The organism is Pseudoxanthomonas sp. G3 (genome assembly GCF_057654715.1).
The window spans coordinates 3,079,106-3,301,403 of sequence record NZ_CM172805.1 but is presented as its reverse complement, the minus strand read 5'-3'; the positions used below and the strand labels follow the sequence as shown (position 1 = coordinate 3,301,403).

The following is a 222,298-nucleotide window of genomic DNA, read 5'->3' as shown; positions in this document are numbered from 1 at the left end:
CCGACGCCGTGCCCGCAACCGCCCAGGTGTGGGAGCCCGGCGCCGGCAGCGGGCAGGCCACGCGCGGCCTGGCCGCGCGTTTCGCCCACGTGCACGCCACCGACCCCAGCGCGGCGCAGATCGAGCGCCACTGGGCGCAGGGCCACGCCGGCGGCAACGTCAGCCTGGCCGTCGAGCCGGCGGAATCCACGGGGCTGCCGGATGCCAGCGTGGACCTGGTCGCCGTGGCGCAGGCGCTGCACTGGTTCGACCGCTATCGCTTCTTCGCCACCTGCGAGCGCGTGCTGCGCCCCGGCGGCGTGCTGGCGGCCTGGACCTACCAGGACATCATTTTCGAAGACGACCTGGCCGAGGTGGCCGAGAAGGTCCGCGACGAGATCGATCCGTACTGGCCGCCGGAACGTGCCGACGTGGACATGGGCTACGGCGACTACGTGTGGCCCTTCGACGCCTTGCCGACGCCGCGCCTTTGGCTGACCGCCGAATGGAACCTGCCCACGCTGCTAGGCTATTTCGGCAGCCTGTCCGCCACCGGCAGCTACCGTGCGGCCACGGGTGAGGATCCGGTCTATGCCCATACGCCGGCCCTGGCCGAGGTCTGGGGCGACCCGCAGCGGGTGCGCACCATGCGCTGGCCGCTGATCCTGCACCTGCGCCGCAAGCCGGCCTGAAGCCGCCGCGGAACACTCCGTTCGCCGGCCGGTGCGGGAGGCGGCGTGTAGAATGCGCGGGCCGGTTCGCCGGCACACCACCAACGACGTCTTCAGGGCGGGGTGCGATTCCCCACCGGCGGTAGGTCGCCCAGCGACGAGCCCGCGAGCGCCTTGGGCGGCATGCGATTCCCTCGCAGGAGCCTGCACATCCCTGTGCGGACTTCCGATGCCGCCGAAGGGTCAGCAGATCCGGTCAGATGCCGGAGCCGACGGTCATAGTCCGGATGAAAGAAGACGGCATCGCCGAACCGCGCGGAAGCGCGGCGTCGTGCGCCTGCCTTCGCGCCCGGAGGCGTCTCCGCTTTGTTTTCGCGAGAGACGTTCCATGCCTTCCATGATTCCCCGCGCTGTCCCCGTCCTCCGCCAGGAGGCCCGCTGATGTTCACCGGCATCATCGAGGGCGTCGGCCGCATCGCCGCGCTGGAACCCGTGGGCGGCGACGTCCGCCTGACCGTCGCCGTCGGCACGCTGCCGTTCGAGGCCGTGCAGCTCGGCGAGAGCATCGCGGTGAACGGCGTGTGCCTGACCGTGATCGCCTTCGATGCGTCGAGCTTCCAGGCCGATGCGTCCACCGAAACCCTCGCATTGACCACGCTCGGTGGCCTGGGCGCAGGCGCGCTGGTGAATCTCGAGCGTGCCATGCGCTCGACTGACCGCCTCGGCGGCCATCTGGTCAGCGGCCATGTCGACGGCGTCGGTCGCGTGCTGTCGGTGCACGAGGATGCGCGTGCGCAGCGCTGGCGTTTCGCCGCGCCGGCGCCGCTGCTGAAGTACATCGCGAAGAAGGGCTCGATCTGCGTGGACGGCGTCAGCCTGACGGTCAACGAGGTGGATGGCGAAGGTTTCGAGGTCGCGCTGATCCCGCACACCGTCTCGCACACCGCCTTCTCGCAGACCGCGGTGGGCGATGCCGTGAACTTGGAGATCGACCTAGTGGCGCGCTATGTCGAACGCCTGCTGGGCGAGAGGAGCGGCGCATGAACTTCGCCCCGATCCCCGAACTCCTTGAAGAGATCCGCAACGGCCGCATGGTCGTCATCGTCGACGACGAGGACCGTGAGAACGAGGGCGACCTGATCATGGCCGCCGAGCTGGTCAAGCCGTCGGACATCAACTTCATGGTCACCCACGCGCGCGGCCTGGTCTGCCTGTCGCTGACGCGCGAGCGCTGCGCGCAGCTGGGCCTGGCGCCGATGGTGCAGACGAACACGGCGCAGTTCCACACCAACTTCACCGTCAGCATCGAGGCCGCCGAGGGCGTCACCACCGGCATTTCCGCCTACGACCGCGCACACACGGTGCGCACCGCGGTGCGGCCGGATGCGAAGCCGAGCGACCTCAGCCAGCCCGGCCACATTTTTCCGCTGATCGCCCAGCCCGGCGGCGTGCTCACCCGCGCCGGCCACACCGAAGCCGCCAGCGACCTGCCGCTGCTCGCCGGTCTGGAACCCGCTGGCGTGCTGGTCGAGGTGCTGAACCCGGACGGCACCATGGCGCGTCGTCCGCAGCTGGAAGTGTTCGCGCGCGAGCACGGGCTGAAGATGGGGTCGATCGCGGACCTGATCGCCTACCGGCTGGCCACCGAACACACCGTTGAGCGCATCGACGAGCGCGACATCGACACCGAGTTCGGTCCGTTCCGGCTGGTGACCTACCGCGACCGCATTGCTCACGACCTGCACTTCGCCCTGGTGCGCGGCACGCCGGACAAGGCGACGCCCACGCTGGTGCGCGTGCAGGTAGAAAACCCGCTGAGCGATCTGCTGCACTGGCGGCGCGACGACTTCGGCGTGCATGCGACCGACGCGCTGCGCGCGATCGCCGCCGAAGGGCAGGGCGTGATGGTGGTGCTCTCCGAACCCCGCAACGCCGAGGCCCTGCTGGCCCGGCTGCGCAAGCAGCCCGAGGTGCGCGCCAACGCCAAGGATGTCGGCCAGTGGCGGCGCAACGGTGCCGGCGCGCAGATCCTGGCCGACCTCGGCCTGGGCCGGCTGCGCGTGCTGGGCACGCCGCGCCGACAGGTCGGTTTGGCCGGCTTCGGCCTCGACGTGGTCGAGTACGTCCAGCCCTGACCTTGCCGGGCGGCGCCCGGGCCGCCCCGGCTGGTAGACTTTCCCACCCCCAAGGAACCCGCCATGTCCCACTACGAAGGCGATCTGCGCGCGCCCGACGGCGCCCGCTTCGCGATCATCGCCAGCCGCTGGAACCCGCGCATCACCGATGTGCTGGTGGCCGGTGCGCGCCAGAGCCTGGCCGGCAATGGCGTGAGCGAGGACGCGGTCGACGTGGTGCGCGTGCCGGGCGCCTGGGAGATCCCGGTGGCCGCTGCGCGCTTGGCCGCCGCAGGCGATCATGCCGCGATCATCGCGCTGGGGTGCGTGATCCGCGGCGACACCCGCCATTACGAACACGTCGCCGACCGTTGCGCCGAAGGCCTGATGCGCATCCAACTGGATACCGGCGTGCCGGTGTTGAACGGCGTGCTGGCGGTGGAACGCATCGAGGACGCCGAGGCCCGCGCCGGCGGCAGCCACGGCAACAAGGGCGAAGAAGCCGCGCTGGCCGCCATCGAGATGGCGCATCTGCTCGCGCAGCTGGCCTGATCATCCGCACGCAACGAACACGCAGCACAGGAGCCGCCGTGAGCCGACATCCCCATTCCCACCGCAAGGACGGCGTTGACCCGGTCACCCGTGCGCGCGCCCGTCGCCGCGCATTGCAGGCCGTGTACGCGTGGCAGATGTCCGGCGGCGAAGTGGGGCAGGTGATCGCGCAGTTCGCGCACGAGCAGGCGCACGAGATCGCCGACCTCGAGTACTTCGAGGATCTGGTGCGCGGCGTCGTGCGCCACCGCGCCTCGCTGGACGAAGCGTTGCTGCCCTTCCTCGACCGTGCTGTCGAAGAAGTCGACCCGATCGAGCGCGCCGTGCTGCGCATCGCTGCGTACGAGCTGATCCATCGCCTGGACGTGCCGTACCGCGTGGTCATCAACGAGGCCATCGAGACCACCAAGCGCTTCGGTGCCGAACACGGCCATACCTACGTCAACGGCGTGCTCGACCATGCCGCCGTCGACTGGCGCCCCGCCGAGGCGCAGGCGCGGCGCTGACCCGGTGGGCGGCGGTACGCGCGACGTGATCCGCCCTGCCTGACGCCATGGGCACCGGCGAATTCGACCTGATCGCCCGCATCCGCGCACGCGCGGGGACGCGCGACGACATCGTGCTCGGCATCGGCGATGACGCCGCCCTGCTGGCGCCGCCTCCGGGCCGGCATCTGGTCGTCACCGCCGACACGCTCAACGAGGGTGTGCATTTCCCGCGCGGTACCGCGCCCGCCGATATCGGCTGGAAGGCGCTGGCGGTGAACCTGTCCGACCTCGCCGCGATGGGCGCCGAGCCTGCGTGGTGCACGCTCTCGCTGTCGTTGCCACAGTCCGATGCGGCATGGATCGACGCGTTCCTCGACGGCTTCCTCGCGCTGGCCGGCGAACACGGCATCGCGCTAGTAGGCGGTGATACGACACGCGGTACCTTGTCGCTGTCGGTGACCGCCATGGGTTTCGTGGATGCGGGCAGCGCGCTGCGCCGTGATGGCGCGCAGGTAGGCGACGATGTCTGGGTGACCGGCACGCTGGGCGATGCCGCCGGTGCGCTCGTATTGCTGGATCGCGAGCCTGCGCATCCGCTGCGCCGTCGCCTTGATCGCCCCACGCCGCGCGTGCATGCGGGGCGAGCGCTGCCAGCGCTGGCAAGCGCCTGCGTCGATGTGTCCGACGGCCTGCTCGCCGATCTTGGCCATATCTGCGCCCGCAGCGACGTGGGCGCACGGATCGACATCCCGTCCTTACCTGCGTCGGAGGCACTGAGCGAGGCGTTCGACGACGTTGCGCGCGCTGCGCTGCAGGCTGCTGGCGGCGACGATTACGAGCTCTGTTTCACGGCCGACGCATCGCACCGCGAGCGCATCGCGTCGCTCGCTTCCCGGCTGGATCTGCGCGTCACCCGCATCGGCCGCATCACCGCCGGAAGCGGCGTGGCGGCGGTCGATGCCACCGGAGCAGCCTGGCAGCCGCCCCGCACGGGTTACGACCACTTCGGCTGAGCCTCCATCGCGCGCTGCACCGCAGCGTGGCCGTCCCCATACCTGATGGTATGGTCAGTCCGCTCGTTCCCCCCGACGGGTTCCATCGCATCGCTTTCTCGCCAGGTCCCCCGGCCTGGCATTCGCCTGTGAGGAACCTCTGCATGAACCGATCCGTCTGGCGCGGCCTGCTGGCCGTCGTGTTGCTCGTGTTCTCCTCGGCCGCCTTCGCGGCCGGTTACAGCAAGACCTACGAACGCATTCGTAGTTGGGACGGCACCGAGCTCGGCGCGCTGGTGCTGGTGCCGCAGGGACAGGGCAACGGCCCGTTCCCGCTGATCGTCATGCCGGCCAGCTGGGCGCTGCCCAACCTGGAGTACGTCGGCCGCGCCAGCCAGCTCGCGTCGAACGGCTATGTCGTCGTCAGCTACACCTCGCGCGGCTTCTGGGATTCGGCGGGCCAGATCGATATCGCCGGACCGGCGACGGTCGAGGACGTCAGCGCCGTCATCGACTGGGCGCTGGCGCACACGCCGGCGAATCCGAACGCGATCGGTGCGTCCGGCATCTCCTACGGCGCCGGCACCAGTTTGCTGGCCGCGGCGCGCGATCCACGCATCCGCGCGGTGGCCGCCCTGAGCGGCTGGGCGGATCTGGAAACCTCGCTGTACGCGCACCAGACCGTCAGCGAGCAGGGCGTCACCCTGCTCGTCGCGGCGGGCGTGGCGACCGGTCGGCCGGGTCCGGACCTGGCGCGCATCACGGCGCGCGCCGTGCTCGGCGATTTCGACGGCGCCGTACTCGGATTCCTGCCGCAGGCGCCCAGCCGCGGCGTGGTGCATGAAGTGGACGCGCTCAACCGACAGGGCACCGCGGTGCTGCTGGCGAACGCATTCAACGACGGCCTGTTCCCGCCCAACCAATACGTGGATTTCTACAATCGCCTGCGCGGGCCCAAGCAGTTGATCTTCAGCCAGGGCGACCACGCGACCGCGGAGCTGCCCGGCGCACTGGGCTTGCCCAACCAGGTCTACGACGCGACGACGCGCTGGTTCGACCGCCACCTGAAAGGACGGCCCAACGGCGTGGACGGTGAAGCGCCGGTGCGGTTGTCCACGCTGGAAGGCCGTTGGTTGTCGTTCGCGGACTGGAACGCGGTGCAGGCCGCGCCCACCGAGTACGGCCTGGCCGCCCCCAGCGGCTGGCTGGCGCCGACGGGTGCGCTGGTTGCTGGCACGTCGACGGGTTGGAACCACCGCATCGCCACCGGCATTCCGACGGTCGCCGATTCCGGCGTGGTCCTGCTCAGCGGCCTGCTGCAGGGACTGGGTGCGCCGACGACGGCATCGGTGCCGCTGGTGAACCGTGCAGGCGCAGGGGTGTGGGTAGGCCCGACGATGGCGAGTGAGCGCACGGTGGCCGGATCGCCGACGTTGCGCGTGACCGTCACGCCCAGCCAGCGCGACGTCAGCCTGTTCGCCTACCTCTACAGCATGGATGCGTGGGGTACCGGCACGCTGATCAGCCACAAGCCCTACAGCCTGCGTGGAGCGACGGCCGGCCAGGCGCGCACGCTCGACATCACCCTGGAAGCCAACGCGGCCCGCGTGCCCGCCGGACATCGCCTGGTGCTGGTGGTCGACACGCACGATCCGCGTTACACGGAAGCCAGTGGGCTGGGCGGTACGGTGACGTTCTCGTCGCCGGCCAGTGCGCCTTCGAGATTGCGCGTGCCCCTCCGCTAAAAAATCGCGCGCTGTCAGGGCGGCAGCACCTTGCCCGGATTGAGGATACCGTCCGGGTCGAGGGCCGCCTTGATGGCGCGCATCGTCGCCAGCGTTGCTGGCGAAAACGCATCAGCCATGAAGTCGCGCTTGCTCAGGCCGATGCCGTGTTCGCCGGACAGCGTGCCGCCGAGTGCGAGTACCTGGGCGAACACGCGCGGCAGAGCGGCATGCGCGCGCGCGGTTTCAGCGGCATCGCCGTCGTCGTACATGAGGTTGACGTGCAGGTTCCCGTTGCCGGCATGGCCGAAGACGACGATGGGCAACGCTACTTCCGCCGCGAGCGCCTCCATGCCGGCCACCAGGTCGGGGATGCGCGACACCGGCACCACCACGTCTTCGTTGATCTTGCCGGGCTTGATCGTGCGCAGCGCCGGCGACAACGCACGGCGCGCCGCCCACAGCCGGTCGCGCGCGCTGCCGTCGGCGGCGACATCCAGTGCGATCATCCCGTCGCCTTCCGCCGCCTCGGCGAGTGCCTGCAGGGCATAGGGCAGGGTGTCGTCGTCGCCATCGGCTTCGACCAGCAGCATCGCGCCCGCGTCGGGCACGTCGCTGCCGTTTCGGCGGATCAGCGCGATGGCGCTGCGGTCCATGAATTCCAGCATCGTCGGCGTCGCCGGTCGCGCCATGATCCGCGACACCGCACTCGCCGCCGTCGCGGCATCGCGATACAGCACGCGCAGACCCGCCTGCGCGCGCGGGCGCGGCGCCAGCTTCAGGGTCGCTTCGACGACCAGCGCCAGTGTGCCCTCGCTGCCGACGATCAGATGTGTGAGGTCGTAGCCGGTGGCGTCCTTGGTGTAGGCGCCGCCGCAGCGGATCAGGTCGCCGGCACCGGTGACGGCCACCAGGCCGAGCACGTTGTCGCGCGCGGTGCCGTACTTCACCGCGCGGGGGCCACCGGCATTGGTGGCGAGGTTGCCGCCCACGCTGCACAGGTCGGCGCTGGACGGATCCGGTGGCCAGAACAGGCCGTGCGGCATCAACGCGTGCTGCAGTTCGCCATTGAGCACGCCCGGCTCCACCACCACGCAGCGATCCGCCGTGCGTACTTCAATGATGCGGTTCATGCGCGCGAACGACACCACTACGCCGCCCAGCGTAGGCACGGCAGCCCCGGTAGTTCCGGTGCCGGCGCCGCGCGCGACGATCGGCACCCGATGCTCGCGGCAGGCGCGCACGAGGGCGACCACATCGTCGCGCGTGCGCGGCAACGCGACGGCCGAGGGCATTGCCCAACGACGCGAATCGTCGCCGCCAAACGGACGGCACGCTTCGCCGGTCAGCCAGCCCTCGCCGAGGCGGGCCCACATCGCAGCGTGCAAGTCGGGGGGCAGCGTTGCATCCATGCGTGCATTCTACGGATTCGCCGCGTGACGTCCTGCCTTGATGCGGCGAGGGCATGTGCTGATGGCAGATAGCCATGAAGGTGCCAGGCCAAGCGCCAGGCCCGGTAAATCAACGTCTGCGCGTGATTCATCAATGTACCGCACGTTGCCGCAGCGATGCGCTAACCGATTCCTTACATCCCCCGGGAAGCCGCCTGTTAGAAATCGCCGGCCCAGTCGACCGGAGACACCTCATGCGCATCACCATCGTGGGAGCGGGTTTCAGTGGTAGCACCCTGGCGACGTTGCTCGCTTCATCGGCCCCGGGCGCGCCGGATGTCTGCCTCGTCGGCGTCGATGAGACGTTCGCGCGCGGCGTCGCCTACGGCGAAGCGCGGCCGGAGCACCTGCTGAACGTGCGCGCCGGCCAGCTCGGCGCGCACCCGGACGATGCGGCCGGCTTCGCACGTTGGTTGAGCCTGGGCACGCGGGGAAGGGAGGAATTCCTGCCACGCCTGGCGTATGGCGACTATCTGGCCGAGCGCCTGCGCGAAGCCAACGAAACGGCCTCGAATCTGTCGCTGTTGCGACAGGAAGCCGTCGCCGTGAGCCGCGTAGGCGAAGGTTTTCGTGTGCACCTGGATGACGGCGGCTACTTCGCCAGCGATCGCGTGGTGCTCGCCGTGGGCGCGCTGCCGCCGCAGCGGTTGGCGGGCGTCGGTCCGCGCCTGGCGCAAAGCGCGCGCTACATCGGATGGCCCTGGCAGGACGCGGCGCTGGATCGCATTCCCCCCGATGCGCGGGTGCTCATCGTCGGTACCGGCCTGACGATGGTCGACGTGGTGGCCACGCTCGCCGCACGCGGCCATCGCGGCGCGCTGGTTGCGATTTCCCGCCATGGCCGACTGCCGCAGGCGCATGCCGAGCTGCCGTGCGCCGCGATCGAACTGCCGCCCAGCGTGCAGCACGCGCTGCGTGGCCGCAGCGTGCGCACGCTGCTGTCAGCGGTGCGCTCGGTGGTGCACGTGGCGCCGGATTGGCGCGCGGCGGTGGATGCGTTGCGGTCGCACACGCCGCCGTTCTGGCGCAGCCTGCCGCACGCGGAGCGCGCACGTTTCCTGCGCCATGTCCGTGCCTATTGGGAAGCTGCGCGCCATCGCATCGCGCCGCGCGTGGCGGCAACGCTCGCCTCACTGCAGGACAGTGGCCGGTTGCAGGTGCGGGCTGCGCGGCTGCTGCGTGCGGGCCTGCGTACCCAAGGGGCGGAAGTGTTGCTGCGGGGACGCGGACAGGACCGCGTCGATGTCGAGCAGTACGACTACGTCATCCGCGCGACCGGTCTGGATACCGAAATCGCGCGCAGCACCCATCCGCTGGTCTCGCACCTCTACGAGGCCGGTCTGCTCGGGGCGGACCCGCATGGATTGGGCGTGGACGCGGGCGACGACCTGCAAGTGCGCGACCGCAACGGTGACACCGTGCGCAGGCTGTTCTGCCTCGGGCCGCTGCTGCGAGGGCAATCGTGGGAAATCACGGCGGTCCCCGAACTACGCGCCGCCGCGGCGGCCTTGGCCGTGCGTCTGCGCGAAACGGCGCGGACGAGCCTGCCGCGGCGGGGTGCGGTCGCGCGGGAGCTTGCGCTTTCCGCAGGCCTGTAAGGGCGTCAGACGTCGTCTGCGCGGAAGGCGTCGCGGATCCAGTCCAGCCGTGGCGCGGCGGGATCGCCATCGGCGTCGATGACATCGAAGCGGCAAGGCGCCTCGGCGTAAGTGGGATGATCCTGCAGGAAGCGCTGCGCCGCGTGCACGATGCGGCGACGCTTGCCGGCGTCCACGGAGGCGGCGCCACCGCCGAACGCGCGCGAACGGCGGAAGCGCACTTCGACGAACACCACGGTGCCGGTGCTATCGCGCATCACCAGGTCAATCTCGCCACCGCGATACGCCGCGTTGGCGGCGATCTCGGTAAGGCCGGCCTTCAGCAGCAGGGTGCGGGCCGCGGCTTCGGCCGTGCGTCCGTTCGCACGGCGGTCAGCCGCCATCGGCGACGGGCACGGCCTGGCCGCCACTGAAGGTCGACCAGGACGGCGCACGCACGACGTTGCCGAAGCCATCGAGCTGCAGGCGACCGGTCGCGCCGCGGAGCTCGGTGTTGGCGCCCAGCGCGAGCTTTTCCAGATAGGCCGTCAGCAGCCAGGCGTCGTAGCCGAATGCGAACAGGCGAGCGGCCGGACCGCGCGCCGTGGGCACGCGCTCGCCGGTGACGCTGGCGGCCGGCAGCGCGGACAGGCCGCGCGAGGTCCAGGTTTCGGTGGGGAACACGATGCCGTCGAGCGCCGCGTCGTCGCCAGGCTTGCCCGTCCCCGAGGTCAGCTGCGACGTACCCACGCGGGTCCTGCCGCCCAGCCCCGCGAGCGCGAGCTGCGGCGTGAGGCTGCGCGCGGTGCTGCCGCGCACGGCCAGGAACACCGCGTCCACGCCTTCCTGCGCGGCGGCGGCGAGCGGAGCGGACAGGTCCCCCGGCGTTTCGGGCACGCTGATCACGCGCGCGACTTTGCCGCCACGTTCGGCGAAGCGCTCGCGGAACGCCTGCGACGCACGCCGGCCGTTGTCGTCGCTGCCTTCGATGATCAGCGCCGTCTTGCGTTCGCGCGACAGCGTGTACTCGGCGGCGGCGATGCCGTCGTCTTCCGGCGCCAGCGAGAAGCCGGCCTTGCCATCGGGGGGCGCCACGGTGCCGCGGTTGAGCACCAGCATCGGCACGGCCAGGTTGGGCTGCTGGAACAGGGCGCTCACTTCATCGCGACCGAGCGGGCCGACCACGAAATCCGCCCCTTCCGCCGCCGCGCGTGCATAGGCTGCCGTCGCGCCGGCGGCGGTGCCGGTGGTGTCGTAGAACTGGATGTCCGGGCGACGGCGACGCTCGCCGTAATAGCCGGCGAGCAGGCCATCGCGCACCGGCGCGGCAGCCGTGGCCAGATTGCCCGAGAGCGGCAGCAGCACGGCCAGCTTCATCGGCGGGCGATAGCCGTCCACATCCGCGGCGGGGCGGTTACCGGCATCGAAATGCCACTGCGCGCCACGATCAAACGGACGCGGCAGCGGCAGGCCGCGACGCTGCAGCGCACGGCCGGCGAAGTTGTACAGCGGATCGCCGGCGGGCAGCGACGCGGCATCGCGGGCGAGGGTGGCGTCATCAAGCGTGCTGAGCAGGCGGTCGATTTCGCGCGCGTTGTCGCTGCGCGCCTGGCCGCTGAGCGCGCCGTCCTGGCGCGCCAGCGTGGCGGCGCTGGCAAACGCGGGCGAGACGCGCGCGCTTGACGTGACCGGACCGGTGCCGGGGGTGGTGGCGCAACTGGCCAGGCCCAGCGCCAATGCCGTTGCGACAAGGGTCCGTCCTAGGCGCACGCGAAGGGAAATCGTGCGGGCAACGTGCAGGTCCATGGGCATTGTCGGTGTTCGGGCAGGGGAACCGGCTACGATTCTACCCTCAGCCAAGGAGCCCCACTGGAATGCCCGCCGGAACCCTGTTCATCGTCGCCACCCCCATCGGCAATCTTGGCGACCTGACCCCGCGTGCCCTGGACGTGCTGCGCACGGTGGCGGCCATCTGCGCCGAGGACACCCGTCGCAGTGGTCAGCTGCTGGCCCATTTTGGCGTGTCCACGCCGCTGGTCGCGCTGCATGAACACAACGAGGATGCACTGGCGCAGCGCGTGGTGGAGCGGCTGGCGGCGGGCGAATCGCTGGCGCTGGTCAGCGACGCAGGCACGCCGTTGGTCAGCGATCCCGGGTTCCGCCTGGTGCGCGCGGCGCGCGCGGCCGGCATCAAGGTGAGCCCGCTACCGGGCGCCTGCGCCGCCATCGCCGCGCTCAGCGTGGCGGGGCTGCCGAGCGATCGGTTCACGTTCGAAGGCTTCCTGCCGGCCAAGGCGTCTGCGCGGCGCGAGCAATTGCAGCGCCTGGCAGGCGAAACCCGCACGCTGGTGTTCTACGAATCCTCGCACCGCATCGGCGAGTCGCTGGCGGACATGCGCGCCGCATTCGGCGACGACCGGCCGGCGGTGCTGGCACGCGAACTGACCAAGCTGTTCGAAACCGTCCTCGACGGCACCCTGGCCGAGCTGCAGGCGAAGGTCGACGCCGACGACAACCAGCGGAAGGGCGAATTTGTCGTCATGGTGCGTGGCGCCGGCGACGACATGGAGGCGCGCCTGGTCGAGGGACGCCGCGTCTATGCGCTGCTGAACGCGCATCTGCCGCCGTCGGCGGCCGCCAAGCTCGCTGCCGAGATCACCGGTGCGCCGAGAAAGGAGTTGTATGGCGGGCGATAGTGGGCCGTGTCGGCGGGCCTTGCATGAAAGGGGATGAAGATGAGAGTGCGTGAACAGCTCATGGCGGCCGTTGCGATGTTGATTGTTGTGGCGGCATCGCCCGCTGCGATCGCGTGGACCCCGCCGGACGCCCGTGAGCGTTTCGGCGTGCTGGTGGCGGAGAGCCAGAAGGCCGATGACGCGCTGTATCCCCTGCGTCTCGCCGAGCGCGGCCTGCTTCCGACGGGGGCCGTTTTCGTCGACCCCCAGAGCGAGGCCTTTGCCCGGCAGCTGGCGACGAACAAGCGTGCCGAACTGTCGGGCCTGGCCGGCATAGACCGCGCCTCCCTGGCCGAAAAGGACCAGATTGCCTACGACGCGTTCCGCTACCAGGCCGAGCAGGCGCTCGGCGACATCGACAGCGGCATCCATGCGATCCGCAACCTGGTGCCGCTGAACGCCTCCTTCGGCCTGCACGTCGAGTTCCCGGACTACCTGTCGGGCGTCCGCTTCAAGACGGTCGAAGACTACGAACGGGGGCTGGCCCAGCTGGAGGGCTTCGTCGGGTACATGGACAGTACGGTCGATCGCCTGGAGCAGGGAATGGTCCGGGGCTACCACCAGCCCAAGGTGGTCGTGAACAACGTCCTGGGGCAGGTCGAGGCCTTCCTCAAGCTGCCGGTCGAAGAGAACCCCTTCTACTCCCCGGTCACGCGTTTCCCTGATGCCATCGGAACCGCAGACCGCACCCGCCTGGAGGCCGCGTATCGCCGGGCCATCGAAGGTCGCGCCACGCCCGCCTACGCGCGCTGGCGCACGTTCCTGCGCGACCGCTATCTGCCGGGCGCCACCGAGGGCGCAGGCCTGTGGGCCATGAAGGACGGCGATCGGGTCTATGCGTCCCTGCTGGTCCAGCACACCACCACCAGGATGAGCGCGCAGCAGATCCACCAGCTCGGCGTCGCCGAAGTCGCCAGGATCCGCGCCGCGATGGAACAGGCGCGTCAGGCGACTGGCTTCGACGGCGACCTGCCGGCGTTCTTCGAATACGTCCGCACCGGGCCGCAGTTCTACTATTCCGAGCCGAAAGACCTCATCGACCACTTCGAGCGCATCGAAACAAAAGTCTGGGAGCGGATGCCGGACCTGTTCTCGCGTCGTCCGCGTGCCGCATTCGAGCTGCGTCCGCTTCCGGCGCTTGGGGACCAGCGGGGCACGGGCTATTACCGCGCCGGTCCGCCGGATGCTTCAGAGCCCGGCGTCCTCTACTTCAACATGGCCATGTTGAATACGCGCCCCATCCCGACCCTGGAGACCTTGCAACTGCACGAGGGTGTGCCGGGCCACCACTACCAGATCTCACTGGTCCAGGAAGACGAAACCCTACCGGACCTGCTGCGTTTCGGCCAGGTGCCGGCCACCGCCTACACCGAAGGCTGGGGCCTGTATGCCGAGTCCCTGGGCCAGGAACTGGGCATGTTCAACGATCCCTACCAATGGTTCGGCCACCTGGACATGGAAATGCTGCGCGCCGTGCGCCTGGTGGTCGACACCGGGATCCATGCCTTGCAGTGGGACCGCCAACGCGCGATCGACTACATGCTGGCCAACACCTCGATGGCGCCGCGCGACGTGGCGGTCGAGATCGACCGCTACATCACCAACCCGGGCCAGGCCTGCGCGTACAAAGTGGGCGAGCTGAAGTTGCAGGAACTGCGCCGCCGCGCGACCGAACACCTGGGTCCGGATTTCGACATCCGGCGTTTCCACGACCAGGTACTGGACACCGGTGCCCTGCCGCTGGATGTGCTGGAAGCCAAGATCGACCGCTGGCTGATGTCGGACCGGGCGCAGTAGGTCATGGGTGAGCGCTTCCTGCCGGGAGATACCAAGGTGCCCTCATTGCCCGTTCCGATGCCTTGCCCCGTGCAGGTTGCGGACATCCCTTCTTCAAGGAGTACCTGATGCGTCGCCGTGAACTCCTGCTCGGCGCTGCCGCGCTCGGCATGACGTGGCCCCTGGGCGTATGCGTGGCAGCTTCGCTGGACCCGGTCTCGAGGGCCGCGGCGGATGCGGGCGCCGAAGACGCTCGTCTGGCGAACCTGCTGGAACGCCATGCGCAGGCCCTGCGAGAGGAAGAGGGCGGGCCGGATCGACTGGCCGACTATTCGCTTGCCGCGCGCGCGCGTCACCGGCAGGCCACGGTGACGCGCCTGGACGAACTGCAAGGGATCGACCGTGCCGCACTTTCGGTCGCCGCGGCCCTGGACTACGACACCGCCCGCTTCGTGTACGAAGCCATGGCGGACCAGTACGGGCGCTACGGCTTTTCAGACATCAACCTGCGCCCCAGCCCCTATGTCGTCAGCCAGATGAACGGCGCCTACTTCTGGCTGCCAGACAGTATCGGCGGACGCTCGTCCATGAAGGACGCGGCGGATGCCGACCGCTATCTGGACAGGCTGGGCCAGTTCGCCGTGGCCTTGGACCAGGAGACCGAACAGATCCGCCACGACGCAGGCCTGGGTGTCATCCCCCCGGATTTCATTCTGGCCAAGACCCTGAAGCAGCTCGCGACCTTGCGCGATGCGGCGCCGACCGGCAATGCACTGACGACGTCGGCGCTCGCGCGTGCGCGCGATGCCGGGATTGCCACTCTGGACCGTCGCGCTTCGGCGATCTTCATCGAGCGAATCGCTCCAACCCTGCAACGCCAGTACGACGCGCTCGCGGCCTTGCTGCCGCGCGCAGACGATCGTGCAGGCATCTGGGCCAAGCCGGATGGCGAGGCGTACTACGCCTCGGCACTGCGTTCCAACACCACCGCCCGCTATGCGCCAGGTGAGCTGCACCAACTCGGCCTGACGTGGGTGGCGGAACTGTCGGCCGAAATCGATGGCCTGCTGCGTGCGCAGGGTCTGACCGGGGGATCGGTGGGTGAGCGCATGGCCGCCCTGGACCGTGACCCGCGCTACCTCAAGCCGGATACGGAAGCGGGACGCCAGGCGATCATCGACTACGCCAGTGCACACCTGGATCGGATCAAGGGCCTGCTACCGCGGGGTTTCCACGCAACGCCGGATCGACCGGTCGAGGTGCGGCGCATCTCGCCCGCGATCCAGGACGGCGCGCCGGGTGCCTTCTACAGCGCCAGCAGTGATCCCGCCGAACCTTCGATCATCTACCTCAACCTGCGCTCGGTCGCGGAGAACGCGCTGTGGCGCATCCCGACGCTGCTGCATCACGAAGGGATACCCGGTCACCATTTCCAGGACAGCGTCCTGAGCGACGCAGGCGGACTGTCCCTGTTCCGGCGAACGGTGCGCTTCTCGGCCTGGACCGAAGGCTGGGCGCTGTATGCCGAACAACTGGCCGACGAGATCGGTGCATTCGAAGGCGATCCGTTCGGGCGCATCGGCTACCTGCAGGGCCAGCTGTTCCGTGCCTGCCGCGTCGTTGTCGACACCGGCCTCCACCACGCGCGCTGGACCCGCCAGCAAGCCATCGACTGGATGGTGGCAAACGCCGGCGAGCACCGCGACGCCGCCGAGCGCGAGATCGACCGCTATTGCGTCTACCCGGGGCAGGCGTGCAGTTTCATGGTCGGCAAGCAGCAGATACTGGCGACGCGCGAGAAGACGCGGCAGCGCCTCGGGTCGCGGTTTGATGCGCGCGCCTACAACGATTTCATCCTCGCGTCCGGGCCGCTTCCGATGGAAGTCCTCGATAGTGCAGCAGCGCTGGCTTGAATCATCGGGGTGTCGAGGAAGGCGCTTTACGGGCAGAAGCGATGGGATTGATGCTCATGCAAGGGATGACGGCAGGGGAGCCGCGACAACGTGCCAGTGCCTGGACGGTCTTTCGCGTATTCCTTGGGCTGGGGCTGGTTTCATTCGGGGGCCCCGTCGCCCATCTCGGTTATTTTCGCGACGAGTTCGTGACGCGACGCCAGTGGCTGACCGACAGCGCATACGCTGAACTTGTCGCGCTTTGCCAGTTCCTGCCCGGTCCGGCCAGCAGCCAGGTAGGCATGGCCATTGGATTGTCGCAAGCAGGCATCCGCGGCGCGGTCGCGGCATGGTGCGGTTTCACCTTGCCCTCCGCGGTGTTGATGGTGCTGTTCGCGCTTGGACTCATGCATTGGGGCAGCGCATTGCCTGCCGACTCGCTGCACGGCTTGAAGTGGGTCGCGGTCGCCGTGGTGGCTCAAGCGGTATGGGCCATGGGTCGCCTGTTCTGTGTCGATTCGCCGCGCGTGCTCATGGCCGTGGCCACCGCGGCCATCGTCGTGTGGTCGCAGCACGCAGGCGTGCAGTGGGTGCTGATTGCAGTCGGCGCATTGCTGGGCCTGTTGTTGCGACGCGCCCCCGATCCCACTGAAGCCGGCGGCATGACGGTGTCGCTGTCCGCGCGCACCGGCGTGGTGCTGCTGGCGGCTTTCCTGATCCTGCTATTGCTGCTGCCGTGGGTGGCGCAGCATTCCATGGTGCCGGCCGTGCAGGTCTTCGATGCGTTCTATCGTACCGGTGCGCTGGTTTTTGGCGGCGGCCATGTCGTACTGCCGTTGCTGCAGGCGGAAGTGGTGGCGCCAGGCTGGATCGGTGCGGATGACTTCCTTGCCGGTTATGGCGCGGCCCAGGCATTGCCGGGGCCGTTGTTCGCGTTCTCTGCTTTCCTGGGGACCGCCATGTCCGAGGGGCCGGGTGGCGGGCTGGGCGCGATGGTGTGCCTGCTTGCCATTTTCCTGCCTTCCTTCCTGCTGATCGTGGGCGTGTTGCCGTTCTGGTCGCGCTTGCGCAGGCAGCGTGGCGTGCAGGCTGCGGTGGCCGGGGTCAATGCGGTGGTGGTGGGACTGTTGCTGGCCGCACTCCATGACCCGCTCTGGACCACGGCCGTGCGCGACTGGTGCGACGTGGCGTGGATTGCAGTGGGCATGGCGATGCTGATGTGGGCGAAGTGGGCGCCGTGGCGGGTGGTACTGGTGTTGGGCCTTTGCGGTGCCGCGTCCGCCTGGCTATCGGGTTAGCTGTGTGGCCGTTGTGCGACAATGCACGTGGCGGAGCCGGCCAGACAGTCGCGTCATCGATCGTGCTAGTCACGATGGATGCCGAGGAAAGTCCGGGCTCCACAGGGCACGGTGCCAGGTAACGCCTGGGCGGCGCGAGCCGACGGAAAGTGCAACAGAAAGATACCGCCAGCGGTCCTTCGGGATGCGGGTAAGGGTGAAATGGTGCGGTAAGAGCGCACCGCGAGTCCGGTAACGGACCGGCACGGCAAACCCCACCGGGAGCAAGACCAAATAGGGAGGCTATGCTGCGGCCCGCAGTGTCTCCGGGTAGGTTGCTTGAGCGTAACGGTGACGTTGCGCCTAGAGGAATGACTGTCCACGACAGAACCCGGCTTACCGGCCGGCTCCGCCGCCAGCTTCAACGCGAAGCGCGTTGAAGCTCCCAAAGTTCGCAGTGCGAACTTTGGGCCCCAGGCCTTCGCTGCCACACCCCCGCTCGCGCGGTGCGCTCGCCGCCCCCTGACTCAGGGGGCTGTGATGAAGGCGGTTAGTGTGGGAACACCTGTAGGAGCGACGTAAGTCGCGACCGCGGGCCTGCAGATTCGATAGCGCTGGCTACCCGCCGACTCCGATCCGTAACGTCGTCTCGCCTTCGAATACGCCTTCCGGCCCGAAGCGGCGCTCGCTGATCCAACCATGGCCATGGTGGTCGATCGCGATGAGCGTGCTGGCGCGGGTGCCGTAGCGCGCATCGCGGATGAAGGCGGGAGAGAGTCGGCGTTCGAGGTCGAGCCCCACGCCGGTATCCGGCAGCTGCTCGTCGGGTGCAGGTGTTTCGTCGGCCAACGCCGTCCATAGCAGCGCCACGTCCTCGTCGCCGGCCGCGATCCAGGCAGCCAGCCGCTTTTTCAGCGCGACGGTCTTCGGCCAGGGCTCGTCGAGGTCGCCATTGGAAAGCGCGTGCACGCCCGGCGCCAGCGGAATGCGGCGCGGCGTGGGGTAGTTGCTGAGGTACTCGCAGGTTGTCGCGTCGGCCAGCACCAGGTTGAAGGGGGCGAAGGACTCCGCCGCCACCAGCAGGCCGGCACTGCGATGGTCGGCCCCATCGGGTGAGGTCAGGAATCCGGTCGCGAGCTGGCCGCGCGAAGGCGCACCGGGGACGACGATGGCCGGGTCGCGCACGTTGGTCACCACCGCCACACGGCCTTGACGGTCGGTGCCGGCCCAGGTGCCCCCGGACTGCAGGTCGCGGCCGGCCAGGATGCTAGGCGGCGATTCCCAGGCCGCCAGGGCGGCAGTGGGGCGGGCATGGAACTCGTCCCGATTGCCGGCCAGCACGAGCCGCCAGCGGGGGTGGACATTCCAGGCGAGGGCGACCAGGCACATGCCCCGATTCTGGACCCCCGATCTGCGCACTTCCAGCGCGGGAACGCCCGCTGTGCGGTACCCGGCGTGAAGCCACGGTCACCTCACTGAATCATCGCCCAATCTCAAAATTTAAGACGAAACAGTGACTTGTGGATAAGGCTTGAACAAGTCTCTGAAGTTTGCCGCAAGCCATTGATCCGCCAAGCGATTTCTCCTCCCGTTTCCTGTTGACAACCCTGTGCGCGGTGCTAAGGTGGGCAACGGAGGGAAAACCGGGGTTTTAGTGGTTTTTCGTGGTTCAATGACCGTCCAGCGGCAGATCGAAGGGCAGGGGTTGTGTTTCAAGGTGAGACCGCCATCACAGTGGACGACAAGGGACGGCTCGCGGTGCCCACCGCGTACCGCGACGTCGTCGCGCGCGATTGCGGCAACCGCCTGGTGATCACCTACAACCCGTTCGAAGCCGGCAGCCTGTACCTGTACCCCGAGAAGGTCTGGCAGCGCGTCCGCGACGACGTCAACAAGCTGCCCAGCACCCAGCGCGCCCACCGCAGCCTGCAATTGAAGCTGATCGGTGCGGCCTCCCCCGTGGAGCTGGACAGCAACGGTCGCATCAGCATCCCCGCCAGCCACCGTAGTGCGGTCGGCATCGAGAAGAAGGCCGTGCTGCTGGGCATGGGCGAGAAGTTCGAGCTCTGGAGCGAGCAGGCACACCACGCGCAGATCCGTCAGACCCTCACCGACGATGATCTGAGCGCACACATGCTCGAGCTGCGCTTGTGAGCAAGGGTGACGGCAAGCGGCAGTCCGCGCCGGCCGGTCACCTCCCAGCGCTGCACTTGCCGGTGTTGTACACGCAGGTCATGGAAGGGCTGCAGGTGAAAGAGGACGGAACTTACCTGGACGGCACCTTCGGGCGCGGAGGCCACGCGCGCGGCGTGCTGCAACGACTCGGCCCGGGAGGCCGGCTGCTGTTGATGGACAAGGATCCCGAAGCGATCGCGCATGCCGAACAGACGTTCGCAGCCGATGCGCGCGTGTCGATCTTCCGTGGCAGCTTCGCGGCCCTGGCGCAATGGGACGAAACCGCCGCCGGCCTGGATGGCGTGTTGCTCGACCTGGGCGTGTCCTCGCCGCAGCTGGACGTCGCCGAGCGTGGTTTCAGCTTCGGCAAGGATGGTCCGCTGGACATGCGCATGGACCCGGAGTCCGGCGAAAGCGCCGCAGATTGGATCGCACGTGCCGACGAGCGCGAGATCGCCGACGTGCTGTGGACCTACGGTGAAGAGAAGCAGAGCCGCCGCATCGCGCGTGCCATCGTGGCCCGCCGCGCCACCCAGCCGTTCACCCGCACCGCAGACCTGGCCGCGGTGATCGCGTCGGTGATGCCACGCGGCGAGAAGATCCATCCGGCCACCCGCAGCTTCCAGGGCATCCGCATCCACATCAACCGCGAACTGGCGGATCTGGAAGCCGGTCTCGATGCCGCGCTGGCGCGACTGAAGGTCGGGGGGCGGCTGGCCGTGATCAGCTTCCACTCGCTGGAAGACCGCATCGTCAAGCAGTTCATCAACAAGCACGCCAAGGCACCGCCGGCCAATCGCCGCCTGCCCGTTGCCGTCGAGTTCGTCCCCACGCTGCGTGCCATCGGCAGCGGGCAGAAGGGCGAGCCCGACGAGGTGTCTTCCAATCCGCGCGCCCGCAGTGCGGTGCTGCGCGTGGCCGAGAAGCTGGAGGCCGCGGCATGACGCGCTTCCTGATCGCGGTCCTGATGGTGGCCAACATCGCGTCGGCGATCGGGGTGGTGTATGCACGCCACCGCCACCGCGTGTTGTTCGACGAAGTGACGCGCCTGGAGCGCGCGCGCGACGAGCTCAACGTCGAATTCGGCCGTCTGCAGCTGGAACAGGCGACCGTGGCCGAAGCCACCCGCATCGACCAGATCGCGCGCGTGCGCCTGGGCATGAAGTCGCCGGAAGCGGCCGACATCGTGGTGGTGCGCCCATGAACGCCGCACCGAGCAAGAATCGCAACCGCGCCCGCTTCAATCTGCGTGGTCGCCTGGCCCTGGTGCTGGGCGCGATGGGTCTGTGCTCGATCAGCCTGGTCGGGCGTGCGGCGTACGTGCAGCTGATCAACCACGACTTCTACCAGCGCCAGGGCGATGCGCGCTTCCTGCGCGAGATCCCGATCCCGACCTCGCGCGGCATGATCACCGACCGCAACGGCGAGCCGGTGGCGGTGTCGTCGCCAGTGGAATCGGTGTGGGGCAATCCGCAGGAGTTGTTGAAGGCGCCCGACCGCCTGCCGGAACTGGCGCAGGCGCTGGGCGTGCCGCTCGACCACTTGACCAACCGTCTGTCGCAGAAGGCCGACAAGGAATTCCTGTACCTCAAGCGCCGGATCAATCCGGACGAGGCGCAGAAGATCCTCGCGCACAAGATTCCCGGCGTGTTCTCGCAGCGCGAGTTCCGTCGTTTCTATCCGCAGGGGCCGGCGATGGCCCACGTGCTGGGCTTCACCAACATCGACGACCGCGGCCAGGAAGGGCTGGAGCTGGCCTTCGACGAGTGGCTGAGCGGCACGCCGGGCGCGCAGAAGGTGATCCGCGACAACCGCGGCCGCATCGTCGAGAACGTCGACCTGATCCGCTCCGCGCAGCCGGGCAAGGACCTGACGCTCAGCATCGACCGGCGCATCCAGTACCTCGCGCACCGCGAATTGCGCAACGCGTTGCTCGAGCACCAGGCCAGCAGCGGCTCGATCGTCATCATGGACGTGGCCACCGGCGAAGTGCTGGCGATGGTCAACCTGCCGACCTACAACCCGAACGCGATCGAGCGGGTGAAGCCAGACGCGCGCCGCAACCGCGCGCTGACCGACATGATCGAGCCGGGTTCGACGATGAAACCGCTGACCGTGTCCACGGCATTGAAGGCGGGCGTGGTGACGCCGTCCACGCTGATCAACACGAATCCCGGCTACTTGGCGTTGAACAGCCGCTACACCATCCGCGACGTGCCCCGGAACAACGGCGTGCTGACCGTCACCGGCGTCATCACCAAGAGTTCGAACATCGGCTCGATCAAGATCGCCGAAAAGCTGCAGAACACCTACTTCTACGACAGCATCCACAGCTTCGGCTACGGCGAAAAGCCGGGCAGCGGCTTCCCGGGCGAATCGGCCGGCATGCTGGTGCCGCCGGACCGCTGGAATGGCCTGCAGAAGGCGACCATGTCGTACGGCTACGGCCTGGCGGTGACGCCGCTGCAGATCGCGCGCGCGTACGCCGCGCTGGGCAATGGCGGCAGGCTGGTGACGCCGACGTTCGTGAAAGGCCAACGCAGTGAGGCGCCGCAGGTGTTGGACCCGGCGATCGCGCGCGAAGTCGTCGGCATGATGGAGACGGTGGTCACCCAGGGCGGCGCCAAACGCGCGGGCGTGCTGGGCTACCGCGTCGCCGGCAAGACCGGCACCGCCCGCATCGCGTCCGGCGGCGGCTACGCGAAGGGACGCTATGCCTCGTTCTTCGCCGGTCTGGTGCCGGCCAGCAATCCGCGCTTTGCGGCCGTGGTGGTGATCAACGATTCGCAGGAAGGCGGCTACTTCGGCGGACTGGTCGCCGCGCCAGTATTCCACGACGTGATGGACGGCACGCTGCGGCTGATGGACGTCCCGCCGGACGACATCGAGACGTGGTTGGCCGCGCAGGCCAAGACCACGCAGAAAGCAGGCGATGCGGCCACGGTCGCGGCGGCGCCTATCGTCGATGACGCCGTGGATGCGTTGGACCCTGCCGGGTTCGACGCACCCCACGCCGCGCTGCCGGCGACAGGAGCTGCGCGATGAGGCGGATGATGGCCCTCGCCGAGCTGCTGCCCGACATGGACGTGCCGCGCGACATCGTCGTGCGCGGCCTGACCTTGGACAGCCGGGCCGTGCAGCCGGGTGACGCGTTCGTCGCGATCGCCGGCTTCGGCGCGCACGGCCTGAACTTCGCCGCGCAGGCGAAAGAGAACGGCGCCAGCGCGGTGCTTTTCGAACCGCCCGTGCCCGATGGCCTGGAAGCGCCGCGCGATGCGATCCCGGTGCCCGGTCTGCGTGCGCGCATGGGCGCGATGGCGGACCGCTTCCACGCGGCGCCGTCGCACGACATGAAGATGGTCGGCGTCACCGGCACCAACGGGAAGACGTCGACGGTCCAGTTGCTGGCACAGGCCTGGCATCTGCGCGGTGTCCGCTGCGCGACGGTCGGTACGCTGGGCGCGGGCATGTACGGCGAAGTGGTGCCCACCGGTTTCACCACGCCGCTGGTGCTGCAGATGCATGCGCTGCTGGCGCAGTTCCGTGATGCCGGCGCCAAGGCCGTCGCGATGGAGGTCAGCTCGCACGCGCTCGACCAGGGTCGCGTGGACGCAGTGCACTTCGACGTGGGCGTGTTCACCAACCTCACCCGCGACCACCTGGATTACCACGGCGACATGGAGCGCTACGGCGCCGCCAAGTCGCTGCTGTTCTTCCGCACGGGCCTGAGGGCCGGCGTGGTCAACCTCGACGACGCCTACGGTCGTGAGCTGTTCGCCCGCCTGCCGCATGGCCTGCAGCGCGTCGGGGTGAGTTCGCGTGGGCAGGATGAGGCCGCGGTGCGCGCCGATGCGTTGCGCCTGGACGGCAACGGCATCGCCTTCGACCTCGTCGTCGGCGAGGAGCGGCAGCCGGTGCAGTCGCGCCTGTTGGGCCGTTTCAATGTAGACAACCTGCTGGCAGTGGCCGGTACGCTGCATGCCCTGGGCGATACGCCCTCGGAGATCGCGCGCACGCTGTCGCGCCTGTTGCCGATCCATGGCCGCATGAACCGCCTTGGCGGCGACGGCAAGGCCCCCCTCGTGGTGATCGATTACGCGCACACGCCGGACGCGCTGGAGCAGGCGTTGGCCAGCCTGCGCGACCACGTGCAGGGCCGGCTGGTCTGCGTGTTCGGCTGCGGTGGCGACCGCGACGTGGGCAAGCGTCCGCAGATGGCCGAGATCGCCGAACGACTGGCGGATGTGGTCATCGTCACCGACGACAATCCGCGTACCGAAGATGGCAACCGCATCGTGGCCGACATCCTCGCCGGCTTCGCCCGCCCGGAGGCCGCGACCGTGCAGCGCGATCGTGGCTTGGCGATCGCCCACGCCATCGCGCTGGCCGGCGCCGACGACATCGTGCTGGTGGCCGGCAAGGGCCACGAGCCTTACCAGGACATCCAGGGCGTGAAACACCCCTTCGACGATACGGCCGTCGCCCGCAAGGCCCTGGAGGAGCGCGCATGAAGCGACTTCCCCTCTCCCTGCTGGCGCACTGGGCGGGCGGCGAACTGCTGGGCGACGATCTGGTGATCGGTTCGCTGACCCACGATACGCGCACGTTGGTGCCAGGCAGCCTGTACGTGGCGCTGTGCGGCGAGCGTTTCGACGGCCACGATTTTGCTTACGACGCCTCCATGCGTGGCGCTGCCGCCGTGCTCGTGGACCATGAAGTGAAGGTCGACGTGCCGCAGGTCGTCGTGCCCGACACCCTGCTGGCGCTGGCGCGGATCGCGGCCGGCCTGCAGCGCGACCGCGTGGAGAAGGCGGTCGCGATCACCGGCAGCAACGGCAAGACCACCGTCAAGACGCTGGTCGTCGCCATCCTCCAGCGCGCTGGCGTCACCTACTTCAATCCGGGCAATCGCAACAACGAGATCGGCCTGCCGATGGCCGTGATCGATGCGCCGGACGACGCCGACTTCTCGGTCTACGAAATGGGCGCTGGCAAGCCCGGCGACATCGCCTACCTGACCGATATCGTCACGCCAGAAGTGGCGCTGGTGAACAACATCGCCGCGGCGCACCTCGAGCGCATGGGTTCGCTGATGGGCGTGGCCGAGACCAAGGGCGCGATCTACGAAGCGTTGCCGGCCGACGGCACCGCGGTGATCAATGCCGACGACGCCTTCGCGGAATACTTCACCAGCCGGGTGCCGGACCGCCGTATCCTGCGGTTCGGTCTGGAGGCGACCGCCGACATCACGGCGCGCGCGTTGCGCCCGACCGCCGACGGGACTGACTTCGTGCTGGTTGCGCCGCATGGCGAAGTGCCGGTGAGCCTGCACCTGCCGGGCCGCCACAACGTCTTGAACGCGCTGGCCGCGGGCACCATCGCGATCGCCTGCGGCGTGTCGCTGGCGACGATTGCCGAGGGCCTGTCCGCCGCGCAGCCCGTCGCTGGCCGCCAGGTCGCGCGCACGCTGGCCAGCGGTGCGGTGGTGATCGACGACAGCTACAACGCGAATCCGGGCTCGCTGATGGCCGCCATCGACACGCTCGCGGCAGCCAGCGCGCAGGCGCGTGGTGAAGGGTGGTTGGTGCTGGGCGACATGCGCGAGCTGGGCGCCGATGCCGAAGCGCTGCACGCCGAAGCCGGCCGCCGCGCCAAGAGCGCGGGCATCCGCCGCCTGTACACGCTGGGTCCGCTCAGCGCCGCCGCCGCCGCCGCGTTCGGCGAGGGCGCGTATCCATTCGACGATCACGCCTCGCTGGCCGACGCCCTGCGCGCCGAGCTGCGGGCCGGCGTGCGCTGTCTGGTCAAGGGCTCGCGCGGCAGCGCGATGGACCGGATCGTCGCCGCCTTGCTGTCCACCGGGGAGGACACACCGCATGTTGCTTGAACTGGCTCGCTGGTTGCAGAGCCTGGAGAACTTCTTCGGCCTGTTCGGCTACCTGACGTTCCGCGGCATCCTCGCTGCGCTGACATCGCTGGCGCTGTCGCTGTGGCTGGGCCCGGCGGTGATCCGCAAGCTCGGCCAGCTGAAGGGCGGCCAGCCGATCCGCAAGGACGGTCCGCAATCGCACTTCTCCAAGGCGGGCACGCCCACGATGGGTGGCGCGCTGATCCTCATCACCGTGGCGGCCTCCGTGCTGTTGTGGGGCGATCTGCGCAACAAGTATGTGTGGGTGGTGCTGCTGGTCATGGTGTGCTTCGGCGTGATCGGCTGGTACGACGACTGGATCAAGATCGTCCGCCGCGATCCCAATGGCCTGAAGTCGCGCTGGAAGTACCTGCTGCAATCCATCTTCGGCCTGGCCGCCGGCTTGTATCTGTACCTGTACGCCGACGTGCCGGCGGCGACCACGTTCTATGTGCCGTTCTTCAAGTCGATCGCGCTGCCGCTGGCCGGCATCGGCTTCGTCGCCATCGCGTACTTCTGGATCGTGGGCTTTTCCAACGCGGTCAACCTGACCGACGGCCTGGACGGCCTGGCGATCATGCCCACGGTGCTGGTGGCCTGCGCGCTGGGCGTGTTCGCCTATGCGTCGGGCAATGCGGTGTTCTCGAACTATCTGCAGATCCCGCAGGTGCCGGGCGCGGGCGAGCTGACCATCATCTGCGCCGCCATCGCGGGCGCAGGCCTGGGTTTCCTCTGGTTCAACACCTACCCGGCGATGGTGTTCATGGGCGATATCGGCGCGCTGGCGCTGGGTGCGGTCCTCGGCACGATCGCCGTGATCGTGCGCCAGGAACTGGTGCTGGTGATCATGGGCGGCATCTTCGTCATCGAAACGCTGTCGGTGATGATCCAGGTGGCCTCGTTCAAGCTGACAGGCAAGCGCGTGTTCCGGATGGCGCCGATCCACCACCACTTCGAACTGAAGGGCTGGCCCGAGCCGCGCGTGATCGTGCGCTTCTGGATCATCTCCGTCGTGCTCGTCCTCGTCGGCCTGGCCACGTTGAAGGTGCGCTGATGAACGACACGCCACGCCAAGCGACGCGACTGGACGCCATCGGGGGCCGCTTCGACCCCTGGTTGCTCGGCGCCATGCTGGCGCTGGCGTCGCTGGGCGTGGTGATGGTCGCATCGGCGTCGATCTACCAGCACGGCAATCCGTTCTACTACCTGATCCGCCATGGCATGTTCCTGGTGGCCGGCGCCGGCCTGGCGTGGTGGGTGACGCGCACGGAGCTGAAGAGCATCGAGGCGCGCAACCATCTGCTGCTGCTGGGCTGCGTGGTGTTGTTGCTGATGGTGTTTGTGCCGGGCCTGGGCGTCAGCGTGAAAGGTGCGCACCGCTGGATCAACCTGGGCGTTTCGAACTTCCAAGTCGTAGAAGTGGTGAAGGTGTTCTTCATCGTCTGGCTGGCCAGTTACCTGGTGCGCTTCCGCGACGAGGTCAACGCGACCTGGGCAGCAATGCTCAAGCCGCTGGGCGTGGTGGTGGTGCTGGTCGCGTTGCTGCTGATGCAGCCGGACTTCGGCTCGTCCTCGCTGCTGTTGGCGATCACCGCCGGCATGCTGGTGCTGGGTGGCGTGAACATGCCGCGCATGTTCGGCCCGGTGTTGGTCGGCTTGCCGATTCTCGCGGTGATCGCCATCGCCGAGCCGTACCGCATGCGTCGCCTGACGTCGTTCTCCGATCCGTGGGCCGATCCGTTCGGCAGCGGCTACCAGCTGACCAACGCGCTGATGGCGATCGGTCGCGGCGAATGGTCAGGCATCGGCCTCGGCGGTTCCGTGCTCAAGCTCAATTACCTGCCGGAAGTGCATACCGACTTCATCTTCTCGGTCATCGGCGAGGAACTCGGCTTCGTCGGCGTCTGCCTGGTGATCGCGCTGTATGCGCTGCTGGTCGGCCGCGCCTTCGTGATCGGCCTGCGCTGCGTGGAGATGCGCCGCCACTTCGCCGGCTATGTCGCCTTCGGCGTGGCGCTGTGGATCGGCATGCAGAGCTTCGTCTCGATGGGCGTCAACCTAGGCTTGCTGCCCACCAAGGGCCTGACTCTGCCGCTGATCTCCTCGGGCGGCTCCAGCATCCTGATGACGTGCGTGGCGATGGGCCTGCTGCTGCGGGTGTCGTACGAACTCGAGCGCACCCAGCGCCAGGTCGCGCTGCGCGGCGAAGCGCTGCAGACCTCGCCGAATGGCGAAACGCGGACGCCTGCCGATGCCACGCCGGCAACACCGAAGCCGGCGCCGTCGCTGTCCGAAACGCTGCGCGGCACCAGCCGCCTGCGCTCGCGTGTCGAGCCGACCTTCGAGAGGATCGCATGACGATCGCGACGTCCTCCGCTCCCGTGATGGTGATGGCTGGTGGCACCGGCGGCCACATCTTCCCCGCGCTGGCCGTGGCCAAGGTGCTGCGTGCGCGTGGTGTGCCGGTCGTGTGGCTGGGCGCGGACGGGGCGATGGAAACGCGCCTGGTGCCGCAGCACGACATCGAGCTGGACACGCTGGCGATCAGCGGCCTGCGCGGCAAGGGCAAGCTGGCCCTGCTGGGCGCGCCGGTGCGCGTGCTGCGGGCGATCCGCGCCGCGGGTTTCGTGCTGCGCCGTCGCGCGCCGCGCGCGGTGGTCAGCTTCGGTGGCTTCGCATCCGGTCCCGGTGGCGTCGCGGCCCGCCTGATGGGCACGCCGTTGCTGGTGCACGAGCAGAATCGCGCCGCCGGTTTCACCAATCGCATGCTCGCCAAGGTGGCGCGTCGGATCATGTCGGGGTTCCCGGGCGCGTTCCCGGGCCGCGAGGAGGTGGTCGGCAACCCGGTGCGCGAAGAGATCGCCACCGTCGCGCCGCCGGCGTCTCGCCTGGCCGGCCGCGAAGGCCCGCTACGCTTGCTGGTGCTCGGCGGCAGCCAGGGCGCCCGCGCGTTGAACATGGCCGTGCCGCGCGCATTGGCCACGCTGCCCGCGGGCAGCGTCGACGTGCGTCACCAGTGCGGCGAGAAGCTGCGCGACGAAGCCGCCAAGGCCTATGCCGATACCGGTGCCACCGCGAGCGTGGAAGCCTTCATCACCGATATGGCCGCCGCGTATGCGTGGGCGGACCTGGTGGTCTGCCGCGCTGGCGCCTCCACGCTGGCCGAACTTTGCGCCGTCGGCGTCGGCAGCGTGCTGGTCCCGTTCCCGCAGGCCGTGGACGACCACCAGACGCGCAACGCCGAATACCTGGTCGAGCGCGGCGCCGCCTTGCTGTTGAAGCAGGATGACGGCCTCGCTGATGCGTTGGCGAGCACGCTGCGCCGGCTGGCAGGCGATGCGTCCACGCGCCTGGCGATGGCCGAGGCTGCGCGCACGCTGGCCAAGACCGATGCGGCCGATCGCATCGCCGACATCATTCTTGAGGAAGCAATTGAAATGAGGACGCAGGCATGATGATGGCTGCTGCACGCGAGCGCCGCCTGCAACACACCGGCAACCTGGCTCAGGCGTTCCGCCGAGTGCACTTCGTCGGCATCGGCGGCTCCGGCATGAGCGGCATCGCCGAAGTGCTGTGCACGCTGGGTTATGAGGTGTCGGGCTCGGACAATGCCGACAATGCGGCCACGCGCCGCCTGGCGTCGCTGGGTGCGCGCGTGATGCGCGGCCATAACGCCTCCAACGTGCTGGGCACGGACTGCGTGGTGGTCTCCAGCGCCATCAAGCACGACAACCCCGAGCTGATGGAGGCGCGCAGCCAGCGCATTCCGATCGTGCCGCGCGCGGCGATGCTGGCCGAACTGATGCGCTTCCGTCGCGGCATCGCCGTGGCCGGCACGCACGGCAAGACCACGACCACGAGCCTGGCGGCGGCGATCCTGAGCGAAGGCGGACTGGACCCGACCTTCGTGATCGGCGGCCAGCTGCTTGCGGCCGGCGCCAACGCCAAGCTCGGCGACGGCCAGTGGCTGGTGGCCGAGGCGGACGAGAGCGACGGCAGCTTCCTGCGCCTGAATCCGCTGATCTCCATCGTCACCAACATCGATGCCGATCACCTGGAAAACTACGGCAACGACTTCGAGCGCGTGAAGGCGGCATTCGCCGAATTCCTGCAGCGCCTGCCGTTCTACGGGTTGGCCGTGCTGTGCATCGACGATCCGGAAGTCGCGGCCATCGCCGCCGAGACGCCGCGCCACGTCATGAGCTACGGCTTCGCCGAGAACGCCGACGTGCGCGCCGAGGACGTGGAGCAGGAAGGCGGCCGCATGCACTTCACCCTGCGCCTGCCCGAAGACGCCAGCATCCGCGTCAGTCTGGCGCTGCCGGGCCGCCATAACGTGCAGAACGCGCTGGCTGCGGCCGCCGTGGGCTGGCAGTTGGGCGTGTCGCCGGCAAACATCGCCGCTGCGCTGGAGAAGTTCGCCGGCATCGGTCGCCGCTTCAACGACCTGGGCGAGATCACCACGCCGCAGGGCGCGCGCGTGCAACTGGTCGACGACTACGGCCATCATCCGAAGGAACTGGCGGCCGTGTTCGCCGCCGCACGCGGTGGCTGGCCGCACAAGCGCCTGGTGGTGGCCTTCCAGCCGCACCGCTACAGCCGCACGCGCGACCAGTTCGACGCGTTCGCCGCCGTGCTGTCGGAAGCCGATGCCCTGGTGTTGAGCGAGGTCTACCCTGCGGGCGAGCAGCCGATCGCGGGCGCCGATTCCAAGTCGCTGGCGCGTGCGATCCGTGCGCGCGGCCGCAACGAGCCGGTGGTCGTCAGCCAGGTCGCGGAGCTGGCCGATGTGCTGCCCGACGTCCTGCAGGATGGCGACCTGCTGTTGCTGATGGGCGCCGGCGACATCGGCCACATGTCGCAGCACATCGCGTCGCACGGCTTCAATCGACGGGAGGGCGCATGACCGCCATCGCCGTACCGCCGCCGCGCTTCGACGACCCGGCCCGCTTCGGGCGCGTGGCCGTGCTGCTGGGCGGCGTTTCCAGCGAGCGCGAGGTATCGCTGAATTCCGGCCAGAACGTGCTCGACGCGCTGCTGGCGCGCGGCGTACAGGCGTTCGCGGTGGATGGCATTCCCGCGCTGGTCGAGGCGATCCGTGCCGGCAAGGTCGATCGCGTCTTCAACATCCTGCATGGCGGCGATGGCGAGAACGGCGTTCTGCAGGGCCTGCTGCAATCGTTGGGCGTGCCGTACACCGGCCCCGGCGTGCTCGGCTCGGCGCTGACGATGGACAAGATCCGCACCAAGCAGGTGTGGGAAGCCGCGGGCTTGCCCACCGCGCGCTTCGAGCGCATTCCCGCTGGCAGCGATCTCGCTGCCGCGGCGCGCAAGCTCGGCTTCCCGGTGTTCGTGAAGCCGTCCGCCGAGGGCTCCAGCGTCGGTGTGTTCCGCTTGATGGGCGAGGAGGACCTGGCGCCGGCGCAGGCCTTCGCCACTACCTACACCGGCGAGCTGCTGGCCGAGCAAATGCTGACCGGCGGCGAATTCACCGTGGGCATCCTCGGCGACGTGGCCCTGCCGTCGGTACGCATCGTGCCGGCCGGCGACTGGTACGACTACCACGCCAAGTACATCGCCGATGACACGCAATACTTGTGCCCCGGCCTGGACGATGCCGGCGACGAAGCGGCGATCCGTGCGCTGGCGCTGGCGGGCTTCCGCGCGGCCGGCTGCAGCGGCTGGGGCCGCGTGGATGTCATGCGCCACGCCGACGGCCGCTTCATGCTGATGGAAGTCAACACGGCGCCCGGCATGACCAGCCATTCGCTGGTGCCGAAGGCGGCGGCGAAGATCGGGATCGGTTTCGAAGCGCTGTGCTGGCGCATCCTCGAGCAGACGGTGCCGGAGGTGGCGGGCTGATGAACGCCGCCCTGCGCATCCTCGCCTGGTTGCTCGCGCTGGCCCTGGTGGCGCTGCCGGTCGTGGCCGTCGTGAACGGTTGGATCGGTGCGGACCGCTGGCCGCTGAGCAAGCTGCGCGTGCAGGGTGAATTCGCGCGCGTGGACGCGGCGCAGTTGCGCGAGGTCGTGCTGCCGCACGCCAAGCGCGGCTTCTTCGCGGTGCGCCTCGACGATGCCAAGCACGCCGTCGAACGCCTGCCGTGGGTCGAGCGTGCCGAAGTGCGCAAGCGCTGGCCGGATGTGCTGGAGATCCGCGTGATCGAGCACAAGCCGTTCGCGCGCTGGGGCAAGGACAAGCTGTTGTCCGAACACGGTCGCCTGTTCCCGATGCCGAAGGAACTGGCGATGCTGGACCTGCCGCAACTCGGCGGGCCGGACTCGCAGGTGCAGGAAGTGACGGCGCTGTACAACGAATCGCGGCAGCTGTTCGCACCGATGGGCCTGGACGTCACCACGCTGGTGATGGACGCCCGCGGCAGCTGGTCGCTGCTGCTCGGCAACGGCACCGAGGTGGTGGTGGGCCGCACCGATGCGCGCCCGCGCCTGGGCCGCTTCGCGCGGATGCTGCCGCAGTTGCTGGCCGCGCAGGCGCAGCCGCTGCTGCGCGCGGATCTGCGCTACACGAACGGTTTCGCGCTCAGCTGGGGCGACGCGCCGCGGGCGCCACATACGGACACTTCAACGCTGCCTGCGCCGGTTGCGGCCGCAGGTGGTCATTCGCAGGGCAGGACATGAATCGCAAGGGTGACAAATCGCTGATCGTCGGGCTGGATATCGGCACGTCCAAGGTGACGGCGCTGGTCGGCGAGTACGCCCCGGGCAACCCGATCGAGGTGATCGGCATCGGCTCGCACGAGTCGCGCGGCCTGAAGCGCGGCGTGGTCGTGGACATCGAGTCCACCGTGCAGTCGATCCAGCGCGCGATCGAGGAAGCCGAGCTGATGGCCGGTTGCGAGATCCGCTCGGTCTACGCGTCGATCTCCGGCAACCACGTGCAGTGCCGCAATTCGCCCGGCATCGTGCCTATCCGCGACGGCGAGGTGACCTGGGGCGACCTGGACCGCGTGCTGGAAGCGGCGAAGGCCGTCGCGATCCCGGCCGACCAGAAGATCCTCCACGCGATCCCGCGCGAGTACAAGCTGGACAACTCGCAGGAAGGCATCCGCAATCCGGTCGGCATGACCGGCGTGCGCTTGGAAGTGGACGCGCACCTGGTGTTCTGCGCGCAGTCCGCCGCGGCCAACATCAGCAAGTGCGTGCAGCGTTGCGGCCTGCAGATCGACGACCTGATTTTCTCCTCGCTGGCCTCCAGCGTGGCGGTGCTGACCAGCGACGAGCGCGAGCTCGGCGTGGTGTTGGTCGACATGGGTGCGGGCACCACCGACCTGGCGGTGTTCGTGCAGGGTGCGATCTGCCACACGGCCTCGCTGCCGATCGCCGGCGACCAGGTCACCAACGACATCGCGCACATGCTGCGCACGCCCACACCAGAAGCCGAGCAGATCAAGGTGCGCTACGCGTGCGCGCTGGCGCAGCTGGCGACGGCCGAGGAAAGCATCCAGGTGCCCAGCGTGGGCGACCGCCCGCCGCGTCGCCTGCCGCGTCACGCGCTCGCGCAGGCCGTGCAGCAGCGTTACGAGGAGATCTTCGAGATGGTGCAGGCCGAACTGCGCCGCTCGGGCTTCGAAGAGCGCGTGCGCGCCGGCATGGTGCTGACCGGCGGCGCCGCGAAGATGGAAGGCGTGGTCGAGCTGGCCGAAGAGATGCTGCAGATGCCCGTGCGCGTCGGCATCCCGCAGCACGTCACCGGCCTGGGCGAAGTGGTCGGCAACCCGGTGCATGCCACCGGCGTCGGCCTGCTGCTGATGGGCAGCCAGATTGAACATCCCCGGCGTCCGTCGCTGCCTACGGGCAAGGCGGGCAGCTGGTTCAAGAAACTCCAGAACTGGTATCGAGGCGAGTTCTGAGGTGAGAGAAGTGAGGAGTGAGAAGTGAGAAGAGCAAGACGGCGACGTGGAGAGAGGGTGTTCGGCTCACTCCTCACTTCTCTCCACTCACTCCTTGCAGCAAGAAGCAGTACCGAAACACCCGTTCCACCCAGCACCACATAACTAAATAAACGAGGACAAGGACATGGCACATTTCGAACTGGTTGAAAAGATGGCCCCGAATGCAGTGATCAAGGTCGTGGGCGTGGGCGGCGGCGGTGGCAACGCCGTGGCGCACATGGTCAACGGCAGCGTGGACGGCGTGGAGTTCATCACCGCCAACACCGATTCGCAGGCGATCAAGAACTGCGGCGCCAAGCTGCAGCTGCAACTCGGCAGCAACGTCACCAAGGGCCTGGGCGCGGGCGCGAATCCGGAAGTCGGCCGCCAGGCCGCGCTGGAAGACCGCGAGCGCATCATCGACGCGCTGGACGGCGCCGACATGGTGTTCATCACTGCCGGCATGGGCGGCGGCACCGGCACCGGCGCCGCACCGGTCGTGGCGCAGCTGGCCAAGGAGATGGGCATCCTGACCGTGGCCGTGGTCACCAAGCCTTTTCCGTTCGAAGGCCGCCGCCGCATGCAGGTCGCGCTGAAGGGCATTGAGGAGCTGAGCCACCACTGCGACTCGCTGATCACCATCCCGAACGAGAAGCTGATCACCGTGCTGGGCCGCAACGCGACGATGATCCAGGCCTTCCGCGCCGCCAACGACGTGCTGCTCGGCGCCGTGCAGGGCATCGCCGACCTGATCGTCCGTCCGGGCCTGATCAACGTCGACTTCGCCGACGTGCGCACCGTGATGAGCGAGATGGGCCTGGCCATGATGGGCACCGGTAGCGCCCGCGGCGACGACCGCGCGCAGGCTGCCGCCGAGGCCGCGATCCAGAACCCGCTGCTGGACGACGTGAACCTCAACGGCGCCAACGGCATCCTGGTCAACATCACCGCCGGCCCGGACTTCACGATGGCCGAGTTCGACGAAGTGGGCCGCACCATCGAAGGCTTCGCGTCGGAAGACGCGACCGTCGTGGTCGGCACCGTGCTGGACCCGGACATGCAGGACGAAGTGCGCGTGACCGTCGTGGCCACCGGCCTGAACCGCAACGCCGCCCGCCAGCCGGTGGGTCGCAACAGCGACCTGCGCGAGCCGATGCGCGCGCCGATCAAGCTGGTCCGCGACGCCACCACCGGCATGCCGATCGACGACGGCTTCTCGATGGACCCGATCAGTGCTGCCACCAGCGGCCTGGGGCTGCGCCGGGGTGCCGCCTCGCCTGCCTCGTCGGCGCCCGCGTCCGCGCCGGTCGCGGCCGACCTGCCGTCGGACTACCTGGACATCCCGGCGTTCCTGCGCCGCCAGGCGGACTGACCTGCAAGACCCTCCCCGCGAGGGGAGGGTGCCGTACCCGCACCACCACGCCATGTCCTTTCGCTGCCGGGCCCAGCGGCCCGGCAGCCCTTTCCGGAGCGCCTTAACACAGCGTTGTTTCAGGCGTGGGACAGACCGGTTCTTTCGTTAAGATTCAGCGAATTGCGTGATATTCTCGCTGCCCCGCCAAGGTTCCCCCACCTGCGACCCCACTCGATGGCCCAGCAACGCACCCTCAAGAACGTGATCCGCGCGACGGGCGTGGGGCTGCACAGCGGCGAGAAGGTCTACATGACGCTGCGTCCGGCGCCGGTCGACACCGGCATCGTGTTCCGCCGCATCGATCTGGACCCGGTGGTCGAGGTCCCGGCCAGCGCGCAGCTCGTCACCGAGACCACGCTGTGCACCGGCCTGACCTGCGAAGGCGCCAAGGTGCAGACCGTGGAGCACCTGATGTCGGCCATGGCCGGCCTGGGTGTCGACAATGCCTATGTGGAACTGTCCTCGGCCGAATTGCCGATCATGGACGGTTCCGCGGGTCCGTTCGTGTTCCTGATCCAGTCCGCCGGCATCGCCGAGCAGAACGCCCCGAAGCGTTTCATCCGCATCATCCGTCCGGTCGAAGTCACCGAGGGCGACAAGGTGGCGCGCTTCGAGCCTTACGACGGTTTCAAGCTGGGCTTTACGGTGAAGTTCGATCACCCGATGATCCCGGCCTCGCAGTCGCGCGCGGAAGTGGACTTCTCCACCGGTGCCTACATCAAGGAAGTCGCGCGTGCACGCACGTTCGGCTTCATGCGCGACCTGGAATACATGCGCGAGCGCAATCTGGGCCTCGGAGGCTCGATGGACAACGCCATCGTGCTGGACGAGTTCCGCGTGCTCAATGAGGACGGCCTGCGCTACACGGACGAGTTCGTCCGCCACAAGATCCTGGACGCCATCGGCGACCTCTACCTCGCCGGCCGACCCATCCTGGGCGCCTACGAGGGCTTCAAGTCCGGCCACGCCCTCAACAACAAGCTGGTCCGCGCGCTGCTGGCCGAGACCTCTGCGTGGGAAGAAGTGACCTTCGAAAACGGCGTCGCGCCGTCGCCGGTCACCTATGCGACGCCTGCCCTGGCGGTCTGAGACGCCCGTCCGCTCCGGACGGTGACCCTGCTGTCGCCCGGTTTCCTACCGCGATCACGCGGGGGTGTGCCAATGGTTACGCCTTGGCGAAACTGTGAACCCGATCAGATTTCCGGCCCGAAAATAACACTTTTCTAACCTTCGGCTAACGACCCGACGGGCGGTGGCCGGTACCATGCCCCGTCCCTCGTGATGGCCGGGTCAATTTTTCCGCCTGCCACGATGACCTCCCTTGACGGGAGGCGTACCGGCGGAGTCCGGTGCGGACAGGAGGTCAAGGGCCGCTTGCAGGCCTTTGCGGGAAGCCTCCGATACGGGTACGACCGGGTCCTGCGCAGGCTTCACCTGCGGCGCGAGGCTCGTCTTGGCGGTGACTTCGGTGACCGCCAGTCCGATGGATTGGGCCACGTTGATCAGCTCGGGTGCGGCCAGGCGAAGCCTGGCATGCCAGACGGGGGAGTCGACGATAAAAACGAGCCGCTTGCCCGCCACGTTCGCCAATCGGCAATGCGGCGCCAGGGCAGGCGGAAGGCAGGGGCGAAGCTGCTGTTCCAAGGCGTCGAGCCATAGGGCGCGACGCACCGGGTCGGTGGCGGCATCCGTCAGGGCAGCCTGCAATGCAGGTTGCGCGATGCCGGCGCGGCGCGGCTTGGACTTCGAATCAGACATCGGTATCTATGAGCTTTAAGACCATCGTAAACAATACGCGTACCTGGTGGGCCCATGCGTCCGCCCATGGTGCGTACCGGATCCGCCTCGCGTTCCATGCACGCCCCCTCGCCAGTGCCGCGGTGCTCGTCGCTGCTGGCCTGCTGGTCGGTGCGGGTGGCCGCAGTGCGATCGGCATGGGCCAGGTGTCGCTGCTGCAGGCCAAGGCCGGCCAGCGCGATGCGGAACTGGAGCAGGTGCGCCGCGGTGCCCAGCAGGAAATCAATGCCATGGCCGCGCGCCTGGGCGAGCTGCAGGCACAGGCCAACCGTCTGAACGCCCTGGGCGAGCGCCTGACCCGCGTGGGCCAGCTGCAGGACGGCGAGTTCGACTTCAACGAGCCGGTGGGCGTCGGCGGCAACGACGTGTCCTACGACATGAAGCCGGCCGAGCTCACCGCGGGGGTGGAAAAGCTCGAGCAACAGTTCGCCGCGTCCGGCCGCCAGCTGTCGGTACTGGAAGCGCTGCTGTTCAACCGCGAACTGGACAAGAACGCGACCCCGGGCCGTATGCCGATCGCCAACAGCTACATCACCTCCGGCTTCGGCGGCCGTGCCGATCCGTTCGGCGGCGGCGGGCAGTACCACAAGGGCATCGACTTCAAGGCGGCCGTGGGCGACCCGGTGCTGGCGGTCGCGGACGGCGTGGTGAGCTTCGCCGGCGTGAAGGGCGGTTACGGCAACGTCGTCGACGTCGACCACGGCAATGGCTACGTGACCCGCTATGCGCACAACTCGCGCCTGGTGGTGAAAGCCGGCGACCTGGTCCGCGTCGGGCAGGAGGTGGCCAAGGCCGGCTCCACCGGCCGCTCGACCGGTGCGCACGTGCATTTCGAGGTGTGGGAGAACGGACGCGTGGTCAATCCGCGCAAGTTCCTGGGCGAAGGCCCGACGCCGGTCGGTCAGATCAAGCGCGGCTGAGGCCGACGGCGGAACCAAACGGGAAGCCGGCGGTCCTATCGCCGGTCTTGATTCCCCCGGCGGCGCCCCAAGCTACAATACGGTGTTGCCAGACAGGGCGCCTTGCGCCCTGTTTCGTTTTGGGCGTGCCGCCAGCGCGGCGCCCCGGCGTCCTTTTCCCATCCGGTTCCCTACATGATCAACAACCTGCTTACCCGTGTCTTCGGCAGTCGCAACGAGCGCCTGCTCAAGCAGCTGCAACGCATCGTCGACAAGATCAACGCGCTGGAGCCGGAGCTGCAGAAGCTGTCCGATGAGGAACTGAAGGCCAAGACCCCGGAATTCCAGCAGCGCATCGCCGGCGGCGAAGCCCTCGACAAGATCCTCCCCGAGGCTTTCGCGGTCTGCCGCGAGGCCAGCCGCCGGGTGCTGGGGATGCGCCATTACGACGTGCAGCTGATCGGCGGCATGGTGCTGCACCTGGGCAAGATCGCCGAAATGCGCACCGGCGAAGGCAAGACACTGGTCGCCACGCTGCCGACCTACCTCAACGCGCTGGAAGGCAAGGGTGTCCACGTCGTCACCGTGAACGACTACCTGGCCCGCCGCGACTCGGCGTGGATGGGCCGCCTGTACAACTGGCTGGGCCTGAGCGTGGGTGTGGTCTACCCGGGCATGCCGCACGGCGACAAGCACGCCGCCTACGCCGCCGACATCACCTACGGCACCAACAACGAATTCGGCTTCGACTACCTGCGCGACAACATGGCGATGTCGAAGGCCGACCGCTTCCAGCGCGGACTGCATTACGCCATCGTCGACGAAGTGGACTCGATCCTGATCGACGAAGCCCGTACCCCGTTGATCATCTCCGGCCCGGCCGACGAATCGCCGGAGCTGTATATCCGCGTCAACCGCATCGTGCCCCAGCTGATCAAGCAGGAGAACGAGGAAGCCGAAGGCGATTACTGGGTCGACGAAAAAGGCAAGCAGGTGCACCTGTCCGAAGCGGGCATGGAGCATGCCGAGGAGCTGCTGCTGCAGGCCGGCATCATCAGCGAAGAAGAACCGCTGTACGGCGCCAACAACCTGTCCGTCGTCCACCACCTCAATGCCGCGCTGCGCGCGCACGCCATCTACCAGCGCGACGTGGACTACATCGTCCGCGACGGCGAGGTGGTGATCGTCGACGAATTCACCGGCCGTACCCTGCCGGGCCGCCGCTGGTCCGACGGCCTGCACCAGGCCGTGGAAGCGAAGGAAGGCGTGCCGGTCCAGCGCGAGAACCAGACGCTGGCCAGCATCACGTTCCAGAACCTGTTCCGCATGTACAAGAAGCTATCCGGCATGACCGGCACGGCCGACACGGAAGCGTTCGAGTTCCAGAGCATCTACGGTCTGGAAGTGATCGTCATCCCGACCAACCGCCCGACCGTGCGCAAGGATTCGCCGGACCAGGTGTTCCTCAACCGGCAGGGCAAGTTCAAGGCGGTGCTGGCCGACATCCAGGAGTGCTACCAGCGCGGGCAGCCGGTGCTGGTCGGCACCACGTCGATCGAGACGTCGGAAATGCTGTCCGACTTCCTCAACAAGGCCGGTGTGCCGCACGAAGTGCTCAACGCCAAGCAGCACGAGCGCGAAGCGCACATCGTCGCGCAGGCCGGTCGCCCGGGCGCGATCACCATCGCCACCAACATGGCGGGTCGCGGCACCGACATCGTGCTGGGTGGTTCGCTGGAGGCCGAATACGAAGCATTGGGCGAAGCAGCGGACGACGCTGCGCGCGCGGCGGTGAAAGCCGAGTGGCAGAAGCGCCATGACGCGGTGAAGGCCGCCGGTGGCCTGCACATCGTCGGCACCGAGCGCCACGAATCCCGTCGTATCGACAACCAGCTGCGCGGCCGTTCCGGCCGCCAGGGCGATCCGGGTTCGTCCCGCTTCTACCTGTCGCTGGAAGACAACCTGATGCGCATCTTCGCCTCGGACTGGGTCCAGAAGGCGATGAAGCTGATCGGCATGAAGGAAGACGACGTCATCGAGGACAAGCTGGTCAGCCGGCAGATCGAGAAGGCGCAGCGCAAGGTCGAAGCGCACAACTTCGACATCCGCAAGAACCTGCTCGACTTCGACGACGTCAACAACGACCAGCGCAAGGTCATCTACGCCCAGCGCGATGAGCTGCTGGAAGCCGACTCGGTACAGGACAACATCGACGGCATCCGCGGCGACGTGGTGGCGGAGCTGGTGGCGCGTTTCGTGCCGCCCAACTCGGTCGACGACCAGTGGGACCTGCCGGGCCTGGAGCGCGAGCTGGCCGAGGAAATGGGCGTGCTGTTGCCCGTGTCGCGCTGGCGCGAGGAAGCGGAAGAGCTCGACGCCGAGACCATCGAGCGCCGCGTGCAAGAGGGCATGGATGCGCATTTCGCCGAGAAGGCGCAGGTGGTCGGCGACGAGACGATGCGCGCGCTCGAGAAGCACATCATGCTGACGGTGCTCGACAAGAACTGGAAGGAACACCTGGCGCGCATGGACTACCTGCGCCAGGGCATCCACCTGCGTGGCTACGCGCAGAAGCAGCCCAAGCAGGAGTACAAGAAGGAAGCCTTCGAGCTGTTCTCCGGCATGCTGGAGCGCGTGAAGAGCGAGGTCGTGACCCTGCTCTCGCGCGTGCGCATCCGCAGCGAAGAAGAAGTCGCCGCCCTGGAGGCCCAGGAACGTGCGATGGCCGAGGCGCAGGCACGTCAGATGCAGTTCCAGCACCAGGACGCCGGCGGCTACGGGGCTGACGAAGAGGCCGAGCAGGCCCAGGCCGCTGCCCTCCAAAGCGGCGGCTACGTGCAGTCCGGTCCGATGCCGGCCCACCGCGATGCCCCCAAGGTCGGTCGCAACGACCCGTGCCCGTGCGGCAGTGGCAAGAAGTACAAGCACTGCCACGGTCAGCTGGCCTGAGGTTTGCGCAGCCGGAACCGCTGGAAAAGCCGCGCACCGCGCGGCTTTTCCTTTTTCAGCACGCGGATATTTGCGTCTACCTGCCGGTTTTCGGCAAAGTTCTACCATGCTCACCCCGCTGCGCTCGATCCACGTCATGGCTGCCGTCATCACCGACGCCCGCGGCCGGATCCTGCTGGCCCGCCGGACCGAGGGCCGCGATCTTGCCGGGCGCTGGGAGTTTCCCGGTGGCAAGCGCGAACCCGGCGAGAGCCCGGAGGACGCGCTGGTGCGCGAGCTTCGCGAGGAGTTGGGGATCGAGGCGCAGGTGGGCGAGCACGTCATCAGCGTCCCGCAGCAGTACCCCGACAAGCGCCTCAGGCTGGAAGTCCGCCATTTGACCGGCTGGAAGGGCACGCCGCGTGGCCATGAAGGGCAGGCGCTGGCCTGGGTCGCGCCGGACAAACTGATGCGCTACGCCATGCCGCCTGCGGACCGCCCGGTCGTGGCGGCGCTGTTGCATCCGGACCGCTATCTGGTCACGCCCGAGCCCACCGATATCGCCTCCTGGCTCGCGTCGCTGGAGCGCGCGCTGGCGCAGGGCGTCCGCCGCGTGCAGATACGTGCGCGAAGCCTGTCGGGCGATGCGTGGGAATCGCTGGCCCGACAGGCCGTCGTTCGCTGCCGGGCGGCAGGGGCCGAGGTGCTCCTCAACGGCGACATCGAATTGGCGCGCAGCCTGGGCGTGGGCGTCCACCTGCGCGCGTCGCAGCTGGCCGACCTGGTGTTCCGCCCCTTGCCTGAAGACGTTTTGGTGGCGGCCTCCTGCCACACCGCGTCCGAGCTGCGCCAGGCTGAAACCCTTGCATGCGACTTCGCGGTGGTCGGCAGCGTGTTCCCGACCGAGACGCACCCCGGCGGCGAGCCGCTGGGGTGGCCCGGTTTCGCAGGCCTGCGCGAGAATGTCTCGCTGCCGATGTACGCCATCGGCGGCCTGCATCCGGTCGACATCGCCCAGGCCCGCCAGCATGGCGCGCAGGGCATCGCGGCGATCCGCGGACTCTGGCCGACCGTCTGAGTGCGGGCTCTCAGGCGGTCTCGGCCGCCAGCGCCAGGTAGCGCGCATGCAGGGCGCCCGCCGCCTGGAGCAGATGATCGAAATCGCCTTCGTTGACGACGATGTCGTCGGCGATCGCCAAGCGCTCGGCGCGCGTGGCCTGTGCGGCCATCATCCGCTCGGCCAGCGCGGCATCGATGCCGTCGCGCTGCATCAAGCGGGCGCGCTGTACCTCGGCGGGCGCATCCACGACGAGGATGCGATGCAGCCAGGGATACGCCGAACGTCCGCCGCCTTCGGCGAGCAGGGGCACCATCGCGATCGCATAGGGGCTGGGCGCCGCCATGCAGATCGCCTGCAGGCGGGCGCGGATGGCGGGATGGAGGATCGCTTCCAGCGCATGTCGCGCATCGCCGTCATTGAAGACGCGGACCCGCAGCGCGGCCCGGTCCAGTCGCCCATCGGCCTGCAGCACGCCCTCACCGAAATACGCCACCACCGCGGCCAAGGCTGGCTCGCCAGGTTCTACAACCGCGCGCGCCAACAGGTCAGCATCGGCCACAGTAATGCCGCGGGCTGCAAAGGACTTCTCGAGTGCGCTCTTGCCTGAGGCGATGCCGCCGGTCAGCCCGATGAAGTAGTGGCTCATGCGCCGATTATGGAGCGCTGGCGACGAATCTGCGGCGCCCGCTCATGGATTACTTCAAGCCGGCGAAGCGCAGGTAGGTGTCGATGAGCTGAGGGCCCCAGAAGAAAGCGATCCACCCGGCGATCGCCAGATAGGGGCCGAACGGGATCGGCGTGGCCCGGTCGCGACCCTTGAGGCCGAGCCAGACGGAGCCGATCACGGCGCCAACGACGGAGGAGAGCAGGATCGTCGGCAGGATGCCGTTGAGCCCCACCCACGCGCCGATCGCCGCCAGCAGCTTGAAATCGCCTCGGCCCATGCCTTCCTTGCCGGTCACCTGCTTGAACAGCCACCACACTAGCCACAACGACACGTAGCCGGCGATGGCGCCCAGCAGTGCCGGCTTGGCCGGCATGTAGAGGTTGTCCAAGCTGCCGATAAGGCCCAGCCACATCAATGGCAAGGTCAGTTGGTCCGGCAGCAAGCGAGTGCGCAGATCGATGCCGCTCAAGGCCACGAGGTAACAGCTGAAAAGGGCCGCGCCGAATCCCTGCCAACCGAACCCGAAGCGCCACACCGACGCTACGGCCAGCAAGGCGGTCAGCAGTTCGACCAACGGGTATTGCGGCGAGATGGGCGCCTTGCAGTGGCGGCACTTGCCCCGCAGCACCAGCCAGCTGAACAGCGGGATGTTCTCGTACCAGGACAGCGGCGTCTTGCAGTGCGGGCAATGCGAGCGCTCGACCACGATACCGGGCGGGGGCGGATCGTAAATCTCAGGCTCCTCCAGCACCTCGCGCGCGTCGCGCTTCCACTCCCATTCGAGCCGCCGGGGCAGCCGCAGGATAACGACGTTGAGGAAACTGCCCACCAGCAGGCCGAGGCCTGCCACGATCGGGTACCCCAGTTCGGGGTGCTGGTCCAGGAACGCCATCGGTCAGATGGTCGCGGCCAGCTTGAAGATGGGCAGGTACATGCCGATGACCATGGCGCCGACGACCACACCGATGAACACCATGATGATCGGCTCCAGCAGGCTCGACAGCGCGTCCACCGCGTTGTTGACCTCCTGTTCGTAGTATTCGGCCACCTTGAACAGCATCGCATCCAGTGCGCCAGCTTCTTCGCCGATGGCGGCCATCTGGATGACCATGTGCGGGAACAGGTTGACTTGCTTCATCGCCATGTTCACGGGGTAACCCACGGACACGTCGTCGCGGATCCGATAAACGGCTTTCTCGTAGACGCTGTTGCCGGTGGCGCCGGCGACGTTGTCCAGCGCTTCCACCAGCGGCACGCCCGCCTTGAAGGTCACCGCCAGCGTGCGGGCAAAGCGTGCGATCGACGAGTTGTGCATGATCTCGCCGACCACCGGCACCTTCAGGATGGCCCTGTCGAGCATGTGCTTGAACGCAGGGGAACGCTTGAAGGCGACGACGCTCACGACACCGCCAATCACGGCCACGCCCAAGAACAACCACCACCACTTCACCATGAACCGCGACATGTTCACGATCAACTGCGTGAACGCGGGGAGGTCGGCGCCGAAACCCTGGAAGAACCCTTCGAACTGCGGAACCACGTAGATCAGCAGGATCGAGCTGACCAGCAGGGCGACGGCCATGACCATGGCCGGATAGAACAGGGCCTTCTTGATCTTGCCCTTCAGGGTTTCGATGTTTTCCTTGTAGCTGGCGATCGTGTCGAGCACGGTCTCCAGCACGCCCGCGCCTTCACCGGCGCGGACCAGGTTGCGATACAGCTCGTCGAACTGGCCGGGATGGCGGCTGATCGCTTCGGACAGCGAAAGGCCGCTCTCGATGTCGAAGCGGACCTGTTCGACCATCTTCTTCATCCGGGGATTCTTCTGGCCGCCTTCGATGATCTCCAGCGACGCCACGATCGGCACGCCGGACTTCATCATCGTCGCCATCTGGCGACTGAAGAACGCGATCTCCTTGGCGGTGATGCGCTTGCCCGTGGCGCCGAACAGCGGCTTGGGCTTCACCTTCACGACGGAGGGCGTGATGCCCTGCCTGCGCAGTTCGGCGCGCAGGAAGTTGGCGTTCTTGGACGACTGCTCGCCCTTCATCTTGACGCCGCGCTTGTCGGTGCCTTCCCAGACGAACAGGTTCAGCGGATTCTCGCGGGCCTGCGCGGGCGCTTTCTTGACGGCGGAACGAGTGACGGCCATTCGGTTTTCCCCTGTCCGGCTTTCCCCACCCGGACTGTCTTCGCCCATGGTAGCGGGTTATCGGCCCGAGGGAAGCACCCCCCGTGTGACGGGGGGCAGGGTTTGCAAAGCGCCGGCCTAGTCCTTGGTGACGCGGTTGATCTCGGCCAGGCTGGTGATGCCATTGCGCACCTTCATCAGCGCCGACTGGCGCAGGTCGCGGATGCCGGCGTTCTGGGCCACGGCGGCGATCTGCATGGCATTGCCGCCCTCCAGCACGATGGCCTGAATCTCCTCGGACATCGGCATGACTTGGTAGATGCCCGTGCGGCCCTTGTAGCCTTCGGTGCACTCGTCGCAGCCGACGGCATCGTACAAGGTGAAGCCCGCCTGCACCTCGGCCTCGCTGAAGCCTTCGGCCAGCAGGGCCTTCTGCGGCAACTCCACCGGCTTCTTGCACTTGGAGCACAGGCGGCGGGCCAGGCGCTGGGCGATCACCAGCGTCACCGAACTGGTGATGTTGTAGGGCGCGATGCCCATGTTCATCAATCGGGCTATGGTCTGCGGCGCGTCGTTCGTGTGGAGGGTAGACAGCACCATGTGGCCGGTCTGCGCGGCCTTGATGGCGATTTCGGCGGTTTCCAGGTCGCGGATTTCGCCGACCATGATGATGTCCGGGTCCTGGCGCAGGAAGCTGCGCAGGGCCGCGGCGAAGGTCATGCCGCGCTTGGTGTTCTGCTGCACCTGGTTGACACCGGGCAGACGGATTTCCACCGGGTCTTCGACCGTGGAGATGTTGCGAACTTCGTCGTTCAGGATGCCCAGCGCGGTGTACAGCGACACTGTCTTGCCCGAGCCGGTGGGGCCGGTGACCAGCACCATGCCATAAGGCTTCTGGATCGCGTCCTCGAAGAGCTTCTGCTGGTCCGGCTCGTAACCCAGCTTGTCGATGCCGAGCTTGGCGGCGCTGCCGTCCAGGATACGCAGCACGATCTTCTCGCCGAACAGCGTGGGCAGGGTGCTGACGCGGAAGTCGATCTGCTTGGTCTTGGACAGGTTCAGCTTGATGCGACCGTCCTGCGGCACGCGCTTCTCGGCGATATCCAGCTGGGACATGACCTTCAGGCGAGCGGCGATGCGCGAGTTGAGCTTCACAGGCGCCTTGGCGATCTGCTTCAGGATGCCGTCGATGCGCAGGCGCACGCGATAGTCGGTTTCGTAGGGTTCGAAGTGGATGTCCGAGGCGCCGCGCTTGATCGCATCCACCAGCACCTTGTTGACGAACTTGACCACGGGCGTGTCGTCGCCCTTGGCATCCACCCCGGATTCCGAGGCGCCGGTGGCGTCGTCGTCGGTTCCGACTTCCAGGTTGTCCAGGCCCTCGTCGTCGTCGCCGCCCAAGGCATTGGACAGGTTGGCGGAGGCATTGAGCCACTGTTCCAGCGTGCGCCGCAGTTGGTCTTCGTCCACCAACACCGGCTCCACCACCAGGTTGGTGTGGAATTGGATTTCGGTGAGGGCCGCAGTCTGGGTCGGGTTGGCCGTTCCCACGAACAACTTGCCGCCGCGTTTGAAAAGCGGCAGCACCTGGTGCTTCTGCAGCAGTTCCTCGCTGACCAGCTTGATCGCGGCATGGGCCGGATCGAAGGTGGTGACGTCCATCAGCGGCATGCCGAATTCGATGGCATTGGCGGCGGCCAGGTGCGGTGCGGCCACCAGGCGCTTGTCGGCGATCCACTGGGCCAGCGGCACCTTGGCTTCGCTGGCATTGGCCATGGCGCTGCGTGCCGCCGCTTCGTCCAGGGCACCGTCCTGCACGAGGCGACGGGCGATGCCGGTGATTCCTACAAGATTGGGCGTGGGGGCGACGGCTGCGTTCATGGGGCGGGTTCCATCGTTCAGTGCAAGCAGGGACGGCTGAAGCAAGTTGTAAGCCAATCCCACTCTACTACGGGCTACGTCGCCACGGCGTCGACGGAGGCGTGCATCCGCGACGCAGGCGTCATGGAGCTGACGCCGTGCGTCACAGGCTGGCGTTCCCGGCGCGTGTATCCGTGGCTACATCGCGCGGCACTTCCATGCCGGTGGTGCGATCCCGGGACTCATGCGGCCGCCCTGACGCAAGGCCTGCCACGCGCGCCAGGTCTTGTCGATTTCCGCCCGCCCGCGCGTGTCATTGCAGTGGGTGCGCGCGGCGACATCTCCCAACGTGGACTGCGCCTGTTCAAGCCGCCCGCCGCGCGCCTGCAGGTTCGCGAGGTAGTAGCCAACCCCGGCATCGGCGGTGGGCTGCCAGGCCAGCGTGGCTTGCGCTTCGGCCTGCTCCCACAGGGCGCCATGGCCGAACAGCTTGGCCGCTTCATAGCGCGACAGCCACGTCGGTTGCTGCGTGGCAAAGCGGGCGTCGGCGGCGTCGACCAGCTGCGCGATCGTGGACGCCGCCAATTCGGGCGTCAGGCCTTCGCATGTCGCAGGCGGATCCACGCGTGCGGCGAGGGCGCGGAAGGCGTGGACGTCGGTCAGGCTGATGCGTGGCAGCTTTTCGCTGGCCGCGGCTTGCAACAGGGCGGCATCGGCGGGCTCGCCACGCGCGCAGGCACCGGTAACGCGATAGAGGCGACCGAGTACGCGCCACTGCGGCGCGTCGCTCGCGATCAGGCGCTGGGTGATCTCGTCGTGCGCCCGCTTGTTGTTCGCCTGCGTCAGCGCTGCTGCGTCCAGGTGGGCGCGCAGGGATGCCGGGTGGTGCTGCAGGCCCTGGCTGATGATCTGCGTGCGGTCCTGCCACACCAGCGCGCGACCCAACGTGGCCACCGCGTAGGAGAGCAGCAACGCACAGCAGGCCATCGTGCCCAACTGGCGTGGCGACAGGATGTTGGTGGGCACGCGCGCAAGCAGCGTGGCGACGCCGCCCACGAGCGCCCACAGCAGGCCCACCGCCGGCAGGTAATTGCGGTGTTCGAAGGCCAGGTCCAGCGGCAGGAAGCTGGACTCGATGACATGCGCGGCCAGGAAGAAGAACCAGCCCGCGAACAGCGCCGGAACCCTCCGGCGCACGGCGACGGCGATTGCGCTGATCGCCACCAGGCCGATCACTGCGTACAGGGTCGACGGAGGGGCCATCCAGCCGGTCGAGGCCGCCACGTCATCGGTATAGAGGCCCATCAAGGCGCCGCGCGGCAGCAGTAGCTGCGCCAGATAGCCCATCAACACGCGGGGCTGGGTCAGCAGGCGCTGGACCAGGCTGAAATCGTAGTCCGCGTAACCCGCCAGCAGGCGCTCGGGCTGGAGCACCAGCACCGCCAGCAACAGGGCGGCCGGCACCACCAGGAAGAGTCCGAAAAAGGCCGCCAGTTGGCCGCGGCCCGTCGCCGGCGCGCGACCGGCAAAGTACGCCAGTTCCAGCACCAGGCACAGCGCGGGCGCGATCGCCGCATGCTGCTTGCTGAAGTAGCCCGCGATCACCAGCAACGGGAACAGGGCGAACAATTGCCACGTCGCCTTGCGTGCATGGCCGGCCAGCAGCGCGGTGCGCGCGGACAGATAGGTCCAGACGGCCGCCAGCGCAAACAGGGTGCCCAGCTGGGCCATGCGCTGCACGGCATACAGCACGGTGCTGGCGTTGAAGGGATGCAACAGCCACAGGGCCGCCACCGCCAAGGCGATGCCCTCGTCACGCTCGCCCAGCACGGCATCCTGCCGCGTGGCCTGGCGCACCACCTGCCACACCAGCACGCCGCACAGCAGATGGACCAGCAGGTTGCCCAGCTTGAAGGCGAAGGGATCCACGCCGCCGCCCAGTGCAGCGCTGAGCATCAGGCTGGCCATCGCGACCGGGCGCGCGTCCAGCGAGGCCTGGTGGCCGAACATCGCCGACTGCCAGCTGTCCTGGCCGGCCAGCCAGCGCTGCAGCCGGGCGAAATTCTCGAAGTCGTCCAGCATGAAAGGGCCGCTAAGTCCCGGCCAGTACAGCGCGGCCGTCAACAGCAGGGCGGCGATCAGCAGCAGGCGGGGCGAAAGCGTCATGCAGGGGTTCCCGGGCAATGGATCAAGAGGGCTTCAACAAAAAACCCCGGCCGGAGCCGGGGTTCTGAAGCATGGCCGCGTGAAGCTGCGGCCGCAAGTCACGCTCGCGGGATTACGGGGTACGGCACTGCGCCGGGATCTGCGAGGTCTTGGTGATCGTGCTGGTGCAGGTCCACAGGATCTGCGCGTCGCCGGTCTGCCAGGTCGGGGTGAACACCAGCGTGCCACCGCCCGCATCGGACAGGCCGGGGTCGTTGCTCAGGTTCACGGTCACGACGCCAGCGTCGATTTCGATGCTGTCGACGTAGGTGGACGCAGGCGACGTGTAGCCGGCAGCGGCTTCGTCAGCCGGCAGGGTGCCGGTATCCAGCGTGGTTTCAGAGACGGCCAGCTTGGCGGCGGCCGCCAGGTTGACGCCTTCCGAGACGCGGGCGCGGACGGTGTAATCCTGGTAGGCCGGAATGGCAATGACCAGCAGGATGGCGATGATCGCGATCACGATCATCAGTTCGATCAGGGTGAAGCCCTGCATGTTCTTCTTCATAACAATTCCCCTTTCAGGATTTGGCTTGATGGTAGGGACACACAAGCCCCGTGTCCCTAGCTTGGACCGTGGGCGCCGCGCTTACGGCTGCACGTGGCTAGGAAGATGGAGCAGGATGTGTGCCAACTTTCAGTGCCTCCAGCGGTTCCCCCAAACCTTCCCCGGAATGGAACCCTGACGCCGAAGTCGGGCGGACTATCGCATCATTTCCCGGCGTTGTGTATCCGGATGCCCAGCCATTCCTGCGCCCGATCACAGATTGGAACATGGCGTGCGAGCCTGCCGCGGCGGGTCTTTTCGCAAGTGCGCACGGCGTCACGGGAAATTTTCGTCACTTTGTGACGTTGCGCGTCACTTTGCAGGCGCCAATGCGTTGGCGCTTCCCCGGCCCTAGAATTCCGGCACGTGCCCGTCGGGCCGGCACGCTCGGGGATGGCATTGCGCGAAGTACTGATGATCCTGTTCGTCACCTGCTCCACGCTGGGCAGCCAGCTGCTGATCAAGCACGCCGTTGCCCGCCTCGGAGCGCGTGACCCGGTGCTGCGCGGGTTGGACTGGATCGTGGCGGCCATGACGTCGCCCACCGTGCTGCTGGCCATTGCGGTGCAGGCGGTGGGGTTCGTGGTGTGGGTCGTCGTGGTCAGCCGGGTCAAGCTGGGCGTGGCCTTCGCCCTCTCCGGCGCGTTCTTCTACATATTGATGGCCGCCGCCACCTGGCTGCTCTACGGCGAGCGGCTGACGATGGGCCAGTGGGCCGGCATCGCGCTGATCTCCGCGGGTGTACTGATGGTGTCGCTGCTGGGGCAGCCCGCGTGACAGCGGAGCTGCGGCACGCCTTCGCCGTGCCGGCGTACGGGCAATCGCCCCACCTGCGCGACTGCCTGGCCTCGCTGCGCGCGCAGACGACGCCATCGCCGGTCTTCATCAGCACGTCCACGCCTTCGCCCTGGCTGGGAGAGGCGGCTGCGGAGTTCGGCGCCACCCTGGTCGAGCACGGCCCCAATCGCGGCATCGGACATGACTGGAACCAGGCCATCGCCGCCACGCCGGCCACGTGGGTGACACTGGCCCATCAGGATGACGTCTACTTGCCGCATTTCGCCGTGGAGACGATGCGCTGTGTTGAACAGCAGTCGCACGCCGACCTGGTGATGACGGGCTATGCGGAGTTGGCGTATGGCCACGTCAGGGCCTGGACACCGATGCTCGCCGTGAAGCGGCTGCTGCAAGAGCAGGCCTTCCTCGGGCGCGAGGCTTTGTCGCGCCGCAGGAGCAGGCGGCGCCTGCTGGCCCTCGGCTGCGCGATTCCCTGTCCGACGGTGACGCTGCGGCGAGATCGCGCGCGGGGACTCTTCCGCGAAGACCTGAAAGTGGACCTGGACTGGGATGCGTGGCTGCGGTTGGCCGACGGTCCGGGCGATTTCGCGCGGGTGCGGCGGTTGTGCATGCTCCATCGAATCCATGCCGACAGCGAGACCAGCGACGGTGTCCGCGCGGGCGTGCGGGCGCGGGAAGACCGCGCGATGTTCGAGCGCCTGTGGCCGATGCCGATTGCCCGGATGCTGGCCCGGCTCTACGCTGTCGGCTACGAGGCGGGGAAGCCATGAACGCACACCATGACGTCGCTCAGGCGACACAGACCGATGGGGCCGCGGCACTGGCACGTGCGGCGACGACGGGCTTGATCGGCGAACAGGCGGCCGTGTCGGCGAGCATCGCGGTGGTGATTCCCAGCTACCGCGTCCGTGACCACATCATGGGCGTGCTCGACAGCCTGCCCGACCAGGTGGCGTCGATCTACGTCGTGGATGACGCGTGCCCCGAGCAGACCGGTGACCGCGTGCTGACGCAATGCCGTGATCCGCGGGTGAAAGTGCTCCGGCATCCGGTCAACCTGGGCGTGGGCGGAGCCGTCATGACCGGCTATCACGCGGCCATCGCGGATGGCGCCGACATCCTGGTCAAGATGGACGGCGACGGGCAGATGGAGGCGGCAACGCTGCCCCAACTTGTGGGCCCGATCCTGCGCGGCGAAGCCGACTACACCAAGGGGAACCGTTTCTACGATCTGGCCCAGATCAGCCGCATGCCGCGCGCGCGCATCGCGGGCAACGCGGTGCTGAGTTTCATGACCAAGATTTCCTCAGGGTACTGGGACATCTTCGATCCCACGAACGGGTACACCGCCATCCACGCGCGTGTTGCCGAGAAGCTGCCGCTGGCCAAAATCAGCCGGCGTTACTTCTTCGAGACCGACATGCTGTTTCGCCTCAACATCGCGCGTGCGGTGGTGGTGGACGTGCCGATGGACGCACGTTATGGCGCCGAGAGCAGCAACCTGCGCATCTCGCGCGTCATGTTCGATTTTTCATTCAAGCACCTGCGCAACACCTTCAAGCGGGTGTTCTACAACTATTTCCTGCGCGACATGTCGTTGGCTTCGCTGGAGTTGGTGGCGGGCCTCGGCTTCCTGGCCGTGGGTACGATGATGGGCGCCGACTTCTGGATCGAATCCGCGCGCAGCGGTGTTACGGCATCGGCCGGCAGCGTGATGCTGGTCGCGCTGCAGGTGATCGTGGGAATCCAGTTGATCCTGGGCTTCCTTGCCTACGACATCGCTTCGACCCCGCGCCGCGTCCTGCATCGCCTCTTGGGCCGGGATTGAGCCGTTAGAAGGATGGCCTGACCCATGTCGATAGGCGCAACGATACGTCGGGTCTTGCCGGCCTCCATGGAGAAACGTGCGGCCGACGCGTACCGGCGCATCTTCGTGGACCTCGACAAGGTGGCCGCCTGCCTGGCGAGCCGGATCCCGGCAGGTGCCCGGCTGCTGGATATAGGCGGCGGCGATGGCGACCTCCTCAATCGGTTGCTGGCGCTGCGCGATGACATCGAGGTCGACATGGTGGACATCGCGCCTAGGGTGGGTGGCTTGCTCGATGCCCGTCATGAATCCCGGATACGGCGCTTCCAATCGACACCCTTGATGCAGCATGCGGCGACTCACGAACGCATGTACGAAGCGGCCCTGCTGAGCGACGTCATGCACCACGTTCCCGCGGCCCACAGGCCGGACCTGCTGCGAGCAATGGCCAGCTGCCTGCTGTCGGACGGCACCGCCTTCATCAAGGATGTGGAGCCGGGGCACCCCAGGGCATGGCTGGGATGGTGGTGCGACCGTTATGTAAGCGGCGATCGCGACGTTTCGCTGATCTCGATGGCGGATCTGCGTTCGTTGGTGGAGCAGACGCTGGCGATGGCGGCATTCGAAGAGATCGGGTTGCTCGCCGTCGACCGCCCGAACTATCTGGTCAGGATCGCGTCGCCGGCTGCGCGATAGTCGGGTGCGGGACGGCTTCCATCAGGTCGATGCCGTCCGGCCCTCCTTGCGTTACTCCATCCCCAACTTCTTCAACTTGTAGCGCAACGCCCGGAAGGTGATGCCCAGCTGGGCGGCGGCCTTGGTCTTGTTCCAGCGGTTCTCTTCCAATGCCTTCTGGATGGCGGCGCGTTCGAGCTGCTCAATGTAGTCGGGCAGGGCGCCTGCGGCGGGATCCACGTCGACGGCGCCGGGCACGTCGCGGACCACTTCGCCCGGGCTGAAATCGCCGCCGAACTTCTTGCCGGCCGGTGCCTGGGGCAGGTACAGGTCATCGATCTCGATGCTGTGGCCTTCGGACATCGCCAGCGCGCGCTCCAGAATGTTCTCCAGTTCCCGCACATTGCCCGGGAACGCGTAGCGGCCCAGGGCTTCCATGGCTTCCGGCGAAACCGACGGCGACATCCGCCCGTGCTGGTTGGCCAGACGCTCCAGGATGGCATTGGTCAGCTGCGCCAGGTCGCCGGTGCGTTCACGCAGGGGCGGGACGCGCAGCTCGATCACATTGATGCGGTAATACAGGTCGTGGCGGAAGCGGCCGTCCGCGGCCAGTTCGCCCAGGTCCTTGTGGGTGGCCGACAGGATGCGCACGTCCACCTGCACCTCCCCGGACGCGCCCACCGGACGCACGGCCTTCTCCTGGATGGCGCGCAGCAGCTTGACCTGCATCGGCAGCGGCAGCTCGGCGACCTCGTCGAGGAAGAGGGTGCCCCCGTTCGCGGCCTGGAACAGGCCCTGCTTGTCGGCATGGGCGCCGGTAAAGCTGCCCTTCTTGTGGCCGAAGAACTCACTTTCCATCAGCTCGGCCGGAATGGCGCCGCAGTTCACGGGTACGAACGGGCCGGAGGAGCGGGCACCCTGCTCGTGGATCGTGCGAGCGACCAGCTCCTTGCCGGTGCCGGATTCGCCCATGATGTAGACGGGCGCTTGGCTTCGGGCCACCTTGCCGATGGTCTCGCGCAGCGAGGCCATCGCGGCCGAGTTGCCCAGCAGGCGGCTGGCCTGCTCCGGCGGTGGGGGCGGTGGCGGGCCGCGTTCGGCGTTGTTGAGCTCCAGCGCGTGCTTCACCAGGCCGCGCAACACGGCCAGGTCCACCGGTTTGCTGACGAAATCGAACGCGCCGGCCTTCAGCGCTTCGACCGCCAGCTCGATGTTGCCGAAGGCGGTGATCATCGCCACCGGCGTATTCGGGTAGTTGCGTGAGATCTCGCCGACCAAGTCGATGCCGTTGCCGTCGGGCAGGCGCATGTCGGTGAAGCAGAGATCGTAGGTATTGCGGGCCAGCAGTTCGCGGGCTTCGCCCACGTTGGCCGCGGTGTCGATGCGCAGGCCCATGCGGCCCAGCGTCAGCGTCAACAGTTCACGGATGTCGCGTTCGTCGTCGACGATCAGGGCGCTACGGCTTTGATTCATGCATCCCCCTCATGCCCCTGTGCGGCCAGTGTAACGGCTGAATGTTAATGATGGTAGGCGAGGGCCGAGTGAGGGCGCGGCTCAGGCCGGCAGCAGTGCATGCGGGCCGGGCAGGGTGATGCGGAAGCAACTGCCACCGCCGGGGACGGGCACGTATTCCAACGTGGCCTGGTTGGCCCGGCACAGTTCGCGGGCGATGTAGAGCCCCAGGCCGGTGCCGTGCTCGGAGGTGGTGAAGAAGGGGCGGAACAGCTGCGCGGCCACCGCCTCGGGGATACCCGGGCCGCGGTCCATCACGTCGATGGTCGGCCGCCCTTCCGCATTGAACACCCGCAGGCGTACTCGCGCGGATTCGCCCGGCAGGCGGCCGTAATTCAGTGCGTTCTGCACCAGCACGGTGACTACCTGCTGCAGGTGGCGGGGGTCGACCAAGGCGGGCACCGGGCGGGCGCCGATGATGGGCTCCAGCGTGTCAGTCTCGATGGAGAGGGTCTGCTGGTACTCGTCCACGAACCGGCGAATGAACGTGTTGAGGTCCACGTGCTCGGGGGTCGCCCGTTCGCGGCGGGCGAGGCCCAGCACGCTTTCGACGATGCCGTTGGTACGCTGGCACTGCTGGTGGATGATCTGCAGCAGGCGACGGTCGCCGTCGGTGACCTGTTGCGATTCCTCCAGCAACTGCACGGCATAGTTGATCGCAGCCAGCGGGTTGCGGATCTCGTGCGCGAGGCTGGCCGAGAACCGTCCCAACGCGGCCAGGGTCAGCGACTCCGCCCGACGGGACACGACCGTGGCATCGTCGAGAAAGATCAACGAGGTTTCGCTGTCCGCCAGCAGGCGGGCGAACCGGGGCTGGACCTCGGGTTGTTCCGGCGAGAGCTGCATCGGCGACTCGTCGGTCTGCCATCCATTGCGCCAGCGCTGCAGGCGCCGGGCCAGTTCCGGCGCGGCATGCAGCAGTGAGACGCCCTTGCCGTCCGTGCCCTGGCCATCCGCGCCGTCGCCGAGCAGCAGGCTGGCCGCTTCGTTGGCCAGCTTGATGTGGTTGTCGGCGTCGACCACCAGCACGCCGGTGCGCATGCGGCGGATGATCAGTTCGTTGACTTCGAACAGGTTGGCGACTTCCTCGCCGCGCTTTTCCGCCAGCGCCTGGCTGGTGCGCGCCTTTTGGCCCGCTTGGTGCGCAAGATAGGCCAGCGCCAGATAGCTGACCGCGAACATGATGACCTCGGCCACCGAACGGCTCGTGGTGCGGTCGTGGAAGAGGGTAAAGAAGTATTCGCCGAACAGCGCCGCGATCGCGATCAGCGCCACCACCAGGGCCATCCGCGTGGAGGGCAGCAGCAGGGCCGCGGCCGAGACGTTGAACAGCAGCATCATCGCGATGCCCGCCGTCGCGCCGGGCAGGGCGTGAGTGGCCAGGGTGGCGGCGGTGATGTCGATGCAGACGCTGGCGAACACGATCCAGGTCAGCCAGCCGACGTTGCGGCCCACGAAGAACAGGACGAGAGCCAAGGACAGGTAGCCGATGGTGACGGCCGTACCCAGCTCTTCGTGGCGCGGCTGCCCCAAGACATCGCCCAAGGGGCTGAACAACAGCGCCGCCAGGATCCCGGCCTCCAGCAGCCGGTACAGCGCGAAGAAATACAGCTCGCGGCGCGGTACCGATTCGATGCGGGACAGGAGCGACTGGGCCTGGCGCAAACGCGTACTTCCCCTGTAGCGAGGCTCACAGTATAGGCGCGACCGCCCCCGCGTGGCCCAGCGTGTCCTTTTCCACCAAAGGCTTAGACCCGAGGTTTTGCGCCCCCCGCCCCGGTCAGCGACAATAGGGGGCTTGCCCACGCCACGGCCCCCGGCCCCGGCCCCGGGCAGTGTCTTCTGTTCCCTTCCCACGGTGACACATGAATTTCCACGAATATCAGGCGAAGCAGCTGCTCGCCGAGTACGGCATCCCGGTCCCGGCCGGCAAAGTCGCGTCCACGGCGGATGAAGCGGTCGCGGCCGCCCAGTCCCTCGGCAACGGCCCCTGGATGGTCAAGGCCCAGATCCACGCGGGTGGTCGCGGCAAGGCCGGCGGCGTCAAGTTCTGCAAGACCACCGACGATGTGAAGGCGGCGGCCGCCAAGATGCTCGGCACCAAAATGGCCACCTACCAGACCGCCGGCGTCGAACTGCCGGTCAACCTGGTGCTGGTGACCACCGCCGGCGAGATCGTCAAGGAACTGTACCTGTCAGTCCTGGTGGACCGCGGTACCCGCACCATCACCTACATCGCCTCGTCCGAGGGTGGCGTGGAGATCGAGCAGGTCGCGGCCGAGACGCCGGACAAGATCCACACGCTCCACGTCGACTTCGTCGAAGGTGTGCAGCCGTACCAGGGCCGCGAGTTCGGCTTCAAGATGGGCCTGACCGCCAAGCAGGCGGGCCAGTTCGCCAACATCATGGTGAACCTGTACCGCATCTTCAACGAGAAGGACCTAGCGCTGGTCGAGATCAACCCGCTGGCGATCCTGGACGATGGCAACCTGTACGCGCTGGACGGCAAGTTCAACAGCGACGACAACGCCAGCTTCCGCCACAAGGACCTGGTCGCGATGCGCGACAAGAGCCAGGAAGACGAGACCGAAGTGACGGCCTCCGAGTTGGACATCAACTACGTGACCATGGACGGCAACATCGGCTGCATGGTCAACGGCGCCGGCCTGGCGATGGCCACCATGGACGTCATCAAGCTCAACGGCGGCGAGCCGGCGAATTTCCTCGACGTGGGCGGCGGCGCCAACAAGCAGCGCGTTATCGAGGCGTTCAAGCTGATCCTGTCCTCGGACAAGGTCGAGGGCATCTTCGTCAACATCTTCGGCGGCATCGTCCGCTGCGACATGATCGCCGAGGGCATCATCGCCGCGGTGAAGGAAGTGGGCGTCAAGGTGCCCGTGGTGGTCCGCCTGGAAGGCACCAACGTGGAAGAAGGCAAGCAGCTGCTGCGCGACAGCGGCATGGCCATCATTCCGGCCGACAACATCAACGACGGCGCCAAGAAGGTCGTTGAAGCGGTCAAGGCCGCCGCCTAATCCACGACACCGAAGGACATCCCATGAGCGTTTTGATCAACAAGAACACCAAGGTGATCGTGCAGGGCTTCACCGGCCAGCAGGGCACCTTCCATGCCACCCAGATGATCGAGTACGGCACCCAGGTGGTCGGCGGCGTGACCCCGGGCAAGGGCGGCACGACCCACATCGACCTGCCGGTGTTCGACACCGTCGCCGATGCCGTGAAGAGCACGGGCGCCGATGCTTCCGTGATCTATGTGCCGCCGCCGTTTGCGGCCGATGCGATCCTCGAGGCGGCCGCGGCCGGCATCAAGGTCATCGTCTGCATCACCGAGGGCATCCCGGTGCTGGACATGCTGCGCGTCAAGAATGTGCTGACCCGTGCCCATCCGGATACCGTGCTGGTCGGCCCGAACTGCCCCGGCGTGATCACCCCAGGCGAGTGCAAGATCGGCATCATGCCGGGCCACATCCACATGCCGGGCAAAATCGGCATCGTGTCGCGCTCGGGCACGCTGACCTATGAAGCGGTCAAGCAGACCACGGAAGTGGGCCTGGGCCAATCGACCTGCATCGGCATCGGTGGCGACCCGATCAACGGCCTGAACTTCGTCGACTGCCTCAAGCTGTTCAACGAAGACCCGCAGACCGAAGGCATCATCATGGTCGGCGAGATCGGCGGCGATGCCGAGGAAGCCGGCGCCGAGTACATCAAGCAGTACGTGAAGAAGCCGGTCGTCGGCTTCATCGCCGGCGCCTCGGCCCCGGCCGGCAAGCGCATGGGCCATGCCGGTGCGATCGCCAGCGGCGGCAAGGGTACGGCGGAAGGCAAGTTCGCGGCGATGGAAGCCGCGGGCGTGACCACCGTCCGTTCGCCGGGCGACCTGGGTGCGGCCATCGCGGCTCGCCTGAAGAAGTAAGGCCTGCTGTCACCGGCCGTGTGGAAAGCCGCCTCCGGGCGGCTTTCTGCTTTTTCGGGCCCGTCGGGAGAGGCGCTTAAACCTTTCCGCCCGAACGGACATCGTAGTCAGTATGCTGAATGCAACCGTCATGGAACCGATCGCCGACAGCCCCTCACCGGACGCGGCCGCCGCCGTGGACAGCGCCCTGGCGCGGTCCGCCGCCAGCGGCGACACGCAGGCTTTCGAGGCGCTCTACCGCCGCCACGCCGGACGCGTGCATGGCGTAATCCAGCGCCTGGTCGGCTTCCACGGCGTCCGTGCCGAAGACCTGACCCAGGAAGCCTTCGTACGCGCATGGCAAGCCTTGCCGGCCTTCCGCTTCGAAAGCGCCTTCGGCACCTGGCTGCACCGGCTGGCGGTCAATACCGCCTTGATGGAGTTGCGCAGCCGGCGCAACGGCCCCCGTTTCGACGAGGACGAAGACGCCATCGAAGGGCTGGGCCTGGCCGACAGTGCCGGGCAGACCACCGCCCTGTCGATGGATCTGGAGCGTGCGGTCGCCACGCTGCCGCCGCGCGCCCGCGCCGTCCTGGTCCTCTACGACGTGGAAGGCTGGAAGCATGAAGAGATCGCCGCCGAGCTGGGCATGGCGGTGGGCAGTTCGAAGGCCCAGTTGCACCGTGCGCGGCACCTGCTGCGCGAGCGTCTAGGAGTACACGCATGACCCCCCACGATCCGACCCCGCCGTCCGAGGACGCGCTGCGCTGGCAGCTCCGCGCGCTGCGCCAAGACACGCTACCGGCGCGCGACCTGTGGCCCGACATCGCCGCGCGTCTGGCATCCATGCCCCAGCAGGCGCCTGCACCGAAGCGGCGAGCCCTGGCGCCGTTCGCACTGGCCGCCTCGGTGCTGTTGGCCGTCACTGTGACCTGGCAGCTCCAGCGCGCGCCGACCGGTGATGCCGTGATCCAGCGTGAGGCCGCCGCTCTGACACGCGATTACACCGGTGCCCTGGCGCAACTGGACGTGCAGGCCAAGGGCTCGCCCGAGTACGGTCCGGCGCTGCACGCGCTGGACGTAAGCGCCGCCGAGATCCGCCACGCCATCGCCACCGACCCCAACGCGCGCTTCCTGCTGGACCAGTTGCGCCGCACCTACGCCCGCCGCCTGGCGCTGACCCAGCGCGCGGTCATGACCTGAGGAGCTCCCCATGCGTACGACACTCTCTTTCCCGCTATTCCTGGCCGCGGCGCTGCTGGCACCCAGCGCGTTGGCGCAGACCGCCATCAACGAGACACGCCCGCTGGACGCACGCGGACGCGTGGATATCAGCAACCTCAAGGGACGCATCGACGTCCGCGGGTGGGAACGCAACGAGGTGCGGGTGACCGGCACGCTCGGCAAGGGCGTGGAAAAGCTCGACATCGACGGTTCGGGCCCACGGGTCAGCATCGAGGTGCGCTATCCCAAGAACAATGGCTGGGGCGGCGAAAAGACCGGCCCGACCGACCTGGTGGTGATGGTGCCGCTGCGCGCCGATCTGGATATCGAATCGGTCGCTGCCGACGTGCATGTGACGGGACTGGCGTCCAGCGAAATGTCCATCAGCACGGTGAGCGGCAGCGTTGTGGCGGCGGCGGCACCGCGCAAAGCCGATGTCGAGACCGTGAGCGGCAACGCCACCCTGACCCTCAACAGCGATGACGTCGGCGTCGCCACGGTCAGCGGTGCCGTCCTGCTGCGGGGGCGCCTGGCCGGCGAGATCGATGCGGAAACGGTATCGGGGCGCATCGAAGTGATCGTCAACGGCGAGCAGGTCCGCGATCTCAGCGCGAGCACGGTCAGCGGACGCGTGGACGTCAGCACCGGCGTGGCGCCTGCGGGCGAGATCAGCATGGAATCGGTCAGTGGCGACCTGATCCTGCGCCTGCCGAAGAACGTCTCGGCGCAGGTCAGCGGCGAGAGCTTCAGCGGTTCGCTCAAGGCCACCGGCGTGACCATCGAGAAGCGCCGCGGCCCCGGCGCCAGCTTCACGACGCGCTACGGCGACGGCAGCGCCCGGGTGAGCGTGGAGACGTTCTCGGGTAGCGCCGAGGTGCGCGTCGAATAACCGAAGCGCTCGATAAGATGTCGACGGGATCGCGATGCTGCATCGCGGTCCCGTTTCCTTTTCTGAATAGGCGACGCCCTCCGCACGCCCGGCGCGGCCCGACGTGCGGCGCCGGGCATGTAGTTCCGTTACAGCCGAAACCGTTTCCCAAGTAACTGATCCACCAAGAAAAAACGCTTTTTTCTCAGAAAATCAGCGGGTTCTTTTCATCGCCGTAAAATTTACGTTATCCTTCGGACACCAGTCGCAGCCGTTGGCGTCTGAACCATTGGCCGAGATCGTGAGATCTCGGTCGTTTAATTGAACTTTGGAGAGAGAGCCTCTAAATGACCAACCTCAAGAAGCTGCCCAGCGCAATCAAGTTTGCGTTGTTTGTCAGCGCGGCATCGCTGGCTACCGGCAACGCGTTCGCACAGGAAGCCGAGAGTTCCAGCTCGGACACCAAGACCCTCGATCGCATCGAAGTGACGGGTTCGCGCATCAAGCGCGCAGACATCGAAGGCGCGCTGCCGGTCACCGTTATCAGCCGTCAGGACATCGAAGTCAGCGGTAAGGTCTCCGTTGCCGAACTGCTGCAGAATTCCACGTTCAACTCGTTCGGTTCGTTCACGCCGGCTTCCGGCAGCTCGGCCCAGTCGTTCTCCGAACTCAGCCTGCGTGGCCTGGGTGGCGGCCGTACGCTGATCCTGATCGACGGCCGTCGCGCGCCGACCTCGCCGCAGAGCGGCATCGGCCAGGACCTGAACTCCATTCCGCTGGCTGCTGTCGAGCGCGTGGAAATCCTGACCGACGGCGCCTCGGCCATCTACGGTGCCGACGCCCTGGGCGGCGTGGTCAACATCATCACGCGCAAGGACTTCAACGGCGCCGAGATCACCTTCGGTAAGGGCGACAGCTACCGTGGCGGCGACACCGAGGAGGCTTCGGCCATGTTCGGCGTGTCGGGCGACCGTGGCCGCCTGCTGGCCGGCGTGTCGTACAACAGCCGCGGCATCAACTACATCTCCGACCTGCCGTGGGTGGGCCCGGGCGCTTCGTCGTACTCGAACAACTACTACGACTTCGCACTCGACGCGAACGGCAACCGCGCTCCGACCCGCAACCGCGGTCCGGTCCCGGGCGGCTGCACCAACACCGGTTTCTACCTGAATGCCGCTGGCACCAGCTGCTTGTACGACTTCAACCTGGTCGCCGCCGACACCGCGTCGATCGACCAGAAGGGTGCCTTCGCGCGTGGCGACTACCAGATCAACGACGACTGGAATGTGTATTTCTCGAGCAGCGTTACCCGCGTCGAGAGCTTCGGCCGCTTCGCGCCGACGCCGGAATACATCTTCGTCAGCGCTACCAGCCCGAATAACACCCGCGGCGTTGACCAGCTGATCAAGCACCGCTTTGCGGCGCTGGGTCCGCGTGACAACTACGATGACACCAATGTCTACGACTTCAACCTGGGCTTCAACTGGCAGGCCACGGACAAGATCGCGCTGGACTTCGGCCTGCGCCGCAACGAATCGAGCTTCAAGTCGTTCGGTCGCAACTACGTCAACATTCCGGTCGCGACCCAGCTGTTCAACTCCGGCGAATATAACGTCTTCAATCCGTCGGGCAACTCGGAAGCCGTCCTGAACGAGATCCGCACCACCACCTCGCGTGATGGTTTCTATAAGCAGGATGAGCTGTACGCGCAGGCCACGTTCGACCTGTTCGAGATGGGCGGTGGCACCTCGGTGCTGGCGCTGGGTGCTGAGTATCGCGAAGACGACTACGCCGACATCTACGACGCGCAGTCGGCTGCCGGCAACGTCGGCGGTTCGTCGGGCAACTCTTCTTTCGGCAACCGCACGCTGACCTCGTTCTACGGTGAATGGATCTTCCCGATCCTGAGCAACTTCGAGATCGATCTGGCGGCCCGTTATGACGATTACTCGGACTTCGGCGACAGCACTTCGCCCAAGATCTCGTTCCGCTACCAGCCGCTGGACAACCTGACCCTGCGCGCGTCGTACGGCGAAGGCTTCCGCGCGCCGCCGCTGAACATCATCAATCAGCTGGATTCGTTCTCGGCTGACACGGTGGTGGACGCGCCGACCGCCGTCCAGTTGGGTGTGTCCCCGACCGCGTCGATCCAAATCAACGGTCTGCGCGTCGCGACGCCGGAACTGGAACCGGAAGAGTCCAAGCAGTGGAGCGCGGGCGTCGTGTGGGATCCCACCGACTGGCTGAACCTGAGCCTCGACTACTACAACATCGAGATCGAGAACCAGCAGCGCTTCTACTCGGCTCAGACGGTCATCAACCGCCAGCGCCAGGGCCAGTTCCTGCCTTCCAACCTGTATGTGACCCGCGACCCGGCCACGCAGGCGATCATCCAGGTCCGCGCTGGTTGGGGTAACGAAGGTCTGGTTAACACCGATGGTCTGGACTTCCGCGCTGGTACCAACTTCGACTTCGGTGCATGGGGCGAGCTCAAGAGCCTGTTGCAGGTCAGCTACGTCAACAGCTACGAGATCTCCTCGCCGATCTCCGGCTCGACCGAGTACGTGAACCTCTCGGATTACCCCGAGTGGCGCGCCAGCCTGCTGAACACCTGGAGCAAGGGCGACTTCTCGGTGTCGTGGACAGTCAATGCGATCGACTACACGCCGGAATACTACGTCGACCTGTTCGAGACGAACTATGGCTACAGCTGCCAGGACACGGTGGATGCCGGCTACGCGTACAAGTGCAGCGGCATCTACGTGACCCACGACCTCCAGGCGAGCTACAAGACGCCCTGGAACGGCAAGTTCACGCTGGGCGCCATCAACGTGACGAACAAGAAGCCGCGTCTGGATCAGGCTTTCACCCCGGGCTACAACAGCCTGCTGTTCAACGCGTACGGTCGTCAGGTGTACCTGCGCTACACGCAGACGTTCTGATTCTTCGGAACCCTGCTGCAGTGTCAAAGACAAAGGGGCTTCGGCCCCTTTGTTTTTCGCATGATGGGCACTAGATTGACCGCGTTACACGCGTGCGTGCGGCAACCCGGGATCGGATCGATGAATGATGTGATGAAGCTGATGCAGGCGGCGGAGCGCACGGCCGCGGCAGGTAACTTCAATGAGGCAAGGAAGGCCTTTCTGCGTGTGCTGGACGGGGGCGAGCACGCGGAAGCCCTCGTGCATCTTTCGTATATCGAATCGAAGATCGGCAGTTACAGGGCCGCATGCGACTATGCGTTGAGGGCATACGCCCTGCCTGGGCTTTCGCCCGCCCTGATGGTGAAGGTGCTCAACCGCCTGCGCAATTTCAACCAGACCTGGGCGCTGCATGAGCTGATCCCGCGCTTCGAAACCTCAAAGCTGGACCCACGCCAGCTGCACGCGGTCGCCGCCCAGGCGAGCTACCTCGGGGATCAGCAGCGTGCGCTGGACCTGCTTGACCTTGCGTTGAGCCGGAACCCCGCCAATGCGCCCGTGTTGTTAGCGAAGGCACAGATCAATACGTTCCTGGGCCGGTTCGACGACGCCGAACACGACCTACGTGACTGCATGATGTACAACAAGAGCATGGCCGCCATCTGGTGGACGCTTTCGCGGCTACGCAAACAGACGCCGGAATCCAATCATGTCGATGAAATACGCCGCGAATTGAAAGCGCCCCGTCCACCCGGAGAGCGGGCCTTCCTCGCCTTCGCGCTCCACAAGGAACTGGACGATTTGGGCGATGTCGCCGGGGCATGCGAAGCGCTGACCCTCGGTTGCAGGTTGAAGCGCACCGAGCTGAATTACAGCACCGCACAGAGCAGGGCGCTGATGGCTCGCCTGAAGGCCGCGCCAATGCCTGAGGTTGCGGCGGGTGCGGCCGATCGTGCCTTCACCCCTGTGTTCATTGTGGGCATGTTCCGCTCAGGCACAACGCTGCTTGAGCAACTGCTGGGCGGCAACCCGGCGATGCTCAATGCGGGCGAACTCCATGACTTCGTCACCAGCATGCGCTATGTGGCGGACTACCAGAGCACCGGGTTCCTCGATGAGGAGATGGTGCGGCGCGCGGAAACGATCGACTTCCGCGAAGTCGCGGATCATTACGTCCGCGGCGTCCAGTGGCGGCTGGAGCCGGGCCAGACGCACCTCACCGACAAGCTGCCGGCGAATTTCTTCAACGTCGGCTACATCCTCCGGGCGCTGCCGGATGCCCGGATCCTGCACATGGTGCGCGACCCGGTTGAAACCTGCTTCTCCAATCTGCGCGAGTTGTTCTCAGGCGCGAGCCCGTATTCCTACGACCAGACCGAGCTGGCCGAGTTCTACCTGATGTACCAGGATCTCATGGCCCATTGGCACGCCACTTTCCCAGGGCGAGTGCTGGACATCCATTACGCCGAGCTGACGCGCGACACCGAAGGCGTCATGCGGCGTGTCGCGGCCCATTGCGGCCTTGAGTTCCTGCCCACGATGGTGGACCCGAGGTCGCGCGCGCAGAGCGTCGCCACGGCCAGCGCTGTGCAGGTGCGCAGCCCAGTGATCGTGCGCGATGTGCCTAAGTGGGACCCGTACCGCGAGTATCTGAAGCCGTTGATCCAGGGGCTGGGCCTCCAGGGCTGACGGCGTCGTGTCAGGCCGGGGGCTGGCCACTCCACGTCTGGCGTCGCGCGTGCCGCAGCGCATCGCCCAGCGGGGCGAGGTAAGTCGCGTAGGGGGCCCAGCGCGGCTTGTCCAGCGCCACGACGCCCTGGCGCACCTGCACGGCGCTGGCCGTGGTGACGCCGCGGTTGCTGGTCTCAAGGGCAAGCATGCCGGGTTCGAAATCCAGGCCACAGAACTCGGACGCGGCACGCAGCGTGGTTTCCGGATCGCGGGTCAGCGCGGAATACGACACGTCATGGATGCGCCCCGGGAATGTCTTGTGCCAGTGAGCCATCAGGCCTTCGTACGCGGCGAAGAATGTCGCCAGTTCGCCTTGGCTGTAGGAGTACTGGTTGGTGTTGTCCGAGAACAACTCCCGCAGGTTGGAGAAGCAGCTCTCCATCGGGTCGCGCACCATGTGCAGGATCTTCGCTTGCGGCAGGGCTTGGCAAATGAATCCGATGTTGAGGAAATTCGAAGGCAGCTTGTCGACGAAATGGGATTCTTCGCCGCACCGCCAGGCCACGGAATCCAGGTAGCCCTTGCCGACTGAAGCATAGTCGATGGATGGCGCGCGGTCGGTGATCGTGGCGTCGACCACGCCCTTGCACCAGTGATCCGTGGCCAAGCGCATCTGCGCGGTGAATTCATAGAGTTCGCCCAAGCCGCGGACGTCGGAATGGCCATCCAGAAACTGCTCCAGCAGCGTGGTCCCCGAGCGATGCATGCCGACAATGAAGATGGGGGTGCGGGCGCCCGCTTCGCCATGCACCGGGGCGCCGACGGGCATGGCTCGCAGCTTGGCGAACAGATGTTCGGTTTCGGCGTCCGAGTAGTTCAACTGGCTACGCTTCGCACGGCACGCCATGTCCAAGGCCTTTGTCGCGCCGTCGTAATCGCCCAGGTCGTCGAGCTCCTTGTGCAGGGCATACGCTAGGAACGCCAGGTTGGCGGGATTGTGGCCTGATCGTGAAATCTGCGTGCGCAATGCATCGACATGGTTGGCGTCCGGCCGCTGCTTGCGCAATCGCGACAGCGTCCACCAGCCGAAGCCAATCTCGGGCACGCGCTGCATGCACGCGTCCATCTCGCGCTCCGCTTCGTCGAAGCGGCCGAGGAACACCAGCGTGTGCGCACGGGTCAGTTTGAGCTCAATGGCGTCCGGCGCCAGCGCTAGCCCCTTGTCGATGGCGTTCAAGGCGCGCTCGGGCTGATTCAACTGGTTCAGCACGGTACCGATGGCATCGTAGAGCGGAGGCGCAATGCCGGGCGTGGCTTCGAGCGCGTCAATCAGCGCCATGGCTTCCCCGCCGAGATTGAACGCCTGCAGGCGCCGAAGCAGGAACGCTGCACCGCCGGACTCGTCGCCCGTGCGACTTGCCCAGGCTTTCAGCGCGTACTCCCGCGCGAGCCGATAACGCCCGCTCATGCCCTCCAAGCGCGATGCCTGTAGCAGGGCGGCGGTGTTCTGCGGGCGGGCGGCGAGAATCGAGGCGTTGATCTTGCGTGCTTCCGCGAGATTGCCGGATTCGATCTGTTTCTTGGCCGCATTCAGCCGGTCCGCAACTTTCATCTGCAAGGCGTCTGTCGTTCGTCGGGGGCGCTAGTGTAGAGGCCACGCCGTGTTCGATGGGAGCGCGGGCGGCACGCATGTTCGCGGGACCTCGACGGCAGCTCAGGACCGCCAGGGGAAGGCCGATTCAGAGATCCTGTTCGTACCGCACGTAGGGCACGGTGCCTTCGTCGGCGTTCTCGTTGGTCAGCGAGAAAGGATTCTTGCCGCGGGTGATGACGTTCTCAGCGCCCACGGTAAGCTGTCCGCTCCACGGGGTACGCCAGGTTAGGCCAAGGCCAAGGCCTTCCCACTTGCCGGGCTGGCCGGGCACGTCGACCACGCGGCCGATGATGTTGGCGCTGAAGGGGCCATAGCCGCCGCCTACGGTCAGACTGCGGGTTTTCCAGCGGTCGGCGAAGGCGGGCAGGTCGGACGCGGGGACCAGCGTGGCCTTGGCCACGGCGCCGCCGATCGACACGAAGCCTTCGCGGCCGATGTTCTTCTGGCCGAACACGGCCAGGTCGTTCTGCTCGATGCGGCCGGTCGCGCGACCGGACGACAGCCATGCCGGGAGGGTGTCGCGACCGGTACCGGCCGACAGGCCCAGCTTGCCGCCGGGACGGCTCAGCACCGCCGAGGCACCGATCCGCTGGCTGTCCGTGTTGTCGTCGTCATCGCCCAGCGTGGCAAGCATGCAATGGCTGGCGAGATTGCCGATGTTGCCGACCACCCCGGCCTTGCGATTGCAGACCAGGCCCAGGGCGTCGCCGCTGTCCAGCCCAAAGGCGGTGGTCAGGGTGTTGCGGCCCAAGCGCCAGCGGGCGCCGGCCTCGGCCTCGCCCGTGGGCTCCAGCAGCAGGACCGCTTCGACCTTGCCATCGTTGTTCCAGATGGGGAGGGCGGTGGCCTGCGGCTCCGCGGCGGACTTGCGTGGTGCCTTCTGCGCATGCGCGTCCACCGCCACGCCGGAGGCGAGCAACAGGGCGAGCGACAGTGTCAGGCTACGCAGGTTCATGGCTGGCTTCAGACTCCTAGGACGACCCGGAGTTCCCCTCCCGAAGGGGAACTGATGCTATGCCGTTTATGTTTCTTTAACAAGTCCCCGGGGGCGGCTGCCCGACAGCCGGGGTCACTGCAACCGACCCGGCGCCTCCAGATCGACCGTCGGCAGGCTGAAAAGTTCCGCGATCTCCGAGGGCGTGAAGCGGTATTCCTGCCCACAGAACTCGCAACGGACTTCCGCGACGCCGTCGGCCAGTGCCGCCGTCGCTTCTTCTTCCCCCAACGACTGCAGCATGCTCGCAACCCGCTCGCGGGAACAAGAACAACCGAAGCGAACTGGGCGCTCGGTCAGGATTTGCGGGGCTTCTTCGTGGAACAGGCGGTGCAGCAGTTCGCGGGTAGGGACGGCCAGCAGTTCGGGTTCGCCCAGGGTGTCGAACAGGGCGCCGGTCCGGGTCCAGCCGTCGACGTCGCCCTCGTCCCCCGGCAGCTTCTGCAACATCAGGCCGCTGGCGCGGCCTTCGTCGACCGCCAGCAGCAGGCGGGTGGGCAATTGCTCGGACTGGCGGAAATAATCCTCGAAGGCCTCGGCCAGTCGGCCGGCCTGCAGGGCTACCAGACTCTGGTAGCGCTGGGGCTCGCGAGGGTCCAGACCCGGATTCTCGATCGTGATGGCCAGCAAGGCGTCCTCGCCGAGATTCTGCAGATCACGGGGCGCGTCCAGGCCATCCTGTAGCTGGACGATGCCGCGCACCGTGCCTGCCGCCGTGCATTCGGCGAAGAGCGTGCGCAGCGCACCCTGGCTGCGCAGTTGGATCGACAGGCGGCCGTCGACCTTGGTGTGCCCGGTGAACAGCGCGGCGGCGGCCACGGCCTCGCCCAGCAACTCACGGGCGGCCGCCGGGTAACGGGTGCGGCCGGCGACGGTCTGCCAGGTCTCGTCCAGGCGCACCGCCACGCCGCGGACACCGGCGGCGGGGAGGAGGAAGCGGGTCAGGGTGTCGAGGTCGCTGCTCACAATTCTCCGAGGTCGGCGCCTTCGCCGTAGTAGGCCATGATGCCTTCCACGGTATGGGCGACCAGCCGCCTTTCCAAGTCGGTGAGCATCGGGTGCCAAACGTCGAAGATCAGGACCACGCGCAGCTGGTCGCTGAAGTTCCAGGCCTCGTGTTCGATGGTGTCATCGAACATCGCCAGCTTGCCAGGTCTCCAGACGTGGGTTTCCTCGCCGACTCGCAGGGCGCAGTCCCGCGGGATGATCAACGGAAGGTGTACGGTCAGGCGCGTATTTGTCGCGCCATTGTGGGGCGGGATATGGGTGCCCGGCTTGAGTGCCGAGAAGAATGCGACTGGCGCACGCTGGGGGATCGTGTTCAGCGGCGCATGCTCCAGGAGTGCGGCCTCGGTGCACGGGCACAGGTCGGCCTGCGCGTCGATGCGTTGGCCGTTCTTCCAGAGAAAGTAGGCGCCCCAGTCCAGCGTGCGGTCCAGCGCGGCGAACTGCCCTTTCGGCTGGCCTTCCTCGGTTTGAACGTAGGGGACGAAATCGCGCTGCTGGTCCAGTAGGGCCTGCAACTCCCGGAGCACGTCGGGAAAAGCGGCCTCCACCTTCGACGTCCAGTCGTAATCCTCAGGATGAAAGAACGGAATGGCCGGCAAGCGCGGAAACGGCAGCATCAACGGGCGTGCGGTGATGAAACTGCGCCTACCGGTGACGATGTCGAGGCAGTGGTTGAATCGCTCGAGCTCACGATGGCTCTGCCGCCCGGTCACGCCGTTCAGCCGATCCTCCAGGAAGGCGCGCAGCTGTGCCTGGTTGTCCTGCACGGAGGTACTGGCCTGCTGTATGAGCGCTTGCAGATGTGGTGACTGCCGCGCGGCCTCCGGCATGTACGCCAGCGCGCTGCTCCAGGCCTTCGAAGCCTCGCGCCGTCGGCCGACGGATTCCAACAGGCGGGCCCTTTCCATATGGGGACCCCACGAGGTGGGTTCTGCCCGGATGGCCAGTTCTATGGCCGCCAACGCCCCAGCCGTATCGCCACGCTGGGAGTGGATGCGCGAGAGGTTCGCATGGGCGATCGCCATGCCGGGCGCATGGAGGATCGCCCGTTCCAGCAACCCCTGCGCCTCGTCTATCCTGCCACGGGCGAGACAGTAGGCGCCCAGGCTGTTAAGGGCGGGCGCGCAGTCGGGCGCGATCTCGATGGCCCGCCGCCAGCAGTCGGCGGCCCGGTCCTGCTGGCCCTGCTGCACCCACTGCGTGCCCTGTTCCAGTAGCTGGGCCACGGCTTGGGGCAGGGGCGCCTGCGGGAATGAATTCATGTCAGCGACTTTGCAGTGGTCTGGCGCCAGAATAACGATAAATGAACGAGACGCTCGCGTAACCTTAATTACTAATATGACCGCCGTCCCGCCACCCTCTCGCCGCCGCCGCCGCTGGTTCCGCTGGCTGCTGGCAATGCCCTTCCTGTTCGCGGCCGCCAGCATCCTGCAGGTGGCGGTGCTGCGTTTCGTCGATCCGCCCTTTACCGCGTTCATGGCGATCCGCCAGGTCGAGGCCTGGGGGCAAGGCGAGTGGTCGTTCCGCCTGGCCCACGATTGGCGCGATCTCGACCAGATGGCAGCCAGTCTGCCGGTTTCGCTGGTGGCGGCGGAAGACCAGAACTTCGCCGCGCACCATGGGTTCGACCTGGCGGCCATCGAGAAGGCGCAGGCGCACAACAAGCGGATGACGGCGCGCGCCGAAAAGCGCGGCCGACCGGTGACGCGATTGCGCGGCGCCAGCACCATCAGCCAGCAGGTCGCGAAGAACCTGTTCCTCTGGCAGGGCCAGAACCGGGTGTCGCGCTGGGCGCGCAAGGGCCTGGAAGTCTGGTACACGCTGCTGATCGAGACGCTGTGGCCGAAATCGCGGATCCTCGAGGTCTACGCCAACGTCGCCGAATTCGGCGACGGCGTGTACGGTGGCCAGGCGGCTGCCGTGCGTTTCTTCAACAAGGACGCGGCACGCCTTGGTCCGGCCGAGAGCGCGCGCCTGGCCGCGGTGTTGCCCGCGCCCCGGCGCTACAGTGCCGCCAAGCCGGGCCCCTACGTGCAACGCCGCGCGCGCTGGATCCAGCGGCAGGTGGGGCAACTGGGTGGCAAGGCCTACCTGGAGGCCCTGTAGCGCCATGCGAGCGCCCTTGCTGACGGTGGTGATCGCCGCCTACAACGAAGCGCAGGCGATTCCGCTGCTGCATCCGCGCATCACGTCGACGCTCGACACGCTGCCGGAGGTCGACGGGCGCGTGCTGTATGTCGACGACGGCAGCCACGACGGCACGTGGGCGCTACTGCAGGCGCTCGTCGCTGCCGATCCGCGCGTGTCCGCGCTGCGCTTGTCGCGCAACTTCGGCAAGGAAGCCGCGCTGACGGCTGGCCTGGATCGCGTGCGGGAGGGTGCTGCGCTGATACTCGATGCCGACGGTCAGGATCCGCCTGAGCTGATCGGCGAGTTCGTGCGCCAGTGGCAGGCGGGTTACGACAACGTGCATGGCACGCGGATCGAGCGCGATGGCGAGGGTTGGCTCAAGCGAAGCACCGCGCACGCCTTCTACCGCGTGATCGGTCGGTTGTCGAAGACGCCGATCCCCGCCGACACCGGCGACTTCAGATTGCTGTCGCCGCGCGCGCTGGAGGCGCTGCGTGAACTGCGCGAGCGCCATCGTTTCATGAAGGGCCTGTTCGGCTGGGTTGGCTTCAACCAGATCGCCGTGCCCTACCACCGCGAGGCGCGGGTGGCGGGGCGGAGCAGCTTCGGCTTCTGGAAACTGTGGAACTTCGCCCTCGAAGGCATCACCAGCTTCTCCACCGCGCCGCTGCGGGTGGCGACCTACGTGGGCGTGATGACCGCCGTGCTGGCGTTCGCATTCGCGATCTGGGTCGTGCTGAAAGCGTTGCTGTGGGGCGACCCGGTGGCCGGTTGGCCGACGATGATGACGGTGATCCTGTTCCTGGGCGGCATGCAACTGGTCGCGCTGGGGCTGATCGGCGAGTACCTGGGCCGGTTGTACGAGGAGTCCAAGCAGCGGCCGCTCTATCTGGTGGATACGTGGCAACCGGGGTCCGCAGGAGTATCCTTGCCCGCATCGGATCGACCTGCTCCCCACCCCGGAGATCGCCATGCGCACGGTTCGTCATTTGCTGGGGTCCAAGACCCCTGAAGTCTTCGCGGTATCGCCTGACGCCTCGGTCCTGGATGCCATCAAGCTGATGGCGGAGAAGGGCGTGGGCGCGGTGCTCGCCATGCAGGGCTCACGCCTGTGCGGCATCGTGTCCGAGCGCGACTACGCGCGGAAAGTCGTGCTCCAGGGCCGCTCGTCATCCAATACGCCGGTGCGCGACATCATGACCGCGAAGGTCGTTACCGTCGGTCCGGACGACAGCGTCGACCACTGCATGCAGGTCGTCACCACGCACCGCATCCGCCACCTGCCGGTGAGCGAGGGCGATGCGGTAATCGGTGTGATTTCCATCGGCGATCTGGTCAAGGCGGTGATTGAAGACCAGCAGGTCGAACTCGACCAGTTGCAGCGCTACATCGCCGGCTGAGCGACGCGGCTACTTCGCGTACTGCCCACCGCAGCCGCTGTCTTCGCCCGGGCCTACCTCGATCGTCGCCAGCAAGGCGGCAGGCGGGGTGACGCTGGCCAACACGAGCGCCGTCGCGCCGCGCAGGCCCAGGCGCTTGAAGTCGGGGCGGAACGACGGGTCCTTGAACGTGCCGCCAACGACCAGGGGCGATCGCAGCGCGAAGATGCTGCGGTCTTTCGGGCGCGGCCTGAGTTCGAGATCGAGCGTCTCGTCCTTCAGGTTCACCTCGCCCTTCCCGACGATGATCGTGTCGGTGGTGTCGAAGGCCAGCGTGCGCGCCTGCATCACGCCGTCGCTCACTGCGAAGTCGCCGAACGCGCATCGCACGCCCACGGTCCGGTCCTTCGTCAGCAGGAATTTGAGTGCTTCGGCGATGTCCAGGCCGGCGAGTTCCATCAACAGATTGCTGACCTGCCCACGGCCCATGCCGAGGGCGACGTCGCCGTCCGCGGTCCCGAGGATGCCGGCGATCGAGTTGCCGGTACCGGTGAGCGATACGTTGCCGCCGATCCGGCCGATCGCGCTCTGCGTCAGTTGCGCGGTCGGAAACAACTTGCCGAGATCGAGGCCACGCACGGCGATGTCGGCCCGCGTCCGGATCGTATCGCTGCGCGCATCCATGCGGATCGTCGACCGGATGTCGCCCTGCGCCACGCCGAAATTGAGCGGTTCCAGGCGCAGCAAGCCCCCCTCCAGCAGAAGGTGCGCGTCCATGTCGTCGATGGGAAGTTTCGGCGCATTGATGCGGTGCGCCTTCCAACGGACGTCGGCATCCATCGCGCGCAGCTTGGTCAGGTCATAAGGTGTTTCCGGTAGCACACGCGCATCGGCGGCGACGTCCACGGCCTCCTCGCGTTGCTGCGCGTTGCTCGCTTCCGCGCCGCCGGTCTGGGGTGGCGCGCCGACGAAGCCCGCGAGGTCGTCGAAATCCAGGCGCTTGGAGACCAGATTCGCCTTCAACAGGGGACGTTCGCGGCCGACGGTGACGGCCGCCGAGCCGCCCAGATCGCTGTCGCCGACGATGCCGGCGAAGTCGTCGTAGTGCCAGGTGTCGCCATCACGGGTGAAGCGGCCATCCAGGCGATAAGGCGGTGTCGGCGGCGTCGCGATGCCGATCAGCGGGAACAGATCCTCCAGATCCTGGCCTGCCAGCATCAGGCGCAGGTCGAAATCGCGCAGGCGGAACGGGTCGAGCACGGTACCGCGCGCGTGGGCCCGCGTCGGGCCCGCGGTGGCGCGAAGATCGATCCGATAGGGCTTTTCCGTGTCGCGCAGGGCGAGCGGCGATTCGACGCGGCCGCCGACGGTGAACGCATTGCCAGCCCATCGGCCCTTGCCTTTCACGTCGACGGGCGCCGAGGTGGGGTCTGCGCCAGCGACGCTGTCCATCTGGATATCGACATCCGTGCGCCGCTGCGGATCGACGAATATCAGCCGTCCGTCTTCGATCCACAGTCCGTCGTAGCGGATGCGGCTCTCGCCGGTACGGTCGCCGAATACCCAGTTGCCGGTGCGGTCGGGTCCGAACTCGAGGCGCAGACGGGGCTTCGTCAGGCGGATGGACGTCAGTCGCGTTTCGCGGCTGAAGATCAGGGGCCATACCTCGACGCTCACTTCAGCCCTATCCGCCACGGCCATCGCCGGTGTCTTCGACCACGCAGCATTGCCGAAGCTCAACGCGTCGCCGCGGATCGTGGTCACGCGGCCGAGCTCGACGTCCAGATCGCCGCCGATGTCGAAACTGCGACCGGTCTTCCAGGTGACGATGCGCTCGATCGGGCCGCGCAGCCAGTTCCATTCGAAGAGCAGGGCGCCAACCACGAGAAGCGCAGCGAGTACGCCGAGTACTACGGCACGCGTCCGCGACAGCGGGCCTAGCGCGAAACGGCGGCGGGGGCGGTGCGCGTCGTCCATGGCCCCATCGTTGGGGCTGGCGTGTTCACGTGCTGCGAAACCCGGCGTGGCGGTTCATGTGGGGGACATGAACCTCGCGAGGATTTCACATGCGTGTCAAAGCACCTGCTGGGTGACCGCGACGAAGTGGCAGACACTGCCCCCGATGACGAACAGGTGCCAGATCGCGTGCGAATAACGGATCGATTCGCGGTGGTAGAAATAGGTGCCCAGCGTGTAGGACAGCCCGCCGGCGAACAGCCAGCCGAGGGTCCAGCCGTCGATCGATTCCAGCATCGGCTTGATCGCGACGACCACCAGCCAGCCCATCGCGATGTAGATGGCCGTGGACAGCACCTTGAAGCGGCCGGTGTAGAACAGCTTGAAGACCACGCCAGCGATGGCCAGCGTCCAGATCGCGGCGAAGAGACCCCAGCCCCACGGTCCACGCAGGCCGATCAGGGTGAACGGCGTATAGGTGCCCGCGATCAGCAGGTAAATGGCGCAGTGGTCGAAAACCTTCAGCCGCCCCTTCGCCACCGGGTGCTGGATGGCGTGGTACAGGGTGGAGGCCGTGTAGAGCAGCAGCAGGGTGATGCCGAAGACGATGGACGCGCCCAGTTGCCAGCCGTCGCCATAGATCGCGGCGAGCGTGATCAGGACGGCGCCGCCTGCGAGCGCGGCCACGGCGCCCAGCCCGTGGGTCAGGGCGCTGGCGATCTCGTCGCGCAGGTCCACCAGGTGGTCGGCACGCTTGCGGGCGCGCAGGGTGCGGAGCGGGGGGGATTGGCTCATGCAATCACGTTACCGCAACGCAGCACGCGATGCATGACCGGGAGCCCCGGCGGTCAGCGGGCAGAGGGTGGCCGGACGCGGCCACCCTCTGCCCCTGGCGTTCATCAGATCGCCGCGGCGCCGCTCATCGCCGCCATGTCGGGGCGGAAGACGATGCACACGGCCAGGCCGGCCAGGAACAGGATCAGCGGCACCTTGTTTTCGGCGAAGTTCTTGATGCCGTAATAAATGGTGTAGAACCCACAGATGAAGCACAGGATCGCCGCCACGGCGCCATCCTTCTTCGCGGCGTTGACTGTCATCCAGATTGCGCCCGCCAGCAGCAGGGCCACGCCTAGAAAGTACATCCCCGATCTCCCCGTTTGGGCCGCCGGATGGCGGCCCCCGAAGCCTAGCGGATCGGCGTGACCGGGGGAATCGGGGCCGATCCCGGCCGGCGCAAGCGTAACGAACGAAACGTCGCGAGCGACGGATCAGCCGATATCCACGCTGTGGGCATGTTCGCGCGTGGCGTGGAACTGCACGTCGGGCGCGCGCTCCTCGGCCAGCTGCAGATTGACCCGCGTCGGCGCCAGGTAAACCAGCTGTCCGGCGGCGTCTACGGCCAGGTTCATGGCGTTCTTGTCGCGGAACTCTTCCAGCTTCTTCGCGTTGTCGCAGTAGATCCAGCGCGCCGTGGCCACGCTGACATTCTCGAACGACGCATCCACGCCGTACTCGTCCTTCAAACGGTAGGCAACGACGTCGAACTGGAGCACGCCCACCGCGCCCAGGATCAGGTCGTTGCTCATCAGCGGGCGGAAGAACTGGGTGGCGCCTTCCTCGCTCAGCTGCGCCAGGCCCTTCTGCAGCTGCTTGAGCTTGAGCGGATCGCGCAGGCGCGCGCGGCGGAACAGCTCCGGCGCGAAGTTCGGGATGCCGGTGAACGACAGCGCCTCGCCTTCGGTGAAGGTATCGCCGATGGAAATGGTGCCGTGGTTGTGGATGCCTATGACATCGCCGGGATAGGCCTCCGCGGCGATCTCGCGGTCGCTGGCCATGAAGGTCAGGGCGTTGGCCAGCTTCATCTCCTTGCCGCTGCGCACGTGGAAGGTCTTCATGCCGGCCTCGAAACGGCCCGAGCACACGCGCATGAAGGCCACGCGGTCGCGATGCTGCGGGTCCATGTTGGCCTGGATCTTGAAGACGAAGCCGGTCAGCTTGTTCTCGTCCGGTTGCACCTTGCGTCCGGTGGTCTCGCGCGGCTGCGGCGAGGGCGCGTGCTCGACGAAGAAGTCCAGCAACGGCTGCACGCCGAAGTTGTTGACGCCCGAGCCGAAGAACACCGGCGTCTGCTTGCCGTCGAGGTAGGCCTGCTTGTCGAAGGGATGGCTGGCGCCCTGCACCAGTTCCAGTTCGTCGCGCAGCTGCGCCAGCATTTCCTCGCCGATCTTTTCCGCCAGGCCGGGCGCATCCAGCGAGGGGAAAATGGTCGAGTCCTGGCGGGTGAAGTTGCGGCCCGGTTCGTACAGATGCACTTCGCCGGTGATCAGGTGGACCACGCCCTTCAGGCGCTGGCCCATGCCGATCGGCCAGGTGACCGGCGCGCACTGGATGCCCAGCACGCTTTCGACTTCGTCCAGCAGGTCGATCGGGTCCTTGCCCTCGCGGTCCAGCTTGTTGATGAAGGTCATGATGGGTGTGTCGCGCAGGCGGCAGACTTCCATCAGCTTGATGGTCCGCTCCTCCACGCCCTTGGCCACGTCGATGACCATCAGCGCGCTGTCGACGGCGGTCAGCACGCGGTAGGTGTCTTCGCCGAAGTCGGCGTGGCCCGGCGTGTCGAGCAGGTTGACGATCTTGCCTTCGTACGGGAACTGCATCACCGACGAGGTCACCGAGATGCCGCGTTCCTTTTCCAGCGCCATCCAGTCGGACGTCGCGTGGCGCGCGGCCTTGCGGCCCTTCACCGAGCCCGCCATCTGGATTGCGCCGCCGAACAGCAGCAGCTTCTCCGTCAGCGTGGTCTTGCCCGCGTCGGGGTGGGAGATGATGGCGAAGGTGCGGCGACGGGTGGCTTCGTTGGCCACGGCGCTTTTCGGATCGGACATGGGGCTGGCGCCCTGACGGGCGCGGAGGATGCGGGAAGGGCGCGATTATACCGGGGCGCCGCCGATGGCGCCGGTCAGCGCGTGGAGGGGAAGTGCAGCTGTCCCAGCGGGCCGAACATCCGGAACGGCAACGACTCCAGGCGCATGCCGCGATTGGCCTGCACCACGAAGTGCAGGTGCGGCGCGGTGGAGAAACCAGTGTTGCCCGACAATCCGATGTACTGGCCCTTGCGCACGTACTGGCCCACGCGCACCTGTGCGCCCTCGGCCTTCAGGTGGGCGTACAGCGCCATCGTGCCGTCCGGGTGGAGGATGCGGATGAAGTTGGCGCGGCCGCCGTACTTCTCGCGATTGAGGCCGGCCTTGTCGAAGTCGGATTCGACCTGCATCACCAGTCCCTCGCGGGCGGCGACGATCCGCGTGCCTTCGGGTACCGCGAAATCCACCGCGTGCAGGTTCTGCGCATCGCTGTGGCTGAACCGGCCGCCCGGCCCCTGGTCCACGCGCACGCGTCCGTAATCGAACGGCAGACGGTATTCGTAGTCCTGCGGCTGGCTGGCGGGGTCGCCGGGCATGCCGTCCAGGGTCAGTTCGAAATCGCCGCCGCGCAGCGGGTCGGTCACGCTGATGTTGGCCACCAGCACGCTGCTGCGGGCGGGCACCACCGCGCGCGCCGGCAACGCGGGCCCGCTGCGCACGTCGCGCTGGCGGCGGAAATCCAGCTGCACTTCCACTGGCCCGTGCATCAGGTTGTCGGCCCAGGCCTCGTAGCGCAGGCCCTGCTTCTCCAGGCGCAGACGCACCAGCGCGCTGGGCGGATTCCGGAACCGCACGACGTCCAGCGCACTGCCGGCCAGTTGATCGGGCGGCGGCGGCTGGTCGCCGTACTGGGTGTAGCCCTGTTTGTCCTTCCAGCGGTAGAGGCGGGCGGCCGACGCATCGCCGATGCCGGCGAGCAGCAGGGCCGCGCCGCAGAGCGCCGCCAGGGCCCGCAGGCCGCTCACCGCAGACAGTCTTCGCGCAGTTTCAACGCGCGGCCGATGTCGCGCAGGTCGAACGCGGCCAGCGACACATCGTTGTGCAATGCGAACAACGCGCCCGCGGGGAAGCGCGGGGTGGGCATGGCGTAGACGGTCTCGCCGTCGGTGTTGGCGGTCACGCGGCCGGAGAAGACGCCCGCCGGCGCCAGCGTGGCGCGGTCGAACACACGGAAGCGCGTGGGCGTCAGCTGGTCCACGGCAACCCAATAACCGTCCTCGGCGCTGCAGGCCCACAGCGCGACGCCTTCGGCATCGGCATCGAAAGTCGGCAGGCTGTGGCCGCGGTACTGCCCCGCCAGCGAGTAGTCGCGCAGCGTGGAGCCCACGCGGCGGTCTTCCTCGGCGATCAGCAAGCGCGCATGCGTGGGGTCGCCGGCGATGGACTCCACCATGCGCAGGGCACCGGCCGCATCGGTGTCGCCGAACTGGCCCAGCAACGCAGTCTCCAGCTTGCCGCCGTCCTCCACGCTGACGCGGAAGCGCTTGACGCGGCCGGCGAGTTCGGCCATCGGCGGCAGGGTCATCGTGCGGAAATCGGCCATGAAGCTGTCGGTCACCAGCAGCTCCAGTTCGCCGGGTGCGGTTTCATGCACCCACAGGCCGTAGGGCGAGCGCAGCACGTCGGCACCGAACGCGCCGAGCGGGGCGAACTCCGGCAGGCGGAAGGCCTGGACGCGGTGGTTGTCGCGCTCGGCCACGAACAGCAGGTCGCCGAACACGGCGATGCCGTTGGGGCGGTTGAACTGGCCCACGGCCGTGCCAGGGCCGCCGACCGTGCGCAGGCGCTGGCCGGTATCGGCGTCGTAGACGGCCAGATGGTGAGTGGCCTTGGCGGTGGCGATCAGCCAGACCTGACCCTGTTCGGTGGGCCAGGCCACCAGGGAGTCTAGTTCGTCGCCCGGCACCGGCTCGGAAACCCAGGCCTCCGGGACGATGGCGTCGGCCGCGGTCTTGGGCGGGGGCGCTGGTGGCGTGGACGTGTGCAGGGGGGCGGTGGAGCAGGCGGCCAGCAGTGCCGCGCAGAGACCGCCAGTAAGGCATTTCCGGATCATGGCGCGAATTATGCGGGATACCCGCCGGCGCCGGGCAGGGTGATCGGGTTCAAATTCCATCGCTTCATCCGAATAAAGCGATTGACAATGTGGGAAACCGGCGGCACAGTAGGCTCACCATCGAGACCGGCAGAGGGACAGGCCCGAAGAAGCCGGGGCAGCCAGCGACGCGCAAGCGTTGTGTAGGTGCCAAATCCTGCGGGGACCTCAGCGTCTGCCGGAAGATGGTTCGTACCGTGCCTCGCACGGCGAACGCGAGCTCCGCGAAGCTCGGTGGTGCAGTCCCGTCCCGCAAGGGACACCGCCACCGGATGCCGCCATGAGTTACGCCAGTCCCGCCTTGAATCGCCTTGCCGAACCGTCGTCCATCGACGGCGCGGCGCTTGCTTCGTTCCAGGACGATGCGCCACGCGCGTTGCGCGGCGAAGTCGTCATCGAGCTGCAGATGCGCCATGCCGGCACCCGCGCGGTGACGCTGCGTTACGAACTGCACGGCGTGGTGGGTGCACCGGTCGTGTTCGTGGCTGGCGGCATCTCCGCGCATCGCCACTTGGCGGCGAGCGAGGTCTTCGCCGAAGCGGGTTGGCTCAATGGACTGGTGGGCACCGATCGCGCGCTGGACCCGGCGCAGCGACAGCTGCTTGCCTTCGACTTCGTCGGTGCCGATGGCCGCCTCGATGCGCCCATCGACACCGCCGACCAGGCCGACGCCGTCGCCAAGCTGCTGTCGGCGCTGGGCATCGCCCGCCTGCAGGCCTTCGTCGGTTACTCCTACGGGGCGCTGGTGGGTCTGCAGTTCGCCGTGCGCCATCCGGAGCGCCTGGAGAAGCTCATCGCGGTCAGTGGCGCGCACCGCGCCCATCCGTATGCGGCTGCCTGGCGCGCACTGCAGCGCCGCGCGGTGACGCTGGGCCAGTTGCAGTGCGCCGATGCGCAGGGCCTGTCGCTGGCCCGCCAGTTCGCGATGCTCAGCTACCGCACGCCGGAGGAATTCGGCGAACGCTTCGACGCGGCGCCGGAAATCGTCAACGGCCGCGTGCGCGTGGCCGCCGAGGACTACCTGGACGCCGCCGGTGCGCAGTACGTGGCGCGCACGCCGGTCACCGCCTATGTGCGTCTTTCCGAATCCATCGACCTGCATCGGGTCGATCCCGCCGATGTCCGTGTGCCCACCCTGGTGGTCGCGGTGGAAGGCGACCGCCTGGTGCCGTTGTCCGATTCCGTCTCGCTGGTCGAGGGCCTCGGCACGCTGGGCCAGCTGCGCGTGCTGCGCTCGCCCTACGGCCACGACGCCTTCCTGAAAGAAACCGACCGCATCGATTCCATCCTCACCTCGGCCCTGCGCGCCGCCGGAGATTCCGCATGAGCAGCTACTCCCCCACCGACGCCGACGCGCCCTGTCGTCCCGCCACCGCCGCCGTGCGCGCCGGCATCGACCGCGACACCGCCTATGGCGCGGTGACGCCGCCGATCGTGCTGTCGTCGAACTTCAGCTTCGCGGGCTTCGCCCAGAAGCGCGAGTACGACTACACCCGCAGCGGCAACCCCACGCGCGACCTGCTGGCCGAAGCGCTGGCCGAGCTCGAAGGCGGCGCGGGTGCCGTCGTCACTGCCACCGGCATGGGCGCGATCACCCTGGTGCTGAACGCGCTGCTGGAGCCGGGCGATCGCCTGGTGGTGCCGCACGACGCCTACGGCGGCAGCTGGCGCCTGTTCAACGCGCTGGCGAAGAAGGGCCACTTCGAACTGATCACCGCGGACCTCACCGATCCGCGCTCGCTGGCCGATGCGCTGGCGCAGTCGCCCAAGCTGGTGCTGATCGAAACGCCGTCCAACCCGCTGCTGCGCATCACCGATTTGCGTTTCGTCATCGAGGCCGCGCACAAGGCCGGCGCACGCGCGGTGGTGGACAACACTTTCCTCTCGCCGGCCCTGCAGACGCCGATCACATTCGGCGCCGATATCGTCCTGCACTCCACCACCAAGTACATCAACGGCCATAGCGATGTGGTCGGCGGCGCCGTTGTCGCGCGCGATGCCGACACCCATCAGCAGCTGGTGTGGTGGGCGAACGCGCTGGGCCTGACCGGCTCGCCGTTCGACAGCTTCCTGACCCTGCGCGGCCTGCGCACGCTGGACGCGCGCCTGCGCGCTCATCAGGAGAACGCCGACGCCATCGCCGCGCTTCTGGATACGCATCCGGCGGTGTCGAAGGTCTACTTCCCCGGCCTGGCCACGCATCCCGGCCACGCCGTCGCCGCGCGGCAGCAGAAGGGCTTCGGCGCGATGCTGAGCGTCGAACTGGACGGTGGCGAAGAGGCCGTGCGCGCCTTCGTCGAGGGACTGCGCTACTTCACCCTGGCCGAATCGCTGGGCGGCGTGGAAAGCCTGGTGGCGCACCCGGCCACGATGACGCATGCGGCGATGACGCCGGAAGCGCGCGCCAAGGCCGGCATCTCCGACGGTCTGTTGCGCCTGTCGGTGGGCATCGAGGCGACCGACGACCTGCTGGCCGACATCACCGCCGCGCTCGCGCGAGCGGAAGCGGTGGCGGCCGACGCCGAACGCAAACGCGCCGACGCATGAGCACGGTCGTCCCGCTGCGTACCCCGGCGCGTCGCGCACCGCGGCTCGCCTTGCTCGGCACGGGCGTGGTGGGCAAGGCCCTGGTCGCGCGCTACCTGCGCCTGCAGTCCGGCGACGTGCCGGTGCCGCCGCTGGCGTGGTTGGCCAACTCGCGCGCGCTGCGCGACTGCTCGGGCACGCCGCAGCACGCGCTGGACGAAGCCAATCGCGCCGCCGCGCGTACCGACGACCTGCCGCCGTGGGCGGAGGCCGAAGCCCTGCATGCAGGCGACATCGTCATCGATGCCACCGCCAGCGACGCGGTTGCCGGCTGGCACGCCGAGTGGCTGTCGCGCGGCGTGCACGTGGTCACCGCGAACAAATTGGGCGCAGGCGCGGCCTTGCCGCGCGCGCAGGCGATCACGCAGGCCGGTGCGTCCTCCGGTGCGCGCTATGGCGAGTCGGCCACCGTTGGTGCAGGCCTGCCGTTGCTGCGCAGCCTGCGCGCGCTGGTGGCCGGTGGCGACCGCATCCACCGGGTGGAAGGCGTGCTGTCCGGATCGCTGGCGTGGCTGTTCAACCAGTACGACGGCATGCGTCCCTTCTCCAACTTCGTGCGCCAGGCGCGGCAGGCGGGCTACACCGAACCCGACCCACGCATCGACCTGTCCGGTGAGGACGTGCGCCGCAAGCTGCTGATCCTGGCGCGCGCCGCGGGCTTTCCGTTGGAACAGGCGGACGTGCGCGTGGAATCGCTGGTACCGGCCGAGCTGGCCGCCCTGCCGCTGGACAGTGTGGATGGCGCGCTGGGCCAACTGGATGCGCCGCTGGCGGTGCGTTTCAAGGAGGCCTATCGCAACGGCGGCCGCCTGCGCTTCGTCGGCCGCTTCGATGCCGAGCGCGCGAGCGTGGGTTTGCAGGTGCTGCCGGCGGATCATCCGCTGTGCGGCGGCAGCGGCACCGACAACCGCGTGGCCATCTACAGCGACCGCTACGACGAGCAGCCGCTGGTCGTGCAGGGGCCGGGTGCCGGCGCCGGGGTCACCGCAGCGGCGCTGCTGGACGACGTGCTGGCGATCGCCGCCACGCGCTGACCACGGTTACCGCAATGCGGACAGCAGCGCTGCGTTGAAGCGCGCCGGCGCTTCCACCTGCGGCGAATGCCCCAAGTCGGCGAATTCCACCAGCGTCGCGCCGGGAATCGCGGCCGCGGCGCGCTTGCCCAGCGTCGGATAATCGCCCAGCCGCTGGGCGACGTCCGGCGGGGCCAGATCCTTGCCGATCGCGGTGCGATCCTTCTGGCCGATGAACAACGTGGTCGGTGCGGTGATGCGCGGGAACTCGTACACCACCGGCTGGTTGAACACCATGTCCGAGGTCAGCGCCTGGCTCCACGCCACGGCCTGGCCGCCATCGCCGGCGTACATGCCGCCGAGCATCTGCACCCACTGCTCGTAGGCGGGCTTCCAGTCGCCGCCGTAGTACACGGTGCGCTGGTAGTCGCGGATGCTGTCGAAGGTCGTCTTCCGCTCGCGCGCGTACCAGGCATCCAGGCTGCGCCAGGGCACGCCTTCGGCCTTCCAGTCCTCCAGGCCGATCGGGTTGACCAGCAGCAGGCGTTCGGTGGCCTGCGGATATTGCAGGGCGAAGCGTGCCGCCAGCATGCCGCCCATCGAATGGCCGACGATCGTCACGCGTTCGATGCCGAGTTGCTTGAGCAGGGCGTGGGTGTTGCCGGCCAGCTGGGCGAAGGAGTACTGGTAGCGCGGCGGCTTGCTCGACTTGCAGAAGCCGATCTGGTCCGGCGCGATCACCCGATAACCCGCACCGGTCAGTGCCGTAATCGTCGCGTCCCACGTAGCCGCACAGAAGTTCTTGCCATGCAGCAGCACGACGGTGCGGCCGTTCGGTCGGGCGGGGGCGACATCCAGGTAGGCCATCTCCAGCGGTTGGTCCTGCGAGGCGAACGCGAAGGTCCGCACGGGGTGCGGATAGTCGAAGCCTTCGAGCCGCGCGCCGTAGCGTGGCGTCGATGTCGTCTGCACCAAGGACACGTTGGCGAAGGACATCGCCGCGAGGGCGAACATCGGGAATACCATCTTCATGAAGAGCATCCGCAACCTGGCGCGACAGCGTAGCGCGGACGCGTTGCGATGCCGTCAATCGCTGCGCGTCGGCGACGCCGGATGATGCGGGCCCCGCAGGACCAAGTGTCCGCGCCGGACGAGTTCGCCGGGATCGCGGCGCACGAGGTCGGCATCAGGCAGCGGCGAGGCCGACGGCGCAGCTTCGTACAGCGCCCACCCGTTGCGGCCCTGCGCCTTCACCTCGTACAGCGCGCGATCCGCCAGCGAGACGAGTTGCTCCCAACCCAGCAGATCAGGGGCATTCGGGAAAGGCGGGTACCCGATCACGCCCAGCGATGCGGTCACCTGCAGGCGCACGCCGGCCACGTCCACCGGCTCGGTGGCGATCGCGGTGCAGATGCGCCGGCCGAGCGCGTGCAGGTCGTGCCGCGGCATCGGCCGGAACACCATCAGGAATTCCTCGCCGCCCCAGCGGATCACGTAGTCGCCGTCGCGCGACAGTGTGCGCAGGCGGTGCGCGACGGTCTGCAGCACGTGGTCGCCGGCCTGGTGGCCGTGGCCGTCGTTGATCGATTTGAAGTGGTCGATGTCGAGCAGCACGAACGCCAGCACGTCCGCGCCGTTGGCGAACTTGGGCATGCGTTGGTAATAGGCGATGTCCGCAGGCAGCTGGCGGGTCAGGTAACGCCGGTTGTGCAGGCTGGTCAGCGGATCGGTGAGGCTGATCGCTTCCAACTGGCGGTTGGCCTGCTGCAGGTCCCGCGTGCGCTGCTCGACCAGGCGCTCCAGCGCGACGCGCCGGTTGTGGTGGCGACGCAGCACCCAGCGGTTGGACAGCAGCACCAGCACGCCCAGCGCCATCGCCAGCAGTACGTAGAACCAGGGGTTTTCGTAGAAGTACGGTGCGATGGTGAACGCCTGCACGGCGGCCGCGCGCCCCGAGACGCCGCTGTTGTTGGTGCCCAGCACCTCGAACACGTAACGCCCGGCGGGCAGGTTGGTGTAGGTCGCGCTGCGCTGGTGCGGATCGTCGAGCAGCTTCCATGCCTCGTCGTAGCCCTTCAGCCGGTAGCGGATGTCGATATGGTCTGCGGCCTGGAAACTGAGCGTGGTGAACTCGAAGCGCAGGTCGCGCGCCGCGTTGGGCAGCGACCACGTCGCCGTCACGTCCGCCGGCCGCCACTGACCCTGCACCTGCACGCGTTCGATCACCGATTCGGGCACGTAGGCATTGTCGAGCGGCTGGTCGGTCGCCATCACCACCACGCCGTCGCGGGTCGGCAGCCACAGCGCGTTGTCGGCCATGAAGCCCCGGCTGTTGCCCGCGCCGTTGCAGCAGTCGCCCTTCTGTCCGCCGTGGCGGTCGCCGCGCTCGTTGAGCAACGTCCGTGCCGACACGCGAAACGCGGGATCTCGGGTCGCGGCGAGGATGTCCGCCACCGGCACGCGATAGATCCCGCGCAGGCCGGCGACCCAGAGCAGGCCGTTCGCATCCTCGCCGAAGAAGAACGGCGCGTTCGCCGGAATGCCGCGCGCCTTGTCCAGCCGCGTCCATCGACGACCGTCGAAGACGAGCATCACTTCTTCCGAGAGCGCGCCGGCCACCCACTGACCGCCGGCCAGCTCGTGCAGCGCGACGATGTGCGGGGCCTCCAGGCCCGTGCCGGTCAACGGGAGGGGCACCAGGCGCTCGTCGACGAATTCATACAGCCCGCTCTGCGTGCCCACCAGCAGTCGGCCGTCGCGGGTTTCCAGCAGCACGCGCACGCGGACGTCGCGCAGGCCGGCGTCCGTGGCATAGCGGCGCACGCGTTCGCCGCCGTCCCAGCGGTACAGCCCGGTGCTGGTGGCGAACCACAGGCGCCCGTGCCGGTCGCGCACGATGCCGTTCACCTGCGCCGCATCCATCGCGTCGAGCATGCGCGGGCGCTGCACGCGGCCGCCGCGATAGACGACCACACCATCGCGCGTGCCGATCCAGGTCTGTCCCTGCTCCGGCAGCAGGCTGTAGGCCGCCGGGTGGGGCAGGGCCGGGCCAGGCACTACGAGGCGGTAGCGGCCGTCTTCCAGCACGCTCACGCCGTCGTCGCTGCCCACCCAGATACGCCCGTCCGGGCCCTGCGCCGTCGACCAGAGCAGCGGTTGCAGCAGCCCCTCGGCGCGGCTGTAGCGGCGTGTCCATCCGTTCCAGGCGCGGCTGACGCCTTCGTTGTTGCTGCCCAGCCAGAGATTGGATTCGCGGTCTTCGTAGAACGCGCGGATTTCCGCCAGCGGGCCTTCGCCGCGGATGCGTTCCAGCAAACGTCCGCCGCGCAGGCGATACAAGGTGGTGCGCGTGCTGGCCCACAGGATGCCGTCGCGATCCTCATGCAGGGCCTGGATGCCGCCACTCGCCACCACGACCTCGGCCTGACGGTGCCACTGGCGCCCCATCAGGACGAACAGGCCCGCATCGCTTCCCGCCCACAACCGTCCGTCGTGGCGCGTCAGCGACGTGACCGTGGCCAGCGAGGCCTCCGTGGGCAGCGCCAGCGCGCGCGCGCCGGTGGCGTCGAACACGTGCACGCGTCCGCGACCGCCGACCCAGAGCGTGCCGTCTTCATCGACGTGCAGTGCCAGCGCGCCGCCATCGGGGATCGGGTGCAGCATCGTCAGGCGGTCGCGGGCCACGACCATGACGCCACGGCTGGTCGCCACGAGGGGGCGGTCGGCGGCATCGGCCGACAGCGCCAGGACGTCGACCACGTCGGCGTCCTCGCCGGGCGCCAAGGGCACGGCGCGGATGCGGTTGCCCTCGCGCACCGCCAGGCCCTGCGGCGTGCCGATCCACAGCCGGCCTTCGCGGTCGGTGTGCAGGGCCTGGATCCAGGTGCTGGGCAGCTCCGGCGTGTTGTCCAGGTCGAAGTTGGTGAAGCGCACGCCGTCGAAGCGGCTCAGCCCGGCCTGCGTGCCGAACCAGAGGTAGCCCGGCTTGTCCTGCGCGATCGCCAGCACGCTGAGCTGGGGCAGACCTTGCTCGAGGCTCCAGTGGTTGCGGACGTAGTGGTGGAACGACTTGGAGGGGTCCAAGGCATGCGCGGACGGGCAAAGCGCCGCCATCCCGCCCAGCAGGGGCAGGCACCAGGCCGCCAAGCGGCGCCGCCAGAACGGACGGCCGCAGCGGGTCTTGTCCGTGTGATCGGACAGGGCGCGTCTCCGGTAAGTGGGTTTACCTATACCGTATCGGCGCGCACGCTGGCGTCTAAAGGGCGATAACCTGAACCGGGAAGGTCAGGGATGTGACGGCGTGCCGGGGTCCCGGGTTTCGCTGCGCTCTACCCGGGCTACGTCGGTGGCGCGGTCAGCACTCGATGACGTTGACGGCCAGCCCGCCACGGCTGGTTTCCTTGTACTTGTCCTGCATGTCGCGGCCGGTGTCGCGCATGGTCTTGATGACCTTGTCCAGGCTGACCTTGTGCTTGCCGTCGCCGCGCATGGCCATGCGGCTGGCGTTGATCGCCTTCACCGCGCCCATCGCGTTGCGCTCGATGCACGGGATCTGCACCAGGCCGCCGATGGGGTCGCAGGTCAGGCCCAGGTTGTGTTCCATGCCGATCTCGGCAGCGTTCTCGACCTGGCTGGGGCTGCCACCGAGCGCGGCGACCAGCCCACCGGCGGCCATCGAACAGGCCACACCCACTTCGCCCTGGCAGCCGACTTCGGCGCCGCTGATGCTGGCGTTCTCCTTGTAGAGGATGCCGATGGCCGCGGCGGTCAGCAGGAAGTCGAACACGCGCTGTTCGCTGGTGCCCGGGCAGAAGCGGTCGTAGTAATGCAGCACCGCCGGGATGATGCCCGCTGCGCCATTGGTGGGCGCGGTGACCACGCGCCCGCCTGCGGCGTTTTCCTCGTTCACCGCCAGCGCATACAGGTTCACCCAGTCCAGCACCGTCAGCGGGTCACGCATGGCGGCCTCCGGCTTGCTCGACAGCTCGCGGTGCAGCGCGGGCGCGCGACGCGAGACGTGCAGGCCGCCGGGCAGCGTGCCCTCTTCGCGGATGCCGCGCGCCATGCACGACTGCATCGCGTTCCAGATGGCGCGCAGGCCGTCGCGGATCTCGTCCTCGCTGCGCCAGGCTTTCTCGTTCTCGAACATCAAGGCGGCGATGCTCAGGCCGCTGCGCTGGCACTGCGCGAGCAACTCGTCGCCGCTCTTGAACGGATATGGCAGCGGCGTCTCGTCGGCGACGATGCGGTCCACCGCGGCGTCGTCCTGGTTGACGACGAAACCGCCGCCGACGGAGTAGTAATCGCGCGTGGCGATCACCTCGTCGCTGGCGTCGTACGCGGTAAAGCGCATGCCGTTGGTGTGGTACGGCAGCTTCTGCCGCTTGTTCATCAGCAGGTCGCGTTTTTCGTCGAAGGCGACCGCATGCGTGCCGCCCAGCAGGATGCGCTTGTCGGAGCGGATGCGGTCCAGCGCCGGCGGGATGAGGTCGGGGTCGATCTCGTTCGGGTAGTGGCCTTCCAGGCCCATCAGCACCGCCTTATCGGTGCCGTGCCCGCGGCCGGTCAGCGCCAGCGAACCGAACACTTCCGCGCGGATGCGCATCACGTCCTGCAGGCGGCCGGCATCGACCAGCCAGCGCGCGACGAACCGCGCGGCGGCGCGCATCGGCCCGACCGTGTGCGAGGAACTGGGGCCGATGCCGATCTTGAACAGGTCGAACGTACTGACTGCCATGCTGCGAGCCGCCGCGGAAAGGGCGGCTATTCTAAGCGCGTCGCGGATCCGCGCCCTTCACCCTGCACCTGCCATGCCCCTGATCCTTTTCCAGCGCGACGATTGCCACCTCTGCGACCTGGCGTTGGAGGTGCTCGCGCACGCGCGGATCCCCGAGTTCGAGAGCGTTTTCATCGACGATGACGATGTGCTGGAAGCGCGTTACGGCATCCGCGTGCCCGTGCTGCATCGCAGCGACAGCGGTGCGGAACTGGACTGGCCCTTCGATGCCGGCAAAGTGGCCGCCTTCCTGCAGCCGTGAAGCTGTCCCGCCACGAAACGGGCGCCGTCTCTCCCATTCCACCCCGAAGCCGGCGCGCTAGGCTGACGGCCATGCTCTGCGGGGATTAGGCGATGGGCGGGATTCGGTGGCTGCTGCTGACGTGCGTCGTGGTCTTGGCGGTCGCGCCGGTCGCCCGCGGGGGCAGCGCGAAGGACAGCCGTACCGCGTTGCTGCGGATGCATGGCGAATTCGTCGACGCCTTCGTCGACAGCCAGGGGTTCGGCAAGCGGCGGGTGACGCCGATGATGGCGAAGATGCGCCGCTACCAGTTCGAGGGCGTCGACGAGGCGGGCCGCTGCGTGCTCGATGTCGAACTGGTGGGTGTGGCCCGACACGATCCGCCCGTCGTTCATGGCGCGACCTTCATGGGCTTCCAGCACCGCGACGACGATGACGCGGTGCCCATGCCGCCGACATCGATCCGCGCCCTTCAGGCGTGGGAGCGCGATGCCTTGGCTAGGCTGGTGGCGGGCGCGGACATCGTCGTGCACGACGCGCCTGACGGCGCGCGCGTGATGGGCCCCATCCGCGCCCGCCCGGATTGCCTGGCGTGCCATCGCGACCGTCGTGAGAGCGGCGTGCTCGGCGCCCTCAGCTACGGGCTCGGTCGCATCGCCGTGCCGGCGGAGGCGCCCGACCGACGCTTCTGCCAGCCGCCAAGCGTCAGCGCGGCTTCAACACGACCTTCGTACTGATCGCGACCTCGTTCGGAATCGTCGAGGTGTCGGCCCAGTCGCCGCCACCGACGCCGAAGTCCAGGCGCTTCACCGTGGCCTTGCCGCTCAGCACCGGCTGCGTACCGGGTGTCCAGGTGAACGTCAGCGTCACCGGCTTGCTGGCGCCGCGCAGCGTGAGCGTGCCATCGGCCGCGTACTGGTTGCCGCCGAGGGCGCGGAACTTGGTCGCTGTGTAGCGCGCCTGTGCGAACTTGCCCACGTTGAAGAAGTCGGCCGATACCAGCGTGTCGTCGCGGTCCTTGTTGCCGGTCTGCGTGCCGGCCAGCTGGATGGCGACGTCCAGCTTGCTGGTGGCCAGCTGCTTGGGGTCGAAGCTCATCGTGGTCGTGAAGCTGCCGAACTTGCCGGTAAACGTTTCGCCCTGGTAGTTGCTGGCGAACACAAGCGTCGAACCCGGCGCCTGCACGTAGTCGGCGGCCATGGCCGGCGCGGCGGCCAGCAACAGGGAGGCGAGCGCGAGCCGCGCACGGTCAGGGGTTTTCATCGGGGGAGTCCTGCGGGGTGGGGGAAGGGGACACGGGGGCGGCGACCGCGGCGGCTGACGGCGCGATGGCCTTGCGGCCCGGCAGCATGCGGGTCAGCGTGGCATCGCCCTGAAAGAGATGGTGGTACAGCGCGGCGGCGGCATGCGCGACCACCAGCACCACAAGCACCCAGAACAGCAGTTCGTGCGCGCCTTCGGCCGCTTCGTGCACACCGTCGTTGCGACCGGTGATGGCCGGCAGGTTAAACAGCTTGAACCACTGCAGCGGATAGCCCGCCGACGAGTTCAGCACCCAGCCCGACAGCGGAATGGCGAACAGCAGCGCGTACAGCAGCACGTGCGTCACCGACGCGATGCGCTGCTGCCAGGTGGGGGTTCCCGGCACCGGCGCCGGTGCGCCGGCGTACAGGCGCCACACCACGCGCAGCGCGACCAGCGCCAGGATGGTCAGGCCGATCGACTTGTGCAGCGCATAGAGGTTGATCTTGCGCGGCCCGTTGGGCAGATCGCCCATGGTCAGGCCGATGTAGGCAATCACCAGCAGCAGCACCACGATCACCCAGTGGAACAACTGGCTGACGGCGCCCCAGCGCGCGTCGGTGTTCTTCAGGGTCATGGCGTCGGCTCCGTCTGAAGGGGTGGGGAAGGCGGGGTGTTCTCGGCCGGCGCATCGTCGTCGGCCTTGCCGTCGTAGGTGGCTTCGGCTTCGATGCGCAGTTCGACGTCATCGCCGATCACCGACTTCCAGGCGGTGATGCCGAAGTCGGCGCGGCTGAGCGTGGTGGCGGCGGAGAAGCCCACCGTACGGCGGAACGGCGGCATCGGGTGGCGCTTGGCCGCGTTGAGGGTCACGTCGAGGACTACTTCGCGCGTTACCCCGCGCAAGGTCAGGTTGCCATGCACGCGCGCGTGGGTCGCATCGACGGGCGCCACGCGGGTGGAAACGAAGCGCGCCTCCGGATGGTTGTCCGCATCCAGCAGGGACTTCGCCAGCGTGGCTTTGTTCCAGTCGGCGTCGCCCAGGTCCGCGCGGGCGATCGGTACGCGGACGTCGACCTTCGCGCGGGTCCAGTCGTCCGGATCGAACGTGAGCGTGCCGGTACTGCCGGACACGGTCCCGATCGCCTTGGAGAATCCCGCGTGCGAGACCGCGAACATCACCCGCGTATGCACCGGGTCCAGACGATAGTCGGCCAGCGCATCGCGCGCGCCAGCGGCGGCGGGCAGCAGGGCCAGCAGGCACAGGGCGCTGAGCAGCAGACGGCGGGCGGGCGATCCGGACATGGGGCGGATTCTAGGGGCCGGCTCATGAAGATACCCCGCTTGCGCGTGCAACGGTCCGTTGCGACGATGCCGGAAGGGTCACAGGGACGAGAGGCGGGCAGGCATGGTGATGCGTGCGGGGTGGCTGTTGCTGTTGTGGCTGGTCTGCGCGTCCGTGCAGGCGACCGTGCCCGAGATCCCGCGCTTCCGCCTGTTGGGCGCCGGCGACGGACTGCCGTCCACCACCATTCCCGCCCTGGCGCGCGACCGCTCGGGCTACCTGTGGGTGGCCACATGGGATGGCCTGGCGCGCTATGACGGCGTCGGTTTCAAAGTGTGGCGCCACGATCCGGCTGATGCCGCCTCGCTGCCCGGCAACGTGGTGCAGACCGTGCATATCGACGCCGCGGACCGGATCTGGGTGGCAACGGAGAACGGCGGGCTGAGCGTCATGGGCGCCGACCGCAGCGGCTTCCGCCATTACCGCCAGGCGGACCATCCGCAGATGGGCAGCGACGATGTCTTCGCGATCACCAGCCGTGGCGACGATCTCTGGTTCGGCACGTTCGGCGGCGGCCTGCACCGGCTGGCGCGCGACGGCACCATCACGCGCTTCGCCGGCGATCCGGCCGATGCGCAGGGGCTGCCCTCGGACAACGTGCTCGCACTGGCCTTCGACGCGAAAGGCGTGCTGTGGATCGGCACGATGTCGGGGCTGGCCACCTACGAAGGCGGTCGCGTGCGGCGCATCGCGCTGCCCACGGGCGATGGCCTGATCATCTATTCGGTCACCGCCGACGCTGACACGGTCTGGATCGGCGCCTCCGACGGCGTGCACCGGCGCATGGCGGACGGGCGCTGGGTGTCGCCGCCGTGGTCGCCGATGTTCGCGCGTCCCAACGCCGTGATGGCGATGGCGAGCGATGGCCAGGGCGAATACTGGCTGGCCAGCCAAGGTGGACTGTGGCGCACCGGCGGCGACCGTGCGCCGGCGCCGGTCAATTACGACGCGCAGGGCATCGGCATCGGCCGCGTGCTGCAGACCGTGCTCGCGTTGCCCGACGGCGGCCTGTGGGTTCCGGTGCCGACGCGCGGCTTGGCGTACCTGCGTTCGGACTGGCGCCGCATCGCCGCGTTCTCGACGGCGCAGGGCCTGGGCGGCGGCCTCTATCGCGGTCTGTCGCAGGCCGGTGCCGGCGGCCTCTGGATGGCCAGCAGCACCGGCAAGGTGGAACGACTGGACACGCGCACCGGCCACGTCGTGCCGCTGGCGCACCATGCCGCGGCGCTGGGCGCACTGCGCTTGACCTCGGTATTGCAGGACAAGCATGGACAGCTGTGGATCGGCCATCGCAACGGACTCATGCGCGTGGATGCCGCGACGGGCGCGCTCAGGCAATGGGGACCGGAGGGCGATGACGCGGTCCCGGATTCCACCTCCATCGACTGGCTGGTGGAGGCGGCGGACGGCAGCGTGTGGCTGGTCACGCAGATGGGCAGCGTGCAGCAGCGCGATGCCGACGGACGCGTGCTCCGCACGATCGCCAAGGATGCCGATGCCGGCACGGGCCTGCCCGATATCGAGGGCATCGCCATCGCGCCGGATGGGCGTGCGTGGGTGGGCGGCGCCGAAGGCATGCTGCAGTGGGACCCCGTGGCGGGCCGGTTCGCGGCCGTGCCGGCGATGGGCACCGAGCGCGTCTACGCCTTCGCCTTCGAACATGCCGACCGCATCTGGCTGCATCGCATGGCCGGCGTGGAAGCGTGGCGGCGGGAAGGCAGCACGTGGGTGCGCGAGCGGCTGATCGGCGCCGAGGACGGTTTGCCCGCCGTGGAATCGACCGGACTGGCCGTGGATCCGCAACGCCGCGTCTGGCTGGGCACGCGGCGCGGCCTGTTCCGCATCGACGCGAACCTGCGCGGCTCGCGCGCGCTGCTGCGCAACTTCGGCGTGCGCGAAGGCTTGCTGAGCCAGGAACTCAACGATCGCGGTCTTCTGATGACGGCCGAAGGCCTGCTGGTCACGACGGCCGCCGATGGTTCGGTCGCGCTGCTGGACACGCACCTGCCGGATCCGCGGCCAGTGACGCCGAACCTCGTGCTGGACAGCGTGCAAGTCAGCCGCGGCGACACCGTGCTGCACCTGCCGGCGGGCGAAGGGTTCGAGCTGCATCCCGAAGACCACGAACTGCTCGTCAGTACGCGCCTGTTGAGTTACGAGAACCCCTTGGGCAATCGCTATCGTTCCTTGCTGGAAGGCTTCGACAGCGGCTGGGTGGACCAGGGCGCCAGCGGCGAGCGCGTGTTCTCCGCGCTCACGCCCGGGCGTTACCGGCTGCGCATCCAGGCCTTCGACGCGGCCGGTAATGCGTCGCGCGAACAGGTCCTGGCCGTGCACGTGCTGCCGCCTTGGTGGCGCAGCGCGTGGGGCCTGGCATTTTTCGCGGCGCTGGGCGTGCTGCTGCTGCTCGCGCTCGGCGCGGCCTATCGTCGTCGCGTGCGCCGGCGCAGCGCGTGGCAGCTGGCCGAGCACAAGCGCGAGGTCGCCGAGCAGGCCTCGCTGGCGAAGACGCGCTTCCTCGCCACGCTGGGCCACGAGATCCGCACGCCGATGACCGGCGTGCTCGGCATGACCGAACTGCTGCAGGCCACGCCGCTGGACACCCAGCAGAAGGGCTACACCGATGCGATCCAGCGCGCGGGCATGCACCTGCTGAGGCTGGTCAACGACGCGCTCGACCTGGCCAAGATCGAAGCCGGCAAGCTCGAACTGCAGCAGGTGGAATTCGACCTGCACGCGCTGGTCAGCGATGTGGTCGCGCTGATGGGCCCGGTGGCCGGCAAACGGGGGCTCGCCTTCCACGACGGCATCGCTGCCGGCGTGCCGCGCATTGTGCGCGGCGATCCGCTGCGCCTGCGGCAGATCCTGCTGAACCTGCTGGGCAACGCGATCAAGTTCACCGAGGCCGGGCACGTTTCGCTACGCGCGTTGCCGATGGCGGGGCAGGGCGTGCGCCTGGAGGTCGGCGACACCGGGCCCGGCATCAACGCGGAGCAGCAGGCGCGTTTGTTCCGTCGCTTCGAGCAGGCGGAAGGCGCACAGACCACCGCCCGCTACGGCGGCAGCGGCCTGGGCCTGGCGATCTGCCAGGAGCTCGCGCTGGCAATGGGCGGGCGGATCCAGATCGACAGCGCGCCGGGCAAGGGCACGCGTTTCTTCGTCGACTTGCCCGGCCTGCAGGCGACCGGGGCCGATGTCGTCGGCGTGGCTGCCACGATGGACGCTTCGCCCGTGCACACCGGAGCCTTGGAGATCCTGCTGGTCGAAGACGATGCGACCGTGGCCGATGTCGTCGCGGGGTTGTTGCGCGCGCGCGGGCATCGGGTCACGCATGCGCCGCACGGACTGGCCGCCTTGACCGAGGTTGCCGCCGCCCCGTTCGATGTGGCCTTCCTGGATCTCGACCTGCCCGGGCTCGACGGCATGGCGTTGGCGCTGCAACTGCGGAGGCGCGGTATCACGACGCCGCTGATCGCGCTGACCGCGCGCACCGATGCGGAGGCCGAATCGCTCGCACGCCAGGCAGGCTTTGACGAATTCGTCCGCAAGCCGGTCACCGGCGACATGCTGGCGGCGGCGATCGCGTCGGTGCGGGGGCGTTTGGCCATCGTGGACGCGGGAGAGGCGTCTTGAGGAAGCGGCACGGCTGGATCTTCTCGCTGATCCTCGTGCTGGCCGCCCCGGCGCAGGCGGACGAACCGGAGCGGCCGCTGCTGGGCGACTACATCACCGACACCCGCGCGCTGTATCCGCTGCGCGTGGGCGACTGGGAATCGATGGGCGAGAAGCGCTTCGAACAGCCAGAACTGGGCGTGGCCGTCCGGTATCAGGACACCCGCAGGCCGGACCGCTGGATGGACCTGTATCTCTATCCTGCGGGCGTGATGTTCGACCCGGTGTTCGAACGGGCGTTCCAGCAGAGCGTCGATGAGATCGTGCAGATCGCGCAGCAGCGCAATGTTGGCGAAGTCCGCCTCGGCCCGACGCGCACGTTCGAGACGGCGCCGATCGCGGGCGAGCGGATGCTGGGCCACCTCGCGCTGAAGGCTCGCTCCTTCGTCATGGAAACGTCGATGCGCGATGCACGTTACCGCTCGGTGCTGGCGATGACGGTGCGGGACCTCTATTTCATCAAGATCCGCTACAGCGTGGAGGCCGATGCGATGTCCGACACGGATGCGCAGCGGCAGGCCGAGATGCTGCTGGCGGGCTTCGCGGCGGATGTGCGGATTTCCAATACCGGCGCGTGCTGGCAGACGCTGCAGGTGCATCCCATGCCCGCGGACGGCCCGCGGCCGACCGCGATCCTGGCCAGCACGAATGACGGGCAGGAAGAGGAAATGTGGATCGCCGACGATGCGGTCTACCTAAGGTCGGCCGTCATCGCGCGCCAGGACGACGCGACGCGGCTGCGGAACGAGGCCCAGTCCATTCGCGATGTGCTGCGCGGCCACTGCGTGTCGCCGGAGAGGATGGAGATCATGGTGCCGGACGGCATGCGTGAGATCCGCTTCGAATACCGCCTGCCGGGCGAAGGCAGCGACGGCACCGCACCGCGCCTGAGGAGTCCGCGCTCAGGCCTGGGCTGACGGCGTCAGGGCAGGCGGTGCGCTTCCATGACCCCGGCCATGGAGTCGTAGTAGAACCATGCGCTGGTATTCGATGCGAGCCAGTCGATGCCCGCCCGTGCCTCGGGCGACAGGTGGCAAAGCACGGCATGGCCATAGTCGTCACCGGACGGCGCGGGGACCGGCGGCGTGTCCGCCAGGAGGTCGGCCAGAGAGCCGGGCTTGTCGCCCCAGGTAAGGCAGTCCGCGCCCGTCGACGTGGCATCCGGCCACCCCATGCGGGACCAGAACGCGGCGCGTCCGTGGGCGGAGAGCCGCTGCGCGTGTGCGACCTCGTCATCCGTCGTGCGGGTGATGCGCCAGCGCGCCCCGTCCTCTTCCACGATCCACACCACATCCTCGAGCGAGGCCGTCGCGGTATGGCCGTAGCGACCGGCGAAGGACAGGGAGGGGCCGGCCCAGGCGGACGGCAGCAGGGCGCAGAACATCACCAGCAGGCAACGCATAGGCATGGCGTCAGTCCGCCCAGGCTTCGACGTAGAGCGTGCGCGTCGCGTCGTCCGGATCGGCGTGGATCCAGATGCCGCCGGCCTCGTCGCGCGGCAGGTAGAAGCCGGCGTCGGCCTCCACCATCGTGCAGGTGTCCAGCGGCATTTCCTGTGCCAGCGTGCGCTGCCGGCACGTGTCTTCGACAAAGCGCCGTAGCGCCGGTGCCGCGGTCGCGTAGGGGGCGTCGACGACGTACTGGTGGTCGCCCCAGCGCTGCGAGTCCATCAGCCGCACCTCCGCGACGGAGTGTCCGGCCATCTGCACGCGGTGCGGCACCACCATCGCTCGCGCGCTCACGGCGGTAAGCGCCTCGCGCGCGTCGTCGGCCACGGTGTCTTCGCACTCCAGTTCGATGCGGGCGATGCGCGTGCGCCAGCCGGGCGCGAGTTCGTCCAGGCGGCGTGCGCGGATGCGGTCGCAGCCGGGCAGAACCTCAGGACCGAAACCAGCCTGCTCGTCCGGCACCACCATCACCAGGGCGGGAAAGTCGCCCCCGGTCACCTGCAGGGCGCGTGTGCCGACCGCGTCGTCGGCGCGCGCCCGCGCGCCCGCGACCAGCAGCAGGCCGGCAGCAGCGGGGGCAAGCAGGTGGCGGCATTCCATTGCGTCACTCCGGGTGGGGCGCGGCGGTGCCGCGCGGGATCATCGTGTACTGAACGCGTGGACGGCATCGACCAGGACGGCGACGTGCTCCGGATCCATGTCCGGCGACATGCCATGGCCCAGGTTGAACACATGGCCTTCGCGCGAGCCGCCGTTGCCGTCGCGGTAGCTGTCCAGCGTGCGCTTCACTTCCGCGCGGATCGCCTCGGGCGAACCGTACAGCGTGGCCGGGTCCAGGTTGCCCTGCAGCGCCACCTTGCCGCCGGTGCGACGGGCGGCGTCGCCCAGTTCGATCAGCCAGTCCACGCCGACACCTTCGGCACCGCTGGAGGCCAGGTCTTCCAGATAGGCCGCCGTGCCCTTGCCGAACAGGATCAGCGGGGTGCGCTCGGCGCCGTCGCCGCGCGGCAGCTCCCGGGCGATGCGCTGCAGGTAGGGCAGGGAGAACTCGCGGTACATCGCCGGGCTCAGCACGCCGCCCCAGGTATCGAACACCTGCAACGCCTGCGCGCCGGCGGCACGCTGCGCGGCCAGGTAGGCGATCACCGCATCGGTGTTGACCGACAGCAGGCGGTGCAACGCGGCCGGTTCGTTCAGCGCCATCGCCTTGATCCGGGCGTAGTCCTTGCTGCCGCCGCCTTCCACCATGTAGCAGGCCAGCGTCCACGGGCTGCCGGAGAAGCCGATCAGCGGCACCTTGCCGTCCAGCTCGCGGCGGATCACCCGCACCGCGTCCATCACGTAGCGCAGCTCGGTCTCCATGTCCGGCACGCCGAGCTTGGACGCGTCGGCGGCGCTGCGCACGGTGCGCTCGAACTTCGGGCCCTCGCCTTCGACGAAGTACAGGCCCAAGCCCATCGCATCCGGCACGGTCAGGATGTCGGAGAACAGGATCGCTGCGTCCAGGTCATAGCGGCGCAGCGGCTGGAGCGTGACCTCGCAGGCGATCTCCGGGTTCTTCGCCATGCCCAGGAAGCTGCCGGCGGCCTTGCGGGTGGCGCGGTACTCCGGCAGGTAGCGGCCGGCCTGGCGCATCAGCCAGACGGGCGTGCAGTCCACGGGTTCGCGGCGCAGGGCGCGCAGGAATCTGCTGTTGGAAGCAGGATCGTTCTTCAAGGCAGTCATCAGGAATCCGGGGGAAGGGTTACTTGGGCGCGTCGGCGCCGCGGGCGAACATCAGCTGGAAGCCGCGCTTGAGGTGGCTGTCGCGCGCCTTCTCGAAGGCCGCATTCGCCTCGTCCTGGAGCAGGTATTGCTCGCGCTTGAGCGTTGCCCGACCGCCGATCTGGCCGGTTTCGCGCAACAGCTCCCAGCCCCCGAACAGGTCGGGCTGGAGGGTCAGCTGGACGTAGCGGGGCACTTCGCCCGCATCGGGGCGTTGCTGGAGGAAGACGCGCATGGCGGCATTTTAGCCGGACAGGATCGCCAGCACGCGGTTTTCGTCCACGTCCGGTACCACCTCGGCCCGGCCCAGGCCCCGCCACAGCACCAGCCGCAGGCGTCCGGCGAGGTTCTTCTTGTCCAGCCGCATCCGGGCCAGAAGCGCGTCCGGTGCCAGTCCCGCGGGGATACGGACGGGCAGACCATAGGCCGCCAGTAGCGCTTCGAGGCGTTCGGCGGCGGCGGCCGGCGCCAGGCCCAGGTCGGCGGACAGTCGCGCCGCCAGCACCATGCCCACCGCCACGGCCTCGCCATGGTTGAGATTGTCGTTGCCCAGGCCGCCGTAGCCCTGCTCGGTCTCGATCGCATGGCCGAAGGTGTGGCCGAAGTTCAGCAACGCGCGTTCGCCCTTCTCCAGCGGATCGCGGGCGACGATCTCCGCCTTGTGCTCGCAGCTGGCGGCGATGGCCAGGGCTAGCGCGTCGCCGTCCATCGCCAGCAGCGCGGCGCGTTCCTGTTCCAACCACTGGAAGAAGCGTGCGTCGCGGATCGCGCCGTACTTGATCACTTCGGCCAGCCCGGCGCGCAGTTCGCGCGGCGGCAGCGTGGCCAGCGCCGCGGTATCGGCGAACACCGCACGCGGCGGATGGAAGGCGCCGACCAGGTTCTTCCCCTGCGGAATATCCACCGCGGTCTTGCCGCCGACCGACGAATCCACCATCGACAGCAGCGTGGTCGGCACCTGCACGCAATCCACGCCGCGCATCCAGCAGGCGGCCGCAAAGCCGGCCAAGTCGCCGACCACGCCGCCGCCGAGGGCGATCACACAGGCATCGCGGGAGGCGCCCAACGTGGCAAGCGCGTCGATGGCGTGGCCGAAGTGGGCCAGCGTCTTCGATTCCTCGCCCGCCGGCAGGATGAAGGTGCCGATGGCCAGGTCCGGGCGCGCGGCATGCAGCGCCTCGCGCACGGCACCGGCATACAGCGGCGCGACGACCGAATCGCTGACCAGCAGCACGTGCCGGCCGCGCACGTGCTGCGCGAGCGCGGCGCCGTCGCCCAGCAGGCCCGGCCCGATGGTGATCGTGTAAGGGATTTCGCCGCCGACATCGACGGTACGTGCGTGGTTCATGCGTTCTCTTCGATGGGCTGCCAGCGGTGCGCCAGCAGCTGGGTCAGGCGGGCCGTGGCTTCCGGCGGCGTCAGGCCGTCGGTGTCCAGGGTCAGGTCGGCGATCTCGCGGTACAGCGGTTCGCGCGTCACGGCCATGTCGTGCAGCACCTGCTCGCGGTCCGGGCGCTGCAGCAGCGGCCGGTTGGTGCAGCGACCCAATCGCTTCAGCTGCGCCTCCACGCTGACCTGCAGGTAGACCACGAAGCCACGTTTTTTCATCTGCATCCGATTGTCGGCGTCCAGCACCGCGCCACCACCGGTCGAGATCAGCTGGCCACGGCCGGCCAGCAGGTCGCGCAGGGTGGTTTTCTCGCGCTCGCGGAAGCCGGCCTCGCCCACGTGCTCGAACAGCGTGGCGATGCTCGCGCCGGTACGGTCCACGATGGCCTGGTCCGCGTCGACGAACACCAGCCCGAAGCGCTCGGCGACGCGCCTGCCGATGGAGGTCTTGCCCGCGCCGGTGGGGCCGACGAGGATCAGGTTGGGGGCCGGATTCATGATGGGCAGATGCTAGCACCGGCATGCGCGTGGCGTGGCCTTAACGCCGGCGGGACTACGGTGTCCGCCCGGCATTGGGCCGGCCACCGTGGAGGAGCGCATCATGTCCGTCGCCAAGATCATCGAGGTCAACGCCGCGTCCAAGACCAGCATGGAAGACGCCGTGAAGGTCGGCCTCAAGAAGACCTCCGAGACCGTCAAGAACATCAAGGGCGCCTGGGTGAACGAGATCAAGGTCGTCACCGACGACGGCGGCAACGTCACCGAGTGGCGCGTGAACCTGCGCATCAGCTTCGTGGTGACCTGACGGCCGCTGGGTGGGAGGGATGCCTGCCGTGGGAGCGACTAAGTCGCGATGATCACATCCGGGCTCTTCATCGCGACTTACGTCGCTCCCACAATTAGCCTCTAGGTGGTGGCGGGCCTGCGCTGCTCATCCAGCGGGATCACGCGCTCGGCAATCGCCGGCAGCGTCGCCAGCAGGTGACGGCTGGTGCGTTCGTAGTGCTGGATGAAGCGGTCCAGCTGCGCGCGGTCCATGCCGCTACGTGAGGGGTCGCGCGCGGCCATCGCCTGCTCCTGCTGCCAGCGCCACGTGCGTACCACCTCGAACCCCGGTGGCTGCAGAAACCACAGCGCATCGATGCGCGACCACAGCGCGGGATAGTCGCGGCGCAGCGCGTCGTTGCAGTACCGGCGCCAGCGGCCATCGGCGTCCTCGTCGCGCTCCAGGGCATTGATCGGCGTGGCCAGCGCGGCATCGTTCTCGGGTTGGGCCTTCAGGCACCAGCCCTCGAACAGCACCAGGTCCATCCGCCCGTCGATGCGCGACCACGCGCTATCCGACGCGCGATCGTCTGCCAGCTTGTCGAAGCGGGGCAACATCGCGTCCCGGCCCTCGCGCAGCGCATCCAGCACGTCGCAGCCCAGCGCCACGTCGTGGGTGCCGGGCGGGCCACGCGTGGCGAGCAGCGGGTGCACGTCGCGTGCGAGCCTCCGGCGCTGTGCATGCGTCAGATACAGGTCGTCCAGCGACAGCACCGCCACCCGCAGGCCGGCATCGCGCGCGCGCGCCGCCACCTGGTCCGCCAGCGTCGATTTGCCGCTGCCCTGCAGGCCGGTGATCGCGAACACCGGCGTCGCCAGCGGCAACACCCGCGCTGCCGCCAAGGCTTCATCGACAAGCCGGACCGGGAAGCCGCCTGGATGCAGTGTCGTCGTCATCGCGCGACAATAGCGCATGCCCGGGATGCGGGCGCTGCCGTCGTGACGCCATGACCGATCTGTACGCTGAAGCCCTGTCCACGTTCGCCACGCTGTTCGGCGAAGCGAAGGCCGCGGGCACCGAAGTCGAACCCAATGCGATGACGCTGGCCACCGCGACGCCGGACGGCCGTCCGTCCGCGCGCACGGTGCTGCTGAAGGCCTTCGACGAACGCGGCTTCGTCTTCTACACGCACACGCACAGCCAGAAGGGCCGCGAGCTGCACGACAACCCGCGCGCGGCGCTGCTGTTCCTGTGGCGCAGCCTGCGCGAGGCCGGCATCCAGGTGCGCGTGGAAGGCATGGTGACCCCGGTCGACGATGCCGAGGCCGATGCCTACTTCGCGTCCCGTCCGCGGCAGAGCCAGTTGGGCGCCTGGGCGTCGATCCAGTCGGAGACGCTGGATTCGCGCGAGGCGTTCGAACACCGCATGGCCGAAGTCGAAGCACGTTTCGCCGGCGGCGACGTGCCGCGTCCCGAGGGCTGGAGCGGCTATCGCGTGGCGCCCGACGCGCTCGAGTTCTGGTACGGCGCGCAGTTCCGCCTGCACGAACGCTGGCGCTACGAGTGCGATGCGGCCGGGGCGTGGAGCAAGCGGATGCTGTTCCCTTGAGCGTGGGCGTACGTCGCGCGTCCGCGAACGATCTCGCTGCGTGGGTCGCGATGCGCTTGGCGCTGTGGCCCGATGCCGATGCCGATGAACTTGCGGCCGAGGCACTGGCCTGGGATACCCGCAACGGCATCGCGCTGATCGCCGTCGACGACGATGGCCAGGCCATCGGACTGGCCGAGGCCAGCTTGCGTCGCGACTACGTCAACGGTACCGAAAGCTCGCCGGTCGGCTTCCTCGACGCCTGGTACGTGAATCCCGGTCATCGCGGTCGGCGCGTCGGCCGCGCGCTGATCGCCGCGGTCGAGGATTGGACGCGTGCGCAGGGGTGCAGCGAGCTGGCGTCCGATGCGCTGCTCGACAACACCGCCAGCCATGCCGCGCATGCGGCCTGCGGCTTCGAGGAAACCGAGCGCGTCGTCTATTTCCGCAAGCGACTGGGCGCCTGACGCATGGGGCCGCGCCGCATTGTCTGCCTGACCGAAGAGCCCACCGAGACGCTGTACGCACTCGGCGAGCAGGACCGCATCGTCGGCATCAGCGGGTTCACCGTGCGGCCGCCGCAGGCGCGCAAGGAGAAGCCCAAGGTCAGCGCGTTCACCAGCGCCAAGATCGACGAGATCCTGAAGCTTCGCCCGGACCTGGCCATCGGTTTCTCCGATATCCAGGCCGACATCGCCGCCGAACTGGTGCGGCAGGGCGTGGAAGTCTGGATCAGCAACCACCGCAGCGTGGACGGCATCGTCGACTACGTGCGGCGGCTGGGCGCGCTGGTGGGCGTGGCCGCGCGCGCCAACGACTATGCCGATGCTTTGCAGCGAGGTCTGGACGATGTCCGCGCGCGGGCGGCCCGTTTACCGCGCAGGCCGACGGTCTATTTCGAGGAATGGGACGAGCCGCAGATCACCGGCATCCGCTGGGTGTCCGAGCTGATCGGCATCGCGGGCGGGGACGACGCGTTTCCCGAGATGGCGCGCGAGCCGCTGGCGAAACACCGGATCCTCGCCGATGGCAGCGAGGTGGTGCGTCGTGCGCCGGACATCATCCTGGGTTCGTGGTGCGGGAAGAAGTTCCGCCCCGACCGGGTGGCGACACGCCCCGGCTGGGATGCGATTCCCGCCGTGCGCGACGGCGAACTGCACGAAATCAAGTCGCCGTTGATCCTGCAGCCCGGGCCGGCGGCACTGACCGACGGCGTGCAGGCGATCGCGGCGGTCGTACGGCGGTGGGCGGCACAGCGCGCCTGAATCGGCGTGGCTTTGTGGGGTGCCGGATGCGGCATGGTGGTTGTGGGAGCGACGTAAGTCGCGAAGGGCCACCGCGGTGCTTCATCGCGACTTACGTCGCTCCCACAGGTGTTCTTTAGAAATTCCGCTGGAAGTTCACCGTCTCAGTGCGCCCGCCGGTCTTCACGACGATTTCGAAGCGGTACGAATTGCGTGGCGAGATACCTGCCGTGCCGATCAGGTCGGTGTACTCGCCGGCTTCCACCTTGCGCAGCGTGATGGTCTGGCGCGCGCCGGACAGGTCGTGCGCGGTGACGCTGACCTCGCCGTCGGCATCAATCTCTTCGGTGCCTTTCACTTCGCGCAGGGCGACCAGCACCAGCGCGGTGCCGGCATCGCGGGAGACGCCGTACTGCGTGGCGACAGCCTCGCTCAGCGCCAGCGTGGGCAGCGCGTTGTAGCGCACGCGCAGGGGGCCGAAGTCGGCCTCGGCAGGGGCAGGGGGCACGAATTCGGCGGCCCGGGGCGTCTCGCCGCCGGAGCAAGCCACCAGCGACAGGACGAGAACCAAGGGGGCGATCAGAAGTTTCATCGGGGTCGGCGCCTGGGGTTCAAGAGGCATTACGGGGTTGGAACTTGATCGGATGCGTGTTCAATCGTTGGCGGCGGACAGTTCGCCGCCCCGTGCGGTCGCCGCACGTACGGCCCGCGCGACCAGCGCTTCGAAACCGCCGGCCTGGAAGGTCTCGATCGCGGCCTGCGTGGTGCCGTTGGGCGAGGTCACTCGGCGACGCAGTTCCGCGGCCGTCTCGCCGCTCTCGGTGAGCATGCGCGCCGCACCGAGCACGGTCTGCAGCACCAGCGTGCGCGCGGCGTCGGCCGACAGGCCTTCAGCCACGGCCGCGGACTCCATCGCCTCGGCCAACAGGAACACATAAGCCGGGCCGCTCCCGGACACGCCGGTGACCGCGTCCATCTTGGCTTCGGCATCGATCCACACCGTCGGTCCAGCCGCGGACAGCAGCAGTTCTGCGCGCTCGCGTCCGGCGGCATCGACTTCCTCGCTCGCATGCAGGCCGGTGACGCCCGCGCCCAGCAGCGCCGGCGTGTTGGGCATGCTGCGCACCACCGGCAGGCCACCGCCGAGCCAGCGCTGCATCTGCGTGACGGTGATGCCGGCGGCGATGGACACCGCCAGCGGGCGCTGCGCCTGCGCCATGGGCGCCAGTGATTCGCACACCGCGCGCATCACTTGCGGCTTCACGGCGAAGAGCCAGGTGTCCGCGCCGTAGGCGGCTTCACCGGCCTCGGTGAAGACCTGCACGCCGAAGTCGGCCGCCAGCGCGGCACGCAAGGGCTCGTTGGGCTCGGCCACACGGATGCGCGAAGGCTCTGCGCCCCGTTTGAGCAGGCCGCCGATCAGGCTGCGCGCCATGTTGCCGCCGCCGATGAAGGCCAGCGGGTGGGTCAGCATGCGAGGGGTGGAAGGCGTCATGGCATCGGGGCTCGAAGAAAAGGAAGGGCTCAGACGGGCCGCGACGGCCGCGCACCGAACAGCGCAGTGCCGATGCGGACCATCGTGGCGCCGTGCGCGATGGCGAGCGGGTAGTCCCCGCTCATGCCCATCGACAGGGTGTCCACGCCGGGGTGGCGTGCGGCCAGCATCTCTTGCAGCGCCTGCATGCGGCGGAAGGCGTCGATGCGCCGGGCGGTGTCCGGATGCGGTGCGGGGATGGCCATCAGGCCGCGCAGCCGCAGGCGCGGTTCGGCCGCGATCGCGTCGGCCAGGCCCGCGACCTCGTCGGGCGCGCATCCATGCTTGCTGGCTTCGTCATCGATGTTCACCTGCACGAGCACGTTGAGCGGCGCGTGGTCCGCTGGGCGATAGCGTGACAGAGCGCCAATCAATTTGTGACGGTCGACCGTCTGCACCCAATCGAACACCTGGGCGGCGAGTTCGGCCTTGTTCGACTGCAGGTGGCCGATGAGATGCCATTCCAGGCCCATGCCGGCCAGTTCGCCGATCTTCGCTTGGGCTTCCTGCACGTAGTTTTCGCCGAAAGCACGCTGTCCGGCGCGGGCGAGTTCGGCCACGGCCGAGGCCGGTTGCAGTTTGGATACGGCCAGCAGCGCCGGGGTTGGCCGATGTGCCGCTTTCGCTGCGTTTTCAAGGTGTTGCAGGGTCTCGCTGAGGGTGTCGGCGAGCATGTTCATCCAACCATTGGCGGGAACGGCAAGGGCGCTATACTGCCCTTCGGGGAATGAACGTTCCAGTTCGCAGCAACTTGGGGAAGCAGCGTCATGGATATCGCCGAACTCTTGGCGTTCTCGGTAAAGAACAAGGCCTCCGACCTCCACCTCTCGGCCGGCTTGCCGCCGATGATCCGCGTGGATGGCGACGTGCGCCGCATCAACATCCCGGCGTTGGACCACAAGCAGGTGCACTCGCTTGTCTACGACATCATGTCGGACAAGCAGCGGCGCGACTTCGAAGAGTTCCTTGAGGTCGACTTCTCGTTCGAGATCCCGTCGCTGGCGCGCTTCCGCGTCAACGCCTTCAACCAGAACCGTGGCGCCGGCGCCGTCTTCCGTACGATTCCGTCGGAAGTGCTGACCCTGGAAGACCTGGGCTGCCCGCCGCTGTTCCGTGAGCTGATCCAGCAGCCGCAGGGACTGATCCTGGTCACCGGCCCGACCGGTTCGGGCAAGTCGACCACGCTGGCGGCGATGATCGACCACATCAACAAGAACGAGTACGGGCACATCCTCAGCGTCGAGGACCCGATCGAGTTCGTCCACACCTCGCAGAAGTGCCTGATCAACCAGCGCGAAGTGCACCGCGATACGCACGGCTTCAACGAGGCGCTGCGTTCGGCGCTGCGTGAAGACCCGGACTACATCCTGGTCGGCGAGTTGCGCGACCTCGAAACCATCCGCCTGGCGCTGACCGCGGCGGAAACAGGCCACCTGGTGTTCGCCACGCTGCACACCAGCTCGGCGGCCAAGACCATCGACCGCGTGATCGACGTGTTCCCCGCCGGCGAGAAGCCGATGGTGCGCTCGATGCTGTCCGAATCGCTGCGCGCGGTGATCTCGCAGGCCCTGCTGAAGAAGATCGGCGGCGGCCGCACGGCGGCGTGGGAAATCATGGTGGGCACCCCGGCCATCCGCAACCTGATCCGCGAGGACAAGGTCGCGCAGATGTACTCGGCCATCCAGACCGGCCAGCAGAGCGGCATGATGACGTTGGACCAGCACCTGCAGGACCTGGTGAAGCGCGCGCTGATCACCCGCCAGCAGGCCAAGGAATACGCGAAGGACAAGCGGTTGTTTGAGTAGCCGGGACTGGGGATTCGGGATTGGGGATTCGCGAAAGCGCGCGGTCCTCGCTCTGACGAATCCCGAATCCCGAATCCCGAATCCCGGAGTTTCGCCATGAGCACCATCGACTTCACCTCCTTCCTCAAGCTGATGGCGCACCAGAAGGCGTCGGACCTGTTCATCACGTCCGGCATGCCGCCGTCCATCAAGGTGCACGGCAAGATCTCGCCGATCACGCAGACGCCGCTGACGTCGCAGCAGTCGCGCGACCTGGTGCTGAACGTGATGACGCCGGCGCAGCGCGAGGAGTTCGAAAAGACCCACGAATGCAACTTCGCCATCGGCGTCGCCGGCGTGGGTCGCTTCCGCGTGAGCTGCTTCTACCAGCGCAACCAGGTGGGCATGGTGCTGCGCCGGATCGAGACGCGCATCCCGACGGTGGAAGAACTGAACCTGCCGCCGATCATCAAGACGCTGGCGATGACCAAGCGCGGCATCATCATCTTCGTCGGCGCGACCGGCACGGGTAAGTCCACCTCGCTAGCGGCGATGATCGGTTATCGCAACCAGAACTCGACCGGCCACATCATCACGATCGAGGACCCGATCGAATTCGTGCACAAGCACGAGGGCTGCATCATCACCCAGCGCGAGGTCGGCATCGACACCGACAGCTGGGACGCGGCACTGAAGAACACCCTGCGCCAGGCGCCCGACGTGATCATGATCGGCGAAGTGCGCACGCGCGAAGGCATGGACCACGCGATCGCCTTCGCCGAAACCGGCCACCTGGTGCTGTGCACGCTGCACGCGAACAACGCCAACCAGGCAATGGACCGCATCATCAACTTCTTCCCGGAAGACCGCCGCACCCAGTTGCTGATGGACCTCTCGCTCAATCTCAAGGGCGTGGTGGCGCAGCAGCTGATTCCCACGCCGGACGGCAAGGGCCGCCGCGTGGCGATGGAGATCCTGCTCGGCACGCCGCTGATCCAGGACTACATCCGCGACGGCGAGATCCACAAGCTGAAGGAAGTGATGAAGGAATCCACCAACCTCGGCATGAAGACCTTCGACCAGAGCCTGTTCGAGCTGTACCAGGCCGGCGAGATCAGCTACGAGGATGCGCTGCGCTACGCCGACTCGCAGAACGAAGTGCGCCTGCGCATCAAGCTGGCCCAGGGCGGCGACGCCCGCACGCTGGCGCAGGGCCTGGACGGCGTGGAGATCGCGGAAGTCCGCTGATCCGGAAGGCCGAGTAGTACAGGAGAAGGGGCGGGCGACCGCCCCTTTTTCGTGGGCCATGGGTCCGTGCCAAGGACCTCGGGCACCCGAAAGTGTTGACTTCCGGCACCTAACCGGAGCGCGGGCAGACCCGAAGATGTGCATGAACCGACGCGGTGTCGGCGCACCTCAAGGACCCTTGCCCGATGAAGCAGATCCTCACGCACACCCCTCTCTGGGTCTTCGGCCTGTTCTTCGGCCTGGTCTACCTGGGTTACCTGCAGAGCAGGACGCGGCAGGTCTCGCGCGGTCGCCTCATCGTGCTACCGATCGCCATGCTGGCCTGGTCGCTGTACTCGGTCTGGTCGACCTTCGATGCCCACGTCACGGCGCTGGCCGCGTGGGCATGCGCGTGGCTCGCCGCGGTAGCCATCACCCTGGTGCGGGTGCCTTCGCGCCGCGCGTCCTACGATGCCGCGACGCGGCAGTTCACCGTCGCCGGCAGTTGGGTACCCCTGACGTTGATGATGGGCATCTTCTTCTTTAAGTACGCGGTGACCGTCGTCCATGCCACTAACCCGGGTGTGCTCGGGACGACAACCGCGGTCGTTGTGGTCGCCGGTACGTACGGGCTCTTCAGCGGAATGTTCATGGCCCGCGCGCTGCGGGTGCTGGCGGTGATGGAGTCGCGGCGTTTGGTCGAGCAACGCGCTTGAGGGTCCCATGTACCATGAGTATATCCAGTGGACTTCGATCCGAGATCGCTCATGGCCAGGAAGGGATGACATGAACCGACGTCGCATGCTTTCGGCCACGGCGATCTACTACCTCAAGGCGTCTGTCTTCACCCTTTTGGCCTATGGCCTGCTACGCGTCCTGCATGGGGAAACAGGGATCTCATTCACGGAGTGGGCGATCATCATGTTCGTGGCGTTCACCATCGCCTACCTACCCACCCTCTTCAAGACGCTACGTGCGCAGTGATCTCTCCAGGGCCATAGGTTGGGGCGAGCTTGCAAATCCCGGCACCCAGATCGTGGACGGCATGCTGGTCTTGCAGATTGCGACTTCGTCGCAGCAAGTGTTTCAACGTTGTCGAGCGGAGTTCTGACGATGAATAGAAGCGATAAGGTGTCCATCGCCGTCGTGCTGCTCAGCGTGGCAAGTATCCCCCTGTACTTCATCGTCTTTCCGTGGGCGATGGATTACTTGGGTGTTGACCTGGGTGCTTTTACGCAGGTCGTGACGTGGAGCGGTCTGCTGTTCGTTGTGGCGCTCCAAATTTTCTCGTTCCGCATAGGGAAAGCGTGGGTCGCCCGGGAATATGCCCGCCTGGGCCGCAGCGAAAAGGCGAGGGAATAGGGCGGGCATCCAGCTTGGAGTGAGCTTGAGAGCCCCGATGTCCTGATCGTGGACGGCATGCGACGTTGGGGTTCACTTCGTTCACCCCAACCTATGCAGATGGCGAACGCTTGAAGCCGCTTACCCCTTCATCGTCCCCGTCTCCAGCCATCGCTGGTGCCACGACAACGCTTCCGGCAGCAGGTGCGGGGTGTGCTTGCCGTAGCTGTGGTGCAGCGCGCGGTCGAAGTAGTCCTGCAGCGCGTCGCGGTAATCGGGGTGGCTGCAGTTTTCGATCAGCGTGCGCGCACGCTGCTTCGGGGTGAGGCCACGTAAATCAGCCAGGCCTTGCTCGGTGACGATGACGGACACGTCGTGTTCGGTGTGGTCCACGTGGCTGACCATCGGCACCAGCGCCGAGATGCTGCCGCCCTTGGCGGTGCTCGGGCTGAGGAAGACCGACATGAACCCGTTGCGGGCGAAATCGCCCGAGCCGCCGATGCCGTTCTGGATGCGGCTGCCCATCACGTGGGTGGAATTGACGTTGCCGTAGAGGTCGGCTTCGATCATCCCGTTCATGCCGATGCAGCCCAGGCGGCGCACCAGTTCGGGATGGTTCGACATTTCCTGCGTGCGCATGATGATGCGCTCGCGGAAGAACGCGATGTCGCGCTTGAACGCTCCGTTCGCCTCGGGGCTTAGCGCGAAGCCGGTGCACGAGGCCACCTCAAGCACGCCCTCGCGCAGCAGGTCGAGCATGCCGTCCTGGATCACCTCGGTGAACGCCGTGAGGCCGCGGAAACCGCTCTTCGCCAGGCCGGCCAACACCGCGTTGGGGATGTTGCCCACGCCCGACTGCAGCGGCAGCAAGTTGGCAGGAAGACGGCCCTGCGCGACTTCGTGCTTGAGGAATTCGATCAGGTAACCGGCGATGCGTTCGCTGGCCTCGTCGATGGGCGTGAACGGGCTGTTGCGGTCCGGGCCGTGCGTGCGCACGACGGCGACGATCTTGTCCGGGTCGCAATTCAGCGCGGTATCGCCGATGCGGTCTTGCACGTGCTCCAGCGGGATCGGCTTGCGGTGCGGCGGCAGCGCGGTGCCGTAGTAGATGTCGTGCATGCCCTCCAAGTCGGCGGGCTGCCAATCATTGACCTCGACGATCACCTTCTTCGCCAGGTCCAGCCACGTCTTGTTGTTGCCGACCGAGGTCGAGGGCACGAGTTTCCCGTCTTCGCGGATCGCCGAGACTTCGACCACCGCGGTGTCGATGGGGCCGTAGAACCCGAACCACACGTGCTGGGCTACGTGGCTGAGGTGGATGTCGATGTAGTCCAGGATGCCGTCGTTGATCCGCTTGCGCGCGTCGGGGTCGCTCCGGAACGGCATGCGCAGGGCGATGGCGTCGGCCTTGGCCAGCGCGCCGTCCAACTCGGGCGCGGTGGAGGCGCCGGTCATCAGCTTGATCTGGAAGGGCTCACCGGCGGCGTGCGCCTGTTCGATGCGCGCGGCAAGGGCCAGCGGCACGGCCTTGGGGTAGCCCGAGCCGGTGAAGCCGCTCATCGCGACGGTCTCGCCGGGCTGGATCAGTGCTGCGGCGGCTTCCGGTGTGATCAGGCGGGCGCGCAGGGCAGCGTGGCGGATGCGGTCTTCGGACATGAGTAAGACGGCCCTGCGAAACCGTCATTATCGTTCCGGCGGCGGGGGCGCCAGCATACGACCATCGTGGCAAGCCGCAATGGCGGTGGATCAACGCCCGGCGCGGGTCATCCAGGGCGGGCGCTGCTTGGCAGCGCGTTTGAACGCGGGGCAATCCTCGCGGTGCGCGCCGGGCAGGTAGCCCAGGCTCATCAGGAATTCGTTGGTGATCTCGCCGCCGGTGAAACGGAAGGTCTTCTTGAACAGCTTCACCCACTCGGCCTTCGACAGCGGGTGGTGTGCGTCCAGCCACGCTGCGAAGCCGCCGTAGCTATCGCGCAGCGTCTGGATCACCTGGGCGTTGTGGATCGCCGCCTCGACCTTCAGCCGGTTGCGGATGATGCCGGGGTCGGCCAGCAGCCGGGCACGGTCCTTCTCGCCGTAGCGGGCGACCTTGTCCACATCGAAGCCGCTGTAGGCGGCGCGGAAGCCGTCGCGCTTGCGCAGCATGGTTTCCCAGCTCAGCCCGGCCTGGTTGATCTCCAGCAGCAGGCGTTCGAACAGCACTGCTTCCTCGCGCTGGGGGAAACCATATTCGTGGTCGTGGTAGGGGCCATGCAGCGGATGGCCCGGGGCGACATCGCAGTAACCGGACATGGGGTAGGCAAATGGGGGGACGCTGCATTCTAGGCCGCATCGCGGACCGTTCCTGTCCGCAGGGGCGCGTCCGCGCGCGGCGGGCTAGAATGATCGCCATGCAAGACGCCGCCACGCCCCTGGCCAACCAGTTGCTGATCGCCTCGCCGGCGTTGTCCGATCCGAATTTCGCCCGCAGCGTGGCCCTGATCTGCCAGCACGACGACGAGGGTGCGATGGGCGTGGTGGTGAACCGTCCGTCGGAGTACACCTTGGGCGAAGTGCTGCGGCAGATGAATCTGGAAGCGCAGGACCCGCGCCTGGCGGACCAGGTGGTGCTGGCCGGCGGCCCGGTGCATCCGGAGCGCGGCTTCGTGCTGCACGACGGTCCTCGCGCCTGGGAATCCACGATGGCGGTGGCCGATGGCCTTTACCTGACGACGTCCCGCGACATCCTCGAAGCGATGGCGGCCGGCGACGGCCCCGCGCATGCGATCGTCGCGCTGGGCTGCGCGGGGTGGGGCGCGGGGCAACTGGAGTACGAACTGGGCGAGAACAGTTGGCTGACCGCGCCCGCGGACGCCGAGCTGCTGTTCGCCCTGCCGCTGGAGCGGCGATGGCAGGCGGCCGGTCAGCGGATCGGCGTGGACATGACGCGGCTGACCGATTACAGCGGCCACGCATGATCGCGCGCGCCGCTTCGCCGACGGGTTCTCCACGGCCGCCGGTGCACGATGGGATGCGCTTTTCCGAACGGAGGCAGGTGGCATGAAGCTGGACGGCACCGTACTGGGATTCGACGTGGGCGCCCGCCGCATCGGCGTGGCGGTGGGCAGTGCGTTCGGCACCGGCGCACGCGCGCTGGCCGTGATCGACGTGCATGGCCATGGCCCCGACTGGCCGGCGATCGACAAGCTGCACGCCGAATGGAAGCCCGACGGGCTGGTGGTCGGCGACCCCATGACGCTCGACGGCGGCGACCAGCCCATCCGCAAGCGTGCCCATGCCTTCGCCCGCGAACTGCGCGCGCGCTACAACCTGCCGGTGGTGCTGGTGGACGAGCGCACCAGTTCCGTGGAGGCGTCGCAGCGGTTCGCGCTGGACCGCGCGGAAGGCCGCAAGCGCCGTCGCGATGCCGCCGCGCTGGACGCGGTGGCCGCCGCAGTGATCATCGAACGCTGGCTGGCCGCGCCACACGACGCGACCCAGCTGACCTGACTTCCCACACACGACGCCCCATGACCCCACAACTCGATTCGGATGGACGCCTGCGCCACTTGTTGACCCTGGAGGGCCTGCCTCGTGAGACCCTCTGCCGCCTGATCGATCGGGCCGGCCAGATCCGCGACGCCGCACTCGGGCGCACGCCGCGGCGGACCGTGCTGGACGGCACCACGGTCTGCACGCTGTTCTTCGAACCGTCCACGCGCACGCGCAGTTCGTTCCACATCGCTGCGCAGCGGCTCGGCGCGGACGTGCTGAACTTCGATGCGTCCACCTCGTCCACCCGCAAGGGCGAGACCGCGCGCGACACGCTGCGTAACCTGGAAGCGATGGGCGTACGCGGTTTCATCGTCCGCCACGCGGATGACGGCGCCGTTGCGGCGCTCGCCGCCGAAGCAGGCGAGGGCACGGCACTGATCAACGCTGGCGATGGCCGAAGTGCGCACCCCACCCAGGGCCTGCTGGACGTGCTGACGCTGCGCCAGGCCAAGGGGCCGGACTTCTCGAAGATGAAGGTGCTGATCGTCGGCGACGTGAAGCATTCGCGCGTGGCGCGCTCGGACCTGCATGCGCTGCGCACGCTGGGCGCGGGCGAAATCCGCGTGTGCGGCCCTCAGTCGCTGCTGCCGGACGACGGCACGCTGGCCGGCTGCGAGGTCGGCCAGGATTTCGACGCGATGCTCGAGGGCGTGGACGCCGTGATGATGCTGCGCCTGCAGCGCGAGCGCATGGAAGAGGGGCTGGTCGCGTCGCTGGAGGACTACCACCGCGACTACGGTCTGACCGCCACGCGCCTCACGCGCGCGGCGAAGGATGCCGTGGTGCTGCATCCCGGCCCGATCAATCGTGGCGTGGAGATCACCGACGAGGTCGCCGATGGTCCGCAGTCGCTGGTGCTGCGCCAGGTGAGCAACGGCGTGGCCGTGCGCATGGCGGTGCTGGAAACCCTGCTGGCGTAACGCCGCGCCTGGATAGGACGGCCTTCAAGGTCCCACGCATTCCGGCCGGCCCTGAATGGCCTCCTACAGACGTTGGGCCTACTCCGGCGCCGCGACCACGCGGTTTTTTCCGGCTTGCTTGGCCTGGTACATGGCGCGATCAGCGCGCGCCAGCAGATCGTCCTGCGATTCCCCGGGCACCCAGCGCGCCACGCCTGCGCTGAAGGTCGCCACGATGCCGCGCCCTTCGTAGACCAGGGGCTTGTGCGCGAGCCGGTCGCGCAAACGTTCCAGCGTGCCCATCGCCTCGAGGAAGCTGGTTTCAGGCAACAACAGCACGAACTCCTCGCCGCCGAAGCGCGCGACGGCATCGCTGGCGCGCAGGGTGGCGCGCGCCAGCGCCACGACATGGCACAGCGCGGCATCGCCGCCCAGGTGGCCGTGCGCCGCGTTGATGTGGCGGAAGTCGTCCAGGTCGAGCATCGCCAGGCTCAGCGTCTGGCCACTGCGCAACGCGCGCACCGATTCGCGCTTGAACAGTTCGTCGAAGCCGCGCCGGTTCAGCGCGTCGGTCAGCTGGTCCACGCGCACCAGTTCGGAGACCGATTGCAGTTCCAGTTCCAGGTCGGCCACGCGTTGCTCGGCGGCTTCCACCTCGCGGCGGGCCTCCAGCAGGCTGTCGCGCGAACGCAGCGCCTGCGCCTGCACCTCGGCGGTGTCCTGCAGGATGTCCTCCATCCGCTTGCCGAGCTCGGCGATGCTGCGGCTCTCGCGCACGGCCTGCGCATGGAAGCTGATGCGGTCGTGGTATTCGCCGGTGCTGTTGGCCATGCCGTCCAGCCGCTCGACGAAGGTCACCATCATCTCCTTCATCGACGCCTTCGATTCGGCCAGCCCCTGCTTCAGCAGGCCCTGCTTGTAGATCACTTCGCGTAGGCCGGCGCGGGTCTGTTCCAGCGAAGTGCGGTCCAGCGGACCGGCCAGCAGCTGGCGCACCGCGCCGATCTGGTCCTGAAGCCAGCTGCCGTCCTCGATCAGTTCGCCGACGTTCTCCAGCAGCAGGTCGAACAGGCTGCGCATCAGTTCCTGCGCGTCGTCGACCTCGTGCGTGCGCAGCCCGACCTGCTGGCAAAGTTCCTTCAGCTCGTTGCCCAGCGGATCCAGCGGTTGCGCCGGCTGCCACTGTCGGACGCGATCGGCCAGCGCATGCGCCTGGGGCAGCAGCACGGCGTCGTCGCGCAGCAGGCTTTCCAGGCCGCCGACCAGGGCGTGGTGCAGCAGGTCGCGAAGTTGTTCGGCTTCGCCGGCGAGGGGCTCGTCCTGGATCGTGCGGATGTACTTGTCGATCAGCTGGCGCAATGCGCGGCCGTAGCGCGGCCAGTCGTTGTCGCCATGCGCCGACTGCAGGCGCTCGCCCATGCCGCGCAGTTCGCCGGGCAGGCCGGCAACGCCGTGTGCGAAGGCGGACAGGAGGGCGGCCGGCTCGGTGGCGCTGGCGAACAGAGCCTGCAGCTGGGTCGCGCTGATGCTGGGCTGACGCGTTTCGCCCCGCGGCGCCAACTCGCGCGCGCTGGATGCCTCGGGCTCGCGACGACGCGCCCACAGGCGACGCAGGCCGCTTGGCCGTACCGAATTGTCGTCCGCCGCATCCGTCATCGCAGTCGCTCGCACGGCCGGCGGGTTGCGCCGGTCACCAGGGGATGCCGGGTTATCGGCCGGATACGACGGCGATTGAGGGGGGAGGGGAGGCCGGTCCGGACGTGACGGCCGAAGCGTGACGGCGGGCCGGGCTCAGTCGGCCGCGGGCGGAAAGCGGGCGAGGGCTTCTTCGACGATGGCCAGCTGGGCGACCGCCTCTGCGTTGCCCGCGGCGGCGGCCCGCTGCACCTGGGCCAGGTCCGGGTGGCTGACGATCAACAGCAGGTTGCCGCAGCTCGGACAGGCGTAATCGGTGACGGCGTCGTGCAGTTCCATCGCCATGCCGCGGCTGTCGCCTTCCCAGCCGCAAGGACAGGCCAGCGAGCGCTCACGCCAGCCATCGGCGAAATAGTCCGCGACCAGTTCGGCCATCGTCAGCGGCCCCGGCGCTGGGCGAACAGCCAGTCCCACATCGGGGCATGGGCGTAGGTCGCATCCCAACTGTTGTGGTTGGCGTCGGGGAACTCGGTGTAACGCGCATCGCGTGCGCCGACCGCCTTCAGTGCGGCGTCCATACGGCGCGACTGCGACGGCGGGACCACGTCGTCCTTGCCGCCGTGGAAAATCCACACCGGCACATCCTTCAGCCGCTGCGCAGTGGCCGCGAACGGATCGGCCGCATGCGCGACGGTATGGGCGCGCAGGCCGGGCCGCGCATCGGTCCAGTCGACGGTGACGCCACCGCAGATCGGCACCAGCGCGGCGAAGCGGGTGGGTTGCTGCAGCGCGAGCTCCCAGGTGCCGTAGCCGCCCATCGACATGCCGGTCAGGTAGACGCGGGCGGGGTCGCCGTCGAACTCGCGCATCGCCGCATCCAGCGTGGCGAAGGCGATCGGGCCGGCGTCTTCGGTCCACTCGGTATCGTCGGGCGCCTGCGGAAACACCACCACGCCCGGGAACGTATCGGCGTGCTGGCGCAGGTAGGGCCCCAGGCCGGCCATGGTCTGCTTCACGCCGTCGCGGCCACGCTCGCCGGAACCGTTGAGGAACAGCACCACCGGCATCTTGCCGCTGCGGAAGCGCGCAGCCGGTACGAACACCTGGTAACGGTAGGTTTGGCCGTTCAGCGCGACCTCGCGGGAAACGAATTCGCCGGTCGGGTTCATGGGCGCGGTCGTCGTACAGGCAGTCATCAGGATGAGCAGCAGGCCGAGGCAGGCCGTGGCGAGGAATCGCATGGGGGTCGCGGTCCGAAGGTAACCGGCGGCAGCATACCCCGTCGTGTCGCACGCGCGTCAGCGGTCCGTATCGGGCGGAGCTCCTTCATGGCGGATCCGCATGAAGCGGGCGAAGCGCGGCAGCCCGCTGGCGGTGTGGCCGCTGTAGCGGTAGGTCACCCATACCCCCACGGGCGGCGGCGCCGCTCGCTGGGCATCGGTGAAGCCGGTGCCTAGACGAAAGCGGCGCCCGTCCGGCATGCGCACCTGCAGCGCGCCCAGCATGCCGGCATATTTCCCTTTACCGGGCAGATGGGCGATCACCTGCGCCTCCGCGTCTTCATGCGGCTTGTACTTCATCAGGTCGTCGCTGTGTCCTGTGCGGTAGCGGGCACTGCGCCGGTGCAGCATGAGGCCCTCGCCGCCCGCGGCGACCACGCGGGCCAACTCGGCGTCGAGTGCAGCGTGCGTATCGAAGCGCCGTTGCCGGATCGCCGCCAGGTGCGGGCTGCCCGCCTGGGCAACGAGCACGCGCAGGCGTTCGTAGCGTGCCGAGAAGGGGCCCGGATGGGCAGGCAGATCGAAGGCCATGAAGCGCACGTCGCGCCATGCCTTCGGGTCGCCGCCCACGCGGCGTACCAGCGCGCTGATCTCGTCGAAGCGGCGACGCGCGATCCACAGTTCCCCCTCTAGGGGCTCCGGCGGCCAGCCGCGGCTGAAGCCGTTCGGCACAGCGATCCGTATCCCGCCCCGTGTCCACAGGTGCTTGCCGTCCCATCGGGCTCGTACGCCGTCCAGTTTTTCGCTGACCAGGAAATCGCCGACATCCACCGTGTCCCGATAGGACGTGGCCAGCATCGGGGCCGACGGGGGCGATGCGAGCGCGGTCCAGGACAGCAGGCATAGCAGGACGTTGAGCAGCAGGCGCATGCGGATCGAACCAGGCCGAGGAAGGGCCAGCCTCGCGCGTGGCGCGCAGCGCAGGGATCAGTGCATCCCAGGGCATGTTGTAGGAAAGCGCCGCGCACGGCGATCGCGCGGGACAACGTCCGGTTGTCGCGAGCGCACACGCGAGGCAACGGTCGCCTGGCTTATGCGCTCCCCCAGCACCAGGCCGCCACCGCGCCGCCGTGCAGCGCCACCATCGCCCAAAACGTCGCGCGATAAGCCGGCTTGCGCGATTTGTGTCGCAGCCACTGCTGTCCGAGCCAGGCCCCGGGCCAGCCCCCGGCGAGTTCGAGCAGGTGCAGGGTGGATTCCGGCGTACGCCAGCGACCGGTCTGTGCGGCATGTTTGTCCAGGGCGTAAGCCACGAAGGTGATCGCCGACAGTCCTCCCACGACAAACACCGCTTCGAACGGCAGCCGTCCGCTGCGGACGGCCCAGGCGATGAGTACGGTGTACGCGAGCGTCGCCACCGCGCCGGGAAATACAGATTCGGGTCGCGGTGCGGCAGATGTGGATGCACGGGGCGCAGACAGGGCGGCGCGTGCGGCGGGCGTGGTCCGGCGTACCGCCGTCGCGCGCCATTTGCCATCGGGTTGGCGCAGCGCGCTGAACTTCACCAGTTCGCCTACTTCGGGACGACGACCGTCGAGCCGGTAGTCGCGGACGTGGAAGAACACGCGTGCCCGCTCATCTCCGATCGGGACGATGAAGCCGAAGCCGCGGTCGTCGTTCCATTCGCTGACCTTGCCGAGCCGCTCCATGGGCTCAGTGCAGCAGAATCAGCGTCGCCAGGCCGAGGAAACAGAAGAAGCCCATCACGTCGGTGACCGCGGTGACGACGACGGTGCCGGCGACGGCAGGATCGATGTTCATGCGCTTCAGCAGCAATGGCAACAGCACGCCTGCGGTGGCGGCGGCGCAGAAGTTCAGCACCAGCGCCATCGCGATGACCAGTGACAACAGCGGGCTGCGGAACCAGACGAAGGCGATCACGCCCACGATGCTGCCGATGAGCACCCCATTGATCAGCGCGACGCGGATCTCCTTCCAGAGCAGGATGCGGGCATTGCTGGCGCCCACCTGGCCCAGAGCCAGGCCGCGCACCATCAGCGTCAGCACCTGCACGGCCGCGTTGCCGCCGATGCCGGCGACGATGGGCATCAGCACGGCCAGCGCGACGATCTTCTCCAACGTCACCTCGAACTGGCCGATGACACTGGCGGCCATGAACGCCGTGAACAGGTTGATACCCAGCCACACCACGCGGCCGCGCACGGCGCGTTTGACCGGCGAGAACAAGTCCTCGTCCTCGTCCAGACCGGCGGCGCCCAGCGCCTGGTGCTCGGCCTGTTCGCGGATGATGTCCACCACGTCGTCGATGGTGATGCGGCCGAGCAGGATGTTGTTGTCGTCCACGACGGGCGCGGATACCCAGTCGTGGTCGGAGAACTGGCGCGCCACTTCCTGCGCGCTTTCGCCCACGTCGATCGCCGGCTGCTCGTCGTCGATCAACCGGTTGATGGGCGTGGTGTCCTCGTGCGTGACCAGCGCGGCCAACGGCACGCGGCCCAGGTACTGGTGGCGACGGCTGACCACGTAAAGGTGGTCGGTGTGGTCGGGCAGTTCGCCGCGCAGGCGCAGGTAGCGCAGCACCACGTCGACGTTGACGTCGGCGCGCACGGTGACCACGTCCGGGTTCATCAAGCGGCCGGCGGTGTCCTCCGCGTACGACAGCACCTGCTCCAGGCGTTCGCGGTTCTCGCGGTCCATCGACTTGAGGACTTCGTCGATGACGGTGTCGGGCAGGTCTTCGACCAGGTCCGCGAGATCGTCGATGTCGAGGTCCTCGACCGCGGCGACGATTTCGTCGGTGTCCATGTCCGCCAGCAGGCTTTCGCGCACTTCGTCGCCGACGTGCACCAGCACCTCGCCGTCGTCCTCGGGATCGACCAGGCCCCACACCACTTCGCGCTTGCCCGGCGGCAGCGATTCCAGCAGGTTGCCGATTTCCGCGGGGGACAAGGTGTTGACCAGCCGGCGCACGGGACCCAGCCGACCGCTGTCGAGCGCGTCGGAGAGCAGGCGCAGCTGGCGTGCGGTCTTGTCGTGGCGGATGGTCTCGACCATTCGGTACTCCGGAATGGGGCCGATCCGTCAGGCGGATGCGACCGGGGCATCAGGCGTTCATGGCGCCATTATCGCCCGCGTTGCGATTTATGGACACCCTGCAGGAAGGGCCGAAACGAAGCGTGGGGTGTGCGAGCGACGTCAGTCGCGATGAGGCGCCCGCGGTGGTCGGTCGCGACGGACGTCGCTCCCACAGCAGACATCTCAGGTTGCGGTCGCGGCCTTGAGCCAGCGTTCGATGCCCGCTCGGTCGCGCGCCTGCAGCAGTTTCGCCGTTCGGGCCTGCAGGTCCGACAGGTCGCTGTCGCGAATGGCTTTGCGCAGCTCGAGCAACGTGGCCGGATGCAGGCTGAACTCCCGCAGCCCCAAGGCCAGCAACATCGGCGCGAGGGTGGCGTCGCCGGCGATCTCGCCGCACATCGCCACCGGTACCTTGTGCTCGGCGCCGATGCTGATGACGTGGCGAAGCAGGCGCAGCACGCCCGGGTGCAGGGGCGAATAGAGTTCGCCCAGCGCTTCGTTGTTGCGGTCGGCCGCGAGCAGGTACTGGACCAGGTCGTTGGTGCCGATCGACACGAAGTCCACCACATCGACGAAACCATGGAACGCGATCGCAGCCGCTGGCACTTCGATCATCGCGCCCAGCTCGACGTGTTCGGCGATCGCGTAGCCCTGCTTGCGCAGCTGCAAGGCCACCCGGCGCATGCGCCGGCGGACCTCCAGCAGTTCCTCGCGGCCGCTGACCATCGGCACCAGGATCCGCACCGGGCCGTAGGCCGAGGCCCGGAGGATGGCGCGCAGCTGGGTGTCGAAGACGTCCGCATGGGCCAGCGACAAGCGCACGCCGCGCACGCCGAGTGCCGGATTGTCTTCGTCGCCTACGGCCAAGCCGGTGCGGTCGGCCTTGTCCGCGCCGAGGTCCAGCGTGCGGATCGTCACCGGGCGCCCACTCATGCCGAGTGCGAGGTCGCGGTAGACGTGGAACTGTTCGTCCTCGCTGGGCAACTCGCGGCGCTGGAGGAACAGGAACTCGGTGCGGTACAGGCCGACGCCAGCCGCGCCCAGGGCATGGGCGTTGGACACGTCTTCGAGCGATTCGGCATTGGCCCACAGCGCGATGTCCACGCCGTCGCGGGTACGGCTGGGCTTGGAGCGCAGGCGGCCGAGCTCGCGCTGCTCGCGGGCGGCATCGCGCAGCCGTTCGCGGTAACGGCGCAGGTCGTCCGGATCGGGATTGACCACGACTTCGCCGGTGCTGCCGTCCACCAACAGCACGTCGCCGTCGTTGATCCGCTGCAGCGCCTGCGCGTTGCCCACCACCAGTGGCAGGTGCAGGCTGCGGGCGAGGATGGCGCTGTGCGACAGCGTGCTGCCCGCGGCGGTGACCACCGCCACGACGCCCTGGGTCTGCAGTTCGGCCAGTTCCGAAGGCGCCACGTTGTCGCTGACCAGGATCTCGCCGGCCACGCCGGGCGTCTCCGCCGCGCGCTGGTGCAGATGCGCGTGGATGCGTCCGATCACATGGTCGAGGTCGTCCATGCGGCTCTTGAGGTACGCGTCGTCCATGCCGTCGAACACGGCGGCCAGGCGGTCGCGTTGCAGGCGCAGGGCGTAATCGGCGGTATAGCGGCCGGCGCGGATCAGTTCGTCCAGGCCATGCAGCAGCTCCGGATCGTCCAGCAGCAGGGCGTGCAGGTCGAGGAATTCGCCGACTTCCTTCGCCAGGGCGCCGTGCAAGCGGGCCCGCAGGCTGTGCATCTCGCGACGGGTGGCATCGACGGCCTCGTGCAGGCGCGCCAGCTCATCGTCGATCTGGTCCTGGCGGATGCGCTGCTCGGCAACTTCCAGGACGTGCGGCAGCCTGACCCGGGCACGTCCCAGCGCGCTGCCGCGCGACGCTCCGTGGCCCGGCAGCAGCGCCCGCATCAGGCGTCCTCGTCGAATCGTCGCTCGAACAGCGAGACGACTTCCTGCATCGCGGCGACTTCGTCCTCGCCTTCGATCCGGACCATGACCGGCGTGCCCTGGCCAGCGGCCAGCAGCATGACGCCCATAATGCTCTTGGCATTCACTTCGCGGCCCTTGGCCGCCAGCGTGGCGTTGCAGCGGAAGCCGGCCAGCGTCTGCACGAGCTTGGCGGTGGCACGGGCATGCAGGCCTAGGCGGTTGGAGATAGTGAGTTCGCGCTCAAGCATCGTCGTGAATGACTCCATTGCGTGCGCCGGCGGCGGCGGTCGCCGGCAGGTCGTCCAGTCCCTGTTCCGAATAGTTCATCACCCGAAGCAGCATCGGCAGGCTCAGCGCCGAAACGCGCCGGACCGGCGTGCCCAGGCGGGCGAGCTTGCCCGCCAAGTTGCTGGGGCTGGCCCCGTACAGGTCGGTCAGCACCAGCACGCCGTCGCCGTCGTCCACGCGCCGCAGCGCGGCGGACGCCTGCGGAAGCAGCGCCTCCAGGTCGGCGTCGAACGGCACCTCGAAGGCCTCCGCCTTCAGGGGCAGTTGCCGCAACAGCGCGGTGGCGACGGCGAGGATCGCCGCACCCACGCCCGGATGAGTCACAAGAAGAATGCCACAGGCCATGCAGGAACGTTAACAGACCGGCATGACACGCTGGAAGCGGCGCGGATGGAACGGTCAGGGTCTCAGCTATCCGTGGATTGGCCGCGTAGCGCGGAGCTTGCTCCGCAGTCCTTCTGTCCGGGGCTTCGGACGGCGCCAGCCGAGCAAGCGCGGCTCTACGGAATCCGGGATCAATCCAGTTCGCGGTGGAAGGTGGCGACTTCCTCCCAGCCCTGCTCGCGCGCGTGGCGGGCGAGCGTTTCGGCCAGGTACACGGAGCGATGTTTGCCGCCGGTGCAGCCGAAGGCGATGGTCACGTAACTGCGGGTCTCGCCGCGCAGGCGGGGCAGCCAGGTGTCCAGGAAGCCGCTCACCTGGCCGACGTATTCGGCGACTTCCGGCTGGGCGTCCAGGAACGTCCGCACCTTCGGGTCGCGTCCGGCGTACGGTCGCAATTCCGGGTTCCAGTGCGGATTGGGCAGCACGCGCGCGTCGAAGACGAAGTCGGCATCGGCCGGCACGCCGCGCTTGTAGGCGAAGGATTCGAACAGCAGCGACAACTGCGCGCTCTTGTTGAACGCGAACTCGGCGATGATCCTGCGCCGCAGCTGGTGCACGTTGAGCTGGCTGGTGTCGATGATGACGTCGGCTTCGGCGCGCAACGGCTCGATGATGGCGCGTTCCTGCCGGATGGATTCCTGCAACGACAGGCCGCCATGGCCCAGCGGATGGCGGCGGCGGGTGTCGGAATAGCGCCGCAGCAGGACCTCGTCGCTGGCGTCGAAGAAGATCAGCCGGCCTTCCAGTCCGAGTTGCGCCAGAGCGGCGCGCCATTGCGCCAGCCGGGTGAGGTCGCTTTGGCGGCTGCGCACGTCGATGCCGACGGCGATCTTCGGCGGCAGCTCGTCCTCGCGCATCAGGCTGCGCACGAACGACGGCAGCAGGTCCACCGGCAGGTTGTCGACGCAGTAGTAGTCCAGGTCCTCGAAGGTCTTCAGCGCGACCGACTTCCCCGAGCCGGACAGGCCACTGACGATGACGACCGTCGGCGCCATCGGGACCGGCGTGCCGTTGTCCTCGTGGACCGTGTCGGCGGGCGCGGCGGGCAGGTCGGTCATGGTGTACTGCGCTCGAGCAGGTTGCTGTGGCGCGCGATGAACATCGCGGCGGGGTCGATGCCCTTGGTACGCAGGATGTGCAGGCGCGTCGCCGCTTCCGTGAGGACGGCGAGGTTGCGGCCGGGCATCACCGGCAGGGTGATCAGCGGCACATCGAGGTCCAGCACGTGGCGGGTGCCGGAGTCGCCGGTCAGCCGTTCGTAGCCGTGCGGGTTGGGCTCGGTCATCGGACGCGTGAGATGGACGATGAGGCGCAGGTACTTGTTCTTCTTCACCGCAGTGTCGCCGAACATCTCGCGCACGTTGAGCACGCCCAGGCCGCGTACTTCCAACAGGTCCTGCAGCAGTTCGGGGCAGGTGCCGTCCAGCACGTCGGGCGCGATCTGGGTGAACTCCGGTGCGTCGTCGGCGACCAGGCGATGACCGCGGCTGAGCAGTTCCAGCGCCAACTCGCTCTTGCCCGAGCCCGCCTCACCCGTGATCAGCACGCCGATCGAATAGATCTCCATGAAGACGCCGTGCAGCGTGACTCGCGGCGCCAGCGTGCGCGCCAAGTGGTAGGAGATGTGGTTGAGCAGTTCGTGGCCGCGCTTGGGCGAAACCCAGAGCGGCGTGTCGTTCTCGTTGGCGGCTTCGCGCAGGTCCTCGGGGCAGGACTGGTTCTTGCTGATGACCAGCGCCAGCGGCTTGGCCTGGACGATCTTCTCGATGGTTTCCCAACGTTGGCGGGAGTCCAGCGAGTCGAGCCAGGTCAATTCTTCGGTGCCGAGGATTTGCACCTTGTTTGGATATACGGCGTTGAGATACCCCGCCAGCGACGGTCGCCGCGACAGCGTGTCGCCGGCTTCCAGCACCCGCTTCTCGCCTTTCTGGCCGGCCAACCAGCGCAGGCTCAGCTTGTCCTTCTGATGGTCGAACAATTCGCGGGCGGTGATGCTGGTATTCATCATGCGGAGGCGGCCGGCAGGAAGAGGGCGCCGGTTCGCGCGCGGACACCCAGGACGAGCCTGGGGCCGGCATGGGCGGAAGCGGCGGTTGCCAGTGTAAAGGGCCGGTGCGGCCTTCGCGACCGCACGGGCCGCTCCATCGCGGAGCGGCCCGGAACGCGTGCGGCCATGGCCGCACCCAGGATCAGCCGATCAGTTCGCCGCGCGGGGTGGTGCGCTGGACGTCGGCGCGTTTTTCTTTGTGCTTCACCAGCAGGCGATCGAGCTTGTCGGCCAGGACATCGATGGCGGCGTACATGGTCTGCGCGCCGGCATCGGCGTGCAGGGTGCGGCCGGCGACATTGATCGTGGCTTCGGCCAGGTAATCGGGTTTGCGGGTGCCCAGTTGCGTACGGACTTCGAAGGGTTGATCGAAGTGGCGTTCCAGCCGCTTCAGCTTGGTCTCGACATATTCGCGCAGGGCGGGAGTGACTTCGATTTCATGGCCGTAAGTCTCGATACGCATGTGTGCCTCCTTCGGGTCTGTAGAGCCGCGCGGGCGCGCGGAACGCGTGTCATGAGGAATGACAACGCAACGGTGTCTGGGGTTCCTGCAAATCCTCCTTTTCGGGGTCGATGGAAGGCAGTGCCTTCAGGCACAAGATGGACCCGTCGGCGGCAACTATCAACCGTCCGCGTGCTTTTTTTGCCGGCGGTCGGAGAGGTGTTAGGAAAGTGTTTTCGCGAACGGGAACCGGTCACGAAATGATCTGCGCCGCTCGACGGTTCAGGCGATGCGCACGCGCTCGTGTGAAGACAGGATGTTCATGGCTTCGCGGTACTTGGCCACGGTGCGGCGCGCCACCGGGATGCCGGAGGCCTTGAGCAGGTCGGCCAGCTTCGCGTCGGACAGCGGCTTGCGCGGGTTTTCGGCGTCCACCAGGCGGCGGATCATGGCCTGGATCGCCGTGCTGGACGCCTCGCCGCCGCCGTCGGTGTCGATGCCGGAGGCGAAGAATGCGCGCATCGGCAGCGTGCCGCGCGGCGTGCGCACGTACTTGCGCGCGATGGCGCGCGAGACGGTGGACTCGTGCAGGCCGACGTCTTCGGCCACGTCGCGCAGGGTGAGCGGGCGCAACGCCTGTTCGCCGAACTCGAGGAACCCCGCCTGCTGGTGCAGCAGGCAGCGCATCACCTTGAGCAGCGTCTCACCGCGTGCCTCGACGCTCTTCAGCAACCAGCGCGCTTCCTGCAACTGCGCCTTGAGGTAGCCGGCATCGCTGTCGCCGCACTGGCGGATCATCTGCTCGTAACCGCGATGGATCGTGATGCGCGGCAGAGTATTGCCGGCCAGCGCCGCCCGCCACACGCCACGCTGGCGCCACACCACGCAGTCGGGCACCACGTAGGTGTCGTGCGACAGGTCGCCGACCTGCGCGCCCGGCTTGGGGTCGAGCGTGCGCAACAGCTGCACGGCTTCCTCGACCTCGGCCACGGGCCGCTTCATCTCCTGGGCGATACCGGCCACGCCGCTGCGCGGAAGGCGCTCCAGCGCGGTCTCGGCGATCCGCATCGCCAGGACCTTGCCCGGGGTGTCGTCGCTCAGTACCGAGAGTTGCAGCTGAAGGCATTCGCCGAGCGAGCGCGCGGCCACACCGACCGGGTCGAAACGCTGCACCTGGTGCAGCACGACCAGGATGTCGTCTTCCGCCGCCTCAATCTCGGGGCGCAGCGTTTCGGCGATGCCGGACAGCGGCTCGCGCAGGTAACCGTCTTCTTCCAGCGCGTCGATCAACGCCGCGCCGATCGTGCGATCGCGCGGGGACAGGTGCGACAGGTGCAGCTGCCACAGCAGGTGGCCGTGCAGGGTGTCGGCCTCGACCACGCGTTCGGCCGGGCTGCCGTTTTCGTCGTCGTCGAAGGAGCCGCCGCCCCCGGACGAGGTCCAGGGGCCGTCGTCGGGGGACCAGTCGTCGGGTGCTTCGCCGCCTTCGCCGTTGCCGTCTTCGCTAGGGGTGCGTTCGGCGGGCGGCGCGTCGTCGCCGCCGGCGGGCGCGGCGGACTCCTGCTCGGGTTCGGCCCAGTCGAGGAGGGGATTGGTCTCGACAGCCTCGCTGAGCTCGACTTCGAGTTCGGTCGTGGACATCTGCAACAGGCGGATGGCCTGACGCAACTGCGGCGTCATGACCAGATGCTGTCCCAGCGATGTCTGAAGGCGTGGCTTCATTCCCGACCTTGGAAACCCGTGGTGGCGGCCAGCGGCCGCCGACGGGGATCACAGGCGGAAGGTTTCGCCCAGATACACCCGGCGCACGTCCGGATTGGCCAGCAATGCGTCCGGGGCCCCCTGCGCCAGAACGCTACCGGCATTGAGGATATACGCCCGGTCGCAGATTCCCAAGGTTTCGCGCACGTTGTGGTCGGTGATGAGGACGCCGATGCCGCGATCCTTGAGGTGTTTCACGATGCGCTGGATCTCGCCGACCGAGATCGGGTCCACGCCGGCGAAGGGTTCGTCCAGCAGCATCAGGCGCGGACGGGCCGCCAGCGCACGGGCGATTTCGACGCGCCGGCGCTCGCCGCCGGAGAGGCTGGCGCCCAGCTGGTCGGACACGTGGGTGATCTGCAGTTCGTCAAGCAGCGAGGTCAGTTCGCGCTCGATGCCGGCCGCGTCCAGGTCCTCGCGCAGTTCCAGCACCAGGCGGATGTTGTCGGCCACCGACAGCTTGCGGAATACCGACGGTTCCTGCGGCAGGTAGCCCACGCCGAGTTTGGCGCGGCGATACATCGGCTCGGCGGTGATGTCCTTGCCGTCGAGTTCGATGGTGCCGGCATCGGCGGCGACCAGGCCCACGATCATGTAGAAGCACGTCGTCTTGCCGGCGCCGTTCGGGCCGAGCACGCCGACCACTTCGCCGGGCTGCAGGGTCAGGCCGAAGTCGGCCACGACCTCGCGTTGCTTGTAGCGCTTGCGCAGTCCCTTCGCGATCAGCATCAGTTCTTGCCCTGAGCCGGCGTGGCGGACTTCGGAGGAATCACGGTGCGGATGCGCGAACCGTCGCCACCGGCCTGCACGTTGCCGGTCTTGGTGTTGTAGACCATGCGTTGCCCGCTGTTGGAACCGCGGTCCGACTTCACGGTGTAGTTGCCGATGAAGGTGATGGTCTCGGTCTTCATGTCGTATTCGACACGGTCGGCTTGTGCATCCATCCAGCTGCCGTTGTCCATCTGCTGCTTCATCTTGACCTGCTTGCCGGTGAATACCGAGCGGGAGATCTCGCCGCCGGTCATGTAGATCTCGGCGGCGCTCGAGCGGATTTCAAGCGAACCCTGGGTCACCACCACGCCACCTGACAGCACGGTCTTGCCGTCGCCTTCGAGGTTGCCGGACTGGCCGCCGGCATCGATTTCCATGGCCTGGTTGCGGTCCGTGGACTTGGCCGCCGCGCCTGCGGCAGGCAGCAGGAGCAGCAGTGCGGCGCTAGCGAGCAGAACGCGGTTCATAGATGGATTTCACCTGGGATTTGAATTCGTAGGCCTTGGTCTTGAGATTGGTCTCGAAACCACGCCCGGTCAGTCTAGAGCCGGGCTGGGTGACCGTCACCACATCATCGGTCTGGGCCAGGTCCCGGTTGGGGAAGACGTTCAGGGACGCCGTACGGAAATCGGCCTTGCGCGCGCTGCCCGCCGGCGAGGTGCCGTGCACGTCGCCGCGCAAGCGCAGCTCCTCGCCCTTGGCGCTCAACCAGCCAGTCTTCGAACGAAGCTCCCACGAACGGCCTTCTTCCTCGGGGAGCAGGAACAGCGGCGTGGTGATCGTGTAGGTCTCGTCGCGCGGGTCGCGGGTCATCAGCGGCGCACGGACGGCCACCGCTTCCTTGCCCTCGCCGTTGAGCGCGATCATCTCGAAGTCGCGCATCACATAATCGGAACGGTCGGCCAGCACGCGGCTCGGCGGCGGGATGTCGCGGTTCTTCCACGCCGACCAGCCGCTGACGACGGCGGCCAGCAGCAGGACCAGACCCAGGATGGCGCGCCAGCTCATGCCATGCCCCCTTCGAAGACCGGTGCGTGGCCCTGCGCGCCCAGCAGCAGGTCGCAGGCCTCGCGGGCGGCGCCCAGGCCGGCGGGGCGCCGCGTCCGCCAGTGCGCGCGGCGGGCGGTCCAGGGATGCGCATCCGCCGGCGCGATGGCCAGGCCCACGGCATCGAAGGGCGGCACGTCCGGCAGGTCGTCGCCCATGAAGGCCACCTCGTCCAGCCCGATGGCCAGCGTCGCGCACAGCTCGCGCACCTTCGCCAGCTTGTCCTGGGTGCCGGTGAAGACCTGCACGCCCAGCTCGCGCCCGCGAGCCACGGCGACGGTGCCGCCACGCGCGGTGATGAAGGCGACCTCGATGCCGGCCCGCTTCAGCAGGACCAGGCCTTGGCCATCCTGCACGTGGAATGCCTTCTGCTCGCGACCTTCGCTGTCCAGGAAGATGCGGCCATCGGTCAGCGTCCCGTCCACGTCGAAGCACGCCAGCCGGATGCGCGTGGCGCGGGCCAGCACATCGTCGGTCAGGTCGTGGAGATGGCGCAGGGGCATGGGCACAGGATGGGGTGGGGAGGACGGCGCGGCAAGCCGGCCACCGGAACGGATAGGGGTTACACCACGCGGGCGCGCAACAAGTCGTGAATGTTGAGCGCGCCGACGGGCCGTTGTTCATCGTCCACGACCAGCAGGCCGCTGATCTTGTGGGTTTCCATCAGGCGGGCGGCCTCTGCCGCCAGCTGGTCGGCGCCGATGGTCTTGGGCTGGCGCGTCATCACATCGGCGATGCGCGCATGGCGCAGGTCCAGGTCCGGGTTGTCGAGCGTACGGCGCAGGTCGCCGTCGGTGAACAGCCCCGCCAGGCGGCCATCCGCATCGACCACGGCGGTCATGCCCAGGCGCTTGCGGCTCATTTCGACCAGCGCTTCGCTGAGGGTCGCGCCCACGTCCACGCGCGGCACGTCGTCGCCGGCGTGCATCACGTCGGTGATGTGCAGCAGCAGGCGGCGGCCGAGGCTGCCGGCCGGATGCGAGCGGGCGAAGTCGTCGGCGGTGAAGCCGCGGGCATCGAGCAGCGCCACGGCCAGCGCATCGCCCATCGCCAGCGAGGCAGTGGTGCTGCTGGTGGGGGCGAGGTCGAGCGGGCAGGCTTCGGCCGGGACACTGACGTCCAGGTGCAGGTCGCTTTCCCGCGCCAGCGTCGACTGCGGCCGGCCGGTCATGGCGATGACGGTATTGCCCTGGCGCTTCAGCACCGGCAGCAGCATCAGCACTTCATCGGACTCGCCGGAATACGACAGGGCCAGCACCACGTCTGCGTCGGTGATCATGCCCAGGTCGCCATGCCCGGCTTCGCCCGGATGCACGTAGAACGCGGGCGTCCCGGTGGACGCTAGCGTCGCAGCGATCTTGCGCGCCACATGGCCGGACTTGCCCATGCCGGTGCACACCACGCGGCCCTGGCCGGCCAGGATCGCCTGGCAGGCGGCCGAGAACGTACCGTCGATGCGGGCCGCCAGCGCGCCCAGTGCGCGCGCCTCGATCTCGATGACCCGACGTCCGCTGGCCGCCAGGCTGGCGGGCGAGTCGGAGCGGGGCAGGGGGTTCGGCTGGGACATACGGACGGGGCACCGACGGTTAGAATGGCCGGGTATTTTATTAGGAAAGCCCGGTGGACGCCGAAACCATCCGTAAACTCATCGAATCCGGCCTGCCGGGCGCCCACGCTGAGGTCCAAGGCGACGATGGCGTCCATTTCGAGGCCACCGTGGTGGCCGAGGCGTTCCGCGGCAAGCTGCCGTTGGCCCGCCACCGCATGGTCTACGCCACGCTGGGCGACCTGATGGGCGGCGCGATCCATGCGCTGCAACTCAAGACCGTCACCCCTGACGAAGCCGGCAACGCGCGCTGACGCGTCCCGGACTCCGTCCTACATCCGCATTCCTCATCCCGGATTCCCATGCAGAAGATCATCGTCACCGGTGGCAACACGCTCAACGGCGAAGTCACCATCTCCGGCGCCAAGAACGCCGTGCTCCCCATCCTGTGCGCGACCCTGCTGGCCGATGCGCCGGTGGAGATCACCAACGTGCCGCACCTGCACGACGTGGTGACCACCGTGAAGCTGCTGGGCGAGCTGGGCGCGGGCATCACGATCGACGAGGGCACGCTGGCAAAGGGCCGCGGCATCACCGTCGACCCGACCACCGTCAGCCGTTTCGTCGCGCCGTACGAGCTGGTCAAGACTATGCGCGCTTCGATCCTCGTGCTGGGCCCGCTGGTGGCACGCCACGGAGCGGCGGTGGTGTCGTTGCCGGGCGGTTGCGCGATCGGATCGCGTCCGGTCGATCAGCACATCAAGGGCCTGCAGGCGCTGGGTGCTGAAATCACCGTCGAGAACGGCTACATCAAGGCGCGCGCCGCACGCCTGAAGGGTGCACGCTTCGTGTTCGACATGGTCACCGTGACCGGCACCGAGAACGTCATGGCCGCCGCCACGCTGGCCGAAGGCACCACGGTGCTGGAAAACGCCGCGATGGAGCCGGAAGTGACCGACCTGGCCGAATGCCTCAATGCGCTCGGCGCGAAGATCGAGGGTGCGGGCACGTCGCGTATCGTCATCCATGGCGTCGAGCGCCTGGGTGGCGGACGCCATTCCGTGGTGCCGGACCGCATCGAAACCGGCACCTTCCTGGTGGCGGGCGCGATGACTGGCGGCAAGGTGACCGCGCGCAACGCGCGGCCCGATACGCTGGAAGCGGTGCTCGACAAGCTGACCGAAGCCGGCGCGAAGATCGAAACCACCACCGACAGCATCACCCTCGACATGCAGGGCAAGCGTCCGAAGGCGATCAGCCTGACGACCGCGCCTTACCCGGCGTTCCCCACCGACATGCAGGCGCAGTTCATGGCGCTCAACTGCGTGGCGGACGGCGTGGGCGTGATCAACGAGACGATCTTCGAAAACCGTTTCATGCACGTCAACGAGTTGCTGCGCCTGGGCGCCGACATCCGCGTCGAGGGCCACACGGCCATCGTGCGCGGTGTGGAGCGGCTGGGCGGCGCGCCGGTGATGGCCACGGACCTGCGCGCATCGGCCTCGCTTATCCTCGCGGGCCTGGTGGCGGAGGGCGAAACCACCATCGACCGCATCTACCACCTCGACCGTGGTTACGAGAACATCGAAGAGAAGCTCGGAGGATTGGGCGCGAAGATCAGGCGCGTGTCGTGAGCCGGCACGACCCGAAACTGTCGGGGATCCGCCCGCGGTTCCCGTTGCGGCGCAAGATCCTGCTCGGCATCGTCGTCGCGCTGCTGGCGCTGGTGGCCTGGCTGCACTACACCGGCTCGGCCGCCACCCATGGCATCACCACCCAGGACATGGACTGGAACGGCGATGGCACGGTGACGCAGGGTGAAATCGCGCAGGCGATCTTTTCGGTGGTCGTCGAGCAGAAGCAGGACGGTAACCGGCAGTGCAATACCTTCGCCTGGCGCAGCGGGGCCGGCACGATCCGGATGGATTGCAAGACGGTGTTCCAGGCCGAGGCAGAGGCCAAGGAATGAAAAAGCCCGGCATCGCCGGGCTTTTTCTTTGCGGCAACGTGATGCTCAGCGCCAGGATTTCAGCGTGAGGTCGATGGTGTCCTGGCCGTTCTCGCGCTGCAGGATACGCGCGGGCACGGGCGCGTCGGCCACCACCCACACGATGGTCTGCTTGTCGCCGTCGGTGCGCACGACCTTGGTGGCGTCCTGCGCCTTGCCGCCCACGGTGATGCGCTCCTTGCCGGCGACCTGATAGGTCATCGGCTTAGCGCGGCCGTTCTCGACCATGCGGTAGGTCAGCGGCTTGCCGGCGGCCACATCGCGCACGATGGCCAGGTTGACCAGCAGCGCGTCCATGTCGCCCGCCTGCAGTTTCACCGGGCCGGCACGATCGGGCTTGATATCGCCCGTCCAGGTCGCCTGCGCCTTGGACCAATCGTAGGTGGTGTTGACGTTCTTCTTCTTGATCAGCAGGCGCGAGCTGTCGCTGCTGTTCAACGGGCGCATGCGGCCGTCCTGCTCGTCGAACACGGTCTTCTGGCTGAGATCGACCGCCTGGTTGCGCACGGTCAGCGTGTACTGCCAGCGGTTGCCCGGCTGCGGCGCGACGACCATCTGGCCTTCGCCCACCATGCCGAGGGCGCTGGCGTTGTACTGCGCGGTGAAGGCTTCGACAGCGAGCGCGGGCGCGGTGGCCGCGCCGAACAGGGCGACCGCCAGCAGCATGCGCGGGGGGTGGAAGGCGTTTTTCGTCATGCTCAGGGCACTCCTTGGTATTCGACCAGGCGCAGATCGATGCCGTCCTGACCGTCTTCCCGCTGCAGGATGCGCACGGGGGTAGGGACGCCATCGGCGACCCAGAAAATCGTTTCGTCGTTGCCGCCGTTGGTGCGGCTCACGCGCAGGGCACTGTAGCTCAGATCATCCACCTGGACCGTCTCCGGTTCGGCGGATACGGCGTAGGCATATTCGCGGATGCGACCGTTGTCGACCACGCGGTAGCTGAGCTGGCGACCCGGCGCGGCGTCGCGGATGACGGCGAGGTTCATCAACAGCGCGCTCAGATCGCCGGCCTGCAACGGGAGAGGAGCCTTGCGGTTCTTCTTGATGTCGCCCTGCCACTGCGCGGTGCGGTTACTCCAGTCGTAGGTGCCGACCATCTTCTTGCCCATCAGCAGCGCATGCCGGACGGTGGCCTGGCTGCGCGGGCGGAACAGGTCGCCTTCCACGTCGAAGACGGTGCTCTGTTCGATGTTCAATCCCGCGAGGCGGGCAAAGCCGCGCGTGCCCTTCACGTTGAGGTCAATCTGCCACTGCGCTCCGCCACGCGGCGCCACCTTCATGCTGGCGCTGCCGGCCAGCTTGCCCTCGTTGAAGGCCTGGTAGCTGGCCACGAACGGCTCCAGCGCCAGGGCGGGCGCTGCCAGTCCGGCCAGGAGCAGGCCAAGCATCGGGAGGCGTAGGTTGAAGGACATCCGGGGGAGGCGAAGCGTCAGGGAACCAAACGGTCGGCTGAATCTAGAGACAGGGGATTTAATAGCGCCTGACCATGACGGTACGCCGTGTCCCCCTGTTCAGCTAGCTCGCCCGCCACGGCCAGGCGCAGGGCGGCGACCAGCAGGGCGTGTTCGCGCGGCAGCAAGCGCGCGGCAAGGGTTTCGGGCGTGTCGTCCGCCGTGATGGGGATGCGGACCTGACCGATGACTGCGCCGGCATCGAGTTCAGGGACGACGAAATGGACGCTGGCGCCGTGTTCGGTGTCGCCGGCTTCCAGCGCGCGGGCGTGGGTGTCCAGACCGCGGTACTTGGGCAGCAGCGAGGGGTGGATGTTCAGCAGCCGGCCGCGGAAACGGGCGATGAAGGCTTCGCCCAGGATGCGCATGTAGCCGGCGCAGACGACCCAGTCGGGCCGACCGGCGGCGACCGCATCGGCGAGTGCCGCCTCGTAGTCCGCGCGGTTGGGGAAACGGGCCGGTTTCGCGCTCCAGCGTGCTGCGGGCGGCACGAGGCGCAGCGCCGGCGCAGTCGGACGGTCGGAAAACACGCCTACGACCTCTGCCTCCAATGTGCCCGCTTCGATGGCCCGTAGGATCGCCTGCAGGTTGCTGCCCCGGCCGGAGGCCAGCACGGCGATGCGTGCTGTCACGGCGCCACCTGCGTGCGTTCGAGGCGCGCGAGCGGCCACGTCGCGAGCGCGCCGAGGGTGGCAAGCAGCATGTCGGCATGGGCGTCCCACACGTCGCCCTGCTGGCCGTTGTAGGACTCGGCGGCGTCCGGCGACATCGTCAGCGCGATGCCCCATTCCAGCCACTCGTAGACCAGGCTACTGCACATGATCAGCATCATCGCGATGGCGAACGCATGACCCATCGCCAGTCCTGGCCAGCGCTGGCGCAGCCAGTGCCACACGGCCGGTGCGAAACACACGCCGTACATCAGGTGGATGAAGCGGTCGAAGTGGTTGCGGTGCCAACCGAACGCCTCCGCAGGCGACCACCCGATCGCGGCCTGCAGCCAGGCGTCGTAAGGCACGTAGGAATACAGCCAGCGTGCGCCGACGCAGTGCGCCACGATGAACGCGCAGATCAGCACGAAGTGCAGCGGCCGCAAGGGCCAGCGCCGGTCGTGCCACCACAGCCAGGCCAGGCCCACGACGGTCAGGCTGCTGTGCATCGCCTGCTCGAGGGGCCAGCGCGGCGCGATCCAACTGGCCGCGAACACGGCCAGCGCCAGCCCGAAGGCGATCTCCTTGACGCGCGGCATCGCGCGGCTCAGCCGATGCGGACGCGCTCGCCGCCCGTGGCCGGCACCACCTGGCCGATCTGCCAGTGGGCCAGCTGCAGACGCGCCAAGTCCGCCTGCACGGCGGGCAGCTGGTCCGGCGCGACCACCAGCACGAAGCCGATGCCGCAGTTGAAGGTGCGCCACATTTCGCTGTCCTCGACCGCACCTTCGCGCTGCAGCCAGTCGAACACCGGCGGCAGCGTCCACGCGCTCGCGTCGATCTCCAGGCCCAGGCCGTCGGGGACGACGCGGATGATGTTCTCGGTCAGGCCGCCGCCGGTGATGTGCGCCATGCCGTGCAGGTCGTGGGCCTGCAACAGCTCCAGCACCGGCTTCACGTACAGCGTGGTCGGCGCCATCAGCGCATCGGCCAGCTTCACGCCGCCGACGTCGATATCGGCCGGGCGGCCGGCACGATCGTAGATGCGGCGGACGAGCGAATAGCCGTTGGAATGCGGGCCGCTGGACGCGATGCCGACGAGCACGTCGCCGGCGCGGACCTTGCCGCCGTCCAGCAGGCGCGACTTCTCCACCGCCGCCACGCAGAAGCCGGCGAGGTCGTATTCGCCGGGGCCGTACATGTCGGGCATTTCGGCGGTTTCACCACCGATCAGCGCGCAACCGGAGAGCTCGCAGCCACGGGCGATGCCGCCGACCACCGCCACCGTGGTGTCAAGGTCGAGCTTGCCGGTGGCGAAGTAGTCGAGGAAGAACAGCGGCTCGGCGCCCTGCACCAGCACGTCGTTGACGCACATGGCGACCAGGTCGATGCCGATCGTGTCGTGGCGGCCCAGCTGCTGGGCCAGCTTCAGCTTGGTGCCCACGCCGTCGGTCCCCGAGACCAGCACCGGCTCGCGGTACTTGCCGGACAGGTCGAACAGCGCGCCGAAACCTCCCAAGCCGCCCATCACCTCGGGGCGGAAGCTGCGCTTGACCAGCGGCTTGATGCGCTCGACCAGCGCGTTGCCGGCGTCGATGTCGACACCCGCGTCGCGATAGGTCATCGGGGTGGGAGCAGGCGTCGTCGGCTGGGTCACGGGCGTTCTTCGGCGGGGCAAGAGGCGTGATTTTAAAGGAATCGCCGGTGGAATCGGCTGGCCTGAACGGCCGGCGTTGGCGAGGGCAGGCCATTCGGGCAACAATTCGAGGGGTCAGAAGAGCTCAAGGACGCTCGATGCGCCGGATTCCTGGTTTCGCCCTCGCCGCCGCCCTGTTGTGGGCGGCATTGACCACGACGCCCGCCGTGCAGGCCCAGTCCGGCCTGCGCACGGAAGGTGACGCGGTGTCGGCGCGCGGCCTCTACCAAGCGGAAGTTCCGGTGAATGGGCAGGGCGAGGCCGAGCGCCAGGGCGGCTTCGCGCGCGCGCTGGGCAGCGTGCTCGGCAAGCTGTCGGGCGATCGCGGCGTGATGTCGCGCCCGGGCGTGGGCGCTGAGCTGCGCAACGCCAAGGATTACGTCGACGGCTACGACTACCGCCAGGACCAGGGCACGTCGCCAACCGGCGCACCCACCTTCCGCACTACGCTGGTGGTGCGTTTCGACGAAGACCAGGTCAACGGCCTGGCCGGGGCGCTTGGCCTGCCGATCTGGCCGCAGCCGCGTCCCAAGCCGGTGGTCTGGCTGGCGATCAACGACGGCAGCGGTCCGCGCCTGGTGGGCCTGCCGCAGTCCAATGCCGCGCGTCCGCTGCTCAATCGCGCCAACGAGCGCGGCTACAGCCTCGGCCTGCCGGCTGGCGGCGCGGCCGAGCAGGCATTGGTCGGCGCCATCTGGCGGCAGGACACCGCTGCCGTCGCCCGCGCGTCGTCGCGCTACAGCCCGCCGATGCAACTGGTCGGCAAGCTCTACCGCGACAAGGGCGGCTGGACGGCCGACTGGGTCTTTGTCGACGCTGGCAAGGTGCTGGCGAAGTGGTCGGTGAGCGACGCCGATGCGCGCCGTGCGATGGCCTCCGGCGCCGACGGTACCGCTGACGCGCTGGTGAAGCGCTACGGCAAGCGTGGCACCGCCGGTCCGGCGGGCACCTACCGCGTGCTGTTCACCGGTGTCCGCAGCACGGACGACTACCTGCGCCTGACCGGTCACCTGCAGAAGATGGCGGTGGTCCGCCGGATCACCCCCGTGCGCGCCAGCGGCGACGTGCTGGAGCTGGACCTGGAACTGGTCTCGGGCCTGGCCGGCTTCCGCCGCACCATGGGCGACGAGGCTCCCTTCACCGGTGGCGAAGGCGAGCCGCCGGCCTACCAGATGCGCTGACACAAGGACGCTGCATGGATCTTTCCTCCACGCCGGTAGGTACTCTGGCCCGCCGTTGGCAATGGCTGTTCATCGCGCTGATCGTGGGCTGGCTGATCTGGCTGCTGGCGCCGGTGCTGACGCCGTTCGTGTGTGCGGCCCTGCTGGGCTGGCTGGGCGACCCGTGGGTGGACCGCCTGCAGCGCACCGGCCGCTCGCGGACGACGGCCGTGGTGCTGGTCTTCACGCTGATGCTGCTGTTGCTGGTCCTCGCGCTGGTGATCCTGGTGCCGATGATCGAACGCCAGGTCGTCACGGTGATCGAATCGCTGCCGGCGTACCGCGACTGGTTCGTGCAGACCGCGCTGCCATGGGTCGAGCGCCGCACGGGACTCGAACTGGTCGCCTGGCTGGACCCGGACCGGCTGACCGAATGGGTGCGCGGGCACTGGCAACAAGCCGGTGGCGTCGCCGCGACGCTGTTCGGCTACTTCTCGCGGTCGGGTTTCGCCGTCATGGCGTGGATCGCCAACCTGGTGCTGCTGCCAATCCTGACGTTCTACTTCCTGCGCGACTGGGACCTGCTGGTGGAGCGCATCGCCGCGCTGGTGCCGCGCGATCACATCGCCACGGTCACCCGGCTGGCGCTGCAATCGAATGAAGTCCTGGGCGCCTTCCTGCGCGGACAGTTCCTGGTGATGCTGGCGCTGGGTGCGATCTATGCGATCGGCCTGTCGGTGGTGGGCCTGAAGGTCGGCCTGCTGGTCGGCATCATCGCCGGCCTGATCAGCTTCGTGCCCTACCTGGGCACCGCGACCGGCATCGTGCTGGGCGTGATCGCCGCGCTGGTGCAATCCGGCGGCGACTGGTCGCTGGTGGCGATGGTGCTGGGCGTGTTCGTGGTCGGCCAGATGCTGGAAGGCTACGTGCTCACGCCGCGCATCGTCGGCGACCGCATCGGTCTGCATCCGGTGGCGGTGATCTTCGCCATCATGGCCGGCGGCCAGTTGTTCGGGTTCCTCGGCATGCTGCTGGCCTTGCCCGTCGCCGCGATCGCCAACGTGCTCCTGCGATTCGCGCATGAGCGCTATACGCAGAGTCGCCTCTATGCGGGTGATCGGCCTGCGATCCTGCTGGACTCCTATATCGACAAGGGCAGCTTGGAACAGGCATCCGAGCGGGGCAACGAAGAGCCGTGAGCCACACCCCGGGCGGTACGCACGTGGGGCCGCAGCTGCCCCTGGCGCTGCGTTATCCCGCCGACCAGCGCTTCGAAACCTTCGTGCGGCCGCCGGCGGGCGCGTTGCCCAGTCTGCAGGCGCTGGCGAACGCCTCCGGTGCGCCGTGGACCTACGTGGCGGGCGCGTCGCGCACCGGCAAGACCCATCTGGCGCTGGCGCTGTGCGCGGCGACGGAACAACAGGGCCGGCGTGCCGCCTATCTGCCGATGGCGGCGGCCGCAGGACGAGCGCGCGAGGCGCTGGAGGCGCTGGACGGTTACGACGTGATCGCGCTCGACGGGCTCGAGGCCATCGCCGGCGTGCGCGATGACGAAGTCGCCCTGTTCGAGTTCCACAACCGGGCGCGCGCGGGCGGACTCAACGTGCTGTACACCGCCCGCGGTATCCCCGACACGCTCGGTCTGGTCTTGCCCGACTTGCGATCGCGGCTACAACAGTGCCTGCGCGTGATGCTCGATCCGCTGGACGATGAAGGGCGGCGCGATGTCCTGCGCGAACGCGCGCATCGGCGGGGCCTGGTGCTGGACGATCCCGCACTGGACTGGCTGCTGACCCACACCCAGCGCGACCTGGGCGCGTTGGTCGGATTGCTCGACATCCTCGATCGCGCATCGCTGGCGGCGCAGCGCCGCATCACCGTGCCGTTCCTGCGGCAGACGCTGGGCAGCGGGAAGCCACCCGCGGCTTGAGTCAGGGGCAGCGCTCGGGGACTTCCTCCCACACCACGGGTTCCCAGTAGGCGTTGTCGCGCAGGCTCTGCGTATCGAGCTTGTCGCGCAGCAGGCGCGCACCGATGCGGTAGCTCGTGTTCGGCTTGATGTCGACCACCAGCGGCTTGTAAGCCTTTGCCATCGCGAAGCGCTTCATCTTGTCTATCTGCACCAACTGCGCAGAACTCAGGCGATTCGTGTCGATCAGCTCGCGCACGACCAGTACGTGCCGACCGACCGCCAGCCGATGCCGATTGACGGGTTCAAGCGGGGTGCTTCGCCCATCCAGCGTGGTGATGTCGGCGCGATAGACGTCGCGGCTCTTGGGCACGGCGCCCGCACGCGCGCTCACGAATCCGCACGCGCCCTTGGCGTCGGCGCCGATCTCGATGCGGTAGGCCGGCACGGCGACCACGTCGGCCGCGCCACTGAGCTTCAGGGGCGTGCTGCCCCGCAGGACGTCCGCAACGACGCGTCCCGCCCCACGTTGCATCCCCTGTTCCAGCAACGGCGCGGGCGGCGACGCACCATCCAGCCGCACGCCATTCAAGGCAATCAGCCTGTCGCCGACTTTCAGCCCGAGACGCGCTGCGGGTCCGTCAGGCGTCAGCGCGAGCACGGGAAGTCCCGATCGCTGCGCAGAGCGCACATCAATGACTGCGCCCAGTTCATAGCGGACTTGGGCGGGCTTTTGGATTACCTGCGGGCTGCCGGTGTCCTCGAGGTCGCCGCGCTCCGACATCTGCAGCAGGGCGGCGTCCAGTTCGCGGGTCGACTGCGCGGCGGCACTGGATGCCATGCCGGCCGTGAAGGCCGCAGCGAGCAGCGTGCGCGTGAGCATACGGAAGCTATTCATGGCGGTGCCTCAGATTTCGAAAGGTTGGGGAACGACGCTGGCACTGCCGCTGCGCGCGATCGCCTGGCGTCGCTGCCACAGCTGTTGCAACTCCTGCTCGCTGGCGCCGCGCTCATAAGCGTGCTGCAGTTCGCGATCGACGACGCGCAGCGGCTCCTCGTGAAGCGGGGCGCGCGGGGCGGCGGCGAACGTGTCCGGCGACGCGGCAGGAGGCACGACGAGGCGCGTGTAGACGAGAGGCAGCGCGACCAAGGCCAGCACCGCCATGCTCCCGGCGATGATGCGCCTGCGTCGCTCACGCTGGCGCACGCGCGCCAGATGCAGGCGTGGCCACAACGCGGGCGGCAGGGGCGGTTCCGGAAGGGCGGCCAAGCGTGCCTGGACGGATTCAGGGGTCATGAAGCATCTCCACGGGGTTCGAGGCCTTCGCGCAATCGGGCGAGCGAGCGCGACAACAGCGACTTGGACCAGCTGGCCGTGCGGCCGAAGCGACGCGCGAGGTCCTCGTGCGACCAGCCTTCCATTTCGTGCAGCCATACGACAGTACGGGCGAGCGGCGGCAACCGTCGCAACAAGGCCTCCGCATCGGCGGCATCGGCGGGCGACATGCGGGCTTCATCGACGAGGGCGTCGAGTTCCGCGTCGGTGCCGGTGCGCGGGAGCCGGCGCAGGCGATCGATCGCCAGGTTGGCCGCCACGCGCTTCAGCCAGGGCCGCAACGGCGTGTCTTCGCGCAGGCCGGACAGGAAGCCGAACATGCGCAGGAAGGTCTCCTGCACGATGTCCTCCGCTTCCTCCGCGTTGTTCGTCAGCCGGAAAGCCAGTGCGTGCACGGCGCTCGCGTGGGCTTGGTACAGCGCTTCGAACGCCGCCTGGTCGCCACGGCGGGCGCGGCGCAGCAGCTGCGCTTCCGGGGCGTGGTCGGGGACGCGGGCATCCATACGAACCACAGTACGTGCGAAGGACGTATTCCGTCGCGACGGCGGCTGCTAGGGTGCGAGGTCGCGGTTCAGGTCTGCCAGGCGCTCTGGCGTGCCGACATCGGTCCAGCGTCCCTGCAGGCGTTCGCCGGTGATGGCGCCTGCTGCCATGCCGGCATGCAGCAGGGGCAGCAGCGGAAATCGGGGCTTGCCCGCGACCGTGTCGCGGACCTGGCCGGCCGCGTGCCGCTGCCACTCATCGAGCAGGGCCGGTCGGTAGATGCCCAGGCCGGCGTACGTCAGGCGGTGCTCGCCTTCACGGTGCACCGTGCCCATCGCATCCAGCGCGAAGTCGCCGCGTGGCGCGAAGACGGGTGGGTCGACCATCGCCAGGTGCGCCAGCCCGGCCGGTTCGCGCGGCAGACGAGCGAAATCGAAATCGGTCCAGATGTCGCCGTTGACCAGCAGGAACGGCGCATCCCCCAACAGCGGGAGCGCATTGAGCATGCCGCCGCCGGTTTCCAGGGGCGTGTCCCCTTCGTAGAGGTAGTGGATCCGCAAGCCCCAACGCGTGCCGTCGCCGAGCACTTCGGGGAAACGGTCGGCCAGCCAACTGGTGTTGACCACCACGTCCTGCACGCCGAGTGCCGCCAACTTCTCCAGATGCCACACGATGAGCGGCTTGCCGCCGGCTTCGATCAGCGGCTTGGGCGTGCAGTCGGTCAGCGGCCGCATGCGCTCGCCAAGGCCGGCGGCGAAGACGAGCGCCTTCATGCGATCTCACCGCGGGCGTGCAGAACAGGCTTGATCCGCGCATCGAGCAGGCCGCGCAGGCCGGCCAGTTCGGGATAGCGCGGCAGCACCTCGTCGAGGTAGCGGATGAAGCGCGGCACGTCAGGCAGGTAACGGGTCTTGCCATCGCGGTAATGCAGGCGGGAGAAGATGCCGAGGATCTTCAGGTGCCGCTGGATGCCCATCCAGTCCGCGTCCCGCAAAAACACCTTCAATTCCGGAACCGGCAGCCCGGCGCGTGTGGCACGGGCGTGGTAGCGGGCGAGCCAGCCGTCGACGCGTTCCAGAGGCCAGCTCAGGAACGCGTCCTTGAACAAGCTCATTGCGTCGTACGCGATCGGACCGCGCACGCAGTCCTGGAAATCCAAGACCGCCGGCCCCGGTGTCACTGGCATCAGGTTGCGGGGCATGAAATCGCGGTGCGTCAGCACGCGGGCTTGCCGCAATGCGTTGTCCATCAGGCGGCGTTGCGCCAGTTCCAATCCATCGGCTTCGCCGCAATCCAACGTCAATCCCAGGTGCCGGCGCAGGAACCATTCGTCGAACAGGCCCGCGTCGCGCTGCAGCAGGGCTTCGCCGAACTCGCCCATGCCCTCGGGCGGCGCGATCGCCTGCAGGCGCAGCAACTGCTCGAGGGCGGCATCGAACCAGGTGTCGGCGTTGTCGTCGCTGATGACGTGCGCCAGCGTGGGGCCGCCCAGGTCTTCCAGCAGCAGGAAGCCGTTCTCGATATCGATGGCGAGCACCTCGGGCACGCGCACGCCGCCGCCCAGGAGCAGCCCGCGCATGGCCAGCCAGGGACGCACGTCCTCCAGGCCGGGCGGCGAGTCCATCACGATGCGTCCGGGGCCATCGCCCAGGCTGCGCCAATAGCTGCGGAAGCCGGCGTCCATCGACGCACGTTCGAGCTGCGCGTAGGGGTCGCCGAGCGCGCCGCGCGCCCAGTCCAGGCGCTGGGCGCCGCGCCCGGAAGGGTCCTGAATCGTTGGGTTCATGCAGTTGCGGCCGGGCACAGGCAGTAAAGGGCTACAGGGTAAACTGGCGCCCTACCGACTTGCGAGGCTTGCATGGCCCAACTCCAACCAGTGCTGCTTTCCGGCGGCTCCGGCACGCGCCTGTGGCCGCTCTCGCGTGAAGCCTATCCGAAGCAGTTCCTGCCGCTGGCCGGCGACGACACCATGGTGCAGGCCACCTGGCGTCGCGTCGAAGCGTTGGCCGACCTCGCGCCGATCGTGGTCGCGAACGAGGAACATCGCTTCCTCGTTGCTGAACAACTCCGCCAGGTAAGCTCACCGGTGCCGGCGATCCTGCTGGAACCGGTCGGCCGTAACACCGCACCGGCGATCGCCGCCGCCGCACTGCAGGCGATGGCGGACGGTACTGATCCGCTGCTGCTGGTGCTGCCGTCGGACCATGTCGTCCGCGACGTGGCCGGCTTCCAGCGCGCCGTGCGCGATGCTTCGGCAGCGGCCGAGGCGGGCGCGCTGATTACCTTCGGCATCGTGCCCGATGCGCCGGAAACGGGCTTCGGCTACATCCAGGCCGAAGCCGGCGACGGCCTGCGCAAGGTCTCGCGCTTCGTCGAGAAGCCGGATGCCGCCACCGCCCAGTCCTACCTCGATGCAGGCGGCTATTACTGGAACAGCGGCATGTTCCTGTTTCGCGCAAGCCGCTTCCTGGAGGAACTGGCCCGCTTCCGCCCCGACATCGTCGATGCGGTGCGTGCGGCGCACGCAGCCGCGCGACATGACGGCGATTTTGTGCGCCTGGACAAGGACGCGTTTGCGGCGTGCCCATCGGATTCCATCGACTACGCCGTGATGGAGAAGACCGCGGATGCCATGGTGCTGCCGGTGGATATCGGCTGGAACGATGTGGGCAGCTGGTCCGCCCTGTGGGACGTGGCGGAGCGCGACGCCGACGGCAATGCGCACCATGGCGACGTGATCGCGGTCGACAGCCGCAACAGCTATGCCTACGCGCAGCGACTGGTGGCGTTGGTAGGCGTGGATGACATCGTGGTGGTGGAGACGGACGACGCGGTGCTGGTCGCGCGCAAGGACCGCGTGCAGGACGTCAAGTTGGTCGTGGCCCGGCTGAAGGAAGAACAACGCAGCCAGGCCGTCCTGCACCGCGAAGTGCACCGCCCCTGGGGCAGCTACGACTCCGTGGACAATGGCGGGCGCCATCAGGTGAAGCGGATCAAGGTCAAGCCCGGCGCCGCGCTGAGCCTGCAGATGCACCATCACCGAGCCGAGCACTGGATCGTCGTCAGCGGCACCGCCAAGGTCACCCGCGGCGACGAGACGCTGCTGTTGTCGGAGAACGAAAGCACGTACATCCCGCTTGGCGTCAAGCACCGCCTGGAGAATCCGGGCAAGGTGCCGCTGGAACTGATCGAAGTGCAGTCCGGCAGCTATCTGGGCGAGGACGACATCGTGCGGTTCGAGGACGTATACGGCCGCAGCCAGTGATCGATCCGCCGACTGAGTCCAACGCAAGAGAAAGGCCCCGCAAATGCGGGGCCTTTTTTGTTCTGTAGATCACTTCTTCTTGCGAACGAAGCCGTAGATAACCAACAGCACGATTGCACCGATTACCGACGCGATGAAGCCGGTCGGTTCGCCCGGGCTGTACCAGCCCAGCGCGCCGCCGATGAAGCGGGCCAAGAGCGCGCCCAGGATGCCGAGCACGATGGTCATGAAGAAGCCGAGCTTGTCGTCGCCGGGCTTCAATGCGCGTGCGAGCAGGCCAGCGAGGAAGCCGATGAGCAGGGTCCAGAGAATACCGCCACCAAAAATCTGTTCCATCGAATCGCTCCGGTTGGGAAGGTGTGGGGCGAGACGAGCCTAGCAGGCCGCCGGGCGCAAGGGCCATCCCTGTAGGCTGGAAACGGAAACGCCGGGTTTCCCGGGCGTTCCACGCGCACTGCGGATCAGCGGCTCAGCAGCAGCCGTGATCGCCATGCTGCTCGCCACCGGCCACGGCGGCCACACCGGTCGTCTCGCCACGCACGCTGGCCGCGTGGTGTTCGGCGATCACCCGGGCGACGCAGGCAGTGACCTTCTTGCCCATCGGGATGTGCAGGAATTCGTTCGGGCCGTGCGCGTTGGAGTGCGGGCCCAGCACGCCGGTGATCATGAACTGCGCACCGGGGAACTTCTCACCCAGCATGCCCATGAAGGGAATCGTGCCGCCTTCGCCCATGTACATCGCCGGCTTGCCGAAGAATTCGCGGCTGGATGCATCGATGGCCTTCTCCAGCCACGGCGACATCGTCGGCGCGTTCCAGCCGGTGCTGGCCTTCTCGAGTTCCAGACTAACGTGGGCGCCGTTCGGCGGGTCCTTCTCCAGCAGGTCCTTCAGCAGTTGGCCGGCCTGCTTGCCTTCCAAGGTCGGCGGCAGGCGCAGCGACAGTTTCACCGACGTATGCGGGCGCAACACGTTGCCGGCCGAAGACAACGGCGGCATGCCGTCCACGCCGGTCACCGACAGCGCCGGGCGCCAAGTGCGGTTGAGCACCAACTGGGCCAGGTCGTCCGCCATCGGCGTCATGCCGGGCAGGAACGGGAACTTGTCGAACACGGCAGTATCCAGCACGCGGGCGGCTTCCTGCGCCTGCGCCAGGCGGTCCGCCGGAATCTCCACCTGCAGGCCTTCGGGCAGGATGCGACCGGTCTGCTCGTCCTCCAGGCGCGACAGCAACTGGCGCAGCAGGCGGAAGCTCGACGGCACGATGCCGGACGCATCGCCGGAGTGCACGCCTTCCTCAAGCACCTTGACGGTGAAATTGCCGCCGGCCAGGCCGCGCAGCGACGTCGTGCACCACAGCTGCTCGTAGTTGCCGCAGCCGGAATCCAGGCATACCACCAGCGAGGGCTTGCCGATGCGATCGGCGAGGTGGTCGACGTAGGCGGGCAGATCGTAGCTGCCAGACTCTTCGCAGGCCTCGATCAGCACCACGCAGCGCGCATGAGGCACGCCCTGCTGCTGCAGCGCCTGGATGGCGGCCAGCGAGCCGAAAATCGCGTAACCGTCGTCGGCGCCACCGCGGCCGTACAGCTTGTCGCCCTTGATCACGGGAACCCACGGGCCCAGGTCCTCGTCCCAGCCGGTCATTTCCGGCTGCTTGTCCAGGTGGCCGTACAGCAGCACCGTGTCGGCGCCGGTGTCGGGGCCACTGGCCGGAATCTCGATGAAGATCAGCGGCGTGCGGCCCTCCAGCCGGACCACCTCCACCTGCATGCCGGGCACCGACTGGGCCTTCGCCCAGCGTTCCATCAGCTGCACCGCCTGTTCCATGTACCCGTTGGCCACCCAGTCCTTGTCGAACATCGGCGACTTGTTCGGGATGCGGATGTACTCGACCAGCTGCGGGACGATCTCGTCATCCCATTTTTCGGCTACGTAGCGGTCGACTTTGGCGGTATCCATGGCAACTCCGGGTACTGGATGCAGTGATCGCCCATTCTACGCCCCCACGGGTAGGACTTTTCCTACACGGTGGCGCGGCATTTACGGGCAGACCCTTGCGAGCCGGAGCGATACCTTGGGTGTCGTGGGCGCTGGAGACTTTCCACACCGTCGCAAGCGACGGAAGCATGGCGGATACGGCGACGCATCCGTCATCCATGGAGAGTCCAACGTCACAAGGAGAGTCGTCATGAAGTCATTCATCCAGTTTGCCAAGGTCATCGCGCTGTCGTTGCTATTGGCCGTGCCGGCGCTGGCGGCGGAGAAGGTCAACATCAATACGGCCGACGCCGCCGCGCTGGACCGGGTCCTGGTCGGCGTGGGGCCCGCCAAGGCTGCTGCGATCGTGGATTACCGCAAGGCCAATGGTCCGTTCAAGAGCGCTGAAGAGCTGGCAATGGTGAAGGGCATCGGCCTGAGCCTGGTGGAGCAGAACCGGGAGCGCATCGAACTGCGCACCAGCGCGGCGCAAGCCAAGCCTGCTGCCGCGAGCGCCGCCAAGCCGAAGCCGGTGGCCAGGCGTTGATCAATTCCCGCGTGAGGCCGCTTCCACAGGACGTGGACACCTCACGCAGGGGCAGGATGCCAGGGGAACCAGGCAGGATGCCGACAAGGACGTACTTATTGAGCGAGGGATTCGCGATGACCAGGGTTGACCCTGGTGGAAGGCAGGAGCCGACACGGAGGTGAGCATCGCCCGGGCACGCAGGATGTGCGCCCGGGCGATGTGCTTTCTGCGATGGACGGGTGTCGAAGTGCGCAGGTGATGTCGGGCTAGAATCGCGCATCGACATCGGGCGGGGTTCCCATGCTGGAGGCATCGCAGGTCATTCCGGCCAATGAGTACCGGCGCGAGCGCTGGAAGAACGGACTCGGATGGACGCGCGAGATCATCCGTGTTCCCGAAAGTGACGCCTGGCATTGGCGGTTGTCGATCGCAGAGATCGAGCGCGATGCCGCCTTCTCCGCGTTCCCCGACGTTGATCGTGAACTCGTGCTCGTGCGGGGGAACGGGCTCCGCCTGTGCTTTGGCGATGGGCGCTGCGTGACACTTGAGCCGCCGCACGGAAGGCTGCGCTTCCGTGGCGAAGACGACGTGCACGGCGAATTGGTTGATGGCCTGACGCACGACTTCAATCTGATGTGGCGACGCGATGCCGTGCGCGCGGAGCTGTTCCATCGGCCGCTAGTGGGGCCGATGTTGTTCTTCGCCGAGCCGGGCGTCAGCTGGGCCATCCATCTGCTCGCGGGCCAGGCGGCGTTCGACGTCGCGGATGGCTTGCCCGCGCTCTGGACGGGGGATACGGCGTTCCTCGTATCGACTGAGGGCCGCAGGCGATACGCACTGCAGGGCGGGGGCGAACTGCTCGCCATCCGTATCGAGGATCCGGCGCGGAGCGAGCCCGTTCCGTGACGACGCGGGATCAGTAGACGTCGCGCCGATAGCGGCCCGTGGCCAGCAGGTCTTCCACGCAGGCGTTGCCGAGCACCTCGCGCAAGACCTCGTCCACACCGGGCGCCATGCCCTCCAGGCTGCCGCAGACATAAAGCGCTGCGCCCGCCTCGATCCATTCACGCAGCCGCCGCGACTGCGCACGCAACGCATGCTGTACGTAGCGGTGCGCGCCGCCGTCGCGAGAGAAAACCTGATCCAGATGCTCCAGATGGCCTTCCGCCAGCCAATGCGCGACTTCTTCGCCATGGAAGCCGTCATGCGCGCGCTGGCGCTCACCGAACAGCAACCAGTTGCGATGCGCGCCCACGCGCTCGCGCGCACGCAGGTGCGAGCGCAGGCCAGCGAGTCCCGTTCCGTTGCCAATCAGGATCATCGGCACGTCGTGCATGGGCGCGTGGAAATTGGGGTTGCGTCGGATGCGCAACGCGATGCCGTCTCCGGGTACGGCATGTCGGCACAGCCAGCCGCTGCCCAATCCCGGCGTCCCGTCCTCGCGTGTCATCAGGCGCACGAGCAGATGCAGGGCGCCGTCGGTCGGAATCGAGGCGATCGAGTACTCACGATGGGGCAACGGCACGGCCGCATCGGCCACGGTTTGCGCCGAGACGTTACCCGGAAGGGCAGGCGTTGAAGGCCATTGGCTTGCCGCCACCACATCGGCTAGCGCGTACGTGTCGCTCTGCCAGGTCACGCGTTCCTCAGGCGAGCGGCTGATCGATTGCAGGAAAGCGAGGACGTCGGCGCGCGCATGCCGCGGACCGATCTCGGCGATGTCGCCGGCCTCCCAGTGCACGGGTACGCCGGCGGGCGGCGCGAGGGAAATGTGGAAAGCGGGACCGCCCACGCTGCCGGGATTCAGTTCGCGGCGCTCGATCAACGACCACGTCGCATAGCGCGGTGCTTCCCAGTCGGGAAGATCGGCGCTTCCGCTGATCTGGCCCAGATGGTGTTGCCAGTGGCGCAGGGCGCCGTCGTCCGCATTGTCGACTTCGACCAGATCGAACATCGGTTGCGCAGCATGTCGGCGCAGCCATTCGTCCAACTGGTGGCCGAAGGCGCAGAAGTGCTGGTACTCACGATCGCCCAAAGCGAGGACGGCGTAGCGGAGAGGCGCCAGCGTCGCGGGTTGGCCCATCACCGACCGCACGAAGCCCAGTGCCGGATCCGGCGGATCGCCTTCGCCCGTGGTGCTGACGATGAAGAGCGCCTGTGAAATTTGTGCCAGGCGTTTGCCATCCAGGTGTTCGAGGGCGCAGCGCTGCACCTGCATGCCGGCCTTGCGCAGCGACGCTGCCGTCAGGTCGGCCACTTCGATGGCGAAACCGGTCTGGCTGGCGTGCACTACCCAAGTGGCGTCCTGCGGCACGGTGGTGCCGGGCGACGCCGCACGATCCCGCCGGTGCGCCCACCGCAGCAAGACGGCGGTGAATCCAAGATAGCCAAACAGGGCAGCGCCTGCAGCAATCCATCGCGCGGCGGCCGGGGAAGCCACCCACCAGTCACCGCCTTGCCAACGGGCCATCAGCGCTGCGATGCCGGCGAGCAGCGCCAACACGAGCGCATTGCCCGCGCGCGTGCGGAAGGTGGATCCCGCCGGCATCGGACTCATGCGTCGAGATGCCGTTCGAAAGCGGGGGTCGCGTGTTCGACCAGGCCGTCAGGCGTACGCTCGAGGAAGCGGGCAGCCAGGCCGAGCGCTGAGGCATGCGCGTGGCCTGCTTGGGTGCCCATCACGGTGAGCGCCGTCGCCCAGGCGTCCGCTTGCATCGCGGTATCGGCGACGACGGTGACGGCTGCGGCCACGTCATGGACCGGAACGCCGGTGCGCGGATCGATCGTGTGCGAGTAGCGGGTGCCGTCATGTTCATAGGCATGCCAGCGATCGCCCGAGGTGGCCACGGCGACGCCGTCCAGTCGCAGCACGCGAGGCTCCAGGCCTTCGCTTTCGGCTTCTTCGTCCGGCGAGGATTCGACCAGCACGCGCCACGGCTGTCCGTCGGATTTGCCACCGTAGCCGTAGAGCTCGCCACCGACTTCGACCAGGGCGCCGTCGATGCCACGTTGCCGGAGCAAGGCGACCACCACGTCCACGCCGTAACCCTTGGCGATGGCCGACAGATCCAGGGTGATGCCGCCGCGCTGGAGCACGCGTGCGGCCGCCGGATCGAACGACAGGTGTTTCCAACCCACGCGCTCACGCGCCTGCGCCAGCGCTGCATCGGTCGGGCGACCACGCGCGTGGGCATGCGCGCCGAAACCCCAGGCCGCGACGAGCGGTGAGATGGTCGGATCGAACGCGCCTTCGCTGCGCGCGGCGACATCCAGGGCGGCGGCCAACACGGTGGCGAACCCTTCCGGCAGCACGAACCAGGTGCCGGCCTCCGCGCGGTTGAAACGGCTGATGTCCGAATCCGGTTCCCACGTGCTCATCTCGGCGACCACGCGATCGAGGCGCGCCTGCACGGCGTCATGCAGCGTGTGCAGATCGATGCGCGCACGCGCATGGAAGCGCACCGACCAGGTCGTGCCCATCGTCTGCCCATGCAGGGCCTGCACGGGCACGTTCGGTGCGGAAGAAGCGGGGAGGGTCGCGTTCATGCGGTGACGCCGCCGGATCGGAGTCCGGCGGCGCGTTGCGGCTTACTGCGGAAGCACTTCCAGCGTGGCCACGTAACTCAGGCGACGCTGCTTCGCCTGCGGAATCGTGGTCTTGGTGTCTTCCGTGCCGGTTTCCAGCCAGTACATGCCGGCTTCCGGCCAGGTCACGCTGAACTCGCCGTTGGCGTCGGTGGTGACCTTGATCTCGTCCTGCGCGTTGCGGTAACGCGTACCGCCGCGGGTGATCTCGAATTCCAGGCCCGCCGCCGGCTTGCCGTCGACCAGCATCTTGAACGTGGCCTTTTCACCGGCGAACAGATCGTTCGGATGCGTCACCGGCAGCAACTCCAGGCCTTCACCTGTCGCCTTCAGCGCAGTGTCGTTCGGCGAACCATTGGTCACGAACGTCTCGATGCGGCCGACCGATTGCGAGACCTGCAGGTTCTTCGCGTCCTTCGGCACCTTGGTGGCGAGGTCCTCGGGCTTGGCGCCGCGCAGGCCGGCCGGCTTGCCGTCGGCCCCTTCCCAGCGAACCATCAGGCCCTTGTTGACGGTCGCGATGCGGTAGGTGCCCTGCTGCTTCAGTTCGACGTCGAACACGGTGCGGTACTTGCCAGTGGCGAGGTTCTGCGCGTCCGCGGCGCTGCCGTCCGGCGCAGTGATGACCAGGCCTTCGGTGCGCAGCGGCACGTGGTTGAAGTAGAACAAGTCGTTCGACACCGCGGCATCCACCGTGATCCACGGATTGGTGCCGGCGATGACGGTCTGCGACGGCATCATCCAGGCCTTGTGGGCCAGGGCGCTGGCGGGGATGACGGAGGCCAGGGCGATGGCCACGGCAAGGGAACGCTTCATCGGAATCTCCAGCTGCGTACGTGGAAAGGGATCAGGGCTTGACGGTCAGGGTGACGGCACCGAGTTCGGTGGTGCCTTGCGCCTTGCCGGTCTGCGGCGGCTTCTTGGCCGGCCAGCTGAAGGGGATCTTCAGCAGTTCGCGGCCACCGACTTCGCGCGCGGCTTCGACGACCAGCGTGTAGTCGCCCGGCGCCAGGTTGGCCAACTGCGGCTGCTTGTCGGTGAAGCTCAAGGCGTGCTTGCCGACCGGCTTGGTCGGGCCGGTGACGCCATCCACCGGCACCTTCAGCGTGCGGCCGGACTTGCGCCACCACTGGCGCATGTCGGGCAACCACTTGGTGCCGTGGCCTTCGGCGGTGTCGCGCTGCTGGTACCAGACCGACAGGTTGGCGGCGACCTTCTGGTCCGCGCCTTCGATCCAGATCGCCACGTACGGGCGGTGGTACTCGGCCACGTTGAGCTTGGGGATTTCGACATTGATGTCCAGGGTGGCGGCATAGGCCGGTGCGGCCAGCAGGCCGCTGAGCGCGATGGTCAGCGTGGTGTGGACGGCGATCTTGGACATGCGGTCACTCGTGGGTGCGGGAAGGATCAGTGGATGAAGAGCAGGGCGATCAGCAGCGGCACCAGCAGGCCCAGCCCAACCATCGGCCAAGTCATGCGCCGCTGCCGGCCATGCAGGTAGAGCAGGAACAACCCGGTGATGCAGAACACCAGACAGGCCACTGCGAAGACGTCCAGGAACCAGCTCCAGGCGGTGCCGGCGTTGCGACCCTTGTGCAGGTCGTTGAAGTACGAGATCCAGCCACGATTCGTGCGCTCGTACTCCACAGCACCCGTTTCGCGGTCGATGCTCAACCACGCGTCGGTGCCCGGGCCCGGCATGGAGAGATAGACCTCCACGTCGGACCATTCCGCCTGCCGCGCGCCGATGGCGATCGATAACTCGTCTTCCAGCCACTTGGCGACACGCGGGGGAAGCGCTGCATTGCCTTCCTGGCGATCGCCGAGGCCCGCCAGCACGGTCGCGGGCAGCGTCGCCGTGCGATTGCTCACCTCGGGTTTGGCCTCGATGCGCGCGGCGTGGTTGAGGGTGATGCCGGTGATCGTGAACAGCAGCATCCCCACTAGGCAGACCGCCGAGCTGATCCAGTGCCACTGGTGCAGCGTACGCAGCCAGAAGCCACGACGTTGCTGCTGCAGGGCTGGGGAGGCGGGTGGAGACAACGGCGTCTCGAAGGCAGGAGGGCGGGGTGGCCATTACATCACAGATGAGAATGGCTCTCAATTGAGATCGACTCTCGTGGTGACCTGGACGGCCTGGTGCGCGTGGCTCAGGTCTCCGCCCATTGGCGCAGGAGGTTGTGATAGACACCTGTCAGCTGCACCAGCGCGGGATGCTCCGGCACATCGGCGGTAAGGCGGCGGATGGACACGTCCAGTTCGAACATCAGCCGTCGGTGCCCGTCATCGCGCACCATGCTCTGCATCCAGAAGAACGAGGCCACGCGCGCACCGCGGGTCACCGGCGTCACCTTGTGCAGGCTGGTGCCGGGATAAAGCACCATGTGGCCGGCCGGCAACTTCACGCTCTGCGTGCCGAAGGTGTCTTCGATGATCAACTCGCCGCCGTCGTACTCGTCCGGCGCGCTGAGGAACAGGGTGGCCGACAAATCCGTGCGGACGGGATCGACGCCCCCGCGGCTACGGTCGTAGCGGATCGCATTGTCGACGTGGTACCCGAACGACTGGCCCCCATCGTAGCGGTTGAACAGCGGCGGATAGATGCGCTTGGGCAGCGCCGCGGAGAAGAACGTGCTGTTGCGCGACAGCGCCTCCAGAATCAGTGCACCCACATCGCGCGCCGCCGGCGAATCTTCGGGGAGCTGGGCGTTGTCCTTGGCCTTGGCCGACTGGTAGCCCGCGGTGACGCGGCCGTCCGCCCAATCGGCGGCATCCAGGCGCGCCCGTGCCTGCGCGACCTGCGCGGGAGTCAGGATCTCCGGAATCGCCAGCAGCATGTCGGTTCACCTCGAACAGAAAACCCCGCCCATTGTGCATAGGCGGGGCATGGGACGCGGACGTATCAGAAGCGGAACGTGGCCGTCAGCACCGCGGAGCGGCCTTCGCCCGGGTTGGCCCATCCGTTGCCGGCGGTGACCACGCCTGCGGCGTTGACGGTCAGGTTGTTGCGAATGCCGGTGTAGTACTCCTCGTCGAACAGGTTGCTGACGTTGAGCTGCAGGCCGATACGTTCGTTGATCTGGTAGCCGACCATCGCGCGGTGGACCCAGTAGGCCTCCGTCTTCAGGTAGGCCGTCGCCGAGGAGTTGTTCGGATAGAAACTGCCCTGATAGGTCGCACCGTAGCCGAAGGTCCAGTCACCCAGTTCGTACGTGCTCCAGAGGCTGGCCGAGTGGCGTGGCGTCTGGGTCAGTTCGTTGCCCTTGACCGGATCGCTCGCCGCGCCATCCGCGGCATTCTGCAGGACTTCGCTGTCCAGGAACGTGTAGTTGGCGAACACCGCCCATTCGCGGGTGATGTTGCCGGCCACGCCCAGCGCAACGCCGTCAACACGCGCCTTGCCATCCAGCACCTGCTCCGGCTGCAGCGGATCGACGCTGGCCACCTTGTAGTTCTGGCGTTCGTTGCGGAACAGCGCGGCCGTCAACGCCAGGCGATTCTGCAGCACGTCCCACTTGGTGCCCAGCTCGATGTTGACCGCGGTTTCCGGATCGACGTTGCAGGTCACCGCGCTGCACGCGCCATTGACCGACGACTTCGACGGCGTCTTGCTGTTGGCGTACGACAGATAGACGCTGGCATTGTCCACCGGCTTGTAGACCAGGCCGGCGCGGTAGGAGAACAGATCGTCCTCGTTCTCGAACACACCGCTCACGCCGGTGATCTGGCCCGTCGTGGACACGATGTAGTTCACCGTGTCGCCTTCGTTGTGCTCATAGCGCGCACCGAGGTTCAACAGCCACTGATCGCCGAACTTCAACGTGTCGAACACGTACACCGCCTGATTGTTCAGGCTGCCCTCGGTACGGCCGGTGCGGAAGTAGTTCTGCGGACCGGTCCAGACGTTGTACGGGTTGTCGAAGTTCTGGAGCTGATAGGTGATGCCCGTCGTGGAGCCGTCGGGATTGCGGAACGTGGTGCCGGTGTCGAGTTCGAAGTCTTCCTTGCTGAAGGACACGCCGACGACGACGTCATGGCGCACAGCGCCGGTGCTGAAGCTGGCCGTCAGGTCGGTCTGGCTGTGGGCGATGAAATTCTCGGTATCGCGCACCAGTCCGCGTGGGCCGCCACTGGGATTCCAAGTCCCTGCCGGCTGACGCACCGTGGTGCTGCCGGGCATGAACGCGCAAGGGCCTCCGGTGTAGGGATCAGTGCCGTCGAAGCGGCACCAGCTGCCTTGCAGGGCCGTCGCGTTGGTGTACTGCTCCACGCGCTGCAGGCGGCCCAGACTGCGCAGGCTGACGTGGTCGCCGAAGTCCATCTCGAGCACGCCGGTCAGCATGTCCACGTCGCTTTCCTGGCGCGACGTGTTCCGGTAACCGAAATAGGTTTCGCGGTCGACGCCTGGCAACGGGCCGTCGTTGAACGGGCTTAGCGCGAACGGCACACCGTACTGCGGCATGTTGTTGTCGTGCTGGTGCAGGTAGCTCACGGTGAAGCGGGTATCGGAGTCCAGGCCGAATGCGATCGAGGGGGCGAAGCCCCAGCGGTGCTTGAATTCTTCGTCGCGGCCCGGGACATCCTGGGTATGGCCCATGGCGTTCAGGCGGACGGCGATGCCGTTCTCGAAATCGAAATTGCTGTCGGCGGTCACGCGGCCGTACTTGTCCGAGCCGGCGCCCACGGTAACGGTATTGAAATCGCCTTCGCGCGCGGTCTTGCTGACCAGGTTGATGGTGCCGCCGACGGAGCCTGCACCCGACATGGCCGAGTTGGCGCCGTTGATCAGTTCGATCGACTCGAGGTTGAACGTGTCGCTACGCGTGTACTGCGCACTGTCGCGCACCCCGTCGGTGGTGATGTCGCTGCTGGCGGTGAAACCTCGCAGGTTGATGCTGTCGCCATACCCGCCGCCGCCTTCGCCGGCGCCGAAGGTGATGCCGGGCAGCGTGCTCAGCACGTCCTTCAGGCCGAGCAGGTTCTGCTGCGCCATGACCTCGCTGGTCACGACGGTGATCGTCTGCGGCGTATCCACCAATGCCTCGGTGTATTTCGGCGAGCTGGCTTTCTGCACGCGCTCACCGTGCACCTCGACGGTGTCCAGTTCCTTGGCCTGCATGGCGGCATCGGCCGGCGCTTCGCCGGCAGGCGCGGCGAGAGCCGGGGCGGTGATCGCCATGAGCAGGGCAGCGGTCAGGGGGGAAGGGCGGAAGTTCATAGGCATCCTTGGGTGCTTGGGCGGATGACCCGGTGGCGATAGCTGCGGGACAGAGGTGAGAAAAAGGGATTCGTTAGTGCGCGATGCGCGGCGCACAGGCGGGGCGCCTGGCGCGCCCGGGCGGCCTCAGCGAGGGGGGCCGCAGCCCCAGCAGGCGGGGGCGAACGCGTGCGCGAGCCGTCGGCCTTGGGGGGGGCGGATGACAGTCGGCAGGACGGGACGAAGGACGCGCGGCACCGGGGCCTCGAAGGGCGGGCTGCGGCGGGCTGCCGCAGGGTGCGACAGGATAATGAGAATGATTTGCGATTACAACAGAATGTTCACATTCTGAGGGTCAGTCCCGGTCGTCCCGGGTCCAGATACCGCCGTGTTCCAGGCGGACCGGGAACTTGGCCACCGGCGAGTAGGCCGGGGCGCACAGGGCGCGGCCGTCGCGGATATCGAAGCGCGCCCCGTGCAGGACGCACTCGATGCTGGCTTCCGCCGGGTCAAAGTGGCCGGAGGACAGCTCGAAGTCCTCGTGGCTGCATTTGTCTTCCAGCGCGTACAGGTCGCCGTCGTGGTTGAGGACGACGATCGGCGTCCCGGTGACCTCGTCGAACACCGTCTTCAGCTCGCCGGGCAGCAGCTCGCCCGTGGCGCAGACGAAGGTCCAGGTATCGCTCATGCGAGGGCCCCCGCCAACGGCTTCTCGAGGATCTCGAAGCGAAGGTCGTTGCGCTTGGGAATGCCATAGCGCTCGTCGCCGTAGGGAAAGGGTTTCTTGATGCCGGTGCGCAGATAGCCGCGTCGGCCGTAGAACGCGATCAGTTCTTCGCGGATGTCGATCACCGTCATCCGCATCGCCGGCAGGCGCCATTCGTCCCGTGCGATGCGCTCGGCTTCGGCCAGCACGGCCTTGCCCACGCCGCCGCCCTGCAGGTCGGGCCGAACGGAGAACATGCCGAAATAGCCGGCGCCGTCCTCCTCCGCCACGTGCGCACAGGCGAGCAGCGTTCCCGTGCGCTCGGCCAGGAGGATACGGCTGCGGTCGCGGTCGATGTCACGGGCCAGCCCGTCCGGATCGATGCGCTGGCCATCGAGCATGTCGGCTTCGGTGGTCCAGCCCTGCTTGCTCACATCGCCGCGGTAGGCGGACGTGACGAGGGCGACGAGGGCCGGGATATCGGCGTGGGTAGCGGTGCGGAAGGTCAAGGTATCCATGCCGTCCATTGTAGGGCGGCGGCCCGCTCCGACGCAGCGTCAGACGAGCAGGTTTCGGGCCTTCCGGAGGGCGACGATGAAACGCTCCACATCCTCGTGTGAGTTGTAGAACGCAAATGAAGCCCGCAGCGTGGCGGCCACGCCATAGAACTGCAGCAGAGGATGCGCGCAGTGCTGGCCGGAGCGGACGGCGACGCCCTCCAGGTCCAGCAGCGTCGCCAGGTCGTGTGCGTGCGCGCCTTCGATCAGGAAGGAAATCACCGCCGCCTTGTCCGGCGCACGGCCGAAGATGCGCAGGCCTTCGATGCCATCCAGCTCCTCCGTCGCATGCGCCAGCAGTTCCGCCTCGCGTGCTTCGACGTTCGCCATGCCCAGCGCATCCAGATAGTCGACCGCGGCGCCCAGGCCTATGAAGCCAGCGATGTTCGGCGTACCCGCTTCAAACTTGTGCGGCGGGTCGTTGAACACGGTGCCGTTGAAACTGACTTCCTTGATCATCTCGCCGCCGCCGATGAACGGCGGCATGGCCTGCAGGTGCTCCTTGCGCGCCCACAGCGCACCGGTGCCGGTGGGGCCGCACATCTTGTGGCCAGTCAATGCGTAGAAGTCGCAGCCGATCGCGGTGACGTCGACCGCACGGTGCGGCACCGCCTGCGAGCCGTCCACGACGGTGACGATGCCGCGCTTGCGGGCTTCGCGACAAATCTCGCGCACCGGGTTCACCGTTCCCAGCACGTTGGAGGTGTGGGTGATGGCGAGCAGCTTCGCGTCCCCGGTCATCGCGGCGTACAGCGCGTCGAGGTCGAGCGTGCCGTCCTGGCGGATCTCGGCGACCTTCACCCTCGCGCCGGTGCGCTCGGCAACGAGCTGCCACGGCACGATGTTGGCGTGGTGCTCCATGCGCGAGACCAGGATCGTGTCGCCGGCCTTCAGGCGCGGCAGCGCCCACGAGTACGCCACCAGGTTGATCGCGAAGGTGGTGCCGCTGCACAGCACCAACTCGTCTGGCCGCACGTTGAGGAAGCGCGCCAGCGTCTTGCGCGCGCCTTCGTAAGCTTCGGTCGCCTCCGTGCCGAGCGTATGCACGGCACGGCTGACGTTGGCGTTGTGCTGGCGGTAGAAATCGTCGACGGTCTGGATCACCGATGCCGGCTTCTGTCCGGTATTCGCGCTGTCCAGGTAGGTCAGCGGCTTGCCGTTGACCTGGCGGGTGAGCAACGGGAAGTCGGCGCGGACGAGCGCCCAGTCGATGGCACCGGCCTCGCGCAGGGCTTCGTGGTTCATGCCGACTCCAGCGCGGCCAGGGCCGCGTCCACGCGCGCCAGCAGCGCCTCGCGCACGTCGGCGTCTTCGATCACGCCCAGCGGCTCGCGACAGAATGCGGCCGTCAGCAGCTGGCGGGCTTCGGCCTGGGTCAGCCCGCGCGAGCGCAGGTAAAACAAGGCATTGGCATCCAGCTGGCCGACCGTGGCGCCGTGCGCGGCCTTCACTTCATCGGCATGGATTTCCAGCACCGGTTGCGTGTCGATCTCGGCGTTGTCCGACAAGAGCAGGTTCTTGTTCGACAGCGCGGCGTCGGTGCCGTCTGCACCTTCGCGGATCAGGATGCCGCCATGGAACACCGCGCGCCCACGACCGGCGCCGAGCCCGCGCCAGGTGAGTGCGCACGCGGTGTCACGGCCGATATGGTCGATGCCCAGGCGCGTGTCGAGATGGCGACGCCCGCCCGCCAGCAGCACGCCGTTTGCCGTCAGCCGCGCGTTGTCGCCTTCCAGTCGCACGTTGAGTTCATGGCGGGACAGGGCGCCACCCAGTTCCAGGTCGACGCGGCGGTAGTCGGCATCGCGCGCGAGCACCGCATCGGTGCGCAGCAGGGCTGTGGCGCGGTCGCTCTCGGCCTGCACGCGTGCATGCGACAGCGTCACCCCCGTCGCCAGGTGCACGTGGCTGAGCGCATTGATGAAGTGCGCGTGCGGTGTGGCGGCGAGATGGTGTTCCACCACGGTCAGCGACGCGCCGGCGCGCAGTTCGATCAGGTTGCGCAGGTGCCAGGCGCGGTCGGCCCCGTCGTCGGTGCCGATGAAGACCAGGTGCAATGGCTGTTCGCTGCGCACGTTGGCTTCGGCGCGCAGCAGCAGGCCTTCGGTCGCCAGTGCGGCGTTGAGCCGGGCGAAGACTTCGTCCGTGCGTTCGAAGCGGCGCTGCAGGAAGCGCGCCGCATCGCCGCCCTCGGCGAGGGCTTCGGACAGCAGTTGCAGGCTGACGCCGTCCGGCAGGTCGGTGGTCAGCGACAGCGCCACCGAGTAGCGGCCGTTGACGAACACCGCGCGCGGGGCCGGGATGTCGGCCAGCAGCATCGGGTCCAGCGACGGCAGCGCCTCGACCACGGTGAAGCTGCGCCGCTCCAGCTGGCGCAGCGAGGTGTACTTCCAGGCTTCGGTGCGCGGGCCGGGCAGGCCGTCGCGCAGCGCTTCGTCGAGCACGGCGCGGCGCGCGGCGTCGCCGCTGAAGCCGGCCGACAGGGAGTCGAGCAGCGCGCTCATCAGGCCGCCTGCTCCGGTGCCACCCGGTCCTTGATCCAGGCGTAGCCGTGCTGTTCCAGCTCCAGCGCCAGTTCCGGGCCGCCGGTCTCGACGATGCGGCCACCGGCCAGCACATGGACGACGTCCGGCTTGATGTAGTCGAGCAGGCGCTGGTAGTGGGTGATGACCAGGAACGCGCGGTCCGGCGAGCGGAGCGCGTTGACGCCGTCGGCGACGTTCTTCAGCGCGTCGATGTCCAGGCCGCTGTCGGTTTCGTCCAGGATCGCCAGCTTCGGTTCCAGCACGGCGAGCTGGAAGATCTCGTTGCGCTTCTTCTCGCCGCCGCTGAAACCTTCGTTGACGCCGCGGTGCAACAGCTCGTCCTTCAGGTGCAGCACGGCCAGCTTCTCGCGCACCAGCTTGAGGAACTGCATGGAGTCCAGTTCCGACTCGCCGCGCGCCTTGCGCTGCGCATTGAGCGCCGCGCGCAGGAAGTAGGTGTTGTTCACGCCCGGGATCTCGACCGGGTACTGGAACGCGAGGAACACGCCGGCGGCGGCGCGTTCTTCCGGGTCCAGGTCCAGCAACGGCTTGCCGTCGAACTCGACGCTGCCGTCGGTGACCTCATAGCCCTCGCGGCCGGCCAGGATGTTGCCCAGCGTGGACTTGCCGGCGCCGTTGGGCCCCATGATGGCGTGTACTTCGCCCGGCTTCACTTCCAGCGAGAGTCCCTTGAGGATGTCCTTGCCGGCGACGCTGGCGTGGAGGTTGTCGATCTTCAGCATGTTCGTTTCCGTTTGATTCTTTCGAGCCCCTCTCCCAGCGGGAGAGGGGTTGGGGTGAGGGGTGATGGAGTCCCGATGTTTGAGATCGCCGGACTTCGTTGCCCCTCATCCGCCCTGCGCGCAACTTCTCCCGACGGGAGAAGAGAAAAGCCTTATCCCACGCTGCCTTCCAGCGACACTTCCAGCAGCTTCTTCGCTTCCACCGCGAATTCCATCGGCAGTTCGCGGAAGACCTGCTTGCAGAAGCCATCGACGATCATGCTGACGGCGTCTTCCTGGCCGATGCCGCGGGCGCGGCAGTAGAACAGCTGGTCGTCGCTGATCTTGGAGGTGGTGGCTTCGTGTTCCAGCGTCGCGGTGGGGTTCTTCACTTCGATGTAAGGGAAGGTGTGGGCGCCGCACTTCTTGCCGATCAGCAGGCTGTCGCACTGGGTGTAGTTGCGCGCGCCGTCGGCATTGCGGTCCACCTTCACCAGGCCGCGATAGGTGTTCTGGCCGCGGCCGGCGCTGATGCCCTTGCTGACGATCTTGGACTTGGTGCGCTTGCCCACGTGGATCATCTTGGTGCCGGTGTCGGCCTGCTGGCGGTGGTGGGTCAGTGCGACCGAGTGGAATTCGCCCACCGAGTCGTCGCCCAGCAGCACGCAGGACGGGTACTTCCAGGTGATCGCCGAACCGGTTTCCACCTGCGTCCAGGTCACCTTGGCGCGCGCGCCACGGCACTCGGCGCGCTTGGTGACGAAGTTGTAGATGCCGCCGCGGCCTTCCTCGTCGCCCGGGTACCAGTTCTGCACCGTGCTGTACTTGATCTCGGCGTCTTCCAGCGCAACGAGCTCGACCACGGCCGCATGCAGCTGGTTCTCATCGCGCATCGGCGCGGTGCAGCCTTCCAGGTACGAGACGTAGGCCTTGTCCTCGCAGACGATCAATGTGCGCTCGAACTGGCCGGTGTGTCCGGCATTGATGCGGAAGTAGGTGCTCAGTTCCATCGGGCAGCGCACGCCCTTGGGGATGAACACGAAGCTGCCGTCGGAGAACACCGCGGAGTTCAGCGCGGCGAAATAGTTGTCGCCCACCGGCACCACGCTACCCAGGTACTGCTTCACCAGCTCGGGGTGCTCCTGGATGGCCTCGGACATCGAACAGAAAATCACGCCCTTCTCGGCCAGCTCCTTGCGGAAGGTGGTGCCCACGGAGACGGAGTCGAACACCGCATCCACCGCCACGCCGGCCAGCTTGGCGCGCTCGTGCAGGGGCACGCCCAGCTTGTCGTAGGTGTCCAGCAATTCCTGCGGCACTTCGTCCAGCGAGGCGTACTTCGCCTTCGGCGCGCTGTAGTAGCTGATGGCCTGGAAATCGATCGGGCCGATCTTCAGCTTGGCCCAGTGCGGGGCCTGCATCGTCAGCCAGTGGCGGTAGGCGGCCAGACGCCATTCGGTCATCCACTCCGGCTCGTTCTTCTTCGCCGACAGGGCGCGGACGACGTCCTCGTCCAGGCCGGGCGGCAACGAATCGGATTCGATGTCGGTGATGAAGCCGGCGTCGTAGCGACGTCCCAGCTGTTCCAGGATTTCAGCGTTCTCGGTGGCCATCGGGCTGCCTACGGTTCAACGGGTCGCGACCTGCACGGCGATGGATCGCCTGCGCACGTCGTCGGAAGGGGAGGGGGGCGGGGTAACCATCTGGGCGAGAGTGAAGCCGCGCAGGGCGTCGGCCACCACGTCGTTGATCAGACGCCAGTTGGCGCGCGCGCCACATTTCTGGGCGATGCCGCACTGGCTTTCGCTCTGGCTGCACTCGGTCATCGCCAGCGGCCCTTCCATGGCCTCGACGATCTCCACCAGACTGATGTCGGCCGCATCGCGGCTCAGGCGGTAGCCGCCGTGCACCCCGCGCAGGCCTTCCACCAGGCCCGCCTGGGCCAGCGGCTTCAGCACCTTGCTGACGGTCGGCGTCTCCAGACCGGAGTGCTCGGCCAGGTCGGAGGCACTGAGGATCTCGCCCGGCCGGGCGGCGAGCACGGTCAGGACCACGGTGGCGTAGTCGGTCAGCTTGGTGACGCGGAGCATGGGGGAGGGAGCTCGGAAAACGTACCGAAATTGTACGCTTTCACGCCGCCCGGCTCAAACCCCGGGGTTTTCCCCGTTCAGCCGGGGCGCGGCGGTTGACGAATGTCATCCGCGATCGTTGACGGTTGCGACTGATGCGGCATCGGCGGGTTCGGGAAGATGGGTTCCGTCCACTTCCGGACGCCATTCCCGGATCGCCATCATGACCACCCACACTTCGTCCAACTCCATCCCGTCCGCCCGTGGCCTGGACCAAGGCTTCCTCTGGCGCGTGCTGCTCGCCATCGGCGGGGTCTACCTGGCGGTAAAGCTGTTCCGCGGGCTGGGCCAGTTGTTCTGGACCGTCTTCGGCCTGGCCCTGGGCCTGGTCTGGATGTTCAACGGCCGCCTGTTCCCCGGGTAAGGCGGCCGCAAAAGCTCAGTGCGCGGCCGGCGCCTCGGCCGTCGGTGCCGGCAGGACCAGGCCGAGGTACGGTGCCGGCGGCGTCTGGCCGGGCGGCAGCGCCTCGGGCGCGGGCTGGCCGGCGGCGCCGAGCGAATGCACGAAGCGGTAGATCGCGCGGCGGTCTTCTTCGGTCATCGCGCGCACGGCGAAGTCCGGCATCATCGGGCGGGTGCGCAGGTTGGCGCTGTATTCCAGCCACTGCGCTTCGGTGAGCTGCTGCATGCGCAACCGCAGGTTGCTCGGGTAGGTAGTGCCCCACGGGCCATGGAAGCCCATCGGCGAACCCACCAGCCACGCCGCCTTGTCGGTGGTGCCGCCGGATTCTGCATAGCCCGGCGTGTGGCAGTCGTTGCAGCCGGTGGTCCGCACCAGGTATTCGCCGCGGGCGAGTAGGTCGGCATCACTGTCGGCGGGCGTAGGCAGTCGGGTCGCCGTCTGCGTTTCCGCAGGCTGGCAGGCGGACAGGGTGAGGCACAGAGCGGTGGCGAGCAGGAGCGGACTGGCGCGCATGTCGAAGGTCGTGATGAGGGGGACGGGCATCGAACGCGTCGTCCCGCGCGAACCGGCCACGCACCCCGGCGGCCGCGTTCAGGCAATGGAAAGTTGGGAAACCCGCGCGCATGGGCGAGAATCGTCGTTCCTCCCTCCCGCCGGACCCCCGCATGCCCCGCAAGATCGAAGCCCGCCAATCCGACATCCACGGTAACGGCGTGTTCGCCATCGCGCCGATCGCCAAGGGCGAACGCGTGGTGGAGTACAAGGGCAAGCGCCGCACGCATGAGGAAGTCGACGCCGACGACACCGGCGACGTGGACTCCGGCCACACCTTCCTGTTCACGCTGAACGACGACTACGTCATCGACGCCAACTACAAGGGCAACAAGGCGCGCTGGATCAACCACAGCTGCGACCCGAACTGCGAGGCGGTGATCGAGGAGCACGACGGCAAGAATCGCAAGAAGGACAAGGTCTTCATCGAAGCGATCCGCGCCATCAAGCCCGGCGAGGAACTGACCTACAACTACGGCATCACCCTGGACGAGCCGCACACCGCGCGCCTGAAGAAGATCTGGGCCTGCCGTTGCGGCAGCAAGAAGTGCACGGGCACGATGCTGCAGCCCAAGAAAGGGCGCTGATCTCCACTTGGCACGGATGCCGCAGGATGCCGAAAGGTTGAAATGACCGAAGGCAGGTGTGGCATCCACGCCGCATCGATAACGTGCGCGCTCCGGACCACCACCCGCCCGCCATGACCCCGACCCGATTCGCCGGCCTGCTCGCGCTGGCCCTGCCTTGTACCGTGGCCCAGGCCGTCGAGATCGATGGCCGCATCGATCCTGCCGAATGGCAGGATGCGCAGCACGTCACCGACTTCCGCAAGACCCAGCCGCTGACGGGCGAGCCCGGTTCGCTCGCGACCGAGGCGTGGGTGCTCGCCACGCCCGACGGCCTGGCGATCGCGTTCCGCAACGCCCAGCCGCCGAACGTGCCGCGCACGCGCCAGAAAGTGCAGCGCGATTTCGATGCCCAGGTGGACCGCGTCAACGCCTTCATCGATTTCGATGGCGACGGGCGCACGGGCTATGCCTTCACCATCAGTTCCACCGGCGGCGTCGCCGACGAGATCATCACCAACGAGAACCAGTTCAGCGGCGACTGGGACGGCCAGTGGCGGCATGCGGTCGCCGAGGACGAGCAAGGCTGGTCGGTCGAGCTGCTGATCCCGTGGCATACCGCGCCGATGCGCGACGGCACCGACGGGCAGCGCACGCTGAAGGTGTTCCTGGCCCGCGTGATCGGTTCCACCGGCGAGCGCATGGCCTGGCCGCAGGCGAGCTTCGAGCGCCCGCGCTTCCTGTCGGATTTCGCGCCGGTCACGGTACCGCGGTACGACCAGTCGCTGCTCGCTGTCACGCCTTACGTGTCCGGCCTGTACGACAATGTCGGCGGTGGCGCCGACTTCAACGCTGGCGCGGACATCTTCTGGAAGCCGAACGGCCGCTTCCAGCTCTCGGCCACCGTCAAGCCGGATTTCGGCCAAGTGGAAGCCGACGACCTAGTGGTCAACTTCAGCGCCACCGAAACCTTCATCAGCGACAAGCGCCCGTTCTTCACCGAGAACCAGGGCATCTTCGAGCTGACCACGCCGTCCGACGACAGCCAGCAGCTCTATACGCGCCGCGTAGGCAGCACCGGCGACATCACGGCGGCGGTCAAGTTGAACGGCAGCCTGGGCAAGGCCAACTACGGCCTGTTCTCCGCCGACGAGGACGGCGCGAGCGGACGCAGCTATCACGCGCTGCGGCTGGTGCGCGATTTCGAACGGCAGAATCTCGGCGCGATGCTGACCCGCGTGGACGACGACGCCCGCGCTCGCGAGGCCACTGTGCTCGGCGTGGACCACAACTGGCGGCCCACCGCGCGCTGGAACATCCGTACGCGGCTGCTGGGCAGCCGCATCGAGCAGGCCGGCGACACCGTGCAGGACTATGGCGCCACCGTGTGGGCCGACTATGAAATGGACCGCGGCTGGCGCCAGCAGTGGATTGCCATGCATTTCGGCAACGACCTGCAGCTCAACGATTTCGGTTACCTGTCGCGGAACAGCACCAACTACCTGCACTGGGAGGCGCGCAAGCGCTTCAGCGACCAACCGGAGGCCTCACGCTATTCGTCCAAGAATTGGCGCTGGCGGATCAGCAGCAGCCACAATAACCATGGCGAGAAGCTCAACGACCAGTTCCGGATGAGTCGCGAAGGCCAGCTGCGCGACGGCAGCTACGAGTACGCGCAGATCAACGTCAACAGTGCGGGACTGAACGACACGCTGCTGCGCGGCAACGGCATCGTGCGTCTGCCGGCGAACATGAACGCGTATTTCGAGTACGAGCGCCCCCGCAAGGGAAACTGGGCGCACGACGTCGAGGTGGAAGCGTTTGGCGGCGGGCTGGCGGGCAATCGCAAGCTGGGTTCGGCCTTCTGGTACGGCGCCACCTACTTCATCAACGACGCTTTCAGCCTCAACGCGGGCCTGAATGTCGTGCGCCGGCCCGACTGGCTGATCTGGCAGGGCGCCGCGCAGGGCGACCTGGTCGGTGCCTTCGATGGTCGCGAGACGACGCTGCGCGCCGGCCTGGATTGGAACATCGATCCGCGGCAGGAACTCCGCGTCAAGCTGGAAGCGATCGCGATCAGTGCGCGTGTACACGACGCATGGCGCTTCGATCCGTCAGGCCATGCGGTGGCCGCCAGCGACACCGTCGAGGATTTCCGCGTGCGCAATCTGGGCTTCCAGGTGCGCTACCGCTACGAACTCGCGCCGCTGTCCTACCTGTATGTCGTCTACGCGCGCGGCGGTTACGAGCAGCTGCCCGGCACCGACGGCGTCGACGACGCACTGCGCGACAGTTTCAGCCTGCGCAACGATGAACAGCTGATCGTGAAGCTGAGCTACCGCTTCGAACTGTGAGGGTCGCGTCGTGGCCGCGCGTCAGCGCGGGGCGGTGTCCAGCCCCAGCTCGACGTGGCCATCCCTAATCCTCAGGGAGTCGGCGGTCAGCGTGCCCGGCACCTGGGCGAGCTCTTCCGCGCTCAGCCGATAGAGCGGACGGGTGCGCGCGTACTCGCGGATCAGGTCCTGCAGCACCTCGCGCGAACCGCCGGGCAGGCCGCGTCCACCGGCGCCGGTGCCCAGGTGTTCCAGCTGCGGGTCGACCAGATGCAGGCCGCGCGTGGCCGGGTCGTAGCGCAGGCCGCTGCTGACCACGACGTTGCCGTATTCCAGGCGCTCGCCGGTGGTCAGCGCGATGTCGTAGTTCATCTGCAAGCGGACGCGTTCGCCCGGTGTGGGAATGCGCACGTCGGGGTCGCTGAGGGTCAGCGACGCGAAGCCCTGCAGCAGCGATTCCTCCATCGGGAAGCCCGCCTGGGCCGCCGCCTGCAGTTGCCCCGCATCGAAGCGCAGCACCGAAGGCGTGGCCGCCGACGCCAGTGTCGGCGCCACAAGCAAGACGATCAGAGCCAGGAAAGATTTCATCATCGCGAGGCCGCTCACTGCAGCGGGATGACCACGCGGCCATCCTCGATCAGGGGGTTGCCGATCTGCTTGCTGGCCGGCAGACGTCGCAGCACATCGCTGTCGATCTTGTAGACCGGCTCGTTGCGCGCGTATTCCTGCAGCACGGTGTTGACCAGCTGGCGGGTGCCGCCGGACATCAGCGAACCGGCGCCGGGCACGTCCACGGAGAGGATCTCCGGGTTGTCCAGGTGCAGGCCCTGGGTAGCTGGGTTGTAGCGCAGCCGGCTGGCCAGCGCGAAGTGGCCGCGGCTGACATCGCGCGCGCCGAGCGCGCTCACGCCGATGTCGAAATCCAGGCGGAGCCGGTCGTCGCCGGAGGGAATGCTCAGGCGCGGGTTGGTCAGCGTGGCCGACACCAGGCCGCCCAGCTTGTCGAATTCGCGCGGGAAACTCTGGTTGAGGTAGCGCTGCAGCTGCGGCTGGGTGAAGTTGATCTGGTTGCCCAGCAAACCGGTGACCGCATTGAGCGTGCTGCACCCGGCCAGCGCAAGCGTCGCGGCGGCGGCGAGGGTGGCGGTCAGGAAATGGCGTCGCGTACGCATGGTGGGCTCCGGAAGGCGTCGGCGCACCATAGCCGGGGCCGCCTGTCCGGACCCTAACCGGCAGCGCCGGGGTCGCGGGCGAAGCGTTGTTTGCGTTCGGCGGTGTAGTGCCACCACGGCGTGGGTGCGCCGCCCTCCATGAAGCGTACGGCGGCGATGAAGCAGTCGCACAGGCAAGGATCGTGGCGCTGGCCGGTCTGCGCGTTCACGCGTGCGTAGAGCGCGTAGGGGTCCTGTCGCACCAGTGCCTGCGGCGTGGCGATGCCGATGCCGCGCAGGTCGTTCGCGATGGACGGCCCGATGTTGGGGATGTCCTCGAGGGTCCTGACATCGTGGGCGTGGCGGGCTTTCATCGGTGCCAGCTTAGCGCGCCGAGTCGATGTCAGCCGGCGTCGCGGGTGCGTTCTTTCAGCGTCCGGATGAACTCGCCCATGTGCGGGCGCAGCGGTGCGAACAGGTCGTCGGCGTCCTTGCGGTGGTCGAGCATCAGGCCGCTCAGCAGCTTGGTGCCGACGACCAGCGCGGCGCGCTCGTCGCCGCTGAAGCCGCGCTGGCGCTGGACGTTCTCGAGGATGCGCATCCAGTCGTCGTGGCAGGCGTGTTCGAATTCGATGGTGCAACGGCCGTTGCATTGCAGGCCGTCGTCCTCGATGGGCGTGACGGTGATGCGGTAGCGGTGGGTGTTGTTGGGCATGGGAGCGTGCGCGAGGGGCGCGGTGGGGACCATGGCCAAGATAGGCGCGTCCGCCTGGCCTAACGAGGGGGCGCGCCGTGATGGACTGTTCCGCCGGCCGGCGTGGTTCAGCGAGCGGAGGCGGGCGTAGCGCCGGCCCGGAACAGCGGTAGCGGATCGTAGGCGCCCTCCGCCCCGTAGATGCCGTAATGCAGGTGCGGCGGCGTGCCGCGCGCGTTGCCGGTGGTGCCGACGAAGCCGAGGACGTGCCCGGCCTGGATCGCCTGGCCGGTGGCCAGCGCCGGCGCCCACCCGTCGAGGTGGGCGTAGTAGTGACGTTCGCGCGCCGGGCCGAGCACCCAGACCTGACGCCCGCCGAGACCGCTGTCACGCAGGGCGACCACGATGCCGCGGGTGGCGCTGCGCACTGGCGTGCCGCGTGCGGCGAAGATGTCCACGCCCTGATGGCTGCGATCGGGACCGCGTGGCGCGCCGAAGGTGTCGGCGATCTGGCTCGCACGCACGCCCTCCACCGGCACGGGAAGCGACACGGGCGGCGGCGCGCGCGCGATATCCCAGAGCATGCGCGCCGACGCCAGGAACGGTTGGCCCCAGGCCCACGCCAGCGCAACGCCGATCATGAAGCACGCGAGCAACCCCCATGCGAGGCGTCGCCCCCTGCGTGCGCCAGTCCGCATGCGGATCAAGGCAGCGGCGGCGGCTGCGGCTGGGCCAGTTGGCGTTCCAGCTGCGCCTTCAGCGATGGATCCAGCCGCAGTTGCTTCGCCAGTTCGTCGAGGTAGGCGCGCTCCATGAAGTTCTGGTCGTCGGCCACCATCAGGCTGGCCAAGTACATCTCCGACGCGATTTCCGGCGTACTGCCGGCGCTCGCCACTTCCGACGGGTCCAGCGGCTTCTCGAGTTCGGCGTGCAGCCACTGCTGCAGTTCGCCATCCGTGCCCAGGCGCGAGAACTCGCCCTCGATCACCTCGCGCTCGCGCGCGTCGATATGGCCGTCCGCTTTCGCGGCCGCCACCAGCGCCTTCAGGATCGCCTGGCTGTGCAGTTCCGCTTGTGGGGGCGGCAGGCGATCAACGGTCTGCGGCCCGGCACCGGCGGCGAAGCCGCCCTGCTGCTGCTTGTAGTCGTTGTAGGCGCGATAGGCCATCACCCCGATCGCCGCCAGCCCGCCGTAGGTGGCCAGTTTGCGCGAGGTCTTGTTCTTGCCGAGCAGCAGGCCGAGTGCGCCGCCGGTGATCGCGCCCTTGCCGAAGTCGGCGTTGAGCACGCTGCCGTTGCCGCTGGAGGACTTGAGCAGATGGTCGAGGAAACCCTGGATCTTCATGCGTGGCGCACCTTGCGTTGGGGTCCAAGCAGAATATCTGCGGGCGATGCCGGTCGTTCGCAAGCGTGACTTACGGCATGCCCCAAAAAAATCGGGACGGCATGGCCGTCCCGATTCTGTGCAACCTGGCGCGCGCCTATCAGGCGGCAGCGTCCTTCAGCTTCTTCAGCGGGCGCACCTTCACCTTCACCGAGGCGGGCTTGGCGGCGAACCACTGCTCTTCCTTGGTGAACGGGTTGATGCCCTTGCGCTTCGGCTTGGCCGGCACGTTGACGGCGCTGATCTTCAGCAGGCCCGGCAGGGTGAAGGAACCCGCGCCCTTCTTGCTGATAGAGGCGTGGACGGCGCTTTCCAGCGAGGCCAGCACGGCGCGGACGTCCTTGGCGGCGACGGTGGTCGCTTCGGCGATGTGGGCGACGAGGCCCGACTTGCTCAGCGCTTCCTTGATCGGCTTCGGCGCGGCCGGCTTGGCGGCGGCCTTCGGTGCAGCTTTCTTGGCGGCCTTCTTCGGCGCGGCCTTCTTGGTGCTCTTTGCCATGTGTCCTGTCTCTACGGTCGAGTGGTTGGGTAATCGGGCCGATCGCATCGGCAAGCGAAATGTAGGGCAAACACTTCGCGCCGCCAAGAGCGGAGAGGCACCAAAAGCGGCTTTTTTTCGGTTTTTTTTCGATTCGGTGCCCGAAGTGGCGCAAATCACCGCATGGAATGGCCTTATGTCGGTCGCGGATGCGTGCGGGAAGCGGCATCCGGCGCGTTCCGCGACCGGATGCCGCACCGCACGACTCACTCTTCTTCGTGCCGGGGCTTGTAGGCTTCGACCAGTTTCTGCTGGACGTTCGGCGGCACCGGCTCGTAGTGGCTGAAGTCCAGGCTGTAGCGTCCCTGTCCTGCGGTCATCGACTTCAGCTCGGCTGCGTAGCCGTCCAACTCGGCCAGGGGGACCTGCGCCTTCACCACGATCTCGCCACGCACCGCATCGGTGCCATTGATGCGGGCACGCTTGCCTGCCAGCCCACCGGTCACGTCGCCGACCTGGGCTTCGGGCACCGCAACCTCGAGGTCAACGACCGGTTCCAGCACCTGCGGACGGGCCTTGGACACGGCATCGAGGAACGCCTTCTTGCCCGCCGCGACGAAGGCGACTTCCTTGCTGTCCACCGGATGGTGCTTGCCGTCGTACACCGTCACCCGCACGTCCTGGATCGGATAGCCAGCCAGCGCGCCGGCGCCCAATGCCTGGCGCACGCCTTTCTCGACGGCCGGCATGAACTGACCCGGGATGGTGCCGCCCTTCACTTCGTCGGCGAATTCGAAACCGCTGCCGCGCGGCAGCGGTTCCACCCGCAGGAACACCTCGCCGAACTGGCCCGCACCGCCGGTCTGTTTCTTGTGCCGATGGTGGCCCTCGGCCTTCGCGCCGATCGTCTCGCGGTAGGCGATGCGCGGCGGGCGGGTCTTTACTTCCACGCCGTGCCGCTCCTTCAGGCGTTCCAGCATCACCCGCAAGTGCAGGTCGGAGAGGCCGCGGATGACGGTCTCGTTCAACTCCGGCTGGTGGTCGACGACGAAGGCGGGATCTTCCTCCGTGAGTTTGTGCAGCGCCATGGAGAGCTTCTGTTCCTGGCCCTTGCTGGCCGCCTCGATGGCCAGGCCGAACATCGGCTTGGGAAAGTCGATCGGCGCCAGGTGGATGTGGTCCTCGTCGTGGCTGTCGTGGAGCACGGCGTCGAAATGCAGGTCGTCTACCTTGGCCACCGCCGCGATGTCACCGGGGATGGCCTGGTCGACTTCCACATGGTCCTTGCCCCTGAGTTTGAACAGGTGGCCGACCTTGAACGGCTTCTTGCCGTCGTCGACGAACAACTGCGTGTCCTTCTTCAGCGTGCCCTGGTACACGCGGAAAATGCCCAGCTTGCCGACGAACGGGTCGTTGACGATCTTGAAGACGTCGGCGATCACATGCGCACGCGGGTCGGGGACGGCTTCGATCGGTTGGGGGCCGCTGCCGTTGAGTTTCACGAACGGCGGCGGATTGGCTTCGGCCGGGTTCGGGAACAGGCGCTCGGCCACGTCCAGCAGTTCCTTCACGCCCACGCCCGTACGCGCGGAAGCGAAGCACACGGGCACCAGGTGGCCCTCCCGCAGGCATTGTTCGAAGGCGTCGTGCAGCTCTTCGCCCGACAGCCCGCCTTCGCCCAGGTCGAGGTAGTGCTCCATCACCGTCTGGTTGATCTCCACCACCTGGTCGATGATCTTCTGGTGCCACTCGCCGACCTCGCCGAGGTCGGAGGTACCCGTCGATTGCCAAAAGCAATCCACGACCGCCTTGCCGCCCTCGGCGGGCAGGTTGAGCGGCAGCACTTCCGGCCCGAATTCCTCGCGCAGCGCAGCGAGCACGCCGGCGCAGTCGGCACCTTCATGGTCGATCTTGTTGACGACGATGGCGCGGCACAGGTTGCGTTGCGCTGCGCGGTCCATCAGCCGGCGCGTACCGTGGGCGACGCCGCTGTCGGCATCGACCACGATCAGCGCGGTTTCCACCGCGGAGAACGCCGACAATGCCGGGCCGCGGAATTCCGGGTAGCCGGGTGTGTCGATCAGGTTGACATGCATGCCGCCGTGGTCGGTGCTGGCGATGGCCGTGTCGATGGAATGGCCGCGGGTCTTTTCCATCGGGTCGTGGTCGGACACCGTGGTGCCGCGTTCGATGGTGCCTGCCACCTGGAGGGCGCCGCCGGCATGCAGCAGGGCTTCGAACAACGTTGTTTTGCCGGCGCCGGGGTGGCCTGCCAGGGCCACGTTGCGGATCTGTTGCGTGCTGTACGACATGAGGCCGTTCCTCCCGTAGGTTGGGTCGAAGGGCCGTCATGGCTGTCCGGGCTGAGCGCGTCCCGTGAGCGTGGCGCTCGGCGGGCGGTCATGGCGGGCGGCCAGCATCCGCGCGCGGGGCGGAGGGGTCAAGCCGCACTGCGGAACATGGCGTGAACATCCGGCGGTGTACGCTTCGCTTCCCCTGACCCGAGGAGCACGACCATGGCTTTGAAGCGTTACGCGGATGCGGTGTGGGCTGGCGACCTGCAGTCCGGCAAAGGCAGCCTGAGCACGCCGCAGAGCGGCCTGTTCGAAGGCCAGAACTATTCGTTCAAGACCCGCTTCGGCGACGAGAAGGGCACCAATCCGGAAGAACTGCTGGCGGTCGCCCATGCGGGCTGCTTCACCATGGCGCTGTCGGCCGTGCTGGGCAAGGCGGGTTTCACCCCCGACAAGCTGCAGACGCGCGCCGAGGCGACGATGGAGCCGGGCATGGATCCGGGACCGACGATCACCGCGATCAAGCTGACCGTCTCGGCGAGCGTGCCGGGGATCAGCGCGGCGCAATTCGAGGAGATCGCCCAGCAGGCCAAGGCCGGCTGCGTGATTTCGCGCGCGTTGTCGGTGCCGGTGTCGCTGGAAGCGACCCTGCTTTGACGGGGACGCGGGCCGCGCTGCTCGTGCATGGCGCGGGCGGCGGCGGCTGGGAGTGGAACCTCTGGCGCGGCGTGTTCGAGGCGGCGGGCTATCGCGTGGAAGCGCCCGATCTGGTGCCGGCCCGTGCGGGTCTGCCCGCCACGCGGTTCGGCGACTACCAGGCCCAGGTCGGCGCCGCGCTGGCTGTGCTGCCGCGCCCCCGCGTGCTGGTCGGCGCCAGCCTGGGCGGTCTGCTGGCCCTGGCTGCCGCGGCCGACGCCGATGCGGTGGTGCTGGTGAATCCCCTTCCGCCGGCACCGTGGCATGCGGACATGCCGCCGCGTGACTGGCCCGACGTGGTGCACTGGCGGCGCGATGCGCGTCTGGCCGGCACGCGCCGGGCCCTGCCCGACACCGATGAAGCGACCGCGCTGTTCGCGTTCCGCCACTGGCGCGACGAATCCGGTGCCGTCCTGCGCGAGGCCCGGCGCGGTGTCGCGGTAGCGCGCCCCGACTGTCCGGTGCTGTGCATGGTGTCCGACCAAGACGACGATGTGCCGCCTGCGATTACGCGTGCGATGGCCGAGGCCTGGGGTGCGGACGTGCTGCAAACGCTTTCAACGTCGCACGTCGGGCGGCTGCTCGGACGCGACGCTGCCGGCATCGCCGCGCAAGCTGTCGAATGGGTAAATCGGGCGGTGAAACCCGGCTGAGTTCAGCCATGTTTCACCCGCATCGGCCGAGCATGCCTGCACGCCGATCCGGCGTGGGGGAGTACCCGACATGAAGCGTCTGACCGCCATCGTGCTGGCCATCGGCCTGCTCGCCACCGGCGCGGCCTCCGCGCAGTCCACGCGCTACTACGGCACCGCGGACCGCTACGGCGATGAAGCCTTCTACGACTACGCCCGCGTCGTGCGCGTGGACCCCATCATCGACAACGGCTACGGCCGCACTGATGGCTATGCCAACACAACGACGGGCCAGCGTTGCTATTACCGCGAAGCCGACGACGTCTACGCACGCGATACGTATCACGATGGCTACCGCAACGACGGTTACAGCGATGATCGTTACGGCGACGATGGCTACTACGGCGATCGCCGCTACCCGGACCGCGGCACGGAATCCGGTCGTACCGTGGCCACCGTGATCGGCGGCATCGCCGGCGCGGTGCTCGGCAGCAAGGTCGGCGACGGCAGCGGGCGCTACGTGGGAACCGCGGTGGGCTCCATGGTCGGCGGCATGGCTGGCCGTTCGATCTACGACAGCGCGCAGCGCGATCGCCAGGTGCAACGTGGCCGCGTGCGCGTCTGCGATCCCGCGCCTGCCAGCGGTGGCCGCTATGGCGACGACTATTACGGCGATGGTCGCGTGAATGGCTACGACGTCACCTACGAATACGGCAACCGCACCTATCACACCCGCACGGATCATCACCCCGGCGATCGCATCCGCGTCCGCGTGGACGTGCGCCCCGAGTAAGCCGCACGCCCTATTGTCTTGCGGTCGCAGCGTCGAACGACGGGGGATCTGCCGCACCGAGGGGCCGCAAGGCCCCTCTTTTTATTGCCGTGCGCGGCGCCATTGCGCATAGTCGCGCCCTGGACCGATACGGGAGAGCAGCATGCGGCGACTGGCGTGGTTGGCGGGATTCGGCGTGGGATGCGTGGCCGTCGCGGGCCTTGCCCAGGCGCAGGTCCACGTGCTGACGGCAGGACGCGTGCACACCTCCGATCCGGCACGCCCGGTCGTGCAGGCGATCGCCTGGGATGCGCAGGGCCGCATCCTTGCGGTCGGCGGTGCGGATGAACTGCGCGCGCGTTATCCCGATGCGCGCCGCGTGGACGAAAGCGGCAAGACCGTCATTCCCGGCCTGATCGACGCCCACGGCCATGTCATGGGCCTGGGATACGCCTTGATGCGCGCCGATCTGGTGAACGCCCGCGACAAGGCCGAGGTCATTGCGCGCCTGCGCGAGTACGAAAAGCAGCTTCCCGCCAACGCATGGCTGCTGGGCAGCGGCTGGGACCAGAACGACTGGCCGGAAAAGACCTTCCCCACCGCCGCCGACCTCGATGCCGCCTTCCCCGATCGGCCCGTCTGGCTCGAGCGCGTGGATGGCCACGCCGGCTGGGCGAATAGTGCCGCGCTTCGCGTGGCGTCGGCGCGCGCATCGCGCCCGCTGGGGGGCGACTGGCAACCCGAGGGCGGACGCATTGAGCGCGTGGACGGGCAGCCCAGTGGCGTGTTCGTCGATGCGGCGATGGCGCTGGTCAATGCCGTGGTGCCCGCGCCGGATGGCGCGTATCGCCGGCAAGCGTTGGAGAAAGCCACGCTGGCCGCGGTGCGCAACGGACTGACGGGCGTGCACGACATGGGTGTCTCGCGCGAGGACCTCGCGTTGATGAAACAGTTCGCCGACGAGGGCCGGTTGCCCCTGCGCATCGACACCTACGCCGATGGCGACGGCGCCGCGCTGGCGGACCTGTGCGCGCACGGCCTGTACCGCCATGCCGGCGGACGCCTGCAGATGCGTGGGGTGAAGTTGTATGCCGACGGCGCGTTGGGCAGCCGGGGTGCCGCCTTGCTCGACGACTACAGCGATGACCCGGGCAATCGTGGCCTGCTGGTGACCGAGCCGGCCGCGCTGGAAACGGCGATGCGCAAGGCGCGTGGTTGCGGCGTGCAGGTGGCGACGCACGCCATCGGCGACCGCGGGAATCGGCTGGTGCTGGATGCCTACGCGCGCGTGCTGGGTGATGCGGCGAAGACCGACCATCGCTGGCGGATCGAACATGCGCAGGTGGTGGCGCCGGAGGAATTCCCGAAGTTCGCCGCGCTGGGCGTGATCGCGTCGATGCAGCCCACACATGCCACTTCGGACATGCCGTGGGCGCAGGACCGCCTGGGTCCGATCCGCATCAAAGGAGCTTATGCGTGGCAGCGTCTGCAGGCGAGCGGTGCCAAGCTGGCGCTGGGCTCCGATTTTCCGGTGGAATCGGTGGATCCGCGTCGTGGGCTGCATGCCGCGGTGACGCGGCAGGACAGCCATGACGCGCCGAACGATGGCTGGATGCCGGACCAGCGCCTCAGTGCGGCCGAAGCGCTGCGGGGCTTCACCGCCGATGCGGCCTGGGCTGCGCACGACGAAAGCGAGGTGGGGCGGCTTGCTCCGGGCCTGCGCGCGGATTTCGTCGTCCTCGATGAAGATCCGCTGGCCGTTCCCGGCGAGCAGCTCGATGAGCTGCATGTCCGCTCCACCTGGGTGGATGGGAAGCCGGTCTACGAGGCGAAGTAGCGGTCGCTTGTTGTAGGAGCGACGTGAGTCGCGACCATAGCGTTCGATCGCCTAAGACCCATGATGTGTGCATGCGACTGCACGCATCAGGCTTTGCGTGGGCCTCGCATCTTCCGGTCGCGACTTACGTCGCTCCTACATGAGACACCGGCTTCACCAGTCGATCTGGCCCGTCACGATGGTGCGGACATGGCCGCCGGACCAGACGTCGCCGGCGTCGTCCACATGCAGCTGCAGGTGGGCGTCGTAGCCCACTTCGCGGCCCTGGCTGACGACATAGCGGCCGTCGCGGCCGGGCAGGGCATCGCGTGATTTCAGCCATGCGGCTAGCGTAGCGTTCGCGGCACCCGACGCCGCGTCCTCGAACGCCGCCGGTGCACCCACGAAGGCACGCACGGCCAGGTCGTAGTCGCGCCCTGGCGTGCGTGCGTAGGCGCACACGCCCATGCTCTCGGTCGCCCGCGCAAGCGCGCCGATGGCGTCCCAATCGGGCGTGGCGCCACGCAAGTGGGCTTCGTCGCTGACCTCGGCCAGCCACCAGCGGCGGCCGCCATCGACCAGGGCGGGTGGCAGCATCCCGCGGGGCAAGGCGGCGAGGGCGGCGCCGAGCAGCGCATCGCCGGCGGGATCGCCCTCCTTCACCACGGTCGCGCGCGGCGTGCGCACCGCGATCGTGCGGTCGGCGCCATCGCCGTCGACCCGCAGCGGCAGCACGCCGGCCACGCCTTCCTGCATCAGCAGGCCATCGACGGGGACAGCCAGTCCGGCATCCAGCACCACGTGCGCGGTGCCGACGCTGGGATGGCCGGCGAAGGGGACTTCCCGGCGCGGACTGAACATTCGCACGGCATAGCTCGCGCCCGGCTGCGTGGGCGCGAACACGAAGGTGGTTTCCGGCAGGCGCGTCCAGCGGGCGATCGCCTGCATGGCGGCGTCATCCAGGCCGGCGGCGTCGACAACGACGGCCAGCGGGTTGCCGGCGCCGGGGCGGTCGGCGAACACGTCCAGCTGGACGTAACGGCGGAGGGTCATGGAGGCATGTCGCGTGGGGGCCGCGCAGCTTACCAAGTCGGGGCCGGGACCGTATCCGGCGCATCTTCGCAGGCCGGGCCGCGAAGGCGTTCGTTGCATGCGGTACGGTCCGGTCGTGTGCGGGGGCTTGGGCTAGAATCGACGGTTCACGCCCGAAGGGTTCGGGCCTCCCTCCCCAATTCTATCCATGCCCTCTGCCACCCCCGCGTCTGATCGTTGGATCGTCCTCAAGTTCGGCGGCACCTCGGTGTCGCGTCGCCATCGCTGGAACACGATCGGCAAACTGGCGAAACAGCGGGCGGACGAGCAGGGCGCGCGCGTGCTGGTGGTGGTGTCGGCCCTGTCCGGCGTGACCAACGAGCTGACCGCGATCGCCGACGGTGCCGCCGACAGCGCCGAGCGCGTGGCGAAGCTGGAGCAGCGCCACCGCGAGTTCCTCGCCGAACTGGAGCTGGACGCCGATGCGGTGCTGGGCGATCGCCTGGCGGCGCTGCGCAACCTGCTGACCGACCCGCGTGCGGCGACGCGCGCGCTGGACTGGCAGGCCGAGGTGCTGGGCCAGGGCGAACTGCTCTCGTCCACGCTGGGCGTGGCCTACCTGCGCGCGCAGGGCCTGGATTTCGGCTGGGTCGATGCGCGGCACTGGCTGCAGGCAAATTTCCTGCCGAACCAAAGCCCGTGGGCGCAGCACCTGTCGGTGTCCTGCAACACCGCGCCGGACCAGGACTGGCGCCGGGCGTTCGCGGGGCAGCCGACGACGATGCTGCTGACGCAGGGCTTCATCGCCCGCCACGCCGACGGCGGCACCGCCATTCTCGGGCGCGGCGGCTCGGATACGTCCGCGGCCTATTTCGGTGCGTTGCTCGGCGCACAGCGCGTGGAAATCTGGACCGACGTGCCCGGCATGTTCAGCGCGAATCCGCGCGAGGTGCCTGATGCGCGCCTGCTGACACGCCTGGATTACTACGAAGCACAAGAAATCGCGACCACCGGCGCGAAGGTGCTGCATCCGCGTTCGATCAAGCCTTGCCGCGATGCCGGCGTGGCGATGGCCATTCTCGATACCGAGCGTCCGGAGTTGCCGGGCACGACGATCGACGGCAACGCGGTGACGGTACCTGGCGTCAAGGCCGTCAGCCGCCGCAATGGCATCGTGCTGGTGTCGATGGAAGGCATCGGCATGTGGCAGCAGGTGGGCTTCCTCGCGGATGTGTTCGCGCGCTTCAAGAAGCATGGTCTTTCAGTGGACCTGATCGGTTCGTCGGAGACCAACGTCACCGTGTCGCTGGACCCCAGCGAGAACCTGGTCAACACCGACGTGCTGGCCGCGCTGTCGGCCGACCTGGCCGAGATCTGCCGGGTGAAGGTGATCGCGCCCTGCACGGCCATCACCCTGGTCGGGCGCGGCATGCGCTCGCTGCTGCACAAGCTGTCCGACGTGTGGGCGATGTTCGGCCGCGAGCGCGTGCACCTGATCTCGCAGTCGTCCAACGACCTCAACCTGACCTTCGTGATCGACGAAGCCGATGCCGACGGCATGCTGCCGCTGCTGCATGAAGCGCTGATCGACAGCGGCGCAATGCCGGTCGATGAAGCCAGCGTGTTCGGCCCCAGCTGGCGCGAGATCAACGGTGCTGTCCGCCATCGCGGTGTGCGCTGGTGGAGCACGCCCGCGGCCCGCGAACGGCTGCTGTCGCTCGCGCACGCCGGCACGCCGCGCTACGTCTACAACCTGGACATCGTCCGTGCCCGCGCCCGCGCATTGGCCGCGATCACGGCGGTCGACCAGCGTTTCTTCGCCATCAAGGCCAATTCGCATCCGGCCATCCTGCGTACGCTGGTGGAAGAAGGCTTCGGCCTGGAATGCGTGTCGCGCGGCGAACTGGAGCGCGTGTTCGACACCGTGCCGGCGCTGCCGATGGACCGCGTGCTGTTCACGCCCAGCTTCGCGCCGCGCGAGGAGTACGCGTTCGCGCTGGAGCGTGGCATCAACGTCACTCTGGACAACGTCGAAGCGCTGCAGCAGTGGCCCGAGGTATTCCGCGGCCGCCGTCTGTGGCTGCGCGTGGACCTGGGCCGCGGCGACGGCCACCACGACAAGGTGAAGACTGGCGGCAAGACCTCCAAGTTCGGGCTGCCGTTGGCCAAGCTGGACGCCTTCCTCGCAGCGGCGCGTGCAGTGGACGCGCGCATCGTCGGCCTGCACGCCCACCTGGGCAGCGGCGTGGAGAGCGCGCAGCACTGGAACCAGATCGCCGACGAGCTGGGCGGTCTTGCAGATCAGATCGGCACCATCGAGACGATCGACATCGGCGGCGGCCTGCCGATTCCCTACGCCGAGGGCGACGAGCCGTTCGACCTGGCGGCGTGGGGCGAAGGTCTGGCGGCGATCAAGGCCGCCTATCCGGGGTACCAGCTGGTGATCGAGCCCGGCCGCTACCTGGTCGCCGAGGCGGGTGCGCTGCTGGCGCGCGTGACCCAGGTGGTGGAGAAGCTCGGCATCCGCCGCGTCGGCAGCGACGCCGGGATGCACACGCTGGTGCGGCCCGCGCTGTACGACGCCTGGCACGACGTGGCCAACCTCACGCGCCTGGACGATGAGGCGCAGGAGCCGTTCGACGTCGTCGGTCCGATCTGCGAATCCAGCGACATCTTCGGCAAGCGCCGCAAGCTGCCGTCGGCGACCGCCGAAGGCGACGTGCTGCTGTTCTCCGATGCCGGCGCCTACGGCTTCGTCATGGCCAGCCATTACAACCTGCGCGGCTTGCCGGCGGAGGATGTGATCGAGGTCGGCAGTGCCGATCCGGTCTAGGGCCGCCGTCTTCGCATTCTGCTCAACCGGCCATCGACAGCCGACCGCTCTTTCCATGGATCCCGCATGACCACGTTCGACAAATCCAGCATCCGCACCTTCCGTTTCGTCCGCTGTGCCTTCGACGCGGAGAGCGGTGTCGCGCGGTTGGTGTACGCCTTCGACGACGGCCCCGAACTGACGGAGACGGTGACGATTCCCGGCGCGCCCTTCGCGCTGGACGCCGCGCGTGCACAGGCGGTCGAACAGGCCGTGCGCCTGCTGCACCTGATCACCGGCGTCAGCTATTACAAGGCCGCCGTGCCGAACGAGATCCGCATCGACGGCTATGCCATCGATGCCGCCACCGCCGTGCTGATGGAACAGGTGTACGTGCACGGCCTGGGCGAGTTCGCGTACCGCAACGGTCTGAGCCTGCACGGCCGCGTGCGCTTCCCGATCGGGGCCCAGGCACCGTCCGCCCCATCGGCGGGGCTGCGCGAGCATGCGCTGGTCGCCATCGGCGGGGGCAAGGATTCGCTGGTCAGCATCGAAGCGCTGCGCGGCGCCGGCGTCGCGCAGACCGTCACCTGGGTCGGCGGTTCGCAGCTGATCGCGGCGTGCGCGGCGCGCACGGGCCTGCCGACGCTCAATATCGGGCGTGCGCTGGCGCCGGAGCTGTTCGAGTACAACCGCCAGGGCGCGTGGAACGGGCACATCCCGGTGACCGCCATCAACTCGGCCATCATGGTGCTGGCCGCGCTGCTACACGGCGTGGACCAGGTGGTGTTCTCCAACGAACGCTCCGCCAGCTACGGCAGCATGATCCCGGGCACGGGCGAAGTGAATCACCAGTGGTCGAAGGGCTGGGCGTTTGAGAGCGCGTTCGGCGCGCATGTGCAGTCGCATGTGGCCGCGGACCTGCAGTACTACTCGCTGCTGCGGCCGCTGTCGGAGCTGGCGGTGGCGCGGCAGTTTGCGCGCACCGACCACTACGACGCGCATTTCTCCAGCTGCAACCGCAATTTCCACCTGCTGGGCGAGCGCCCGACCAACCGCTGGTGCGGCGTGTGCCCCAAGTGCCACTTCGTGTTCCTCGCGCTGGCGCCGTTCATGCCGAAGCCGCGCCTCGTCAGCATTTTCGGTCGCAACCTGCTGGACGATGCGAACCAGACCGGCGGCTTCGACGCCTTGCTGGAGTACCAGGACCACAAGCCGTTCGAATGCGTCGGTGAAGGCCAGGAATCGCGCGCGGCGATGGCCACGCTGGGCGACCGGCCGGAGTGGCGCGAGGACGTGATCGTCGCGCGCTTCAACCGCGAGATCCGCCCGCAACTCGACGCCTCGGAACTGGTCGTGGCGCCGTTGCTGGAGATCGGTGGTGAGCACCGCATCCCCGCCGCGCTGTGGGAGCGCCTGCGTGCGAATTTCGCAGCTTGAGGGTTGGCGTGTCGCTTTGTGGGGCTGGGGGCGCGAAGGTCGCGCTGCCCACCAGGCCGTGCGGTCGCGCCTACCGTCGTTGCCGCTGACGCTGTTCTGCAACGAGCAGGAAGCCGCGGATGCGGCGGCGCTACGCGATCCGCGACTTTCCGTGGAAACGGAGGCGACCGCCGCGCGGCTGTCGGCGTTCGAGATCGTCATCAAGTCGCCGGGCATCAGCCCGAACACCCCCGTCGCCGTCGCGGCGGCCGAGGCGGGCACTCGCTTCATCGGCGGCACCGGCCTGTGGTTCGGCGAACACGCCGGCGCCGATGGCGTGGTGGCGCATACGTTCTGCGTCACCGGCACCAAGGGCAAGAGCACGACCACCTCGCTGCTTGCGCACCTGTTGCGCGCGGCGGGAAAGCGCACGGTGCTGGCCGGCAATATCGGCCTGCCGATGCTGGAAGTGCTGGAACCGCAGCCGGCGCCGGACGAATGGGCGATCGAGCTGTCGAGCTACCAGACCGGCGATGTGGCCGACAGCGGCGCGCGACCGGATGTGGCGATCGTGCTGAACCTGTTTCCCGAACACCTGGACTGGCACGGCAGCGAGGCGCGTTACATCGAGGACAAGCTGAAGCTCGTCACCGCCGCGCACCCCCGCATCGCCGTGCTCAACGCGGCCGATCCACGCTTGGCCGCGCTCAGGCTGCCGCAGAGCGACGTGCGCTGGTTCAACCACGCCGACGGCTGGCACCTGCGCGAGGATGATCTGTACCGCGGCGACGCATTCGTCATGGACACGCTGCCATTGCCGCTACCGGGACGACACAACCGCAGCAACCTGTGCGCGGTGCTGACGGCGCTGGAAGCGGCGGGCATCGATGCGCTGCCGCTGGCCGCGCATGCGCACTCCTTCCGTCCATTGCCGAACCGTCTGCAGACAATGGGAACGCGCGACGGCATCACCTGGGTCAACGACTCCATCAGCACCACGCCGCATGCGACGCTGGCGGCGCTGGAGTGCTTCGCCGGCCGCCGAATCGCGTTGCTGGTCGGCGGGCACGACCGCGGCGTGGACTGGTCCGATTTCGCGGCGCACATGCGCCACGGCGCGCCGGCCACCATCATCACGATGGGGGCCAATGGCCCGCGCATCCATGCGCTACTCGCGCCGGTGGCGCGGGAGGCGGGATTCACGCTGATCGGTGTGCAAACGTTGCCGGAGGCGATGGCGGCCGCGCGCGAAGCGCTGGGCGACGACGGCGTCGTCCTGTTGTCGCCCGGTGCGCCCAGTTTCGGCCAGTACCGCGACTACGTGGCGCGTGGCCGGCACTTCGCCGAACTCGCCGGCTTCGATCCGGACGCCATCACCGCGATCCCCGGGCTGGGCCTGGCCTGACGCCGCACGCGCCGTCAAACCGCCTGCACGGCGCCGGCGTACACTCGCAGGCCCTCACAAGGAGACGCGCCATGCGCCGCACGCTGCTGTTGCCCTGCCTGTTGTCCCTGCTCTGGTCGCCCCTGCTCCTGGCGGCGCCGGTGGCCAAGCCGGTGGAATGGAAGATCGGCGGCGACACCTTCGCCGGCGTGCTTGTCTACGACGATGCGGTGAAGCTGCCACGCCCCGGCCTGGTGATGGTGCCCAACTGGAAGGGCGTGAACGAGTCCGCGATCGAGAAAGCGCGCCTGGTCGCCGGCGACGACTACGTGGTGCTGATCGCCGACGTGTATGGCAAGGGCATCCGCCCGAAGACCGATGCCGAAGCCGGGCCGGTGGCCACCGCGATGCGCGCCGATCGGCCGAAACTGCGCGCGCGCGTGCAGAAGGCGGTCGAGGTGCTGAAGCAGCAGCCGGGGACCCTGGTCGACGTCACCCGCTTGGGTGCGTTCGGTTACTGCTTCGGCGGCAGCACCGTGCTGGAGCTCGTTCGTGCCGGTGATGCGTTGTCGGGTGTCGTCAGCCTGCATGGCGGGCTCGCCACCGATCTGCCGGCAGCCGGTCCGGTGAAGTCACCCGTGTTGGTGCTCAACGGGGGCGATGACACCTACGTATCCGCGGCGGAGATCACCGCCTTCCAGGACGAGATGCGCAAGGCCCGCGCCGACTGGCAGTTCGTCAGTTTCGGCGGCGCGGTGCACTGCTTCGCCGAATCCGATGCGCAGAACCCGCCGGGCTGCGTCTACCACGAGCCCTCGGCGAAGCGCGCTTACCGGATGATGGCGGACTTTTTCCGGGACGTGTTCGCCCGGTGAACGCGCGCGGGCACGCTCAGTGCCCGCGTTCCACCGCATAGCGCGCCAGGCCACGCAGGGCGGCGAGCGCGTCGGATTCCGGCAGGTCGTCCAGCGCCTGCTCGGCCAGTGTCGCGTAGTGATGGGCACGTGCGCGGCTGTAGTCCAGGCCGCCGGTGGCGCGGATCGCTGCCAGCACCTCGGGCATGGCATCGGCTTCCCCGGCCTGCACGATGGCACGCAGGCGGTCTGCAGTGCCCGCTTCCGAATGGCGGATGGCGTAGATCAGCGGCAGCGTTGCCTTGCCTTCGGCCAGGTCGTCGCCGAGGTTCTTGCCCAGCGCGTCCGCGTCGGCCGTGTAGTCGAGCACGTCGTCGGCAATCTGGAACGCGTAGCCCAGCGCCATGCCGTAGTCGTAGAGGCGGCGCTGGGTGGCCGCATCCGCGCCCGACGCCAACGCGCCCAGCTGCGTGCCCGCCGCGAACAGGACGGCTGTCTTGCGTTCGATCACGCGCAGGTAGGCCGCTTCGTCGGTATCCGGGTTGTGAACATGCAGCAGTTGCAGCACCTCGCCCTCGGCGATCCGGTTGGTGGTGTCTGCCAGCAGGCGCATGACGTCCATGCGGTCCAGTTCCACCATCAGCTGGAAGCTGCGCGAATACAGGAAGTCGCCGACCAGCACGCTGGGCGCGTTGCCCCACAGGGCGTTCGCCGTGCTGCGGCCGCGCCGCAGGTCGGATTCGTCGACCACATCGTCGTGCAGCAGGGTGGAGGTGTGGATGAACTCGATGATCGCCGCCAACTGATGGTGGTCGGGCGTGGACGGTCCGCAAGCCAGACCGGCCAGGACGACCAGCATCGGTCTCAGCCGCTTGCCGCCCGCCGAAATGATGTGGTCGGCGATCTGGTTGATCAGCACCACGTCGGACGCCAGCCGGGCCCGGATCAGGGCGTCGACGGCCGCCATGTCGGCGCGGGCGAGCGACTGGATGTCGGCCAGGCCGAGCGCGGGGCGGGGGGATTCGACGACGGCCATGGGGACAAGATTCGGGAAGTGGTTGAATTATAGGCGTTACATGGCGGGGATTTCCTACGCGCGACTGCGGCGGGGGCCGACGGTAGGGGCCTGCCGGGTATACTTCACTGATCTTTGCCCGCGCTCGGCGGGCATCCCTGAACGGATATCGATATGGCCCGCGGCATCAATAAAGTCATCCTGGTCGGCAACCTCGGCAACGACCCCGAAACCCGCTACACGCAGGGCGGCATGGCCATCACGCGCATCAGCCTGGCCACCACCAGCGTGCGCAAGGACAAGGATGGCAACCAGCAGGAGCGCACCGAATGGCACCGCGTGGTGTTCTTCGGCAAGCTCGGCGAGATCGCCGGCGAGTACCTGCGCAAGGGCAGCTCGGTATACGTGGAAGGCTCGATCCGCTACGACAAGTACACCGGCCAGGACGGGCAGGAGAAGTACTCCACCGACATCATCGCCGATGAGATGCAGATGCTCGGCGGCCGTGAAGGCGGTGGTGGTGGCGGTGGCGGCGATCGACCGGCCCGTGCGCCACGCCAGGACTACGGCAACCAGGGCGGCGGCCAGTCGCAGCGCCGCCAGGCGCCGGCGCCGCAGCAGGCGCCGCCGATGGACGACTTCGCGGACGACGACATCCCGTTCTGAAAAATCGGCGTTGGCAAGATCTCGGCAAAAGCCCCGCTCTGGCGGGGCTTTTTGTTTTTCCGTAGCGCGACGCGGATCGCGAGCGCTCCGCGCTCCGTCACGCGAAACCGTGTGCGGCGCGGCGTCTCCTGCCGCCGATGCGTAGCGACAGGTCCGTGCCGGCGTGCCGAGGCAGCATCGACTGCCCCCTCCCGGCGCCGTTGACATCGCGTTCGCATGGTCCGCGTTACAACGTCATGGCCCGGTCCGCTTGAGCACAGGCCCTGCGGGCCGCGGCGTTCCTCTCTGGTTCTCTCTTTGCATGGCGGCGGGTTCGCCGCTGGAGCTCCCGTGGCCACCCTTTCCGAAGCATTCGAGGACGACGTCTGGGACCGCCTGCAGTGGCGCATGCGCGACATGCTGCTCGTGGAAAGCGATCCACTGCTGCGGGAAGCGCTCTACCGACAAGGCGAGCACTGCATCCGCGCCTGCGGCGATGGCGATACCGGGTACCGCACGATCCGCCTTCGCCAGTTCCAGTTGGCTTACCTGATGAGCGCCCCGCGGGGCGAACTCGCGTTGAATTGACCGGCGTTCATGCGATGGGCTGTTGATTCAGTGGCAGAGACGACTGGACGTGCGCTCCCCGATCTGACGGACCGCATGCTGTGGGGGGAGTTGATCGCAGGAAGCCGAAGCGTCGCGGAGGCGTTCGCCGCGGCCGCGCGTCTGTGGCAGGACGCGGTGGAAGGCATGGGTGGGCACGGCGTGGCGATGCTCGCGACCACGCTGGTCCTGTCTGCCGGCGTGTTCCTCGTGTGGCGCTGGGCCTTGCCGGCCTGGGAAGCACGCCGGGAAGCCCGCTGGCATGGCGCCGCGCTCGCGATCTCGCTGCCGGCTTTCGCGGGGGTCATCCTCCTGGGGTGCGCCACCTGGCTGGCGGCCTCCCTGCTGTTGCAGGTGTTCCTCGCGGCCGCGCCCGACATGCCCGCACTGCGTGCGACCGCGCGCATGCTGGTCGCGATCGCCACGCTGATCGCCGTGCTTCTGGCGACGGCGCGCGGCGTCCGTCGCGTGGTGGCTGGCGGCCAAGGAGCGCTGGGCACGCCGACAGGATTCGGCGTCGCGCCCGTCGTCCTGTCCGTCGCGCTGCTGCTGGTCGCATTGCTCGACCACCACGCGGCGCTCGTCCCCCAGGATGTCGCGCTGATCGGCTTCGTGCAGGTCGTCTCGGCGTCGGTCCTGATGGCGGCCATCGCCCTGCTGTTATCGCGCGTCTCGCACATGCTCGCGGCCGCAGCCGAATGGGCGCCGACACGGGGACGTGCGACGCAACTGGTGCGGGTGGGCGTGTTCATCGGCTGGCTGCTGGTGGTGGTGATCGTCTTCAGCCTGCTGACCGGCTACGCGGCGCTCGCGGCGTTTCTGGCCAAACAGGTGGTCTGGAGCCTGATCGTGCTCGCCTGGCTCTTCCTGGCCTGGCGCATGGTCGGCGATGCGGTCAGCTTCCTGACCGGCCGCCGCGAAACCCTGATGGGGGCGTCGCGCCGCCTGGGTATCGGCACGCGCCGGCTGCAGCAGGCGGTGGTCCTGGCGGGCGGCGTCCTCATGCTGGCGGTGGCCTGCATCGCGCTGATGCTGGTCAGTGCGCCCTATGGCGTGGGTCCGGGCGATCTGTTGGGGCGCGTGTTCGATGCGGGCGGACGGCTGCGCATCGGCAGCCTGAGTTTCAGCCCGGTGCAGCTGTTGCGCGCCGTCTTCGTGCTGGTCGTAGCCGTCGTGGTGGCGCGGATGCTGGCGCGCTGGCTGTCGTGCCGCCTGCTGCCGACGACGCGGCTCGACGCCGGCGTGCAGGCCTCGCTCACCACGCTGGTCGGCTACCTCGGCGTCATCGTCGGGATCGGCATGGCGCTGGCGGCGTTGGGCGTGGAGGCCAACCGGATCACGTGGATCGTCAGCGCGCTGACGGTAGGCGTCGGTTTCGGTCTGCAGGCCATCGTGCAGAATTTCATCTCCGGCCTGATCCTGCTGGTGGAACGCCCGGTCAAGGTCGGTGATTGGGTAGTGGTCGGCGATGCGGAAGGCGACGTGCGCCGCATCAACGTGCGCGCCACCGAAATCGCGCTGGCCGACCGCACGACGGTGCTGGTCCCCAACTCCGAACTCATCACCAAGGTGGTGCGTAACCGCACGTTCACCGCAGGCGACGGCCTGGTGAAGGTGGTTCTGCCGGTTCCTGCCACCGCGAACATGGAGCAGGTCATCGGACTGGTGGAGGCGGTGGTCCGCGAGCAACGCGACCTCAAGGCGTCGCCCGCGCCGCAGGTGCAGATGGAGGACGTGAAGGACAACAAGCTCTGGATCGGCATTTCCGCGTACGTCGACGGGCCCCGGCAGGTCACGCGGATCCGCGCCGCGCTGCTCTATGCGGTGGTCCAGCGGTTGCAGGCCAACGGCGTCGCTTTGGCCTGAGCGTCAGCCGCGCACCTGCAATGACACCCGACCGTCCGGATCGCCGTCGATGAAAGCGGCCACGCGACTGCCAGTGCTGCGGAAGACCAGGTCGACGCGTTGGTCGCCCACGGCGAGATCGTTCACCGTCACGTCCTGGATGCCGAAGGGAAGTTCCGCGCGTTGCACGTGGATGGTCTTGCTGGCGCCGTCCACCTCCACGCCCAGACAGGCCTGCAACAGCATGAAGGCCGACCCCGCCGCCCAGGCCTGCGGCAGGCAGGCGACGGGGTAGGCGACCGGCGGCGCGCCCTGCGTGCGCGCGAAGCCGCAGAACAGCTCCGGCATGCGCATGTCGAAGTGCACGGCCGCTTCGAACGCGCCGCGCAGCAGCCGCGTCGCCGCGCCGCGCACACCCGCCTGGGCGAGCCCGCTGGCGCATAGCGCGGAGTCATGGGGCCAGACCGATCCATTGTGGTACGAGATCGGATTGAAGCGCGCTTCGCCGCGCGCGACAGTGCGGATGCCCCAGCCGGTGAAGAAGGCCGGCGACATCAGTTGCTCGGCCACGGCGGATGCGCGGGGCGGGCTGGCCACGCCGAACTGCAGCAGATGCCCCGCATTGCTGGTCCGCACCGCGCACAGGGCGTTGTCGCCATCCAGCGCCAGGCCGTAGTACGCGGCCTCCTCCATCCAGAAGCGACGCTCGATGGTGGTCCGCAGTTCCTGCGCGCGCCGCGTCCAGTGCGCGGCAGCGCGCGAGTCCCATCGCTCGCCCAGTTCCGCCATGGTGCGCAGCGCCGCGTACGCATAGCCCTGCACCTCGACCAGTGCGATCGGTCCTTCAGCGAGCCGGCCGTCCGCGTGGAACACCGAATCGCCACTGTCTTTCCAGCCCTGATTGGCCAGGCCACGGTCGCTCGCACGCGCATAGACCAGCAGACCGTTCGGATCGGCATCGCAAACGCGCTCGATCCACTGCACGGCCGCGAGCAGCGCAGGCCACAGCGATTGCACTGTTTCGATGTCGCCGGTGCGCCGCAGGTAGGCGCCTGCGAGGGTGATGAACAGCGGCGTCGTGTCCACGCCCCCGTAGTACAGGCCGAAGGGCAGCTCCTTCATCGCCGACATCTCGCCCTTGCGGGTCTCGTGCATGATCTTGCCGGGCGCCGCATCCAGGAACGAGGACTCCTCCTGCGCCTGGTGCCTCGCCAGGAAGGTCAGCACGCCCTTGGCCAGGCCCGGGTCCAGCCACAGGGTCTGCATGGCCGTGATCACCGCATCGCGGCCGAACGGGGTGGAGAACCAGGGGATCCCCGCATAAGGGTAGGGCCCGGTGTCCAGTTCGCTGGTCAACAAGGCCAGGTCGGAGCGCGAGCGCCGCATCCATTGGTCGAACAGGGGGCCGCTGCTGGACACGCGGGCCCCGCGCCGTTGCCGGCGGCGCATGTGGCGACGGGCTGCGGAGGCTTCGTCGCGATACCGCTGGCGGGACGGCATCGCTTCCTGCGTCACGCCCATCTCGGTGTACAGCTCTTCCGATGCACCGGGGGCCAGCGTCAACATGAACTCCACGCAGCCAGGACCCGCCTGCACCGGCGGCCGCGAGAAGAGCACGGACGACGCGCGCACCACGCCATCCAGGCCCTCGTAGCGGAAGGCGTAGCCCCACTCGCTGCTTTCCGGGCCCAACAGGCGGCCGCGCGCGGGGCGCTGGCTGCCGCGCACCTCGAACATGTCGACGAAGTCCGCATCCAACCGGAAGCGCAGCGGCAAACGCGCCGCCAGGTGGCCGTAGTTCATGCAGGTGATGCGCTCGTACATCCGCTCGCGACAGAGGAAGCGGCTGCGCGTGATGTGGATCAGGCCTTCCGGCGCGCCCATCTCGTCGATGGCGGACAGCGAACGGTTGGTCAGGTGCGCGACGAACAGCACGTTGTCCTGCGTGACCGCGGAGCTCAGCAGGGCCGGTTCCTGATCGCCGAGCAGCAGTTCGTACCGCGACACGACCCGCGTGTCGTGCACGAAGAAGCCCTCGGCCGGGGCCACGATGTTGCCCAGACTGTTGGCGACCAGGAAGCTGTCGCCGTCCTTCAGGACATACCGGGTGAGCGGCGCGCTCTCGCTGCTGTCCATGCCTCAGGCCTTCATGCGCCGGGGCGTGCCCTCCACCATCCGCAGATAGAGGTCTTCGTAATCGCGCGCCATGCGGATCGCATCGAAGCGCTGCTCGAAACAGCGACGTACCGCACCGCGGTCCATGCCCCGGCACCGCGCGACGGCCTCGACCCCTTCCTCGATGCTGTCGACGATGCAGCCGCTGATGCCTTCGTCGATCACTTCGGGCACCGAACCTTCGCGCCAGGCGATCACCGGCGTCCCGCACGCCATTGCCTCGATCATCACCAGGCCGAAAGGCTCGGGCCAATCGATGGGAAACAGCAGCGCGGCGGCGTTGCCGAGGAATTCCGGCTTGCCGGCGTCATCGATCTCGCCCACGAACTCGACGCCGCCACCGGCCACCATGGGCTCGATCGTCTCGTGGAAGTAGCGCTTGTCGGCCGCATCCACCTTCGCGGCGATGCGCAGAGGCAGGCCGGCCTGGAGCGCGATCTCGATGGCGCGGTCGGGCCGCTTCTCGGGGGATATGCGGCCCAGGAAGGCGAGATAGTCGCCGCGCGGGCGCGCAGGCGGCGTCAGCAGCGTCGTGGGCATCCCGTGGTAGATCGTCTGCCACCAACTGGCCCAGGGCAGCGGCAAGCGCTGGTGATCGGAAATGGACACCAGGGGGTACTGCGACCACCGCCGATACGCTTGCGGCAAATCCTGCTTGTCCTGGCGCCCGTGCAGGGTGAAGACGCACTTGTGGGCGATGTCTTCGAACAGGGGCAGGGGTAGCAGATCGATGTGGAAGTGGAGCACGTCGAACTCGTCCGCCCGCTCCCGGATGCCATGTAACATGGCCAGATGCGCCGCCATCGCCGACTTCAATGGCGCTGGATCGAGCCGCAGGGCGATATCCCGAAAGCTGGTGAGGTTGGCCGAAGTGACGGAGTCGCCGCTGGCGAACAGGGTCACATGGTGACCCCGCGCCACCAGGGCTTCGGTCAGGTAGGACACCACGCGCTCCGTGCCGCCGTACAGCTTCGGAGGCACGGATTCGAACAACGGGGAGACTTGCGCGATCCTCATGACGCGGCACCTTCCGTCAGCGGTGCGAGCGTGGGAAAGCCTTTCGACGGCAGGTCCGCAGGCGTGGTGTTGGCCTGAAGCTGCTCAAGGAACGCCTTCGCCCACGAGGCGATATCGTGGCGACGCAGCGTGTCCATCATCGCGGCCCACCGCTCGCGGCGCTCCGGCTTGGCCATGTGGCGGGCCATGTCGATGGCCTCCGCCATTTCGCCGGCATCGTGGGGATTGACGAGCAGGGCCTCGGTCAGCGTATCGGCGGCACCGGCGAAGCGCGAGAGGACCAAGACACCCGGGTCGTGCGGGTCCTGCGCCGCCACATACTCCTTCGCCACGAGGTTCATGCCGTCGCGCAGCGGCGTGACCAGCGCCATGTCGGCCATGCGGTAGAAACCGGCCAGCACCTCATGGGGGTAGGTATGGTTGACGTAACGCAGCGGTGTCCAGTCCGGGCGCGCGTGGCGACCGTTGATGTGGCCGGCGACACGCTCCAACTCCTCGCGCAGGGCCCGGTATTCCGGCACGTCTTCGCGGCTGGGGGGCGCGATCTGCAGGTAGGTCAACGCGCCGGCGGCATCGGGATGGGTATCGAGGAAGTGGCCGAATGCATGGAAGCGTTCGGGCAGGCCCTTCGAGTAGTCCAGCCGATCGACACCGATCGCCAGACGTCGGTCCGACAGGCTCTGCCGGAGCGCCGAAACCGCCTCCCGGCCTGCGCTGGACACCGCATCGCGCGCCACCTGGTCCACGTCGATGCCGATCGGAAACGCGGCCACCGTGCAGTCCGGTGCCTCAAGGCCCATGCGCGCGAAGTACTGCCGCAGGTTGTCCGCGTCCGCCTCGGTCTGCACGCCGACCAGGTCGTAGTCGGCCAGTGCCCCGAACACCTCGCGGTGCTCGGGCAGCATGCACAGCACATCCCACGAGGGGAGGGGGATGTGCAGGAAGAAACCGATCCGCTGCTGCAGGCCGCGTGCGCGCAACGCTCGGGCGAGTGGGATCAGGTGATAGTCGTGCACCCACACCTCGTCATCGCCGCGGAGCTCGCGTGCGAGTGCGTCGGCGAAGCGGTCGTTGACGGCCAGGTAGCGCGCGTACTCGTCGCGATCGAAATGGATCAGGTCCACGCGGTAGTGCAGCAAGGGCCACAGCGCGCGGTTGGCGAACCCGTGGTAATAGCCTTCGAAATCGTGTTCCGGCAGATCGAGCAGGCAGAACCGGATGCCATCGCCGATCTGCACGCGGGGCGACCCTTCGCCGAAGGCGCCACTCCACCCGAACCACACGCCGCGGCGCTGTCGCAGCACGCCATGCAGCGCAACGGCGAGCCCGCCGGCCTGTGCAGTGCCGGGACAGGCGACCCGGTTGGATACGACGAACAATCTGCTCACGCGTAGTTCTCCTTGAAATGTTCCGCTCCCGATTTCTCGAGCCATGCCAGGACCGCCGTTGCGTCGCCAAGCGCAAAGCGCGCCACGCTCTCGCGCTCCGGACCGACGAGGATGCTCACCCCACCGAGTGCATTGACCGCGGCGAAGCCCGGCTCGTCGGCGGGGTCGTCGCCTGCGAACACAGGTACCCGGCCGGCGAACGGCGCTGCCGTCATGAAGGCGCTGATGGCCTTCCCTTTATCCATGCCATGCGGCCGGATCTCGATGCCGTGCGCACCGACATGCAGTCGATGCGACGGCATGTGTTCGGCGATGCGGTGGGCGAGTCGGGTGAACACTTCGGCCGCCTCGGGCGCCGCGCGCCAGTGCAGGTACAAACAGGGGCCGTGCGCCTCCACTCGCGCGCCAGGATGCTGGTCGGCGATAGCCTGGGCCTCAGCCACCCAGGTTTCACCCACCATCACGCACTCGGCACCGGCTAGTGACGGACGTGTCTGCAGCCCGTGCAGGCCTGCGGCGTGCGGTGTAACCCACGGGTGCATGAGCGCGTCCAGTGCGACCAGGCTGCGGCCGGTCACCAGGGCCAGGGCACCGCCCAGACGCGACTGCAGGTGGGCAAGTACCGGCGCGACGCGCGCATCGAGTACGACCGCCTCCGGGGTGGGCGCGTGATGGGTGAGTGTTCCATCCACGTCGAGGAACAGCGCCGCATCATCGCGCAACAACGGGGGAGTTCGATCGGTTCCGGTGACTTCCATGGAAGCCAAGTTACGCGATGCGGCGTGATACTGATGTGGAGTCGTTTGTAAAGATGAACGAGCGCTGCCGTGTGCATGAAAACGCGATACGCAGCGCTGTTTGTCCACGTCAATCGGGCGTCTTGGCGGGCACGAACGGCGAGACCGGATCGCTCGCGGGGAACGTCTCCTCCAGTGCCTCATCCTGGTTATCGCTGGCATGCTCCTTCCGCGCGCGGCGTTGCGTCGCGGATTCCTCGCATGCGCGATCCTCGTCGTTCGCGGGGGGATCCTTGCGGTCCCTGGCCATGTCAGCCGCCGATCATGATCGGAAGTGCAGGGCTGCGATTGGCCAGGCGGCGCCGTAGCGCGACCAGCGTCACCAGCTGCGATGCCCGCTGCTTGGTCCAGCGGGCCCCCCAACGCATGCCCGCCGCAGGCGATCGCACCGCGACGACCTGCGGGAGCTGCGCCGCCTCCAGCAGATGGACTTCGACGACCCACCCATGGCGCTGCCGGCGTACCTCCAGCACTTCCACGTTGTCCAGGAACAGGCGCCGGCGACCTTCCTCCTCGGTCCAACGGAAGCAATCCGGCAGTTTCGATGGCAAGGCGGTGCTCATGTCAGCGCCCTCATGCGCGGTCGACCATGCCGGGCTCGCCGGAGGCGGCGGCGCAATGCGCACAGCAAAACATGCGGCCGTCCGCTTCGTTGCCATGGCCGAGGATCCGGCAGCCGCAGTGGCTGCACGTCGGGGCGAACGCGTGGATGGCGCACTCGAAGGCATCGAAGGTACCGCGTCGCCCCTCCTGTTCGATCGTGAAGGTCTTGTCGTAACTGTTCCCGCATACATCGCAGCGTGCCATGTTGTTCTCCTCGCTCACGGGGTGAGGACGACCTTCCGGCAGTCGTCTTCCTTGTCGTTGAACATCGCGTAGCCCTGCGCTGCCTCGGACAGCGACAGGCGATGCGAAATGATGGCCTCGGGCCGCAACATGCCTTCCTGGATCGCCTGCAGCAGCTCGGGCAGGAAGCGTTGGACATGCGTCTGCCCCATGGCGAAACGCAGGCCCTTGTCGAAGGCGTCGCCGAACAGGAACCCATGGATGAAGCCGGCATACACGCCAGGTACGCTGATGATGCCGCCGCGGCGGCAGGCGGCGATGCACTGGCGCAAAGCCTTGCCGCTGCTGCCCTCCAGCTTCACCGCGGTCAGCAGGGTTTCGGTCGTCGATCCTTTGGCCTCGAAGCCGACGGCATCGATGCAGGCATCCACGCCGCGGCCGCCCGTGGCATCCACGATCCGTTCGGCAGGGTCGTCTTCCTCGTCGAAGTTGATCGGATGCACGCCATAGGTCCGCGTCGCGAACGCGAGCCGGTAGTCGTGGTGGTCGACCATGAAGATCCGCTCGGCGCCCAACATGCGGCAGCATGCGGCCGCCATCTGTCCGACGGGGCCCGCCCCGAAAATGGCCACGGTCGCACCCGGCTTGATGTCCGCATTGACCGCGGCCTGATAGCCCGTGGGAAGAATGTCCGACAGGAACAGCACCTGTTCGTCCGTCAGGCCATCGGGAATCTTCAAGGGTCCGACGTTGGCCTTCGGCACGCGCACGAACTCGGCCTGGCCACCCGGAATGCCGCCGTACAACGCGCTGTACCCGAACAGCGCGGCGGGCGGCGTGATGTGCTTGCGGTTCAGGATCGCGCCGCGCCCCGTGTTCGTCGTCTCGCAGGCGGCGTACTCGCTCAGTTTGCAGAAGAAGCATTCGCCGCAGGCGATCACGAAGGGCACGACGACGCGATCACCGCGCGACAGCGCCGTCACCGCAGGCCCCACCTCCTCGACCACGCCCATGAACTCGTGGCCGAGGATGTCGCCATCGCGCATTCCCGGAATCTTGCCGCGGAAGATGTGCAGGTCCGAGCCGCAGATGGCGGTGGCCGTGATCCGCAGGATGACATCGTCGGCATCCTGCAGGGCAGGGTCCGGCACCTGCTCAACCCGCACGTCCTTGCTGCCGTGATACGTCAATGCACGCATGGCGCTCTCCTTGCAGTGGGGTCAGTGCGGCGTGCCGACCTGGCTCGACGCCGCGCCGCTTTCCGGCTGGGCGTTGCGGTCCTTGGTCCCGCCGCGGCTCGCGGAAGCGCTCCGTTCGGTGCCTGCGGCCTGCGCGGCGCCGACGCGGATCTCGTTGCGCACGTCGCTGACGCCGCTGCAGGCATCGGCGATGTCTTCGGCACGGTGCTTCATCCAGCGACTCTCCACGGTGCCCTGCAGCGTGGCCACGCCATCCCGGACTTCCACGGTGATGTGGGTCGCATCGAGCATCGCGTCTTCGGTGAGGCGCTCGTTGAGATCTTCGGTGATGCGCTCGTCGGAGCGCCGGTATCCCTTCGGTCCATGCCCGCGGAAACGCCCTTGCGTTTCCTGGCCACTTTGCGAGCCGCCGTAGGCCTGGCCCATGCCGTCGTCGCGACCGCCGTACTCACCGTAGCCGCCGTGGCCGGTGCGGGAGGCACCAGCGCGACCGTATTCCTGTTCCGCGCCGCCTTGGCGCGACTGCCGGTTGGCGTCGTAGCCGTGCTCGCCGGCGTGGGTGCGGCCGCTTCCGTATTGGCCGTAGCCGCCCTGACCGAGGTCAGGCTGGCCGTAACTGCCTTGGCCCAGGTTCTGGTCGGGATTGCGGCTGGGGCCTTGACGGCCCTGGCTGTAGCCGCCGACGCCGCGCGCACCGAACATGCCATCCTCGTCGTCGTCCATGCCGCGCATGCCCGCATAGCGCGAGCCGCTGCCGTAGTACAGGTCTTCGTCATACCCACGCGATCCGGCTTGTTCACGTCCTGGCTGGGGGCCGAACGGAGCGTGTTGGCCCTGTTCGCCGCGACGCTGGAAACTTTCTTCGCGCCCGTCTTCACGCCCGTCGCTGCCCGACGACCGCCAGTTCCTGCCGGTTGCACGCTGCGTATCGCGCGTCTGCTCGTCATCGCGCTGCGGTTGACGGCCCTGGCCGTAATACTGCTCGTTCCGATTCATGTCTTCCCTCCGGTTGTCCCACCATGCGCGGCTGGTATCCACCAGGCGCGCAGCCAATGTCTGCAGCTCGCCGAATGCGGCTCTCAGTTCGGTTCCTACGTGCTTGTCCACACTTGTCTCCTTGTCGTGCCGTGAACTGTCTACGCAAGGGCCGTGCCAGTGCGGGAGGCCGTTGTTGAGCCGCGCAAAGGCCGTCGGAAGGAACGAGGCGATGAAAGATGTGCGTGCGCATGCAGATGTTTCCGAGGCGTACCGCGAGCAGTACGCACGCACGAGATCCACGGGACTGGCACGCGTATTGCGTCCGTCCGCCTGCCCCCTGTGGAGCAGAGCGCCATGCACCGATCGGTCTTCCCCGTTGTCATCACCTGCACCGACGCGGCGGCATCCGCCAGCGCGCCGATCAGTCGATGGCCGGCGGTGTTTGCTGCGCGAGGGCGAGAAGATCAGCGCAGCGGAGCGCGGCGCGCTCCAGGCGGTCGAGCGCCTCCGTCAGGTCGGCGCGATCCAGCGACTGGAGCTCGCTACGGAGCATCAGCATGCCGACCGTCAATACATTGAGCTCGTTGCGCAGCGCATGGAGCCAATGCTCATCCATGGTCGTGCGGGCGCCGCCGCGCGAGATGGTTATGGATGGTCCTGACGCTCACCCCCAGACTGCGTGCCGCCGCCGTCTTGTCGCCGCCATGGAAGGCAAGTGTGCGCTGGAGCATCGCGGCCTCGACCTCATGGAAGGTCATGCCGATACGGAAGCGGAGCTCGCCCGCATCGTCGACCCCCGGTGGACGGAGCACGCCGGCCAGCGGCCTGACATGCACGGCGGCATCGGTCGCCCGCAGATACGCGTATTCGGTTGCCGCGCGCAACTCCCGTACGTTGCCGGGCCACGCATGTCGACGCAGCTGCGCGACACAGGCGGGGTCGAGATGCTTGTCGGCACCTGCTTCGCGATTCAATGCATGGATGAATCGCCGCGCCAGCAGTTCGATGTCCTCGCCGCGGCATCGCAGCGGGGGCAGCGTGATGGGATAGCGCGCCAGCCGGTAATACAGATCCTCGCGCACGCCGGCGGGAACGGGGTTGCCGTGTCGGTGGGTGGCGGCGACGATCCGCACGTCCGTCGGAATCTCCTCGGTGCCGCCCACGCGCACCACGCAGCCGGTTTCCAGCACGCGCAACAGGTAGACCTGCAGGCTGGCGGGCATCTCGCCGATTTCGTCGAGGAAGAGCGTGCCGCCAGAGGCCTGTTCGAAGTGGCCCAAGTGCCGGGACGTCGCGCCGGTGAACGATCCGCGCTCATGCCCGAACAACTGGCTCGCCAGGAGATCCGCGGGCACGGCGCCGCAGTTGACGCTGATCAGCCTGCCGCGACGACCGCTTTGCCGGTGCAGCGCGCGCGCGACGAGTTCCTTGCCGGTGCCTGTTTCGCCGGTGACCAGAACGCTGAGCGACGTCGCTGCGACGCGGGCGATCTCCTCCCTGACCTCCGCCATCGCCACGCATTCGCCGACCAGCGTATCCGCCTGCGCCTGCCTTGCGATGCGGCGCTGGTCGAAGCGCGCCTTGGCTCCCCGCAGCAGGCGCTCGAGGGCCTCCGTGCGGAGCGGCTTGCCGAGGAATTCCGTCGCGGAACTCGATACTGCGCGTCGGATCTCTTCGCGGTTGTCGGTCCCCGACACGAAGACGATTTGTCCGCCACGTCCGGAGGGGAGGCGTTCCAGCACGTCCAGTCCCGTGCCGTCAGGCAGGGCCATGTCGAGCATGGTCAGCTCCGGGTCGTGCCGCGCGAGCCATGGACTGGCTTCCGCGACGCTATGGAACTGGCACGCCTCGAATCCTTTGCGCTGCGCGAAGCCGGCCAGGAATGCGCTGAAGTCCTGGTCGTCGTCGACGATGGCCAACGTGGGAGCAACCACCCTGCACCTCCTGTGGAATTCGCATTGGTATAGGGGAAAGGCCGTGACCGTGGCGCGAACGACGTTCAGGGATGTGTGCAAGCGTGAATAAGCTGCACACCCTGCAAGATCTGCGCGCGTGCTGAAGCGCGCGGGTCGATATCGCGGGTCTACCGGCTGGCATGCAACTTGCGCATCGCTCATCCCGGACCGGACGAGGTGTGCATGAAGACGATGGCGTGGACGATCGTGGTCAGCTCCGCCCTGCTTGCCGCAGCGTGCAAGGAGGAACAGCGCTTGGCGCCCGACGACACACAGGCAGCGACCCGCTCCGCGCCCACCGAGCGCGCGCCGCCCACACCCGTGATGCCGGAAGGCACCGGGGCCGCAAACGGCGACGCCGCAGGGCGCGCGATGCTGAAGTTGTCGCAGGGAAGCCCTTCGTATCTTGTGGACGCAAGCGGTGCGTCGCTGTACTTCCTCGAAGGCAATGCGCAGGGCACGCGGTGCGACGCCACCTGCGAGCAAGCCTGGCCGCCGGTCGTGGCCGGCGACGCCGGCACGATGGAGGGTGTGCAATCCGGCCTGCTGGGTCGACTGCAACGGGCGGATGGCCGCACGCAACTGACCTACGCGCGACAGCCGCTGTACCGGTATGCCGGCGACGCGGGGGCAGGACGCACCTCGGGCCACGGGGTCAGCGACAAGTGGGGACAGTGGGCGCTGATGGCGCCGGACGGCCACGCGCTGGCGCACGATCCGCCCATGGAAAACCCCGCCGAGCGCACTTCGCCGACGAGCGACGACGTCCCTTGACGCGTAGCCGCGACGTCAAGCGTCCTCGTCTTCTTCCTCGTCGTCTTCGGAAAGCGCGGCGTTCTGGCGGCTGTTTTGGGTAATGCCCGTCATCTCGTCGGCCAGGGCGTAATCGCCCGCGACCTGCAGGAGTGCCATGGTCAGCGCGGCGTGGGCTTCGCTGGGCGTATCGTATTCGCATACAGGTCGTCGACGGCCGGCTCGAGGCGTGCCCGGACGCCTTCGGTGTCGGTATCGGCCGCATCCTGCAAGGTCATCGCCAGAAAGGCGTTCAACTTGCTGTACACGCCCGGCGGAAGCGTCAGCGGCTGCATGGGTTCACGCCAGCCGGCTATCTAGCCGGAACGCTTCGGTGAAGTCGACGGCAAGGCCGCCGAATGCCGGGTGCGACGGATTGATGAGCAGGTTGTGCGAGGCGGGCGCCAAGACGCTCGGGACCCTGAGGGCGACGCTGCGCCGCTCGTCCAGCCATCGATCGCCGAGCGCCTGGACGTCCGGGCGATACGGGCGCTCACGCCAACCGTCGGGCAGACGCTCCAGCACCACGACATCGGCAGCGCCCAAGGCCATGCGGGCGCACGCGAGCGCATCGGGCAGGGAGCTTTGCCGATGGGCCAGGAATTCGAGCAGCGCGGTCGACGCCGTGCAGGAGGCATAGACCACCGGCCGGCCCGCGCTTGTCCAGCGCCCGGCCATGGCGTGCGCCTCGAACGGTATACGGTTCGCTTCGTGGGCGATGACCTGGAATGCGGTCACGGTGTCCATCGCGGGCCTCGGCAAAGCATCAGGTTCGAGACTAGGCAGGCATGCGGTAACAGGATGTCATCGGCATGCTCACCCGCTCTGCACGCCGGCAAAAAGCTGGCGTTTCGCGGTTTTCGCGGGCGCAACGCGTGGTACGAAGCCCTGGCTTTCACGGTTCAACGACGTCGTGCCGCAAACAATCGGCGGTTACGGCGCGAGCAACAGGGTCGAACGATGGATGAAGCAGGCCAGGTCAGTGAGGAGCGCCTTCAACTCGCCCTCAAGGCGGGAGGACTCGCCAGCTGGGATTGGAACATCCAGACCGGCGAAGTGATCTGGTCGGACGAGCACTACCGCATCCAGGGATATCGCCCGGGTGAGGTCATGCCGAGCCTCCAGGCCTGGCTGGACCGCGTGCATCCCGACGACCGCGAGGAGGCGGTGCGCGTGCTGCAGGACGCGCAGCACCGCCAGACCGACTACGCGCACCGGCTTCGCGTCATGTGGCCCGACGGAACGGTGCGGACATGCGCGGCGCGCGGCTTCTATTACTACGACGATGCCGGCAATGCGACCCGCATGATCGGAGTGATGGAGGATGTCACCGAGCAGTTGGCCGCCGAACGCCTGCTGCGCGAAAGCGAGGCCCGCTTCCGCCAGTTCGGTGACGCATCGTCCGACGTCCTGTGGATCCGCAACGCGGAGACATTGCGGCTGGAATACCTCAGCCAGGCGTTCGATCACATCTACGGGCTGGACCATCGCGCCATGCTCGACCATCCGGAGCTGGACGGCTGGCTCGACCTGATCCTGCCCGAGGACCGGCACATCGTGCATACCGCTCTGGAGCGGGTGAAGGCAGGCGAGCGGGTGACCACGGAGTACCGCATCCGCCGCGGCGGCAACGGAGGCGTGCGCTGGATGCGCAATACCAAGTTTCCGTTGCGCGACGACAGCGGGGCAGTCGTCCGCATCGGCGGCATCGGCCACGATACGACCGCCGAGCGCGAAGCCTCCGACCGGATGCAGGTCATGGTGGCCGAGCTGCAGCACCGCACCCGCAACCTGATGGCGGTCGTGCAGTCCATCGCGTCCAAGACCCTGCGCGAGAGCGGCACGCTGGTGGACTTCGAGACGACCTACCTGGACCGGCTGGGCGCCGTGGCGCGCGTGCACGGATTGTTGTCGCGCCTCCCCGAAGGCGACCGCGCGAGCTTCGACGACCTGTTGCACGAGGAACTGCGGGCGCACGGCGTCTCCGGCGACCAGGTCGAGCTGCGCGGGCCACCCGGCATTCGCCTGCGTTCCTCCAGCCTGCAGATATTCGCCCTGGCCCTGCATGAGCTGGCGACGAATGCGGTCAAGTACGGCGCCCTCTCTTCTCCGGAGGGGCGCCTGTCGATCCATTGGGCGCCGCATCGCTGGCCGGAAGGCGAAGAGGTATTGCGCGTGGAATGGACCGAAACGGGCGTGGAAGTGGACACCGCGACGCCCACGCTGGCCCGCGGCTACGGCCGGGAACTCATCGAGCGCGCGCTGCCGCACCAGTTGCGTGCGCGCACACGCTATTCCCTGACGCCTGGCGGCGTTCACTGCACGATCGAGGTGCCCCTGACGACGGAGCCCTGACCGTGCAGAACGCCGCGGCGGATCAGCGCGCCTGTCCCGCCAGCGCTTTCGCACGCTCCAGGTGTTCGGCCACGTGCCCGCGCGTACTCGCAAGGTGGTCGCGTACGGCCTGGGTGGTGGCGGCGGGGATGAGCGCGCCATCGAGCGCAGCAAGGGCTTCGGTGTGTCCCTTGACCATGGCGTCGACGTAGGCTTTCGCATAGGCGTCGCCTGAGAGCGCATCCAGCTTCGCCAGTTCGGCTTCGCCCTTCTGCTGCTGCGCGCGGGCATCCGCACCGGCGGCGTCCGCGCCGAGGGCGCTGGTTCGGGTACGGTTTTCGCCGTGCTGGTCGATCATCATCTGCGCGTACGTGGCGATCTCGCCCTGCACGCCCTTGGCCAGGGCCTGCTTGCCTGCCGCGATTTCATGATCGTTGATCGCGTTCAGCACACCGAGTGCCGCACGTTCGGAAGGGGCCGCCGTCGCGGCGGAAGCGTCGGCAGTCGCATCGCTCGGCTGATCGGTCGCCGGCATCGCATCGGAGCCGGCAGCCGTATCGGGCGGGGTGGTGGTGGTCGGATCCACGGCGGGCACGTCGGCTGCTGCGGTCGCGTCGCCGTCATCGCGCCGCTCGTTGCAGGCAACGAGGGCAAGCGCGACGACGAGCGACGCCATCAGAACGGAGTAGCGGGGAGTCATGTCGGTCTCCAGGGTGGGGAGGGTGGATAGGTGCCTGCGTGTCCAGGCATTCGGCCAAGACGCCGGCACGCCGTTCCATCAGGGCGGCGTGCGGGCTGGGTCATTCCTCTTCGTCGTTGCCGCCGGGCGTACCTTGCCCTTCCTCGGCGGGTTGACGCTGGGGATCGTTCGGCTGGCGGCCGGGTTGTGCTTGCTGGGCGCGGGTGTCGCGTTGGGTCGTCATGAAGGTGTCCTCGGCGGCGGAATGCCGCAAGACCACTCTCGGCAACCCCGCATGAAGAGGTTGTCCGCGCCACGGCATCACGTCGGCACGACAGCGCGCGATGTATTCACCACGCCAAGACTGCCCGTGGCCATGCCACCTTCGAACCCCGAGGACACCATGTCGCTGCTCATCCATCCCGTCCTGCTCGGCAGCGTCGCCTATGGACTGGTGCTCGCCACGGTCACGTATCTGGCCGGCGCCGGAACGCGTGCGCGCGTGCGCTGGCTGACGACGGTCGGCGCGTTCTCGATTGCCGTGGGGGCAGGTGCCCAGTTCCTCTGAGGAAGGGGCACGGTTGTCTAATGCGTCGTGCCGCCCGTGCCGCCGTCGTGGAGCTCGACGCGATCCAGCGTCGAGCGGATGGAGGCCATGTCAAACGGCTTGCGCAGGTAGGAAAGCGAGCGGTACGCCTCCGGGAGCGCGCCGGTGTCGTAGCCCGTGATCAGGACCGCAGGGATGCCGCGCTGGGCGAGCGCATCGGCCAGCGGAAACGAATATTCCGACCCGAGGTTCACGTCCAGCAGCCCCACATCAGGCAGGTTGCCCGCGTCGATGGATTGCATGGCCTGCTGGACGCGAGCGAATGGTCCGACGACCTCGCCCCCCAACTGTTCGACCGCGTCCTGCAGGGCTGAGGCCAACAGGTACTCGTCCTCGACGATCATCACTTTTCGTCCTGCCAAGCGGCTAGCCATCCACGTCACTCCCTCACACTCCCGATCATGCTGCTCGTGCGTGCGTTAAGAATCTGCGTACGAGGCCACGCGTGTCGTCGCGTCCGCGTCGGTTAGCGTAACGGCTACCTGCGCGAGGATCACGAAGATGGCGCGCGCATTGTCACAACGTGACGGCGCCACCGGCGATCGTCAGCAGCGTGCCCGAGGTGTAGCTCGCGGTGTCCGCGGCCAGCATCACGTAAGCCGAGGCCAGCTCCGCTGGCTGGCCAGGACGTCCCATCGGTACGTGCCCGCCGAAGTCCTTGACCTCCTCTTCGGACATGCCAGCCGGAATGAACGGCGTCCAGATCGGGCCCGGGAGCACCGCGTTCACGCGGATGCCCTTCTCGGCGAGCGTGCCCGCCAGGCCGATGGTCAGGTTGGCGATGGCACCCTTGGTCGCCGCGTACGGCAGGATGTTGGGGCTGGGCTTCTTGGATTGCACCGAGGCCGTATTGATGATCGACGCGCCGGGCTGCAGGTGCGGGAGCGCCATGCGCACCAGGTTGAATGCCGCATGCACGTTGGTCGCGAACGTCTTCTCCCATTCTTCCAGCGTGATGTCCTCGAAGCGCTCGTAATACTTCTGGTAGGCGGCGTTGTTGACCAGCACATCGAGGCCGCCGAGGGCATCGACCGTGTCCTGGATCAGTTGTTCGGCCTGCGCGGGATCGCTGATGTCGCAGGGCAGCGTCGCCACCGTGCGGCCTTCTGCCTCCACCATCGCGGCGATCCGCGCCGCGTCTGCTTTCTCCGATGGCAGATGGGCGATGGCGACATCGGCGCCCTCCCGCGCATAGGCGATGGCCACCGCGGCACCGATACCGCTGTCGCCGCCGGTGATGAGGGCACGCTTGCCTTGCAGCACTCCATGCCCCACGTAGCTCTCCTCGCCGTGGTCGGGGCGGGGGTCCATCTTTTCCGTTTTGCCGGGGAACGATTGCTGCTGCGGCTTGAAGGGCGGCTTGGGGTAGTCGGGAATCGCCACGGGCATCTCCTGGGAAAGTATGTCTGCAGTCTGTCGGTTCGCACGTATAGCGACCGCGAACGCAACGAACGGATACGTGCACGCGCGTCTTACATTCGCACGCCTTGCGACGTGTCAGCAGGGATGCGCGAGCGACGTCATCAACGCGTTTTCCGCCTGTCGCGAGTCCAGGCGTGTGTACTGCACGACGACCGGCTCGCTGGACTCGACGATGCTGGCGTACGGTGTCGCACGCGGAATCGGCTCGGGATCGTCGAAATCGTTGTAACGCAGATGCACCGCTCGCCGTGGCGGCACCGTGTGCCGATACGGTCCGGCAGGGTCGCGGTCGGTATAGAAAATGGTGATCTCGACCCGCGCGTAGCGGTCGCCCGCGTTGAGGATGCAGCAGGCTTCATGGCTCTCCAGCTCCGGCGCAGGTCCATGGCTTTCACGCGGGATATAGCCCTCGGGGATCACCCAGCGGTGTGCGCCGATCGGTGGCGTCGCATGCGTTGTGCTCATCTGCAGTTCTCCGGTTACGAGGCGACGCTGCTGCGCCGCTCGTGATGAGGATGTGGACCGCCGCTTCACGAGGGCACCACAGCGCTTGCATGGATAGTGGAGACCAAGGAGATCTCCGGATGACGCTGATCGGTTACCACGCATCGCACGAACAATTCACGCCTGGCGCCTTGGTCGAGCATGTCGTCCGCGCCGAGCAGGCCGGCTTCGGCGGCGCCATGTGTTCCGACCATTTCCATCCGTGGAGCCAGGCGCAAGGACAGAGCGGTCACGCCTGGGTATGGCTCGGGGCGGCCATGGCGCGCACCCGCTTTCCGTTCGGCGTGGTCAACGCACCGGTCGGCCGCTACCACCCCATGGTGATTGCGCAGGCCGTCGCCACGCTGGGCTGCCTGTTCGGCGATCGCTTCTGGCTGGCGGCGGGCAGCGGCGAAGCCCTGAACGAATGGGCGGCGGGCGACGACTGGCCCACGAAGGACGTTCGCAACGCGCGGCTGCAGGACGCCGTGGATGTGATGCGCGCGCTGTGGCGCGGCGAACGCGTGAGCCACGACGGCCACTTCGCGGTGCGGGAGGCCGCGCTGTACAGCCGGCCCGCGCACATGCCCAAGGTCTACGTGGCGGCATTGACGCCCGATACCGCGCGCTGGGCCGCCACTTGGGCGGACGGCTTGATCACCGTCGCCGCGCCTGCGGCGCCGGTGCAGGAGGTGATCGAGGCCTTCCGCACGGGGGGCGGGCAGGGCAAGCCGGTGTCCCTGCAGGTCAAGCTTTCCTATGCGAAGCATGAGGACGAAGCGTTACAAGGAGCGCTCGATCAGTGGCGGACCAACGCGTTGCCGCCGGAGAAGACAGAAGCGCTGCGGACGCCGGAGGCATTCGAGCGGGCTGCGCGCGACGTGGGCGAGGCGGAGATCCGGAAGGCCGTGCACGTGAGCGCCCGCCTCGACGACCACCTCAACGCCCTTCGCGGCTACCTCGACCTGGAGATCGACGCCATGTACCTGCACAACGTAAATCGCGACCAGCAAGCCTTCATCGATGCATTCGGGCGCCACGTGCTGCCTGCGCTGGAGTGATGCATGCAGGACGGGACGACATTACCCTCGCACGATCAGGGCCTGGTCCACCTGCGCGCGCGTCCGCAGTGCCACATCATCACCCACGGCGAGACCGCCCTGGTCGCGGGTCCGGACGGCGAACTGCGGGCCGGCGAAGACCACGGTTTGTTCGTGCGGGAAACGCGGGTGTTGGCGGCGCATGCGTTGCGCGTGGGCGGACAGCGGCTGATCCCGGCGAGCCTGTCGCCCGCGCGCCAGGACCAGTGGCATGGCTATTACCTGGTCGCGCCGCGCGGCAAGGCGGGCGCCCCGCAGTCGCGACAGGGCGACGCGGCCAACGCAGGCCTGGAGCTCTTGCTCGTCCGCACGGTCGGTGAGGGGCTGCACGAGGACCTGCGCGTCAGCAACCACACGGACCGGGATGTCGAGATGGTGCTGGAACTGCGCGCGGACGGCGACTTCGTCGGTCAGGACGAGGCCGGGAATTCCGACACGTCCCGTGGTCGCGTCGTCCGCGCTGTGGCCGATACCCATGCGGCCGTCGATCGGCGCTGGCGCTATCGCGCACAGCGCAAGGATTCCGGCGACGGCCTCACCCGCACGCGGGAGATGACCCTGCGGTTGCAAGTCGATCACCCGGCCGAGCCGGCGGACGATCCTTGCCGGATCCGCTTCCGTCTCCGCCTGCCGGCGCGCGGAACATGGCACGCCTGCCTGCGTTGGGACGTGTCCATCGATGGCGATGCGCTGCCCTCACCGCCATGCCCCGGAGGGGACGCCGCTGCCTTGCGTGAACGCGTGCATCCTGCCTGGGTCGACGCATCGGTGCTCGCCGACGACGGGCGACGCAGTACGCAAGGTCCGCAGATCGATGTCGTCGGTCTGCTCGCACGCGCGCAGCGCGATCTGCACGCGCTGCGACTGCCGCGCTTCGATGCGGACGATGCCTGGACCGTGGCGGCGGGCGCGCCGGCCTACCTGGCGCTGTTTGGCCGCGACATGCTGACCACCGGCTGGCAATCCGCGCTGCTCGGCACCGAGATTCTGGCGCGCAGCCTGGGACTGATGGCCGAAATGCAGGGCACGCGCCGCGACGACTGGCGCGACGAGGCCCCCGGCCGCATGCTGCATGAGGCGCGCGAGGATCCGGCCGCGTGTCTCAACGAGCGGCCGACGGCGCGCTATTACGGCAGCCTCACCTCGTCCGGCCTGTTCCCGTTCGCGCTGGCACAACTCTGGGACTGGACGGGCGACCGTGCGCGCGTCGCCCCGCTGATCGAGCCGGCACTGCGCGCCCTCCGGTGGATGGACGAAGAGGCCTTGCAGGTGCCCGGGCCGTTCTACGCGGTGCGGACGCGCTCGTCCAAAGGGCTCGACAACCAGACATGGAAGGATTCGTCGGAGTCCATCGTGGACCTCGATGGCCGCGTGGTGCCGCAGCCGGTCGCGACCTGCGAGGAACAGGCCATCGTCTATGCATCCAAGCAGTCGTTTGCGGGCGTGCTCGAGAGTCTCGGCCGTCTGGACGAAGCACGCAGGCTGCGGCGCGAGGCCGACGAGCTGAAGCGCCGCTTCAACGAACGCTTCTGGCTGGAGGAGACCGGCTTTCTCGCCATGGCCCTGGACCCGAAGGGCCGCGCGATCCCCTCGATAGGATCGAATGCGCTGCGCTGCCTGGCCAGCGGCATCCTGGAACCGGCAATCGCGAAGAAGGTCGCCGAACGCGCCTTCGCGCCGGACATGTTCAGCGGCTGGGGCATCCGCACGCTTTCGTCGGCGCACGCCGCCTACAACCCGCATGGTTACCACGTCGGCACGATATGGCCGGTCGAGCATGGTCCGTTCGCCTTGGGCTTGCGGCGCTATGGCGCGATCGAGCAGTGCCATCGGCTGTGCATGGCCCAGTTCCAGCTCGCCGATCTGTGCGAAGGCCGGCGCCTGCCGGAATGCGTGAGCGGCCACGGACGCGATGCCCTGCATCCGTTTCCGGCGATCTACGTGGGCGCGAACGCGCCGCAGGCGTGGTCCGCCTCGACGCCGGTCGTGCTGGTGCAGGCGTTGCTCGGCATCCGCGCGCAGGCGGGCCACACGCTCTGGCTGGATCCGTGCCTGCCCGAGTGGCTGCCTGAGCTGCGCTTGCGCCGGCTACGGGTGGGCCAAGCGGTGGTGGATGTGCATTTCCAGCGCGACGCGCACGGCAGGACGCACTTCGACGTACTCGACGGCAGTGACGGCCTGCGCATCCGCCAGGGCGTTCCCGACGATCCCTGATGCGTGTTCGCGCCACGTCAAAGAATCGCATCACATCGTGACCACGCAGGTCCTTGTAACAAGATCACTGGCTTTCCAACGGAGTCCGCCATGAACGACGACCTTCGCAACACGGGATCGCCCGACCGCGACCGCATCAACGTCAACGAAGAACACGAGTTGCGCTACTGGTCCGAAGCGCTGGACATCACGCCCGAGCAGCTGCGCTCGGTGGTGGCCGCGGTCGGCACGTCGGTCGACGCCGTGCGTCGCCATCTCGGCGTGTGACGTTCGCGCTCAGTGGTAGCCCTGGCCGCTGCGCAGCTTGCCCCGGAACACCGAATACGACCACGCGGTATAGCCAAGGATGAGGGGCAGCAGGACCGCCACGCCGACGAGCAGGAACCCCTGCGATGACGGCGGCGCGGCGGCCTGCCACAGGGTCAGGACCGGCGGGACGAGATACGGCCACAGGCCGAGCAGCAGCCCCGCGTAGGCCAACGCGAACAGCGTGAGCGCCAGCAGGAAGGGACGCGCATCGCGTCCTGGCGCAGTGGCTGCGCGCCACAGTGCGACGGCCGTGCACAGGGCCAGCACGGGCACCGGCGACAACCACCAGAAAATGCCGCCCTCGAACCAGCGCGCCATGACCTTCGAGTTGAGGAAGGGCAGCCACGCGCTCACCAGGCCCATCGCGGCCGCCATCACCACGACCAGCGGGCGCGTCAGCACGCGCGCGAACGCGTGCACGGGTCCCTCGGTCTTCAGGATCAGCCACGTGCTGCCGAGCAGGCCGTAGCCGAACACCAGCGCCACCCCGGTCAGCATCGAGAACGGACTGAACCAGTGCCAGGGCGACACGGTGTCGCCTGCCGACGGCACGCCCAGGCCCTGCACCAGCGCCCCCAGGATGACCCCCTGCCAGAACGCTGCGCAGATCGAGCCCAGCGCGAAGGCGGCCCCCCAGATCCACCGCGTCGTATGCGCCTTGAAGCGGAACTCGAACGCCACGCCGCGGAACACCAGCGCCACGAGCATCAACAGCACCGGCAGGTAGAGCGCGGGCAGGATCAGGGCGTAGGCGGCCGGGAACGCCGCCAACAATCCTGCGCCGCCGAGCACCTGCCAGGTTTCATTGCCGTCCCAGATGGGCGCGGCGGTGTTCATCATGAGGTCGAGCTGGGCTTCGTCTTCCGCAAACGGTGCGAGGATGCCCAGGCCGAGGACGAAACCGTCCAGCACCACGTACATCAGCACGCCGAACGCGATCACGCCGAACCACACCACCGGTAGCCATTCGGACATCGGCATGTCAGCCGTCCTCCAGCGAGGCATCGGACGCACTGAGGGGGCGGGCAGGCGTGCGCTCGCCACCCTCGGTACGCGGTTCCGGCTCGTGGGGCAGGGGGCCGCGGCGCAGCATGCGGTACAGGTAGGCGATACCGAAACCGAAGACCAGCGCGTAGGCCAGCACGTAGACCGCCAGCGAGGCGGCCACGCTGGCAGCGCTCACCGGACTGACGGCGTCCGCGGTGCGCAACAGGCCATGCACGACGTAGGGCTGGCGACCGATCTCGGTGACGAACCATCCGGCGATGATCGCCACGAAGCCGGCGGGCAGCATCGCGTTCCACGCGACGTGCAGCCAGCGGCGCGTTTCGAGCGTGCCGCGCCACCACGCCCATGCCGATGTCAGGGCCAGTAGCAGCATCAGCATGCCGATGCCCACCATCAGGCGGAACGCGTAGAACACCGGTTTCACCGGAGGCCGGTCGTCGCGCGCGATGTCGCCGAGCGCCGGTACCTGGCCGTCCCACGAATGCGTCAGTACCAGGCTGCCGAGTCGCGGAATCTCGACGGCGTGGCGGTTGCGCTCGGCCTGTTCGTCGGGAACGGCCCAGACCACCAGCGGAACGCCTTCGCCCGCCGCTCCCTGATGCCAGTGCCCCTCGATGGCAGCCACCTTCGCGGGCTGGTGTTCCAGCGTATTGAGCCCGTGCAGGTCCCCCGCGGCGATCTGCAAGGGCACGACGATGCAGGCGAACGCGGTGGCCAGGCGCAGCATGCGCCGCGCGGGTTCCAGGTGCACGCCCTTGCGCAGGTACCAGCCCGCCACACCGCCGATGACGAAGCAGGTGGTCAGGAACGACGCCAGCGTCATGTGCACCAGCCGATAAGGGAACGATGGATTGAAGATCACCTCGCGCCAGGAGGCGACCTGCAGCACCCCGTCGACCAACACGTGGCCGCGCGGCGTATGCAGCCAGCTGTTCGCCGACAGGATCCAGAACGTCGAAAGCAGCGTGCCCAGCGCCACCATGCAGGTCGAGAGGAAATGCAGCTTCTCCGGCACGCGCGACCACGCGAACAGCATCACGCCGAGGAAGCTCGCTTCCAGGAAGAAGGCGGTCAGGACTTCATAGCCCAGCAGGGGGCCGAGCACGCTGCCGGCGAAGGCGCTCAATCCCGACCAGTTCGTCCCCAGCTGGAAGCTGAGCACGATGCCGCTGACCACGCCCATGCCGAACGAGACGGCGAATACCTTGATCCAGAAGAAATAGAGGTCGCGCCAGACGGTATCGCGCGACCTCAGCCACCGGAATTCGAGGAACGCAAGCCAGCTCGCCAGGCCGATGGTGAACGCCGGAAACAGCACATGGAAGCTGATGACGAACGCGAACTGGATCCGCGAGAGCAGGACGGCATCCACATCGGCGGACCGTCAGAAGCCCCCGCCGGGCGGCTCATCGCACCGCCGTGCGGCAGTCACGTTCATGTGCCGGTCTGCGCGTGCGGCGCGCGCAGCGGCTTGGACTCGGGCGACTTGTCCTGGCGCAGGAAGATCGACAGCACGACGATGGACAGCACCGCCAGGAATTCGCTCTGCCAGTTCTGGAACGACTCGAACCAGAACTGGGCGCCGGTGAGGTGTTCGGCCAGGCTGATGGGCGGCTCGCCCTGGGCTGCGCGCTGTTCGTTCTCATGCAGGTGGCTGCCCTGCGCATGGAGCACGAACGAGACCAGGAACAGGAGCATGAAGGCCAGGGCCAGGGAGTGCGCGTACAGCGCCTTGGCCCATCCGCCCGCACGCACCGGCCACGGTGTGGGACCTTCGTCGATCCGCTCTTCTTCCTCCGCTGGATCCAGCGGTCGCGACTCGGCCGAGCCACGCTGCCGTAACCACACCGTCAGCAGCACATACATGCCCATCTGCAGGAACTCGCTCTCCCAGTTCTCGAACGTGGCAGAGATGAAATGGCCGCTGGAGAGGTAGGCGGAAAGCCCGATCGCGGGCAGCTGATCCTGCAAGCGCTCTTCGTTGTAGGCGTGATGGCCGGTCACGACCTGGGCCATGACGAACGCGAGGAACAGGCCCGTCAGCATCAGCGAAAGACCATTCCGTCGGAAGAACGAGTAGGAGGCGGGCGGCGTCATGGAGGGGGACGAAGCTGAAGAAGAAGGGGGCGTCGACGGGGCGACCCGTCGATTCACCGTAGGGAGGCCGGAGTGAGCACAATGTCAATCCGCCCACGCGGTGCGCAGGGTACGAGCCGCGCCGCTACGCGGAGGGACGCGCAGGATGGAGCGTCTGGCAGCGGACGCAGAAGAACGTCCTGCGCCGCGTGGTTCCCAGGTACTCCTTCGTCACCGGCCCACCGCACACGGGGCAGGTGCGGCGCGTGTGGATCTTCCAGTGCTTGCGCAACACGTACTGCCTTTTCCACTCCAGGAAATCGAAGCTGTACTGGCGGGCCTGGTCGATCAGCTGGGTCAGCTTCCGCGGCGGCAGCGCCCCGACCGGGCTGGCAGGGTGAACGCCGATGCGGAACAGCACTTCGTTCTTGATGATGTTGCCCACGCCGGCGAACGTGTCCTGGTCGAGCAATGCGTCGCAGACGAGCTGCTGCGGCCGGGTCTTGAGCTTGCGGCGCACCAGTTTCGGGTCCCAGGCGGGGTTCATGACGTCCACGCGCCAGTCGTAGGTATCGTCCAGATCGCCCTCGACGTACTTCACCGACGATGCGTAGAAGACGAGCGAGCCGTTGTCGAAGGTCAGGGCCATGCGCGGCGGCTTGGGCTTGGCGCTGTCGATGCAGTAGGAGCCGAACATCAGCATGTGGACGCGCATGCTGAAGCCGCGGAACTCGATCAGAAAATGCTTGCCCCAGCTCCTCAGCGCGACCACCCGCTTGCCCGCCATGCGGGTGAGGTCCTGCCCGCTGTTGCCGGCCACGTCACGCACGATCCGGCCGGCGAACTTGGACGCGGCGTCCTTGAGGATCACGATGGAAGGACCTTCGGGCATGCATGGGCACGTATCGAGGGCGGCGCAGGCAAGGGGAATCGAGCCGGCGTGAACGGTCGTGGATGCCACGTGGCCGCATCGCCAACACAACCTGTCCACATCCGCTTCGCCAGATTGAAGCACCCAACCTAACGGCAGGTAACACGACATGGCGCGCGACATCCTCAAGACCCTCAAGGAAGAACACGACACGCTGCGCGGGCTGTTCGCGGAGCTGAAGGAGACCACCGACCGTGGCGTCAAGAAGCGCCAGACCCTGCTGCAGCGCATCGAAGAGTCGCTGATCCCACATGCGAAGTGGGAGGAAAGCGTCTTCTACCCGGCTTTCAAGGAGCGCGCGGATCGCGACGGCCAGCAGACCTACGCCGAAGCGCTGACGGAGCATCACGCAGTAGAGCACACGGTCATTCCGGAAGTGCATGCCGCGGACCCGGGTACGCCCGAATTTGCTGGCCGGACGAAGGTCTTCGGTGAGCTGATCGACCACCATGCCACCGAAGAAGAAACCACCATGTTCAAGATGGCGCGCAAGCTGTTCAACGCGGAAGAACGTGCGCAGCTGGACGAGGACTACGAAGCATGGAAGGCATCGCCCGCGGCTCAGGCCGCGATGGCCGGCGAGAAGACCAAGGCGACGGTGAAGGGTGCGGTCAAGGCGCTCACGCAGTAGCCCGCTTAGGCCGTGGCCCACCTGTCGGAACTGGCGCCCGGACCAGGCTCCGCGCGACGGGTGATCTGGACGGTGGGCCATTCCACGCGGCTCCCGGAACGGTTTGTCGCGCTGCTACGGCACCATGGCATCGCGTCCATCGCCGATGTGCGCCGCCATCCCGGCTCGCGGCGCTATCCCTGGTTCGGGCGCGATGCGTTGGCTGATCTGCTGGCACAGGCGGCGATCGGCTACCAATGGATTCCCGAGCTCGGCGGCCGGCGCAGGCCGCGACCGAAATCGGTCAATGCCGCGTGGCGCAATGCGGCATTCTGGGGCTACGCCGATCATATGGCGACCCCGGCGTTCGCCGAGGGCCTCGCGCGCGCCGTCGGGGTGGCCTCTGCGCAACGGACCGCCCTGATGTGCTCGGAATCGTTGTGGTGGCGCTGCCATCGCCGGCTGATGGCCGACCTGCTCACCCACCGCGGCTGGGAAGTGCTTCACATCATCGACGACGACGCGCCGCAACCTCATCCGCTGAATACCGATGCCCGTCCCGCAGGCGAGGATGTGACCTACCCTGCCGACTAGAGGTGCGGCAATGGGCCGACCTCAAGGGACGCGGCGCGCTGCCGCTATTTCCTGTTGAGACGTTTTCCCGTGCCGCCACAGCACGACAGTTTCACGCGGATCGTCGTCTCATCGGACCGATCCCGGAACTGACACCTGCGCGCAATGGACTCATCACGACAGCGCCAAGCAGGCGCACCGCCTAGCGCGGGCGCCACGTCCGGCGATGCGACAGGACCCTCCTGGCGCCGTCTCGGCATCGTCGTGGGCCTGATCCTCACGGGGGTCATGCTGGCGGCTATCCTCCATGACCGCGCCACGCGCGTGGAGGCCGCGCAGCGGCACGCCCTGGGCATGGCCCAGGGCATCGACCGCCTGTTGCACTACGAACTGCGCCATATCGAGCGTGCGCTGCGCGGTCTGGGTCGGGCGGCCGACAGCTATGCGGCTGCGAAGGACGCGTCCGGCACATGGGATTTCGCCAGCGAGATCCGCGACCTGATCGCACGCAACGCCGAGATCCAGGACGTGGATCTGTACGCCAACGACGGCAGCCCCATCCGGTTGGGCGTCGGCGCGGGGACGAGCGCGCGCATCGTCGTGCCGCCCGGAAACGCGCGGGGCCTGCGCGTAGGCACGCTCCAGTGGGGCGGTCCCGGCGAGCCCATCCTGCCGCTCTTCTTGAAGACGCCGGAGGGCCATTGGCTGGTGGCGAGACTGCGCATGTCGGAACTCGCGCGCATGCTCGAGGGCACTGAGGTGGGGGCGCACGGCAGCGCGGCCATCCTCGATACGGCCGGTCGGGTTCTTGCCCGCACCGGTGAGAGCGGTCGGTATGTGGGAAAGGTCGTCGACGTCCCGGTGCTCGCCAAGGCCGGCAGCACCCATGTGCTGCTCGTCAGTTCGCTGGATGGCGTCAAGCGCCACGCGGGCTTCACGTCCACCAGCGGTTATCCGTTCATCGCGTCGGTCGGGCTCGCCGAACGCGATGTGCTCGCGTCGTGGTGAAACTACAGCGTCGCGGTCGTGCTCTGTCTGGTGGCGTACTGGCTCGTCTTCGCGTACTTCAGTTGCGCGCTGGTCAGGACCGAACGCGCGCGCGCCGTCACCCAGGCGGAGCTGCTCCGGCACGCGGACTGGTTGAGCAAGGCCCAAGATGCTTCCCATGCAGGCGTGTGGGCACTGGACGAGGAACGCGAGCGGGTGCGCGCGACGGCGCAGGCGGCGTCGTTGTTCGGGTTCGCCGAGAAGGACGCGCTGATCCCGCTGGAGGACTTCTTCATGCGGATGCACGAGGACGACAGGCGCGGCGTGCAGGCGACCTTTTCCGACGCGCTGGCCGCCGGTCGCAGCTTCCGCGCCGAATACCGCGTCGTCCTGCCGGGCGGCGCCATCCGCTGGATAGAAGCGTCCGGTGCGATGGTCGCGCTGGCATCCGGTGCGCAACAGATGACCGGCACGATCGTCGATGTGACCGGGCGTCAGGAGGCGCGCGCGCAGCTGGAGCGCGCGGAGCGTCAATTCAGGGAGCTGTTCGACCGCAATCCGCTGCCTTTCTGGGTCTTCGACGCGGCCTCGCTCCGCTTTCTGGCCGTCAACCAGGCCGCAGTCGCACGCTATGGGTACACGCGGGAGGAATTCCTCTCCATGTCGATCCTGGACATCCGGCCCGAGGAAGACCGCGACGCAGTCATCGATGATCTGCTGCGGCCGGTGGATGTCCCGAGCGACGATCGGGTGTGGGTGCACAGGAGAAAGGATGGCAGTACGTTGTTCGTCCGCGTCTATGGCAGCGCGATCTCGTTCGATGGCAAGGCCGCACGGCTCGTCCTGGCGGAAGACGTCACCGAGCGTGTGGAGCACGAACAGGCACTGGCGTGGCGCGCCACGCACGAGGAAACCAGCGGACTGCTCAAGCTGAGTGCGTTGCTGGTGGAGGTGGAGGCGTCGCGTGTACGCACGGCCACGGGATTCGCCGCCGTCTACGTGCAGGTCCGCGATCTGGAGGTCGTGGCCCCCACGTTGGGGCGCCGCCTCGGCCTTGCGCTGCTGACGGAGATCGCCGACCGGCTGTCCGGCATCGGACAGCACCATGGCCCGGTGGCCTACGTGCCGTCGGATGCCTTCGTGCTGGTGTCGACGGATCCCGCCCGCACGCCGCAGCTGTGCGAGGCGATTTCCAGCGCGCTCGCGGTGCCGGTGGAGTTCGAAGGCGGAAGCTATCGGGTCGAGGCGTCGATAGGGGTGGCGACGGCCGATGAAGGCGACGCCTCGACCGCCGAGCAGGTCGTCGACCATGCGGCGCTGGCGGCGCTGGAGGCACGCAATACCGGACAGCGGGAGGTCGCGTACTACGAAGGCATGGCCGAGCAATCGGCGCGCCGCCTGGCGATGGTCGGCGACCTGCGCGAGGCTATCGCGGCGAACGAACTGCACCTGCATTTCCAGCCCATCATCGAACTCGCCACCGGCCGGATCGTGGCCGCCGAGACGCTGCTCCGCTGGCGCAGCGCGCGATGGGGCGAGGTGTCGCCCGCGGTGTTCGTCCCGCTCGCCGAAGAGTCGGGGCTGATCGTGCCGCTGGGTTGCTGGGTCATCGAGCAGGCGGCGAACGCCGTTGCGGCCCTGCGCGCCGGACGCGTGCGCGAGGTTCCCCTTTCCGTGAACGTCTCGGCGCAGCAGCTGTCGGCCGGAGGCGTCGCGGAGTGGCTGACGCGGGTCGCCGGCGAGCGTGGCCTGCAAGGGGGCCATTTCCACGTGGAGATCACCGAGACGGCGATGATGCGGCGACCGGACCAGGTACGCCGGTCGCTGGACGCGCTGCGGCGTGCCGATGTCTGCATTTCGGTGGACGATTTCGGTACGGGCTTCTCGAGCATGACCTACCTGAGGGAACTGCCGTTGGACTCGCTGAAGCTGGACAGGAGCTTCGTCGCCGGCGTGCATCAGGACATCCGCAATGCCGCGATCTGCAAGGCGCTGATCGAACTGGCCAAGGGCCTCGGGCTGCGGGTCATCGCCGAGGGTGTGGAAGATCCGCGCGAGCTCGAATGGCTCGCGTTCAACGGCTGCGACCAGGCGCAAGGGTATCTGATGGGGCGGCCCATGCCGCTGGAGGCGCTGATGGAACGGTTGGCGCGCGAAGTCTAGGTCGGTCCATTCCTCACAACCTTGTCACTGCGCCTGACTATGTTGGATCGCTCCCTCCAGCGAGCAGGCGCCATGGCGAGCAAGAAGACACCGGCAAGGAAAACCCCGAAAGCACGTTCCGCAGCGCGATCCGACAGTGGGCCCGCCGACAGCCGTTCCCGCATGCCGGCCAGACCCGAGGACACCGTGCCTGCGCAGGTCGACGCGTGGGCGAGCCAGCGGCCGTACAACACGCAGAAGCCCGCCGAGCATGGCCGCGACGGCGCATTGGAGCCGCCCGAAGGCGAACATGTCGATCCGCCCTCGCCGGACACGGGCGCGAGCACGGTGAGCGAACCGAACGTCAGCGTGAAGCTGGGCGAGCCTGCGGCCCCCGGCCAGGATCCCACCACGGGGCCCTTGTTGCGCGTCCGCAACGACGCAACCGGTCGTCGCCTGACCACCAATCAGGGCGTGCCGGTCGCGGACAACCAGAACAGCCTGAAAGCCGGCGTGCGCGGCCCGGCCCTGCTGAAGGACTTCATCCTTCGCGAGAAGATCACCCACTTCGACCATGAGCGGATCCCGGAGCGCATCGTGCACGCGCGCGGTTCCGGCGCGCACGGCTATTTCGAAGCCTACGACGACCTGTCCGCGCTCACGCGCGCGGCGCCGTTCCAGGCGGCCGGCAAGATCACGCCGGTGTTCGTGCGGTTCTCGACCGTGCAGGGCGAGCGGGGCTCGAAGGACACCGCGCGCGATGTCCGCGGGTTCGCCGTCAAGTTCTACACCGACGAAGGCAACTGGGACCTGGTGGGCAACAACATGCCGGTCTTCTTCATCCAGGACGCGATCAAGTTCCCCGATCTCGTCCACGCGGTGAAGCCGGAGCCGCATCACGCGATGCCGCAGGCGGCGTCGGCGCACGATACGTTCTGGGATTTCGTGTCGCTGATGCCTGAATCCACCCACATGCTGATGTGGCTGATGTCCGACCGGGCCATCCCGCGCAGTTATCGGATGATGCAGGGCTTCGGCGTGCATACCTTCCGGCTCGTCAACGCGGAAGGCGCCTCGGTGTTCTGCAAGTTCCACTGGACCCCGAAGCTCGGCACGCATTCGCTGGTGTGGGACGAAGCGGTGAAGATCTCCGGCGCGGATCCCGACTACCACCGCCGCGACCTGTGGGAAGCGATCGAGGCCGGCGAGTACCCGGAGTACGAGCTGGGCATCCAGGTCTTCACCGAGGAACAGGCGGAGGCCTTCAGCTTCGACGTGCTCGATGCCACCAAGATCGTGCCCGAGGAGCTGGTACCGGTGCAGGCCATCGGCAGGATGGTGCTGAACCGCAATCCCGACAACTTCTTCGCCGAGACCGAGCAGGTCGCCTTCTGCACTGCGCACGTGATTCCCGGTATCGATTTCAGCAACGATCCCTTGCTTGCCGGGCGCATCCATTCCTACGTTGACACGCAGATCAGCCGTCTCGGCGGGCCGAACTTCCACGAGTTGCCCATCAACGCGCCGGTGGCGCCGGTCCACAACAACCAGCGCGACGGCATGCACCGGCAGGCCATCCATCGCGGCCGCGTGGCCTATGAGCCGAACTCGCTTGGCGGCGGCTGCCCGTTCCAGGCCGGCGGCGCCGGCTTCGTGTCCTTCGCCGAACCGCCCGAGGGCGACGAGGTGCGGGCCAAGCCGGAGAAGTTCGCGGAGCATTTCGCCCAGGCGAGCCTGTTCTACGAAAGCCAGAGTGAAGCCGAGCAGCGCCACATTGCCAGCGCGTTCCGGTTCGAACTGAGCAAGGTCACCGTGCCGGCGATCCGCATGCGCGTGGTCTCGATGCTGCGCAATGCATCCGAAGCTCTCGCGGCCGACGTCGCGGCCGGCCTGGGCATGCCGCTGCCGGAAGCGATGCCACGCGCATTCGAAGGAACGGCCGAGGCTGAAGTGTCCCGTTCGCCGGCGCTCTCGATGCTCGCACGGCCGGGCGAGGGCGGCATCAGGACGCGCCGTGTTGCCCTGTTGGTGGCCGACGGCAGCCGGACCCGCGACGTCGAACGCGTACAGGCCTACCTCACCGCGTTGGGCGCCATGGTGCGCGTGGTCGGTCCGCACGTCGGCCTGCTGCAGACGGAAGAGGGCGACACGCTGGATGCCGATGCCTCGCTCGAGAACGAGCCGGGCGTCCTGTTCGACGGCCTTGCCGTGGCAGGTGGCGAGGCCGCGGCGAACCTGCTCGCCTCTGATGCGCGCGCCCTGGAGCATGTGCGCGACGCCTATCGCCATGGGAAGCCGCTGCTGCTCGTGGGAGAGGGCAGCGCCGTGTGGGAGGCTGCCGGCATCGCCGCCGCAGGCGATGCGGGGCTGATCGTGGCCGAGGCTCCCGACGATGATGCGCTCGAGGCCTACGCCATCGCCTTGGCGGGCCCTCGTGTCGACAGGGAGCCGCAGCTCGTCATCGCGTAGGGAACGAAGCGGCCTTGGCGTGCTCCAGCGCATCACAACCTCGCCACGCCGCTGCTTGGATGCTGCGGTCCCGGGCCGGCGAAACCTGGGGTGGGACGGAGGAAGCGGTCATCGCTTCCTTCGTCCCACTGGGCCACGGGACGGGGAACACCATGCAGCGCAAGACCATGTCACCCCGCCGCCAGAGTTGGCGGCGCATCAAATCGAAGATCCAGGAATTCATCGCCACTGATTCCGGCCTGAGTGGCGTCGAGCCATCGAAAAGGCTGGAGGAGCTCCTGGGAACGCTGCCGGCCCGCGACCAGGAGAAGGCGCGCAAGTACCTCGATGCGCAGGCCAGGAAATCCGGGGACGGCATCACGGTGGTGCCGCAATCCGACATGCACTCGTGACCACGCACAGCCGCACTGCCGTGCGGCTGCATGGCGGGATCAACCCTCGGTAGCGGCGTGACCGTTGGGGTTCGGCGTGTTGTCGGTCCTGCAGGCCGAGAACGACAGGGCCAGGCATACGGTGCCCAGCAGGACGAGAAGTCGAAGCGGTTTCATGGTGTCTCCGGTAATGGTGGGCGACAGGCCCGTATCGATCGTCGCTTCCACCAGATGACGAGGTTGTCGCGCGCCACGCCAGGCCTCGTCACATGTGCGGGTCGCCTACCTGCTGTCCTGCGCCCCGGCGTGCGGTGATTGCGGTGAAAGCGCCTGGCGATGGCAGCCCGCCACCACGGCCTGCTGCCGAGGACACAGCCAGTTCTGGATGAAGCACTTGCCCCTTCGCACGCTCACCACGGCCACCGGACGCTCGGGCGTCTCGAAATGGTGGGCCAGGAAGCGGACGACCAGGCCCCGCCCCGACGGTTCGACGCACGCGATGGGCGTGTCGAGGTAGTAGAGCGTGTGGGCCTTGCGGTGCGGATTGAGATGGAAGGGATCGTGGTCGTGCGGGTGGGTGTGCCAGCAGAAGCCGGGACCCAGCGTGGAAGGTAGTGCAGATACCGGGTTCATCGTTCGTGTCTGTTGCGGCGCGGCCCGAAGATCGCGCGTGTCGGACCATGTCCTTGAGCGTGGGGCGGCGATCTCAAGAGATCGCCTTGGGCGCGCACCTTCATCGATCTGCGGTCAAGGCTGTGTGATCAGCGCCCGCTCACAGCCTCGCAACGTTTGGCGCGTGTTGACATCGCACTCATTCCGACGGGATTAGCGTGAAGCAACCCCGACGATGGCCTATGCCGATGAGCACCGCGCGCACACATCCCGTCTGGCACGACATCACGGCGAAAACCGCCGCATGGTGGGAGGCGACGCCGGAGCAGGACCTCGACATCGTGGTGGTGGGCGCGGGCATCGCGGGCTTGAGCACGGCGCTCGAGTTGGCCCGCGGCGGGCGCCGCGTGACCGTGCTGGATCGCGAAGGCGTTGGCGCCGGCGAGACGCTGCGTACCAGCGCGCACCTGGCGTCTGCACTCGACGATCACTTTACCGCGTTGGCGCGGTATCACGGCGAAGAGGGCGCTCAGCAGGCTGCCGCCAGTCACACGGCTGCGATCGAATGGATCGCCCGGGTCGCGCGCGCCGCTGAAAACGCGTGCGATTTCCAGCATGTGCCCGGCTTCCTGTTTTCCTGCCGGAAGCGCGCCGAGGATTTGGATGCGGAACGGGCCGCCGCGCACGACGCCGGGCTGCAGGTAGCGATGCAATCGGAAGGGCTGGCCGCGTTGCCGGCGCTCGGGCCGGTCCTACGCTTCGAACGCCAGGCGCGCATCGACATGGGCGCGTACATGCTTGCCCTCGCGACACAGGCGCGTGACGCAGGCGCCAGGTTCCACCGCGCCGAGGTGACCGCCATCCGTGGAGGACGCAGCCCCGAGATCGCCTGCCGCGATGGCCGCCGCCTCACGGCCCGCGTCGTCGTGGCCGCCACCAACGTGCCGATCCACGAAACCGGCGCGACCTACATGAAGCAGGCGGCGTATCGCTCGTACGTCGTCGTGGGCCGGGCACCGAAAGACAGCATTCCGGATGCGCTGTATTGGGATGACGGCGACCCGTACCACTACATCCGCCTGCGCAAGCCCGACGAGCACGAGGACGCGGAGGTGGAGGTCATCATCGGCGGTGGGGACCACAAGACCGGGCAGGACGACGACCCCACCGTCTACGCGCGCTTGCAGGCATGGGCGCGCGCGCACTTCCCCTCGCTGACACGCTTTACCCACGCGTGGTCGGGGCAGATCCTGGAGCCCAGCGACGGGTTGGCCTTCATCGGCGCCGATCCCGACAACGAGAACGTGTATCTGGTGACCGGGGATTCCGGCAACGGCCTGACCCACGGCACGATCGCGGCAATACTGCTCGGCGAGTTGATCGCCGGACGCGACCATCCCTGGGCCGCGCTGTATGCGCCCGGACGGCGCAACCTCAAGAGCACGCCGACGTTGTTGCGCGAGAACACCAATGCGGTCGCGCAGTTTCGCGACTGGCTGGCGCCGTCGCACAAGGCGGAACTGGCCCAGCTGGCGCGAGGGGCGGGGGTGGTCATCCGGCAGGGCGTCCATCGCGTGGCGGTCTACCGCTCCGGCGAGGGCGCGCTGTGCGCCCACAATGCGCGGTGCACGCATCTCGGCTGCGTGGTGCGGTGGAGCAGCGAAGAGAAATCGTGGGATTGTCCATGCCATGGTTCGCGCTTCGACGCGCGTACCGGGGCCATTCTCAACGGGCCGGCGAGCGAGCCGCTGGCGCCGTTCCCGCTCGCCGACGACGAGGACATGGCCGGTGCCGGGGCGTCGTGACGACGGCGTCCTGCATCCTGTACGGCGTCTACCTCGTCTGGCTGTGCGCCGGATGCATCGACTTCCTCTGCCATCGGCGCGCCGATCTCGCGCATACCTCGGGGCTTCCCGAATCGTTGCTGCATCTGCTGCAGACCGCATTGATGGCGCTGATGGTGGTCGTGTGGATGGCCGTGGCCCCGGGCTTCGGTCCGCTCCTCCTGATGGCGACGCTCGTGGTGGCGCACGCCGCTGCCGGTTATGCGGATACCCGGGTGGCGTGGCGTCGCCGGCCCATCACGCCCCTGGAGCAGCACATCCACAGCATTCTGGACGCCGCGCCCTGGGTCCTGCTGGCCGCTGTCGCGTATGCCGAGTACCCGGAAACGCGCATGCAGGCATGGTCCTGGTCATGGCGCGCGCCCGCCTACGCCCTCCCGGTGTGGGCGGCGATTCTATTACCCGGCTTTGCGCTGTGCGCCCTTCCGCTGGCGCGAGAGTTGTGGACGGCCTGGCGGGCGATGCGGTCGGGTGCTGGCCCATAGGCCGGCGGCGAATGCCGCATACACCGCGACCATGCCGATCCGGCCCACTTTGTGTTCGAAGCCCGGACTCAAACGACGGGGCACCACGTGATAATCCACGACGTAGGCCAGTGAGGCGATCATGGCGGCCCGGGCGGCGCGTCCCGAAGTGGATGCGCGGGCCGGGCGCGTCGCCTCGTAGCCTGCGGCCCACAGGAGGGAACTGGCGTGGTGGATGAGATAACCGATCACTGTGTGCCGCCACGAGGGGGCGCGCGCGAAACGGGCACCGGGATACCAGAGCCACTGGCTGGCGGCGTTGGTGCCGGCGGCCGCGTAGCCGACGCGCAGGCGACTGAACACGCTGACCACGCAGGTGGACGCGAGACTGGCGATGCTGCCGCTGCGCACGACATCGCGCCAGCCGCCACGCCGTTGCGGGTGCTGGTGACGGGGGGAAGCGGCCTCATCGGCGCGGCGCTGGTGAAGGGGCTGCGTGCGCGGGGTCATGACGTCGTCCTCACTGCGCGGAAGGCGGGCGGCCCGGGCGTGGTCCTCGATTTCATGCGGATGCCGGCCGCGACGGATCTTGCGAAGGCGCTGACCGGCATCGATGTGGTCGTCAACGCTGTCGGGATCTTTCGGGCATCAGCAAAACAGAGCTTCGATGCACTGCATGTGAAAGGACCTTCGGTACTGCTCGAGGCCGCGAGGCTCGCCGGCGTGCGCCGTTTCGTGCAGGTGTCGGCGCTCGGCGCCGATGCCGCGTCGCCGTTGCCGTACTTCGCCAGCAAGGGCGCCGCCGACGAAGAGATCCTCGCCTCCGTCCGCCCCGCGGGCATCGTCGTGCGGCCCTCCCTGGTGTTCGCCCCGGCGGGCGCGAGCACCCGCTGGTTCGCCATGTTGGCGGTGCTTCCCGTGACCCCGTTGCCGGGCGACAGCCCTGCGTGCGTGCAGCCGCTGCATCTGGATGATCTCGTGGGCGTGCTGGTCCGGCTGGTCGAAGAAGGGCCGGGCGGCACCTGCCTCGATGCCGTCGGTCCGCGTGCGTTGCGCTTGCGGGAGTATCTGCAGTTCTTCAAGCAGGCCCTGCGCAACGGACACCGGTTCATCACGTTGCCGGCGTGGCTGGCGCGCGCTGGCGCGACCGTCGCAGGGCGCTGGCCGCGCGCGCCCTTCGATGCCGAATCGCTTGCGATGTTGAACCTGGGCAATGTCGCCCCCGCCGACGGAATGGCGCGCTGGCGAGGCGTGCGGTTGCGCGACCCCGGAGAGTTCCTGTCGCACGACGCCTCGTTCTTGAGGCAGCGGGCATGGCTGGGCTGGCTGCTGCCGGTCATGAGGCTGTCGCTGAGCGTCATGTGGATCGGTACGGCGGTCGTGTCGCTCTGGGGCTACCCCCGCCAGGACAGCCTCGCGTTGCTCGCGCGTACCGGACTGGAAGGCGCATGGGCGACGGCGGCCCTATGGAGCGCTGCGTTGCTGGATCTGATGCTGGGCCTGGGCATGCTGCTGCGGCCGGCTTGGCGCGGGGCGATCTACGCCGCGCAGGCCGCCCTGGTGGCGGCCTACACCCTCATGATCACGGCCTGGCTGCCCGAACAGTGGCTGCATCCGTATGGGCCCGTGCTCAAGAACCTTCCCCTGCTCGCCATGATCGCCTGCCTCTGGGCGCTGGACCGTGGACATGGACCTCATTCTCGTTAAGTACGTACATGTGCTGTCGTCGACCCTGCTGTTCGGCACCGGCATCGGCACCGCGTTCTATCTGCTGGTCGCCAGCCTCTCGCGCGATACGCATGTCGTCGCCGTCGTGGCCCGCTACGTGGTGATCGCAGACTGGTTGTTCACCGCCACCACCATCGTCATCCAGCCCGTCACCGGGCTGTATCTCGCCCATCGTTTGCATATC

221 protein-coding genes, 1 other RNA gene, 2 pseudogenes and 2 riboswitches (2 of these 226 cut by a window edge) are annotated in these 222,298 nt (G+C 67.8%); of the genes and pseudogenes, 103 read left to right on the top strand and 121 right to left on the bottom strand.

The window, feature by feature from the left end:
• The 7 genes from AC23D6_RS15845 to AC23D6_RS15815 all read left to right on the top strand — a co-directional run.
• Positions 1-671 carry the 3' portion of a class I SAM-dependent methyltransferase gene (locus AC23D6_RS15845; protein ID WP_487750169.1) on the top strand. The gene continues 91 nt to the left of window position 1, outside the view, so 671 of the gene's 762 nt are visible here — the last part of the coding sequence; its start codon lies beyond the left edge, outside the window; it ends in the stop codon at positions 669-671.
• An 84-nt stretch (positions 672-755) separates the two neighbouring features.
• Positions 756-953: riboswitch (FMN riboswitch) on the top strand.
• 138 nt (positions 954-1,091) lie between these two features.
• Positions 1,092-1,694 (top strand): riboflavin synthase, encoded by a 603-nt coding sequence (locus tag AC23D6_RS15840; protein WP_487750168.1) that lies wholly within the window; start codon positions 1,092-1,094, stop codon positions 1,692-1,694.
• Positions 1,691-2,785: a 3,4-dihydroxy-2-butanone-4-phosphate synthase gene (gene ribB, locus AC23D6_RS15835; protein WP_487750167.1), complete on the top strand. Its 1,095-nt coding sequence runs from the start codon at positions 1,691-1,693 to the stop codon at positions 2,783-2,785. Before AC23D6_RS15840 ends, ribB begins: the two co-directional genes overlap by 4 nt.
• A 63-nt stretch (positions 2,786-2,848) precedes the next feature.
• On the top strand, positions 2,849-3,316 hold the full coding sequence (gene ribH / locus AC23D6_RS15830) for a 6,7-dimethyl-8-ribityllumazine synthase (protein ID WP_487750166.1): 468 nt from the start codon (positions 2,849-2,851) through the stop codon (positions 3,314-3,316).
• Between the two features lie 38 nt (positions 3,317-3,354).
• Positions 3,355-3,822, top strand: coding sequence for a transcription antitermination factor NusB (gene nusB, locus AC23D6_RS15825; RefSeq protein WP_093301075.1), 468 nt, complete (start codon positions 3,355-3,357; stop codon positions 3,820-3,822).
• A 47-nt stretch (positions 3,823-3,869) separates the two neighbouring features.
• A complete protein-coding gene (gene thiL, locus AC23D6_RS15820) occupies positions 3,870-4,817 on the top strand; it encodes a thiamine-phosphate kinase (RefSeq protein ID WP_487750165.1) in 948 nt (315 codons plus the stop codon).
• A gap of 143 nt (positions 4,818-4,960) precedes the next feature.
• Positions 4,961-6,541: a CocE/NonD family hydrolase gene (locus tag AC23D6_RS15815; RefSeq protein WP_487750164.1), complete on the top strand. Its 1,581-nt coding sequence runs from the start codon at positions 4,961-4,963 to the stop codon at positions 6,539-6,541.
• 14 nt (positions 6,542-6,555) lie between these two features.
• On the opposite strand, the gene AC23D6_RS15810 is transcribed toward AC23D6_RS15815, so the two are convergent.
• The gene (locus AC23D6_RS15810; RefSeq protein WP_487750163.1) at positions 6,556-7,932 is read right to left on the bottom strand and encodes an FAD-binding oxidoreductase; all 1,377 of its coding nucleotides are present in this window, start codon (positions 7,930-7,932) and stop codon (positions 6,556-6,558) included.
• A gap of 233 nt (positions 7,933-8,165) precedes the next feature.
• On the opposite strand from AC23D6_RS15810, the gene AC23D6_RS15805 reads away from it, so the two are divergent.
• Positions 8,166-9,569, top strand: a complete 1,404-nt coding sequence (locus AC23D6_RS15805; RefSeq protein ID WP_487750162.1) for an FAD/NAD(P)-binding protein — start codon at positions 8,166-8,168, stop codon at positions 9,567-9,569.
• 5 nt (positions 9,570-9,574) lie between these two features.
• Here AC23D6_RS15805 and AC23D6_RS15800 read toward each other — a convergent pair whose 3' ends face one another.
• Together AC23D6_RS15800 and AC23D6_RS15795 are read right to left on the bottom strand one after the other, a co-directional pair.
• Positions 9,575-9,952, bottom strand: coding sequence for a YraN family protein (locus tag AC23D6_RS15800; RefSeq protein WP_487750161.1), 378 nt, complete (start codon positions 9,950-9,952; stop codon positions 9,575-9,577).
• Positions 9,942-11,207, bottom strand: a pseudogene (locus tag AC23D6_RS15795) (penicillin-binding protein activator); the annotation flags it as partial. The gene AC23D6_RS15800 and the pseudogene AC23D6_RS15795, both read right to left, overlap by 11 nt.
• Before the next feature lie 215 nt (positions 11,208-11,422).
• Between AC23D6_RS15795 and rsmI the strand changes: the two are divergent.
• The 5 genes from rsmI (at position 11,423) to rnpB (ending at position 17,643) form a co-directional block, all read left to right on the top strand.
• The gene (rsmI, locus tag AC23D6_RS15790; protein ID WP_487750160.1) at positions 11,423-12,244 is read left to right on the top strand and encodes a 16S rRNA (cytidine(1402)-2'-O)-methyltransferase; all 822 of its coding nucleotides are present in this window, start codon (positions 11,423-11,425) and stop codon (positions 12,242-12,244) included.
• 45 nt (positions 12,245-12,289) lie between these two features.
• Entirely contained in the window at positions 12,290-14,080 is a 1,791-nt protein-coding gene (locus AC23D6_RS15785) for a DUF885 domain-containing protein (RefSeq protein WP_487750159.1), read from the top strand.
• Between the two features lie 107 nt (positions 14,081-14,187).
• Entirely contained in the window at positions 14,188-15,972 is a 1,785-nt protein-coding gene (locus AC23D6_RS15780; protein ID WP_487750158.1) for a DUF885 domain-containing protein, read from the top strand.
• Between the two features lie 41 nt (positions 15,973-16,013).
• Positions 16,014-17,249: a chromate efflux transporter gene (chrA, locus tag AC23D6_RS15775; RefSeq protein ID WP_487750157.1), complete on the top strand. Its 1,236-nt coding sequence runs from the start codon at positions 16,014-16,016 to the stop codon at positions 17,247-17,249.
• 32 nt (positions 17,250-17,281) lie between these two features.
• Positions 17,282-17,643, top strand: an RNA gene (gene rnpB, locus AC23D6_RS15770) — RNase P RNA component class A.
• Between the two features lie 203 nt (positions 17,644-17,846).
• On the opposite strand, the gene AC23D6_RS15765 is transcribed toward rnpB, so the two are convergent.
• On the bottom strand, positions 17,847-18,617 hold the full coding sequence (locus AC23D6_RS15765) for an NRDE family protein (RefSeq protein WP_487750156.1): 771 nt from the start codon (positions 18,615-18,617) through the stop codon (positions 17,847-17,849).
• Between the two features lie 318 nt (positions 18,618-18,935).
• Between AC23D6_RS15765 and mraZ the strand changes: the two genes are divergently transcribed.
• The 15 genes from mraZ to lpxC all read left to right on the top strand — a co-directional run bounded on the left by mraZ (position 18,936) and on the right by lpxC (position 35,705).
• Positions 18,936-19,382: a division/cell wall cluster transcriptional repressor MraZ gene (mraZ, locus tag AC23D6_RS15760; RefSeq protein WP_487750155.1), complete on the top strand. Its 447-nt coding sequence runs from the start codon at positions 18,936-18,938 to the stop codon at positions 19,380-19,382.
• Positions 19,379-20,347 carry a 16S rRNA (cytosine(1402)-N(4))-methyltransferase RsmH gene (gene rsmH, locus AC23D6_RS15755; protein WP_487750154.1) on the top strand — a complete coding sequence of 323 codons (969 nt, stop codon included), beginning with the start codon at positions 19,379-19,381 and terminating at the stop codon, positions 20,345-20,347. The genes mraZ and rsmH overlap by 4 nt, the downstream gene beginning before the upstream one ends.
• The gene (ftsL, locus tag AC23D6_RS15750) at positions 20,344-20,607 is read left to right on the top strand and encodes a cell division protein FtsL (RefSeq protein WP_487750153.1); all 264 of its coding nucleotides are present in this window, start codon (positions 20,344-20,346) and stop codon (positions 20,605-20,607) included. The genes rsmH and ftsL overlap by 4 nt, the downstream gene beginning before the upstream one ends.
• Complete coding sequence (locus AC23D6_RS15745; protein WP_487750152.1) at positions 20,604-22,448, top strand: peptidoglycan D,D-transpeptidase FtsI family protein; 1,845 nt, start codon at positions 20,604-20,606, stop codon at positions 22,446-22,448. The genes ftsL and AC23D6_RS15745 overlap by 4 nt, the downstream gene beginning before the upstream one ends.
• Positions 22,445-23,914 carry a UDP-N-acetylmuramoyl-L-alanyl-D-glutamate--2,6-diaminopimelate ligase gene (locus AC23D6_RS15740; protein ID WP_487750151.1) on the top strand — a complete coding sequence of 490 codons (1,470 nt, stop codon included), beginning with the start codon at positions 22,445-22,447 and terminating at the stop codon, positions 23,912-23,914. Before AC23D6_RS15745 ends, AC23D6_RS15740 begins: the two co-directional genes overlap by 4 nt.
• Complete coding sequence (locus AC23D6_RS15735; protein WP_487750150.1) at positions 23,911-25,290, top strand: UDP-N-acetylmuramoyl-tripeptide--D-alanyl-D-alanine ligase; 1,380 nt, start codon at positions 23,911-23,913, stop codon at positions 25,288-25,290. The genes AC23D6_RS15740 and AC23D6_RS15735 overlap by 4 nt, the downstream gene beginning before the upstream one ends.
• Entirely contained in the window at positions 25,280-26,365 is a 1,086-nt protein-coding gene (gene mraY / locus AC23D6_RS15730) for a phospho-N-acetylmuramoyl-pentapeptide-transferase (RefSeq protein WP_487750149.1), read from the top strand. The genes AC23D6_RS15735 and mraY overlap by 11 nt, the downstream gene beginning before the upstream one ends.
• Positions 26,365-27,669 carry a putative lipid II flippase FtsW gene (gene ftsW, locus AC23D6_RS15725; protein ID WP_487750148.1) on the top strand — a complete coding sequence of 435 codons (1,305 nt, stop codon included), beginning with the start codon at positions 26,365-26,367 and terminating at the stop codon, positions 27,667-27,669. The genes mraY and ftsW overlap by 1 nt, the downstream gene beginning before the upstream one ends.
• A 26-nt stretch (positions 27,670-27,695) precedes the next feature.
• Positions 27,696-28,766: an undecaprenyldiphospho-muramoylpentapeptide beta-N-acetylglucosaminyltransferase gene (gene murG / locus AC23D6_RS15720; protein WP_487752661.1), complete on the top strand. Its 1,071-nt coding sequence runs from the start codon at positions 27,696-27,698 to the stop codon at positions 28,764-28,766.
• A complete protein-coding gene (gene murC / locus AC23D6_RS15715) occupies positions 28,766-30,217 on the top strand; it encodes a UDP-N-acetylmuramate--L-alanine ligase (RefSeq protein WP_487752660.1) in 1,452 nt (483 codons plus the stop codon). Before murG ends, murC begins: the two co-directional genes overlap by 1 nt.
• The gene (locus AC23D6_RS15710; RefSeq protein WP_487750147.1) at positions 30,214-31,173 is read left to right on the top strand and encodes a D-alanine--D-alanine ligase; all 960 of its coding nucleotides are present in this window, start codon (positions 30,214-30,216) and stop codon (positions 31,171-31,173) included. The genes murC and AC23D6_RS15710 overlap by 4 nt, the downstream gene beginning before the upstream one ends.
• On the top strand, positions 31,173-31,949 hold the full coding sequence (locus AC23D6_RS15705; RefSeq protein WP_487750146.1) for a cell division protein FtsQ/DivIB: 777 nt from the start codon (positions 31,173-31,175) through the stop codon (positions 31,947-31,949). The genes AC23D6_RS15710 and AC23D6_RS15705 overlap by 1 nt, the downstream gene beginning before the upstream one ends.
• Complete coding sequence (gene ftsA / locus AC23D6_RS15700) at positions 31,946-33,181, top strand: cell division protein FtsA (RefSeq protein WP_055940270.1); 1,236 nt, start codon at positions 31,946-31,948, stop codon at positions 33,179-33,181. The genes AC23D6_RS15705 and ftsA overlap by 4 nt, the downstream gene beginning before the upstream one ends.
• A gap of 166 nt (positions 33,182-33,347) precedes the next feature.
• Positions 33,348-34,574 carry a cell division protein FtsZ gene (gene ftsZ, locus AC23D6_RS15695; RefSeq protein ID WP_487750145.1) on the top strand — a complete coding sequence of 409 codons (1,227 nt, stop codon included), beginning with the start codon at positions 33,348-33,350 and terminating at the stop codon, positions 34,572-34,574.
• A gap of 216 nt (positions 34,575-34,790) precedes the next feature.
• The gene (lpxC, locus tag AC23D6_RS15690) at positions 34,791-35,705 is read left to right on the top strand and encodes a UDP-3-O-acyl-N-acetylglucosamine deacetylase (RefSeq protein ID WP_487750144.1); all 915 of its coding nucleotides are present in this window, start codon (positions 34,791-34,793) and stop codon (positions 35,703-35,705) included.
• A 201-nt stretch (positions 35,706-35,906) separates the two neighbouring features.
• Here the strand turns inward: lpxC and AC23D6_RS15685 are convergent, their stop codons facing one another.
• Positions 35,907-36,374 carry a DciA family protein gene (locus AC23D6_RS15685; RefSeq protein ID WP_487750143.1) on the bottom strand — a complete coding sequence of 156 codons (468 nt, stop codon included), beginning with the start codon at positions 36,372-36,374 and terminating at the stop codon, positions 35,907-35,909.
• 8 nt (positions 36,375-36,382) lie between these two features.
• On the opposite strand from AC23D6_RS15685, the gene AC23D6_RS15680 reads away from it, so the two are divergent.
• The 3 genes from AC23D6_RS15680 to AC23D6_RS15670 all read left to right on the top strand — a co-directional run bounded on the left by AC23D6_RS15680 (position 36,383) and on the right by AC23D6_RS15670 (position 41,318).
• Positions 36,383-37,333 (top strand): peptidoglycan DD-metalloendopeptidase family protein, encoded by a 951-nt coding sequence (locus AC23D6_RS15680; protein WP_487750142.1) that lies wholly within the window; start codon positions 36,383-36,385, stop codon positions 37,331-37,333.
• Between the two features lie 174 nt (positions 37,334-37,507).
• A complete protein-coding gene (gene secA, locus AC23D6_RS15675; RefSeq protein WP_487750141.1) occupies positions 37,508-40,261 on the top strand; it encodes a preprotein translocase subunit SecA in 2,754 nt (917 codons plus the stop codon).
• A 106-nt stretch (positions 40,262-40,367) separates the two neighbouring features.
• Complete coding sequence (locus AC23D6_RS15670) at positions 40,368-41,318, top strand: Nudix family hydrolase (protein WP_487750140.1); 951 nt, start codon at positions 40,368-40,370, stop codon at positions 41,316-41,318.
• A 10-nt stretch (positions 41,319-41,328) separates the two neighbouring features.
• Here AC23D6_RS15670 and coaE read toward each other — a convergent pair whose 3' ends face one another.
• The 6 genes from coaE to AC23D6_RS15640 all read right to left on the bottom strand — a co-directional run bounded on the left by coaE (position 41,329) and on the right by AC23D6_RS15640 (position 48,668).
• Positions 41,329-41,946: a dephospho-CoA kinase gene (gene coaE, locus AC23D6_RS15665; RefSeq protein ID WP_487750139.1), complete on the bottom strand. Its 618-nt coding sequence runs from the start codon at positions 41,944-41,946 to the stop codon at positions 41,329-41,331.
• Positions 41,947-41,995: 49 nt separating this feature from the next.
• The gene (locus AC23D6_RS15660) at positions 41,996-42,859 is read right to left on the bottom strand and encodes a prepilin peptidase (RefSeq protein WP_487750138.1); all 864 of its coding nucleotides are present in this window, start codon (positions 42,857-42,859) and stop codon (positions 41,996-41,998) included.
• Between the two features lie 3 nt (positions 42,860-42,862).
• Positions 42,863-44,119: a type II secretion system F family protein gene (locus AC23D6_RS15655; RefSeq protein WP_487750137.1), complete on the bottom strand. Its 1,257-nt coding sequence runs from the start codon at positions 44,117-44,119 to the stop codon at positions 42,863-42,865.
• A 117-nt stretch (positions 44,120-44,236) separates the two neighbouring features.
• Positions 44,237-45,979 carry a type IV-A pilus assembly ATPase PilB gene (gene pilB, locus AC23D6_RS15650; RefSeq protein ID WP_487750136.1) on the bottom strand — a complete coding sequence of 581 codons (1,743 nt, stop codon included), beginning with the start codon at positions 45,977-45,979 and terminating at the stop codon, positions 44,237-44,239.
• Positions 45,980-46,156: 177 nt separating this feature from the next.
• Entirely contained in the window at positions 46,157-48,124 is a 1,968-nt protein-coding gene (locus tag AC23D6_RS15645) for a hypothetical protein (protein ID WP_487750135.1), read from the bottom strand.
• Positions 48,125-48,236: 112 nt separating this feature from the next.
• On the bottom strand, positions 48,237-48,668 hold the full coding sequence (locus AC23D6_RS15640; RefSeq protein ID WP_487750134.1) for a pilin: 432 nt from the start codon (positions 48,666-48,668) through the stop codon (positions 48,237-48,239).
• 432 nt (positions 48,669-49,100) lie between these two features.
• Here AC23D6_RS15640 and AC23D6_RS15635 point away from each other — a divergent pair, with 432 nt between their 5' ends.
• The 4 genes from AC23D6_RS15635 to AC23D6_RS15620 all read left to right on the top strand — a co-directional run bounded on the left by AC23D6_RS15635 (position 49,101) and on the right by AC23D6_RS15620 (position 52,008).
• Positions 49,101-49,484 carry an EamA family transporter gene (locus AC23D6_RS15635; protein ID WP_487750133.1) on the top strand — a complete coding sequence of 128 codons (384 nt, stop codon included), beginning with the start codon at positions 49,101-49,103 and terminating at the stop codon, positions 49,482-49,484.
• Complete coding sequence (locus AC23D6_RS15630) at positions 49,481-50,275, top strand: glycosyltransferase family 2 protein (protein WP_487750132.1); 795 nt, start codon at positions 49,481-49,483, stop codon at positions 50,273-50,275. The genes AC23D6_RS15635 and AC23D6_RS15630 overlap by 4 nt, the downstream gene beginning before the upstream one ends.
• Complete coding sequence (locus AC23D6_RS15625; RefSeq protein WP_487750131.1) at positions 50,272-51,333, top strand: glycosyltransferase family 2 protein; 1,062 nt, start codon at positions 50,272-50,274, stop codon at positions 51,331-51,333. The genes AC23D6_RS15630 and AC23D6_RS15625 overlap by 4 nt, the downstream gene beginning before the upstream one ends.
• 66 nt (positions 51,334-51,399) lie before the next feature.
• Positions 51,400-52,008 (top strand): class I SAM-dependent methyltransferase, encoded by a 609-nt coding sequence (locus tag AC23D6_RS15620; RefSeq protein WP_487750130.1) that lies wholly within the window; start codon positions 51,400-51,402, stop codon positions 52,006-52,008.
• Between the two features lie 51 nt (positions 52,009-52,059).
• On the opposite strand, the gene AC23D6_RS15615 is transcribed toward AC23D6_RS15620, so the two are convergent.
• Complete coding sequence (locus tag AC23D6_RS15615) at positions 52,060-53,460, bottom strand: sigma-54-dependent transcriptional regulator (RefSeq protein ID WP_487750129.1); 1,401 nt, start codon at positions 53,458-53,460, stop codon at positions 52,060-52,062.
• 81 nt (positions 53,461-53,541) lie between these two features.
• Positions 53,542-55,164: a sensor histidine kinase gene (locus tag AC23D6_RS15610; RefSeq protein WP_487750128.1), complete on the bottom strand. Its 1,623-nt coding sequence runs from the start codon at positions 55,162-55,164 to the stop codon at positions 53,542-53,544.
• A gap of 200 nt (positions 55,165-55,364) precedes the next feature.
• Between AC23D6_RS15610 and sucC the strand changes: the two genes are divergently transcribed.
• The 7 genes from sucC to AC23D6_RS15575 all read left to right on the top strand — a co-directional run bounded on the left by sucC (position 55,365) and on the right by AC23D6_RS15575 (position 64,117).
• On the top strand, positions 55,365-56,534 hold the full coding sequence (gene sucC / locus AC23D6_RS15605; protein WP_487750127.1) for an ADP-forming succinate--CoA ligase subunit beta: 1,170 nt from the start codon (positions 55,365-55,367) through the stop codon (positions 56,532-56,534).
• 23 nt (positions 56,535-56,557) lie between these two features.
• On the top strand, positions 56,558-57,436 hold the full coding sequence (gene sucD / locus AC23D6_RS15600; RefSeq protein WP_487750126.1) for a succinate--CoA ligase subunit alpha: 879 nt from the start codon (positions 56,558-56,560) through the stop codon (positions 57,434-57,436).
• A 130-nt stretch (positions 57,437-57,566) separates the two neighbouring features.
• Entirely contained in the window at positions 57,567-58,142 is a 576-nt protein-coding gene (locus AC23D6_RS15595) for an RNA polymerase sigma factor (protein ID WP_487750125.1), read from the top strand.
• Positions 58,139-58,618 (top strand): hypothetical protein, encoded by a 480-nt coding sequence (locus tag AC23D6_RS15590; RefSeq protein ID WP_487750124.1) that lies wholly within the window; start codon positions 58,139-58,141, stop codon positions 58,616-58,618. Before AC23D6_RS15595 ends, AC23D6_RS15590 begins: the two co-directional genes overlap by 4 nt.
• Positions 58,619-58,628: 10 nt before the next feature.
• Positions 58,629-59,528, top strand: coding sequence for a DUF4097 family beta strand repeat-containing protein (locus tag AC23D6_RS15585; protein WP_487750123.1), 900 nt, complete (start codon positions 58,629-58,631; stop codon positions 59,526-59,528).
• Between the two features lie 326 nt (positions 59,529-59,854).
• On the top strand, positions 59,855-62,449 hold the full coding sequence (locus AC23D6_RS15580; protein WP_487750122.1) for a TonB-dependent receptor plug domain-containing protein: 2,595 nt from the start codon (positions 59,855-59,857) through the stop codon (positions 62,447-62,449).
• Between the two features lie 120 nt (positions 62,450-62,569).
• On the top strand, positions 62,570-64,117 hold the full coding sequence (locus tag AC23D6_RS15575) for a tetratricopeptide repeat-containing sulfotransferase family protein (protein ID WP_487750121.1): 1,548 nt from the start codon (positions 62,570-62,572) through the stop codon (positions 64,115-64,117).
• Between the two features lie 10 nt (positions 64,118-64,127).
• Here AC23D6_RS15575 and AC23D6_RS15570 read toward each other — a convergent pair whose 3' ends face one another.
• From AC23D6_RS15570 to AC23D6_RS15555, 4 genes are all read right to left on the bottom strand, one after another.
• On the bottom strand, positions 64,128-65,711 hold the full coding sequence (locus AC23D6_RS15570) for a sulfotransferase family protein (protein WP_487752659.1): 1,584 nt from the start codon (positions 65,709-65,711) through the stop codon (positions 64,128-64,130).
• Positions 65,712-65,838: 127 nt separating this feature from the next.
• Positions 65,839-66,672, bottom strand: a complete 834-nt coding sequence (locus AC23D6_RS15565) for an XOO1806 family protein (RefSeq protein WP_487752658.1) — start codon at positions 66,670-66,672, stop codon at positions 65,839-65,841.
• 150 nt (positions 66,673-66,822) lie between these two features.
• Positions 66,823-67,713: an Hsp33 family molecular chaperone HslO gene (hslO, locus tag AC23D6_RS15560; RefSeq protein ID WP_487750120.1), complete on the bottom strand. Its 891-nt coding sequence runs from the start codon at positions 67,711-67,713 to the stop codon at positions 66,823-66,825.
• Entirely contained in the window at positions 67,710-68,981 is a 1,272-nt protein-coding gene (locus AC23D6_RS15555; RefSeq protein ID WP_487750119.1) for an aspartyl/asparaginyl beta-hydroxylase domain-containing protein, read from the bottom strand. Before AC23D6_RS15555 ends, hslO begins: the two co-directional genes overlap by 4 nt.
• Positions 68,982-69,093: 112 nt before the next feature.
• Between AC23D6_RS15555 and mtgA the strand changes: the two genes are divergently transcribed.
• The 3 genes from mtgA to AC23D6_RS15540 are packed head-to-tail and all read left to right on the top strand — an operon-like array spanning position 69,094 to position 71,285.
• A complete protein-coding gene (gene mtgA / locus AC23D6_RS15550) occupies positions 69,094-69,861 on the top strand; it encodes a monofunctional biosynthetic peptidoglycan transglycosylase (protein WP_487750118.1) in 768 nt (255 codons plus the stop codon).
• Positions 69,862-69,865: 4 nt separating this feature from the next.
• Entirely contained in the window at positions 69,866-70,897 is a 1,032-nt protein-coding gene (locus AC23D6_RS15545) for a glycosyltransferase family 2 protein (RefSeq protein ID WP_487750117.1), read from the top strand.
• Positions 70,857-71,285, top strand: coding sequence for a CBS domain-containing protein (locus tag AC23D6_RS15540; RefSeq protein WP_487750116.1), 429 nt, complete (start codon positions 70,857-70,859; stop codon positions 71,283-71,285). The genes AC23D6_RS15545 and AC23D6_RS15540 overlap by 41 nt, the downstream gene beginning before the upstream one ends.
• Positions 71,286-71,294: 9 nt before the next feature.
• Here AC23D6_RS15540 and AC23D6_RS15535 read toward each other — a convergent pair whose 3' ends face one another.
• The 6 genes from AC23D6_RS15535 to AC23D6_RS15510 form a co-directional block, all read right to left on the bottom strand.
• Positions 71,295-73,241 (bottom strand): AsmA family protein, encoded by a 1,947-nt coding sequence (locus AC23D6_RS15535; RefSeq protein ID WP_487750115.1) that lies wholly within the window; start codon positions 73,239-73,241, stop codon positions 71,295-71,297.
• A gap of 96 nt (positions 73,242-73,337) precedes the next feature.
• A complete protein-coding gene (trhA, locus tag AC23D6_RS15530) occupies positions 73,338-74,015 on the bottom strand; it encodes a PAQR family membrane homeostasis protein TrhA (protein WP_487750114.1) in 678 nt (225 codons plus the stop codon).
• Between the two features lie 104 nt (positions 74,016-74,119).
• Positions 74,120-74,347 (bottom strand): hypothetical protein, encoded by a 228-nt coding sequence (locus AC23D6_RS15525; RefSeq protein WP_487750113.1) that lies wholly within the window; start codon positions 74,345-74,347, stop codon positions 74,120-74,122.
• A 141-nt stretch (positions 74,348-74,488) separates the two neighbouring features.
• Entirely contained in the window at positions 74,489-76,105 is a 1,617-nt protein-coding gene (locus AC23D6_RS15520; protein WP_487750112.1) for a peptide chain release factor 3, read from the bottom strand.
• Positions 76,106-76,179: 74 nt separating this feature from the next.
• Complete coding sequence (locus tag AC23D6_RS15515; protein ID WP_487750111.1) at positions 76,180-77,109, bottom strand: peptidoglycan DD-metalloendopeptidase family protein; 930 nt, start codon at positions 77,107-77,109, stop codon at positions 76,180-76,182.
• Entirely contained in the window at positions 77,106-78,197 is a 1,092-nt protein-coding gene (locus AC23D6_RS15510) for a phytase (RefSeq protein WP_487750110.1), read from the bottom strand. Before AC23D6_RS15510 ends, AC23D6_RS15515 begins: the two co-directional genes overlap by 4 nt.
• Positions 78,198-78,311: 114 nt before the next feature.
• A riboswitch (SAM riboswitch) is annotated at positions 78,312-78,428 on the top strand.
• An 88-nt stretch (positions 78,429-78,516) separates the two neighbouring features.
• Between AC23D6_RS15510 and metX the strand changes: the two genes are divergently transcribed.
• The 3 genes from metX to AC23D6_RS15495 are packed head-to-tail and all read left to right on the top strand — an operon-like array spanning position 78,517 to position 81,856.
• On the top strand, positions 78,517-79,563 hold the full coding sequence (gene metX, locus AC23D6_RS15505) for a homoserine O-succinyltransferase MetX (protein ID WP_487750109.1): 1,047 nt from the start codon (positions 78,517-78,519) through the stop codon (positions 79,561-79,563).
• Positions 79,560-80,783 (top strand): O-succinylhomoserine (thiol)-lyase, encoded by a 1,224-nt coding sequence (locus AC23D6_RS15500; protein WP_487750108.1) that lies wholly within the window; start codon positions 79,560-79,562, stop codon positions 80,781-80,783. The genes metX and AC23D6_RS15500 overlap by 4 nt, the downstream gene beginning before the upstream one ends.
• The gene (locus tag AC23D6_RS15495) at positions 80,780-81,856 is read left to right on the top strand and encodes a homoserine dehydrogenase family protein (RefSeq protein ID WP_487750107.1); all 1,077 of its coding nucleotides are present in this window, start codon (positions 80,780-80,782) and stop codon (positions 81,854-81,856) included. The genes AC23D6_RS15500 and AC23D6_RS15495 overlap by 4 nt, the downstream gene beginning before the upstream one ends.
• A 6-nt stretch (positions 81,857-81,862) precedes the next feature.
• On the opposite strand, the gene AC23D6_RS15490 is transcribed toward AC23D6_RS15495, so the two are convergent.
• From AC23D6_RS15490 to AC23D6_RS15480, 3 genes are all read right to left on the bottom strand, one after another.
• Positions 81,863-82,831: an alpha/beta fold hydrolase gene (locus AC23D6_RS15490; RefSeq protein WP_487752657.1), complete on the bottom strand. Its 969-nt coding sequence runs from the start codon at positions 82,829-82,831 to the stop codon at positions 81,863-81,865.
• A gap of 90 nt (positions 82,832-82,921) precedes the next feature.
• A complete protein-coding gene (locus AC23D6_RS15485) occupies positions 82,922-85,918 on the bottom strand; it encodes a two-component regulator propeller domain-containing protein (RefSeq protein ID WP_487750106.1) in 2,997 nt (998 codons plus the stop codon).
• A gap of 271 nt (positions 85,919-86,189) precedes the next feature.
• Positions 86,190-87,572: an L-serine ammonia-lyase gene (locus AC23D6_RS15480; RefSeq protein ID WP_487750105.1), complete on the bottom strand. Its 1,383-nt coding sequence runs from the start codon at positions 87,570-87,572 to the stop codon at positions 86,190-86,192.
• A 73-nt stretch (positions 87,573-87,645) separates the two neighbouring features.
• Between AC23D6_RS15480 and AC23D6_RS15475 the strand changes: the two genes are divergently transcribed.
• Positions 87,646-87,873 (top strand): glutaredoxin family protein, encoded by a 228-nt coding sequence (locus AC23D6_RS15475; protein ID WP_487750104.1) that lies wholly within the window; start codon positions 87,646-87,648, stop codon positions 87,871-87,873.
• Positions 87,874-87,965: 92 nt separating this feature from the next.
• Positions 87,966-88,589 (top strand): hypothetical protein, encoded by a 624-nt coding sequence (locus AC23D6_RS15470; RefSeq protein WP_487750103.1) that lies wholly within the window; start codon positions 87,966-87,968, stop codon positions 88,587-88,589.
• On the opposite strand, the gene AC23D6_RS15465 is transcribed toward AC23D6_RS15470, so the two are convergent.
• From AC23D6_RS15465 to AC23D6_RS15455, 3 genes are read right to left on the bottom strand one after another with little or no spacing between them, the layout of a single operon-like run.
• Complete coding sequence (locus tag AC23D6_RS15465; protein ID WP_487750102.1) at positions 88,558-89,115, bottom strand: YceI family protein; 558 nt, start codon at positions 89,113-89,115, stop codon at positions 88,558-88,560. The two genes, AC23D6_RS15470 and AC23D6_RS15465, sit on opposite strands and share 32 nt — an antisense overlap.
• Positions 89,102-89,731: a cytochrome b gene (locus AC23D6_RS15460; protein WP_487750101.1), complete on the bottom strand. Its 630-nt coding sequence runs from the start codon at positions 89,729-89,731 to the stop codon at positions 89,102-89,104. Before AC23D6_RS15460 ends, AC23D6_RS15465 begins: the two co-directional genes overlap by 14 nt.
• On the bottom strand, positions 89,728-90,399 hold the full coding sequence (locus AC23D6_RS15455) for a YceI family protein (protein WP_487750100.1): 672 nt from the start codon (positions 90,397-90,399) through the stop codon (positions 89,728-89,730). Before AC23D6_RS15455 ends, AC23D6_RS15460 begins: the two co-directional genes overlap by 4 nt.
• Positions 90,400-90,502: 103 nt before the next feature.
• Between AC23D6_RS15455 and AC23D6_RS15450 the strand changes: the two genes are divergently transcribed.
• Both AC23D6_RS15450 and AC23D6_RS15445 read left to right on the top strand, forming a co-directional pair.
• Positions 90,503-94,072: an ATP-binding protein gene (locus AC23D6_RS15450; RefSeq protein ID WP_487750099.1), complete on the top strand. Its 3,570-nt coding sequence runs from the start codon at positions 90,503-90,505 to the stop codon at positions 94,070-94,072.
• On the top strand, positions 94,069-95,028 hold the full coding sequence (locus AC23D6_RS15445) for a hypothetical protein (RefSeq protein ID WP_487750098.1): 960 nt from the start codon (positions 94,069-94,071) through the stop codon (positions 95,026-95,028). The genes AC23D6_RS15450 and AC23D6_RS15445 overlap by 4 nt, the downstream gene beginning before the upstream one ends.
• A gap of 5 nt (positions 95,029-95,033) precedes the next feature.
• Here the strand turns inward: AC23D6_RS15445 and AC23D6_RS15440 are convergent, their stop codons facing one another.
• Genes AC23D6_RS15440 through AC23D6_RS15415 form a run of 6 tightly spaced genes read right to left on the bottom strand, consistent with a single transcriptional unit; the run spans position 95,034 to position 99,210 of the window.
• Positions 95,034-95,519: a hypothetical protein gene (locus tag AC23D6_RS15440; protein ID WP_487750097.1), complete on the bottom strand. Its 486-nt coding sequence runs from the start codon at positions 95,517-95,519 to the stop codon at positions 95,034-95,036.
• A gap of 4 nt (positions 95,520-95,523) precedes the next feature.
• Positions 95,524-96,159 carry a hypothetical protein gene (locus tag AC23D6_RS15435; RefSeq protein ID WP_487750096.1) on the bottom strand — a complete coding sequence of 212 codons (636 nt, stop codon included), beginning with the start codon at positions 96,157-96,159 and terminating at the stop codon, positions 95,524-95,526.
• Positions 96,160-96,198: 39 nt separating this feature from the next.
• Positions 96,199-97,284, bottom strand: coding sequence for a uroporphyrinogen decarboxylase (hemE, locus tag AC23D6_RS15430; protein WP_487750095.1), 1,086 nt, complete (start codon positions 97,282-97,284; stop codon positions 96,199-96,201).
• A gap of 19 nt (positions 97,285-97,303) precedes the next feature.
• On the bottom strand, positions 97,304-97,558 hold the full coding sequence (locus AC23D6_RS15425) for a WGR domain-containing protein (RefSeq protein WP_487750094.1): 255 nt from the start codon (positions 97,556-97,558) through the stop codon (positions 97,304-97,306).
• A 9-nt stretch (positions 97,559-97,567) separates the two neighbouring features.
• Positions 97,568-98,671 carry a 3-dehydroquinate synthase gene (gene aroB, locus AC23D6_RS15420; RefSeq protein WP_487750093.1) on the bottom strand — a complete coding sequence of 368 codons (1,104 nt, stop codon included), beginning with the start codon at positions 98,669-98,671 and terminating at the stop codon, positions 97,568-97,570.
• Positions 98,668-99,210, bottom strand: coding sequence for a shikimate kinase (locus AC23D6_RS15415; protein WP_487750092.1), 543 nt, complete (start codon positions 99,208-99,210; stop codon positions 98,668-98,670). Before AC23D6_RS15415 ends, aroB begins: the two co-directional genes overlap by 4 nt.
• A 103-nt stretch (positions 99,211-99,313) precedes the next feature.
• Between AC23D6_RS15415 and AC23D6_RS15410 the strand changes: the two genes are divergently transcribed.
• Complete coding sequence (locus AC23D6_RS15410) at positions 99,314-99,517, top strand: dodecin family protein (RefSeq protein ID WP_487750091.1); 204 nt, start codon at positions 99,314-99,316, stop codon at positions 99,515-99,517.
• A gap of 101 nt (positions 99,518-99,618) precedes the next feature.
• Here the strand turns inward: AC23D6_RS15410 and AC23D6_RS15405 are convergent, their stop codons facing one another.
• The gene (locus AC23D6_RS15405; RefSeq protein WP_487750090.1) at positions 99,619-100,452 is read right to left on the bottom strand and encodes a kinase; all 834 of its coding nucleotides are present in this window, start codon (positions 100,450-100,452) and stop codon (positions 99,619-99,621) included.
• A 32-nt stretch (positions 100,453-100,484) separates the two neighbouring features.
• Between AC23D6_RS15405 and pdxH the strand changes: the two genes are divergently transcribed.
• From pdxH to AC23D6_RS15390, 3 genes are read left to right on the top strand one after another with little or no spacing between them, the layout of a single operon-like run.
• Complete coding sequence (gene pdxH / locus AC23D6_RS15400; RefSeq protein WP_487750089.1) at positions 100,485-101,087, top strand: pyridoxamine 5'-phosphate oxidase; 603 nt, start codon at positions 100,485-100,487, stop codon at positions 101,085-101,087.
• A gap of 50 nt (positions 101,088-101,137) precedes the next feature.
• On the top strand, positions 101,138-101,533 hold the full coding sequence (gene aac(6'), locus AC23D6_RS15395) for an aminoglycoside 6'-N-acetyltransferase (protein WP_487752656.1): 396 nt from the start codon (positions 101,138-101,140) through the stop codon (positions 101,531-101,533).
• Between the two features lie 3 nt (positions 101,534-101,536).
• Positions 101,537-102,331: an ABC transporter substrate-binding protein gene (locus AC23D6_RS15390; RefSeq protein WP_487750088.1), complete on the top strand. Its 795-nt coding sequence runs from the start codon at positions 101,537-101,539 to the stop codon at positions 102,329-102,331.
• 115 nt (positions 102,332-102,446) lie between these two features.
• On the opposite strand, the gene AC23D6_RS15385 is transcribed toward AC23D6_RS15390, so the two are convergent.
• Genes AC23D6_RS15385 through AC23D6_RS15375 form a run of 3 tightly spaced genes read right to left on the bottom strand, consistent with a single transcriptional unit; the run spans position 102,447 to position 104,518 of the window.
• Positions 102,447-102,902: a DUF4426 domain-containing protein gene (locus AC23D6_RS15385; RefSeq protein WP_487750087.1), complete on the bottom strand. Its 456-nt coding sequence runs from the start codon at positions 102,900-102,902 to the stop codon at positions 102,447-102,449.
• 60 nt (positions 102,903-102,962) lie between these two features.
• A complete protein-coding gene (gene proC / locus AC23D6_RS15380) occupies positions 102,963-103,784 on the bottom strand; it encodes a pyrroline-5-carboxylate reductase (protein WP_487752655.1) in 822 nt (273 codons plus the stop codon).
• Between the two features lie 50 nt (positions 103,785-103,834).
• Positions 103,835-104,518: a YggS family pyridoxal phosphate-dependent enzyme gene (locus tag AC23D6_RS15375; protein WP_487752654.1), complete on the bottom strand. Its 684-nt coding sequence runs from the start codon at positions 104,516-104,518 to the stop codon at positions 103,835-103,837.
• A 93-nt stretch (positions 104,519-104,611) separates the two neighbouring features.
• Between AC23D6_RS15375 and AC23D6_RS15370 the strand changes: the two genes are divergently transcribed.
• The 5 genes from AC23D6_RS15370 (at position 104,612) to AC23D6_RS15350 (ending at position 108,217) form a co-directional block, all read left to right on the top strand.
• Complete coding sequence (locus AC23D6_RS15370) at positions 104,612-105,649, top strand: type IV pilus twitching motility protein PilT (RefSeq protein WP_447940408.1); 1,038 nt, start codon at positions 104,612-104,614, stop codon at positions 105,647-105,649.
• A gap of 96 nt (positions 105,650-105,745) precedes the next feature.
• Complete coding sequence (locus AC23D6_RS15365) at positions 105,746-106,876, top strand: PilT/PilU family type 4a pilus ATPase (protein WP_487750086.1); 1,131 nt, start codon at positions 105,746-105,748, stop codon at positions 106,874-106,876.
• Positions 106,877-107,061: 185 nt separating this feature from the next.
• Entirely contained in the window at positions 107,062-107,571 is a 510-nt protein-coding gene (locus AC23D6_RS15360) for a DUF6622 family protein (protein WP_487750085.1), read from the top strand.
• 70 nt (positions 107,572-107,641) lie between these two features.
• Positions 107,642-107,839: a hypothetical protein gene (locus tag AC23D6_RS15355; RefSeq protein ID WP_487750084.1), complete on the top strand. Its 198-nt coding sequence runs from the start codon at positions 107,642-107,644 to the stop codon at positions 107,837-107,839.
• 147 nt (positions 107,840-107,986) lie between these two features.
• Positions 107,987-108,217, top strand: a complete 231-nt coding sequence (locus AC23D6_RS15350; RefSeq protein ID WP_487750083.1) for a hypothetical protein — start codon at positions 107,987-107,989, stop codon at positions 108,215-108,217.
• A 120-nt stretch (positions 108,218-108,337) separates the two neighbouring features.
• Here AC23D6_RS15350 and scpC read toward each other — a convergent pair whose 3' ends face one another.
• Both scpC and AC23D6_RS15340 read right to left on the bottom strand, forming a co-directional pair.
• Positions 108,338-109,852 carry a succinyl-CoA:acetate CoA-transferase ScpC gene (scpC, locus tag AC23D6_RS15345; protein ID WP_487750082.1) on the bottom strand — a complete coding sequence of 505 codons (1,515 nt, stop codon included), beginning with the start codon at positions 109,850-109,852 and terminating at the stop codon, positions 108,338-108,340.
• Positions 109,853-109,942: 90 nt separating this feature from the next.
• A complete protein-coding gene (locus tag AC23D6_RS15340) occupies positions 109,943-110,488 on the bottom strand; it encodes a DNA-3-methyladenine glycosylase I (protein ID WP_487750081.1) in 546 nt (181 codons plus the stop codon).
• 98 nt (positions 110,489-110,586) lie between these two features.
• Here AC23D6_RS15340 and AC23D6_RS15335 point away from each other — a divergent pair, with 98 nt between their 5' ends.
• The 3 genes from AC23D6_RS15335 to AC23D6_RS15325 all read left to right on the top strand — a co-directional run bounded on the left by AC23D6_RS15335 (position 110,587) and on the right by AC23D6_RS15325 (position 112,650).
• Positions 110,587-111,153, top strand: a complete 567-nt coding sequence (locus AC23D6_RS15335) for a YqgE/AlgH family protein (RefSeq protein ID WP_487750080.1) — start codon at positions 110,587-110,589, stop codon at positions 111,151-111,153.
• Between the two features lie 82 nt (positions 111,154-111,235).
• On the top strand, positions 111,236-111,685 hold the full coding sequence (gene ruvX, locus AC23D6_RS15330) for a Holliday junction resolvase RuvX (protein WP_487750079.1): 450 nt from the start codon (positions 111,236-111,238) through the stop codon (positions 111,683-111,685).
• A gap of 20 nt (positions 111,686-111,705) precedes the next feature.
• Positions 111,706-112,650 carry an aspartate carbamoyltransferase catalytic subunit gene (locus AC23D6_RS15325; RefSeq protein WP_487750078.1) on the top strand — a complete coding sequence of 315 codons (945 nt, stop codon included), beginning with the start codon at positions 111,706-111,708 and terminating at the stop codon, positions 112,648-112,650.
• Between the two features lie 78 nt (positions 112,651-112,728).
• On the opposite strand, the gene AC23D6_RS15320 is transcribed toward AC23D6_RS15325, so the two are convergent.
• From AC23D6_RS15320 to AC23D6_RS15235, 18 genes are all read right to left on the bottom strand, one after another.
• Complete coding sequence (locus tag AC23D6_RS15320; RefSeq protein ID WP_487750077.1) at positions 112,729-114,285, bottom strand: GGDEF domain-containing protein; 1,557 nt, start codon at positions 114,283-114,285, stop codon at positions 112,729-112,731.
• A gap of 135 nt (positions 114,286-114,420) precedes the next feature.
• Positions 114,421-114,699, bottom strand: a complete 279-nt coding sequence (locus AC23D6_RS15315) for a hypothetical protein (protein WP_487750076.1) — start codon at positions 114,697-114,699, stop codon at positions 114,421-114,423.
• 2 nt (positions 114,700-114,701) lie between these two features.
• On the bottom strand, positions 114,702-115,505 hold the full coding sequence (locus AC23D6_RS15310; RefSeq protein WP_487750075.1) for a carboxylesterase family protein: 804 nt from the start codon (positions 115,503-115,505) through the stop codon (positions 114,702-114,704).
• A gap of 57 nt (positions 115,506-115,562) precedes the next feature.
• A complete protein-coding gene (locus tag AC23D6_RS15305) occupies positions 115,563-116,414 on the bottom strand; it encodes a DNA ligase (protein ID WP_487750074.1) in 852 nt (283 codons plus the stop codon).
• Positions 116,415-116,575: 161 nt separating this feature from the next.
• Positions 116,576-117,193 (bottom strand): DUF1294 domain-containing protein, encoded by a 618-nt coding sequence (locus tag AC23D6_RS15300; protein ID WP_487750073.1) that lies wholly within the window; start codon positions 117,191-117,193, stop codon positions 116,576-116,578.
• Positions 117,194-117,197: 4 nt separating this feature from the next.
• Complete coding sequence (gene mgtE / locus AC23D6_RS15295; RefSeq protein WP_487750072.1) at positions 117,198-118,559, bottom strand: magnesium transporter; 1,362 nt, start codon at positions 118,557-118,559, stop codon at positions 117,198-117,200.
• Positions 118,560-118,763: 204 nt separating this feature from the next.
• Complete coding sequence (ptsP, locus tag AC23D6_RS15290; RefSeq protein WP_487750071.1) at positions 118,764-120,485, bottom strand: phosphoenolpyruvate--protein phosphotransferase; 1,722 nt, start codon at positions 120,483-120,485, stop codon at positions 118,764-118,766.
• Positions 120,485-120,754 (bottom strand): HPr family phosphocarrier protein, encoded by a 270-nt coding sequence (locus tag AC23D6_RS15285; RefSeq protein WP_487752653.1) that lies wholly within the window; start codon positions 120,752-120,754, stop codon positions 120,485-120,487. Before AC23D6_RS15285 ends, ptsP begins: the two co-directional genes overlap by 1 nt.
• Positions 120,747-121,139, bottom strand: coding sequence for a PTS sugar transporter subunit IIA (locus AC23D6_RS15280; protein WP_487750070.1), 393 nt, complete (start codon positions 121,137-121,139; stop codon positions 120,747-120,749). The genes AC23D6_RS15285 and AC23D6_RS15280 overlap by 8 nt, the downstream gene beginning before the upstream one ends.
• Before the next feature lie 170 nt (positions 121,140-121,309).
• Entirely contained in the window at positions 121,310-122,173 is an 864-nt protein-coding gene (rapZ, locus tag AC23D6_RS15275; RefSeq protein WP_487752652.1) for an RNase adapter RapZ, read from the bottom strand.
• Between the two features lie 59 nt (positions 122,174-122,232).
• Complete coding sequence (gene hprK / locus AC23D6_RS15270; protein WP_487752651.1) at positions 122,233-123,183, bottom strand: HPr(Ser) kinase/phosphatase; 951 nt, start codon at positions 123,181-123,183, stop codon at positions 122,233-122,235.
• 184 nt (positions 123,184-123,367) lie between these two features.
• The gene (hpf, locus tag AC23D6_RS15265; protein WP_487750069.1) at positions 123,368-123,688 is read right to left on the bottom strand and encodes a ribosome hibernation-promoting factor, HPF/YfiA family; all 321 of its coding nucleotides are present in this window, start codon (positions 123,686-123,688) and stop codon (positions 123,368-123,370) included.
• A gap of 261 nt (positions 123,689-123,949) precedes the next feature.
• Positions 123,950-125,389, bottom strand: a complete 1,440-nt coding sequence (locus AC23D6_RS15260) for an RNA polymerase factor sigma-54 (protein ID WP_487750068.1) — start codon at positions 125,387-125,389, stop codon at positions 123,950-123,952.
• Between the two features lie 48 nt (positions 125,390-125,437).
• Positions 125,438-126,157, bottom strand: coding sequence for an LPS export ABC transporter ATP-binding protein (gene lptB / locus AC23D6_RS15255; RefSeq protein WP_487750067.1), 720 nt, complete (start codon positions 126,155-126,157; stop codon positions 125,438-125,440).
• Positions 126,157-126,666, bottom strand: a complete 510-nt coding sequence (gene lptA, locus AC23D6_RS15250) for a lipopolysaccharide transport periplasmic protein LptA (RefSeq protein WP_487750066.1) — start codon at positions 126,664-126,666, stop codon at positions 126,157-126,159. The genes lptB and lptA overlap by 1 nt, the downstream gene beginning before the upstream one ends.
• Positions 126,644-127,207, bottom strand: a complete 564-nt coding sequence (gene lptC, locus AC23D6_RS15245; RefSeq protein WP_487750065.1) for an LPS export ABC transporter periplasmic protein LptC — start codon at positions 127,205-127,207, stop codon at positions 126,644-126,646. The genes lptA and lptC overlap by 23 nt, the downstream gene beginning before the upstream one ends.
• The gene (locus tag AC23D6_RS15240; protein WP_487750064.1) at positions 127,204-127,749 is read right to left on the bottom strand and encodes a KdsC family phosphatase; all 546 of its coding nucleotides are present in this window, start codon (positions 127,747-127,749) and stop codon (positions 127,204-127,206) included. Before AC23D6_RS15240 ends, lptC begins: the two co-directional genes overlap by 4 nt.
• 59 nt (positions 127,750-127,808) lie before the next feature.
• Positions 127,809-128,813 (bottom strand): KpsF/GutQ family sugar-phosphate isomerase, encoded by a 1,005-nt coding sequence (locus tag AC23D6_RS15235; RefSeq protein ID WP_487750063.1) that lies wholly within the window; start codon positions 128,811-128,813, stop codon positions 127,809-127,811.
• Positions 128,814-128,866: 53 nt separating this feature from the next.
• Here AC23D6_RS15235 and AC23D6_RS15230 point away from each other — a divergent pair, with 53 nt between their 5' ends.
• The 3 genes from AC23D6_RS15230 to AC23D6_RS15220 are packed head-to-tail and all read left to right on the top strand — an operon-like array spanning position 128,867 to position 130,761.
• Positions 128,867-129,106, top strand: coding sequence for a BolA family protein (locus tag AC23D6_RS15230; protein ID WP_487750062.1), 240 nt, complete (start codon positions 128,867-128,869; stop codon positions 129,104-129,106).
• A 48-nt stretch (positions 129,107-129,154) separates the two neighbouring features.
• Positions 129,155-130,426: a UDP-N-acetylglucosamine 1-carboxyvinyltransferase gene (gene murA, locus AC23D6_RS15225; protein ID WP_487750061.1), complete on the top strand. Its 1,272-nt coding sequence runs from the start codon at positions 129,155-129,157 to the stop codon at positions 130,424-130,426.
• The gene (locus AC23D6_RS15220; protein WP_487750060.1) at positions 130,423-130,761 is read left to right on the top strand and encodes an EF-hand domain-containing protein; all 339 of its coding nucleotides are present in this window, start codon (positions 130,423-130,425) and stop codon (positions 130,759-130,761) included. Before murA ends, AC23D6_RS15220 begins: the two co-directional genes overlap by 4 nt.
• A gap of 45 nt (positions 130,762-130,806) precedes the next feature.
• On the opposite strand, the gene AC23D6_RS15215 is transcribed toward AC23D6_RS15220, so the two are convergent.
• Genes AC23D6_RS15215 through purM form a run of 5 tightly spaced genes read right to left on the bottom strand, consistent with a single transcriptional unit; the run spans position 130,807 to position 134,666 of the window.
• Positions 130,807-131,496 (bottom strand): DUF3108 domain-containing protein, encoded by a 690-nt coding sequence (locus AC23D6_RS15215; protein WP_487750059.1) that lies wholly within the window; start codon positions 131,494-131,496, stop codon positions 130,807-130,809.
• Between the two features lie 2 nt (positions 131,497-131,498).
• On the bottom strand, positions 131,499-132,191 hold the full coding sequence (locus tag AC23D6_RS15210) for a DUF3108 domain-containing protein (RefSeq protein WP_487750058.1): 693 nt from the start codon (positions 132,189-132,191) through the stop codon (positions 131,499-131,501).
• Between the two features lie 41 nt (positions 132,192-132,232).
• Positions 132,233-132,886, bottom strand: coding sequence for a phosphoribosylglycinamide formyltransferase (purN, locus tag AC23D6_RS15205; protein ID WP_487750057.1), 654 nt, complete (start codon positions 132,884-132,886; stop codon positions 132,233-132,235).
• Positions 132,883-133,503, bottom strand: a complete 621-nt coding sequence (locus AC23D6_RS15200) for a DUF2238 domain-containing protein (RefSeq protein WP_487750056.1) — start codon at positions 133,501-133,503, stop codon at positions 132,883-132,885. Before AC23D6_RS15200 ends, purN begins: the two co-directional genes overlap by 4 nt.
• An 8-nt stretch (positions 133,504-133,511) precedes the next feature.
• Complete coding sequence (gene purM, locus AC23D6_RS15195; protein ID WP_487750055.1) at positions 133,512-134,666, bottom strand: phosphoribosylformylglycinamidine cyclo-ligase; 1,155 nt, start codon at positions 134,664-134,666, stop codon at positions 133,512-133,514.
• A gap of 32 nt (positions 134,667-134,698) precedes the next feature.
• Between purM and AC23D6_RS15190 the strand changes: the two genes are divergently transcribed.
• Genes AC23D6_RS15190 through hda form a run of 3 tightly spaced genes read left to right on the top strand, consistent with a single transcriptional unit; the run spans position 134,699 to position 137,690 of the window.
• Complete coding sequence (locus AC23D6_RS15190) at positions 134,699-135,781, top strand: DUF2066 domain-containing protein (protein ID WP_487750054.1); 1,083 nt, start codon at positions 134,699-134,701, stop codon at positions 135,779-135,781.
• A gap of 14 nt (positions 135,782-135,795) precedes the next feature.
• Complete coding sequence (locus tag AC23D6_RS15185; RefSeq protein ID WP_487750053.1) at positions 135,796-136,959, top strand: AI-2E family transporter; 1,164 nt, start codon at positions 135,796-135,798, stop codon at positions 136,957-136,959.
• Positions 136,956-137,690 (top strand): DnaA regulatory inactivator Hda, encoded by a 735-nt coding sequence (gene hda / locus AC23D6_RS15180; RefSeq protein ID WP_487750052.1) that lies wholly within the window; start codon positions 136,956-136,958, stop codon positions 137,688-137,690. The genes AC23D6_RS15185 and hda overlap by 4 nt, the downstream gene beginning before the upstream one ends.
• 1 nt (position 137,691) lies before the next feature.
• Here the strand turns inward: hda and AC23D6_RS15175 are convergent, their stop codons facing one another.
• The 5 genes from AC23D6_RS15175 to AC23D6_RS15155 are packed head-to-tail and all read right to left on the bottom strand — an operon-like array spanning position 137,692 to position 141,274.
• Positions 137,692-138,552, bottom strand: a complete 861-nt coding sequence (locus AC23D6_RS15175) for a PDZ domain-containing protein (RefSeq protein ID WP_487750051.1) — start codon at positions 138,550-138,552, stop codon at positions 137,692-137,694.
• A 24-nt stretch (positions 138,553-138,576) separates the two neighbouring features.
• Entirely contained in the window at positions 138,577-138,966 is a 390-nt protein-coding gene (locus tag AC23D6_RS15170; protein ID WP_487750050.1) for a hypothetical protein, read from the bottom strand.
• Positions 138,963-139,508, bottom strand: coding sequence for an RNA polymerase sigma factor (locus AC23D6_RS15165; RefSeq protein WP_487750049.1), 546 nt, complete (start codon positions 139,506-139,508; stop codon positions 138,963-138,965). Before AC23D6_RS15165 ends, AC23D6_RS15170 begins: the two co-directional genes overlap by 4 nt.
• A 48-nt stretch (positions 139,509-139,556) precedes the next feature.
• Positions 139,557-140,261 (bottom strand): N-acetylmuramate alpha-1-phosphate uridylyltransferase MurU, encoded by a 705-nt coding sequence (murU, locus tag AC23D6_RS15160; protein WP_487750048.1) that lies wholly within the window; start codon positions 140,259-140,261, stop codon positions 139,557-139,559.
• Positions 140,258-141,274, bottom strand: coding sequence for an aminoglycoside phosphotransferase family protein (locus tag AC23D6_RS15155; protein ID WP_487750047.1), 1,017 nt, complete (start codon positions 141,272-141,274; stop codon positions 140,258-140,260). Before AC23D6_RS15155 ends, murU begins: the two co-directional genes overlap by 4 nt.
• A 72-nt stretch (positions 141,275-141,346) precedes the next feature.
• Between AC23D6_RS15155 and AC23D6_RS15150 the strand changes: the two genes are divergently transcribed.
• Complete coding sequence (locus tag AC23D6_RS15150; RefSeq protein WP_487750046.1) at positions 141,347-142,753, top strand: mannose-1-phosphate guanylyltransferase/mannose-6-phosphate isomerase; 1,407 nt, start codon at positions 141,347-141,349, stop codon at positions 142,751-142,753.
• A gap of 69 nt (positions 142,754-142,822) precedes the next feature.
• Here AC23D6_RS15150 and AC23D6_RS15145 read toward each other — a convergent pair whose 3' ends face one another.
• Together AC23D6_RS15145 and AC23D6_RS15140 are read right to left on the bottom strand one after the other, a co-directional pair.
• On the bottom strand, positions 142,823-143,089 hold the full coding sequence (locus AC23D6_RS15145) for a GlsB/YeaQ/YmgE family stress response membrane protein (RefSeq protein ID WP_487750045.1): 267 nt from the start codon (positions 143,087-143,089) through the stop codon (positions 142,823-142,825).
• Positions 143,090-143,222: 133 nt separating this feature from the next.
• A complete protein-coding gene (locus AC23D6_RS15140; RefSeq protein ID WP_487750044.1) occupies positions 143,223-144,713 on the bottom strand; it encodes a M20 family metallopeptidase in 1,491 nt (496 codons plus the stop codon).
• Between the two features lie 229 nt (positions 144,714-144,942).
• On the opposite strand from AC23D6_RS15140, the gene AC23D6_RS15135 reads away from it, so the two are divergent.
• Both AC23D6_RS15135 and AC23D6_RS15130 read left to right on the top strand, forming a co-directional pair.
• Positions 144,943-145,278 carry a ComEA family DNA-binding protein gene (locus tag AC23D6_RS15135; protein ID WP_487750043.1) on the top strand — a complete coding sequence of 112 codons (336 nt, stop codon included), beginning with the start codon at positions 144,943-144,945 and terminating at the stop codon, positions 145,276-145,278.
• A gap of 282 nt (positions 145,279-145,560) precedes the next feature.
• Positions 145,561-146,166 carry a HutD/Ves family protein gene (locus AC23D6_RS15130; protein WP_487750042.1) on the top strand — a complete coding sequence of 202 codons (606 nt, stop codon included), beginning with the start codon at positions 145,561-145,563 and terminating at the stop codon, positions 146,164-146,166.
• 10 nt (positions 146,167-146,176) lie between these two features.
• On the opposite strand, the gene AC23D6_RS15125 is transcribed toward AC23D6_RS15130, so the two are convergent.
• The 14 genes from AC23D6_RS15125 to AC23D6_RS15060 form a co-directional block, all read right to left on the bottom strand.
• Positions 146,177-147,817 (bottom strand): sulfite reductase subunit alpha, encoded by a 1,641-nt coding sequence (locus tag AC23D6_RS15125; RefSeq protein ID WP_487750041.1) that lies wholly within the window; start codon positions 147,815-147,817, stop codon positions 146,177-146,179.
• On the bottom strand, positions 147,814-148,806 hold the full coding sequence (locus AC23D6_RS15120; RefSeq protein WP_487750040.1) for an FAD:protein FMN transferase: 993 nt from the start codon (positions 148,804-148,806) through the stop codon (positions 147,814-147,816). Before AC23D6_RS15120 ends, AC23D6_RS15125 begins: the two co-directional genes overlap by 4 nt.
• A 42-nt stretch (positions 148,807-148,848) precedes the next feature.
• The gene (locus AC23D6_RS15115; RefSeq protein WP_487750039.1) at positions 148,849-149,661 is read right to left on the bottom strand and encodes a DUF4198 domain-containing protein; all 813 of its coding nucleotides are present in this window, start codon (positions 149,659-149,661) and stop codon (positions 148,849-148,851) included.
• Positions 149,662-149,692: 31 nt separating this feature from the next.
• Positions 149,693-150,226, bottom strand: a complete 534-nt coding sequence (locus tag AC23D6_RS15110; protein WP_487750038.1) for a DUF2271 domain-containing protein — start codon at positions 150,224-150,226, stop codon at positions 149,693-149,695.
• A gap of 26 nt (positions 150,227-150,252) precedes the next feature.
• Positions 150,253-150,888, bottom strand: a complete 636-nt coding sequence (locus AC23D6_RS15105; protein WP_487750037.1) for a PepSY-associated TM helix domain-containing protein — start codon at positions 150,886-150,888, stop codon at positions 150,253-150,255.
• 107 nt (positions 150,889-150,995) lie between these two features.
• Positions 150,996-151,682: a Fe2+-dependent dioxygenase gene (locus tag AC23D6_RS15100; protein WP_487750036.1), complete on the bottom strand. Its 687-nt coding sequence runs from the start codon at positions 151,680-151,682 to the stop codon at positions 150,996-150,998.
• Between the two features lie 65 nt (positions 151,683-151,747).
• Positions 151,748-154,063 (bottom strand): TonB-dependent receptor, encoded by a 2,316-nt coding sequence (locus AC23D6_RS15095; protein ID WP_487750035.1) that lies wholly within the window; start codon positions 154,061-154,063, stop codon positions 151,748-151,750.
• A 334-nt stretch (positions 154,064-154,397) separates the two neighbouring features.
• Positions 154,398-154,730, bottom strand: coding sequence for a non-heme iron oxygenase ferredoxin subunit (locus AC23D6_RS15090; protein WP_487750034.1), 333 nt, complete (start codon positions 154,728-154,730; stop codon positions 154,398-154,400).
• Positions 154,727-155,266, bottom strand: coding sequence for a GNAT family N-acetyltransferase (locus AC23D6_RS15085; protein WP_487750033.1), 540 nt, complete (start codon positions 155,264-155,266; stop codon positions 154,727-154,729). Before AC23D6_RS15085 ends, AC23D6_RS15090 begins: the two co-directional genes overlap by 4 nt.
• Before the next feature lie 39 nt (positions 155,267-155,305).
• Entirely contained in the window at positions 155,306-156,550 is a 1,245-nt protein-coding gene (locus AC23D6_RS15080; RefSeq protein ID WP_487750032.1) for a cysteine desulfurase, read from the bottom strand.
• Positions 156,547-157,809: a Fe-S cluster assembly protein SufD gene (gene sufD / locus AC23D6_RS15075; RefSeq protein ID WP_487750031.1), complete on the bottom strand. Its 1,263-nt coding sequence runs from the start codon at positions 157,807-157,809 to the stop codon at positions 156,547-156,549. Before sufD ends, AC23D6_RS15080 begins: the two co-directional genes overlap by 4 nt.
• Positions 157,809-158,573 carry a Fe-S cluster assembly ATPase SufC gene (gene sufC, locus AC23D6_RS15070; RefSeq protein ID WP_487750030.1) on the bottom strand — a complete coding sequence of 255 codons (765 nt, stop codon included), beginning with the start codon at positions 158,571-158,573 and terminating at the stop codon, positions 157,809-157,811. Before sufC ends, sufD begins: the two co-directional genes overlap by 1 nt.
• 152 nt (positions 158,574-158,725) lie before the next feature.
• Positions 158,726-160,165 (bottom strand): Fe-S cluster assembly protein SufB, encoded by a 1,440-nt coding sequence (gene sufB, locus AC23D6_RS15065; protein ID WP_093300661.1) that lies wholly within the window; start codon positions 160,163-160,165, stop codon positions 158,726-158,728.
• Between the two features lie 15 nt (positions 160,166-160,180).
• The gene (locus AC23D6_RS15060) at positions 160,181-160,642 is read right to left on the bottom strand and encodes an SUF system Fe-S cluster assembly regulator (RefSeq protein ID WP_487750029.1); all 462 of its coding nucleotides are present in this window, start codon (positions 160,640-160,642) and stop codon (positions 160,181-160,183) included.
• Positions 160,643-160,844: 202 nt separating this feature from the next.
• Between AC23D6_RS15060 and AC23D6_RS15055 the strand changes: the two genes are divergently transcribed.
• A complete protein-coding gene (locus AC23D6_RS15055; RefSeq protein ID WP_487750028.1) occupies positions 160,845-161,045 on the top strand; it encodes a hypothetical protein in 201 nt (66 codons plus the stop codon).
• Positions 161,046-161,060: 15 nt separating this feature from the next.
• Here the strand turns inward: AC23D6_RS15055 and AC23D6_RS15050 are convergent, their stop codons facing one another.
• Positions 161,061-161,627 carry a c-type cytochrome gene (locus AC23D6_RS15050; RefSeq protein WP_487750027.1) on the bottom strand — a complete coding sequence of 189 codons (567 nt, stop codon included), beginning with the start codon at positions 161,625-161,627 and terminating at the stop codon, positions 161,061-161,063.
• Positions 161,628-161,749: 122 nt separating this feature from the next.
• Between AC23D6_RS15050 and AC23D6_RS15045 the strand changes: the two genes are divergently transcribed.
• Both AC23D6_RS15045 and AC23D6_RS15040 read left to right on the top strand, forming a co-directional pair.
• Entirely contained in the window at positions 161,750-162,223 is a 474-nt protein-coding gene (locus tag AC23D6_RS15045) for an SET domain-containing protein (protein ID WP_487750026.1), read from the top strand.
• Between the two features lie 113 nt (positions 162,224-162,336).
• Positions 162,337-164,556 (top strand): DUF5916 domain-containing protein, encoded by a 2,220-nt coding sequence (locus AC23D6_RS15040; protein ID WP_487750025.1) that lies wholly within the window; start codon positions 162,337-162,339, stop codon positions 164,554-164,556.
• Positions 164,557-164,577: 21 nt separating this feature from the next.
• Here AC23D6_RS15040 and AC23D6_RS15035 read toward each other — a convergent pair whose 3' ends face one another.
• From AC23D6_RS15035 to fusA, 8 genes are all read right to left on the bottom strand, one after another.
• Positions 164,578-165,123, bottom strand: a complete 546-nt coding sequence (locus tag AC23D6_RS15035; protein WP_487750024.1) for a DUF1439 domain-containing protein — start codon at positions 165,121-165,123, stop codon at positions 164,578-164,580.
• A gap of 14 nt (positions 165,124-165,137) precedes the next feature.
• Entirely contained in the window at positions 165,138-165,707 is a 570-nt protein-coding gene (locus tag AC23D6_RS15030; protein WP_487750023.1) for a DUF1439 domain-containing protein, read from the bottom strand.
• Positions 165,708-165,760: 53 nt separating this feature from the next.
• The gene (locus AC23D6_RS15025; protein ID WP_487750022.1) at positions 165,761-166,060 is read right to left on the bottom strand and encodes a helix-hairpin-helix domain-containing protein; all 300 of its coding nucleotides are present in this window, start codon (positions 166,058-166,060) and stop codon (positions 165,761-165,763) included.
• Positions 166,061-166,089: 29 nt separating this feature from the next.
• Positions 166,090-166,401, bottom strand: a complete 312-nt coding sequence (locus AC23D6_RS15020; protein WP_487750021.1) for a DUF3861 domain-containing protein — start codon at positions 166,399-166,401, stop codon at positions 166,090-166,092.
• A gap of 107 nt (positions 166,402-166,508) precedes the next feature.
• Complete coding sequence (locus AC23D6_RS15015) at positions 166,509-167,078, bottom strand: M23 family metallopeptidase (protein WP_487750020.1); 570 nt, start codon at positions 167,076-167,078, stop codon at positions 166,509-166,511.
• A gap of 5 nt (positions 167,079-167,083) precedes the next feature.
• The gene (locus AC23D6_RS15010; protein WP_487750019.1) at positions 167,084-167,725 is read right to left on the bottom strand and encodes a tellurite resistance TerB family protein; all 642 of its coding nucleotides are present in this window, start codon (positions 167,723-167,725) and stop codon (positions 167,084-167,086) included.
• 139 nt (positions 167,726-167,864) lie between these two features.
• A complete protein-coding gene (locus AC23D6_RS15005) occupies positions 167,865-168,263 on the bottom strand; it encodes an HU family DNA-binding protein (RefSeq protein WP_487750018.1) in 399 nt (132 codons plus the stop codon).
• A gap of 245 nt (positions 168,264-168,508) precedes the next feature.
• Entirely contained in the window at positions 168,509-170,554 is a 2,046-nt protein-coding gene (gene fusA, locus AC23D6_RS15000; RefSeq protein ID WP_487750017.1) for an elongation factor G, read from the bottom strand.
• A 204-nt stretch (positions 170,555-170,758) separates the two neighbouring features.
• On the opposite strand from fusA, the gene AC23D6_RS14995 reads away from it, so the two are divergent.
• From AC23D6_RS14995 to AC23D6_RS14980, 4 genes are all read left to right on the top strand, one after another.
• Positions 170,759-171,193 (top strand): OsmC family protein, encoded by a 435-nt coding sequence (locus AC23D6_RS14995; RefSeq protein WP_056878156.1) that lies wholly within the window; start codon positions 170,759-170,761, stop codon positions 171,191-171,193.
• A complete protein-coding gene (locus AC23D6_RS14990; protein WP_487750016.1) occupies positions 171,190-171,885 on the top strand; it encodes an alpha/beta fold hydrolase in 696 nt (231 codons plus the stop codon). The genes AC23D6_RS14995 and AC23D6_RS14990 overlap by 4 nt, the downstream gene beginning before the upstream one ends.
• Before the next feature lie 70 nt (positions 171,886-171,955).
• Positions 171,956-172,657 (top strand): glycine zipper 2TM domain-containing protein, encoded by a 702-nt coding sequence (locus AC23D6_RS14985; RefSeq protein ID WP_487750015.1) that lies wholly within the window; start codon positions 171,956-171,958, stop codon positions 172,655-172,657.
• A gap of 142 nt (positions 172,658-172,799) precedes the next feature.
• Positions 172,800-174,473, top strand: a complete 1,674-nt coding sequence (locus tag AC23D6_RS14980) for an amidohydrolase (protein WP_487750014.1) — start codon at positions 172,800-172,802, stop codon at positions 174,471-174,473.
• Positions 174,474-174,626: 153 nt separating this feature from the next.
• Here the strand turns inward: AC23D6_RS14980 and AC23D6_RS14975 are convergent, their stop codons facing one another.
• Positions 174,627-175,505 (bottom strand): PhzF family phenazine biosynthesis protein, encoded by an 879-nt coding sequence (locus AC23D6_RS14975; protein WP_487750013.1) that lies wholly within the window; start codon positions 175,503-175,505, stop codon positions 174,627-174,629.
• A 187-nt stretch (positions 175,506-175,692) separates the two neighbouring features.
• Between AC23D6_RS14975 and AC23D6_RS14970 the strand changes: the two genes are divergently transcribed.
• The 4 genes from AC23D6_RS14970 to AC23D6_RS14955 all read left to right on the top strand — a co-directional run bounded on the left by AC23D6_RS14970 (position 175,693) and on the right by AC23D6_RS14955 (position 181,974).
• Positions 175,693-178,317 carry a bifunctional aspartate kinase/diaminopimelate decarboxylase gene (locus AC23D6_RS14970; protein ID WP_487750012.1) on the top strand — a complete coding sequence of 875 codons (2,625 nt, stop codon included), beginning with the start codon at positions 175,693-175,695 and terminating at the stop codon, positions 178,315-178,317.
• A 66-nt stretch (positions 178,318-178,383) separates the two neighbouring features.
• Entirely contained in the window at positions 178,384-179,736 is a 1,353-nt protein-coding gene (gene murL, locus AC23D6_RS14965; RefSeq protein ID WP_487750011.1) for a UDP-N-acetyl-alpha-D-muramoyl-L-alanyl-L-glutamate epimerase, read from the top strand.
• Positions 179,717-181,120 (top strand): UDP-N-acetylmuramoyl-L-alanine--D-glutamate ligase, encoded by a 1,404-nt coding sequence (gene murD, locus AC23D6_RS14960; protein WP_487750010.1) that lies wholly within the window; start codon positions 179,717-179,719, stop codon positions 181,118-181,120. Before murL ends, murD begins: the two co-directional genes overlap by 20 nt.
• 71 nt (positions 181,121-181,191) lie before the next feature.
• Positions 181,192-181,974 carry a dienelactone hydrolase family protein gene (locus AC23D6_RS14955; protein WP_487750009.1) on the top strand — a complete coding sequence of 261 codons (783 nt, stop codon included), beginning with the start codon at positions 181,192-181,194 and terminating at the stop codon, positions 181,972-181,974.
• Between the two features lie 16 nt (positions 181,975-181,990).
• On the opposite strand, the gene AC23D6_RS14950 is transcribed toward AC23D6_RS14955, so the two are convergent.
• Positions 181,991-182,989, bottom strand: a complete 999-nt coding sequence (locus AC23D6_RS14950; RefSeq protein ID WP_487750008.1) for a polyprenyl synthetase family protein — start codon at positions 182,987-182,989, stop codon at positions 181,991-181,993.
• A gap of 153 nt (positions 182,990-183,142) precedes the next feature.
• On the opposite strand from AC23D6_RS14950, the gene ssb reads away from it, so the two are divergent.
• The 3 genes from ssb to AC23D6_RS14935 all read left to right on the top strand — a co-directional run bounded on the left by ssb (position 183,143) and on the right by AC23D6_RS14935 (position 186,085).
• A complete protein-coding gene (ssb, locus tag AC23D6_RS14945; protein WP_487750007.1) occupies positions 183,143-183,634 on the top strand; it encodes a single-stranded DNA-binding protein in 492 nt (163 codons plus the stop codon).
• 330 nt (positions 183,635-183,964) lie between these two features.
• Complete coding sequence (locus tag AC23D6_RS14940) at positions 183,965-184,201, top strand: hypothetical protein (protein WP_487750006.1); 237 nt, start codon at positions 183,965-183,967, stop codon at positions 184,199-184,201.
• Between the two features lie 75 nt (positions 184,202-184,276).
• The gene (locus AC23D6_RS14935) at positions 184,277-186,085 is read left to right on the top strand and encodes a mechanosensitive ion channel family protein (RefSeq protein ID WP_487750005.1); all 1,809 of its coding nucleotides are present in this window, start codon (positions 184,277-184,279) and stop codon (positions 186,083-186,085) included.
• A gap of 3 nt (positions 186,086-186,088) precedes the next feature.
• On the opposite strand, the gene AC23D6_RS14930 is transcribed toward AC23D6_RS14935, so the two are convergent.
• The 11 genes and pseudogenes from AC23D6_RS14930 to AC23D6_RS14880 all read right to left on the bottom strand — a co-directional run bounded on the left by AC23D6_RS14930 (position 186,089) and on the right by AC23D6_RS14880 (position 196,323).
• On the bottom strand, positions 186,089-188,200 hold the full coding sequence (locus tag AC23D6_RS14930; protein WP_487750004.1) for an amylo-alpha-1,6-glucosidase: 2,112 nt from the start codon (positions 188,198-188,200) through the stop codon (positions 186,089-186,091).
• A gap of 3 nt (positions 188,201-188,203) precedes the next feature.
• Positions 188,204-189,256: a glycosyltransferase family 4 protein gene (locus tag AC23D6_RS14925; RefSeq protein ID WP_487750003.1), complete on the bottom strand. Its 1,053-nt coding sequence runs from the start codon at positions 189,254-189,256 to the stop codon at positions 188,204-188,206.
• A gap of 68 nt (positions 189,257-189,324) precedes the next feature.
• A pseudogene (locus AC23D6_RS14920) lies at positions 189,325-190,644 on the bottom strand (alpha,alpha-trehalose-phosphate synthase (UDP-forming)); the annotation flags it as partial.
• Positions 190,641-191,402, bottom strand: coding sequence for a trehalose-phosphatase (otsB, locus tag AC23D6_RS14915; RefSeq protein ID WP_487750002.1), 762 nt, complete (start codon positions 191,400-191,402; stop codon positions 190,641-190,643). The pseudogene AC23D6_RS14920 and the gene otsB, both read right to left, overlap by 4 nt.
• Positions 191,403-191,511: 109 nt before the next feature.
• Complete coding sequence (locus tag AC23D6_RS14910; RefSeq protein WP_487750001.1) at positions 191,512-191,691, bottom strand: hypothetical protein; 180 nt, start codon at positions 191,689-191,691, stop codon at positions 191,512-191,514.
• 1 nt (position 191,692) lies between these two features.
• Complete coding sequence (locus AC23D6_RS14905) at positions 191,693-192,004, bottom strand: hypothetical protein (RefSeq protein ID WP_487750000.1); 312 nt, start codon at positions 192,002-192,004, stop codon at positions 191,693-191,695.
• A gap of 10 nt (positions 192,005-192,014) precedes the next feature.
• Positions 192,015-192,248 carry a hypothetical protein gene (locus tag AC23D6_RS14900; RefSeq protein ID WP_487749999.1) on the bottom strand — a complete coding sequence of 78 codons (234 nt, stop codon included), beginning with the start codon at positions 192,246-192,248 and terminating at the stop codon, positions 192,015-192,017.
• Positions 192,249-192,262: 14 nt separating this feature from the next.
• Complete coding sequence (locus tag AC23D6_RS14895) at positions 192,263-193,426, bottom strand: zinc-dependent alcohol dehydrogenase (protein ID WP_487749998.1); 1,164 nt, start codon at positions 193,424-193,426, stop codon at positions 192,263-192,265.
• A 21-nt stretch (positions 193,427-193,447) separates the two neighbouring features.
• Positions 193,448-194,533, bottom strand: coding sequence for a BON domain-containing protein (locus tag AC23D6_RS14890; protein WP_487749997.1), 1,086 nt, complete (start codon positions 194,531-194,533; stop codon positions 193,448-193,450).
• Positions 194,534-194,825: 292 nt separating this feature from the next.
• Entirely contained in the window at positions 194,826-195,020 is a 195-nt protein-coding gene (locus tag AC23D6_RS14885; RefSeq protein WP_487749996.1) for a hypothetical protein, read from the bottom strand.
• A complete protein-coding gene (locus AC23D6_RS14880) occupies positions 195,013-196,323 on the bottom strand; it encodes a sigma-54-dependent transcriptional regulator (RefSeq protein ID WP_487749995.1) in 1,311 nt (436 codons plus the stop codon). The genes AC23D6_RS14885 and AC23D6_RS14880 overlap by 8 nt, the downstream gene beginning before the upstream one ends.
• Positions 196,324-196,542: 219 nt before the next feature.
• Here AC23D6_RS14880 and AC23D6_RS14875 point away from each other — a divergent pair, with 219 nt between their 5' ends.
• Positions 196,543-197,133, top strand: coding sequence for a COG4315 family predicted lipoprotein (locus tag AC23D6_RS14875; protein WP_487749994.1), 591 nt, complete (start codon positions 196,543-196,545; stop codon positions 197,131-197,133).
• A gap of 15 nt (positions 197,134-197,148) precedes the next feature.
• Here AC23D6_RS14875 and AC23D6_RS14870 read toward each other — a convergent pair whose 3' ends face one another.
• From AC23D6_RS14870 to AC23D6_RS14860, 3 genes are read right to left on the bottom strand one after another with little or no spacing between them, the layout of a single operon-like run.
• The gene (locus AC23D6_RS14870) at positions 197,149-197,271 is read right to left on the bottom strand and encodes a hypothetical protein (protein WP_487749993.1); all 123 of its coding nucleotides are present in this window, start codon (positions 197,269-197,271) and stop codon (positions 197,149-197,151) included.
• 2 nt (positions 197,272-197,273) lie between these two features.
• Complete coding sequence (locus AC23D6_RS14865) at positions 197,274-197,447, bottom strand: hypothetical protein (protein WP_487749992.1); 174 nt, start codon at positions 197,445-197,447, stop codon at positions 197,274-197,276.
• 4 nt (positions 197,448-197,451) lie between these two features.
• On the bottom strand, positions 197,452-197,898 hold the full coding sequence (locus tag AC23D6_RS14860; protein ID WP_487749991.1) for an RES family NAD+ phosphorylase: 447 nt from the start codon (positions 197,896-197,898) through the stop codon (positions 197,452-197,454).
• 213 nt (positions 197,899-198,111) lie between these two features.
• On the opposite strand from AC23D6_RS14860, the gene AC23D6_RS14855 reads away from it, so the two are divergent.
• Positions 198,112-199,506, top strand: coding sequence for a sensor histidine kinase (locus tag AC23D6_RS14855; protein ID WP_487749990.1), 1,395 nt, complete (start codon positions 198,112-198,114; stop codon positions 199,504-199,506).
• Between the two features lie 22 nt (positions 199,507-199,528).
• Here AC23D6_RS14855 and AC23D6_RS14850 read toward each other — a convergent pair whose 3' ends face one another.
• Both AC23D6_RS14850 and AC23D6_RS14845 read right to left on the bottom strand, forming a co-directional pair.
• Positions 199,529-200,185 carry a DUF4142 domain-containing protein gene (locus AC23D6_RS14850; protein ID WP_487749989.1) on the bottom strand — a complete coding sequence of 219 codons (657 nt, stop codon included), beginning with the start codon at positions 200,183-200,185 and terminating at the stop codon, positions 199,529-199,531.
• Between the two features lie 100 nt (positions 200,186-200,285).
• Positions 200,286-200,408, bottom strand: coding sequence for a hypothetical protein (locus AC23D6_RS14845; protein WP_487749988.1), 123 nt, complete (start codon positions 200,406-200,408; stop codon positions 200,286-200,288).
• A gap of 159 nt (positions 200,409-200,567) precedes the next feature.
• Here AC23D6_RS14845 and AC23D6_RS14840 point away from each other — a divergent pair, with 159 nt between their 5' ends.
• Positions 200,568-200,732, top strand: coding sequence for a hypothetical protein (locus tag AC23D6_RS14840; RefSeq protein WP_487749987.1), 165 nt, complete (start codon positions 200,568-200,570; stop codon positions 200,730-200,732).
• 17 nt (positions 200,733-200,749) lie between these two features.
• Here AC23D6_RS14840 and AC23D6_RS14835 read toward each other — a convergent pair whose 3' ends face one another.
• The 3 genes from AC23D6_RS14835 to AC23D6_RS14825 form a co-directional block, all read right to left on the bottom strand.
• On the bottom strand, positions 200,750-201,115 hold the full coding sequence (locus tag AC23D6_RS14835) for a response regulator (protein WP_487749986.1): 366 nt from the start codon (positions 201,113-201,115) through the stop codon (positions 200,750-200,752).
• A gap of 172 nt (positions 201,116-201,287) precedes the next feature.
• Positions 201,288-202,154 carry an SDR family oxidoreductase gene (locus AC23D6_RS14830; RefSeq protein ID WP_487749985.1) on the bottom strand — a complete coding sequence of 289 codons (867 nt, stop codon included), beginning with the start codon at positions 202,152-202,154 and terminating at the stop codon, positions 201,288-201,290.
• A 114-nt stretch (positions 202,155-202,268) separates the two neighbouring features.
• Positions 202,269-202,658 carry a sensory rhodopsin transducer gene (locus tag AC23D6_RS14825; protein WP_487749984.1) on the bottom strand — a complete coding sequence of 130 codons (390 nt, stop codon included), beginning with the start codon at positions 202,656-202,658 and terminating at the stop codon, positions 202,269-202,271.
• A gap of 119 nt (positions 202,659-202,777) precedes the next feature.
• On the opposite strand from AC23D6_RS14825, the gene AC23D6_RS14820 reads away from it, so the two are divergent.
• The 3 genes from AC23D6_RS14820 (at position 202,778) to AC23D6_RS14810 (ending at position 206,257) form a co-directional block, all read left to right on the top strand.
• Entirely contained in the window at positions 202,778-203,737 is a 960-nt protein-coding gene (locus tag AC23D6_RS14820) for a TIGR03885 family FMN-dependent LLM class oxidoreductase (protein ID WP_487749983.1), read from the top strand.
• Between the two features lie 3 nt (positions 203,738-203,740).
• Positions 203,741-205,990, top strand: a complete 2,250-nt coding sequence (locus tag AC23D6_RS14815) for an amylo-alpha-1,6-glucosidase (protein ID WP_487749982.1) — start codon at positions 203,741-203,743, stop codon at positions 205,988-205,990.
• 90 nt (positions 205,991-206,080) lie between these two features.
• Entirely contained in the window at positions 206,081-206,257 is a 177-nt protein-coding gene (locus AC23D6_RS14810) for a DUF3606 domain-containing protein (RefSeq protein ID WP_487749981.1), read from the top strand.
• Between the two features lie 9 nt (positions 206,258-206,266).
• Here the strand turns inward: AC23D6_RS14810 and cydB are convergent, their stop codons facing one another.
• The 4 genes from cydB to AC23D6_RS14790 all read right to left on the bottom strand — a co-directional run bounded on the left by cydB (position 206,267) and on the right by AC23D6_RS14790 (position 210,275).
• Positions 206,267-207,280 carry a cytochrome d ubiquinol oxidase subunit II gene (gene cydB, locus AC23D6_RS14805; RefSeq protein WP_487749980.1) on the bottom strand — a complete coding sequence of 338 codons (1,014 nt, stop codon included), beginning with the start codon at positions 207,278-207,280 and terminating at the stop codon, positions 206,267-206,269.
• Between the two features lies 1 nt (position 207,281).
• Positions 207,282-208,679 carry a cytochrome ubiquinol oxidase subunit I gene (locus AC23D6_RS14800; RefSeq protein WP_487749979.1) on the bottom strand — a complete coding sequence of 466 codons (1,398 nt, stop codon included), beginning with the start codon at positions 208,677-208,679 and terminating at the stop codon, positions 207,282-207,284.
• 62 nt (positions 208,680-208,741) lie between these two features.
• The gene (locus AC23D6_RS14795; RefSeq protein WP_487749978.1) at positions 208,742-209,404 is read right to left on the bottom strand and encodes a DUF6766 family protein; all 663 of its coding nucleotides are present in this window, start codon (positions 209,402-209,404) and stop codon (positions 208,742-208,744) included.
• 124 nt (positions 209,405-209,528) lie between these two features.
• A complete protein-coding gene (locus AC23D6_RS14790; protein ID WP_487749977.1) occupies positions 209,529-210,275 on the bottom strand; it encodes a DNA-formamidopyrimidine glycosylase family protein in 747 nt (248 codons plus the stop codon).
• A 148-nt stretch (positions 210,276-210,423) separates the two neighbouring features.
• Between AC23D6_RS14790 and AC23D6_RS14785 the strand changes: the two genes are divergently transcribed.
• From AC23D6_RS14785 to AC23D6_RS14760, 6 genes are all read left to right on the top strand, one after another.
• Positions 210,424-210,945, top strand: a complete 522-nt coding sequence (locus AC23D6_RS14785) for a hemerythrin domain-containing protein (RefSeq protein WP_487749976.1) — start codon at positions 210,424-210,426, stop codon at positions 210,943-210,945.
• Positions 210,946-210,957: 12 nt separating this feature from the next.
• On the top strand, positions 210,958-211,518 hold the full coding sequence (locus AC23D6_RS14780; protein WP_487749975.1) for a DUF488 domain-containing protein: 561 nt from the start codon (positions 210,958-210,960) through the stop codon (positions 211,516-211,518).
• A gap of 243 nt (positions 211,519-211,761) precedes the next feature.
• Positions 211,762-212,505 (top strand): hypothetical protein, encoded by a 744-nt coding sequence (locus AC23D6_RS14775; RefSeq protein ID WP_487749974.1) that lies wholly within the window; start codon positions 211,762-211,764, stop codon positions 212,503-212,505.
• Between the two features lie 30 nt (positions 212,506-212,535).
• Positions 212,536-214,647, top strand: coding sequence for a putative bifunctional diguanylate cyclase/phosphodiesterase (locus tag AC23D6_RS14770; protein WP_487749973.1), 2,112 nt, complete (start codon positions 212,536-212,538; stop codon positions 214,645-214,647).
• Between the two features lie 162 nt (positions 214,648-214,809).
• Positions 214,810-217,095 (top strand): catalase, encoded by a 2,286-nt coding sequence (locus AC23D6_RS14765; RefSeq protein ID WP_487749972.1) that lies wholly within the window; start codon positions 214,810-214,812, stop codon positions 217,093-217,095.
• A 152-nt stretch (positions 217,096-217,247) separates the two neighbouring features.
• Positions 217,248-217,487 (top strand): hypothetical protein, encoded by a 240-nt coding sequence (locus tag AC23D6_RS14760; RefSeq protein ID WP_487749971.1) that lies wholly within the window; start codon positions 217,248-217,250, stop codon positions 217,485-217,487.
• A 261-nt stretch (positions 217,488-217,748) separates the two neighbouring features.
• Here the strand turns inward: AC23D6_RS14760 and AC23D6_RS14755 are convergent, their stop codons facing one another.
• The gene (locus AC23D6_RS14755; RefSeq protein WP_487749970.1) at positions 217,749-218,099 is read right to left on the bottom strand and encodes a hypothetical protein; all 351 of its coding nucleotides are present in this window, start codon (positions 218,097-218,099) and stop codon (positions 217,749-217,751) included.
• 227 nt (positions 218,100-218,326) lie between these two features.
• On the opposite strand from AC23D6_RS14755, the gene AC23D6_RS14750 reads away from it, so the two are divergent.
• Both AC23D6_RS14750 and AC23D6_RS14745 read left to right on the top strand, forming a co-directional pair.
• Positions 218,327-219,883, top strand: a complete 1,557-nt coding sequence (locus AC23D6_RS14750) for an FAD-dependent oxidoreductase (protein WP_487749969.1) — start codon at positions 218,327-218,329, stop codon at positions 219,881-219,883.
• A complete protein-coding gene (locus AC23D6_RS14745) occupies positions 219,880-220,407 on the top strand; it encodes a hypothetical protein (protein ID WP_487749968.1) in 528 nt (175 codons plus the stop codon). The genes AC23D6_RS14750 and AC23D6_RS14745 overlap by 4 nt, the downstream gene beginning before the upstream one ends.
• Here AC23D6_RS14745 and AC23D6_RS14740 read toward each other — a convergent pair.
• A complete protein-coding gene (locus tag AC23D6_RS14740; protein WP_487749967.1) occupies positions 220,321-220,797 on the bottom strand; it encodes a hypothetical protein in 477 nt (158 codons plus the stop codon). The genes AC23D6_RS14745 and AC23D6_RS14740 overlap by 87 nt on opposite strands.
• 30 nt (positions 220,798-220,827) lie before the next feature.
• Here AC23D6_RS14740 and AC23D6_RS14735 point away from each other — a divergent pair, with 30 nt between their 5' ends.
• Both AC23D6_RS14735 and AC23D6_RS14730 read left to right on the top strand, forming a co-directional pair.
• On the top strand, positions 220,828-222,093 hold the full coding sequence (locus AC23D6_RS14735; protein ID WP_487752650.1) for an SDR family oxidoreductase: 1,266 nt from the start codon (positions 220,828-220,830) through the stop codon (positions 222,091-222,093).
• A protein-coding gene (locus tag AC23D6_RS14730) for a DUF2269 family protein (protein WP_487749966.1) crosses the window boundary here: on the top strand, positions 222,074-222,298 show its 5' portion. Its footprint extends 252 nt past the window's final position; the window shows 225 of its 477 coding nt (coding positions 1-225); its start codon is at positions 222,074-222,076; its stop codon lies beyond the right edge, outside the window. Before AC23D6_RS14735 ends, AC23D6_RS14730 begins: the two co-directional genes overlap by 20 nt.

Coding starts and splice junctions, on each gene's coding strand:
- AC23D6_RS15840 (WP_487750168.1), top strand. CDS start 1,092: ATGTTCACCGGCATCATCGAGGGCGTCGGCCGCATCGCCGCGCTGGAA.
- AC23D6_RS14845 (WP_487749988.1), bottom strand. CDS start 200,408: ATGACGACCCAACGCGACACCCGCGCCCAGCAAGCACAACCCGGCCGC.
- AC23D6_RS14975 (WP_487750013.1), bottom strand. CDS start 175,505: ATGACCCTCCGCCGTTACGTCCAGCTGGACGTGTTCGCCGACCGCCCC.
- AC23D6_RS15545 (WP_487750117.1), top strand. CDS start 69,866: ATGCGAGCGCCCTTGCTGACGGTGGTGATCGCCGCCTACAACGAAGCG.
- AC23D6_RS15415 (WP_487750092.1), bottom strand. CDS start 99,210: ATGAATCCGGCCCCCAACCTGATCCTCGTCGGCCCCACCGGCGCGGGC.
- AC23D6_RS14935 (WP_487750005.1), top strand. CDS start 184,277: ATGCTGTGGGGGGAGTTGATCGCAGGAAGCCGAAGCGTCGCGGAGGCG.
- AC23D6_RS15435 (WP_487750096.1), bottom strand. CDS start 96,159: ATGGAATGCCGCCACCTGCTTGCCCCCGCTGCTGCCGGCCTGCTGCTG.
- mraY (WP_487750149.1), top strand. CDS start 25,280: ATGTTGCTTGAACTGGCTCGCTGGTTGCAGAGCCTGGAGAACTTCTTC.
- AC23D6_RS15740 (WP_487750151.1), top strand. CDS start 22,445: ATGAGGCGGATGATGGCCCTCGCCGAGCTGCTGCCCGACATGGACGTG.
- AC23D6_RS15005 (WP_487750018.1), bottom strand. CDS start 168,263: ATGGCAAAGAGCACCAAGAAGGCCGCGCCGAAGAAGGCCGCCAAGAAA.
- AC23D6_RS15805 (WP_487750162.1), top strand. CDS start 8,166: ATGCGCATCACCATCGTGGGAGCGGGTTTCAGTGGTAGCACCCTGGCG.
- AC23D6_RS15235 (WP_487750063.1), bottom strand. CDS start 128,813: ATGTCCCAGCCGAACCCCCTGCCCCGCTCCGACTCGCCCGCCAGCCTG.
- AC23D6_RS14850 (WP_487749989.1), bottom strand. CDS start 200,185: ATGACTCCCCGCTACTCCGTTCTGATGGCGTCGCTCGTCGTCGCGCTT.
- AC23D6_RS15510 (WP_487750110.1), bottom strand. CDS start 78,197: ATGATCCGGAAATGCCTTACTGGCGGTCTCTGCGCGGCACTGCTGGCC.
- AC23D6_RS15500 (WP_487750108.1), top strand. CDS start 79,560: ATGAGCAGCTACTCCCCCACCGACGCCGACGCGCCCTGTCGTCCCGCC.
- thiL (WP_487750165.1), top strand. CDS start 3,870: ATGGGCACCGGCGAATTCGACCTGATCGCCCGCATCCGCGCACGCGCG.
- ptsP (WP_487750071.1), bottom strand. CDS start 120,485: ATGCGGGCGCTGCTGCCGGGCCACGGAGCGTCGCGCGGCAGCGCGCTG.
- AC23D6_RS15810 (WP_487750163.1), bottom strand. CDS start 7,932: ATGGATGCAACGCTGCCCCCCGACTTGCACGCTGCGATGTGGGCCCGC.
- AC23D6_RS15050 (WP_487750027.1), bottom strand. CDS start 161,627: ATGCCCGTCCCCCTCATCACGACCTTCGACATGCGCGCCAGTCCGCTC.
- aroB (WP_487750093.1), bottom strand. CDS start 98,671: ATGAACCACGCACGTACCGTCGATGTCGGCGGCGAAATCCCTTACACG.
- hpf (WP_487750069.1), bottom strand. CDS start 123,688: ATGCGTATCGAGACTTACGGCCATGAAATCGAAGTCACTCCCGCCCTG.
- AC23D6_RS15145 (WP_487750045.1), bottom strand. CDS start 143,089: ATGGAACAGATTTTTGGTGGCGGTATTCTCTGGACCCTGCTCATCGGC.
- mgtE (WP_487750072.1), bottom strand. CDS start 118,559: ATGGTCGAGACCATCCGCCACGACAAGACCGCACGCCAGCTGCGCCTG.
- AC23D6_RS15165 (WP_487750049.1), bottom strand. CDS start 139,508: ATGGATGCCCGCGTCCCCGACCACGCCCCGGAAGCGCAGCTGCTGCGC.
- AC23D6_RS15030 (WP_487750023.1), bottom strand. CDS start 165,707: ATGCGTACGCGACGCCATTTCCTGACCGCCACCCTCGCCGCCGCCGCG.
- mtgA (WP_487750118.1), top strand. CDS start 69,094: ATGACCGCCGTCCCGCCACCCTCTCGCCGCCGCCGCCGCTGGTTCCGC.
- AC23D6_RS15085 (WP_487750033.1), bottom strand. CDS start 155,266: ATGGATACCTTGACCTTCCGCACCGCTACCCACGCCGATATCCCGGCC.
- chrA (WP_487750157.1), top strand. CDS start 16,014: ATGGGATTGATGCTCATGCAAGGGATGACGGCAGGGGAGCCGCGACAA.
- AC23D6_RS15425 (WP_487750094.1), bottom strand. CDS start 97,558: ATGCGCGTCTTCCTCCAGCAACGCCCCGATGCGGGCGAAGTGCCCCGC.
- AC23D6_RS15040 (WP_487750025.1), top strand. CDS start 162,337: ATGACCCCGACCCGATTCGCCGGCCTGCTCGCGCTGGCCCTGCCTTGT.
- AC23D6_RS14875 (WP_487749994.1), top strand. CDS start 196,543: ATGAAGACGATGGCGTGGACGATCGTGGTCAGCTCCGCCCTGCTTGCC.
- AC23D6_RS15155 (WP_487750047.1), bottom strand. CDS start 141,274: ATGAACCCAACGATTCAGGACCCTTCCGGGCGCGGCGCCCAGCGCCTG.
- AC23D6_RS15140 (WP_487750044.1), bottom strand. CDS start 144,713: ATGGATACCGCCAAAGTCGACCGCTACGTAGCCGAAAAATGGGATGAC.
- AC23D6_RS15095 (WP_487750035.1), bottom strand. CDS start 154,063: ATGAACTTCCGCCCTTCCCCCCTGACCGCTGCCCTGCTCATGGCGATC.
- ftsL (WP_487750153.1), top strand. CDS start 20,344: ATGACGCGCTTCCTGATCGCGGTCCTGATGGTGGCCAACATCGCGTCG.
- AC23D6_RS15535 (WP_487750115.1), bottom strand. CDS start 73,241: ATGGACGACGCGCACCGCCCCCGCCGCCGTTTCGCGCTAGGCCCGCTG.
- AC23D6_RS15575 (WP_487750121.1), top strand. CDS start 62,570: ATGAATGATGTGATGAAGCTGATGCAGGCGGCGGAGCGCACGGCCGCG.
- sufB (WP_093300661.1), bottom strand. CDS start 160,165: ATGGCCACCGAGAACGCTGAAATCCTGGAACAGCTGGGACGTCGCTAC.
- murC (WP_487752660.1), top strand. CDS start 28,766: ATGATGGCTGCTGCACGCGAGCGCCGCCTGCAACACACCGGCAACCTG.
- AC23D6_RS15280 (WP_487750070.1), bottom strand. CDS start 121,139: ATGGCCTGTGGCATTCTTCTTGTGACTCATCCGGGCGTGGGTGCGGCG.
- ftsZ (WP_487750145.1), top strand. CDS start 33,348: ATGGCACATTTCGAACTGGTTGAAAAGATGGCCCCGAATGCAGTGATC.
- lptC (WP_487750065.1), bottom strand. CDS start 127,207: ATGAGCTGGCGCGCCATCCTGGGTCTGGTCCTGCTGCTGGCCGCCGTC.
- AC23D6_RS15150 (WP_487750046.1), top strand. CDS start 141,347: ATGGCCCAACTCCAACCAGTGCTGCTTTCCGGCGGCTCCGGCACGCGC.
- AC23D6_RS15780 (WP_487750158.1), top strand. CDS start 14,188: ATGCGTCGCCGTGAACTCCTGCTCGGCGCTGCCGCGCTCGGCATGACG.
- AC23D6_RS15710 (WP_487750147.1), top strand. CDS start 30,214: ATGACCGCCATCGCCGTACCGCCGCCGCGCTTCGACGACCCGGCCCGC.
- AC23D6_RS14760 (WP_487749971.1), top strand. CDS start 217,248: ATGCAGCGCAAGACCATGTCACCCCGCCGCCAGAGTTGGCGGCGCATC.
- AC23D6_RS14860 (WP_487749991.1), bottom strand. CDS start 197,898: ATGGACACCGTGACCGCATTCCAGGTCATCGCCCACGAAGCGAACCGT.
- AC23D6_RS15015 (WP_487750020.1), bottom strand. CDS start 167,078: ATGCGGACTGGCGCACGCAGGGGGCGACGCCTCGCATGGGGGTTGCTC.
- AC23D6_RS15100 (WP_487750036.1), bottom strand. CDS start 151,682: ATGCTGCTGGCGATTCCGGAGATCCTGACTCCCGCGCAGGTCGCGCAG.
- AC23D6_RS15175 (WP_487750051.1), bottom strand. CDS start 138,552: ATGCTCACGCGCACGCTGCTCGCTGCGGCCTTCACGGCCGGCATGGCA.
- AC23D6_RS14765 (WP_487749972.1), top strand. CDS start 214,810: ATGCCGGCCAGACCCGAGGACACCGTGCCTGCGCAGGTCGACGCGTGG.
- AC23D6_RS15130 (WP_487750042.1), top strand. CDS start 145,561: ATGCTGGAGGCATCGCAGGTCATTCCGGCCAATGAGTACCGGCGCGAG.
- AC23D6_RS15480 (WP_487750105.1), bottom strand. CDS start 87,572: ATGGCAGTCAGTACGTTCGACCTGTTCAAGATCGGCATCGGCCCCAGT.
- murG (WP_487752661.1), top strand. CDS start 27,696: ATGGTGATGGCTGGTGGCACCGGCGGCCACATCTTCCCCGCGCTGGCC.
- AC23D6_RS14810 (WP_487749981.1), top strand. CDS start 206,081: ATGAACGACGACCTTCGCAACACGGGATCGCCCGACCGCGACCGCATC.
- AC23D6_RS15475 (WP_487750104.1), top strand. CDS start 87,646: ATGCCCCTGATCCTTTTCCAGCGCGACGATTGCCACCTCTGCGACCTG.
- AC23D6_RS15520 (WP_487750112.1), bottom strand. CDS start 76,105: ATGTCCGATCCGAAAAGCGCCGTGGCCAACGAAGCCACCCGTCGCCGC.
- AC23D6_RS15490 (WP_487752657.1), bottom strand. CDS start 82,831: ATGTCCTTCGCCAACGTGTCCTTGGTGCAGACGACATCGACGCCACGC.
- AC23D6_RS15200 (WP_487750056.1), bottom strand. CDS start 133,503: ATGCCGCGCGTCAAGGAGATCGCCTTCGGGCTGGCGCTGGCCGTGTTC.
- scpC (WP_487750082.1), bottom strand. CDS start 109,852: ATGTCCGAAGACCGCATCCGCCACGCTGCCCTGCGCGCCCGCCTGATC.
- AC23D6_RS15120 (WP_487750040.1), bottom strand. CDS start 148,806: ATGAACGCGACCCTCCCCGCTTCTTCCGCACCGAACGTGCCCGTGCAG.
- AC23D6_RS15310 (WP_487750075.1), bottom strand. CDS start 115,505: ATGCGATTCCTCGCCACGGCCTGCCTCGGCCTGCTGCTCATCCTGATG.
- AC23D6_RS15800 (WP_487750161.1), bottom strand. CDS start 9,952: ATGGCGGCTGACCGCCGTGCGAACGGACGCACGGCCGAAGCCGCGGCC.
- AC23D6_RS14970 (WP_487750012.1), top strand. CDS start 175,693: ATGCCCTCTGCCACCCCCGCGTCTGATCGTTGGATCGTCCTCAAGTTC.
- AC23D6_RS15680 (WP_487750142.1), top strand. CDS start 36,383: ATGAGCTTTAAGACCATCGTAAACAATACGCGTACCTGGTGGGCCCAT.
- pilB (WP_487750136.1), bottom strand. CDS start 45,979: ATGAACGCAGCCGTCGCCCCCACGCCCAATCTTGTAGGAATCACCGGC.
- pdxH (WP_487750089.1), top strand. CDS start 100,485: ATGACCGATCTGTACGCTGAAGCCCTGTCCACGTTCGCCACGCTGTTC.
- hemE (WP_487750095.1), bottom strand. CDS start 97,284: ATGACTGCCTTGAAGAACGATCCTGCTTCCAACAGCAGATTCCTGCGC.
- AC23D6_RS15745 (WP_487750152.1), top strand. CDS start 20,604: ATGAACGCCGCACCGAGCAAGAATCGCAACCGCGCCCGCTTCAATCTG.
- AC23D6_RS15585 (WP_487750123.1), top strand. CDS start 58,629: ATGCGTACGACACTCTCTTTCCCGCTATTCCTGGCCGCGGCGCTGCTG.
- fusA (WP_487750017.1), bottom strand. CDS start 170,554: ATGTCGTACAGCACGCAACAGATCCGCAACGTGGCCCTGGCAGGCCAC.
- sucD (WP_487750126.1), top strand. CDS start 56,558: ATGAGCGTTTTGATCAACAAGAACACCAAGGTGATCGTGCAGGGCTTC.
- AC23D6_RS15580 (WP_487750122.1), top strand. CDS start 59,855: ATGACCAACCTCAAGAAGCTGCCCAGCGCAATCAAGTTTGCGTTGTTT.
- AC23D6_RS15645 (WP_487750135.1), bottom strand. CDS start 48,124: ATGACGCTTTCGCCCCGCCTGCTGCTGATCGCCGCCCTGCTGTTGACG.
- AC23D6_RS15320 (WP_487750077.1), bottom strand. CDS start 114,285: ATGACGGATGCGGCGGACGACAATTCGGTACGGCCAAGCGGCCTGCGT.
- AC23D6_RS15375 (WP_487752654.1), bottom strand. CDS start 104,518: ATGCTCGCCGACACCCTCAGCGAGACCCTGCAACACCTTGAAAACGCA.
- cydB (WP_487749980.1), bottom strand. CDS start 207,280: ATGCCGATGTCCGAATGGCTACCGGTGGTGTGGTTCGGCGTGATCGCG.
- sucC (WP_487750127.1), top strand. CDS start 55,365: ATGAATTTCCACGAATATCAGGCGAAGCAGCTGCTCGCCGAGTACGGC.
- AC23D6_RS15655 (WP_487750137.1), bottom strand. CDS start 44,119: ATGGCCGTCACTCGTTCCGCCGTCAAGAAAGCGCCCGCGCAGGCCCGC.
- AC23D6_RS14995 (WP_056878156.1), top strand. CDS start 170,759: ATGGCTTTGAAGCGTTACGCGGATGCGGTGTGGGCTGGCGACCTGCAG.
- AC23D6_RS14980 (WP_487750014.1), top strand. CDS start 172,800: ATGCGGCGACTGGCGTGGTTGGCGGGATTCGGCGTGGGATGCGTGGCC.
- AC23D6_RS14815 (WP_487749982.1), top strand. CDS start 203,741: ATGCAGGACGGGACGACATTACCCTCGCACGATCAGGGCCTGGTCCAC.
- AC23D6_RS15340 (WP_487750081.1), bottom strand. CDS start 110,488: ATGTCCGGTTACTGCGATGTCGCCCCGGGCCATCCGCTGCATGGCCCC.
- AC23D6_RS15185 (WP_487750053.1), top strand. CDS start 135,796: ATGGATCTTTCCTCCACGCCGGTAGGTACTCTGGCCCGCCGTTGGCAA.
- AC23D6_RS15595 (WP_487750125.1), top strand. CDS start 57,567: ATGGAACCGATCGCCGACAGCCCCTCACCGGACGCGGCCGCCGCCGTG.
- AC23D6_RS15045 (WP_487750026.1), top strand. CDS start 161,750: ATGCCCCGCAAGATCGAAGCCCGCCAATCCGACATCCACGGTAACGGC.
- AC23D6_RS15815 (WP_487750164.1), top strand. CDS start 4,961: ATGAACCGATCCGTCTGGCGCGGCCTGCTGGCCGTCGTGTTGCTCGTG.
- AC23D6_RS15285 (WP_487752653.1), bottom strand. CDS start 120,754: ATGCTTGAGCGCGAACTCACTATCTCCAACCGCCTAGGCCTGCATGCC.
- AC23D6_RS15620 (WP_487750130.1), top strand. CDS start 51,400: ATGGAGAAACGTGCGGCCGACGCGTACCGGCGCATCTTCGTGGACCTC.
- AC23D6_RS15670 (WP_487750140.1), top strand. CDS start 40,368: ATGCTCACCCCGCTGCGCTCGATCCACGTCATGGCTGCCGTCATCACC.
- AC23D6_RS15370 (WP_447940408.1), top strand. CDS start 104,612: ATGGATATCGCCGAACTCTTGGCGTTCTCGGTAAAGAACAAGGCCTCC.
- AC23D6_RS15110 (WP_487750038.1), bottom strand. CDS start 150,226: ATGTCCAAGATCGCCGTCCACACCACGCTGACCATCGCGCTCAGCGGC.
- AC23D6_RS15060 (WP_487750029.1), bottom strand. CDS start 160,642: ATGCTCCGCGTCACCAAGCTGACCGACTACGCCACCGTGGTCCTGACC.
- AC23D6_RS15735 (WP_487750150.1), top strand. CDS start 23,911: ATGAAGCGACTTCCCCTCTCCCTGCTGGCGCACTGGGCGGGCGGCGAA.
- rsmI (WP_487750160.1), top strand. CDS start 11,423: ATGCCCGCCGGAACCCTGTTCATCGTCGCCACCCCCATCGGCAATCTT.
- AC23D6_RS14865 (WP_487749992.1), bottom strand. CDS start 197,447: ATGCAGCCGCTGACGCTTCCGCCGGGCGTGTACAGCAAGTTGAACGCC.
- lptB (WP_487750067.1), bottom strand. CDS start 126,157: ATGCTGATCGCGAAGGGACTGCGCAAGCGCTACAAGCAACGCGAGGTC.
- AC23D6_RS15335 (WP_487750080.1), top strand. CDS start 110,587: ATGCAAGACGCCGCCACGCCCCTGGCCAACCAGTTGCTGATCGCCTCG.
- AC23D6_RS15055 (WP_487750028.1), top strand. CDS start 160,845: ATGACCACCCACACTTCGTCCAACTCCATCCCGTCCGCCCGTGGCCTG.
- AC23D6_RS15405 (WP_487750090.1), bottom strand. CDS start 100,452: ATGCGCTATTGTCGCGCGATGACGACGACACTGCATCCAGGCGGCTTC.
- ribB (WP_487750167.1), top strand. CDS start 1,691: ATGAACTTCGCCCCGATCCCCGAACTCCTTGAAGAGATCCGCAACGGC.
- AC23D6_RS14930 (WP_487750004.1), bottom strand. CDS start 188,200: ATGGACAGCAGCGAGAGCGCGCCGCTCACCCGGTATGTCCTGAAGGAC.
- otsB (WP_487750002.1), bottom strand. CDS start 191,402: ATGGAAGTCACCGGAACCGATCGAACTCCCCCGTTGTTGCGCGATGAT.
- AC23D6_RS15450 (WP_487750099.1), top strand. CDS start 90,503: ATGGTGATGCGTGCGGGGTGGCTGTTGCTGTTGTGGCTGGTCTGCGCG.
- AC23D6_RS15025 (WP_487750022.1), bottom strand. CDS start 166,060: ATGAAAGCCCGCCACGCCCACGATGTCAGGACCCTCGAGGACATCCCC.
- AC23D6_RS15570 (WP_487752659.1), bottom strand. CDS start 65,711: ATGAAAGTTGCGGACCGGCTGAATGCGGCCAAGAAACAGATCGAATCC.
- hprK (WP_487752651.1), bottom strand. CDS start 123,183: ATGAATACCAGCATCACCGCCCGCGAATTGTTCGACCATCAGAAGGAC.
- AC23D6_RS15385 (WP_487750087.1), bottom strand. CDS start 102,902: ATGAAACTTCTGATCGCCCCCTTGGTTCTCGTCCTGTCGCTGGTGGCT.
- AC23D6_RS15640 (WP_487750134.1), bottom strand. CDS start 48,668: ATGAAGAAGAACATGCAGGGCTTCACCCTGATCGAACTGATGATCGTG.
- AC23D6_RS15455 (WP_487750100.1), bottom strand. CDS start 90,399: ATGTCCGGATCGCCCGCCCGCCGTCTGCTGCTCAGCGCCCTGTGCCTG.
- AC23D6_RS15540 (WP_487750116.1), top strand. CDS start 70,857: ATGCGCACGGTTCGTCATTTGCTGGGGTCCAAGACCCCTGAAGTCTTC.
- AC23D6_RS15125 (WP_487750041.1), bottom strand. CDS start 147,817: ATGAGTCCGATGCCGGCGGGATCCACCTTCCGCACGCGCGCGGGCAAT.
- coaE (WP_487750139.1), bottom strand. CDS start 41,946: ATGAGCCACTACTTCATCGGGCTGACCGGCGGCATCGCCTCAGGCAAG.
- ribH (WP_487750166.1), top strand. CDS start 2,849: ATGTCCCACTACGAAGGCGATCTGCGCGCGCCCGACGGCGCCCGCTTC.
- AC23D6_RS15465 (WP_487750102.1), bottom strand. CDS start 89,115: ATGAAAACCCCTGACCGTGCGCGGCTCGCGCTCGCCTCCCTGTTGCTG.
- AC23D6_RS15440 (WP_487750097.1), bottom strand. CDS start 95,519: ATGCCTATGCGTTGCCTGCTGGTGATGTTCTGCGCCCTGCTGCCGTCC.
- AC23D6_RS14985 (WP_487750015.1), top strand. CDS start 171,956: ATGAAGCGTCTGACCGCCATCGTGCTGGCCATCGGCCTGCTCGCCACC.
- AC23D6_RS15615 (WP_487750129.1), bottom strand. CDS start 53,460: ATGAATCAAAGCCGTAGCGCCCTGATCGTCGACGACGAACGCGACATC.
- AC23D6_RS15625 (WP_487750131.1), top strand. CDS start 50,272: ATGAACGCACACCATGACGTCGCTCAGGCGACACAGACCGATGGGGCC.
- AC23D6_RS14755 (WP_487749970.1), bottom strand. CDS start 218,099: ATGAACCCGGTATCTGCACTACCTTCCACGCTGGGTCCCGGCTTCTGC.
- AC23D6_RS15470 (WP_487750103.1), top strand. CDS start 87,966: ATGGGCGGGATTCGGTGGCTGCTGCTGACGTGCGTCGTGGTCTTGGCG.
- AC23D6_RS14795 (WP_487749978.1), bottom strand. CDS start 209,404: ATGACGCCGCCCGCCTCCTACTCGTTCTTCCGACGGAATGGTCTTTCG.
- murL (WP_487750011.1), top strand. CDS start 178,384: ATGACCACGTTCGACAAATCCAGCATCCGCACCTTCCGTTTCGTCCGC.
- AC23D6_RS14925 (WP_487750003.1), bottom strand. CDS start 189,256: ATGAGGATCGCGCAAGTCTCCCCGTTGTTCGAATCCGTGCCTCCGAAG.
- AC23D6_RS15090 (WP_487750034.1), bottom strand. CDS start 154,730: ATGAGCGATACCTGGACCTTCGTCTGCGCCACGGGCGAGCTGCTGCCC.
- sufD (WP_487750031.1), bottom strand. CDS start 157,809: ATGAGCGCGCTGCTCGACTCCCTGTCGGCCGGCTTCAGCGGCGACGCC.
- AC23D6_RS15660 (WP_487750138.1), bottom strand. CDS start 42,859: ATGGCGTTCCTGGACCAGCACCCCGAACTGGGGTACCCGATCGTGGCA.
- lpxC (WP_487750144.1), top strand. CDS start 34,791: ATGGCCCAGCAACGCACCCTCAAGAACGTGATCCGCGCGACGGGCGTG.
- AC23D6_RS14840 (WP_487749987.1), top strand. CDS start 200,568: ATGTCGCTGCTCATCCATCCCGTCCTGCTCGGCAGCGTCGCCTATGGA.
- AC23D6_RS14950 (WP_487750008.1), bottom strand. CDS start 182,989: ATGGCCGTCGTCGAATCCCCCCGCCCCGCGCTCGGCCTGGCCGACATC.
- AC23D6_RS15590 (WP_487750124.1), top strand. CDS start 58,139: ATGACCCCCCACGATCCGACCCCGCCGTCCGAGGACGCGCTGCGCTGG.
- AC23D6_RS14825 (WP_487749984.1), bottom strand. CDS start 202,658: ATGAGCACAACGCATGCGACGCCACCGATCGGCGCACACCGCTGGGTG.
- AC23D6_RS15685 (WP_487750143.1), bottom strand. CDS start 36,374: ATGTCTGATTCGAAGTCCAAGCCGCGCCGCGCCGGCATCGCGCAACCT.
- AC23D6_RS15410 (WP_487750091.1), top strand. CDS start 99,314: ATGTCCGTCGCCAAGATCATCGAGGTCAACGCCGCGTCCAAGACCAGC.
- AC23D6_RS15765 (WP_487750156.1), bottom strand. CDS start 18,617: ATGTGCCTGGTCGCCCTCGCCTGGAATGTCCACCCCCGCTGGCGGCTC.
- AC23D6_RS14955 (WP_487750009.1), top strand. CDS start 181,192: ATGCGCCGCACGCTGCTGTTGCCCTGCCTGTTGTCCCTGCTCTGGTCG.
- AC23D6_RS15240 (WP_487750064.1), bottom strand. CDS start 127,749: ATGCCCCTGCGCCATCTCCACGACCTGACCGACGATGTGCTGGCCCGC.
- AC23D6_RS14820 (WP_487749983.1), top strand. CDS start 202,778: ATGACGCTGATCGGTTACCACGCATCGCACGAACAATTCACGCCTGGC.
- ruvX (WP_487750079.1), top strand. CDS start 111,236: ATGAAGCTGGACGGCACCGTACTGGGATTCGACGTGGGCGCCCGCCGC.
- AC23D6_RS14885 (WP_487749996.1), bottom strand. CDS start 195,020: ATGGATGAGCATTGGCTCCATGCGCTGCGCAACGAGCTCAATGTATTG.
- AC23D6_RS15300 (WP_487750073.1), bottom strand. CDS start 117,193: ATGGAGCGGCTCGGCAAGGTCAGCGAATGGAACGACGACCGCGGCTTC.
- ssb (WP_487750007.1), top strand. CDS start 183,143: ATGGCCCGCGGCATCAATAAAGTCATCCTGGTCGGCAACCTCGGCAAC.
- AC23D6_RS15365 (WP_487750086.1), top strand. CDS start 105,746: ATGAGCACCATCGACTTCACCTCCTTCCTCAAGCTGATGGCGCACCAG.
- AC23D6_RS15315 (WP_487750076.1), bottom strand. CDS start 114,699: ATGGCCGAACTGGTCGCGGACTATTTCGCCGATGGCTGGCGTGAGCGC.
- lptA (WP_487750066.1), bottom strand. CDS start 126,666: ATGAACCGCGTTCTGCTCGCTAGCGCCGCACTGCTGCTCCTGCTGCCT.
- AC23D6_RS15390 (WP_487750088.1), top strand. CDS start 101,537: ATGGGGCCGCGCCGCATTGTCTGCCTGACCGAAGAGCCCACCGAGACG.
- AC23D6_RS15495 (WP_487750107.1), top strand. CDS start 80,780: ATGAGCACGGTCGTCCCGCTGCGTACCCCGGCGCGTCGCGCACCGCGG.
- sufC (WP_487750030.1), bottom strand. CDS start 158,573: ATGCTGAAGATCGACAACCTCCACGCCAGCGTCGCCGGCAAGGACATC.
- AC23D6_RS15190 (WP_487750054.1), top strand. CDS start 134,699: ATGCGCCGGATTCCTGGTTTCGCCCTCGCCGCCGCCCTGTTGTGGGCG.
- AC23D6_RS15355 (WP_487750084.1), top strand. CDS start 107,642: ATGAACCGACGTCGCATGCTTTCGGCCACGGCGATCTACTACCTCAAG.
- AC23D6_RS15360 (WP_487750085.1), top strand. CDS start 107,062: ATGAAGCAGATCCTCACGCACACCCCTCTCTGGGTCTTCGGCCTGTTC.
- AC23D6_RS15170 (WP_487750050.1), bottom strand. CDS start 138,966: ATGACCCCTGAATCCGTCCAGGCACGCTTGGCCGCCCTTCCGGAACCG.
- AC23D6_RS15020 (WP_487750021.1), bottom strand. CDS start 166,401: ATGCCCAACAACACCCACCGCTACCGCATCACCGTCACGCCCATCGAG.
- AC23D6_RS15080 (WP_487750032.1), bottom strand. CDS start 156,550: ATGAACCACGAAGCCCTGCGCGAGGCCGGTGCCATCGACTGGGCGCTC.
- rapZ (WP_487752652.1), bottom strand. CDS start 122,173: ATGGCGCCGACGGTCGTCATCGTCAGTGGCCTGTCCGGCTCGGGGAAG.
- ftsA (WP_055940270.1), top strand. CDS start 31,946: ATGAATCGCAAGGGTGACAAATCGCTGATCGTCGGGCTGGATATCGGC.
- AC23D6_RS14870 (WP_487749993.1), bottom strand. CDS start 197,271: ATGGCACTCCTGCAGGTCGCGGGCGATTACGCCCTGGCCGACGAGATG.
- trhA (WP_487750114.1), bottom strand. CDS start 74,015: ATGAGCCAATCCCCCCCGCTCCGCACCCTGCGCGCCCGCAAGCGTGCC.
- AC23D6_RS15210 (WP_487750058.1), bottom strand. CDS start 132,191: ATGCTTGGCCTGCTCCTGGCCGGACTGGCAGCGCCCGCCCTGGCGCTG.
- proC (WP_487752655.1), bottom strand. CDS start 103,784: ATGCTGACCCACCCGCTGGCCTTCATCGGCGGCGGCAACATGGCGCGC.
- AC23D6_RS14785 (WP_487749976.1), top strand. CDS start 210,424: ATGGCGCGCGACATCCTCAAGACCCTCAAGGAAGAACACGACACGCTG.
- secA (WP_487750141.1), top strand. CDS start 37,508: ATGATCAACAACCTGCTTACCCGTGTCTTCGGCAGTCGCAACGAGCGC.
- AC23D6_RS15260 (WP_487750068.1), bottom strand. CDS start 125,389: ATGAAGCCACGCCTTCAGACATCGCTGGGACAGCATCTGGTCATGACG.
- AC23D6_RS14790 (WP_487749977.1), bottom strand. CDS start 210,275: ATGCCCGAAGGTCCTTCCATCGTGATCCTCAAGGACGCCGCGTCCAAG.
- AC23D6_RS14900 (WP_487749999.1), bottom strand. CDS start 192,248: ATGGCACGCTGCGATGTATGCGGGAACAGTTACGACAAGACCTTCACG.
- AC23D6_RS15460 (WP_487750101.1), bottom strand. CDS start 89,731: ATGACCCTGAAGAACACCGACGCGCGCTGGGGCGCCGTCAGCCAGTTG.
- AC23D6_RS15705 (WP_487750146.1), top strand. CDS start 31,173: ATGAACGCCGCCCTGCGCATCCTCGCCTGGTTGCTCGCGCTGGCCCTG.
- AC23D6_RS14910 (WP_487750001.1), bottom strand. CDS start 191,691: ATGGCCAGGGACCGCAAGGATCCCCCCGCGAACGACGAGGATCGCGCA.
- AC23D6_RS14895 (WP_487749998.1), bottom strand. CDS start 193,426: ATGCGTGCATTGACGTATCACGGCAGCAAGGACGTGCGGGTTGAGCAG.
- AC23D6_RS14905 (WP_487750000.1), bottom strand. CDS start 192,004: ATGAGCACCGCCTTGCCATCGAAACTGCCGGATTGCTTCCGTTGGACC.
- metX (WP_487750109.1), top strand. CDS start 78,517: ATGAGTTACGCCAGTCCCGCCTTGAATCGCCTTGCCGAACCGTCGTCC.
- murA (WP_487750061.1), top strand. CDS start 129,155: ATGCAGAAGATCATCGTCACCGGTGGCAACACGCTCAACGGCGAAGTC.
- AC23D6_RS15115 (WP_487750039.1), bottom strand. CDS start 149,661: ATGAAGCGTTCCCTTGCCGTGGCCATCGCCCTGGCCTCCGTCATCCCC.
- AC23D6_RS15035 (WP_487750024.1), bottom strand. CDS start 165,123: ATGAAATCTTTCCTGGCTCTGATCGTCTTGCTTGTGGCGCCGACACTG.
- AC23D6_RS14835 (WP_487749986.1), bottom strand. CDS start 201,115: ATGATCGTCGAGGACGAGTACCTGTTGGCCTCAGCCCTGCAGGACGCG.
- AC23D6_RS15135 (WP_487750043.1), top strand. CDS start 144,943: ATGAAGTCATTCATCCAGTTTGCCAAGGTCATCGCGCTGTCGTTGCTA.
- ftsW (WP_487750148.1), top strand. CDS start 26,365: ATGAACGACACGCCACGCCAAGCGACGCGACTGGACGCCATCGGGGGC.
- AC23D6_RS15305 (WP_487750074.1), bottom strand. CDS start 116,414: ATGCGCCTGCTGCTCAACGTCCTGCTATGCCTGCTGTCCTGGACCGCG.
- AC23D6_RS15325 (WP_487750078.1), top strand. CDS start 111,706: ATGACCCCACAACTCGATTCGGATGGACGCCTGCGCCACTTGTTGACC.
- AC23D6_RS14750 (WP_487749969.1), top strand. CDS start 218,327: ATGAGCACCGCGCGCACACATCCCGTCTGGCACGACATCACGGCGAAA.
- AC23D6_RS15635 (WP_487750133.1), top strand. CDS start 49,101: ATGGCATTGCGCGAAGTACTGATGATCCTGTTCGTCACCTGCTCCACG.
- AC23D6_RS14855 (WP_487749990.1), top strand. CDS start 198,112: ATGGATGAAGCAGGCCAGGTCAGTGAGGAGCGCCTTCAACTCGCCCTC.
- AC23D6_RS15215 (WP_487750059.1), bottom strand. CDS start 131,496: ATGACGAAAAACGCCTTCCACCCCCCGCGCATGCTGCTGGCGGTCGCC.
- AC23D6_RS15010 (WP_487750019.1), bottom strand. CDS start 167,725: ATGAAGATCCAGGGTTTCCTCGACCATCTGCTCAAGTCCTCCAGCGGC.
- murU (WP_487750048.1), bottom strand. CDS start 140,261: ATGAAGGCGCTCGTCTTCGCCGCCGGCCTTGGCGAGCGCATGCGGCCG.